We start from the raw sequence: 230,686 nt of genomic DNA, 5'->3' as shown, positions 1-230,686 counted from the left end.
CCAAACGTAACCAAATGTTACGCACCGCCAATAATCCACTAATGATTGCTTGCTGATAAATCAAACACTTGATATGTTCAGTTTGTAATTTTTTTGAACAGAAATTTATGCGGCGTTTGTATTTTACTCTCTACTGGTTCTTAGCTGTGTGTAGCACTGCGTCGGCAGAGGTTGAGCCGTTACTGGTATATACTGAATCTTCTCCACCGTACCATTACCTCAATGAAAATTCAGAGGTGTCGGGTTCAAGTACACAGAAAGTAAAAGCGATTCTCGAGCGAGCAGGAGCCACAGCGGAGTTTAAACTCGTGCCTTGGGCTAGGGCATACCGCAGTGTCGAAAGGCAACCTCAGTCATTGATTTATTCTCTTGCTAAAACACCACAGAGGGAGGCGTTGTTTCATTGGATAGCCCCTGTCTCTGAGTTTAAGTTAGCGTTTGTTTCCTTAGCTCATAGAACTGATATTGATGTCCCCGATTGGAGCTATCTTACTCAGTATAGCGTTGCCGTGCAGCGCGACGATATTGCCTATGATTGGCTGATATCAATTGGGCTCAAAGAAGGCGTGCATTTTATTGCGTGTGCAGACATTCGTTGTTCGTGGGAACGGCTACAAAGAGAGAATGTTGATTTGATTATCGAGGATCCCGCGCTTGTACCTATGACAAGAAAGCAAGTCGGAATGCCCGATGTAAAGCTGCGAAATGTCGCCTATATTCCTGAATTAGAAGTGATTGGCTATTTGGCTGCAAACAAAAATATGGATGAGAAAATGGTGACACGCCTAAAGCGCGCCGCCATTGAGTATCGCCGAAATTAAGCTGAATGCCTATCTTTTAAAACTTGAATAACGTCATCTAACTCTAGTTCACTGGCTTGCAACAGAACGGTGAGGTGATACAACAAATCTGCCGCTTCGTTTTTCAACTCTTCAGTATCTTTAACTGTTGCTGCCAGTGCTGTTTCTACACCTTCTTCACCTACTTTCTGAGCGATGCGTTTAATCCCTTTTGCATACAGCTTGGCCGTATAACTTGAGTCCACATCGGCATTTTTACGCGCCGCTAATACACTCTCTAGGTCGGCTAGGAAGGTGAATGATGGTACTTGGTTGTCGAAAAAGCACGACTGGGCGCCTGTGTGGCATGTGGGTCCATTAGGATTGGCCAATGCAAGAATACAGTCGTTGTCGCAGTCTGCACCAATTTCTACCAAGTCCAAGGTGTGCCCAGACGATTCGCCTTTCTGCCATAGTCGTTGTTTAGAACGGCTAAAAAAAGTCACCTTCCCTGAGTCTAATGTAGTGGCTAGCGCCTCTTGGTTCATGAAGCCTTGCATTAAAATCTTACCGGATACGGCATCTTGCACAATTGCCGGTATTAGATTGTCCATTTTATCCCAGGCTAGCTGGTTCATGTTGTCTTGTGTAATAAGCATTTTGATTCATTTAGCCTTTAAAATTAGGTAGGGCACGCATAGCAATCCCTTGTTCCGAAAGATACGATTTCAATACTGGAATCTCAATGATCCCTTTATGGAAAACCGAAGCCGCCAGTGCGCCATCTACGTCGGCTTGTTGATAGACATTGGTAAAGTGCTCAGGCGCACCTGCACCACCAGAGGCGATGAGAGGTACACTACATACATCGCGAACCGCTTTTAACTGTGCAATGTCGTAACCTTTGCGAACGCCATCTTGGTTCATACAGTTCAGTACTATCTCTCCGGCTCCGCGTCGCTGGACTTCTTTCACCCAGTCTATGGTTTCCCATCGAGTTTGCTGCGTTCGGCTTTCATCACCGGTAAATTTGTAGACTTCGTACTTTTGCGTTTCGCTATTGAAATGACTGTCGATACCAATGACGACACATTGTTGACCATAGACGTCATGTAACTCATTGATAAGGTCGGGGGTTGTCAGTGCTGGCGAATTGATTGAGATTTTGTCCGCCCCCATTTCGAGAATGCGACCTGCATCTTCAACCGATTTAATACCACCTGCAACACAAAACGGAATGTCGATGACCTCGGCGATCCGGCTTACCCAGCTCTTGTCGACTACACGCTGATCAGAGCTTGCAGTAATGTCGTAAAATACGAGTTCATCGGCACCAGCTTCCGCATATTTTTGGGCCAAAGGAACGATATCACCAATGATTTCGTGATTGCGGAATTGCACGCCTTTTACGACTTTGCCATCGCGAACGTCTAAGCAGGGGATTATGCGTCTTGCCAACATGCGATTGCCTCCGCAACTGTAAATTTACCTTCTAGTAGTGCACGCCCCAAAATAACGCCATCGACATTGGTTGGCTTCAACGCATTGATGTCGCTCAAAGCGCCTATACCGCCAGATGCTTGCCATTGAATATCGGGAAAGCGCTGTTTCATCTCAGCATACAATTCAGCATTAGCCCCTTGCAGCGTGCCGTCTCGACTAATGTCGGTGCACAGAACGTGTTTTGCGCCAACAGATTGAAAGTCTTCTAGCAGTCCTTCTAACGCGACGCCTGAATTTTCTTGCCAACCATGAGTCGCTATCATTTTGTTGCCGTTTTCGTCGATATTGATATCTAACGCCAGGACAATCGCTTCTGGGCCATATTGGGTTACCCAGCTTTTGACCAGTTCCGGCTGCTTCACTGCAAGAGAGCCAATCACAACACGTTTAACACCAATATCAAGTAGCTGTTTGACGTCGTCTTCAGAGCGAATTCCACCGCCAGCCTGGAAGTCCATTCTACCCGTTGCCACCATACTTTGGATTAAGGTTAACTGGCGTTTGTCTGTGTCTTTTGCACCCGTCAAATCCACAATGTGAAGCCAGGTCGCGCCTTGGTCTGCGTACTGGTTTACTACATCAACAGGGTCGAGTTTATATTCGGTTTTTTGCTCGTAGTCGCCTTGGTAAAGTCTGACTACAGCACCATCGATCAAATCAATCGCAGGAATAATCATAACGTTATAAAATTCTTCAGTAATTGAGCACCCGCATCACTCGAGCGCTCGGGGTGGAATTGCACGCCAAAGAAGTTATCTTTGTTTATTGCAGCAGAGAACACTTGACCATAGTCACTCGTTGCCATGGTTTGCTCATACTGTTTTACACAGAAGCTATGCACAAAGTAAAAGTAGGTTCCATCATCAATGCCTTTAAACAAAGGGGCATTACCGACTGCATCTACCTTATTCCAACCCATATGGGGCAAACGAAGGTTATCCGCTGTCATTTGTTCGACTAAGCCAGGCATCAACCCCAAACATTTTGTGTTGCCATTGATGCCTTCTTGCGACTCGGTGACCATGAGCTGCATGCCCAAACAAATGCCCAAAGTGGGTTGTTCAAGACCGCGGATCACGTCAATAAGCCCTTTTTCTCTGATACTCTTCATCGCCGCATTGGCGTGGCCAACACCGGGAAGAAAGACTTTATCTGCGCGTTGGATCGCATCGATATCGTCAGTTACCTCAACCCTGACGCCAAGGCGTTCAACAGCGAACTTAACCGACGAGATGTTGGCACAACCCGTGTTTACGATGACAATGTTATTCGCCATGCTAAAGTGCTCCTTTACTACTCGGCAAGGCGTCACCTTGTTTAGTTATTGCTTGGCGTAGCGCGCGGCCAAAGACCTTAAACAAACTCTCTACTTGGTGGTGAGCATTACCTTCAGTCGTAGATAGGTGTAAAGACAGTCCCATCGATTGAGCTAAAGAATAAAAGAAGTGTGGCACCATTTCGGTCGCCATTTCACCTACGCTTTCACGGCTGAATTCAGCGTCAAATTTCAAGTGAGGGCGGTTGGATATGTCCATAATACATTCTGCGCGGCACTCATCCATTGGTAATGCAAAACCGAAACGACCGATCCCACGCTTGTCCCCCAAGGCTTTCTTGAGAGCTTCACCGAGAGCTAACGCTGTATCCTCGACACTGTGGTGGTCGTCAATATGCAAGTCGCCATCGACCGTTAGGTTGAGTTCAAAACCGCCATGTGTGGCGATTTGATCCAGCATGTGGTCAAAGAAGCCCAGGCCGGTTTGTATTGTTGATTTCGCCGTGGAATCTAAGTCTACTTTGACCTTGATGTCGGTTTCAGATGTCGTGCGCACAACCTCTGCAATTCTTGACGATGCCAACAAGCGCTTTTCAATAGCATCCCAATTCAATTCGTCTCGGGTATACTGTAGACCAACAATTCCCATGTTTTCGGCCAATTGCATGTCGGTTGCTCGGTCACCAATAACAAATGAACGAGTGAAATCGACTTTTCCTTGTTGCAAGTAGTCTTTGACTAATCCCAATTTGGGTTTGCGGCATGTGCAATTGTCTTCTTCAAAATGCGGGCAAATGAGTACATCGTCAAAGATAACACCCTGACTAGTAAAGACTTGCATCATCGCATTGTGTGGCTTATCAAAGTCTTCCTGAGGAAAACTCTCCGTACCCAGACCATCTTGGTTGGTTACCATGACTAACTTGAAACCAGCAGCTTGTAACTTGAGCAAAACCGGAATCACATTAGGCTCAAAAACGAGCTTTTCTAGGCTATCAAGTTGATAATCGATCGGCGGCTCTTCGACAAGTGTGCCATCGCGATCAATGAATAATATGGCTTGTTGACTCATTATTGTTTTCCGGTCTTTGCAATAAATTGTGAGGTAAGGTCCAGCAAACGGGCATTTTGTGAGGCGTTACCAATACTCACTCTCAAACAATTTTCTAAGTTGAGTTGTTTAGATTGGTCTCGAATCAGCATGCCGTTCTCTACTAAAAACGCCATTAACGCTTTGCTGCGTGCGTAGCGAAACAGAACGAAATTCGCTTTGGTATCGCCGACTAAACTGATGCCGTCGAAGCCTTCCAACGCCACAGCTAACTGCGCTCTCTCATCTGAGAGCGTCGCGATTTGAGTATTCAGCCGTTCAATGCCTTGCGGCGAAAGCGCTTGAGCAGCAATTTGCGCAACAGGCTCAGGAACGGGGTAAGGGGCAATTACCTTCATTAGCGCACTGATAACAGGGGGATTGGCCAGCGTAAAGCCACAGCGAATTCCTGCCAATGCAAAAGCTTTAGACAAGGTTCTGAGAATGACTAAATTGGGGTAGGTTGCCAATTGATTCGCCCATGTCGTGTCGATGTCAAACTCGATGTAAGCCTCGTCGACCACCACCAAAGCCGTGTCGGCAAAGTGCTCGAGTACGCGGGTCAGGTCAGCCTGATTGACCCGCGTGCCCGTTGGGTTGTTGGGCGAGCAGATAAACACGAGGTTGACATTTTTTTTGCTACAAATACCCTCTACATCCAGCGAAAAATCGTCGTTTAACGGGACTTGTTTAATACCGACATTGCAGGTTTCTGCGCTGATAGCATACATCCCATACGTTGGCGGGCAGATGAGAATATTGTCTTTACCAGGTGTGCAGAACGTGCGAATGAGTAGCTCAATACCTTCATCTGCGCCACGAGTGGTAATGATTTGATCCGTCGCTAACCCCGTATACTTGGCATAGCCTTCAATCACTGCTGGTGGTTGGCAATCCGGATAACGGTTAAAGTGGCTGTCATCGACTTGATAGTCATTGGCATAGGGCGATTCATTCGCGTTTAGCCAGTCTTGCCCACCCGAAAACAGTCGACGCGCCGACTCATAAGGCTTCAGTGCAATAAGGTGTTCGTTGAGTAGGTTGTTGATCAAATCTTTCATTTGCTTTCTCCTACCAACGTTGCCATGCGAACTTCAACGGCTTTTTCATGGGCATCTAGGCCCTCAGCTGCCGCTAGTGCCATAATGGCTGGGCCCAAGTTAAGCATGCCTTCCTTGCTGATTTCCTGCACCGTATAACGGCGCATAAAGTCAAGTAAGCCGAGGCTAGAGTAATTCTTTGCATAGCCATAGGTAGGCAGAACGTGGTTGGTTCCACTGGCGTAGTCTCCAGCTGATTCCGGAGAATAAGCTCCAACAAAGATTGAGCCTGCATTTTTCAATTGGCTAAGCACTGAGCGTGCGTCTTCGACTTGTACTATCAAGTGCTCTGGCGCATAGGCATTGCTTACTGCAAACGCTTCGTCCATTGATTCGGTTAAAATATAACGCGCGTTTTCCATTGCTTGTGTGGCGATGCCGTTACGAGACAACTGCGCTAATTGACACGCTACTTGGTCTATAGTGGCTTCGATCAATGAACGACTATTACTGACCAATACCGCCTGAGAGTCCGTGCCGTGCTCTGCTTGTGATAGCAGATCTGCAGCGACGAATACTGGGTTCGCTTCAGCATCTGCCAGTACAAGAACTTCAGAAGGGCCTGCGGGCATGTCGATTGCCGCTCCTTCAGCGACTTGGCTAACTTGTTGTTTCGCTTCAGTAACAAAACTATTACCCGGCCCAAAAATTTTATCGACCTTGGCTATCGACTGAGTGCCAAATGCCATAGCAGCGATGGCTTGCGCTCCGCCACAAAGGTAGATTTCATCGATGCCGCACAAGCGTGCAGCAAAAGCGATTTCAGGCGCGATTTCCCCTTGGCTATTCGGTGGGGTACACAACACTCTTCGCGTACACCCTGCAACCATGGCGGGAACACCCAACATTAGCACGGTGGATGGCAATGGGGCCGTACCACCGGGAATATACAAACCCACCGCTTCAAGTGCTGTAAATTTTAGCTCGCAACGAACACCTGGCATGGTATTTAAATCAATATCGCTAGGCGACTGAGCATCGTGAAACTGTCGAATGTTGTCGAATGCCAATTCAATAGCTTGGCTCACATCAGGTTTAACTCGGCTGGCAAGTTCATCGCGTTTGTCTTTTGACAACGGTAACGCGAGCAATCCCGCGAAATCAAACTGCTTAGTGAAGGCGATAACAGCGTCATCTCCTTCATTTCTCACTTTGGCGATAATTTCGCTTACCGTTTTACTCAGTGCTTGATTATCAGCAAGAGCGGGTCGCGCTAACGCGTCTTTTCTCGCCTGTGCTGACAATGAGGACCAGTTGATCATCTGCTTTTTAACCCATCATTTTTTCAATTGGCATAACCAAGATAGAACTACAACCAAGAGCTTTTAACTTCTCCATGGTTTCCCAGAATAGTGTTTCAGGGCTCACGACGTGGATGGCTACCTGCTCGTCATTACCCGCTAAAGGCAATACCGTAGGGTTTTCCGCGCCGGGTAGTAAGCTTTTCACTTGTTCTAGGTACGCTTTTGGCGCGTGTAGCATGATGTATTTACTTTCTTTGGCTTGGGTAACGCCGTCGATACGGGGTAAGAAGCGATTGATCAGTGCTTGCTTGTCCTCGTCAATATTGCCAGCTTTTTGTATTAGTACGGCTTTCGAACGAAAGATCACATCTTTTTCAACTAATCCGTTGGCTTCAAGTGTGGCGCCGGTAGAGACCAAATCACAAATGGCATCCGCAACACCTGCTCTCGGTGCAACTTCGACTGATCCCGTCAACATAACGGCTTGCGCATTGATGCCTTTTTCTTCAAAGAAACGCTCAAGTAGATAAGGGTAGGTCGTTGCGACAGACTTACCATCTAACGCTTCCACATTGGGATAGTCTAATTCGTTTGGCACTGCAATAGACAAGCGGCAGCCACCGTAGTCTAGTCTGCGCAGTGTTTTGAATTCATAGGGTTTGTTAGACGCTTTGCGCTCTAACATTTTTTCTTCAAGTTCATTTTCACCGATGAAACCAAGGTCAACGACGCCGTCCATCACAAGGCCGGGGATATCATCGTCACGGACACGTAACAAATCGATAGGCTGATTGGTTGAATGAGCAATAAGTAGACGGTCGCGAATTTGTAGTTTTACGCCAATGGCTTTAAGTAGTGCAATGCTGTCATCACTTAGACGACCTGATTTCTGTACCGCGATACGTAGACGCTTGTTATCACTCATTGTGATTTCCTCTAAAGTTCCTGAATTTATTTGACCCTGAAACGAAAAACCCCCGGAAGTTTCCTTCCGGGGGTCGAGAATCTTGTCGCGCCACTGGAAGGACCATTAACCTTCCAGCACAAACCTGAAAGGCTATGCTTTATGATGGTGGTGATGCGTTAGGGCGCTGATATACATATTCGAAAAAAACGTTCCAAAAAATAGACGGCCAAACAGTAGCTAAATGGTTACGCCATTGCAACCTTTTTTCTTAACTTCTGAGTTATATCAAATAACTCAATGGATTTTTGGCTAAAATTAACCTGGTGTTAACAAAAATAGGTTAGGTTGGGTCTACTCGGCCTAATCATTTTACAGCTTGGTGCCGATACCCTAGTTAAGTATGGGGAGTATAATGTATGAATAACGATCTCATTTTTCCGATTATTCCCAGAGAAGGGAAAGTGCCCGTCGTGGCTGATAAACGAGTGAAAAAGGTCAACAAACAAAAAACCTCCAATAGCCTCAACGAAGAGGAAAAAGCCGAACATCAAGAAGAACGCAAGGTCAGCGACAAAGAACAATACATCCGGCACCAAACACCTAATCAACATGTGCAGGATACCGAGAATCCCGAGAAATCCGACAAGCCAGATGATGACGCTGAGCATCACCTAGATTTATATATCTAGGCCATTACGCCCAAATAGTTGGTGTAATTTGTCCCGCATTTCCTTCCACTCGTCTTCATCGCAATAGGTTGTTCTGACTTTATCGAAATTTCCTGTTAAAACAGACGTTCTATGCAAGTGTGTTAGGTGAGATTTTACCTAGCGTAAGCGGAAGTACCAACAACAATTCAGAGAAGGAAATAACCATGTTCCGCAGAACATTACTGTCATCCATACTGGTTGCCTCATTGGGCCTCACATTAACAGCGTGTAACGATAGTCAACCGAGCGCAGAGGCTAAAGCAATGGCTGAAGTGAAAGCTGACATGCCCTCACTTAAAAATGCAGTTGCGCAACGAACAGCAGAAGAAAAAGCAAGAGATGCGTCACGTCATCCCATCGAAACTTTGAGCTTTTTCCGAGTTGCCCCTGGCATGACGGTAGCGGAAGCGCTTCCCGGAGGAGGCTGGTACAGTCAGATTTTAGCCAACTATCTCGGTAGCGAAGGTACCTTATACGGGCTTAATTATGACGATGATATGTGGGCTCGATTTGGCTTTTTTAGCGAAGATTCCATTAAAGAGCGCATTGCTTCAACTAAGCAGTTCCCAGAGCTAGTGAATGGCTTTACGGACAATGGCATTAGCAGTGACGGTTTTACCTTTTCATCAGCGCCACAATCGTTAAACGGTACTGTTGATAGGGTGTTATTCGTTCGCGCGTTGCACAACCTAAACCGTTTTGAAACCGATGCTCAAACGCTGTCTAGTGCGTTGGCAACAACCCATCGCCTGTTGAAAGATGACGGTTACGTAGGCGTCGTGCAACATCGATTGCAAGAAGATGCGTCGGCACAAGGGGCTGATGGCAGTCGCGGTTATATCAAGGAAAGTGATGTTTTAGCCGCGTTCGAAAAGGCAGGGTTTGAACTGGTCGCGACATCTGATGTCAATGCGAATCCAAAAGATCAACCCAGTGAAACGGACATTGTGTGGCGTTTGCCACCGTCCTATCTTGGGGCCCGAGACGATGAAGCGAAAAAAGCGGCTGTGGATGCTATTGGTGAATCAAACCGAATGACATTGCTTTTCAAAAAAGCGAACTGAGTCACAAAACAGCGCGCCGGTTGGCGTGCTGTTGCTTTGCCCTTCCTATCGAAGCTATCTGAGCTCACACAACCGTGTGATATACCTGCCTAAATCCTTAAGCGAAAGCGCGATTCACCTCTTCGCTTGTATCTACAACAATTGAACCAGTAGCGAAACGTGTTGAGTAGCGAATATTCAGTGCTAAAGTAGTTGTGTTTTTTTGAACACAACATACCGGGTATTGATTTACCTAACTTAGGTTTTGGTCGAATTATCGGTTATCAAAATGTACACTCGGTTCAACGAAATAAAGAAACAGGACGTTATTATGAAATGCCCAAGTTGTGCCAGCGGCCACCTTTTCCCCGATTTTATTGATGACAACTTACGGTCACACAAGTGTAATTCGTGTGGCGGAGACTGGTTGCTTATCGAAGATTTTGTCTCGTGGAAAGAACGTCACCCCGAGCATGAATTTTCTGACAACCTCAGTGTTGAAGAGTTAGCCGAAGATACCGGCCGCGCATTATTTTGCCCAGTCAGTGGCGGTATTATGCGTAAAATGAAAATCTCGGCGCAGACGCCCCACCGAATCGATTATTCGAGTGCCGTCGGCGGTGTGTGGTTAGATAAAGGTGAGTGGGGGCTCTTGAAAAGCGAAGGCGTTGCCGGTTCGTTAAATACAATAGTCACTCAAGCGTGGCAACGACAAGTGAAATTGACAACGACAAGTCAAAACTTCAATGCGATATACACAGATAAGTTTGGCGAAGATACCTACAGCAAATTAAAAGAAATCAGAGCTTGGTTGCATGAACATCCACAAAAAGCTGATTTGCGAGCTTACTTGATGGCAGAAGATCCTTACTCCGCTCTGAAATAGTCTATCTGGGATAACTGCGAGGCGTTTATGACCGAATTACTGGGTGACTTCACCAGGTGGTTAGCTGAATATTTTGATGAAATGAGCATCATGTTAGTGGCCACTGCGCTGGTGGTGTATGGCGATGTCATTAACAAGCATGTCAAACGTATACTGGCGCCATATCATTTTGTGATACGAACACTGGTGTTTGTTCTACTGTGCGCCTTTGGTTATGGCTTACTTACCCTATACGGGGCACCTTTTTTGCGCTATGTACTGGCCTATTTGCCTTGGCAATATCAAGGTGCCGCCTACGTGATGTGTTTTATTACATTGGGCTTCTTAGCCGAACGTAGACGTTATATTTAAGGCGGTCGGAAACAGAACAATAGTCGATAGGGGATATTATGAGTCACGATTGCGTTACCCTGCAGGTTCAGGATGCGATTGCCCATGTGCAATTAAATCGTCCTGATAAACACAATGCGCTGAATATGCATATGTTCAATAGTATTGATAAGACAATAAAGCACCTTGCCAAGCGCAAAGATGTGAGAGTCGTCATTGTTTCTGGTCAAGGGCAAAGTTTTTGCTCTGGGTTGGATGTGAAGTCTGTTATGTCTAGTGCGCCCAATGCGTTAAAGCTATTGTTCAAATGGCTACCAGGTAATGCCAACCTAGCACAGCGTGTCAGTGTAGGATGGCGCCGATTAAAGGTACCAGTGATTATGGTGCTGCATGGTAAATGTTGGGGGGGCGGCATGCAGATTGCTCTCGGAGGCGATTACCGCATTGCTGCACCTGATACATCATTGTCAATAATGGAAGCCAAGTGGGGATTGATACCCGATATGGGGGGCACACCAGGTTTAAGAGCGTGTGTAACGAGCGATCATGCAATTCGACTGGCGACGACGGCAGAAATCGTTACGGCTCAACAGGCGTTGTCTTACAACTTGATTTCTCAAGTCAGCGAAAAGCCCATCGATGCTGCCTATTCACTAGCAAAACAGCTTGTACAACGCTCTCCTGATACCAATGCTACAGTGAAGCAAATGTACAACCGTGTCTGGGTGAAAGAGGAACGTCGTATCTTGGCAAAAGAATCTCTTAACCAAATTCGAATGATAATGGGAAAGAACCAAAAAATTGCAGTAAAACGCGAAATGACAGGTTCAGATATTCCATACCGATAATGTCGGGGCTGTCGTATGAAGTTTGAAATATTGACAGGTCAACACGTTCGGCAGCTTCTTGAGTTTGAGCGAGATAATCGAGCGTACTTTGAAAAATTTATTGCGCCAAGGCCGTCTCATTTTTTCAGTGAAGACGGTGTTAGTGCCCATATTGCATCGTTGGTTTCTCTGTATCACAAAGGCTGTGCTTTACCTGTATTGGTCATCGATGGCGGGAGCGTTATTGGCAGAGTCAATCTTCGAAATATTAACCTTGAGAATAAGCAGGCTGAAATTGGATACCGCGTAGCAAAGTCCACAGCGGGTAAGGGGATAGCGACTGCGGCAGTCCGGTGGATGTGTGAAGAAGCTGCGATGAATCGGGGGCTGTCAGTTGTCTTGGCGCGTGTTTTGACCAACAACCCTGCGTCTAAAGCTATTTTGGCAAAATGCGGATTTGTTTTCGATTCTCACATCGCCAATTTCACTGAGCATCGTGGCCAAAGCTTAGATTGCGACATATTTCGCAAACATTTGTAACAGCATATTCATTGGTTGGCTGCTAGGCTTACTATCAACTCAGCGAAAAGGAGTGGGTAATGGCAGCCGCATTGAGAATCCCTGTATTTGTTCTGTTTCTTGTGTCCGCACTGATTTGTTATCAGATAGGTTTTGCTCTGGGTATTATTGCTATTGTGTTACTCGGCGTAGTATTTGAATTACTGTTCTGGGTAGGCGTTTTTAACTTCAATAAGAAGTCGGATGTAGGATGATATCGGGGCGTGTTGATCATTGGTTTAAAACTCAAACCGGCTTGGGCTCCGTTTAAAGGTCAACACGTCCCAGTGGATAATGGTGTTACTGAAATTGCAAACTTACAGTTTAGTGACCGTGTAGCCAGCCTTTTTTAACTGTGCGATCAAACCCGCTTCTCCCGCCATATGTAAAGCACCTACCAAGACAAATTCGGCTTCTGGCGTCTTCATATAGTCTAAAATTTTAGGCATCCAGTTATTGTTTCGCGTCACCAATAGGTTGTTGTAGATTTCAGGATAGTCTTGCTTGAAATCTTTCATGCTGTGGTCATACATACTTTGCATGTCGCCCGCTAGCCAATCGGCCTTCATTTGCTCTAACGCAACGGGCAATTTTTCAAGATCCCTTAGCGTGTATTTGATCATTTCATCTTCTTTGCCTTCGCCCATACTCGCGATGAAATTAACTTGCTCCATGGGGGTCTCTAACCAATCGATGGCTTTTGACGCTTGAGTACCTTTTGTAAAGAAGTACTTATCGACACCCTCTACATTTAATCCCAGTCGCTGAAACTCCACTGCGCTTAATGTAATACCAATCAATGAGGGTTTGAGAGCCTTCATCTGCTCAAATGGCAGTCCGTATTGGGCCAATTGGGCTTTGAGTTGCGTAAGCGTTGCTGGCGATAAAACGTCACTGAGAGTGGTGCCGTCCCGATACATCATTGACGTCATCATTTGCTGCGCAAATTGCGGTGATTCCATAGCAGCAATATCTGTCTCAAATACAAGGGTTTCTGAAGCAGCAAAGGCCTTGTCGAAAGCCTCCGGAAGCGGGTAATCAGAGGCACTGAGTAAGTGCAAAGTGCCACCGAGGTAAAGCGAAGACTCGCCGTCACTGACTTTCCACACTGAGGCAGCATTGACTGATGCGACAAGAAAAAGGGAACTAATTATTGTTGTGAATTTTCGCATGGGCTCTCCGTAAAAGCTAAAACCAGTCCTGTGGCGGGTACAGTATCATCCCGCCTCAACCATGCCTATCACTTTAGTCTAACACCTCAAACGTGAGTCCCGCTTTTTCGGCAAGAGGCGCATACAATTGGTCTTTAAAACACGAGGCTGGTGTGTAGAAACCACCGCTGTTTTGACGAACATCTTCGTTGGAAGCTAAACATAGCGCCGCTTCGGCAATGATCTTCGCAGTGGAGCCATAGCCTGGATCTTTATCGCCAAGCGCTTTCACTACGATTTTTTCCTCATCACAGGTTTCGCCATAAAAACGGATGTCGTACATACCGTTCTCTTGTTCTTCTGGCGTCGGGCCTTCTCCCGGTTTAGGCAGCATCTTATTTTCCATCCAATGCTTAATTGGCGTGATAGATGCGCCGATCATGAAGGCACTTAGACCCAGTGTCATACTCCACCCACGCATCATGCCGCTACTTCCTCGACCCATCTGCATTGCTTCGTCGTAGATGAATCGCTCACCATATTTTGCACCTAATAAGGCGTTACTGCGATGAACAATACGGGTGTTGATTGCTGCCATCACAAAAGGCGCAACCCAAGCCTCAAACTCTGGCTCGTATTTCGCTTTTTTCAAGTTAGGCTGATAGGCCTTAAAGGAATGTCCTGCTGGGCAAAGTACGTATGGGTTAGCGAGTTGCTTGCGAAGCCCCGGGTCTTTTTTCGCTTCCTCGACAATGTTTAGCATACTGGCGATGGTGCCACCAGAAGCACCGCCTTTTAAGCGTCTAACGCGCATGTTAACCGTTTGGCAGGTTTTGCCGAATTGCTCAATAGCGTTGTTTTGCAGGTAATAGACGCCTAAATCAGACGGAATTGAATCGAAACCACAACTGTGGACAATCCTCGCCCCTGTTTGCTGTGCTTGAGTTTCATAGCCGTCTTGCATTGCTTTTATCCACTGCGGCTCACCTGTAAGGTCGACGTAATCTGTACCAGATTCAACGCATGCTTTAACCATAGGTTCGCCGTACAAAGAGTAGGGACCAACAGTCGATAAAATGACCGTAGCACGCTCGCACAGTTGCGCCAGTGCCTCGGCATCTCCGGCATCCGCTACTAGTGTCGTGATGTCAGTGTTATGCTCGGTTTGTAGCTCGTTTTGTAAGACGTTTAGCTTCGCCTGACTGCGACCTGCCATTGCCCACTTTGGACCATTCTCACCATATTGTTTCGCTAAATAATGACATATTATTTTGCCGACAAAACTGGTTGCACCAAAGACTATTACATCGTAGTTATTTTTGTTATCTGTCATTCTTCCACCAATGAGTTCGGCAAGCCGGAACACCCAAGCTGCGCAATTGTGTGTATAGTTCTAAGCGGTCTTCAAGATTGAGAAACTCGCCAAGTACAAGCTGTTTTTGGTTGTCACTAATCGTTAATATCGGCAGTGGCCAGTTATTTTCCGATTCGGTTAACGTTATCTCAATATGCCGCGCATCAAGCGTATGTCGACTCAACTGTTTATAGCCACTGACTATCTTGACATTATCAGCAGTTAGCGTCACGACTTGCTTGCTGTACGTCGCCAAACTGACCCGATAGAGTAAAAAGGAGAACAGTGCCAGCTCCAAACCTGCGAAAGGCAGCACTATCCAGACTCCAACTACACTCCAGCCCCCAGCGACTAACAACATAGTGAAGCCGATAAACCACATAAAATATTTACTTTCTTTCCATGTCGCCGAGCGGTTTGGAAACAAGGTGATTTGGGTCTGCTGTGGCAGTTTTACTATCTCTATCATGGGATCACCAAAGGCTCCGCCGACAAATCATAGTCGCACAATTTTATTGTTAAATAAATGTAGATAGATACTAGTGAATAATGATTTTTGTTCATTAATTTCGATGATATCAAGAGCAACGGTTAGCCGTTTCTGACTGCTTATTGCGATTCATATACATCCATATGGTTTATTTTTACGTAACCTTCTGGCAAAGTGCACAGCAAAAAATAAGAGCAGTTGACCTTAGTGTTTAGTCTTTCTCGAACCCAATGGATTGCCCTGATACTGGCGGGCCTGTGGTTTACTATTTTCCTCAACCAAGCTAATCCTTTTGATCTCATTACTGAGTTCGGTGGGTTTACGCTGTTGGGAATTATTGGTGCGATTTTCGCCAACGCGACCGGGGCTGGTGGTGGCGTCGTGTTCGTGCCATTTTTTAATCAGCTGGGCTTTACTCCTGAAAATATCATCGGCACTAGCTTGGGTATTCAATGTTGTGGCATGACGGCAGGGGCGCTTACCTGGTGGAAATTCTTCCGTTCTCAACAGCCTGACCAAGACCACTGGCAAGCGCTACCCAAAGCGCTATTGATATGTGTGCCGACCTCAATACTAGGCTTGATGACGGTGCAGTATGCTCAAGACAACATCAATATCTTGCATCAAATCAATCAACGGACCGACTTACTGCATTTGGGATTCGGTGGGTTCTCTATTTTGCTGGGAGTGGCGATTTTTGCTTCTGTTCCGTTGCTGAATCGAAGCAAAAACACTATCGAGTTGGCTGGTATCGATAAGGTCAGCTTGGCTTTGATTAGCTACCTCGGGGGAATGATTACTGCGTGGTTGTCTGTCGGCGTCGGAGAGCTGGTCGCTGTTTATCTTATTATCAGAGGATTCAATGTCACTATGTCTATTGCCGTCGCGGTTATTCTTACCGCATTTAGCGTTTGGAGCGGAATTGTTTATCACGCCTTGTTGCTCGATAGCGTGATCTGGCCCATCGTCTTGTTTGCCGGTATGGGGGCTATTATCGGCGGAACGCTGGCAAAACACGTAGTGTTGGCTTTCTCTGCGTCCAAACTCAAGATATTCTTCGGCACATGGGTGCTGCTATTGGGCGTCGTTAGCTTACCTATTTGATTTCACAACTCGCATAGAAAATTTTAGAAAAGCAGATCTGCCATGTTTTTGCTAGGGTTAAAAGATGCGTCTTTTACTAACCCGAAAAAACACTTATGTCATTTGTACCTCAATCTCCGTATCGTGTTGAGCAGCCTGACTGGTCAAAAAATGCTGTTATTTATCAGATTAATACCCGCCAGTTTAGCGAAGGGGGCAATTTCGAAGGCATCCTTCCTCAGCTGTCTCGCCTCAGAGAATTAGGCGTCGATATTTTATGGCTGATGCCGATTCATCCGATTGGACATAAGCACAGGAAAGGGCCTTTGGGCAGTCCCTATGCCGTAAAGGATTACTATGGCATCAACTCTGAATTTGGCACCTCAGAAGACTTTCGTACCCTAATAAACGCCATACATGCCCTAGGGATGAGAGTCATTTTGGATTGGGTACCCAACCACAGTGCTTGGGATAACGATTTGGTTACTCGTCACCCTGATTGGTACGCTAAAGACTACAAGGGCGACTTTAGACCCTGTCCGTGGTGGGACTGGGAAGACATTATTGAATTTGATTACAACCATCAGGACATGCGAACTTATATGGCTGAGGCAATGGCTTACTGGGTTCGAGAGTATGATATCGATGGTTTTCGCTGTGATGTGGCGGGTTATATACCCAATGATTTTTGGCACCAAGTATCGCTGACGTTATCACGAGTGAAACCTGTCTTTATGTTGGCTGAATGGGAAAACCGCGACTTACACGAACAGGCGTTCAATATGACCTATGCTTGGTCTTGGCACGAGGCGTTGTGGAATCTTGCTCAAGGTAAAGGGAGCCTAGACAAAGTCAGAAAATACTACGCTTGGAATGAACGCGCATGGCCAAAGTCTGCGTATCGGATGACTTTCGTCAGTAACCACGACGAGAACGCATGGGATGGCACTCAGCATGAGAAGTTCGGTAAATTACTTGCACCTTGTATCGCGTTGAGTGTGTTAGGCGAGGGAATGCCTTTAATATACAACGGTCAGGAAGCGGGAGAGAGCAAGCGACTTGCTTTTTTCGACAGAGATCCAATCGAGTGGCAATCTCATTGGGTGGGAGAACTTTATCGTTGTTTAATTCGATTGAAAAAAGCGATACCGGCACTCTGGAATGGCGAGTTTGGTGCTACTATGATTCAGGTGCCTAACTCGCAGCAGACCGATGTACTTAGTTTCGTTCGTGAGCAAGACGGGCATAAAGTATTCGTAGTGTTAAACTTTTCTCACGGTGATATCACAGCAACGTTTAACGACAACTTGTTTCACGGAGACTATGTCGACCCGTTCTCTGACGAGAGTGTTACCTGCGATGGGGCGACTGAGATAACGCTCAAGCCCGGTGGTTTCCGGGTCTTGGTTCAAGGGGCATGTCCGAGTGTCGGCTAAGTAATAAAATCACTCAGCGCGGCAATCACAACCATAGCGACGAATACAAAACCCATTCGGCGAGTCAGCATGGCACCACTAGCATTTTTATCTGCTTGAATAACGGGTAATTTGTTTAACAGCACACGTACCCGGTGTTGACTCCATTCTCTGGCGGTTTGTGAATACAAAGCGGTCTGCAATGCCACTGTCGGGACGAATTTTCGGTAGAGCCACTCTATGTCTAGATTGACCGATCGCAGTTCAGGCGGGTACAACCCTCGCTTGTTCAGCCAAACAAAGGCCAGGGCAGAGAAAAACAGCAGCTGTAATTGTGTGAGTGTATGGGTCAAATCATAGGGCTGGTATTGGTTTTCCCATGGTAGCAGCTGATAAAGCAGTTTAGGGTGCACGCCTATCGCTATACAGGCCAGCGAGGCGAATCCCATTGCCCACAGCATGTTAGTGGGGGCTTCTTTCACGCGTAGCCCTCTGTCATGGGCAAAAAATGCAAAGAAAGGTATTTTTATACCTGCGTGATGGAATACGCCAGCCGATGCAAATAGGAGCATGAGCCACAAGTAGTCGTAACCTTCGCCAATAAGTGCAGACATCACCATACTTTTACTAACAAAGCCGCTGAATAATGGAAATGCCGAAATAGAGGCCGCACCCACGATACAAAATACGGTAGTTTTGGGCATTGACTTATACAGCCCTCCCAAATCTGAGCCTTTGACATGACCGACTCGCATCAATACCGCTCCCATCGTCATGAACAATAACCCTTTAAAAATAACGTCATTGAAAGCATGAGCGACTGCTCCGTTCAGCGCTAACGCTGTACCTATGCCGATTCCACAAACCATAAAACCCAACTGGTTAATTAGGCTATACGCGAGAACTTTGCGCAGATCATTCTCAATGACAGCGTAGAAAATAGGAAAGCATGTCATCGCCGCACCGATGTAAACCAACAGGGTCTCGCCGGCGAACGTCCGCGCTAGCATATAGATCGCCACTTTCGTCGTGAAGGCAGAGAGAAATACAGTGCCTGTTGCTGTCGCACTAGGGTAGCCATCAGTTAGCCAGGTGTGTAAACCTGGGAATGCGCATTTAATGCCCAGTGCAATAAAGATAAACCAAGAAGCAGTGTCGCCAAGGGACAACGCGCGTATCGCAGTATTCCCTGAAGCTTGGACAAGTAGAATAATGCCACATAGCAGTAATACCCCCGACAACACTTGAAAAACCAAATAGCGAATTGCGGCTTTGGTTGATGCGTCTTGGCGTCGAGCCCAAATAAGACACGTTGAGGTAACGGCAAGTAGCTCCCAAAAAATGAACAAGGTGATAAAATCGCCTGCGAAAACGGCGCCCAGAGCGCTGCCTGCGTACAGTAACCCGGCAACTTGTTGCAATGTATCTTTGACATGTAATGAGTATAGAAGAGACAAAAATGCCGCTATGTGAAACAAGTAGCCAAACAGTAAGCTCAATTTATCTAGCTGCATGATGTCTAGGGTAAAGGACGCGATCGACAATGTGACAACACCGTCCCAATGTGATGTCATGTACAGATTGAAACCGCTGCAGAGCGGTAATATCAATAGGAGTATTCGCCATTTCGCGGGCAAAAATGCAGTGACAACGGCGCCAATGAAAAACGCGATAAACGGCGGCAAACCCTCAATCCACATGTTGGTCCTCCACATCGTCGTAATAGTCTTCTTTGCGCATGAGTAACACTCGCATGACTTTGGCGACTAAGACCAACAAGACACAAGCAACAAAACCATACAAAGCATAAAACGCTGGTATGTTCTCTATATCGCTATACACGTGCCGATGGACAACAAAGTCTGCAAACACGAGTACAACGCACAAACCGTAAAATATACGCAAGATCCAGTTTATTGTGGCGGGCTTATCAAAAAAGCCAGAATCGGTCGGTTTCGTCATTGGGAACCACCTAACGATGATGCGAGTTGAATAAACGTGTTTGGAGCAAAGAACAAGTAAATGCACATTGCCGCGGGGATAGCCATACCAATTAAACAAAGGAGGGGCGCTTCTTTGTGTCTTTTATTGTCGGGAGCAGCTTTGAAAAACGCATTGGCTGGTATCGTCAGCAGGTACATGATATTGAGTAATGAACTCAACAAAAGAACGCTTAGCATTGCCCACCTGATAATCTCTGATTGGCTATAGCTCGCGGCGGCGTCTAACAGAAACCACTTACTCCACATTCCGCCAAAGATAGGTAACCCAATGATACTCAGTGCGCCAATAGTGAAAAATGCAAAGGTCCAAGGCATGTATCGGCCGAGCCCGTTGAGCTCACTGATGTTGGTTTTGTGGGTGGCGACCAGTATTGCTCCAGCGGCAAAAAATAGCGTTATTTTGCCAAAAGCATGAGTAACGATATGTAATGTGCCCCCAAGCAACCCCATTTCGTTGGCGATAAAAATGCCCAAAATGATATAGCTGAGCTGGCTGACTGTGCTATAGGCCAACCGCTCTTTTAGGTTGTCTTTTGTCATGGCAATAAACGAGGCGAGGACAATAGTGATGACGGGGAACCACAACAAAATGTTACTGGCTTCACTTTCAAACAAAAAGCCAGTTCCTACGATACCTGTCACTACTTTAAGCACCGAAAACACGCCAGCTTTGACGACGGCAACCGCATGCAGAAGGGCACTGACGGGCGTGGGCGCTACCATTGCTGAGGGTAACCAGCGATGAAATGGCATCACGCCCGCCTTACTGATACCAAACAAAAACAGCAACATGAGTGGTAAAACCCAAGTCGTCGCTATGTTACCCGCTAGTACTCCGCCGGAAGTGAAGCGCAACGTTCCTCCAAACTCGTAGGTGATCATCATTGCGGGTAGGAAAAAGGCGATAGAAGAGCCCATCAAGATGGTGAGGTAAATTCGACCGCCGCGCTTGGCTTGTGGTGTCCCCGCATGCGTAACCAATGGGTAGGTAGACAGTGTGATAAGTTCGTAAAATAGGAATAAGGTTAAAAGATTACTGGCATAAGCGAGTCCCATGACCAGTGCAATAGCGACAGCAAACAAAGCGTAAAAACGAGTTTGGTTCTGCTCGGCATGGCCTCTCATGTAACCAATGGCATAAACACTTGTTACTAACCAAAGGCTACTCGCGATCAAACTGAAAAGTATGCCTTCTGGCGTGTGCTCCAAACCAATGGGGATATCGTCTAGAGGCCTGGCCAAAACTAGCTGACCTAAAGTATCAGAGGTATGGAAAATGGCGACATTTACTGTGATTAGCGCTAGTGCGCCGATACAGGTCACTGTCTCTCGGGCATTAGGAAAAGATCCCAACACTGCTACGCCAATAGCAGTCGACAGTGGGACGAGTAACGTCAAAGCCAGTAGTAACTCAATATTCATGGTAGCACACCCAAGGTGACGTCACGAAAAAGTGAGGAGGCGGCAACTTCAGCGGCTCGAGTTAGCCAAGTCGTATCGAAGCCAAAATACAAGGTGGCTAACGTCAGTGCCCAACATGCAAGCCCCATCATCAATGGCGTGGCCCCGATAGCGGCTTGGCCAGAACTCACTTGGTGTACATGTGGCTTATCCTTTGGCTGAAAGTACAGGGATTCGACCATTTTCCAAACGTAAACCACGGATAAAACAGACCCGATCAAGGTTGCTACCAGCACCCACCACTGCTCAGTTTCTATGATGGCTCGCAATAAATACCATTTACTGACGAAGCCGGCAGTACCGGGTACCCCGATAAGGCTTAGCCCGCCAATCACCATGGCCACCATCGTCCATTTCATATCTCTGCCCAGACCACGGAGTTCACTGAGGTATAAGGTGTTGGTTCGGATCAGGAAAATACCTGCAACCATAAATAAAGCGGCTTTCATGACCCCATGGTTGAACAAATGGAGTAAGGTCGCTTGCATACCCGTCGCATTAAGTAACCCAATACCAAGAATCATGTAACCGACTTGCGCAACGCTGGAATATGCCAATAGTCGCTTTATGTTGTCCTGATTGACCGCGCGGAGGGACCCGTAAATGATGGCGATGCAGCCCACGCCCACGAGCACTTTGGGCAATACAATAGCCATCCAATATTCCACGGGGTAGACATCAAACAAACAGCGTATCAGTACGTAAATTGCAACTTTGGTAGCCGTTGCTGCGAGAAATACACTGACCATAGACGGTGCGTAGGCGTAGGCATTCGGCAGCCAAGAATGAAGAGGAAAAATCGCCGCTTTCAAAGACATTCCAATAACGATAAAAACCAGTGCTGTACTCACCAGTTGTTTGTCTTCGAACGCGTAGAAGCGAATAGCGATATCTGCCATATTGAGGCTGCCCGATGCGGCGTAAAGTAACCCCACACCTATCAGAAAAAACGTTGCGCCAATGGTGCCCAAAACTAAGTAGTTGAATGCCGCCATCAAGGCTTTGCGATTTTTGCCCAGTGCAATTAACGCGTAAGAAGACAATGAAGAAATTTCTAAAAAGACAAATAAATTAAAAATGTCACCCGTCAGGGCCATTCCCATTAGGCCTAAAATGCACAGTTGATAAGCCGCGTAAAACAAGCCAGATAGGTGAGCGGATACCTCTTGTTCGGCGGTTTTGTAACCAAACAATGTGGTGAAAAATGCAATCCCGCTTATGATCAGTGCGACTAAGCTGTTTAAACTGTCTAGTTCGTAGGCGATCCCCCACGGCGCTTGCCAGCCTCCAAGCTCGTAGTGGACTTGAGAACCATCGATTAGGCTTAACAGAAGACAAATTGACAGGATAAACAAGACGAGCGTTAGGGTTTGAGTCATCAAATAAGCGTGTAGTCGCTTTTTACATAAAGCGGTCAGTGGCGCAAAACAGAGGGGCAAAACAACGAGAAGTATCGACCACTGCATTAATGGTCCTCCGTATCCATCGAATTGATTTCGCTCTCTTCTAATGTACCGTATGCTTCTTTAATACGAACAATGAGTGCGAAACCCAGCGCCGTTGTTGCTACACCCACGACGATGGCTGTCAGCATTAGCACCTGTGGTAATGGGTTTGAATACACATTAATGCCCTCGGCCACAATCGGGGCACTACCGCCAGTAACCTTACCCAAGCTGACGTAAAACAAAATAACTGCCGTTTGAAAAACGCTGAGGCCCGCCATTTTTTTTATGAGATGTTCTCTGCTCATCAGGGTGTAAAGACCAACCATCATGATTGCGATGATAAGCAGGTAGTTGGCATGACCAATCAAATACTCCATCATTTTGGCGCTACCCTGCGAGCAAAGGTAATGAATAACAGCATCATGACTGATGCCACAGTAATACCCACACCCAACTCGATTAAGATGATGCCTAAGTGTTGCCCATTCAGTGGCGTATCGAGTAGGGCACTATAGTTTAGGAATTCTGCACCGCGCACCATACCAATCACCCCCACGCCTGAGTAAAGCAACACGCCGAAGCACGCTGCCACCATCAGCCATCGGTCGGGGATGATGCGAACCATGGCATCAAGCCCAAACACAAGGGAATACAATAAAAATCCCGATGTGAAAATTACACCCGCTTGAAAACCACCTCCAGGGCTGTAGTCGCCGTGAAACTGTACGTAGAAAGCGAAAAGCAACACCATGGGAATCAACCATTTTGCGACGACGCGGAGAATGATGTTATCCGGCATCGCGCTCTCCTTTCACATGGGGCTTGTCTCTTCTGACGAGTAATAGCAATACCCCGATACCTGCGGTGAGTACCACGGTAACTTCTCCCAAAGTATCGAAGCCTCGATAGCTCGCCAAGACGGCTGTTACCAAGTTTGGTACGCCGGTTTCCGCCATGCCGTTTTCTATGTAGCGTTTGCCGACCTCAGTGTGTGCTGGTGCACTTGGGTCACCAAGAGCAGGAATGTCGTGAATGCCGTATACCAACAGCCCGCCCATGACGATACATATCAATGCTGGTATCACCCGGTTTGATGCATGAGTCTTGGCTTCATGGCCATTTTTTATGGATGCTAAGGTAACCAACATCAATACCGTCGAAATACCTGTACCCACTGCCGCTTCAGTAAATGCAACATCTGGCGCATCGAGAACAACGAACAAGCCTGCGACGAGAAAACTGTAAAGCCCGAACATCATAGACATTGCAAATAGGTGGCGAACTCTCAACAATGTGAATGCGATGATCAATAAGAAAGTCAGTAACACCAAGTTGATGACTAAGCTCATTTGCTTACCTCACGTTCTAAAGTGGGCGCTTTGGGTTTGATTCCAAAATACCAAGCACTGTGTCCAAGCGCATAGGAGGAGGCAGGGCTTGTAAAGAGCAAGAGGGCAAATATAAGCACAAGCTTTACGGTGGTAAGGGTCCAGCCAGATTGCAAAGCGAGCCCGAAGAGAACAAAAAAGGAGCACAAAGTGTCAGAGACGCCGACAGCGTGAAGCCGACTGTAGATGTCAGGCAGTCGTATAATACCTGAACCGCCTATGATGCTCAGTACACAGCCAAGTGCGATGAAAATGATAGAAAGGGTATCAACCATTTTTGTCTCCCTCTTGTCTGGCCAATTGATGGCTTCTCTCCACTAGTTTTAGTGCAGCTACCACGCCTACGAAGTTGAGCAATGAATACAACAGAGAGATATCCAACAAGTCAGAGCGCCCAGAAAAAAACGCAAACAACGCGACCAGCAAAACGGCTTTAGTGCCAAACATATTAACTGCAAGAATTCGGTCAAATAGGGTAGGACCCAGCAACGCCCTGCACAGTGCTAGTGCCATAGTGATTAATATTGCGAGTGAAGCCACGAGATAAATGTCAGTCATGGCAGTTTTGCCTCGGGTAAAATGTCTGCTATCTCACCCTCGAGTAGCGCTTTTGCACTTTCTTCACTGATGGTATGCACCAATAAACTATCGCCTACAATGGCGATACTGGCGGTGCCGGGAGTCAATGTAATCGCATTGGCATAAATGACATTCGTGAGTTCATCGTCACTGGGCAAGGGAAGTGTAACAAAGCGCGAGGTAGTTGGCCTGATGCCCGTGATGCGTAACACCACATCCCAATTGGACTGAATGATTTTGGCGGTGAGCAAAACCATGTAACGAACAACACTGAGGTTGATAGTCAGCGGGTAGGATTCGCGATCGACGACTTGCATGCGCCTAGTAATCATAACCACTAAGGCAACCGATACGGCGCCAAAGCACAGCATTAGTGGATTGTAGTGACCAGACAATAACAACCAAACCACCGCTAAGGCGATGGAAAGCCTAACTATATGCATTGGCACCTAGCCCCCGAGAGAGATTCAACCAGTCCGTTGGGTAATTTTTATACCCGTCATGTATAAACGTAGACGAAAATCTGCCCATTTAACAAATATGTAACAAAAAAGCTGGGTGAATATTGTGCGAATAGCGGCGGATTAAGCGCAGAGTGTGTATTGAGAACACATTCATACCGAAAATTTGGCATAATATGATTTTTGATAATTCTATGGGATTGTATGCCAAGCGTTTCTTCTGTTTTTGCCAGTGATGGGTTGTTGGCTGAGTGTATTGATGGTTTCGTGCCTCGACAGGCTCAAACCGATATGGCTAAAGCGGTGGAAAGCGCATTGAAATCCAGCCAAAGTTTGATTGTCGAAGCGGGTACTGGTACCGGAAAAACCTACGCGTATCTTGTGCCTGCACTGTTGAGTGAAGGCAAATCGATCATTTCGACCGGTACAAAAAACTTACAAGAGCAACTTTTTCATCGTGACTTGCCCCTCGTGAAAAAAGCCCTCAAGTCCAATCGAAAGACGGCTTTATTGAAAGGCCGCGCCAATTACTTGTGTCATCACCGCTTGCGCCAACACGGCGGTAATTCAACCTTTATCGACAAAGACGTATTACAGCAACTTACCGTTGTTAAACACTGGTCTACAACAACGAAAACTGGCGACATGGGAGAGCTAAAAACGTTACCGGAAGACGCAAGAGTGATTCCAATGGTGACGTCAACGGTAGACAATTGCCTTGGTAGAGAATGCCCTGACTATGAAGAGTGCTATCTGGTTAAAGCGCGCAGGAAAGCACTAGAAGCCGATGTGATTGTCGTCAATCATCACTTGTTTTTTGCCGATCTCGCGCTAAAAGATACTGGATTTGGCGAACTGATTCCCGAAGTCGATAACATCGTGTTTGATGAGGCCCATCAAATTCCGGATATCGCATCCGATTATTTTGGTGAAAACATCTCAACTCGTCAGATTACTGAAATTAGCAAAGACATAACACTGTTGTATCGCACGGTGTTAAAAGACGCAGAACAGTTAGATAAAGCCGCGGAAAAGTGCCGTATGATAGCAGCTGATCTTCGGTTGTTGTTTCCAGACTCGCCTCAACGGGGGAATTGGTTTGAGGCAATGGAAAGAGAAGATGTGCAGCTTGAGGTTAATAAATTGGCCGATGCGTTGGGCGTATTGCACGAAGTCAGTAAGTTGCACATAGGTCGCGACAAAGACTTGGACAACCTCTATGAGCGCGTTGTCGAAGCGCGAGAAAGACTTGATGCGATGCGGGATGTCGAGCAAGAAGGGGTAAGTTTGTGGTACGAAACTACCAACAAACACCTCGTTTTACATATGACGCCATTGTCGATAGCCGCCAAGTTCAGAAGAATTGTAACCAATCCTCCACGAGGTTGGATATTTACCTCCGCAACACTCATGGTCAATGGTGGTTTTGAGCACTTTCAACGCCGTATGGGGCTAGAAGACGCTAAAACGCTGGGTTTGGATAGCCCATTCGACTATCAAAAACAGGCGATGCTATGTGTGCCGAGATATTTGCCTGAACCCAATAGCTTTGGTCTCAAAGATACACTAGTGAAAACGGCGAAACGCTTAATTCGCGCCAGTAAAGGGCGTTGTTTCCTGTTGTTTACCAGTCACGCAATGTTGCGGGAAATAGCGGGCAGATTAGAGGAAGAGGTAGATAATCCATTACTCGTTCAAGGCACTACGACCAAGCAAGCGCTGTTGCAAGCCTATTTAGACAAGCCTGATGCTGTTCTCTTGGGAACGGGGGCCTTCTGGGAGGGGGTCGACGTGCGAGGTTCAGATTTAGTTTGTGTTATGATCGATAAATTACCGTTTGCTTCCCCTGACGATCCGTTATTACAAGCCCGTATGGAAGATTGCAAAAAGCGAGGCGCTAACCCGTTTGCAGCGATCCAAATACCTCAAGCGGTAATAACACTAAAACAAGGTGCGGGCCGCCTTATCAGAGATCCCAGTGACAAAGGGGTGCTGGTAATATGCGATAATCGATTGGTGACAAAGCCCTATGGCAAAACATTTATTGGCTCATTGCCACCCATGTCGCGAACTCGAAGTTTGGAAGATGCCGCGTCATTTTTGGAAACAATTGAATAATGAAAGACAAATTGAATATTTTGGTTATTGATACGGCAACTGAAGCATGCTCTGTTGCCGTTTCGACCAACAATGGAAATGCAAACCAGTTTGAAGTGTGCCCGCAACAGCAGAGCCAAAAACTTTTGCCTATGGTTGACGAGGTATTGAAAAGTGCCAAATCGGATCTAAGTGAAATGACCCTACTGGCCTATGGTAGAGGGCCAGGTAGTTTCACAGGCGTGCGGATTGCAACAGGTATGATTCAAGGACTGGCCTTAGGGACAGGATTACCCGTTGTTGGAGTCAGTACCCTCGCAGCAATGGCTTACCAAGTCGCTCAGACTGAACACAGTACTCGCATTGGGGTGGCGATAGATGCTCGAATGAATGAAGTTTACTTTGCGGTGTACGATTATTGTGACGGCGAATTAACGGAATTAGTGAAAGAACAAGTTTGCTCGCCTGAAATCGCATTATCGCAACTTCCCGACGGCGTTAAACATTTCGCTGGTACCGGGTGGGGAGCGTATGACACCCTAGTCGAAGTGACACAAAATGCAGTCATCACTGTGATGTATCCTGATGCACAATATATGTTAACCCTGGCGGCCTCAGGCTATGCGAAAGGTTTAGCCACTGCAGTAGAAGATGTAGCCCCTGTCTATTTGCGCGACACGGTAACTTGGAAGAAGCTACCGGGAAGAGAATAAGCCATTTTATAAATGAATATGGCGTGAAAATTGCAGCCCAGTGTGTTTACTCTGTTGTTTTAACTGTTAAATACTATGGACGTCAACACGTCATTTATTATCCCTAGTGCTGATAATGCTGCACAAAAAGCAAGATCTAGCACAAATTCCACGGCTAAAACGTCGCCTGTTGTGGTGGAAGCGAATCGTGCATCGGGCGTGGTTCGTACCACTGACAACCCTGATGTTATTGATGGTGCGGATCAGTTCAGACAACAAGCCACTTACGACCAACCTAGTGGCCGTTCTCAACAAGCCCTCGCTTCTTATCAAAGCTTCGAACGCGAAGAAAAGCGCGCAGAACTTCGCAACTTGTTGGGCGTTGATTTGTTCGCTTAAACGTCGGTGCCACCGATGTTAGCTTTCTCTCATCGGTCGAAAAAGCACAAGTAATACAACACGCGATATCATTGTTGAAACGAGACACAGACCTGACTCAAAGTGCGCTGTTTGAATAGCACTGATGGGCAAGAACCGTCATTTGCGTTCACTTACCTAAGATTGTGTTCAAGTTTTTTTCGCATTATGTGGTAGCATCAATTCAGCTTCTATTCAGATAAAGTTCAGTAAGCTGAACGACATCAAGGATATTTAGTTTTTAACAGACAAGGAAAGCACCAGTTAGTGCGTATCGTTTTAGGGGGAGTTATGAGTCGAGTTCTTTTAATGTTGGCTGTCGTATTACTCGGTGGTTGTTCGATTTTACCAGATGCGATCAAAGTACCAGAGGGGACTGAGCTAGTATCATACAGCCGTGCCGTGACTGGTGGAGAATCTGTGAAAGGGAAAACCGCACGATGGGGCGGTGTCATTGCAGGTGTTGAAAACAAACCGAATCAAACGTTTGTTGAGATCGTTCAATTTCCGTTAAATCATTATGGCCGCCCCAATACGAATGGCGAGACAATGGGTCGCTTTAAAGTGGTGTTGGAGGGGTTTGTCGAACCGATTATTTTTGAATCGGGTCGTGCCGTGACATTTACTGGACAAGTAGCAACGCCGGTTGCGGGAATGGTTGATGAACAACCTTACATGTATCCAGCGATAGACGGTTCAGATTATCACTTGTGGCGTAAGCAAGTCGATTATCGAGTACAACCTATGTTCGTCGACCCGTGGATGGGTTGGTATTCGCCTTTCTACTATTCTAATTTCTACCACCCGTTTTGGTTTAACAGACCATTTTACAGACCATTCCCTAACCGGATTAGATACGTAGAAACTTATTCACCGCCTACTTCAAATCCAGTGATTATCCGCTCCAGATCGTCGTCTGGTGCATCGAGAGCAACCACGCCGAATAGAGCGTCAAATCGCACGCCGGCGAGGAATGTGAATTCGGTTAACCGTGGCAGAATTAAAAGCGAAATGCGCTAAACGCTACCAATAGTATTCTGGCAAATTGCCGCCCATCGAGGCGGCTTTTTGCCGTTTGAGCGGCAGGTATTTGCCTCTAGGAGATAAACGTGAAAGAACAAAGTTGGATGACAGGTCAATCTGAGCTGCGAGGACTAGACAACCAAGGAACGGGTCCTTTGATTATCGGCTTGCACGGATTCTTAGATAACGCTGCAAGCATGCTCCCATTGGCGCCTTATCTATCAGAGTATCATTTTGTTGCTATTGATTGGCCGGGACATGGCAAATCACCACATCGATCTGTAGACGCTCACTATCACCTTCTTGATTATATTCAAGATTTATACAATTTATGTGAATCGCAAAATTGGCAAGATGTCATCCTTGTGGGCCATTCAATGGGCGGTATTATCGCAAGTATTTTTGCCGCTAGTTTTCCTGAATACGTCCGTGGTGTTGTCAGTTTGGACGCGTGTGGCCCACTCACCATGCCCGCGGACAAAAGTGCAGAACAACTCAAAGCGGCTGTCACTAGCCGTCTGCCAAAACCCAAGCGCGACATACCCGTCGATCTCGAACACGCCATTACCGCGAGATGTAAAGTCAGTGATATCGCGCCAGAGCACGCCAGACTTATTCTTGAACGCAATATAACAACACTGGCGTCGGGGCAAACCATTTGGCAAAGCGATAGTAAACTGCGCACTAAATCAACGCTAAGATTAACTGAATCCCAAGCACAAAACTTTATGGAAAATATCCAGTGTCCTATTTGCTTTGTTGGTGCAGATAAAAGTTTTAAACAAGTGGAACAAGTCTACGCGCTAAGAACTGGGTGGCTAAAAAATAGCCAGTTGACTATGTTGTCTGGGGGCCACCACATCCACATGGAAAAGCCCTGTGAAATAAGTGAGGTGATTTGTTCCTTTGTTGACCATTTGTAAACAGGAGCGTTTATCTTTGTTTCAACATCCGATACTATAGGTGAAGTAATCAGACCAGTTGCTTAACTTATAGTTGAATATTGATAAGCGAAACGCTACTCAGGATTGAAAGCTTTCACTATCGGTTTCAACTACCAGAGCGAACATTCAAAGTGAGGGAGGGTTTTGTGGAAAAAACCTGGCTAAAGCATTATGACCCGCGTGTATCACCGGAAATTAATCCAGATCGCTATTCATCTGTTGTTGATATCTTCGAACAATCTGTAAAGCAGTACAAAGACGGCACTGCCTACATCAATATGGGTCATACGATGACCTTTGCCGAGCTAGATAAGCTTTCAGCTCAGTTTGCTGCATACCTTCAAAATTCGGGGTTAAAGCGCGGTGATGCCGTTGCGATTATGATGCCGAATATGTTGCAGTACCCAGTTGCGATGTTTGGTGTGTTGCGAGCAGGTATGGTCGTTGTCAACGTCAACCCTCTGTATACCGCTCGAGAGTTAAAGCACCAACTCAACGACGCCAACGTTAAAACGATCATCATCGTTGAAAACTTTGCGTGTACGCTTGAGGAAGTCATTAGCGAAACCAAAGTCGAAAACGTATTGCTGACGAGCCTTGGTGATATGCTGCCTGCGCCAAAGCGCTGGATCGTCAATTTTGTAGTAAAGAACGTCAAGAAAATGGTACCCGCATTTTCGCTTCCCAGTGCCGTTCGTTTTAACGATGCACTGAAAAAAGGCGCATCATTAAAATACGAGCGTCCAGACATTACTAACGATGAGCTAGCCTTTTTACAATACACTGGCGGTACAACCGGCGTATCAAAAGGCGCGATGCTGACTCATCGCAATATGATCGCGAACCTAGAACAAGTGTCAGGCATCTTGGAAACCGTAATTGAACCGGGTAAAGACTTTGTTGTTACGGCGTTGCCGCTGTACCACATCTTTGCACTACTCGCGAATTGTCTACTATTTGTTAAGTATGGTTGCCCTAACTTATTGATTACTAACCCAAGGGATATGCCTGGCTTTGTCAAAGAGCTTGAAAAGTATCCATTTACTATTCTTCCGGGCGTCAATACGTTGTTTAACGGCTTACTCAATACCCCCGGGTTTAGCGAGTTGGATTTCTCTAACTTCAAGTTTGGCCTGGGCGGTGGTATGGCTGTACAGAGACCTGTCGCTGAAAAGTGGCAAGCTGTCACCGGCACCGTATTGTTAGAAGGTTATGGTTTGACCGAATGCTCACCTGTTGTAACGGTAAACCCGCCACAAATTGATGCGTATCGAGGGGCCATTGGCATGCCTGTCCCTTCTACAGACATTAAGTTGATGGATGAAGAAGGCAATGAAGTCGCACTTGGAGAACCGGGCGAAATGTGGGTGAAAGGGCCGCAAGTGATGTCTGGTTATCTCAATCGCCAAGAGGCAACGGACGAAATCCTAAAAGAAGGATGGCTTGCGACCGGAGACATCGCAAAAGTGGATGATGAAGGATATTTCTATATTGTTGACCGTAAAAAAGATATGATCCTCGTATCTGGCTTCAATGTTTTCCCAAATGAAATTGAAGAAGTCGCGGTGATGCATGACAATGTAATTGAAGCGGCTGCTGTCGGTGTTCCTCACGAAGTGAGTGGCGAGGTAGTGAAACTGTTTGTTGTGAGTGACGACGAAAACCTCACCGCCGAAGCCGTAATTGCACATTGTCGCCAGCACCTGACAGGTTATAAGGTACCTAAACTCGTGGTATTTAAAGATGACCTGCCAAAAACAAATGTAGGCAAGATCCTACGCCGAGAACTTCGAGACTAAGTTAGATTTAAGATGACTTTATGGAGCAGCCGGCAATAGCCGGCTGTTTTCGTTTTTATGGAATACAAATTAGTTACCAGCCAAAGTGAGTTGGATGCGGTATGTGAAGCAGCACGTCAGCAAGACGCCGTCGCGATCGATACCGAGTTTGTCAGAACTCGAACGCTAATGCCGCAGTTGGGTTTGATTCAACTTTATGACGGGCAACAGCTCGTATTGATAGACCCTCTAGCAATGGATGATTTTACCTCACTCATTGCCTTACTAACTGATCAGAATGTAGTCAAAGTGCTACATTCATGCTCGGAAGATTTAGAAACTTTTCTCAATGCCTTTAATGTCGTTCCGTCGCCTATCTTTGACACTCAGTTTGCGGCGTCAGTCTTAGGCAAAGGTGCAACACTGGGTTACGCCAGACTCGTCGAAATGCAATCGGGCGTTGTGCTCGACAAAGGGGAGTCGAGAACGGATTGGCTTGCTCGGCCGTTGAGTGAAAAACAATGCGCCTATGCGGCAAACGACGTGCTGTATTTACTGCCGGTTTATCATGAGTTACTCGATGAAATTAACGAAGCAGGTAAGTTGGATTGGGTGTACCAAGAAATCGCGTCTTTGGCTAAGCGCAAGCGGGCTCAAGTGCCGTTAGATATGGCTTATCTGCAGCTTAAGAATATTTGGCGACTAAACCAAACCCAGTTAACTGTACTGCAAGCTTTAGCGGCGTGGAGACTCTCTCGAGCACGGGATAAAGATATGGCGCTGAACCATGTGTTCAAAGAAGGAAACTTGTTTGAATCGGCGGTACGACTTGTTCAGAGTAAATCTGCACTTGCAAAAATTCCGACGGTTTCACCCCAAGAGGTGAGGTTCAACGGCAACAAAGTCGCAGCGATTGTGACGCAAACGCTTGCAGAATTGGAGTGCGGTGAACGTTCATTGGTTGCCAAGGTCAAAAGGCTTATCGATGTAAAACACTACAAAGCAACGTTTAGCGAACTCAAACAAGCGTGCCAGAAGGTGGCAGACGAAAACCAAGTGAGTGTGGACGTGATTGCCTCGAAAAAACAAATAAACCAAGTGCTCAAATGGACGTGGTTTGAGCTCGATGAAACCCGAGCGTTGGGCTTGGAGCCCGATTTGTTGTCAGGCTGGAGAGGACCATTGCTCAAGTCCACATTTGATCAAATTCTTTCGAAATAAACGTTATAGGTACCAAAGACCATGTTGTGTGCTGTTTACAAAACCCGCAAAAAGCAGGGAATGTATCTCTACATAGAAAAAAAAGACGATTTTAATAAAGTGCCAGAGGCTCTGATGTCTCAGTTCGGTACCCCTGAACTTGTGATGATACTGCCTTTGGAAAAACGCCAAGTCATCGCAGGCGTTGATAAAGAAAAGTTAATGACAGCGCTTGAAGAAAACGGGTTTTACCTTCAAATGCCGCCTAAAGAAGATGATTTGCTGGCGCAGCATCGAACGGAGCTCGGCCTATCGGCACACCCGGAGAGACGTGAGTTTTGAAAAAATCGCTAACTTATATCCCCGTTGTATTGAGTCTTTTGCTGAGTCATGTGGGTTTTGCACAAACATCTGGTAAGAGTGCAGCGGGTTTTGCTGATTATGTGAACAGTGTGAAATCAGAAGCCGTTGGTCGCGGATATGAGGCTGACTGGCTAGACGCGCAACTGGCGAATGTTGAGTATCGGGCAACAGCGGTGAAAGCTGATCGCAATCAGCCCGAAAAGCGCATCACGCTGGACCAATATCTAGATACCCGTGTTCCTGACTGGAAGGTCAATCGTGCGATAACACTGGGTCAAGAACACAGAGCCTTATTAGAGAAAATCTCTGCTGAGTACGGGGTACAAACCCGTTTTATTCTTGCATTGTGGGGAAACGAGTCCAACTTTGGCAAGATCCAAGGCCGTTATCCTGTTTTGTCTGCGACCCTATCGTTAGCTTACGAAGGGCGTAGAGAGGAAATGTTTAAGCGTCAGTTCTTCGCAGCTTTGGATATTCTTCGCGCTGGGCATATTGATAGCACTGAAATGAAGGGGTCTTGGGCCGGCGCGATGGGCCAGAGTCAATTCATGCCAACGACGTTTATGACCTATGCAGTAGATTATGACAAGGATGGTAAGAAAGATATTTGGTCGACACCAGCCGATGTATTTGCCTCAATCGCGAATTTTCTAAGCAGCGAGGGGTGGAGTGATAATGGGTTGTGGGGACGACAGGTCATTATCCCAAAAAACGCTGAGTCACTACCCTCTGGTTTGAGCAAAGACAACTTTCGACCTTTATCTTTTTGGCAAGCGCAGGGTGTTCGCCGATATGATGGCAGAGATCTCCCCAATGTTGATGTGAAAGCTTCGTTAATCATGCCCGACGGACCCGAGGGCAGGGTGTATTTGGTATACAATAACTTTCATACCTTGATGCGTTGGAATCGTTCTTCTTACTTTGGTGTGTCGGTGGGGTATCTTTCAGACCGAATTCGAGGGTTCTGAACAGTGAAACACTTCACATTTACATCGAATAACGCGCCACTACAAACGGGCAAAGCCGTTTGTGTCGGGCGCAACTATATGGATCACATAGAAGAGCTCAACAATTCGGTGCCGACTGACCCACTGCTTTTCATTAAGCCGGCTTCTGCTTTTTGCGATTTGGCTGCGCCGTTTTGTATTCCTACTGCCGATGGCGAATGCCACAATGAATTAGAGATTGCCTTGCTAGTTGGTCGCACATTGACCAATGTCACAGAGAGCGAAGCGATGCAGGGGATAATCGGCGTCGGTCTTGCTTTGGATCTAACCTTGCGTGATAAGCAAACTGAATTGAAATCGAAAGGGTACCCATGGGAGATAGCGAAAGCGTTTGACAATAGCTGCCCAGTATCCTCGTTTATCCCGGTAGAGGAGGTCAGTGACATCCAAGATTTGCATTTTTCATTGCAAGTCAACGGAGAGTATCGCCAACAGGGTCATACAGCACTGATGATAAGACAAGCGGCTAGCCTTATCAGTTATATTTCTCGCTACTTCACGTTAGAAGCTGGCGACCTTGTGTTAACTGGCACGCCAAAAGGCGTTGGGCCATTGCGCCCTGGCGATAAATTAACATGTAAGCTTAACGATTATTTCACGATCTCTACGCAGGTGAGCCAAGATGACAGTTGAACGATTTTGGGAAACAAAGCAACTCGAAGAGATGAACGACAGTGAATGGGAGTCGTTGTGCGACGGCTGCGGTAAGTGCTGTTTACACAAGTTTATTGACGATGAAGAAATAGAGGAAGCCGAAACAACGGATGTCATTAATCCGGGAGAGTCGGTTCACTACACTAATATTGTTTGTTCTTACCTCAATACCAAATCTTGTTCATGTACCCAGTACGAGAAGCGCACGGAGTTGGTTCCCGAGTGCGTTAAACTGACCAAAGACAATCTAAAAGACATATTTTTCATGCCACCGAGTTGTACCTACAGACGTCTGCATGAAGGGAGAGGTATGCCGTCATGGCATCCTTTGCTCAATCGCGGGAAGAAAACCGCGATGCACAAAGCCGGTATGTCGGTCAGAAGCAAGACTATTTACGAGGTGGATGTCGACCTAACACAATTCGAAGACTATATCGCACTGTGGCCACTAGAAGATTTGGATTGAGTCATTGTCATGGACACCAGCGTCGCATGCGAGTTGATTAGAGGCCACAGGGTGGCTTCTGGTTTGGCTTCAGATTCACCATACCCAAGCGGGACGATTGCGTTACAAAAGCCCGTGTTTAAAGGGATAGGGCTTGATTTGAGTGCGTTTTATCCTGCGACACTCAACTTGGATATCAAGCCTCGACGATGGGAATTAAGGCTGGCTGATTATGTATTTGAGAACGTAAACTGGCTGGAAGGCGTACCTGCAGAAACGTTTTCTTTCGTAGATTGCGTAGTTCAATGGCAAAAGACGCAATTTAAGGCGTTGATTTATTACCCTCATCCCGACACAAAACCGGCTCATCATCAGTCAGAAACTGTAATAGAAGTATTGGCACCCTACATACAGGGTTGTGCTTATGGAGATGAGATTAGGCTAACGGTGGATGAGCAAAAGCTCAGATTTCGTTAGTCGTTGTCGAGTAGTAAGCTATACAAATAGGCATCGCGTCCGAAAACACGCTTGCGGCACAACCCTTCTTTTGCTGCTCCAATGCGCTGTGCCAGCTTGATGCTCGCAATGTTTGCCGGCTCAATAAACAGTTCTAAGCGCACGAGATTTAAATGATTCTTCGCTAAACTGATCAGGCGGTCACACAGCAATGAGCCCAAGCCTTGCCCACAAGCTTGTGGCGCAATCCAGTACCCCAAATTCGCCACTCTGTGGATCGGGTGAATATAGTTCACAATTCCCATGCCTAGGCATTTTCCTTCATACATAGGGAGATAGGCGATGCCATATCCAGATTGCCGTGCATGTTCGAATTGCTCAATACACTGTTTTGCGGCGCTTGGGTTGGTCGGGCAGAGTGTAGATCCCAACCAAGGTTTGACTGTCTCAGCAGCGCTGCAACCACTTTCACATAGGGGCTTTACGTGTTGTGAGCCAATTCGCTCAATAGTGATAGGCGCCGATTCTGTGGTAATCGGCGCGAGTTTCGAAGGCAGAGTGGTAAGGTCGATCAAAATGGCTTTCTAGCAACAAAGCGGCTAGCGAGAACCAAAGCAACCGCGACTGTGTACAACGCAAAGATGATGCTCATCCATTCCGCCATACCCAGCGACAAAAAGTGCCAAGAATCTTCGTCGCACAAGCCTTTCGCTTCGAACAACACCGGAAGCCATTCGTGAAGTGGAGCCCACGACGGGAAGTTAGGCACAAATTCACATGTAGTGGCAAACGGGTTGGTACTGTGAAGAATTTCAACATGCTCGCGAGCGATAATAAATCCCCACACTGCTGAAACTGCCCATCCGACCATAGCAGTAACTCGAGTGATCACGTTATTGAAAATCAACACCAACAGGGCCGACAACAAAATACCATACACGGCGGTTCGTTGGTAAATGCACATAATGCAAGGTTCAATACCCATACCGTACTGGAAGTACAGCGCCGCGATTTGTAGACCAAGGGCAGTGAAAAATAGCACCGCCCATGATGACTTGGACTCTGACCAACTGCTCAGTTGATGTAATAACTTCATTACTGCAACCCTGAATTAATGCGCACTATCGGCGTCAGTGACCGTGGCTGAGTGATGCTCGATAAGATGAGCATCGTACAGCATGCCGGTAGCCTCAACGAGACCGAAGTAGGTCGCGGCTAAGCCCACTATTGTCAGTACAATCGTGTAGGGGATGGCCATCATTACCATACGCCCGTAAGACAATCTCAATAATGGGGCAATGGCTGACGTCAACATGAATAAGAACGCCGCCTGACCATTAGGGGTGGCAACAGAAGGTAGATTAGTTCCCGTATTGATCGCAACCGCTAATAAGTCGAATTGGTCACGGGTAATTTTACCGTCCTGCAACGCTGCCATGACCTCTGTGATATACACTGAGCCCACGAATACGTTGTCACTCACCATGGATAGGACACCATTTGCCAGGTAGAACAAGACCAATTGTGTTTTACCTTCATAGGACAGTACCCATTGGATAACCGGCGCAAAAAGTTGTTGGTCAATGATGACGGCAACGACGCCAAAGAAAACACACAGTAAGGCAGTAAAGGGCAGTGCTTCTTCAAAGGCTTTGCCCAGAGAATGCTCCTCGATGACGCCGCTGGCAGACGTCGCGAGTACGATTACCGAGAGGCCAATCAAGCCTACTTCAGCGAGGTGTAATGCCAAACCGATGATCAACCAAACACCGATCAGAGCTTGAAGAATCAAACGAGCGTTGTCGCGGATTGTGCGGTCTTCGTCCATGTGTTTGTCGTAATCAACTAAGATTGCACGAACGGCTTCGGGTAGCTGAGCGCCATACGAGAACCATTTCGTTTTTTCCAATACGACCGTTGTTAACAGTCCGCAGATGAATACTGGAATCGTAATAGGGGACATACGTGTTGCAAACTCGACAAAGTCCCAACCTGCTTTTTCAGCGATAATGAGGTTTTGTGGTTCACCCACCATCGTCATAACGCCACCAAGCGCCGTACCGACAGCTGAGTGCATCATCAGATTGCGTAAGAATGCCCTGAAATCATCTAGGTCATTTCGGCCTAAATGCTGAACTTTATCATCTGAAGTGTGGTCGTGATCGTGATGGAAGTCTTTGCCTGAAGCGACCTTGTGATAAATCGTGTAAAAACCCATACCTACGCTAATAATAACCGCAACTACGGTTAGTGCGTCTAGGAATGCCGAAAGGAATGCCGATGCGGCAATAAACGCTAGCGACAACGTGAGCTTATTCTTTACCTTGATCACCAATTTAGTGAACAAGAACATCAGCAGGTCTTTCATGAAATAGATGCCTGCTACCATGAACACTAATAAAAGCAGAACCTGAATGTTGACTTCAATCTCGTGATACATGTGTTTCGGGGTCGTCATCCCGATAAAAAGGGCTTCGATTAACAATAGACCGCCCGGCTGTAAGGGGTAACATTTTAGCGCCATTGCTAAGGTGAAAATGAATTCTAAAACCAGAGCCCACCCAGCAATGTAGGGGTCTAACTGGAATAAAAACGGATTGATAATCAGAAATGCGATGATGGTTTTTTTGTACCAATCAGGTGCATGGCCAAGAAAATTTTTGTAAATCGCCCCGGTCATTGAGGTTTGCATAGGTGTTTATCCTTATACATCTTTTAGGCTTTTGTAATTTGCGCCGATAGATTCTTGTCAGCGCAGCTCACAACGTTTGCCCGCGTGCTCAGATTTTCATCAAGCAGCGTTAACAAAGGGTAACCAAGACTACCTCATCTTTTCGCCGCAACCAAGCTTTATACTTATGATGTATAGCGATAAATTCTATTTCAGCATAAATTTATTTGCGCCAAACCTTTTATTATTAATTCCTTGCCCTTATTAAATCTAATAGCTGAAGTTTATAGTCGCCATTAATGTGGCAAAATTGTGGGTAATTGCGCTTAAGATCTTCAAACTTGTAGTGTTTCTCTACGACGCTTGATAATGACGGTCCAGAATGCGTTGTATGCCTTTAAATTTGCATGTTTCAGAGATTCGCAACGCAATTGACGAAGTTCAGTAAATTTAGATATTAATTGTTTGTTAAAACTGATTTGCATCTGGTACAATCAGTTCAAAATAACAAGAACGTGCAAGCGAGTGAGTTATGATTTACAAGGCCCAAAGTCCTGCCGGTTTTGCCGAAGAGTACATTGTTGAATCTATTTGGAGTGGTCGGTTCCCACCGGGCACAATATTGCCAGCGGAGCGTGAACTCTCTGAGCTAATTGGCGTCACGCGGACGACATTGCGAGAGGTGTTGCAACGCCTTGCACGTGACGGTTGGTTAACTATCCAGCACGGTAAACCAACGAAAGTGAATAACTTCATGGAAACCTGTGGCCTCAATATTCTTGAGACCCTGGCACGCCTTGACCAAGATGGTATTCCAGAATTGGTTGATAACCTGTTAGCGGCACGTACTAATTTAAGTGCAGTTTTCATTCGCGGTGCGATCAGAAACAACGCCGAACGCGCGATAGAGATCATCGGTGAATTCGACAAAATCGAAGAAGACGGTGCAGCGTTTGCAGAGTTCGACTACAAAATGAATCATGAACTCGCCTTGGCGTCAAATAACAAAGTCTTTGTGTTAATGATGAACGGCTTTCGCAGCATTTACTCGCGCATTGGTGGTTTTTTCTTTTCGTACCAGAAAGGCCGCGATATCGCGAAGAATTACTATATGCAACTGTTGGACTTGGCACAAAAAGGCGATTTTGAAAAAGTGCCACTTGTTATCCGCAATTACGGTATTGAAAGTGGAAAATTTTGGCAGGAAATTCGACACGAAATGCCAACGGATATCGTAGATTAACATGCCGCTACACAATATTGAAAAGCCCGCTTATGCGGGCTTTTTTGTGCGAGCACTTTTGTGAAAGCCCACCGATAATGCTCGTGAAGGAGAGAAGATGTTATCGTTTGTCATTGCCGTATTCATGTTAGCCCTTGGTATCCAGCGGCTATACCGCGGGTTGTTTAAAAAACGGAAAAGAGACATCAAGGTTGGGCTAGGCTGTTTTCTGATTGGATTTGGGTTGGCTTACAAGCCAGTTGTGCAGTTTTTGCTAGTCGACATATGTCTTGATAATGGCGGTAGGTATCACTACGACGATGGCGAATGTGAAGGCTCTCGGGAACACTAGCCGTAAACTCCCATTGCCTGTAATATTTCCCGAAATCACTGCCGTTGAATAGCTAAAGGATGCGATAAATGGAAAAGTTATATTTGGGTATAAATGGGCATCTAGTCTGTTTAGATAAACACTCTGGTGACACGCTTTGGGCAACAAAGTTGAGAACATCAAATACCGTAACAAATGTGCTACTTGATGGCGACAGTGTATTTGCCTATGCCACAGGCCATATGTTTTGTCTCAGTGCGGAAAACGGCGAGATTCGTTGGGAAAACACACTCAAAGGTATGGGTTATGGCCCATGTATTATTGCCTGTGAAAGCCAGAGTACAGCCGCAGTAGCCGGCCATGGCGCACTACAGCAGTCTTCTGCTGCGGTGGCGACGGCATTAGGTAGTGGTGGAAGTGCTGGCGACGGCGGTGGCGAATAACCACGTGATTCATGTTCCAGCGTCAACTTATGCTATCGGTACTGGCATGGCCTCTCGCCCCGACTAGGGTGTGGACCGTGTTTTTACAAACCTGGTTCACTGATAGTGTAGGGTCGGCACAGTACCTCACCGATTCGATCTTGGTATTGGTCACACAAACGCTGGTATTCCCCCTCTTTGTTGGCTTGCCGTAATAAGGAAGCGAGTCCTAACGTTGCTGCCTTGTCAAACGGCGCAAAGGCTAAAACGTGCCGATACCAAATTTCAGCTTCATTGGTATTCCCCAGCTGCGCATATTCATCGCCAATAATCGTGCCGATAGACGCCCGCCATGCTTTGCCCTCGCTATTTTTTGCAGTCTCGCTTTGATTCACGGCATCAAGTGCGCGTTTAAAATAGATGATGGCCTGATTTGGTTCATCTCGATAGGCGTAGAGTTCTCCCATGTTGATCAATACGTCCCAAGCGAGAGGGTTGAGTTTTAAGGCGGTATGGTAGTGTTCGATGGCGCTGTCCAATTGATTTTGTGCTGACATCACAAAACCCATCGCTTTGTGGGCCCGCGCGTTACTTGAATCAAGTGAAACGGCACGAGATGCTAACTGCTGGGCTTGGGTAAGTTGCAGTTGAGCCTCGTTTGAATTGAGCTTGCCATTTGCTAGCGCGCTGCTCAAACTCAGCGCTTGCCAGCTCTGGGTGTCCTCATGTGTTGGCATCCTAATCGCTCGTTGCACGAAGGCATTGGCTAGACCCGAAGCAGCCTCTATCGAGTTGGGATCAAGCGCGAGCGCTTTTTGATAGAGCTCGACCGCCATCTCGTTATGATGACGGGAAATCTGGTGATAGTATGTGTCGGCCTGCGCGATAACGTCATTAACGGGGGAAGATGGCGTTCGATACACAGTGAAAAAAAGGCCAATCGCAAAAATGCCTAAGACAAATAAGGCAATAGACCACCGAGAAGGGGAACGAGAATGCAATGGTGGCGATGTGTCAGCTGGTGGCTCTGAAACCCATCTTACCTGCTCAGCGATCAATCGATAGCCTCGTTTGGGTAAGGTTTCGATAAATTCAGGCTGTTTGGCGTCATCATCGAGTAGTTTTCTAACACGTGATACACAACGAGCTAATGCGTCGTCAGTGACGATGGTATCCGGCCACAATTGATTCGTTATCATATCCTTGCTGACAAGTTGGTTGTGCTGTTGTGCAAGCAAGATTAAAAGTTGAGTACTCAGTGGGTCGAATCGCCTAGACTTAGCGACAGATGAGGAGGCCTGGGCGGCGTTTTCCAGTTCACCTGAAGAGATATCCAGAATCCAGTTATTGATCTGTATTTTCTTGTATGGTTCTGATTTCATTGGAAATTATGTATCCCCTTGGTACCTTGCAGCACTTTGTCAGAAAAATAAGAAGGTTTTGTCATGACGTTTAGCCACAGCCTAACTAAAGTTCAGCGTCATTGAAATCACGATTGGATTATTTATGTATTTTCGTAGCTTATGTTTAGTTGCTTGCTGTGTTGTTACTGGCGTTATGGCCAGCCCCCAAGCGGAGGAAGAGCTTATCACCTTTTCCAAAGAGGAAGTATCGAGAGATCTCGATTACTTGTATCAGTCGCTTGTGCACACTCATTACAACCCTTACGCGTATGTATCGAAACAAGCCTTGTTTGATGCTTATCAGCACAGCAAAGGGCAATTGCAGTCATCACAGTACGAGTTAAAACACGTTGTAACGCTCTTTCAACGATTGGTCGCACAGTTGAAAAATGGCCATACAGAAATTGATTTTCCAGTGGCATCATATATTCAATACGCGGAATCTGGTGGGACATTGTTTCCGCTAGAACTGGTGTTTGAAAATGGCAAAGCATTGGTACGTACAAACTTTAGTCGCGATTCGGCAGTGCCAAAAGGTGCAAACATTATCGAGATTAATGGGCAGCCTATAAACGTTGTGTTAAACGATATTTATCCTTTGATATCAGGTGAGCGTCGAGCTTATCAGAATGCTAAGTTAGAGGTATACACGTTCCCGCGATACTACTGGTACGCGTTTGGTGAAAAATCGTTATTTGATGTGGTGTACGTTTACAAAGGGCAACAACACAGAGCCACATTAAAACCGATTGCGGTATTCGATGAGTTTGAAGCGCGCAAAGATGAAATTCTCAATGCTCAACGGACTGTAAAATTTTTCGGTGATGTCGCATACCTCAATCCGGGGCATTTTTCCGGTGACCAAGCAAAATATCGAGAATTTATCGACTCGGCATTTTCCTCAATAAGCAGCCATCAAGCTAATACCTTAATTGTCGATTTGAGAAACAACAGTGGAGGCGACGATGCGTTTAGCGACTATTTAGTCGCATACTTCGCGGATAAACCATTTAAATGGCATTCTCGTTTTGCGTTGCGCTCTAGCGCAACACTAAAACAAGACACGCAAGCCAATAAAGACACATCTTTACCATACTGGCGAAGCATCATGGAGCACAAAGATGGTGAACGGTATGAATTTGAATTCGACTATTATCAGCCCATGCCTGAAACCAAGCGTTTCAGCGGCGATATCTATGTACTGATTAACCGACAATCACATTCTCAATCTAGTGTTACCGCAGCCCAAATACAAGATTACGGGTGGGGGACTTTAGTTGGGGAAGAAACCGCTGAATTTCCAACATTGTTTGCGTCGCAATTTCATTACACGCTGCCGGAAACACGGCTGACGGTCAAGATTGCCAAAGGCTATATTGTTAGAGTCAGTGGCACTGAACGTGCACAGGGCGTCGAGCCAGATATCGTCATACAAGACCATATGTTAGACGCAGAAGATGAAATATTAAGTGGCCTGTTGAAAAAACTGAAACACTGACACGGGCTTCCTATTCAATCAACTCGAAAAAGTACGGTGTCTTTACTCTTGTTGTAGAAGGTGCCTAATCTCAACTGCGCGATAGCGACTCACAGGTATGGAGTCTTGGTATGCCATTTCCAACCAATACTTACTGCCTGGTGCCGACTTGAGCTGTTTGGCATATTTGATATTAACTGCATAAGATTTATGTACTCGGACAAAACCGTTGGGGCTCGTATCCATGATGGCCCCTAAACCGTCTTGATGCAGCAGTTGTTCACCATTTGTTAACAACAGCGTTGTGTAGTTGCCTTCACCTTTCAAGGCAAAACAATCTTGGACTGAAACTTTAATCACCCCATCGGGTCGCTTTATAGAAAATTCGCTACAAGCTTCACTCTGTTCAATATTGGCAACGGGGGTTTCGGTTTCAACGTATACCCAAGCCCAGGCGCCACCAATCAAAATCAGGGCGGCGACAAATTGAAAACTGTCAAGAAAAAAGGCGGTGGATGAAATTGTTGAAACAACACAGGCAATCACGAATAAAGGTAAAGTGGATAAGTAACTCACTTGGCCCCTGGCTGTCATGATAGTAAAAATCAACGCGGGTGCCGCGCACAACAGAATAAACTCCATTGCACGCCTCAAATCACCACTTTTGAGGGCGATAAAGTATGTCGTAAACACCAGTAATGTCGCGACTATCAATACTATGGCTAAAGCTCTGCTTTTTATGAGCTTGTAGCAGGTGAACACCAAGGTTAAACCTGCACCAGTATTGCCTAGCCAACCTAAAATGCCTCTTAGTTCGTGATAATGGTATTGGTAATTAATTAGCGCTCGGGATATTTCAGATATCAGTAATACGATGACAAAAAAGCCAAACGTTCCCAACCCGGTGTGAACTGGGTTTCCGGCGTTGTGACCAATTCTAAAACTCTGAAAGCTCAATAGTAATAGCGCACTGAGCACGATCAAAGGGGTGGCATAATAGCGTAAGTCTCTGCGCCCATTTTCACGATAGGGTCCAAGACTAATGAAGTGAAAAACCGACGCATCGTCGAACATTAGATGATGGGTCGACAACCAGACTTCTATCGTGTGATTGCCGGGCGATAAAAGAGACTGAGGAACGAAGAAAATCTCGTCGATTAAACCGGGAACCTCACTGTCGGAAGTCGAAGAGGCTTTGCCCTTTGCTCCTATGTCGTTGCCATCCCAAAAGACATTTGCCGAAAATGGGCCACCAATCATCAAGCCTACCGGACGTTGCCATTTTTCACTGTCATCAATGGATACAGAAAAACGGACTTTTTGTAGTGTCTCATGTTTGCCAATATCAAAGCGGTTGCTGGCTACCCATTCACCGTTTTCACTTTCTTGGGAGAGTTCGAAACCCGACCAGTACGCGTTATCCAAGTCAGAGCCATTGTGGGATATGACTAGCCCGATAAGATAAAAAATCGCCAGAATGACGTTAAATTGCCAAATGCTCATTGAGTATTTGGTCGATTTTTGTGAGCTACTCATCAACTTCCTGAGTTTTTCGTCCATTTGCGCTTGCTCGTCACTGATGAGCCGCTTATTCATTAAGGCTCAATATAAACACATCGATTCGATAAGTAAATCGAGTGATTTCGCATGGAGAAAAACGTGAAAAAGAAAGCATTATTGAAATGGAGTGCGCTACCTTTAGTCGCTGTTGTTGGTTACCTATTGGCATTACAAATATGGTCTTGGCGTTGGGATACGCCCAGTCAACCATTACCCGAAGGGCATCTAAGCCATGAACACGTCGCCACCGGGACCGGCTCATCACCGGACTTAGCAGCGCTGGCGCAATCCGGGCTGGTTGCCATGGCGAATGACTTGCAATCGGTTTCGGTTTCAGGTGCGATGAGCATCAATGGTGAGCCAGTGTGGTCAGGTGCTGTTGGGCTAGCCAGTATAGTGCCTTATGTGCCGGCGACGGTGAATACTCAATATCGCATTGGAAGCGTATCAAAAGCGATAACAGCAGTTGCTCTCATGAGAATGGTAGAGGAGGGCAAACTAGAGCTAGATGTACCAATTCATCAATATCTGCCGAGTTTCCCAAAACACAATGCGCCAATTACCGCCAGGCAACTCGCCAGCCATACAGCAGGCATTCGTCACTACCACTTTGAACCTTTCAAGTTTCCACCCACTGATGGACTGTCAAATCATCAATACGGTGATGTGGAAGAGGCACTATCCCAGTTTAGTGATGACGCTTTGTTATTTGAACCTGGCCATGATTTTGCCTATTCAACGCATGGTTACACGCTGTTGAGTGCCGTCATGCAAGCTGCGGGTAACATGAAGTTCGACCTGTTGCTCGAAGAGCTGATCAATGCGCCTTTGGGATTGAACAAAACAGTGGCGGAACACTTAATCCCGTCTACTGCTGAATTGGCGAGTTTCTACGTTGCAGACAATGGCAAGTTTGGCCTGACACCAGAGCAAAACTTATCAAACAAAGTCGCTGGTGGCGGTTTGGTCTCCACGCCTTCTGAATTGGTTCAAATCGGTAGTGCGTTAATGAATAACGGTTTGTTATCAGAGTCGAGCTTTTCAACAATGACACAAGTACAGAAAATCGCCGGGGGAGAGGATAATCCACAATCCTATGCTTTGGGTTGGCGACATTACACCACACGTCATATTCTCGATGGGGAAGACGTTGATGTAATCCACCATGGCGGCGTTTCGGTTGGTGCCAATGCTTTTTTACTTCTGGTGCCCCAATACAATATTTCTGTTGCAATATTAACTAACAGTAAAGGGCAAAACAGTCGGGGAGAAATTCAAATGTTCGCCTACAGACTGGCTGGGCAGGCGATAGCAGCGAAGCAGCTAGACGCCAAAGGGGAAGCGGTAATGTCTGCTGAATAACGACTTAGAAATGGATATTCAGTTGGCCATCGATTTGCAAACTGGATATCTACTTTCACAAAAACAACAGATGATTCGGCAGTTGCCATTGTTGAAGCAATCCATGGTTATCGTTGTCGGAGGCGCAACGCCACATCGTGAATAAGTCTAAATTCCAAGGCCGTTAAGAGCGGAGTCTACAATTTTTTTTCAACAATGTGGTTTTTAGTATGCGGTTTCTAATTCTTCTGATTATTCTGTGTACAGTTAATAAATAGTTTACCTGTTACCGAGGAAAAATCATGACTACTACTGAAACTATCAAAGGCAAAATCAACGAAGCTGAAGAATTCGCACGTAAGATTTGGCTAGCTGGCTTGGGTGCATATGGTAAAACATTTGACGAAGCACAAGGCCGTTACGAAAAACTCAGCACAGAAGCAACTAAAGTGTTTGACGAGTTGGTAAATAAAGGTGAGAGCCTAGAAGAAGAAGCAAAGACTAAGTTCAAAGCAACGACGTCTGATGTTGAAACTCGTGTGTCTGAAGTTCGCAAGAAGCTAGGTCTAGATTCTGCTGACCAATCAGAGCAAAAAATCGAAGAATTGTCTGCGAAGATTGATGCGTTGACAGAAGCTGTTGCTAAATTAGCGGCATCTAAGTAAATAAAGCTTGGTCGACAGACCAAGTTCGGGCCTTGTTTATTCGCTGTGACATTGGTGCGTCATTACCGTGCCTTCACGGAATGCTTAGGCTAAGTCTTTAAGATAGACAGGCCCGAATACTTAGACTTTTTTCAATTCGCTTTTTGGGGAATCTATATGACTACGACTAGCAATCAAAACTCGTCATCGTTTGGTTGGCTTGGTGCTGGGTTTAGCTTGGTTACAGACCGAGTGGATGCCATTAATCAACGAGTTGGAAATGAGTTGTCTGCAATCAATGACAACTTAACGGCCTTGAGCCAACGTGGAGAAAAAGTGGAAGCAGAGTTATGCCAACGCTTTCGTCCAGTCGCAACCTTAGTTGCAACGAAAAACAAATTAAAGGAGTCGGCTATGCCATTCGGTATCTTAGATTCGATAAACCCGTTTAAATCTAACAACCGTAAAAATGATGAGCGCTTAGCGGTGCTATCAGCAAAAGTCGACCTGCTAGTAGAACAAGTCGCATTACTTGCGGCCAAAGAGGCCACCGCACGTCAAGCTGCGAAAAAGCAAGCTGAAGCAAAAAAAGCGGCCAGTGCCGATACCGAAGCGACGCCTGCTAAATCTACGGCGCGAAAAACAACGCGCACAAAAGCGGCTGCTGCTAAAAAGCCCGCTACGGAGAGTGCAAAGACCACAACGGCCAAACCCGCTGCTAGAAAGACGACTCGCCGCACTACGACTAAGCCCAAAACCACTGCGGCTAAAAAAGAAACAGAATAATTGAGCAAGAGGCGTAGTGGTTTGTCTATGCCTCTCTTGTATCTGACCAGCTAATAACGATTCCACAAATTTTGGTACTTTTTTACTGAAAAGTAATCGCTGGGTTCCCAGCATGTCGGTACCAAAGCTTCGATATCTTCTTGCGTAAAGTTCGCCGATAACCCACTCATTATCTCAGCTAATCGGTCTTTCCCTATTCGCATGAGCTTTTTATGGTTCGCTTTAAAATACAGATTAGTGGAACGCGGCACGGTTTCATCTGCTATTGACGTTATGTAAGTTAACCCACGGGTGACGGGCCTAACAACCGGCTCAGCGGGGTGCTTGGGGTTCAGTTGTGTCACGATAGCACACTCGTAATGATCCCGTTCAACCCCTTTCTCGTTTCGCGGGATGTAGGTTACCCCGAACCCTTGAGGAAAATAGCCTACAATCGAAATGAAAGCCTCTGCCATTTTGGCGTTGAGAGCCCCTTTTTTTGCTAATTGCTCGATCAATAAATACCCTTTTGGTAGGGCCTTTCGCGTGTAATCGGGCTTGGTTGATAGAATGATAGAGGCGTAAATCTGGGGGATTTTAACTAACTCTCCGATTCCGACCTTAGATACATAGGCATCTCGAACGACCTGAGTGATAAAGTCGTTAATATGCTGCTGAGTGTCATTAAACGTCGCACGCTCTGCTTTGTCGTTGCCTATGTATTTGGGTAAGCCAAGGCCATTTTGGATGTAGTCCAAAGTGTGGTTGAAGTTGAGTTTTAACAGACGTTTTCGCTCTTTTTCATCAAGTACGCGAAATTCATCTTTTTTGCCGTCTTCTCCATATAACACCGCTAACGAATCCGGATGTTGGAGCCCAATGTCTTGCATAATCGCCGCGACGATCAGAGGAATTGCCAATTCATTTTGCCAACGAGCCATACAATCACGGTCGCCTTGGAATCGGTCATGGGCATCGCTAAACTTGGCCAAATACCCGTGTTTTAGCTTATTATCAGCGATAATTTTGTCCGCTAACCTAAGAGTTAAAACTGCTTTGTATAACGGCTTTAGGCGTTGATGTAGACGAGCAAAGTTACGGTCTTTGCCCCTTGTTATCAGCATCACCGTGCCAAGAAACTTGGCGCTGAGCAATTGGGTTTCTTGATAGCTATCACCATCGCATAGTTCGAGCAACCGAAGGGCAACTTGGCGTAGTGATGTTAGCCTGGCGTGGCGTGATTCCTCTACCGACTTGGTTAGGGTCTTGAGTTTATCCTCGAGAGCCACTTTGCTTTGCACTTCGTCATCGTTTTCAACGAAGTTTTCCAGTTTTTGAGTGACATCTTGTTTTTCAGCCGCGATTTTTACACCAGAATAAAAGTAGAGCTTAGCATCGTCGAATAACGAGCCATGTCCCCATTCGTTTGGGTAGACCTGTTCAATCAGGCGCTTTACTTTCTGCGTGTAAGTATTATCAGGGCTTTCGGTAGTTATCTTCACTATCGTCCTTAGCGTGTTTCGGCCTAAATGCTTTTAAAACCGCATCAATCAGACGAGAAGCGAAGACGTTAGGCACTGGTTCCTGTGGCTAGTGGAGCATCAACGTGACCGAGTTCTTGCGCTTCTCGTTGTTTTAGAAGACGTAAATAATAACGCAAAGTTTCACTGATTTGGGTATTTCTGTCGATAACATGAAGTTGCGGCCATGCGGCACGCTCACCACTTTCGATGAGGGCGTTGATGCTTTCAACAGTAGGGTTCGCCAAAACCTGAGCTAAATTGCGTAACTGCTTCTTAGGTATGATATTTATATCACCTACATATTGTTGGTCAATTATAGAACGAACTTTGTGAATGGCGAGCTTAGCGCCCTTGTTGTCTATCAGTTTTTCTAGTACGTCGAACGCAAAAATACTGTTTGTTTTCGCCAGTTGTCCAACGTGACGCATTGTCATGCTGTACAAGTTGTCAGCTTCTTCTCTGCTAGACGACAAGAAGGGGACCGCCAATGGGTTGGTCTGGCTTACTATGCTGTGGTTGACGCCATACAATCGCGCAAGACGTTCAAAGGGTAAGTCGGCCATCAGTGAACCGTCGGCGAAACGGCGATTCGGAATATACGGTACGATATCCCCGTTGGCTGCTTTCGCTCTGAGTTGTACTGGGTTAAATACCACCGGGACGGCGCAAGATGCCCTTACGGCCTGAGTGATAATCGCATTTGGTGAGGTTTTGGCATTCAGTAACCTAGAATATTGGTGCAAATCTGCTGGCGAAACAGTGACGGTGATGTGTCGCTTGGTTTTCTTGTAGGCTTCTTCAAATGTCATTAGATCAAACAAGTTAATCAGCGCATTTTCTAACGCACTACTGTCAAACAAACTCTTGTTTGAAAAGCCTGCCCAAATTCGCCAGTCTTTGAATTTATCGAAAATAAACTCAGGGGTCATTGCTTCTAGCAATTCATCATGGGTTCTTGTACCAATCATTGCTGCAATAATTGAGCCCGCGCTAGCGCCAGAGATAACCGTAGGCAGCAGGTTTTGCTCGTTCAGGGCTTTGACTACGCCACAGTGAAAAAAGCCCAGCCCCGCGCCACCGGACAACATTAGGCAACTTCTGCCATAAGCGTGAGCCGTCTCTTCAAAAAAAGATAATTTTTCGTAAAAGTCGACTTCGTGTTCGTCAGCGTTATAGATTTGTTCGAGGGAGGACATCACCTCTGACAAAAAGCTCTCGATAAGGTGCTTGGTGCCATATTTGCAATGGCTGAGCAAAGATGGGTTAGCGATATTTCCCAAATTGCCGTGTAGCCCTTCGTGCAAAATGGACATGAGTGCTTGATTGTCACCTTTGCCGCGGGCAATTTGCAGGCGTTGCACACGCTTGCGGATCAACCGGTAATCATACTCTCTACATGCATCCTTCGCTTTCCAGTCATCAGCACCTGACAAAGCATCATGCTCTATACATGCTTCTTTATAGGCTTGATAACTCTCGGCGTTATCAATGTCTTTTTCTAGAGAAGAAAGTCGTCGGTCGAATAAAGGCATACTGCACCTCTTTGTATCAGCTCGTGCACGAATTAACGCAAATTGTGTTTGAGCTGCCATCTTGTATATCTGGTGTAACACCTTTGTTTTTAAGGTGAATTACCAAGTTATATTTTGCCTGAAAGAGAGTGTAATGAGATAAATTAGAAATCACTACCCAATTTTCAGTTTTACGTCATTTTCCCGGATTTTGACTTCTTTTTGTCGACGGAGTTCGCCTTATTTTGAATATTTTACGATTAGTGATTGACCATTCTCTACGCAATCAGTAGCCTGAGTGTTAACTCGTGAATTACCTATTGGCAGTCAAATAGTTGTTCAAAACCAACGCGTTCTGAATACGGACTACTGGCAGTCAAAGGTAGTTTGAATTGCAATAAAGATAACGATAATAAGTGACCGATTGCCAGTATGGATTGGAATCTAAAAACTTTAGGTTTGTTGGCGTTAATTCCCCTTATCAGTGGGGTAGTTGGATGGGCGACCAATTATCTGGCGGTGAAAATGATGTTTTATCCCATCGAATTCGTTGGGCTGAAACCCATTTTTGGTTGGCAAGGGTTAATTCCTGCCAAGCGCAAAGAAATGGCGGAAATCGAGGTCGAGCTAGTCCTTGGTAAATTGCTAAGCGTAGAAGAATTAGCTGAACGGTTGGACCCCAAAGCCCTGACTGAGGCCATTGAACGACGCCTACAGCAAGTCATCAAAAAGGTGGTGAATGACGTGATGTCTGAGTCCGCCCCGACGCTTTGGGCTTCCATGCCTGTTCAAGGCAAGAATTTGGTGTATCGTCGCATCGAACATGATATTCCCAATGTCGTTGAAAAAATGGTCGACGACTTCCAACACAACGTTAATGAAATTATCGATATCAAAGAGTTGGTCGTTGAGCAGTTGGTCAACAGCCCAGAGTTGATTAACGAAATCTTTTTGAGTGCGGGGGCTAAAGAGTTTCCCTTTATTGTTCGCTCTGGTTTCTTTTTCGGCGTTTTATTCGGTATACCTACTGCTGCCATTTGGCATTACTTTCCAGAGTGGTGGATCCTCCCGCTAGGCGGTTTATTGGTGGGGTATGCGACGAATTGGATTGCCATAAAAATTATCTTTGAACCGAAAAATCCGGTAAAGCTCGGCCCATTTACGCTTCAAGGTATGTTCTTAAAGCGGCAAAAAGAAGTTTCTGAGGTCTATTCTGAGATCATCGAGAAGAAACTGATCAATTCGCAAAACATTACTCACATTATCTTACATGGTTCGGGGTCTGCTCAATTACTCGAGTTGATTGAGCTCCATGTTAATGATGCGATTGAGCGTTACGTCGCGGTGGCCCAGCCTTATTTTGCCTTAGGGGTAGGGTCAGAAAACTATTTCAAAATGAAATCTTTAGCAGTGAAGTTGCTGTTTGAGAATACGGATAAATACTTATTTTACGCCTACGATTATGCCAATCAAGCGTTGCGCGTTGGCGATGATTTATGTGAGAGAATGCAAGCATTGTCATCCGAAGAGTTCGAAGGTGTCTTGCGACCAGCTTATCAGGCCGATGAGTGGAAGCTAATTGTGACTGGGGCTATTCTCGGCTTACTCGCCGGTTTTGGGCAGTTGAATTTCATCTTTATGTAGAGAGTGAATTATGAAAACAGCTGAACGGATTTTGCTGACAGCGCTAACACTGTTTAACGAGCATGGGGAGAATGCCGTTACCAGCGTGGATATTGCTTTGGAGCTGGATATCAGCCCCGGTAATTTGTACTACCACTTCAAAGGTAAAGAAGTCATGGTAGATGCGCTCCTCGAACTACACAAAGCGGAGATGAATAAGCTGCTGGTACCAGACCTTCCTGAACGCTTGTCGGGAAGTGACCTGTTTTATTACTTCTATCTTCTGATTGATAAAATACAAGTTTTTGGTTTTCTCTATCGCAGCCCTGCTGACCTTGCCGAAAAGTACCCTCATGCAAGCCAACAAATTCATCGTTTATTAAGTGGTATTGAACAACAGACAAAACGACTACTTGAATGTGCCCAAAAGCGCGGGGAATGTCAGTTTTTGCCGGCAGAGCTAGAATTAACCGTGGAGCTCATTAGTCTGGTTGTTACTCAATCGTGTCATTTCGACCAATGGCGAAAACACGACGATGCCGAAGTACAGCGCTATCATGCATTATCACTTATCACAACGGCATTGCTACCTCGATTTCAATTGGAGCCGTCCAGTTTGGAGGCCCTACAAACCGCAATTCACGACCACACGATTGCGAATCTGCACGAAATAAAACTTACCAGTCAAGGGCAGGATACATGGCAAAGTCGTTAACATTTCTTGATAAGTCGTTCTGGTTAACCGAGTCAGACGCCAACCCAAAACACGTTGCCAGTTTGCAATTACTTAGTATACCTGATGGTGCTGCCCCTAAAGCGTATGTCACAGACCTTTACCAAGAGATGAAAGGCTACGCCAAAGCATGTCCGCCGTTTAATTGTCGGGTAAAAACGTTCATGACTTATCCATTGGGGCTTCAGCCGGTTAAAAAAATGAACATGGATTACCACGTTCAGTTACACAAGGTCGATGATATTACGGACCGCGTCGCGCTGGACGATTTTGTTGCCAGCTTGCATGAATCTCGTTTAGACCCAGACAAACCGCTGTGGCAATACCATTTTATCTACGACGATAACCATGACAACTACGCGATTTATGCACGTGTTCATCACATGTACGGTGACGGTGCAACCTTAGTCAGATGGTTTCAAGCGGGTTATTTACCCGAGCCGCAAGACGAGTCTTTCATCCCTGTTTGGGCGGTAAAAAGGCTGCGTACAAAGCGTGGTCAAAAGGGACGACCTGTGGTGAATTTTTTCACTTCCGTGTTGGGTTTCTTGCGAATGATGTTTGACCTGCTGGTTATTTTAGTTCGCTTGTTAATGAGGTTGTGTCGGTTCAACACACACTACATGCCCGTGCCATTTACGGGGACCAAAACACGCTTAACGGGACAAGTTAAAGCCGGTAGGGCCGTGGCGACGATGGACATTGACTTCGCTCGCGTCAAAGCACTAGGTAAACGCGCCAGAGCGTCTGCCAATGAAGTGTTATTAACCGCCTTTGATATCGGCGTGCATAGATTACTTCAAGATCACGGTCACACTTTCAAAAAAGCCCTGTATACCAATATGCCTATTAACTTGCGTAAACCGGGTGAAAAAACAACAGGCAACAAAATTGCTATTGTGCCTGTTCAACTAGCCCATGGTGAACAAGACCCGTATTTAAGGCTCAGGCAAATCATAAATAATCACCGTATTGTTAAGTTCGCAGCCCAACATGCAAGCCCCGGAACCTTTAGCGCCTATACCATCATTATTCAGTCATTCGCCCTGATTTTCGAAATGCTGCACATATCAGATTATATCAAGCCAATCGCTAATATCTTGGTATCCAATGTACCCGGGCCTGAAGATGTGCGCTACTTGAAAGACTCGAAATTGTTGGCTTGTTATCCCATTTCTACTATCACGCCCGGAGGTGGTGTTAACATAACCCTGATGACCTATGCAGGTGTTGCGAATGTTGGGCTAGTCTGTTGTAACAAGCACATTGATAGCTTGCAGCCATTGGCTGAGTACATTATTGAAGCGTTTGATATGTTGGAAGCAAGTATCGACGACCCTACACTGAATATCGATGATATTGGTGAGCACCCTGAAACGGTGCCCTTGTCGATAGTCAGCGAATAATACCACGGTTCCTCACCTCTACTGACGGTCCGATTAGTTCATAGGTGAGTAAGCCTTATGACAACGGGACATCTAGGGGCGGCCTTGCCCTAAGCATTGGAGCGTAGAGCAAGGTCGTTGTGACAATCAAGTGGTCTATCTAGCGCTTTTTTTCGACCAAGCAGATCAGATTTCCGCAAGTATCATCGAAAATCGCCATACGTACTTCACCCATATCCTGTACGTCACCTCTCACTTCCACGCCTTTGCTTTTTAAGTCAGCGATTTCTTGATCAATATCATCGGATTCAAACGATGTGTAGGGGATACCGGCGTCATAGAGTGATTGCTGAAAGACTTTGGCTGGTTCAAAACCGAGTGGCTCAAGCAGTAATTCAATTCCGTTTTGCGTCTGTGTCGAGACCACAGTTAGCCATCGGTGTTCCCCCATAGGAACATCTTCTTTTTTCTCAAAGCCCAATTTTTCGGTATAAAACGTGAGCGCACGCGCTTGGTCTTGAACAGGTACACTGGTTAAGCTTATTTTCATGATATCGCCCCTGTGATGATTGAAGTAGCATGCTCTAGACTAGCGCAATTTTTATTCAATTGCGTGGAGGATTTTGCTGTTGTAGAAATGAAGTTCACACGCTCCAGTCTCTACTTAAAACAAGAATCGCAATTCGGATTCTTCTACTGCGACTGTTTTTCCGAGTTTGGCGAACAGGTGTTCTCGCCACTGGGTTGCTTGCATTTGGTAGTCGAGATCAAATTCCGCAACGGCTTCGAGTAACGCTTTTTCGATCTGTGGTTGATGGTATTCAAGAATGCGTTGCTTACTGCCGCCAACATACAGTTTGAGATAGTTAAGCGCCTGGTCTGATGTGCCTGCACTCAGTACATTCAAAGCTTGTTTTATTGGGGCTCCCAACAGGCCTGTCACCGGTACAGGTAGCAATTTGTCGATTAAAAACTGAGTATCTTTAAGCAATGAATACTCGTCGTTAACTAAATGCAAATCGTCGACTTTAATGTCTACCAACGTAAGGGTCTGAGTTTGTTCTAAATAACGGGGTAGTGCACTAATTTGCACTATCGCATGAGCGCGATAAATTGGGGAACCCATTACTTTGACTTCGACGCCCGCGAGACATTGAAGGTGCAAGCGAACACTATCTGCGGGCATGCTGACAACACCTTCGATGATGCGGACAACACCGTTACCAATGGGAACACTGAGGTCAAACTGTTGCGGAAAGTGCTCAACAATCAACGCATTGAGTTCAGCAGTGGTAAACCTGTCGTACTTGAGTTTTCCGAGCTTTACCAAGCAATAACCTATTGCGTATTTTAACCAGTCTGTTTTTGATAGTTTGTCCATCGATCGCTTTATATCAGCTGTGTTGTGCTATTAAGCGGATTTTCGCACAAGATGTCAAAGGGCAGTGTCTTATTGAACAAAAAGTGTTCTGCATTAACCTCGATCGTAAATGCATCAACTATCAATTTTCTCAATAGTTAGATTAAATCATTGATTCTAAATGTAAAATAAATGTAAAAGTGGACTAACGAAATAAAGCCTAGTTTGTTAAACTGGTATGACATCTGATGACATAGTGTATAACCGCCGAGGAGAAGTCAGTGCAAGAACCAAGTGAACAGTTCGATTACATCGTCGTGGGTGGCGGCTCTGCTGGTGCAGTAATCGCTGCGAGACTGTCTGAAAACCCCGCGGTGTCGGTTTGTTTGGTTGAAGCGGGCAGTCGAGACCGCAATCCTCTGATCCACATCCCCTTCGGTTTGTCGTTATTATCACGCTTTGACGGCATAGGTTGGGGTTACAACACGGAACCACAACCAGAACTTAATGATAGGGAACTGTTTTGGCCAAGAGGGAAAACACTTGGCGGTAGTAGTTCGGTCAATGCCATGTGTTATATACGTGGGCAAAAAGAGGATTACGACGAATGGGAGGCCCTGGGGGCCGAAGGCTGGTCTTTTAATGCCGTATTGCCATACTTTAAGCGTGCAGAGAACCAAACGCGAGGCGCAGACGAATACCATGGGGTAGGCGGCCCACTGAACGTGGATGATTTGCGTCATACCAGCGTATTGTCACAAGCATTCGTCGATAGTGCAGGTAGTGTTGGTTTAGCCATTCTGGAAGACTTTAATCGAGACGAGCGCGAAGGGCTGGGTTATTACCAAGTTACCCAAGTTGGAGGGCAACGTTGTTCGACAGCTAAAGGATACCTAAAACCCGCGTTACATCGACAAAACCTTACCGTCATGACTGGTGTAATGGCTGAGCGTATAATTTTGAAAAATAAATGCGCACAAGGGATCCAAGTTCGTATCAAAGGCAAAGTGAAACGCCTTGAAGCGTCCCATGAGGTTATTCTGTGCGGTGGCGCGATAAACTCGCCGCAACTGCTTATGCTTTCTGGCATTGGCCCTAGAGAGCACCTGGAAGATGTTGGCGTGCATGTACAACACGAACTACCGGGTGTCGGTGAGAACTTGCAAGACCATCTTGATGCCATCGTCCAGCATCATTGCAAGGCACATGAAGGCTACGCCGTCGCAGCCTCTGCCTTACCACAGTATGTAAAGGCGACAGGTCAATATCTGTTTAAACGAGGTGGAATCTTCTCGTCAAACATCGCGGAAGCGGGTGGGTTTGTAAAATCGAGCCTTGCTGACAAAGGGCCTGATATTCAATTTCACTTCTTACCGGCGATTTTAGAAGACCATGGCCGTAGCATGCAATTTGGATATGGCTATGGGCTTCATGTTTGTTGCCTGTATCCGAAAAGCCGCGGAACAATCCGCCTGCAAAGCAACCACCCAGCTGATCACGCGATGATTCAACCAAATTACTTAAGCCATCCTGATGACCAAAAAATCATGATCGAAGGGGTGCGTATGGCTCGTCAAATACTAGCGTCATCCAATTTTGATGGGTTCAATGGTCATGAGGTGCTGCCCGGTGAGGAAGCACAAACAGACGAGGAAATTCTCGAGTTTATTCGCGAGAAATCCGAGAGTATTTACCATCCAATCGGAACGTGCAAAATGGGATTGGCAACAGACCCAATGGCGGTTGTTGATAACGAGTTAAACGTTCACGGTATTAGTGGCTTGAGAGTCGTTGATGCGTCAGTTATGCCAACACTTATCGGCGGCAACACCAATGCGCCAACGGTAATGATTGCCGAAAGAGCGGTGGAGTTTATCAGAAACAAACAGTCGGGCCTTAATCAGGGCGCCGCATAAAAAGCTGTGCCGCGCAGTCACACATAGCATCGATGTGGCTGCTGTCGGCATAGATACCATCAATCAGCAACCTCGCAATACCATGCAACGTACTCCAAGTAACTTGTGCAAGGCGCAGGGTATCTTGGTCTTGTGGCAACAATCCTTGGGCTTGCCAGGTTTTGGTCATCGTGACTTGAAACTGAAAGGACGGGAAGGCCACGGCCTTTAGGTCAGCTGTTGGTTCTCCGGATTTCCAAATGGTGCGGCCAAACATTAACTCGTACATTTGAGGATGGCGGTCTGCGTAGCCAACATAACCTCGAATAAATCGCTTGAGCCTCTCTTCCGGCGTTAACGACTCATCGTCAAATATGATTTGCGCTTCTCTGTGCCATTGTTCAAAGCCTTCCGCTGCAATGGCGCTTAACAATGCGTTTTTGTCTTTGAAGTGATGATAGGGCGCGGTGCGAGATACCCCTGCGTCTTCAGCAATTTTACGCAGTGATAACCCCTCAATGCCTTGAGACTCTAACCGTTGTTTTGCCGCGTTCAGCAGCGTTGCACGCAAATCTCCGTGGTGATAGGGCTGTTGGGTCTTACTCATAACACACATTCTTTTGACGACTCCACCCTAGGGTAAGGTTTATCTTGACAGTGTCAATATTAACTTTTATCTTGACGCTGTCTAGTTTGCAAAATTGTTAACAATATAGGTGATTCATGGCGGAATTTAGCTACACCACGTTAGACGTTTCTATCGACAATCACATTGCCCATGTTGAGTTATCAAGACCAGAGAAGCTCAACAGTATGATCCCAGAGTTTTGGCACGAGCTCCCACACGCCATTCGACAAATTGACGAGTCTGCAAAGGCCAGAGTTATCGTTATTTCGTCGCAAGGTCGCCATTTCAGCGCAGGCATGGATTTGTCTGTTTTCCGAGCCATGGCGAAAGACTACGATCAAGAACCCGCAAGACGCGCAGAAAAGCTGCGTCGCTTGGTGCTGGAATTACAAGACAGCTTTAACGTTCTGGAAAGTGTCAGAATCCCTGTACTCGCAGCCGTTCAAGGTGGCGTGATAGGCGGAGCCGTCGATATGGTATGTGCATGCGACATGCGCTATTGCACTGAGGATGCCTTTTTTACGATTAAGGAAACTGCTATCGGTATGACGGCAGACCTTGGAACATTGCAGCGAATGGGCCATTTAATGCCAATGGGTTTGGTCAAAGAATTGGCCTACACCGCCCGAAACATGGCGGCATCAGAGGCGCAGTCGTGTGGGTTCGTCAACCAAGTATTTGCCGATAAACAAGCTATGCTAGATGGGGTGATGGCGATTGCTCGACAAATCGCAGCACATTCACCGGTTGCGGTCGCTGGTTGTAAACAACATATCAACTACAGTCGCGATCACAGTGTCGCCGATAGTCTAGAATATATGGCGACGTGGCAAACCGGATTATTCCAAATGGCAGACATTCAAGCTGCTATGGGGGCTCAGGAATCAGGCACTGTTCCCCAATTCGACGATCTGCTCGGCGGGCCGAGCCGTATGCAGCAACTCAACCATAAATAAATGAGTCAGGACCGAAAATGACAACCTACACTGAACATCCCGCATATCCACATCTGTTCCGTCCATTAGATTTGGGTTTTACTGAATTAAAAAACCGCGTCCTTATGGGATCAATGCACACCGGGCTGGAAGAGATGCCCAAAGGCCATAAGCATATGGCGGCATTTTATGCAGAGCGTGCCAAAGGCGGCGTTGGCCTTATTGTCACTGGGGGAATTGGCCCAAATGATGAGGGGTCTACCCATGAAATTACCAAGCGTCTTGATTCGGATGAAGCGGTCTCAAATCACAAAGAAGTGACAGATGCAGTGCATATGGCTGGTGGTAAAATTTGTATGCAAATTTTGCACACTGGCCGCTATGCCTACAACCCAAACCTAGTCGCGCCATCGGCAGTCCAAGCGCCGATTAACCCCTTTAAACCACGAGAGTTAACGTCTGAAGAGATTGACAAACAGATCGAAGATTTCGTCAACACCTCTTTGCAAGCCCAGCGCGCAGGCTACGACGGTGTCGAGATCATGGGATCAGAAGGTTACTTCTTAAACCAATTTATCGCACAGCGCACCAACCATCGCGATGATGAGTGGGGTGGTGACTATCAAAATCGCATCCGCTTGCCTATTGAAGTTGTGCGCCGTGTACGAGAAGCCGTCGGAACTAACTTTATCATCATCTACCGCCTGTCTATGCTGGACTTAGTGGAAGGAGGCTCGAGCTACGACGAGATTGTCACCTTGGGCCAAGCGATTGAAAAAGCGGGCGCAACCATTATTAACACGGGTATCGGTTGGCATGAGGCGCGTATTCCCACTATTGCGACAAAAGTGCCCCGTGCGGCGTTCACCTGGGTGACCGCAAAATTCCGCGATGCCTTGTCCATTCCTGTTATTACGTCTAATCGAATTAACACACCAGAGGTGGCAGAAGAAGTATTATCACGCGGTGATGCGGATATGGTCTCCATGGCTCGTCCATTCCTTGCCGATGCTGAGTTTGTGCGAAAAGCACAACAAAATCGCGCCGATGAAATCAACACTTGTATCGGTTGTAACCAAGCGTGTTTGGACCATGTTTTCAACGGTCAACTAACCAGTTGTCTAGTTAATCCAAGAGCGTGTCACGAATTGCAATTGGTGATCACGCCAACAGAAAACCCGAAACACATCGCCGTTGTTGGCGCTGGGCCTGCTGGTTTAGCCGCGGCTACTACAGCTGCATCTCGCGGGCATAAAGTGACCTTGTTTGATGCTGCTGACGAGATAGGTGGCCAATTTAACATTGCTAAGCAAGTGCCAGGCAAAGAGGAGTTCTACGAGACTCTCCGCTATTTTGGAAAACAAATTGAGATTCACAAAGTGGATTTGCGTTTGAACACCCGTGTCGATGCAGAAACACTTAATAATGGCGAATTTGATGAAGTTATCCTAGCAACAGGGATTGTGCCGCGTACGCCTCCTATTGACGGCGTAGAGCACGACAAGGTATTGAGCTACCTCGATGTCTTGAAGTACAAGAAGCCTGTTGGCCAAAAAGTCGCGATTATTGGTGCTGGCGGCATAGGGTTCGATACAGCGGAATACTTATCTCACGGCAAAGTTACACCGAGTCAGGATATCCCCGCCTTTATGAAGGAGTGGGGAATAGACATGAACCTTGAGGCCCGTGGCGGAATAGAAGGAATGAGACCTCAGCCAGAACCTTCCCCTCGTGAAATTGTTTTACTGCAGCGCAAGACAACAAAAGTCGGTGCGGGATTGGGCAAAACGACAGGTTGGGCACATAAAGCTGGCTTGTTGATGAAGGGCGTCAATATGATCGCTGGTGCAAGCTATGACAAGATTGACGATGCTGGCTTGCACATTACCGTGAATGGCGAATCACAAGTGCTTGAAGTCGACAACGTGATTATCTGCGCAGGACAAGAACCCCTCAAAGAACTAGCCGAGCAAGTAACGGCAAATTGCCATCTGATTGGTGGTGCAGACGAGGCGGCCGAACTCGACGCAAAACGAGCCATTGATCAGGGAACGCGTTTAGCGGCTCAACTTTAGCCTTTGCCCTACGTGCTCGACACTACTGAGTGTTTCGAGCACGTAGATTTAAGGTTGTCGCTGCTTGATCAATTGAAAAATCAAACAGTTTTAACACGTTCATCCCCAATAAACCGTCCACATCCGTCAAGGTATCCGTGGGCAGTACCAGTAACGACACATCATTAATGACGAATGGGCCAAGGGCAAATTCATCGACTTTTACCATTCTCGCTCGGACGCGGCCGCCAGCAGTATTGACATTAAATACACCGACAAATTCATAGCCGGAGCGCCGAGAAAGTTTGGCAAATTGTTGAGCTGAAATGGCACTCGTCGTTGCGCCAGTGTCTATTAGTAGTTGAGCATATATACCATTGATTTCAACATATGTTGCGTATCGGTTGTTGTCGTATTCCAAAGGTATTCTAGTGGTGTCGGGGTCAGTCACACGTGCTTGAGTTGGCTCGCTCTCTTGATTGTTTTGTGCAACATAAACGCGATTTCGAATGGCATTGGCACCCGAGTCACTGTTTGGCAGTGTCGCTAAAATATCTTCCATCAAGGTAAATTTAGCTTGTTGGCCATAGGCTTCAGCCAGATTCAATACGAAGTCACGATGGGTTGGCATGCGTTGAAACAAAGGTTCTAGGAATTGCGCCAATAAATCCCATTCAGCAGTGCTTTTCAATTGTGATATCGCAGTTGTTAGCGTGGTATCGATGATACCTTCAATCGTCTGCCTTTGAGTGCTGGATATTGGCCTTTCGAGCAGCTCAAAATAGTAGATTAGCCCTTCGGACAAGGGTTCGGTTTTGACGATGTATTCGGCTTCGAGTAGCAGAAGTTCAATATTGTTTGGATCGTTTTTCAGTTGTTCTGCCAAGCCTAAACGCGCTAAATCGAGTTGATTCGATTCAATCCATGCAGAAATTTGACCTGTGCTGGTGACAGGTGAGCTTTCAGCGGCTACCTCTTCTTGAGGTGCGGTTTCAGACGCAGACGCATTGAGATTCGGTTGATGCTGATTTGAGGGGCTTGGCGACATTTGCTGTGATTGGGAGAATGAGAGAGCCTGCCACAATAAAACGTTGCCCGCTAAGGAAGCGAGTAGAGCAACACTCAATAGCAAGATAGCCGTTCTCACTGGACTGGCTCGATACAAGCACTGCCATAGATGTCTCTGAATTTTTCAGGCATACGTTTTGGTGCTCCCGTGGACAAGCTGACGCAAATGAAGTCAGTTTTGGCAGCAAACACTTTTTGCTGTCTGCGGGTACAATAAAACTCAAATTGTCGAGACAAATTGAGCTTGTTGTCACAATGGGTTATCCAGGTACCACAAATCAGCGAATCACCTAAATGGCAGGGCAGCAGGTAATCAATTTCATGACGACGGATGACCATGCCTCGGTCGTGGTCTTGATAATCCTCGAATCGCAAGCCCAACGCGTTGGAGTGTGCCCAAGCTAATGCCTCGATTTGGTTGACATAGGCTCCATTGTTAACATGGTTATAGTGATCAATATGGCTTGATTCTATTGTCCACAACAGGGTATGGGGGGCGTCATAACGCCAAGGATATGCTTCAGACATGGGGCAATGGGTTATCCGTTTCTAAATCAACATCACGATTGAAGAGGGTGTGCATAATGTCGCGTTCGCGGCACACGACGGGGTCAATAAAATTGTGCACATCACCCAACGCTTTAAAGGCGTTAAATCCGCGTTCTAAAAATTCATGCAAAGCGAGAAGCCCAGCAATTTTTGCCGGTCTGCGCGCTAACTTTATGAGCATGCTGATACCTGAAATGTTCACGACATCGGCGAGCTGTGCACCTAAATTTGTGATGATGTCTATTTGTTTGGCGCGTTTTTGCTGTTCGTCACTGTCGCGGTATGCGTTGGCGTAGGTTTCACGATTCAATTCTTGGCCTCTCAAACGAAGCGCCAAATCCATATCCAAATCAAACGACAGCGCATTAAGTGCAAGCGCCTCGTCGAGTGCCAACATGGCTTTTTGCGGTAAGACTTTCGCCAATTTGGGTATCACACGAGCGAGGTCTGCATCGCGCTGACTAAAGTCTTTAGGGCCGTACAGCTCTTCGACAAAAAATGCCATAGCCAACTGGTATTTTTGTTGCGACGCTAAATCGGCATGACTTGCGAGCAGCCGCTCACATTGCCACTGTTGCAAATGACCTATCTCATCAAGCAGCCCCATCTTGTCTGCGAGGTCTCGCTTGGCATTAACCGCATGTAAATGACCGATAATTTTGTCTGATGTGCTCATGTGACTCCATCGTGCATCAGGGTGGGTGTAGCTTGTCGAAAAAAACACTTTTATTCAAGTTGAGCCGCGGAATTTACCGCGATGTGTTGAGCTTTCTCGAATAAAACATGCCAAGTCAAATGCAACAAACCCAATAAATAATTAGCTTTGGTTTAACCACTGTACGAACTGATTGGCGGGTAAAGCCCCTGACAGTCTGTCGATTTCTCTGCCATTGATACACTTAGCCAGTGTGGGGATGGAGCGAATGTTGTGTTCAGCCGCAGCCATTTGTTGCGCTTGCGTGTCGACTTTTAAAAACAACATTTGACCGTGCAGCTGTTCTGCCACTTGAGTAAAGGTGGGAGCAAATTGCAGACAGGGGCCACACCAAGGAGCCCAAAAGTCGACGACAATCGGCAAGTCATTTTTTTGGATGTGCCGAGCCAGTTGACTGCCATTGACTTCCAACGGTGCGGCGCCGAGTACCTGCTGTTTACATTTGCCACAGGTGGCCTCATTGGCCTTTTTGCCTTGTGGTATTCGGTTTATCGCACCGCAGTGGTGACAAACGATATGCATGAAGATTACCCTTGTGATTGCGCTGACATCATGTCGAATAATGTGGGCGCGTCCTGCTAAATTTTCAAGAGTTGGAGCAAAGTGGTAGGTTGCTCTGATTGAAAATTGGGTATAACGATGAGTCGATTCGCAGGTCAGAAGCTGATAAAATGCGCCACCAATTTTCTCCGTTAGCAAGTGATTGATGTTGAGTCGAGTCGTACCATTGAGTTGCCCATCTGAACGCCCAGATCCTGATGTTTGTGCGTTGATTGATTTATTTGCTGATACCTTCTACCAAGAATTCAACACCAAATTGATACGAGGGGAGCACGAGCCTATTTATCTGCCCGCAGGCCAGGGTAAACCTTACGCGCAGATTGTATTTGCTCATGGATTTTTCTCTAGTGCATTGCATGAGATAGCGCATTGGTGTGTAGCTGGGGAGAGGCGTCGTCAACTCGAAGACTATGGCTATTGGTATTGCCCAGATGGCCGTGATGAGGAGCAGCAAGCAGAGTTTGAAAAGGTAGAAATCAAACCTCAGGCAATTGAATGGGCGTTGACCCACGCTGCAGGTCGAGTATTTCAAGTGAGTACTGATAACCTCAATGGTGTAGAGCCCGACCGATTCGCTTTCACGCAAGCGGTTAAATCAAAACTTCTGGACATGTTGCAACATGGCTTTCCTCCGAGAGCAGCACGATTTATTAAGGCGTTAGAAAGGCATTTTGGCACGTCGCCCCTCACATTCTCTACATTGGAGATGGCAAAAGATGGATAACCCTCGCAAATTTAAGCTCGGTATTGTGATCAATCCGTTTGCAGGCATTGGTGGAGCACTCGCATTAAAAGGCAGTGACGGCGAGGCAATTCGAGAGCAGGCCCTAGCGGCAGGTGCAAAAAAACTCGCGAATGACAAAATGCGCCGTGCTTTGAACAAAATTTATGACGCAGCAGATTCGATATCGGTAGTGACCGCGTCCAGAGAAATGGGAGAATACGTGTGTCGTGAGTTAGGCTTATCGACGCAAGTCGTCTATTCCTCTGCCTCATCACAAACCGAAGCGATCGATACCGAAAATGCTGTACGCGAGATTCTCAAACACGATATCGATTTATTGCTATTTGCCGGAGGCGACGGTACCGCACGTAATGTTTGCCATATTGTTGAACAACGGGTACCTGTTTTAGGCGTGCCGGCAGGGTGTAAAATCCATTCTGGTGTCTATGCCGTTAGCCCACCCGCGGCAGGCGAAGTACTGAAATCAATGGTCAACGGCGATTTGGTAAGCGAAATCGACGCAGAAGTCAGAGATATTGATGAAACGGCATTTCGCCAAGGAAAAGTGATTGCGAAACCCTTCGGTGAAATGCGGGTGCCAAATGAATTGACCTACATTCAGGCTGTCAAAGCCGGGGGTAAAGAAAGTGAAGAATTGGTGCTTATGGATATCGCTGCACACATCACGAATGTGATGGACGATGAAGAAGACACTTATTTTGTCATGGGGTCTGGCTCAACGGTCGCCTCGATAATGGAAGAACTCGGATTGCAAAATACCTTGCTTGGTGTCGACGTCGTCTACCGTGGCGAGGTGGTAAAATCTGATGCGACAGCAAACGATTTGATTGAGATTGCAAAAACAGCACCCGTGAAATTGGTGATAACTGTCATCGGGGGGCAAGGGCATATATTCGGTCGTGGAAATCAGCAAATTAGCCCAGATCTCATTCGCGAAGTTGGCAAAGAAAACATACTCATTGTCGCGACTAAAAATAAATTAAACGGCCTCGCAGGCAAACCTTTGCGGCTCGATACGTCCGATGAAAAATTAGATGAGATGCTGGCGGGCCAATTTTCTGTGATAACCGGTTACAACGACAAAGTCTTGTATCCCGCGCTCTAAACAATGTTAGGAAACTTATGAATACCGAACCCCTCGCACCACGTGTTTATCTCGACGCAATCCATCAGATTGAACAAGCGCTGGATGCCGTTGTTGATCACGGTAGCGATGACGAACTCTTTGTTGCCAGTTACTTACAAGGCCATTTTGCCGTCGAATCTAAACGGCTTGAGATGGACGACGAGGCGACGTTGGAAAAATTGAACGATATTATGCAAGCCAGTCTGAACCGCGCATTTGAGGCTGGAGAGCTTGAGTCAGAAGACCAAATCCATGTTTCTGCACTATGGAAAAAATTGAGCGGCAATCTGTAACCGTTATCGCTTTGAAACATGTGGGCAAAAGGTAAGGTTTTGCCGCTATTGCCCCAATCATGTGTACTTGGCCTACTGATTCAAAGGGCGTCAACCCAGCTAGCCTATTGGTACGTTTCTTGCGATGTGAGTGCAGTTAACTAAATTAGGCTCACGTGATTCTCATGGTATTACCATACAAAGTGAAGTTTCTGGCCACTGGCCTTATATCTGTTTGTTTGATGCTTGGGTGTGCAAGCAAAAACAATGCGCCATCTAGTGCAGAAGTCTCCTCGGGATTACCCATTCCTGCACTTGGCAACGTTGAATATCACACGCATGTTTTGGCCAACGAATTGTTTGCTGGAATGCGACCTGCCAGGCAAGCTAGGTATGCCGTTGTGGGCTTTGTCCCTGTCGATACCATGGCTTTCGACCCAAAAAATCAACATCCGCTAATGTTACTGGGCCATCAACTTGAGCAAGGGTTAATCACCGAAGCAACAAAACGCGGCTTTACTGCTCAAGAGTTTAAGTTATCGAACGATATAAAGTTAAGTGACCAAGCAGATCGCGTGTTAACGCGTGACATCGATTCTCTTTCAGGTGTTGAAAGAGTCGACTATTACATTACCGGCACTATGGTTTATCAAGAAGCCGGCGCTGTGGTCAACGTTAGAGTCATTAACGCGAGAACAAAAGATATTGTTGCTGCCGCTACGCGATTTTTTCCAGAAGATTTGTTTTGGCAGAAAGAGCAAGTTACTAGCCGTGGCGGCATGATATATAGAACAGAGAAGAAGGGGTAACCGGATGCGACAACAACTCAAATTTACCGCTGCAGTATCGCTAGTCGCAGCGCTAACGGGCTGTGTCAGTTACAACCCGCCTGAGCAATCGAAGTCGACACCTTCAAATGCGGGTGCACTTAACATCGTTGATATTGCTGCGGTCGGAGAGCCCGTTGAACCTGTTCAAGGTGAAAATGAAGAAGGCGTCGATAACTTTGGCGCAATTGGTCAACCACCTCTGTACAGCAGTGTTCAGGGGGCATACAAGGGACGCCCCTTGACTAAGCACATAGGCGACTATGTAAAAAATATGACCCAAGATCTGATTTCCAATATGGAATATGTATCGGACAAAACGCCGGTTGCCGTGACGCATTTTGCACTGTTGGACTCTGACTTACAGGCCACCAACCTGCTTGGCCAACAGATGGCTGAATCTTTTGTACACGAGCTACATAAATTTCGTATACCAGTGATCGATTACAAAGCCACAGACTACATTCGCGTGACGGATGCGGGTGACTTTTTACTGTCGAGAGATTACTTAGAACTCAACAGCAGCCTACCTTTGGAATACGTGTTAACTGGCACTATGACCAAGCACCAAGGCGGTTTTCTGGTTAATGCTCGCATCCTAGGTATTGAGTCTCGGGCTGTCGTTGCTAGCGCGCAAACTTTGGTGCCATTTTACGTTGTAGATGCTCTGATTCCGAGTGATAGCCAACGTGCAGGCATGCGTGATGGCGTAAAGCTAACTAAGGGTTAAGTATGAAGTATCTCGGGCTGCTGATGTTAAGCGTAGGGCTTTCAGGTTGTGCATCAATGACACAGGACTGGGCCTATTGGGTTGATGAAGACGGCGAGGAAATGTCAGTGCCGGAAGTAGTGAAGCCGGCAGAACAAAGTGGCCTAGTATACCGACCTGACTCGCGTGATTTTCTCCACCAACAAGCACTCAATGAAGAGCAGGGTAGTGGGTATCGAGACCCGTTACCTAGCGGCTTTACGCCCATGCGTACCCACAAACTGTTGAATGATTATGCCAGCCAGTTGGCCATGGAGCTGATGGACAACGCAAATCAGCTTAAACGACAAGAACTCATTGGCGTAGCGAGTTTTGTCAGGCTCAATAAGAACCTTCAAGAGCCAACAATTTTGGGCAATCAAATGGCCGAATACTTGATGACCGAACTACAAGACTTTGGTTTGGCTGTTGTCGACTTTAAATTGGCAAACGCATTGACGGTGACGCCCTACGGCGATATCGCGATGAGCCGAAAAGGCAGAGAATTAGCGAATACCGTTGCAATGGACCATATCGTGACGGGGACAATAACCGAGCACCCCAGAGGCGTAAACCTCAACGCTCGAATGATTTCTGTTGAGAACAAACGTATTGTGGCAAGCGCGAGTTTATTCATTCCTGCTTTTGTCGTGACGTCATTGAACAACGAGATGTCAGCGTCGTTGAACGAAGCCCATTAGCCGTTTCCCCAAAGGGTAGCGGCTGAATTCTAGCGTTGTACGTCAGATAACGTTCGTGTCACAACGACAAAGTGTTGTGATAATCGAGACTCGAACCGTCAGGACCAATACGACTTAGTTGTCATCCAATTTTCCTCGAATGGCATCTCGTACGATAAATCGTGATGGATGCAGCGCGTGCAACAGCGTTTCGGGCATCGGCAAAGGGCATTTCACCAGCTCAGAGGCGAGGACTTCGGCCATTAACGGAGCCGTCGTTAACCCACGTGAACCAAGGCCCGTGAAAACACTGACATTGGATGGTGCTGGTGGGAAAGTACGGTGTAAGCCAATACCTTTGGATAGCGGCTTTAATGTGACACTGAGTTCAGCATAGTCGGGGGCACGGCCAACTATCGGTTGGTGATCGGGGGCACCGAGCCTGATCGCCGCCCGCGCTTTGCCATCATGCTGCAACGCGTTAACCCAGTCGACCTTGCTCAATGCCTTTTGGTGGGTGCTCAGGTTAGCGTTTGACTCTTCTTTTCTAACATCACACGACATATCGCGTTTGACATAGGTAGAACCCAGTGCATGGCGACCATTTGCGCCCGGTGTCAAATATCCTTTGTGACACAATACTGTCTCTAGTGCGTCGAGTGGCGGTTGGCTAGGAATCGCCTCTACCTGACCTCTAACGGCATTCATTGGTAAACTTTGCAATTTGGACAATAATTTCGATTCATGGCCGCAGGCGAGAATCAGATGCTCGTGCGTTGTCGGCGTGCGGTCGCAAAACTCAAGCCTAACGCCATCGCTTTGGTCAGCGTAATCGAGCAAGCGGTGATTAGGTTTTACCTGTAACAATCCGCTCTTTAACGATTGGTTCACAATACTTGCAACCAGTTCCGGCGGGGATAACCAGCCGCCAAGTTTGATGAAAGCGCCACTGCATTGCAATTCGACATTGGCGATTTGCTCCAATTCACTTTTCGATTTGGGTTCTATCAGCTCCGAGGGCCAAATGCCTGCCTGAGCTAACTTGTTTAAACGTGCTTCTGATGCATCGTTAAACCCAAGTTGAGCCACACCACACCATTGGTGTGAGAAATTCGCATCGTTGGCAAGCAGGCTATCGTAAACTCGTCTGGCAAAGAGGAAGCCGTGGGCTTGAATTTGACTTGGGTGACTCGCTTCGGCGTGCAGTTGCGGGTAGAAGCCACCTTGAGGGTTACCTGACGCGCCGTTAGCCAATGTATCGGTGTCGTGATACAGCGTTACCCTGACACCTTTGTTCGTGAGCGCGAGGGCTACGCAGGCTGACGCCAAGCCACCACCCACAATCGCGACATCAGTAACCGAAACTTGCTTTGTATATCGATTATAGCAAGGCGCATTTTGACGATTGAGCTGACAAGCGGCCATTTGGCCCGTTAGCATATCGCGTTTGCGACCAAACCCTTTGCGCTTTTTCATAGTAAAACCAACGCTCTGCAACCCTCGCTTCACAAAGCCTGCAGCGGTAAAGGTTGCTAGCGTCGCACCGGGTTTCGATAATCTTGCCATTTGTGAAAACAACGTATCAGACCACATGTCCGGATTTTTACTCGGCGCAAATCCATCTAAAAACCAGGCATCGATCAAGCCATCGCTAGGGGAGTGCCATTGCGGCATAACATCGTGTACATCACCGAGCCAAATATCGATAACAGTCGACCATTTATCGAACGACAAACGATGACAGCCGCTAATATTGATGGGATATTGCTTGAGCAACGTTTGTGACAGCCCTGAAACAGAAGGAAACACACTGAGTGCTCGTTCGATAACGTCGGGTGCCAACGGGAATTTTTCACAACTAGTGATGTATAGCTGTTTCAGTGGGTGCGCGGGGTTACGGGCTCGAAAGCGTTCAAACGCGAGCATAGCCACCATGCAATTGAGGCCAGTGCCAAAACCTGTCTCGGCGATAGTGAAATGAGATTCGCTATGCTGTTGCCAACGTGCCTCGAGATCATTGCCCTCGATAAATACATGGAGGGTTTCATCGATACCGCTATCGTTGGAGAAATAAACGTCGTCAAAGTGATTGGCTACTGGGGTGCCTTGCTCGTTAAAGTGCACCTGAGCGGCTGGAGATTTCAAGTGGATGAACCTTTCGTGAATTTGTCATTTTGCCTATGGGGCTTATTGTACTCCTCATGTTACAGTGTGGATAGTGTACACTTGTACGCTGAATTGTGGGTAAGATAAAAAGAGCAGACCAGTTTTGTCGATAAAATGGTTACCATAAGCCCCACGCAATAAAGGGTAAAATATGAAAAGAGCAGTCATCACAGGTCTGGGTATCGTATCTAGTATCGGTGTAAATAAACAAGAAGTACTTGCTGCCTTGCAGGAAGGTAAGTCTGGTATCACTCGTTCTGAACAGTTCGCGGAAATGGGACTGAGAAGTCAGGTTTGGGGTGATGTTAATATTGATTTAAAAGAGCACATTGACCGCAAAGCCATGCGCTTCATGGGTGATGCTGCAGGTTACGCCTATGTCGCTATGCAACAAGCCATTGAAGACTCAGGCCTAGAGCCGGCTGATGTGTCTAACCCTCGTACGGGAATCATCGCTGGTTCTGGCGGTGCATCATCAGAAAATCAGGTATTGTCTGCTGACGTTCTACGAGAAAAAGGCGTTAAGCGTGTAGGTCCTTACATGGTTCCTCGTTGCATGGCTTCAACCGTGTCTGCATGCTTGGCGACACCTTTCAAAATCTTAGGTGTCAATTACTCTATCGCTTCAGCTTGTGCGACAAGTGCGCACTGTATTGGTAATGCGCTGGAGTTAATCCAATTGGGCAAACAAGATGTGGTATTTGCCGGTGGCGGTGAAGAATTGCACTGGGCCTTGTCGAGCCAGTTTGATGCAATGGGGGCATTGTCGAGCAAGTACAATGATACGCCTGAATTGGCATCAAGAACCTATGACGCAAACCGCGATGGTTTTGTCAGCTCTGCAGGCGGCGGTATGGTTGTTGTTGAAGAACTTGAACACGCATTGGCCCGCGGCGCTAAGATTTATGGCGAAGTGGTTGGCTACGGTGCCACGTCTGACGGTTATGACATGGTTGCACCGTCGGGAGAAGGTGCGGTTCGTTGTATGCAAATGGCAATGCAAGGCGTCGACGCGCCAATCGACTACCTCAATACGCATGGTACATCTACGCCTGTGGGCGACGTGAAAGAGCTTGCGGCTATTCAAACCGTATTTGGTGATAAAGCCGTGCCAATCAGTGCAACTAAAGCCATGACTGGTCACGCACTGGGAGCGGCTGGTGTTAATGAAGCCATTTATAGTTTATTAATGATGGAAAACAACTTCATTGCTCCGTCAATTAACATCGATACATTAGACGAAGCTGCACAGGGCCTAGATATTGTCACAGCGCGCAGAGACGCTACGTTGAACACGGTTATGTCGAACAGTTTTGGTTTTGGTGGTACTAACTCAACGTTAGTATTTCAGCGCTATCAAAAGTAAGTAATAGTCGTTAAGAAAAACGCGCCTAGATGGCGCGTTTTTTAATTGTTTTTCTGTGCAACCAGATGATCAGTGTTTTCACATTCATCTTTTTGCTGCTTAAGTGACAGTAATTCCGCTTCAAGCTCTTGCTCTTGTATCAACGTGGTACCGCCTCTCAGGGCTTTTTCGATTAGCCTAATTCGCTTCTCTATGCCGTCACATGAGCTTGACGACGGGGTAAATCCAGCGACTAAACTGGCACTAAACAACAAGCTGACAGTTGCTAATGTTATTACAGTAATTTTTGGCATATTCATTTCCCTGAACTACATGCTGATGGACCAATATACGGTGCGTACTATTGACGGTTTATATCCTTAGCCGACTCTATTAACTATATCCGCTGACCTTGGTATATCAAGGCAGGACCATTAAATTTTAGTGGTATTAGATAAGAAATGGCTTATCTATTTGATAGTGCAAATTTTATTTTTTTTAGCGTTTCACTGTGAAGTGTTTTGTAGTGCTTACCTGCGTTTTGTGCATGTGATAGCGTGTTATTCAGTAGTTCAAAACACTCGTCAACTTTGCCTTGGCGCTTAAGCGAAAGCGCGAAATAATAATCTGCTTCTGGCCCTGAATAATAGGTGTGAAGCGTTTCAAATTCATGAATTGCTTCTTCGTTTTTTTCCAAGGCATCCAGTGTGCGCGCATATAACAAATGGGAGTCTTGGCTTTTGTAATCTGGGTTGGCCTCGATTAAGGCATCAAGAGTGGCTTTAACTTCATTGTATTGCTTGCTGCCAAATTGTGCCTGAGCAAGGCCTGACATCACTTCGGGATCTGTTTTGTGAATGCCGGTAAGACAACGCATAAAGACAGATTCCGCTTCTTCATAGAGGCCTTTGTTTAAACACTCCTGGCCTAAACGAATGCTATTTTCAACGGTATCAGACTGAGAATACGCTCTGGTCGCTGAGTTAAACGCCTTATTGGGGGCAATGACCTTATTCATCTTGCGTTTCGCGTTGAGACCCGCACGACTATTTTGTATGTCAGGTAGTACCTCAATGAAGAAATAAGCGAGGGCGCCGGCAAGCGGCAACATTGCAACAATCCAAATCCATTTTGTGTCTCGCCCTGATTTTACGATATGAATGACCAATGCGACTTGGACAGCCACTGACAGTATAAAAAACGGCATGTCTCTCTCCTTGAGTAATGTAATGGTGTTAGTCGTTGTCAATCAACCAACCATTTTGGGTGGCGAGATCAACCTGCTGTTGAACAAACAGCCATAATTTGGGTGCGCATTGAGCCAAGTGCTTATTGCGATTTAATACTTGTTGTTTGCGCACTTTATTTTGCGCCCAACTCCCACCGTCATTTTGCATATTTTGAATGAGTGGTAGCACTCTGTCCATAGACTTAGCAAAGATAGCATCAGGGGTTTTCGCTTCCTCAAATTCTAACCACGTCGATAGAAAATGTTCGCCCTGTGTTGATGGCAGTAGACCAAAGATGCGCTCGGCGGCTTTTAATTCTTTTTCTGCTTGCTGAGACAAATTGTCATGAGTATCGAATGCGAACGTGTCGCCAGCATCAATTTCAACAATGTCATGGAGTAATAACATGGTAACCGCGCGGTTGATGTCGACGTCAGCTTCGACATAAGGAGCGAGTACTTGTGCCATGAGTGCTACATGCCAACTGTGTTCAGCACTGTTTTCGTAACGATTATTGTCACATTTAATTAGCGCTTTGCGATACACTGATTTTAGTTTGTCTAGTTCTTGAATAAACGCTAACTGCGCGTGTAAATCCTTCATTCATTTTCCTTTGGAGATGTGCTCTGGTTCGCCAAAACCGATTCAAGGCCTTGTTGTATCAGTTTATCGTCTAGATGCATAACAACCACCCTTGAGGCGAGCAAACCGCCGATAATAGCAACGATGGGGAGTACACTAGAGAAACCAGCGATAACGTAATAAATCGCCGCCACTGCGAGAATAAAAAGTAGGGGTAAACAAAAAGTGATAGTCGGATAGCTTATCAATCGATAGCGCTTTAATCCCTCTGCTTTTGCTTGCTCTAAAAGGGGAAATTGTTCGTGCCTTTCAAGGTGGGAGATAGCATCAAGTTTATCGATATAGTGTTTGATATCCATGGCAGTGAGCAATAATGTTGTTATTTCACCTTATATTACAACAATCTTACTCACTGCTTACAGTCTTTAATTGCTGCTTTTACCAAACATGCGTTTGAGCGTTGCGTCTTTGTCGATAATATGATGTTTCAATGCGCCAACAACGTGTAAAACAATGGCCGCTATTAATAGGTTTCCACCAAGTCCATGCATAATGTGTCCCCATTCGGCGACCGATTCGTTGATAGCTAACGTCTTATTTGGATCGCTGGGGTCAGTATTGTGCGCGGCGATTTCCAAGCCAAACACATCGAGTCCGTGACCGCCGCCAATTGATAACATCATACCTGAGATAGGCATTAGCAAGGTGCCAATGATCAATAGCCAGTGCACTAATTTTGCTAATATGTGTTCAATTTTAGTGTAATCCCCCGCTGCAGTTGGCCAGCCGTTGACAAGACGCCAAAGCATTCTCGGTATTACGATAAAAAGTATCAAAAAACCAAATGCTTTGTGAATCGGATACAGTGCATAGACACCAAATTCTTCCATGTAAATACCCACGCTCAGCAGCGCAATCATGGATAGTCCGACCGCCCAGTGCAAAGCAATGGTGATAGCGCTTAATTGTGTACTCGAATCTCGTTGCATGACTTTCTCTTTATTGATTTGTGTTGTTATGGTTGGCATGTGTTATTGAACATGCCTCAATATTGATTTGAAAAATTATAAATGCCAAGGCTTGTCTAGATTGCCCACTGGTCTCGGTATTTAATACATTTAACGCATACACGTTTTTTGTCGGTTTACCCCTTGCCATTTTGTATCGGCACTACGATACTGCGCCCACCATACATTTGTCAGGCACACCATGAAAATCCTATTCGAAGATACCATGCCCCATGCCGCCACTTACTTTGCTGAATTGGGGAATGCAACATCATATCGTTGGCAAGATATCCAACCCAAAGACCTCATTGATGTGGATGTATTGGCAGTCCGATCTACGACCAAGGTTAATCCACACTTATTGGCGCAGGCAAACCGCCTTCAATATGTCACGACTGCGACGGCAGGTATTAACCACTTCGATATTGAAAGTTTAGAAGACAAAGGCATTGCTTGGGGATCTGCCGCTGGGTGTAATGCGGTCGCAGTCGCACAATACGTTTTTAGCGTGCTACTGAACGCAGAAAAAGGCAAGTTTGTTGACCTAGACGTCATCAGAGTCGGCATTGTTGGCGCCGGAAACGTTGGGACTCAGTTGACCAAACTACTCGATGTATTTGACATCGATTACGTGTTGTACGATCCAATTCTGGCATCTCAAGATGACCCGAGAGAGTTTGGGACTTTGGATGACGTATTCGAATGTGATGTTGTGACTTTGCATGTTCCCTATACGCAAGGTGGAAATTACCCCACAGCAAAGATGGTAAATGAAGCCAGATTGGCGCAACTCAATGCGCACCAACTGCTAATCAATGCGTGTCGCGGAGAGGTAGTCGACGAACAAGCACTGTTAGCAAGGTTGGCGCAGAGTGATTGCCCACGGGTGGTGTTGGACGTATTTGAAAATGAACCTGACATTGATATGACCCTCGTTGACAAAGTCTGGTTGGCTACACCACATATTGCTGGGCACACCATAGAAGGTAAAATTAGGGGCACCCAAATGGTCTACGACCAAATATGTGCCTTAAAAAACAGCCCTACTACCTGTCAAATGACACAATTTCTACCTCCGGTTTCGCCTTTGAATTTTGATGCTTTTGCTAAAGATTACAAAGGTTTAAGGCCTAGTGATGTGTGCCAGCTATTACTTTCGATATATGATATCCAAGACGATGATAGGCATTTTCGAAAATGCATGGCACAATCAAGCCAATTCGCCGCACTGCGTAAGCAATACCGAGTGCGTCGCGAATACTCGGCCTTCACTGTTCACGTGCCCGAATCTCTAGATGACATATCTGTCTCCCAATTGATGTCTCTGGGGTTTAAAGTGGTTGTTGTTGATTAGTGTTGTTCGCTTTTTGTTATTATTTTTTGCGGGCCTATTTCCGCGTTTAGTAGAGGAGTTTTTCCCCTTATGTCACAAGCCTTTGATGTTGCTGTACTAGGAGCCACTGGTCTGGTTGGTCAGACTATGATTGAAATTTTGGAAGAGCGTAAGTTTCCAATTAACAAACTTTACCCGCTTGCGAGTAAACGTTCGGCTGGTGGTACGATTAAATTTAAGGGTGAGGACGTAGAGGTACTCGACGCGGAAGAATTTGATTGGGGCCTAGTACAGTTTGGTTTCTTCTCTGCCGGTGGCAGCATTTCTGAAAAATTCGCGCCATTGGCGGCAGACGCAGGATGTGTCGTTATCGATAACACATCTCACTTTAGATACGATCCTGAAATTCCATTGGTAGTGCCAGAAGTAAATAGCCATGCGCTGGCCGATTTCAGAAACCGCAATATTATTGCTAACCCAAACTGTTCAACCATTCAGATGATGGTGGCATTGAAACCTATTCATGAAGCCGTGGGCATAGACCGAATCAACGTAGCCACCTATCAATCTGTGTCAGGTGCCGGTAAGAGCGCGATGGAAGAGCTCGCTACTCAAACGGCTGACCTATTGAATGCCAGAGAAGTAAAGACAGACGCCTTTTCTCGTCAGATAGCCTTCAATGCAATCCCTCAAATCGATGTTTTCCTAGACAATGATTACACGAAAGAAGAGATGAAAATGTCATGGGAAACTAAGAAAATCTTAGGTGATGATTCAGTTGAAGTTAACGCCACTGCAGTGCGTATTCCGGTTTTCTACGGCCACGGTGAAGCGATTCACTTGGAAACGCGTCAACCCATCGATGCAGAAGAAGTTAAACGTTTATTGGCTGAAGCGCCGGGCGTGAAACTGCACGATCCTCGTGAAGAATTCCCGACGCAGGTCAGCAGCGCTAGTGGTAACGATTTAACCCACGTAGGCCGAGTGAGAAACGATATTACTCATCCTAACGGTATTAATTTGTGGGTTGTTTCAGACAACATTCGAAAAGGTGCGGCAACGAACAGTGTTCAAATTGCAGAAACCTTGATTGCCGAATATATGTAACACGGAAAAGAAGGGCGCCGATATTGCGCTCTTCTTTGCTTTTTGCTTGGCGCGTGACCGCAAAGATTGACGCGCACTACTATTCTAACGCTAAAGTCTTACTGCTAAGGCTCGTCATTGTCGGCTAAACTGTGCGGTAACGAAATTGCACAAGAGAAATCCTCACCATTCCCTAGATCGCTGCTTATAAGTGGTTTATATTTCTTATCATACGAGATGTCATATTTTGCTGGACTAATATTTGCATATTCTGTCTAGTTTATTGCCTAAGTAGATGAAGATAGTCAAAAAACTGTCGATAATAAGAAAGGCACAGCGAGAACTCGACAAAACAATAATGTGTGTTTGGCCATACGTAGTGAAAACACACACCTGTGAGACACATGCAACAGTCTCATTTATGGGGTAAATAGGAACGCTATGAAATTGTATTTGATAGGGACACTGGTACTACTGCTGACAATTGTCGCCCAGTCTCCTTCGGTTGACGCACAAGAACAACGTGCGCAAATAAAAGGGCCAAAAGATAGCACTGACCAATATTCTGGTACGGTTTATGGCCCCATCGATTCAAATGATACGCTGTGGCGTATAGCCAACCGTTACCGTCAAAATCAAAATCTTTCTGTTTACCAAGTTATGGTTGCTATTCAGGAACTTAACCCTGACGCGTTCGAAAATGGAAACCTAAATCTTCTTGTGAATGGCGCGATGTTGCGCTTGCCTTCAGAGCGTTATGTCGCGCGTATTGACGCCGAGCTAGCACAACGACGCGCTGAGCAAGACGACAACGAGTGGGCACAGCAGGTCAATGCGCCCGGCAGCAGCTTAAAAAACATAAAGCCACCGGTTCCTTTGGTCAATCAAGCGGATTTGAATGAGACTAAAGCCGATTTAGAACAACAACTCACCAATTTAGATACGGAACAAACCCGCCAGTTTGAGGAAGTACAGCGGCAACTTGCTGCATCGATTGAAAACTTTGAAGCGCTTCTGGATGAGAATCGCAAGTTGTTCGATCGCATCGACCAAGTAAATACCGATTTAATGAACCTCAAAACTGAAGTAGAGGGCGATGTAAAAGTTCAAATGGATGAGCAGTTGGCTCTTCAAAAAGAACTACTAGATCTGTTTAAGCAAGAACAACAAAACCAACAAACCCGCGAACAAGCGTCGATTATCAACAAGCTGAATCAGCCCCTTGTGTGGGCTGTGCTAGGTACATTGCTGATGATCATTATTGTGGTTGTGGCGGTAATGAAAGTATTGCGTAAAGGCAAGACAGAACCTGCAGAGATTGCACCGCAAGTTGCTCCTGTGCCACAAGAAATGGCCCCCGCACCATCGACCGAAATGGATGATTTGTCTACTGCCATTACCGATGAACTAGATACGGCAGAGCTAGACGATGACGATTTATTCAGTGATGACGACTTGTTGGACGACGTATTGTCAACTGAACTGGAAGACGCGCTAGATGACGACCTAGAAACGTTTGCCGAAATTTCTGAAGACGATATGTTGGTGCCCGAAGACGACTCAAGCTTGTTTGAGGAAGGTGGTAGCGAACTCGGCCAAGATGACTTGGATAGCTTGTTCGATGATGACCTCGTTGGTGACGCCGATATCGGTAATGAATTAGATGTCGCATTGGATGATGATGATCTGGACGGTATTGATATCTCAGGCGATGAAACTGACCTATTGGATGAAATGGCACAAACGTCCGAGTCAGAGCTCATGGAAGACGTTCTCGATGATAGTGAGATTGAGGATATCGCCATGGCGTCGAGTGAAATCGACGAGCAGGCTAGCGATCCAGCTGACGACATCGTCGATGAGGACGACATTGACGCCTTACTGGCAGGCAACAGTGGCGATACTGAAGCTGAGTCCCTAGACGATGAATTAAGTGGCGCTGGAATTACTGTGCCTGATGTCGATGATGACGATGAAAAGCCTGAAATTAGCATTGACGATTTGCTCGAGGCCAACGAAGAAGAGTCGAGAATTCCAGTCGAGGATGGTGTAGTTGACGACTCCATGCTGGACAAGCTGGATGAAGAGATCACCCAGCAAAATCAGGATTTGGATAAAATTACCGACGAAATCATTCAAGAGATTGACCAGCTTGAGGCCATGGGTATTACCGGAGAGGATGACGATTTCGAAGACGAGATTGAAACCGCTCAGCCCGATGGCGATGCGATGGGGTTACAGGACATTGATGCTTTTGCCGACGAGATCGAGAACGTTGATATTGAAAATGCTGACGATTTCGATGACCCCCTTTCCGATGACCTTATCGCAGAACTCCAGGCTCAAGATCCTGTTGAACACACCGACGATGATTTAGCCGCAGATATCGACGAGCTAGATGCATTGTCGAGCGAACTGCTAGGCGAATTGGAAGCAGATGAAGCACAAAACGATTCTCAAAATGATGCGCTAACCAATGAGCTTCTGGATGAACTTGAAGCGTCAGACGAAAGCGAAGAAGACAGCGACTTTGACACACCACAACAGGAATTTGATGCTTCTGAAGACTTAGCTGATGAACTTTTGGCAGAGTTGGAAAACGAAATCGGAGAAGATGACATTTCGTCTGACACGCCATTGGTTGATGAAACAGACGCACTTGCAGATGAATTATTAGCTGAACTCGAGGATGAGCTAGAGGAAGATGTGGCGCTTACAGAAGAAGCGCCTATCGATGAAACTGACTTGCTGGCGCAAGAGCTACTTAACGAACTCGAGAGTTTGCCGGACGTTGAGCCTGAGGCTGTGGAAGACGATATTGAGTTCGAGTTTGATGAGCCAGATGTGGAAGACGCTGGTGATGATGAACTTGAATATGAGGTAGAAGAACAACCGCAAGACGCTGCCGATGACCTCGACGATATTGAAATTGAAGAAACCCTCGAGCTTGATGACGATATTGTAGAGAATGAGTTAGAGAGCGATGAGGCCTTCGAGCTTGATGAAGACGTTGTTGAAAACGAGTTAGAAAATGATGAAACCTTTGAGCTTGATGAAGCCATTGTAGAAAACGAGTTAGAGAGCGATGAGACTCTCGAGCTTGATGAGGACGTTGTTGAAGACGAGTTAGAAAGCGATGAAACCTTCGAACTTGATGACGACGTTGTTGAAGACGAGTTGGAAAGCGATGAGACTTTCGAACTTGATGAAGACGTTGCTGAAGACGACTTAGAAAGCGATGAGACTTTCGAACTTGAAGACGACATTGTTGAAGACGGGCTAGAAAGCGATGAAACCTTCGAACTTGATGAAGACGTTGTTGAAGACGACTTAGAAAGCGATGAGACCTTCGAGCTCGATGAAGACGTTGTTGAAGAGCAGTTAGAGAGCGAAGAAACCTATGCGCTTGATGACAACCCTGTTGAGCAAGACGATCCCCCAATGGATGAGGTGTTCGCGGGCGAGACATCAGAAGATGTTGATCCTCTAGACGCGGCGCTTGATGATTTTGACAAACAAATAATGGATGATATCCCTGCGTTTGGGGAGTCGGAAAACACACAGTCGGACAATGACTTTGACGACAGTATCCTCGATTCAGCGTTTGATTCGGTTGACGATTTTGCGCTGGAACAAGAAGTCGATGGAGAAGTGCCTCAAGAGACAAATCAATCTCGGACTGAAGACAATGAAGTGTCTGAACTTGAAGACGTACCTGGTTTAGATGATTGGTTAACAACAGATAGCAAGCCAGAAGACAGTGCGATTCTAGATGAGCTAGATAGCCAAGATTTTGATGAGTTGCTCGAGTCGATTGAAGAATCAGAGACATCATCAGACGAAGAAAAAATAGAAGAGGCACTGTCTCTGGACAATCCAGACCTCGACCTTCAAGCCTTGCTGAGCGACCCAGATGCTGGCAGTGAGGTTGATACGGACGCGTCGACAAATGAAATGGAATTTGTTGACGTAGAGACATTGATGAACGAGAGTTTGGATGCTGACGTACCTGTGTTGGATGATACGCCACTTGATTTGGATGTGAGTTTGGCAGAGTTTACCGGCGTTGGTGATGACGACGATGTTATCGATATCGACAAAGACGCAGGACAAAATACGAACCTTGATTTGGCGCGCGCTTATATAGAGATGGGCGACAGTGAAGGTGCTAAAGACTTGCTTAACGACGTATTGCAAAATGGTACTGAAGAACAGAAAACCGAAGCATCAACGTTAATGCAAAAGTTAAAAAGCTGAATCTCGCTAATCTGAAAATACACTGAGGCCCACAGTTCTTGTTGGGCCTTTTTTGTTTTGGCTGACACTATTTAATTCAGATTACCGCCAATACCCAGTCTTACTCAAAGCGACTTAAAATAGTGGGGCAGGGCTTATACTTTTCCTTCGCGACTTTATTGTTTCTATTCGCCCACTCAATGTGTTTTAGTCATTCCCTATTAACCAAATGAACTGCAAACTGCCGTGAGTTTTTGCCGAAAAAGTCAACGCGTCTACAATCAGCCGAATTTTTTGGATGATTTGCCGTATTTATCCGGTCTAGTGAATTTAGAATTCATCGTAATATTCATTACTGGCTATATTTATGCTTAACAAAATTTTACATTCCTTCAGTGAAATCTTTTCTACCAATGAAGAAAAGGTTGCCCCACCAGTGACCTCTGGTTTTGAAGACTTATCGCTATACTATCGTGCAACATGCCCATTTTGTCGTTATGTGATGTCGTTTATGAAAGCGAATGATATCGTATTGGACATGCGCAATATCACGGCAGACCAACACCACCTAGAAGAGTTGGTAAGGCACGGAGGCAAGCGCCAAGTGCCTTGTTTGAGAATTGCGCAGGCCGATGGAGACAAATGGTTGTATGAATCTGCGGATATCGCAGAATACCTGCAAAAGCGCCGCGAACAACATAGCTAAATGGCTTGAAAATAGGCCAATACGAGCAAGTGTCGGGAAGCGGATAAATGGTGCTACAAGCAGACTTTATTGATATTCATGGTTTGCGCCCCAAACCGCTTATCGATACACTAAGCCACTTTTCGTTTTATGGGGTTGGCAATGGCTCGAATTGCATTGGGGATTGAATATGATGGTGCTGCGCATTATGGGTGGCAACGCCAACGAGAAGTCCCAAGTGTACAAGGTTATCTAGAAGCTGCGCTATCGAAAGTGGCAGACACGCCAATAGAATTACAGTGTGCAGGTCGTACCGATGCAGGTGTGCATGCTACCGGTCAGGTTGTACATTTTGATTGTGATGTTGACAGGCCCGAGAGAGCTTGGACGCTTGGCGTTAACGCCAACTTGCCAAGTAGTGTTGCAGTGACTTGGTGTACCGAGGTTAGCGAAGCATTTCACGCTCGCTTTTCTGCTACGCATCGCCGTTATCGTTATGTTATTTACAATGCTCCACAGCGCCCTGCAATTCTGCAACAGGGCGTTACCCATGTGCATCGTCCACTAGACGAAAAGCGCATGCATGAGGCCGCACAAGCACTGATCGGCGAACAAGACTTTACCTCTTTTCGCGCGGCCTTGTGTCAATCCAAAACGCCGTTTAGGAACGTTACCCACGTGAACGTAAGCCGTCTGGGGCGATATGTCATTATCGATATTAGCGCCAATGCGTTTTTGCATCACATGGTGAGAAACATAACAGGCGCTTTGATCGAGATAGGTTGTGGCCATCAAGATATCGATTGGATCGCTAGGTTGCTCGCGCTAAAAGACCGCAGTCAATCAGCCGCCACCGCAAAACCTAATGGCCTGTATTTGGTCGACGTGACTTACCCAGAAAGTTTTGCCTTGCCAAAGGGGCCGCTTGGGCCACTATTTTTACCCGAAAATTGATTTTGGTTAAAAAGTAAACGGCTGCTCACTTGCGACGTGCCAATCAGTATGGGTAAATGATATACAGTCTCACTTCTTAGACCAGTTTTACGTTTGGCATTCCTGCCGAATGTGCTCTAATAGGGAGATAATCGGCACGCCTAAAACAACCATAAGAATGACAGGCAGCCACAGTTTAATACCGAATTATTACAAGGATTCTTTTGCATGAGCTGGATTCAAAAGATACTTCCACGCACCCAAACTTCGACTAAGGGTAACGTACCGGAAGGGATCTGGACTAAATGCACTAGCTGCCAGGCAGTGCTTTACAAGACAGAACTAGAAAAATTACTCGAGGTATGCCCTAAGTGTGATAACCACATGCGTATCTCTGCAAGAAAGCGTATTGAAAGCTTTTTAGACCAAGCTGAAAGAGTAGAGCTTGGAAACGACCTTGAACCCCAAGATGTTTTGAAGTTTAAAGACTCTAAAAAGTATCGCGATCGTTTAACCGCCGCACAAAAATCGACGAATGAAAAAGACGCACTCATTGTAATGAAAGGGTCGTTAAAAGGCATGCCGGTAGTGGTGGCATCGTTCGAATTTGCCTTCTTAGGTGGTTCGATGGCATCGGTTGTTGGCGCGAGATTCGTCGAGGCAGTCAATGCTGCTATCGCTGCGAACTGCCCTTTGATTTGTTTCTCTGCGTCGGGCGGTGCTCGAATGCAAGAAGCGCTATTGTCACTGATGCAAATGGCAAAAACCTCTGCGGCGTTGGCAAAACTCAGTGAGAAAGGCTTGCCTTATATCTCTGTACTGACTGACCCAACTATGGGCGGAGTATCGGCGAGTTTGGCTATGTTGGGTGATGTGAACGTAGCCGAACCAAAAGCCCTGATTGGCTTTGCGGGCCCACGAGTGATTGAACAAACCGTTCGAGAAACCTTACCAGAAGGCTTCCAGCGCAGTGAATTCTTATTGGAAAAGGGCGCGATTGATATGATCGTTGACCGCCGTGAAATGCGAGACAAGTTGCATAGCGTGTTGTCAAAGTTGCACTATCAAGCCTAAGCTTTTTTACCAATAGCTATTGTGATTGAAAAGAGCCTCTGCTAAAAACAGAGGCTCTTTTGTATTGGCTCATTTGAACCTGCCATTTTCGCCCCGTTTTAGTACTGAGTAATGTATGCCTGTTTCACCAAATTCCACTTCATCTTTGTCCGATTGGCTAACGTATTTGGAGTCGATTCATCCGACGACCATTGATATGGGATTGGACCGTATGCGTGCGGTAGCCAATCTACTGTCGTTAGACTTTTCCAATGGCAAAGTGATTACTGTGGCGGGGACAAACGGCAAAGGCACAACCTGTCGCTTCATTGAACAAGCGCTACTTTCTCAAGGCAAACGAGTTGGGGTGTACAGCTCGCCTCATCTTGTCGATTATCGGGAGCGCGTTAGGGTAGGGGGCGATATGCTACCCCAACAAGACTATGTTGACGCTCTGAATGCCGTGGAGACCGCAAGAGGGGATATCTCGCTGACGTATTTTGAATTTGGTACGTTAGCTGCCTTGGTTATGTTCGCGCAGCGACAACTGGACTTTGTCATTTTGGAGGTTGGTCTTGGTGGTCGTTTAGATGCAACCAATATTGTCGATACTGACTTAGCGGTGATCACCAGTATCGGAGTCGACCATCAGGATTGGTTGGGCGATACTCGAGAACTTATTGCCATTGAGAAAGCGGGAATAATGCGTCGAGACGTGCCCGTTATCATGGGCGATTTAGACCCACCTGAAACCCTCGCCCAGTGTGTAGATGCCACAGGGTCACTGGCGTATTGGGTGAACCGTGATTTCTCTTTCAGTGCAGACGTTGGTGCATGGGATTGGCAGGGCTTTGGTAGGACATTCGCGTCACTACCCGAGACCAAGATACCAAGACAAAACGTATCAACAGCGCTCGCGGCACTTTGTGTGCTGGATTTATTGCCTAAAACCGACGAATTACAACACTTAATCAATTCGACGAGCATGCCTGGCAGAATGCAAGTACTGAAATCAGAGCCGACAGTCGTTCTCGATGTGGCACATAACCCTCAAGCAACCGCCTCATTGTCAGCATGGCTATCTAAATACGACGGTACAAAGATGCATTTTGTCGTTGGTATGTTGGCAGACAAGGTAATTACCGATACACTTTCTGCTCTGACCAGAAAACCTGGGATGTGGTATGTCGCCAGTACAGCGGGGCCGCGAGGCCTATCCTGCGACAAACTCGCTGAGTGCTTGCCAACAGAATTGGTCGAGTCGACTCACAACAATGTGACTGAGGCCTATAAATGTGCGATTTCAAACGCGCAACCCGAGGATGTCATTGTTGTTTTCGGCTCATTTTTGACGGTTGCCGATGTATTGGCTTATGAATCATCCGTCGACGCACAATAAATAGAATAATATAGGAATAGAGTTAGTGACCACAGCGTTACAAAACCGATTAGTGGGTACGATCATCATCGTAGCTTTGGCAGTTATTTTCTTGCCCGATTTTCTTGACCGCGAAAAAGTGACAAATGAAGATGTTTTCGTTTCTGTTCCTAGCGCGCCGAGTAAAAAGCCAATAGTTAACCCTGAGCCTTTTCCGTCTGAGCGGGTTGCCAATGCTGCACAGCGTCCCATAGAAGTGGTGAATGAGCCCGCGATAGACGATGCTGAACCTGACACGCAAAGCGAAGGTGCGGTAGACACTGTTGTCGAAGCCTCCACAACAAAACCTGTCACGGCTGACGACCTTGCGGCAAGAACCGTCATTGAAAGACCAAGTACCGAAAGTGCAAGTGCGGGTTGGGTCGTTCAATTGGGTAGTTTTCGTCACCAGAAGAACGTCAAGCAACTGTTAGCTAAACTCGAAGACGCAGGATATCGCGCTTTCAGCAGGCCTATCGAAACGAGCTCAGGGCCTTTGACCAAAGTGTTCGTTGGACCAGAAATTGATAAAGTTAAATTGGAAAAAGCCATTCCTCATCTACAAGAGGTCACAGGATTGAAAGGTAAAGTAACGGCGTTTGGCGTGAACTAAACGCAAGTGCAAAAAGGCTGTTACACTTTTCTACCTTGGGCTGACTACCAGTCTCGGTATTTGCATTGGTAATCTCTGTGGCTTCTGTTAGAATGCGCGCCATCTCGCCTCAGCGACGCATGGTTCAATTGAACTCATAATAACAACAGGCAGACGTAACAGTATGAACTGGGTAGATTTTTCCATTCTGGCTATTATTGCGGTCTCTACCTTAATTAGTTTAGTCAGGGGATTCATTAAAGAGGCAATCTCACTTGTCGTGTGGTTTGGCGCTCTTTTTATCGCTAGTGAGTTTTATCAAGACTTAGCGGTATACTTCACCGGTATCGAAGACGATACCTTGCGAAACGGCGCGGCTATCGCGGCGTTATTTGTCGCGACGCTCATTCTCGGCGGTTTGCTCAATTTCACTCTAAGTCAGCTTGTTAAAGCTACCGGTTTATCTGGTACCGACCGTGTTCTCGGTATCGTTTTTGGCGCATTGCGAGGCATTCTTGTGGTTAGCGCACTATTATTCTTTGCAGATACCTTTACACCATTCGCCTCATCGGAAGGTTGGAAGGCATCGCTATTGATCCCCGAATTCGCAGATATCATTGAGTGGTTCTTTGAATACGTCAAAAACAGCTCAAGTTTTTTAAAACCCGCTTAAATAGGTAACGCAAAATGTGTGGTATTGTCGGAATTGTTGGAAAAACGCCAGTTGCTCAATCGCTGTATGATGGTTTAACTGTGCTACAACACCGTGGGCAGGACGCCGCAGGCATTATGACGATTGATCAGGACATGTTCAATCTTCGCAAAGCTAATGGATTGGTAAGAGATGTTTTTCATACTCGCCACATGAAGCGACTCACTGGGAATATGGGTATCGGCCACGTTCGTTATCCCACTGCAGGGACTTCGAGTTCTGCAGAAGCCCAGCCTTTCTACGTAAATTCACCTTTTGGTATTGCATTCGCGCACAATGGTAATCTTACCAATGCCCATGAACTCGAAGATGAGGTTTCACGCATTGCGAGAAGGCACATCAACACGACTTCTGATTCTGAGCTGTTGTTGAACATTTTTGCTCACGAACTGCAAAAATGTACTGAGCTTACAATCACGCCTAAAGACGTATTTGATGTCGTCACGCAGGTGCACAAGAAAATCCGTGGTGCCTACGCTGTCGTTGCGGCAATAATCGGCCAAGGTATTGTGGCGTTTCGTGACCCACATGGTATTCGCCCATTGGCGCTGGGTAAGCGTGTGACGGAACTGGGTGAAGAGTACATGGTGGCGTCTGAGAGTGTGGCATTGGATGCGGTAGGCTTTCAGTTCATTCGCGACGTCGCACCGGGAGAAGCGGTATATATCACTGAAGCGGGGGAGTTATTTACTCAGCAATGTGCAGAAGCCCCAGTGACATCTCCGTGCGTGTTTGAGTTTGTCTATTTTGCTCGACCTGACTCGTTCATCGACGGCATCTCTGTTTACGCTTCGAGAGTAAACATGGGACGTAAACTGGGTGAAAAAATCGCCAAAGAATGGGCTGATTTGGATATTGACGTGGTCATCCCTATCCCTGAAACATCAATGGATGTTGCGTTGCAAATTGCCAACACATTGGAATTGCCTTACCGCCAAGGTTTCGTTAAGAACCGATATATCGGCCGGACGTTTATTATGCCGGGCCAAACACAACGCAAGAAGTCGGTTCGCAGAAAGTTGAATGCGATCTCTTCTGAATTTAAAGGCAAAAATGTGTTGCTTGTCGATGATTCAATCGTTCGTGGTACTACGTCAGGCCAAATCATCGAAATGGCCAGAGAGTCTGGAGCGAAGAAAGTGTATTTCGCCTCTGCAGCGCCTGAGATTCGATTCCCTAACGTTTACGGTATTGACATGCCTTCTGCCAATGAGCTGATTGCTTACGGCCGTGAGATTGACCAAATAGCCGATTTAATTCAAGCCGATGGTTTGATCTTCCAGGATATTCAAGACTTGGTTGAAGCGGTTAAGGAAGAAAACCCAGACATCAGCCGTTTTGAGACCTCTGTATTCGACGGCAGTTATATCACAGGTGACATCAATCAAACTTACTTAGAGCGCATTGATATGGCACGCGGTGAAAGCTCATCTAATCCAGTGGTGCAGGAAGAGTTAACTAACTTAGAAATGCACAATATGGACATGGATAACTAGTCCATTGTTGGAACAGTGTAAAAAGGCCGCTAATGCGGCCTTTTTAGTTATACCTCAAACGTATCCCAACTGGGTTGACCATCAAAAAAGTCGGCTGAAAAGTCGATAAAGGTTCTGACTTTTGCGGGCAGATGGTGGCGATTGGGATAGACGGCGTATAGCCCTGCAGGCGACGGCGCTTGGGTTGTCAAAATTTGTTTCAATTGACCAGTTTTGAGGGCTTCACCGACCATAAAAGTGGGCTTGAGCACAATGCCATCCCCGAGAATAGCCCGCTTTACAATGACTTCTCCGTTGTTACAGATAAAGGTTTCTTTGCCTTTGGAGGTATTGATGGTTTTGTCCGACGCGTAGCTATAATGCAGCACCGTGTGGTGCTCTAATTCCTCTAGCGACTGAGGTTCGCCATGACGTTGAAGATAGTTTGGAGACGCACACCAGGCCACTCTTATTGGTGCTAAGCGTTTTGCGATCATTGATGATTCCGTCAGTCGGCCTATTCGAAGAGCAAGATCGAAGCCCTCATCAACAAGGTCTACCTGCCTATCATTGAGTTGCAAATCAATGATCACATCGGGATATTTTTTCTGATAAGCATGTAGCAGGGGAGCTAAATGCTGTGTAGAAAACGTCACTGGTGCGTTTATTCTGAGCTTGCCTTTCACCTCTGCTTGAAAGTTGGTGACGCTGTTGTCTAATTCTTCTATCTGCTCAAGCACAGACTGAGACTTGGCAAAGTAACGGCTACCGGCTTCTGTTAAGGTGAGCTTTCGCGTTGTTCTATTGAATAGCCTCACAGCAAGTTCATTCTCTAATGCTCCCACGTATTTACTCACAAGCTGCGGAGAAATCGCCAAGGCCTCGGCGGCTTTCGTGAAGCTGCCTTCCAATACCGTTGTATTGAAAGCTCTGAGTTTCGCTATTTTATCCATAATTTTATTTACAACAATTTGTTGTGAATCATTCAATGAAGGGGTTGTTTATTTAACGCATTGTTGAATATAAATTGTCATTGTTCAACTAATTTGGAGTTATCACAATGCAACGTTTACAACAATTGATCAAAACACAAGACACCATTTCTTCAACCATACTCCGTGTACCCATTGGTATTGTCCTTGCTGCTCACGGCGCACAAAAATTGTTTGGCTGGTTTGGTGGCTATGGCTTAGAAGGGACAGGGCAGTGGATGGAAAGTATTGGCTTAGCCCCCGGCTTTCTCATGGCCTTGATGGCTGGTAGTGCCGAGTTCTTCGCAGGTTTGGCACTCGTCATCGGTTTGTTGACGCGACCGGCTGCGATGGCATTAGCGTTTACTATGGTTGTTGCCATCTTCTCTGCTCATTGGCAAGGGGGACTCTTCTTATCAAATAATGGCTACGAATACGCGTTAGTGCTGTTGGCGGCTACTGCGTCATTAGCGATTCAAGGCGCAGGTAAGTTTTCAATGGACAGTTACTTGACTGCTAAGTTGAATGGTCAACAAAGTAGTGAACGCTTGCCCAATGCTGCCACAGTGGCAGGTTCTAAGTAATAGAGGTGCATCGCAGAACAATGAATACGGTGTATCTTTCTCACGGCGGCGGCCCATTACCCTTGTTGGGCCACGCCGAGCATCGCAATATGGTTGCGTTTTTGCAAAACTTGGCCTCGTCGTTACCGCGCCCCAAGAACATAGTGGTGATTAGCGCACACTGGGAGCGTCATGACATAGGCATCAGTGGGGCAGCGTTGCCAGGTGTTGAGCATGACTACTATGGTTTTCCAGCGCCGGCCTATGACATTGATTACCCTGCACCGGGCCAACCAGAACTGGCAGATAGCCTCGTCGAACACCTAAGGCGCAATTGCATCGAGGCGAGCTTAGATAAGACAAAGCGTTTTGATCACGGTGTTTTTGTTCCATTGTTGCTCATGTATCCTGATGCGTCTGTACCTGTCGTACAGGTGTCATTGAACCATAATCTCGCGCCCGATCTGCACGTTGAACTAGGTAGATTGATTGCGGAGGTTGCACCGGAAGACACCTTACTCATTGGCTCAGGCTTTTCTTTTCACAATATGTCTGCCTTTAGGCAAGCAAACAATGACACGACTCGACAACACAATTTAGCTTTTGAAGCTTGGCTAGCGGACACACTGATGGGCCATTGCAAGGAAGAAGCTCACCGACAACAGCGACTCACTGAGTGGCATACTGCACCAAGTGCTCGCTTTTGCCACCCAAGAGAAGAACATTTGCTACCGCTGCACGTTTGTTATGGTGCCAATAAAACAACACCTACGGCGCTTACTCAGGTAGAGATAATGGGCATTCAATCGAGTATGGTGGTGTGGGAAGCATTGAGAAAAAGGTGAGTGCAACGAATGGCGGCGTTGCACTCACACTCTGATTAATGGGTGTATACCGGACCTGAGCCTATACTCCATAGAATCACTGAGCCTGTCATGAGAATAACCAATAAGATAAGGCCACAGGTGACGACGGAACTCGCATAGATAAAGCCTTTTTCTTCAGGGATATGCATTAGGATAGGTACGCCTGAATACAATAAGTAGACGGAATAGGCGATACCTACAAAGCCAATGATCATGATAAACCAGAGAGCAGGGTATAGGCCTGCAAAGCCCACCATAAACAATGGCGTTGCAGTATATGCTGCTAGTTCTAAGCTCTGCGTATAGGTCGGTGTGGCTTGAAAACTCTTTGCCAATTCATGAATCATAATGGCCAAAGCTACGACACCTGCCATTAACCCAAAGTACATACCGACGCTCATGACCATGGCACTTTCTTGAGTCAATTTGATTGGGTCACCGGCACCGATGCTCCAGCCCAGATGAGCAGAAGCATAATAACTAACAAGCGATGGTATTAGTGCAATAATTGCGATGTGGCTGAGGGCAAAAAAGTAATTTTCGTGTTTTCTATCGATGGTTTTCCATTCTTCCCGAGGGTGGGTGTAGATGCCCCAAAGGTGGTTCAGAATCATAATGTCTCCGGATTCTTATTGTTTTGTTATTGTTAATTTTTAACATTATTTTTACACATGGTGTCTTAATTCTGTACAGAGATCAATCTATTTGTATGAAAAGTGATCAACGGCGATCCCGCGAGAGCAGAACTCAGCGGCAGCGCTCATAACAACAGGTATTACAGGTTGTAATATTTGCCAAGAATTGCCTTGAGTTCACCCGACGCCCTGGCATCTAAAACGATCTGATTTATTTGTCCTAATGCTTTGGCAACCTGTTCAGTTGAACGACACTCGAACACATCAAAAGAACGTTTAATCGGTGAGTCTTTGGCATAACTCAGTTGTGAAAAGTACTTTTCATCGAGACTAAAACGCAAATCGGGTAAGTATTCCATGTAGGCGACAGCGCGTTCTTTTTTGAGCAGTTCAAGTGCCGCCTTAGGATTGATGACAGGGACAAAATCAACCTCAACTTGACTAGATTTTACTAGGTTTCCAAACAAATACCCGCGTTGGTAAACAACGGTTTTACCACGGACTGCCTCGAGCCCGGGAAATGGTACGTTAGTAAAACTGAATAAATGCGTGGTGACTTGGTTCACCGGTGTGGAATAAATCGTTTTTATATCCCGCCGATACGCCCCTTCGGCAATAGGAAATATACAGTCGATTTTACCGGTTTCGAGTAAAAAGTTTGAGCGGCCACTGGGGTAATAACCACGTTTAAGTTGTATACCTGAACGCTCTGACAAATAGGTGAGAAACCGATTGTACGGAACGTTGTCAGTCCGCGGTTCCATCACGCCTTTGATCATTGTTAGGGCGAGTACCAGCGTGTCTTCATCATTTGTGTCTGCTAGGGCTAAATTGTGAATGAATAAGCAAAGGCAAAACAAGTACCGCATTGATATTCCTCTGATCCTGCAAACTATCCTGATTAAGTAAGCAATTGGCAACCAAGTCATTTTAGTTGTCGGATAGGTTAAGCATAGCAATGTTCTGATAAATACCATGATTAATTTCTTGTCATTGCTGGCAGCCAGGAGGGCATTCAGATAGAATTCCGCGCAATATTGATTGACGAAAAAGCGTAATGTCCGAAGAGTTACTTGCCCCGATAAAGCAGTTTTTACAATGTGAAACCCCAGATCAATGGATTGCATTCGCGACGCGGGAAGAAAATCTGCCGATTCTTTTGATCGATCATTGCAACTGCGAGCTTAAAGCAGCACAAACCGCTATGCTGTTGATCCGCAAGTACGCTGTTGATAAAGAAAACGGCGAACGACTACTCGAATGGTTACAACCCTATGAAGACTTTGTATATCGCCAGAAGGGCGATGGCAACTTCGCAGGTATGCACAATGGCTTGAAAAAGGTTATTCAATCCAATGGTGAGCATGCTTTTGGCGATGATCTAGTCGACAAAATGGTATTGTTGATCAAAGAAGAGTTGCACCATTTTCAGCAAGTGTTAGAAATCATGGAATCACGTAACGTGCCTTATCAAACACTCAGAGCTGGGCGCTATGCCAGAGGGTTGATGAAACACGTGCGCACGCACGAACCCGCAAAACTAATCGATACACTGATTTGTGGCGCCTATATCGAGGCTCGCTCGTGTGAACGTTTCGCTAAGCTCGCCCCTCATCTCGACCCCGATATCGACAAGTTTTACGTATCCTTATTGCGCAGTGAAGCCCGTCACTACCAAGATTATTTGACGCTTGCTCAACAGGTTGCTGGAGAAGATATTAGCGCCCGAATCGCTTATTTTGGCGATATTGAAGCGAGTTTGATAGATTCAGATGATACTGAGTTTCGCTTTCACAGTGGCAAGCCGATAAGCGTTTAGTCGCATTTACGGTTTCTACATGCAAGTTGCGGCAACATTTGTGTTAGGCTTAGCGCAGATGTGGCCGAGTGAATGGAGGTGAAATGAAAAACTGGTTGTTGCTAATTGGCGCTATGTTTTGCCTAAGCCTCCCTGCTGACGTTACTGCTCAATCCGATGTGTTGTCTTCTATCGATGCCTGCGAAGCGCTCCCCGAAGCGTGTATTCTTGCTGCTGAAAAAGAAAAAGAGAACACAGAGCCTTATTCCACTAGATGGTATCGACTGACTTATCTAGCACTTTCTGCAAAGTGGGTGAATCAAAAGTTTAATATGGACCGAGAGGAGCTAGCGGCCCTCGCTGCGCTCGATACTGCACCGCCGTTTTTTAAAGCGACCGTTTATACCCTGCATGCCAAAATGCTTTTTACGGATGGAGACAAAGAGCGAGGTGATGCTTTTGCCAAGGATGCCACAGAGCTACTTCTGATGAACAACTTGATTGCGCCTCATCCAAAGCATTGTGCTGAGTTAATCAATCTCGCTAACTACATGGGCGATCATGATAGGGCATTAGCACTATCGAATTGGTCTATCGAGAGAGGGAAAACCTTAACGAGGCCAGAATTTCAGGCGGAAATTTATACGGCAGTGGGCCACACTTATTTTTTTGTGAATGATTTTCAAAAGGCCAGAGACTTTTATTTACAAGCACTCGATACCAAAGACGTGATACAGCCTTCACCAGTTAGGCCAGTCTTATTGTCTAATGCCGCGAGAATTCACCAACAATTAAACCGGCACGAAGATGCGCTGGGCTATTTTCAACAGGCTCGATACGCTTATGATGCGGTTTCTCAAGGATTGGATGCTTTTGGCAGACAATATTTGGAAATGCGAATGGCAGAGAGTTATATCGCCCTAGGGCAGGTTGAGCAAGCGAGAGTCATTATACAATCCCTTGAAACAAAAACACTTAACTCCGCCCATCAGTCGTTGTACGACAAACTTCACTCACAAGTGATGTGACCGATTAGCAGGTTGTTGGAATTTTTCTTGTACATAAGTGACGTTGTGCAATAGAGTAGAGTCTATGAGCTTTTTTATTCGGTTAGCCTCCTTTGTTGTAGGGCTCGCGATCTCCACTGTGGCGTTTTCGGCATTCGCCCATGATCCTCTCATCGTTCCAACCAAGCGGTCGGACATGGACATTTCTCATGATTACCATCTAGAGTTGCTGACACTCGCGCTGGACAAAGCAAAATATCCCTTTTCTAACATTGAAGCGAGTGTACCCATGACCGAAAGTCGTGCGGCATTGGCATTAGAAAAAGACCGTATTATTGATGTATTTTGGATGGGGACGGATGCGGACAAGGAGTCGAGACTCGCAGCGATTCCGATACCGACTACCAAAGGGATGATTGGCCTCAGAAAATTACTCATTCGTCGCGGCAACTACTCTGAGTTTGAGTCGATAGATAACTTAGCGCAATTGCAAAAGAAAATGGCATGTCAGGGGCACGATTGGCCTGATACTGCCATTTTACAAAATGCTGGGATACGCGTGGCGACTAGCCCTCAATACGAAGCGCTGTTCGGTATGTTGAGCGCTGGGCGTTGTGACTTTTTCCCACGAAGTTTGCATGATTTTGAACGAGAACTCATTGAGCGAAGTAAGCAGTACCCAGATCTTATCGGCTTGCAATCACTAGTGATTCAGTACCCTTTTGCGGTGTTCTTCTTTACAAATAAGGACAACACTGAATTGGCAGGGGCCATTGAGAAAGGCTTGTTTTTACTCCAAGCCTCTGGCGAGCTTGATACCTTCATGCGGCAACACCCATTAACGCGCCGCGCTTTTCCACTCTCACAATATCGAGAAGATACGATCATTGCTATCGATAATCCCGTTGTGCCAAAGGGATACTCTACAGCCAAATATGCACCGTTCTGGATTTCGCTAGAAAAGGATAACAAGTAAAAACCAATAAGGAAGTGAGCATGCAAATGATGGATATCTGTACCCCTGAGTTACCCGAATCTAATCTCAGTGCGACCGTGTCGCGCATATACGTTTCAGAAGGTGAACGCGTTGTTGCCGATCAAATACTGTTGGACATTGAAACTGACAAGGTTGTCTTGGAAGTCGTTGCCCCTTATGACGGCACCATACAGGGGGTTGAAGTGACGTTGGGTCAGGAGTTGCTACCACAGCAGCGAGTTTGCCAGTTAGTTGATATTACCGACACTCTCCCGCCACAAACTGAAGCCAATATTCACAGCACGGTGTCAGATGAGGTTGACCAGCCCCAAAGCAACGTTTCGACGCTGATAATTCCGGTATTGCTGGTGTTTGCCATATTGGCGTTGTTTGTTTTGCTGTAAACAGAGATTGGCTTATGAGGTAGGGAATGAGTGCAGGTATGAAGCATACTTCAAACCTGCACCAAAGGGTTTTTGTGCTATCTGAAACGCCTGAAACCGGCAAGTAAAGCCAGCGGCGCTAGTAGAAAACCGAGACTACCACCACCAGAAGATCCGGTAACAGGTGCCGGTTCGTCAGGTGTTTGACCAATCAACGTATTGGGTAAGGGAGTGATGTCTGGGTTCGTCGATGTCGCATCATCAACAATGACAATGTCTTCGATCAACACTAGGTTACTATCTTGTAGCGCAACGCCATTTGTCGCATCGGTAGCCGTGTAGTTTTGTAATGGGAGCGACGAGAAACCGCCTGATGTAAAACGAGGCAAATCGGCCATGGCATCAACCACGTCCATGCCATCGCCAATAACCTGACCAAATACGGTAAATCCACCGTTTTGCACATCTAAGTTGGCACTGTTGTTGTCGAGGTTAATAAACCATTGGCTGGTAGCACTGTTTACACTTGAGCCGAGTTTGGCCATAGAAATAGTACCGCGCACATTCGAAAGCACTGGTTCATTGAGAATCGGCATGCCGGTTGTCACTTCGCCAAATCCTGCACTTTCGGAAAAAGTAAAACCACCAGATTGAACAACAAAACCCGGTTCAGAGCGATGGACTATCGTATTGGCATATGAACCAGAATTGACGTATTCCAGAAAGTTTTGCACCGTGATAGGCGTTTGTTCATCAAACAGATTGACGTTGAACGTGCCAATATTCGTGCGGATTTCCACTTCTGTTGCAGCCAATTGAGCCGACACTATTGCGCCGCCAAGCAAACAAGCCATCGATAACGGTTTTAACATTACTGCTTCCTATTGTAGTTCTTAGATAAACCCAGAAAACCATCAATATATCAAAATTTAACAGCAAGAAACGTTTCAATTTGTAATCGAACTTCTCATTTTTTTATCGCTAATGTGTCACGCAAGTATCACTGACATGACACAAGCAAGTACCAATCCTAGTATTTAGAGAACCTAGCTTATTGGAACTAGCAATTGAACAGGAAGAAATATTGATTTTTCAACGCAAGAGTCTTGTATGATGTTGATAGCTAGATAATATTTTCATACTGAGACTAAATAGAAATAAGGAATAAAAATGAGACTAAAAGGGATTGTCACTTTTACGCTAACTGTATTTTACATGGCAAATAGTTTTGCATGGATTGAAAATTCAAATGTCACTGTTGATCAAGTTTGGGCGTATGAAGATAAATACGGTGGAGACAGCTTTGTAAGGTTCTCAAATGGCACTATGTGTTACATTCCGCCAGGAGAAAAGCAAGACCGATTGTATTCAATAGCCATCAGTGCTCTTCACAGTAGAGCGAAAGTAATTGTTCATTGCTACGACCTTTCTAATACTGAAAACCCAGTTCGCAAGGCCTCAGGAAGAGACGCCACTAAAATACATAGGTTTATCTTACAACAGAGTTAAGCAAACTGCTGTCTGCATACGTTAACAATTGAACGCTGTGACTTCTGTATCAAAATCAATTCAAATACATTGTTATCGTACTCTCGCTCCCGCTATTCGTCGGGCTAGTTACCAAAATTTGAGTATCTCAAACAGGTTCGTTCAAAATGAATATCAGATAAATCTAGTAGAGGGGCTATGAGTTTAAATCCTTGAGGTAATAGGAAACTTATCGGCTTGAATACTTTTTCATATTTGACCTCCCTCCAATCTTGGGCACAAAAAAGGCGAGTAATTCACTCGCCTTTTTCTCACGTTACCGGTTTAGGCTTCTGGTGTTGCTTGTTCACCGTCCGCTTGAACGACAGTGCTGCCGTTCATATTGGTACTTTTGATGATCTCACTGGCTTCTTGCGTAATGGTGTTATTACCATTTAGCAAATCATTTAAGGTGCCTGCTTGTGCGTCGACTAAGCCGAGCTCGCGCAACATTGCATCTACCACAGGCGCATTCGCGCGATAATTTAGCGCAGCGCTAGTGACTTGCTCTGCAATACCGCCATTGCTAATAGTGGCGTGTTCACTGCCCACACCGCCTGCACCTTGAGCACCGTAACCTTGAAGAATTTTAATACCTTCAATATTTTCAAGCGGTTTCACCGCATTGGCCACGATTTCAGGCAACACTTTAAGAATGGCCAGAGATTTTTGCAGTTCAATTTGTTCTGATTTCAACGTGTTTTCAGCGTCAAAGAGGGCTTTTTTACCGGCAGCTTCAACAGCAAATACTTTTTCGTCAGCTTCCGCCTGAAGCTTCTTCGCATCGGCGTTGGCAGTTGCTTCTGTTAAGATGGCTTCCGCTGCGTTTTCTGCCGCTTCTTTCTTCGCTTCCGCTTGGACTTTTATCCCAACCGCAGCTCGTTCCGCTTCTTTCTTCGCGTCGATGACTTCAATGTCCTTAAGACGATTCGCTTCGGCAACACGTCGTGCTGTAATAACGGCCTCTTCCTTTTCAACACGTTGTTTTTCCGCTTCCGCGGCTTTTGCTCGTGCGGCAGACTCTTCTTCAGATTTCGCGGCAACGGCAATTTGCTTAACCTGCTCAGCTACTTCCACTTCTTGCTGCTGCTGGATGCGGGCTTGTTCAAGTGCGTTGCGTTTTGCAATCTCTTGGGTTTCAATTTCGCGAGACTTCTCAATTTCTGCCGCTTCTACCGCACGCTCTTTGGCAATTTCTGCCTCTCGCTCTTCACGTTCTTTGTGTTCGCGCTGTTTAGCAATCTCGGCTTTTTGCTCTTGGCGTTTGAATGCCAAGGTTTGTTCTTGCGTTAAGCGAGCTTCTTCTTCATCGCGCTTAATATCCAGTGATTGCTTCTCGGCTTCGAGGTTACGCTGTTCAATTTTAACGCGGTTTTCTTGTTGAATATCGTTAGTTTCTTTGCGTTTTTCTTCGATGATTTTAGCCAGTCTTGCACGACCTTCGGCGTCAAACGCGTTGTTTTCATTGAAAAATTGCAAATCCGTTTGGTCAAATCCTGTCAAGCTCACCGATTCGAGTTCCAAACCATTCTTCTCGAGATCATTGGCTACGCTCTGTTGTACTTTTTGCACAAAGTCAGCGCGTTGTTCATGCATCTCTGTCATCGACATTTCAGCGGCGACAGCGCGCAATACGTCAACGAACTTGGATTCCATCAGCTTTTTCACTTCTTCAACACGAGTTGTTCTTGTACCCAATGTTTGTGCGGCCATGGAAATGCCATTTACGTTTGGTGCAACGCGTAAATAGAAGTCAGCTTTTACGTCAACACGCATACGGTCTTTAGTGATAAGTGCGTCTTTTTGCACCTTCTCTACTTCTATACGCAGTGTATTCATATTCACTGGAATGATCTCGTGGACCACGGGCAATACCAATGCACCGCCATCCTTAATGACTTTTTCGCCACCTAAACCGGTTCGTACGAAAGCAATTTCTTTCGTTGCTCGGGTGTAGAGCTTGGCGAACGTAAATCCGATAAACATGAAGCCGACAACGCAAGCGCCGACAATAATGAGTATCGAAAACAAGCTATCTGGATTAATTGATTGTTCCATGATTATGTATCCTTTTTGTACTACTGATAGCGGGTGGCTAGCCAGCCACTCGATGTTTTTTGAACCAGGACAACCTGGTCGCCTTGCACGAAGGAGTCTGTCCCTTCCATTGGCTCTACCATGAGGTAATGAGGTTGGTTGTGTTGGTCGATAAATTTGGCTTCCGCAGGCGAGCCAACTACTGCTTTGCCAAGGGTGATTTGTGCAACGTTGCCGACAAACTCATCTGTCGTTACTGCACTGGATTCGTTTTTAGGCATCATACGTGCGATGATGCCACCCGTGCGGCCTGTGACGATTAAGCCAACAATTGCTGCAACGGGGAGACTGATTATTGCCGGTGCGAAGCTACCTGTGCTTTTCACGAACACAAAATTGGTGATGTACCCCAACACGCCAAAAGAGACGAGCAAAAGGGTTAACCAGACCATGGTAGGGAGTTTATCGATACTCAGCCAGCTCAATACTGAAGAAATGCCACCTGAGTCTAAATCTGCGTCAACGTCCACGTCTGCATCAGTATCGAGCATGCCTAAAACACTGATACCAAAGAGCATACTGGCCACTTCAAGTAAGAATAAAGCCAATACAATGCCTACGGCGACGTTAAACCAAAAGTTACTTTCAGCGAGAAAAAATGATGCCATACCCACCTTCCTTGATGTTAAACCGCGAACACAATATACAGTAATATGGTGACAATTGGCCAGATTTCAAGACATTAGTCTGTTCTTGTGTACAGGTTACGAGTTTTACACTGCGTTTTTATGACAAACGGACTACGTGATTTACAGGTATTTTAGGCAAACGCGTGATGGGTGAGGTTAATGCTGTTGGGGCAGACTTCCAAAATACTGCCTTGATCATACCAATCGCCCAGAACAATGCGCTGGGCTGTGTTGCCATTCACTTTTAGCGAGTGAATATTTGGACGGTGAGTATGGCCATGAATAAGCTGGATGACGGCGTGCTTTTCCATAACCTGTACCACCTCTTCAGGCGTCACATCCATGATTTCTGGTTTCAGGTGTTTTTGATTTTCTTTGCTCTCAATGCGGCCTTTACGGGCGATTTCTCTGCGCCAAGACAAGGGTAACGCCAACATCATTCTGGGCCACCACCAACTTCGCGATTTTTTGCGGAATTTTTGATAGGCCACATCCCGAGTACACAACTCATCTCCATGAGTGATTAGGGTAGGGGTGCCGTACAAATCAATGATGGTTTGCTCTTTGAGAATGGTCATGCCTGCTTTGTTAGCCCAACCTTCTCTTATCGCAAAATCACGATTGCCGTGAATAAAGTAAATTGGCACGTGCTGGCTGAGCGTTTTAAACGCTTCTGCGATGGATTCACTGAACGGCGTTACGTCGTCATCGCCAATCCATACCTCAAATAAGTCGCCCAGAACATACAAGGCGTCCGCTTTTGGCGCTTGTTGTTCGAGAAACGTCATTAAACACTGGGTAATATCGGTACGGTCTGCACTTAAATGCAAATCAGCAATAAAATAGGTAACAGGCATGTGACTACTTCAGGAGATACGTGTCTCGCCACAGGAGAGACACGTCAACAACATTATTCGCTTACAACAGCAGATTCGATAACAACGGCCTCTACAGGCACGTCTTGGTGATAACCGTAATTACCCGTTTTCACCGTCTTGATTTTTTCAACCACATCCATACCGTCTGTAACCTTACCGAATACACAGTAACCCCAGCCGTTCATTGACTCACTAGTATGGTTTAGGAAGTCGTTATTACCGACGTTGATGAAGAACTGGCAAGTAGCGGAATGAGGATCGTTAGTACGCGCCATCGCGATGGTCCCCATCTCGTTTGCTACGCCATTGTTCGCTTCGTTTTCGATTGGCGCTTTCGTGTCTTTTTGGTCCATGTCTGCAGTGAAACCGCCGCCTTGAATCATGAAGCCATTGATTACGCGGTGAAAGATTGTGTCTGCATAAAAACCGTCGTTTACGTAAGACAAGAAATTCTCAACAGTTTTTGGAGCCTTGTCTGCGAAAAGTTCTAGCGTGATGTCGCCGAAATTGGTTTTTAACGTAACCATTCAATATACCTTTTGGTTGAAGTCGATAGTGGCGCTAATGTTAGCGTATTTCGCGCAGTTGTAAACTTTTGCCTATCGCCATCTGACAGTGCTAAACTGCGCGCCTGAAAATCATGAAGACTAAGGATATTTGATACATGTTACACCTATACAACACCCGTACCCGAGAAAAAGCGCGTTTTGTTCCGCTCCAAGAAGGTAAGGTGGGCTTGTATGTGTGTGGTATCACTGTCTATGACCTCAGTCACATGGGCCACGCTCGTACCTACTTGAGCTTCGATGTGCTGGTTCGCTACCTAAGACACCTAGGTTACGACGTAAATTATGTGCGAAACATCACCGATGTCGATGACAAAATTATCAAGCGTGCGAACGAAAACAATGAAACAACCGACGAATTAACCGCACGCACCATTGCCATGATGCATGAAGACTTTGCGGCAATTAATCTGCTCGAACCAGATGTAGAACCTCGCGTGACGACTCACATGAATGAAATCATAGAGTTGATTCAAATTCTTGTGGACAAAGGCTATGCGTATCAAGCGAAAAGTGGCGATGTATTGTTTGACGTCAGCAAGTACGACGAGTACGGCAAGTTGAGTAAGCAAAACCTCGAACAGCTTCAAGCGGGCGCACGAGTAGACGTAGGCGAAGATAAAGACGACCCATTGGATTTTGTCTTGTGGAAAACGGTAAAACCAGGTGAACCATTTTGGGAATCTCCCTGGGGCAATGGCCGCCCAGGCTGGCACATCGAGTGTTCAGCGATGAACAAAAAGCATTTAGGGTCACACTTCGATATTCACGGCGGCGGTTCTGATTTGACCTTTCCGCACCATGAAAACGAAGTCGCTCAATCGTGCTGCGCTTATGACACGCCGTATGTGAATACGTGGATGCACACGGGGATGGTACAGGTAAACGATGAGAAGATGTCCAAGTCTCTTGGTAACTTCTTTACGTTGCGCGATGTACTCAAAGAGCACGATGCAGAAATACTGCGCTTTTTCTTAATGTCAGCGCATTACCGCAGCCAATTGAGTTATTCGCAAGATAACATTGACCAAGCGAAAGCTGCTTTGGAAAGGCTTTACACGTCGTTGCGCGGCGTAGTTGTACCCAACGAGGGCGACTTGGCGTTTGGTGGCTATTTGGCCAGATTCGAATCGGCAATGAATGATGATTTGAATGTGCCAGAAGCGTATTCCGTATTGTTTGATATTGCTAAAGAGCTCAATAAGAGCAAAGACGATGCCGACACTGCGGCTAAACTTGCGTTTGTTTTGAAAGGGCTAGGTGGCATTTTAGGTATCTTACAAAATGATGCTGAGACGTATCTGCAAGGTGGCAACGATGATGATGCTGCGCAAATCGAAGCCTTGATTAAAAAGCGCAATGACGCCCGTGCCGCGAAAGACTGGGCCGCAGCTGATGAAGCTCGCGATGCAATCAGTGCAATGGGCATTGTGCTGGAAGATGGCCCTAATGGCACCACATGGCGTAGAAGCTAGTTTGTGTTATCGATGCTAAGAGGCCGCAACGCGCGGCCTTTTTTGTGCCCGTCGCTATTGAACACGGCAAACAATGGGGCGCTCTAAGGCATAAAAAAAGCCCCGGACTTGCGTCTGGGGCTTTGAACGTTAAGGGAGAAGTTTGAAATCCTGTTAACTCACAGGTTGGTTTCCATTACTGGAACTGGTAAGACATTCTTACACCGTAGTTACGAGGGAACAGGTAACTACCTTGAACCAGACCATTACCACCTACGTTGGTACGGGCAAGTACATCCTCATCTTCGATGTTTTCAACGAAGGCTTCAAAAGACAGTAGTTCGTCTTCAGAAGTCCAAGTCAAACGAAGATCGGTCTTAGTATAAGCGTCTTGAATTTGGGTTGAATAGATAGACACATCGTCTGTGTTGTATTCATCCGAATAGTAGAACTGTAGGTAAGGCGTTAACGTACTGCCACCTGAAAGTTCGAATACATAGCCTGCGCCTAAGCTCAGGGTTACATCTGGTGACCACGGTGGAGTCGTTCCACCCAGTTCGATCAAGCCATTGTTGACTTCACCAGAAGGTACGCCACCATTCAACTGGAACGGGTTTCTCACGCCAAATGTGTCGTATTCGGCATCCATCAATGACAGAGCTGCAGTGACGTATAAGTTGTCAGTTGCAAGCCAGTTAACGTCAGCTTCAAAACCAACTACATCAACAGAGCCCGCATTTTCACTTACCGTTACCGCGGTGCCTGAGTCAGGGAAGATCAAACGCTGTGTCACTAAGTCAGTGAACTCGTTTTTATAGAATGCAAAGTTGACTTGCAACGAGTTATCGAGGAAACGGTTTTTCATACCGATTTCCCACGCTTCTGATTCTTGCTGATCAAACGAGCTGCCGTTTGAGTTAAGGCCACCTGACAAGAATCCAGTCGAACCCGTACCATAAAGCAGTGAATCTTTGTTCAACTGGTAGTTAAAGCCAACTTTCCAAGTCACGATATCAAACGTTTCTTCACCCGAGCGGTCTGGCGCAATAGTGTAGTTGTATAACCCACGTGGACGACCGTTTAACCCGAAGTTTGTTACGCCTGGCAAGTTAGCGCCGTCAGCATCTCTACTCGTACCGAAGAAAGTGTTTGTCTCTTTTTCTTCTTCGTTGTAACGAATACCCGTGATTAGCGTTAACTGGTCTGTAATCGCGTATTCACTTTGGAAGAAAATACCGAGAGTCGTAACGTCAACTTCTTGGAAGTCGGCGTAATCACTAAAGTTGCCTCGGCCAAATGGGTCTAGAAGTTCGGTACCGTTGAACAAGGTGAACTCACGACCTTGAGCGTCGGTAAACGTGCCAAAAGCGGCATTGCTTTGGGTTCGTAGCTGAGAGAAACCAAACCCGATTTCGTCTTTTGAATAGTAAGCACCAGCAGTCCAGAAGAAATCACTGTCAGTGTTAGAAGACACTTGGAGCTCTTGTGTAACAGACTCAACTTCTTCATCCCAGTAGTAGGCATAGCCTGGATTCGGGCTGAAATCACCGTCGAAGTCCAATGCACTACTAAAGTCAGTGTAAGATGAAATCGACTTAACGGTTACTGCGTCTAGATCCCAGTTCAGCTCTAACGTCAGGTTGTTTTCTTGGTTGTCGCGTTTGTTTTCTACGTCATAAGAAACGGTATTGGGACGATCGAACGCCGAATCAGTACCCGCAGAACCTGGGGCAGGGTTGCCAAAGTCAACAAAATTACCACGTACATCGGTGACGCCGTTTTCGTCTACAGGTGCACCTAGACCTTCGGCCGCGAAAATACCCGGCGTGGTACCTTTTTGGTTAATCGACGTGAAACGGACGGTGGCGTTAAAGTCTTCTGAAGGTTCCCAGTAACTGCTGATACGGTAATTGAAGTTGTCATCTTGGCCTAAGTCACCAGCAGGGCCAATATTGTCGATGTAACCATCACTGCGAAGTGTTTGTACCGCAACACGAACGGCTAAGTCTTCGGTAAGTGGCTGGTTAATGAAACTTTCGGTACGCTGAGCATTGAATCGAGAATAACCTAACTTCACACCCATATCGAAGCCATCCAGGCTAGCAACATTTGTTGTGAGGTTTACTGCGCCTGCAAACGTATTACGGCCATAAAGCGTACCTTGCGGGCCTTTCAATATTTCAATTCTACCGACATCGAAGAAGGCTTGAGATTGCTGAGAAGCACGAGGGCGATAGACGCCATCAGCGAAGAAACCAGCGATTGACGAGTTGTCGGCGAAGGTGTTGTTTGAGTTCGCACCACGAATAGCAATTTTGGCGTCAGAGCCGATAAAACCAAAAGATACGCCCGGTGTGACTAGCTCGATACGGCTGATATCTTCGATACCCGCTCTTTCTAGCGCGTCTTGATTTAGTGCGGTAACGGAGATACCGACAGATTGCAAAGACTGTACGCGTTTTTGAGCCGTGACTTCGATTACTTCCAAGCCGCTTTCTTTTTCGGGTTGGTCTTTGTCACCCGTTGCTGCTTCTTGTGCAACGGCCGATTGCGCAAACAAAGCGCTAAAGATAGCGGTGTACAAAAGCGACTTCGGTCTATTTATCAGGTTCATAGGATATTTTCCCTTGCTTGTTGTTATGCAAAAACGCCATTACTGACAGTTTCCACTCTTCGATTTTAGACAATTTTAATTGTATTTTTATTATTCGATTTCCATAATAGACTTCGAAGTCAAAACAAGTCAAGACACAATTTTGTAACAGACCTGTAACGTCTTCGATTGTGAGGCTGTTGAATCACTCAACCATATCGTGAATGTTTCCTACTAAACTACGCAATATTCTAGGCTTTTTCGCGCTTTATCGCGACCATAACCTCCGCTGTCGATACGATTTCTATTGTTAACATTATAAAAGAATATATTTTTAATTTTATGATTTTAAACGATATTTTTATTTTGTCTTTTGCTTGGATTCAAGTGTTTTACGTTCAATTGTTAATTTTTTAGGTATCACATCGACGATAAGGTAAGTGATTTTTTAAGGCTGATGGAAAGCCGTGTCCGGCTTTTTTTTAACCAAAAATCAGTGATCACCAAAACGTAAAAATCGATAGACTTCGAAGTCATTTTACTTCGAAGTCTTGTTCGTGAAGTTATTGTGTTTTTCTTATGTACGAACAGAATCAACAGCAGAAGGTTGAAAATACCCATGTTAGTGTGATGGTTTGTTTTGCGGTGGCACCCACAGTCGGTAGTAAGAACGTATGTAAAGCCGCCGTATAAATCTGGCGAAGATGGCGTAGCGTAACCGTGAATACCAATTATGCGCGCTAAACGTCAGGCGCGGAATTGCTGTCTCTTTCTTGTAGTTCTGCTTTCCAGCGTTGCTGCGATACGTGGTGCTTTATTAGCTCCAAGCATTCATTGACTACCAGTAGCATTTCTTCATCCAATGCTTTCTCTGCTTGGTCAAAATCATTTAGCCCAGAGCGGATAAAGGTGTCAATGTCATCAGCGCTGATATCAGACAGTAGATTGACCAAAGAGGCATTGACGATATCGGTGACGGCATTTTCAAGCGTCGTTTCGATGGTACTGCCTAGTATTGGGATCAGAGAAATGGTCGAGACCTCAGCGTTTTCTCGTACCGCTTTGCCAATACTTGCCCTTACGTGTTTTCTGACAATTTCACCGTGTTCGCTATCGTGAATGGATTGGCCCAGGTGGTTTAACATGCCCGCAGCCCATTGGGTAACAATCACACGCCTCGGTGCTAGTACATGATTGACTACATCATCTATCAAAGGGGAGCCGGCAGCGATATCTTTTTGAGCGTCAGACAATACTTTTACTACGATGCGATCACTCAGCTCTTCGACAATAACGTCATAGTAAAACGCGATGAAACGAAAGAGGGCAGTTTGGTTTAAGTCGATGATCTTAAACTTGTGCAGCCGATACAATATTGAGACGACGCGTAAGAAGCGAAATAGGCGTGTCGCCCCCAATGGAATCATTCCGACGATGTCGTACCAATGTATGAAAGGGTAGAAATACCAACGCATGTGTTCTTTTTTGCGAATAGACACAAACCACCGAACACAAAATTCGGTTAAGAAAATACCAATAAACGCCAAATCGACAAAAATGAAATTGTGATGGATTACATCGTATTGCTGAGTGAAGTGGGGAAACCAGTCAGCGAGCAAAGCGTGAATCGCGGCCGTTTCGTAAAGTCCGTCAAACAATAGCCAAGCCAGATTGAACGCGAGAACGCCCAACATGACCAAGTCAACGACAAGCCATGGTCCTTCATGACTTGTTCGAAGGTTCTCTCTATTAATACGTAGCATTGTGTTCAACGGCTCCCTGATGAAAGTAATACCACTACCAAAATAGTTGCCTAGATTGGCGCGTCGACGTTAGCCGACGTTTTTGGTGCGCGTCACATCTACATATAGTTTGAGTTTTTGTCCCGGTTGTAAATATTTCTTGGGATTTAAATTGTTCCATTTTGTAATGTCGCTACTACGAACATTGAATTTGCTGGCAATTCTGGCAATTGAGTCACCGCGTCTAACCGTGTAAGTCAGTGAGCGCATAATCGCGTCTTGGCTTTGATTGGTTGACGCTTGCTTTTGCCAAACGACGAGCGATTTGCCAGGTATAAGAGGATCAGTCGGCGCCATGCCATTCCACTTGGCTAGCTCTCGCATGCCAACGTTATACTCACGGCTTAAATCCCAAAAGGTATCGCCGCGCTTAACCGTGTGGTTGATTTTGTAGGCACCACGCTTTTTACTCTGAGTAGAGGCGAGTCTTTGGTCATCAGACAACGTATATTCGTCGAGCTGTTTTAAGGCAACTGGAATCATCAAGTAGTCACCAACGCGAATCATGTTGTTGGCTTGGTCATTCACTCGCTTGATGATATCAACGGTCGTGTGGTACTGCTTTGCCAGTTTGAGTAAGCTGTCACCCGATTTTATTTTGTGACGCGTCCAATTAAGCCTATCTTTGCGGTCGACTTTCGCCAATTCGGTAGAAAACAATTCCGCTTTCGTTATGGGTAGTACAAGGCGGTGAGGGCCATCAGGATCCGTTGCCCACTTATTGTAACCTGGGTTTAGCGCGTGAAGTTCCCGTAATGTCATATCGGCTAGGGTCGCGGCGTAGGCGAGATCAATTTGAGATTCCGTATCCACCACAGTGATTACGGGGGCGTTTTCGACTTCAGGCCAGCTAAAATCATATTCGTCGTGCTTTTTTAAAATATCAGCTAGCGCGAGCAGTTTGGGCACGTAGGCTCGAGTTTCTTTTGGTAAACTCAGAGACCAAAAGTCTGTCGGCTTACCGGCTTTGGCATTTTTTCTAATCGCTTTGCGAACTCTGCCTTCACCACTGTTGTAGGCAGCCAGTGCATGTAACCAATCACCATCAAAGTATTTCAATAGGTATTCGAGATAATCCAGTGCGCCTTGAGTGGATGCAATGACGTCTCTGCGACCGTCATACCACCAATTCTGCTTCATACCGAAGCGTTTAGCGGTACCGGGGACAAATTGCCACATCCCAGCAGCGCGGCCATGTGAATAGGCAAACGGGTCAAATGCACTTTCAACGATAGGCAACAGTGCCAGTTCTAGTGGCATGTCGCGCTTTTCGATTTCATCGACAATGTAATACAAAAATGGCGAAGCGCGTTTTGACACTCTCGCCATATACGATGGATGTTTTAAATACCAGTTGCGCTGGGCATTCAAACGTTGATTATCTGGAATATCAAATGCTAACTGTTGGCTAACTCGGTCCCAAACGTTGGTGATTTCGACGGCAATGGGTTCGTCTGGCGTCAAGTCAACGGTCACATCTTCATCAGGATGAATAACCGGAATGACACCCGCGTCAACGTCTTCACAGGTGACGTGGCCAAAGCCCATTGGATCACAATTTGGTTGATTCTGCGTCTCAACAATTTCTGGCTCGACTTGGGTTAGCTGACACCCAGTGACTGAAAGTATCGCGGCAAAGGCGAGGGGAGCACGCAATAATGCGCTGTATTTGTATGACATCAACATGCCTCTATTTTTCGTTTTAGTTAGTCACAACAAGGTTGTTGATTTTTCAATGACGGCTCGTAAACCGACATATTACGATCTCGCTCGGAAAAATGCATTAAAACTCGTCTTTCCAACGTCTCATCTGAGCAAAAACCGCTACGGCATCGGGCAGCGTTTGTTCGGCTTTCTTTTCTAGCACGGCATGCAGGGCAGGCACGTGGCAACGCAAAAACGGGTTAATGGCTTTTTGCGTCTCAATTGTCGTGGGTAGTGTGGGTAAATTCTGCTCCCGTTGTGTCTGCGCCCACACTTGGTACTCAGCCAAGTCGTTATTGTCGACATCAAGATGGCGAGCAAAGGTAACATTTGCCAACGTATATTCATGTGTGCAATACACTTTAGTGGTGTCAGCCAGTCGAGAAAGTTTTGTCAAAGACCGAGTAAATTGTTTTGGTGTCCCTTCAAACATCCGTCCACAGCCTGCCGAGAAAAGCGTGTCGCCACAAAACACACCGCCATGACCAACAAAAGCAATGTGATCAAGCGTGTGCCCTGGCACTTCGAAAACGCTGAAATTAACTGAGAGGCGAGGGAAGCTAACGACCGCGCCTTCCTTCACTTGTTTGGTCAGGCCTTTAATCTTGTCATTGACAGGCCCAATTACCGGAATATCACCATAAGCGCTGTGTAGTGAAAGGATACCACCAGTGTGGTCGTGATGATGATGGGTGATTAGGATTCCAATCAAGGTTAACTGATGACGTTGGCAATATTCGATAACAGGGTTGGCATCACCAGGGTCAACCACTACCGCATAGTCTTGGTTGTGTATGCACCATATGTAATTATCGGTGAAAGCGGGGATCGGTGTAATGGAGACATTTTCCGGAAGCGAGTTGGCAGCCAAAGCAACACCATTTTGTGAATCTAACAATATCCGATACTATAAAAACTTGTGACTGTGTCTGCAACTCAAGGAATCAGAGCATTTGATGCGTTCGGCGTTTCGTCAAGATACCCCTACTTACCCATTCGAATGGGACGAATTACCCGTGGGCGAGGCGATGCAAAAGGCCCTAAGCCAAGTCTGTGATGAATTTAGCCAGCGAATCTTCGGCTATTATTTTGTCAAATTGGGTAATTTGAGTTCGCAAATAGCACTGCCAAAATGCCAAATTCGCCAACAGATTCATTACACCCAAACGGCGATTTCTGGTAGTCATGTCATGGGACACTCACATTCTTTGCCGTTTCAAGAAAATGCCATAGACGGATTTTTGCTAGCGAACGAATTGGATTTTGCACAAGATCCGCACCAAGTCCTGCGGGAAGTCGACCGTACAATTACGGGCTCTGGTTACGTCATTATTACCGGCTTTAACCCATTGAGCCTGGCCGGGCTCGTCAAATATTCGCCGTTTAAACCGAGTAGTCCATTAAAAGAAGCGCGTTTCTTCAGTGTCGCTCGAATTAAAGACTGGTTGCATCTGCTGGGTTTTGAAATCGTTGAACAACAATATTTGTTGCCATCTACCCTGTTTTTTAGCTCAGAGAAATCGGTGATGCGCCAGTCTAAATGGGTGAACACCTATTTACCTTGGACTGGTTCGATGTATGTCATTTTGGCGAGAAAGCGAGAATTCCCCATGACACTGGTGAAGCCGAAATGGAAAATGAAACCCCGATTTTCGGCTGTTGGTGCCAGTGCGCGACAAATCCCGAGTTAGCTTGGATAACTAAGTGTAAAGCGTGCGCCACCAAGTTCAGTGCTTCTATTGACTTGCGCATCACCTTGGTGCCACAACTGAATGCGCTGAACAATGGCAAGACCTAATCCGGCACCACCGGCGTAGCGCACTCGGCTGTTGTCGGGTCGAAAGAAAGGGTCGAATATGCGTTTAGCTTGGCTAGCGTCGACACCCGGGCCGTCGTCGTTGACGTGAATGCACACTTGGTCGTCATGTGATTCAACAACCACCGCGATACGACTATGAGCGTGCCTGATGGCATTGGTTAGTAAGTTAGATACGGCGCGTTCGATAAAGTGACCGTCACCTTTCATGACAATGTCGCTGCCCGTAACGTCAATGGTTTTTTCTGTGGTCTGCCCAAGCCGTTGAGATACTCCCCAACACAATTCTTTGAGCGGAATATCGGCTATGTTTAGCTCAGGGGTCATGGCATCGTATTGCGTGTAATCGAGCATTTCTTGCACTAGACTTTCCAACTCATCTAAGTCCGCTTGAATGCCTCGCCATGCCTGACTATTGGGTTCTGGGTGCATTTCCAGAGCAAACTTCAATCTGGCAATTGGCGTACGAAATTCGTGAGCAACCGCCCCTGTGAGCTCTCTTTGGTCTCGTAATAAACTATGGACTCGCTCACTGAGTAGATTGAGTTTGTTCGCGATGGGCTGCATAACAGAGCGTTTTTTCAGTGCGATTTGATAGCTCGACGAATCTTGATCTAAGCTACTCACTTTGCGAGTGAGGTAGGACAAATCTCGCCACAATGGCCAAAGCCATGCTGCCAACAACAGCCCCAGCAGAAGCAGCGACGCCCCCAGATACACTAACAAATCAGAGCGGGATTGCAGCGGTTCAACAAGTGTTAGAACGAGGACCTGGTCGTTATCTACTGGCACGTAAAGGTACTTTGCTTTTTCGTCAAATAAAGTGACGATGTGTTTAGCGTCAAACGCCGCTAGCTCATCCGCTGACCAAGCCACGGAAGACAGGGGCTGAAACTGGTAAGGAATACCGCTGTCTTCAAGGCCTTGTACCAAGTTTTCACTATTTCCTGCGAGGTAGGGAAGGAGATTTTCCAGCATGACCGATTCTTGCGTTGGGACTATCGATTCATTCGGCCATAAAAGCTCAAGTGTACTGCTGATGAGTACCAAGGAAATGGCGATAAACAGATAGAAGCTCACAAACAATCGAGTCATTTCTCGCCCCATGCGTCAGCGACGAAGAAAAAGCCTTTACCCCATATGGTCTTAATGCGATAGGGGTTTTGTGGATCGTCTTTGAGTTTCTTGCGCAAGCGGGACACGCGGACGTCAGCAGAGCGGTCCAGACCATCATATTCGCGGCCAATGAGCTCTTTGTACAGCCGAGTCCGTTCTACCACACTAGACGCGTTGTCTGCCAGTAAGCACAGCATGTCGAACTCGTGGCTGGTTAACCCAACGTCTTCGCCACTGAGTTTGACCCGTCTCGACGATTTGTCGATGGTGAGTTGACCAAAAGTCAGCAATTGGCCGCTATTAGTTTTGGCATTGCTGTGGCCGACACGCCTCAACAAGGCATTGATGCGAGCGAGTAAAACTCGGGGCTCAACGGGTTTTACCACGTAATCATCAGCGCCAATTTCCAAACCAATGACTTGATCAAAATTCTCATTTTTTGCCGTCATAAACAGCAAGGGGCCAGCATAAAATTGGCGTAATTGTTTACACAGTGCGAAACCATCTTCACCGGGTAGCATAACGTCAAGAATAACAACGTCTGGCTGTGAGTTTCTGACCTTTTCAATCAAACCTTGGCCGTCGGCGAGTCGGGTAACCCTAAATTCATTATTTTCTAGATACTGGCTTACCAGTTCAGACAAGCGTTGGTCGTCTTCTACAAGAATCAGTTCCTTCATCAGAAAACACTCCATGGGTTGCGAACGCGACGGCGCAAATTGCCAGCGTTGCGATACTTGATATTCAGCATAACGGAAACAGAAAAATCTCCTTGTTTGTCAGAGAGTGTTAATGAAGTGGGTTCGATGATTGAAATGTTCATAGACAGGGGTAATTCAGATTTGTGCCAGCAACCTTGGCTTTCCTCGTCCAGCTTCAGGCAATACTCTTTGTTCGCCAGTTTTGGATAGTGTAGCGATACCGTTAACTGGCATAGCTCGCCTTGTTCAGATGCAACGCATTGGCTTGGGGTAACGTTAAATTGGTTTGGCGTTTGCGCCGCGCACACAGTATAAAAACAACACAGAATAGGGAGTAGCAATAGGTATTTCATTTGCCCCCCTAAAACCGGTAGCCAACGCCAAAGAACGCCGTAATAACATGGCTTTCTGAGACGAGAGGGCTGTCTTTCATTGCACTGTCTAGTGCCGTGTACTGGAATCGGCCTAGCAACGTCCAATCGGCGTTCAATGGCGCGCTAAAACGGACGCCTATACTGGGTTGCCAAGACTGCGAGGCTCGATACCACAGTTCGTTATCTGGCGTGTCGGCCGCATCAATACCATAGTAATAATCCACTAGCGAAGCACTTTTGTAGGCCAGTGATGCAGTGGCACTGATCGTGACATCATCAATCAACCAACCATACTGATACGCCAGTGTTACCTGATAGCCGTTGTGCACACCCAAGGCATCATTTGCCAATGTTAGTGCAACTGACTGTTGGTTGTGCCGCCACGTGGTTCGAAAACCAATATCCGCCGACCAATCTCTGTCGTCGATATCGTCTATGGAAATTTCACGAGGTTCTATACCCTCGCCATTGTTATCTCCGCTTCCCGGGATACTCGGGGCGTCGGGTGAGCTAAGAGCCGACGTTGGCGTAACCAATATGTTTGCTGGATGCCAAAAGGTAAAAAACGCTTTCTCTAGATTCGGTGCAATGTACAGTTCGGTACTAACCGCTTCAGATACCTGCCATTGGTAACCTAATTCCCCATTGTCGAAGTAGGCACTTTCACCGTACCACGCAATATCTGGCAGCAATACTAATGGGATGGTATCACCGTCGACCAATGGGTTAGTTCTTGCTCCAACACCGATGGCAACGCCGAATTGCCACGCATTTTCTTCTATGCAGTTTTCACCGCTGTCGCAAGCACTAGCAGGGTTGGCCACCATGATGGCAACACCCAACAGTAACAGCAAATACCTAAACAATGTAAATCCTTGGTTTCTCTCGCATACCTTACAAGATTACCAAACCCCGAGGGGGTTCTCAGCTATTGATTACAAATTGTCACATTTATACGCAGTTTGGATCTGAATGTTGAAATGCATCGCTCTAGTATGAGGTGGTTCGCTTAATAAATTAACACTAAGGAAAAGGAACATGACTGCTATCTTTCATAAAGAAGCACTTTGGCAAGGCCTGGCGCTGTCGATATTCACCACGTGTTTGGTGACAGCCTGTAGTAGTGACAAGGAAACATCAGGGCCGGAAATCACCGCGCCACCAGCGTTAAAACTAACCGAAGTCTCGGATGCCCCTTTGGTGAAACCCACTCAGTTTGACGCCGACCGCTATGTAAGAAATGGCGTTTATTTGATGCAAACCCAATCGTTTTATGTGACTCCTGATGCCAGTGCCGATGCTGGTGCACCAGTCCCCACTTTTGGCGAGAGTTTTTCTACCACTAATACACAAGTCTCCGGTGTTGATGAAGCAGACCGTATTGAATACGACGGCAACTATTTGTTTGTTGCCGATTTGCCAGTGTGGACAGAAGCGCAAGAAAATACAAAACAGATTCGCATATTGGAGCGACAGGCGGATTTTACGCTAGAACAAGTTGCCACCATGCCAGTTGTAGCTGACTTCAATATTGCGGGAATGTACTTAACGTCAGAGACACTGGGCGTGGTTAGCCACTCTTATCAATACTATGCACTTGAAGATGCCTTGGTGGCGTCGAGTCCTTGGCACCAAGTAGACAATGATACCGTAGTTAACGTGTTTGATGTTTCGCAGCCTTCAGCGCCTAACCGTGTATCAGATATCCGTATCGACGGCGGTTTAATCAGTTCACGTCGAATTGGCGACAAACTCTACATCGCTATGCAATACGTTCCTTTTGTCAGCGATTTGCCGGCCGTGACAAGCGAAGACCAGAGCTTGGTCGATATTTACAATGCCATTTTGGATGTTGATGCGAGTGAACTGGTACCGCAAATTACCATCAATGGCCAAACAAGTGATCTGTTCCAACTCAGCGAATGTCTGCTACCTGATAATGTCACCGCGGAAAACGGCCATCCACAAATGGTCTCCATGGTTGAAGTAGACTTAGCAAACCCAGCTAATGTATCGGCCGTTTGCATGTTAACTGAGGCACATGGTTTGTTTATGTCACAGCAGAACGTATACCTGCATGCGAATATTGGTGAAGAAACTGTGTTTCACAAACTTTCTCTCGGTGAATCGATACAATACGAAGCATCAGGCAGTGTCCCAGGACGATTTAGTTGGCGCAGTCATGCTCAATTCAAAATGGCGGAAAAAGATGGGCACTTGTTAGCGCTTACGTCTCAAGCACTATTTTCCTCAGATCCAGTACACCAACTAAATGTGCTAGCTCAGCAAGGCGGTGAGCTAGTTAGCGTGGCGACCTTACCCAATGAATCCCAGCCCCAAGCGATTGGCAAACCGGGTGAAGATGTTTATGCGGTAAGATTTTTTGAAGACAAAGCCTATGTGGTGACGTTTGAGCAAATTGACCCACTTTATGTTATCGATATTGCAGATGTGACAGCACCAGCCATTTTAGGTGAATTGGAGATCCCAGGTTTTTCCAATTACCTGCATCCAATGGATAACGGTCTATTGTTGGGAATAGGCCAGCAAATCAACACTGAGGCAATACCACAAACGGGCGGCCAGCTGACAGTTGTACCGGTTAATGAAGGTATGAAAGTGAGTTTGTTTGATGTTAGAGACCCTGCAAACCCGCTATCGATTCAAGAGCACGTGTGGGCACAAACCTACACGCCAGCAGAATTTGACCACAGAGCGTTAACCGTATTGAAAACTGAGCAGGGGTATCGTTTTGCGTTCCCCGCTGAGTTTTGGGGAGACACAAGCAGTGATTGGCGCGTGAACCAATACTTACAAACGTTAGAGGTGAATGAAGCGGATAGAACACTGAATTTGGTTGACGCCATTGAACCACCTCGAGAAGAAGACTATTACTTTGGCGGATATGAAGACCGCAGTGTAATCCATGGTGAACACGTGTATTTTGTGCGCGGCAACCGCGTGTATCACGCACTTTGGCAAACTGATGCTGCCATCGATGGGCCATATTAAAATGAAGCTCTATGACATTTAGCCATGTGCTAGCCATAAAAAAGCCGACGTTACGTCGGCTTTTTTAATGTAAATTGGCTATTGCTACTTCACGCGCATACCAGGCTGCGCACCGTCATTAGGCTCGAGAATGTATAGGTCGCTGCCACCCGGGCCAGCTGCCAAAACCATGCCTTCAGACATACCAAAACGCATTTTACGCGGGGCAAGGTTAGCCACCATTACGGTGTGCTTGCCAATCAAATCTTCTGGGCTGTAAGCGGACTTGATGCCTGCAAAAACCTGCTTGGTTTCACCGCCAAGATCAAGCTGCAAACGAAGCAGTTTGTCCGCGCCTTCAACATGCTCAGCGTTGGCGATTTTCGCAATGCGCAAATCGACCTTAGCAAAATCATCAAAAGAGATAGTATCGCTGATAGGATCTTTCGCCAGTGGACTATTCGGGTCAAGCTTAGGCGCAGTATCGGCTTGTAAGCTTTCTTTTGAATCTTCAACCATGGCGTCAATTTTCTCCATATCTACACGCTGCATCATCGCTTTAAACTTGTTGATCGGGTGGTCGGTTAAGCACGTTTGTGTGCTTTCCCACGTCAGCTCATCATTCAAAAAGGCTTCTGCTTTGCCCGCAAGAATTGGCAATACCGGTTTGAGGTATGCCACCAATATGCGGAACATGTTGATGCCCAGTGAGCATACGTCATGCGTAAACGCTTGTTTGGTTTCGTCTTTAATCGTTACCCAAGGTGCATTCGCATCGATAAATTGGTTAGCTTTGTCAGCTAAGGTCATGATTTCTCGAATGGCTTGGTTATATTTGCGTTTTTCGAACAACTCAGCAATGCCGTCGGCGGCATCGTGGAACTGCTGCATGAGTTCTGGCTCTAGTATATTGGCGGATAGCTTGCCGTCAAAACGCTTGGTAATAAAGCTTGCACAACGGCTAGCGATATTGACCACTTTACCGACTAAGTCAGAGTTGACCTTTTGCGCGAAGTCTTCAAAGTTTAGGTCGATGTCAGTTACGCCATCGCTCAGCTTAGAAGCGAAATAGTAGCGCAGGTATTCAGGATTCAAATGATCCAAATACGTACGGCCTTTAATGAAGGTACCGCGAGATTTTGACATCTTAGCGCCGTTTACCGTAACAAAACCGTGAATGTTAACGCCCGTTGGTTTGCGGTAACCCGCACCTTCCAGCATGGCAGGCCAGAACAAGCAATGGAAGTAAGTAATGTCTTTACCGATGAAATGGTAAAGCTCTGTGTCTGTGCCTTCTTGCCAGAACGGGTCAAAGTCGACATCATTTTGGTCACAGAAGTTTTTGAAACTTGCCATGTAACCAACCGGTGCATCTACCCATACGTAGAAGAACTTGTTAGGTGCGCCTGGAATTTCAAAACCGAAGTAGGGCGCGTCACGGCTAATATCCCATTGCTGCAGACCGTCTTCAAACCACTCTTGCAATTTGTTGGCGATTTCTTCTTGGATAGCACCACTGCGGATCCACTCTTTTAACATGCCTTCAAATTGCGGCAAGTCGAAAAAGAAGTGCTCTGATTCTTTTAATACTGGAGTCGCACCCGATACCACACTGCGCGGGTTTTTCACTTCAGTTGGGCTATAAGTTGCTCCACATACGTCGCAGCTATCGCCATTTTGATCTTCGGCGCCACAGCTGGGGCAGGTGCCTTTTACAAATCTATCCGGCAAGAACATTTCTTTTTCAGGATCAAACAACTGATTGATGGTTTTCTTGCTGATGTAACCGGCGTCATCTAGCTTGTTGTAGATATCTGAGCACAGTGCTTCGTTTTCCGGCGAATGCGTGACATAGTAGTTGTCATAACTAACGTGGAAATCTTGCAGATCTTGGTGATGTTCAGCGCGGGTGCGAGCAACCATTTCCTCTGGGGTGATGCCCAGCTCTTGCGCTTTTAGCATGACTGGCGTACCGTGCGCGTCGTCAGCACAAACGCTGTAGCATTCGTGGCCACGCAGGCGTTGGAAACGAGTCCAAATATCTGTTTGGATATGTTCTAGCAAATGGCCCAAATGAATAGACCCATTGGCGTATGGTAAGGCGCTTGTGACCAGGATTCGGCGCTGGTCTTGATTAACCGTTGACTGGCTGTGTTCAGACATAGTGAGTTATACGTTTGCTCTACGATGTAAAATGGCTGCAAATACTAGCCGAAAAGCCACTTTTTTGCATTACGTAATTCAAATAATCTGCAAACAGGTATTCATATTGTATGTTTTTTTCTAAACGCGGCACAAAACCTAAAGATTATATTGGCCTTGCAGCGGCATTTTTGAGTTCCTTTTTCGAGACTGATGACGCCACCGCATTGACTTGGTGTGAACAAAATGACGAATTTGTTATCACCTTTCCATTTTGTTGCGCTACCCAGCACAATGATGTCAAAAGCGCCATTACTCATCTTTGGCAAGAGGCTGGGCTTAGCCCACTAGCCATTCGCATCACACAGAAAATTGCCAGTGGGCAAACCAAGGTAGCGCCGGTTAAGAACGTGCGTAATATTATTGCGGTTTCATCAGGCAAAGGCGGTGTTGGCAAATCGACAACATCGGTAAATTTGGCCTACGCGCTCCAGCAAGAAGGAGCGAAGGTAGGCATACTCGATGCCGATATTTATGGGCCCTCGATACCAGTGATGCTTGGTAATCCTGAGGTCACGCCAAGTAGCAGTGACAATAAACACATGCAGCCACCTGAAGCATACGGCTTAGTCGCTAACTCGATTGGCTATTTAGTACCGGCCGAGGATGCCGCAGTGTGGCGCGGGCCGATGGCGAGTAAAGCGTTGGCACAAATTATCAACGAAACCTTATGGCCGACGTTAGATTACTTGATTGTTGATATGCCACCGGGTACCGGTGATATTCAACTATCGATGGCGCAACAAGTCCCACTGACCGCTGCCGTGGTGGTCACAACGCCTCAAGACTTAGCGTTAATTGATGCTAAAAAAGGCATCAGCATGTTTGAAAAGGTAAAGGCCCCAGTGCTGGGCATTATTGAAAACATGAGTTACTACTTGTGCCCTAAATGCGGAGATAAAGCCCACATTTTCGACAAAGATGGTGGCCAACATTTGGCGCAAGAACACGGTTTGCCTTTGCTAGGGCAATTACCACTGAATATCGATATTCGGCAGCATGCTGACGGCGGTAAACCGTTACTGGTGGCGATGCCAAACAGTGAGTATGCTGACATTTATCGGGAAGTCGCACGCAGTGTGTCATTGGCACTCAGCATTCAGGTGCCTGTAAGCGAGTCGGGCGATACCCACATCAAGGGTGACCCCATCGGCATAAACAATATTGATTAGAACAAGGCGGGCTAGCATAATGCCCGTCAAACAAGAACAGAGAGAACACCATGCGCTTAAGCGACCGCGATATTTACCAGCACATTCAATCCGGCAAAATTGTGATTGACCCCACACCTGACTACTCGAAGATCAGTGGTCTTACGGTTGACCTGCGTTTGGGTAACAAGTTTCGCGTATTTGAAGATCACGCCGCGCCCTACATCGATTTAAGTGGCCCCAAAGCCCAAGTGCAAGAGGCGTTAAACTCGGTCATGAGCGATGAAATAGAGTTGGCTGAAGATAAGTCCTTTTTCCTGCACCCCGGAGAATTGGCATTGGCGATTACGCACGAATCTGTGACGTTGCCAGACGATATCGTTGGGTGGTTGGATGGCCGCTCCTCGTTGGCTAGGTTGGGCTTAATGGTTCACGTAACGGCCCATCGTATTGATCCAGGTTGGTCTGGCAACATCGTACTTGAGTTTTATAACAGTGGTAAGTTGCCGCTAGCGCTCAAACCTATGATGAAGATTGGCGCGATGAGTTTTGAGACGTTATCGAGCCCAGCTGAAAAGCCATACAACGCTAGAGAAGACGCCAAATACAAAGGGCAAGACGGTGCCGTCGCCAGCCGTATTTCTGCTGACGAACAAAAATAATAAAAAGCGGGGAGGGAACCTGTGGAAAAGAAAATACTGATTGTTGTTGCAGCCTTGTTAAGCTCGGCACTGCTAGGCGCGGTACTTTGGGGCGTTGGCCAACCCATGCCCATTGTCTCTACAGCAGCCATCACGCTTTTTGTTGCAGTGTTGTGGGTAACCGAAGCCTTGCCAATTCCCGCTACCTCGCTTATTCCCTTTGGTTTATTACCGCTGGCTGGAGTCATCAGCCACAAAGAGGCCGCGTCGTCGTTTGGTAGCCATGTAATCTTGCTACTCATGAGTGCCTTCATGCTGTCGAAAGGGCTGGAAAGGGCCAATCTGCATAAACGATTTGCTATGTATATGCTCAAGCTGACCGGGTCGGGCAGTGCCTTGAAGTTAGTACTGGGCTTTATGTTAACCACGGCGCTATTGAGCATGTGGGTGAGCAATACAGCTACAGTGCTTATGATGCTGCCCATGGCTATCGCCATTATTAATGCGGTAGACAACCCCAGATTTGCCATTGCATTGATTCTAGGTATTGCTTATGCGGCTAGCCTTGGCGGCGTAGGTACACCAATTGGTACACCACCCAATATCATTTTTATGAGTGTGTATGAGGAAACACAAGGCGTCGAATACAACTTCATAGAGTGGATGAAAACAGGCGTGCCCATTGTACTGGTTGCGACGCCGCTGATGGCAATGTGGTTGACTCGTGGCATAAAAGTCGTGGGGGATATTTCATTGCCTGCACCTGGTGCTTGGACCGTGGCGGAAGAACGGGCACTGATGATATTCGGGACTGTGGCATTGGCGTGGATTTTTCGCCCTTACTGGACAGGCTTTTTAGGCTTAACTACCGTGGGCGATAGCACCATTGCAATGGTTGGGGTTGTGGCTATGTTTCTAGTGACTAACGGCGAAACAAAAGATGGCAAAGCTCAGCGTTTGCTCGATTGGCCAACAGCCAACGATATTCCATGGGGCATGTTATTGCTGTTTGCTGGTGGTATTTGTATTGCCAAAGGCTTTACCGCATCCGGACTGAGTGCGTTGATGGGGGAGTGGATGACGGGCCTGTCTACGTTACCGATTCTGGCACTGATCTTTTCGATTTGCTTGTTCGTGACGTTTCTTACCGAGATCACGTCCAACACTGCAACAGCAACCTTGTTGATGCCCGTGCTAGCGACTGCAGGTGTGGCAGTAGGAGTCGACCCTCGCATTTTAATGGTGCCAGCGGCAATCAGTGCCAGTTGCGCGTTTATGCTGCCAGTGGCGACAGCGCCGAACGCAATAGCCTACTCAACTGAGAAGTTTGATATCAAAACCATGGCAAGAGAAGGCTTCACGCTTAACTTGATTGTAGCGACTGTGGTGACCCTTGCTTGCTATTTCACACTGTAAGCGTCGTATTTCTCAACGCACCGGGTGACTGGCCCGTTACCCGTTTAAACGCTTTTGAAAACGAGGCTTCGGAGTCATAGCCATAGCGATTTGCAATAGCGACCATAGAGGCGTTGCCTTTGGTTAAATCTTGCAACGCGCATGAGCAGCGCCATTGTGTTAGATACTGTAAAGGCGCGAGACCCGTAATCGATTTAAATAGCGATGCATAGGCAGAACGGGACATAAACGCATACTGAGACAACTCATCGACTGACCATTTGTGAGACGGATTGTCGTGCATAGCCTGAATACTCGAGGACAGTTTCGGGTGTGACATCGCTGAAAATAGCGCTGAGTTATCAGAGAACATATCTTTAGCCACATACACAAATATCAATTCGGCAATTTTATCCAAGACAACAGAATTGACTTGCACCGAGTCGTGCTTATTGAGTGATTCGGACATCAGCAATTGCATGCTGGTGTACATGCCATGTTGGGCCTTGTTTCGCTTTTTTACCACAAGGTATTCAGGCAACCCTTGATTAAGGATTTTGGCGAAAGGGTGTTGATGAACGAAATAACCACAAACGAGTACCGGATCTTCTGAGGTAAGCGACACTGGAACGGGTTTGGAATTATTTGTATTGCCAGTAGGTGTGTCATTTGCGACTGGGCTTAAATAGTGGCCACTGTCGGTAGGCATCAATACCATGTCACCTTTTTCCAATCGATGGGTTTCGCCAGCGTTAGTATGAAAATAGCAGTGCCCATGGGTGACGATGTGAAAATTCATGTAACCCGAGCCTGACGTGTCGGCTTGCCAGTTACCGCAATACTGACCGTTGTGAAATATTTTGGCAGAGACTTTAAGGGCACTGAGTAATTTATCTATGGTATTCATGGACGATCGGACATAAGGCCAAGTGTTTAGGACATATTCAAACTAGACCTGACTACCTACAATTTGCTTCGAAATTAATTCACACCATTGAGGGTTTTATGTCGATTAACACGTTATTTAAATCAGCGGTAGCGGCCGCTGCACTTTTCGCTTCTAGCTTTGCATTGGCGGGCGTAGACACAGGTACTGACAAGAATGGCGTTATCTTGGCTGGTCACGATGCAGTAGCGTATTTTACTGTTGGCAAGCCAGTAGTAGGTAATGCTGAGATCACAGCAGTATACAACGATGCGATTTACCGTTTTTCTTCTGAACAACATCGCGATATGTTCGTAGCTAACCCTGAAAAGTACGCACCTGCGTACGGTGGTTTTTGTGCATTTGGTACGACCTTCGGTAAGAAGTTTGACGTAAACGGTAAAGCCTTTGAAATTGTTGATGGCGTACTTTACGTGAACAAAAACGAAGACGTTTACAATGCTTGGATTAAAGATGTACCAAAACACTTAAACGAAGCAGACAAAGCATGGCCAGAAATCGAAAACGTAAGTGCTGAGAGCCTGTAACTCGGTTAAAACACACAACGTCAGCGTGTTTTTGTATACCAAATAATCGGTCAAACGGTTATTTGGTATTTTACATTGCAAAGTCTTTAAAAATAAGTAGACTTGTCGGCTCTTTCGGTCGGTGTGTAGCGCAGCCTGGTAGCGCACTGTCATGGGGTGTCAGGGGTCGGAGGTTCAAATCCTCTCACACCGACCAACTTATCCTTTCTTCATGACGCTTAATGCCTTATCTGGCGGCTCTACCCCATAAACCATACGCTCTTCTCGATATCATTTCCATTTTGTTGTGGAAGCCTTCAGTGATCCCGTTGTTTCTTGTGAAGCGCCAAATGGCGATGATAGGTTGTAACCACGAAGTCAGGGTATTGACCTGTGCATGCAACGGACTGTGGTGTAACTGTTCAAGCAACTCAAAGAATCCGAGCAACAATCAGAGAGTTGAGTAAAGAGTGGGCTACATGGGCAGATGGCTTATCCTTATACACTTCATATGTTGCCTAGACTTCTGCCTTTTCTTGGTACGAGACTCAGTGAGTTAGCTCTCGCAAAGACTGAGCAATTCATTGATTTAGATGGTCGTATGTTCTTCGAGGTTCGAGAGGGTAAAACAATCAATGCACAACGTATTGTTCCCATTTGTCCTGTCATACGGCCATTAGTTGATGCTGTCATAAAGAAAGCTGGTAAGTCACCATGGCTGTTCCCAGAGATTGGCAATGCAGCGATTGGCGCTAGTAAAGCGGTGAATAGTATATCGTCCAAGTTTGGCAAGTTGACTAAAGGTTTCCGCAAAGTGACTGGCTACAAGACTGACTTACACTCATTCAGAGGTCATTTTGCTACAGCGCTTGAACAGATAGGTTGTCCAGAAGAAATCGCTACAAAGCTAGCAGGGCACAAACACTTGTCTTTGACGTACAACCTGTACAGTAAGTACAAGAACAAGGACGAACTGTGGCAGTATATCGAGAAGATACACGAAGCTGACTGTTTAAGAGTAATCCGCTCTTAATTTACTCTGTCGCTTTTTCAGTTTCTTCAACAACGTGAAGTACGTGGGTTGGAATGTTCAGAAACTCGTAAGCCGCAGACGTTTTCTTAACGAACTTTTCATCGCAACTCATTATGGCTGAGCAAAAATAGCCCATTGAAGCATGCATCATGTCGCTACTGGTGCTAACAAAACTGTTTGAATCATGCGGTTTCTTGTCTGGGTGATAACCTACCATATTGAGGATTTGATACACTCCAACTACGTGGTCGCAGGGGGCGTTATCGTGCTCTGGAAAACATGGGCTTTTCTCAGTTGCACCGAAGAACTGCTCTATTGTTAATTCCGTGTTTGACATAACCTCATTCTTTAAGACTTCCTGCCAAATTTGCTCGATGACATTAGGGGGCGTGATATTGTTCAAGCGTAAGGGGTTTAAGCTAAGACTTTCCCTAAACTGATGCAGTATCGAGAGTTCACTACTGTCGATCTGTTTTTGCAGTGCAGTTACGCTTTGCCTAATTAAAATTCGAAATTTTGTTAGCTGCTCTTCTCTGTTGCTCTCAAGCGTTTCTCTGAGATTATCAATTAGTGCTTGAGGAACATCATCTTCTTCGAGACTTTCTAAAGGCTTCAGTATGTCGCCATGTAATCTCTCAAATGAGTTAACTATGTGCATCTCTATATCTGCGAGCGACCTATCAGGGAGGCCTCCCATCATCTTCTGATTGATAAGGGTGTTAGCCTCCATTAAGTACTCAAGATTCAGGTTGTCAGTAAATTCGTCATATATTTGGAATGGAGAGTGAGACCGAATCATTATTTCATTTTGAGGTACGAAGTTTGAGTCGGTAACTCTTCTTATGTGATACGCATCTAGGTCGCATAAGACATTCAGGAAAGATTTTGCATCTCCTCCTCGGTCAGCTGCTCGTTTTATTTCTTTGAGAGTTTCATCGGAATAGACAGCACAAAAGTCCTTTCGGAAATTAGGAACGATGCCGAGTAACTTTTTTTTCCTTACTGCATCTATAACGTTCTGGTCTAGATATACTAGCGGTCTGGCATCATCAAGTTCAGCGTATCTTGGCAGCATGTTCACCTCGTCTAACTCTGTTGATTAATGAGTTCGAATATGCAACTTTGATCGTCATTGTGCATAACTTCACGATACTGTATGTATATACTGCATTATAAAATTTATTGATGCAAATTATTTTAACATGACTGGTAGGATGAGTTTGTTTTTGTGCAAAAATCTAAGAGGCCAAATCGACATTGATGAAGCCCTTTTTCCCCTGTAGTGTAGCCTCTACGCACCACAGAAACGCAGCCAACAAATAAAAGGGGTCAGAGCCCAATTAGATACGCAGCTTTTTTGAGTGGAAGGTACTTGAACAGCAAACACTGAATAGATATTTTGTATGCTGTTGCAGTACCTTATGCTTTAGCCTTACTAAAAAACAAATGGACAAGAATCTCGTCTCGGTTCGTGAAACCAAACCATTTTGGAGTTGATTGAATTGACAGCAGTTAAAGGAGCCTCATGTTTAATCGTATTGAATATGGAAATTTAAATTCCAAACAAAAGGAGAATTTCAACTTCCAGAAAGTTGCCGCCGAACTGGCGGATTATGGTTTCAATTGCATGTGGCTCAATGATGATTGGCAAGGCGCTGATTTCATAGCCTGCCATATTGATGGCAACAGCTTCTTAAAAGTTCAGCTAACGGGTCGTTTAACCCTCGATAAAAAATACAACGGAAAAGAAATTTACGTGGCTTTCAACCAAGAGGGCCAGTGGTACATATACCCACATGACCAATTGCAAGCAGAGCTATTGAAAATTGGGCTCATGTCTGGTTCAAAGTTATGGGAAGAAAATGGCGCTTATAGTTGGCCAAATATCCCAATAAACCTCACGAGTCATATGAGCCAGTATGCAATATAAAACTGCTAACAAGGCCAGCCAGAGGGACTGCCAAACTGCCGCTTCGCTCTGGTTTGTCAGCCTCTGCTTGCGGCGTTAGGCTCCGGAGTTTGTATTGTCTCATTTTTTAAGAGTTTCTCTTTTCATATCTATCTTTTTGCATTTCACTACTTATCTTGGTGTCAGCATTTTTGCGGTATCGAACTATACACAGTTAATGACTGTAGTTGCTTTTTTTGCTCTAGGGGCAATGTTAATTGCGGAACTAAACAGGGGCGAAAGGCTGCCAAAGGGAGAGTTTGAACAATTGCTTATATCCAGCGGTCCAAAATACGTCCGTAATGCCTTTAAATATATCCGGTGGTATATGTTAGCCATTTTCATTATCTCTTTTTTGCTATTGGCCGATGGACAACCGAAATTTGAAGAAGGGAGATATATGTTGGCTCGTAATGGCACTATGATTGAAGAGATTTCTTATGAGAAATATTTGTTTTTAAAGAGGACAGAGTTGCGGTTTATATCGGTTTTTTGGATTAGCTTTATCCTCCCAGCATACCTGTATTTTAATTATGTTACTAAAAAAGCCTAACAAACCGGTCAGGCTCACTCGCAAAGCTCGCTGGGAGAGTTACTCGCATGTGGCTTCGCGATTTTTACATGCAAGCTATTACCCCTTATCGGGGCGTTAGGTTTTCAGGAAGAAATGGCTAAATCCATCAAGTTTTTCGCAAAAAACGACAAGTATTATCAGCTCTAAAATTTTGCTGGGTTCGGCTTTGATCTAGACGGACATTACTGGAAAACGATGAACATTATTTTCAAGCAATGAAGTTTGCCGACACCGAGCAATTTATCAAAATACGAGATTGCGGTTCACCGAAACAAGCAAAAGATTTAGGGCAAACAAGAGCTATACCAATTCGACCGGACTGGGATAAAGTTAAAGAAGAAATTATACTGGCGGGCTTACGTAAAAATTTGAGAATAAAGATTTACGAGATTTATTAGTTGGTACCGGAAAGAAAGAGTTAATTGAAGATTCGCCTCATGATAAATACTGGGGCATAGGTGCTAACGGTAAAGGAAAAAATAGGTTAGAGTTTCTTTTGATGAAACTTCGGGATGAATTGAAAACCTAACAAGCCAGTAAAATGGGACTGCTAAAGCTTGGCTCGGTTCCGCTTCGCTACACAGTTTAGCCAAGCATTATCAGCCCCTCGTTGGGGCGTTAAGTGCCATAAACAAACATGGAATGTAAAAATGAAGAATAATGTGTATGACACGCTGATTGACGCGGTTAAGGAGAAAGCTCCAGACTTCCATCGATTTCTGATGATGGAACTAAGCCCGCATCAAGATCATCACTATTATCACGCAAAAATTCTAAGTGTTTTTCGTCATTCACTCGAATCAGGGTTCTTATCCGAGCAATTTCGATATGCCATTAACGAACTTGAGAGTGAATTCAAAAAATTTATATTTTCTGAATTAGTCGGCACTTGGGTTGGGACTGTTGACGATAAAGTGCAATTTACACTTCAATTTAATTCGGAATCTGATTTCAAAGTTTATCGAAGCTGGACTGAACAAATCGATGGCGAACTATTTAATGAGCATCAAGAGTTCAAATCTCTTGATAACAAACTTATCGAGTCCGACGATTTGATGATTCTTAATCTATTTGCCTGCGAAAAGCGAATTACTAAAATCAAATTAGCTTTGTATCCAGCAATTGCTTACCACAAGCACTTAATCGGTAGTATGTTCTGGTACCAAGATAATGTTTGCAATAGCTGCTCAAAAGTGATTTTGGAAAAGACGTAAATGGCACTTAACAAAACAATCAACACACTCGCTTCGCTCGCTGGGACGCCTACTTGCTGCGGCTCCGCCATTTTCGCAGCAAGCATTCGCCCGCTATCGGGGCGTTATGTTCTGGGGAGTTAAATGCTAGTTACTTTTCTCTTATTAGCTGGAATCGAGTTCGGGGTCGAGAGATCATGTGACGACAAAGGCATCGTTGTGCTAGATGAATTCATCACAAAAGTGCGTCCCTACGATGGCACTCAAGCTGTTTTCGAACCTGACTCAGTAAATATCAAAGCAGCCCTTAAACCATATTGTAGTTATGTAAATAGTGATGGGGTTTTGCAATTCGACGTATCTGAACGTGGCCAAATAACCAATATCAAAGTTATATCCATGAATTCGCCACATGATCATCGCCGTCATTTCATTCGTGCATTAAAAAATGGAAAAGTTTTAAAGTCAGTTTATGGAACAAAAGGCATTAAGGTACGTGTGGAGTATGTGCAGTATCAACAACGAAACTAACAAAGCGCTTAACACGTTTGTAACTGCGTGCCACACTGGGACACAAACGCAGCGGTGCTGCGTATTTTACCACTGCATTTGTGCCCGTTAGCTTAGCGTTATGTGCCACAAGGAAAGATATGGCTGATTCTTTAGATGTAGTATTTGAGTTTGTAGAACCAGTTATAGAAAAACTTGAGAAAAGTGGCTCAGGTAGCCTATCCGATCTCGAAACTACAATACTGTCAGTTTGGTTACTTGAAGCCGATGTGAATAATGGCGGCTTTAATCAATATTTTTGGAATTCATCAGGTGATTTTGCAAATCAGGTAGTAACCTCACTTCATAAAATCGGAGCTGCAGAAACGGCTGACATTGTCAAAGCAGCCTTAGCAAATTTTCCTCATTCAACCCCTCCGACAAATAGAGATGAGCGCCAAAATATTCTAGAAACCTTGGAAGAATCTGGCACATTAAAACTTGATAGTTTAGATGCCGAGTTTTATGAGTGTCCTTGTGATTTAATTGAGCTAATGTATCAATATATATCAGAGCAAAATGCGGTAGGTGGCACATAACAATCACATTAAGTCGCTCGTAGGCTCGCTGGGACAGTAATACGTGGGCTCTGTCGCTTCGCTCGGATTTTAGTCCACGTATTACTGCCCCTTATGTGGGTGTTATGTGCCAAGGAAATTATGAAATCTATTGCTGTTTTTTTATTACTGTTTTCGTCTGCATGTCTCTGTTGTTCCTTTCCAGAACAGTCCGAGTTAGAAAGATTTAATAATGCCAGAGCTGTTTTTCACGCCAAAATAATTGGAACAGAATTAGGCGTCGAAACCCATGACGGCAATGAAACGGAAGTCGTTTTCGTGACTTATAAACTTATAGAGAGTTTTAAAGGAACCCAAGAATCAACTGGTATCGTTAAAGAAATACCGTTTAGTCCTGGAAACTGTATGCTTGGTTTGCTTACCGGATTGGAGTATATAATTTATCTTGAAGGACATGATTTCGTTACTATACCAAGCGGTTCATGGGGCTTTTTTAATCGAAAAGGTAATCATGTCGCCCCAAAATTAAAGGAGCTCAGAGCACTTGCAAACAATGGCAAATAACAAAACGCTCTAGCTGCATCCCGCTTCGCGGGCTTCTGGGACAAAAACACAGTGCGGCTTCGCTATTTTCGCACTGTGCTTTTGCCCCTTAGCTTAGTGTTATACGCTTTTATGGAGATATGAAATAAATGGAAATTGAACAACAAGCTGAAACTCAACAAGAAAAAGAAGAAGCAAACAAAATATCAATACCATATTTGATATTTACCTTTGGTATTGGCTTGTCGCTCATCGCCTGTCTTATCCATGCTGGAGTCCAAGGCCTATCATTTATTCTTTCGATAATTGCTGGAGGCTTCGCACAAGTCTTTTTCAGAGTCTCCAAACGAGTTTGGCTAAATGCGCTCAACCCAGATAAAAGTACTAGCAAACACTCCAGTCATTTGGCCGCAGGTATTATAGATACAATCCCTACGGTACAGGTCTTTGCAATGTTGTATATGGTAATGGTCGCTGTATCTGCACTTTGGTATGGTGTGGGTAGCTTTTTTGCTTGGGCGTTTTGAAAATGCACGCGTATAACAAGGCGCTTAAATCGCAATTGCCTGCGGCAATCGCTGGGACGCAAAAGCGCGGCGGCTTCGCAATTATCGCATCGTACATTTGCCCCTTAGCTTAGTGTTATGTTCAGTAGGAGAATTATAAAAATGAAACGAACGGTATTAATTTTTCTATGTTTGGTGTTTAGTCTCAAAGCAAATGCCGAATCACATTGGCACACATCAACCATTGATTCTATTTACCCTCATAGTGATGGGTCATTTGTCATTATTTTCTCTGCCAACTCAGACAAATGCCAAAGTACTGCTGACAAAAAGTACCACTACGTGCGTGTCGGTAAAAACGGGGTAACAAGCGAAGGACTTCAATCAATGTTAGCAGTAGCACTTTCCGCTGCGGCAATGGGAAAGGAAATTTCGATCAATTTTGATGACACTGAACAACAATGTTATGTAAATAGGCTTCGGGTCATATATTGAACATAACAAGGCGTTCAAGAGGGACACAAACACGGCGCTCCTTCGGAGTATAGCGCCGTATTTGTGCCCCTTAGCTTAGTGTTATATCCATGGAAACATCTGAAGATTTTTATATTAAATTCATATTTAGCGCAGCAGTAAATGTTGGCATTATTGCTTTCGTATTGTTTGCTATTTTCGACTTTAGAAAACGATTATGGGCAAAAACGGATGCCTTAATAACTAAATCCGAAGTTAGAACCTATAAAGACAGCGATGATTCGGACACCTATGAACCAGATATTGAATATGAGTACGTTTTTAATGGTAAAAAATACAAATCAAATACCATAGGCTTTGGAATATCAGGGACAGGTACGCGAAAGCCAGCGGAAGAGTTATTAGGTGAGTTTGCCCTCAATTGGAAAGTCCGCGTGTTTGTAAATCCGAAGGACCCTTCTCAATCCACATTAAAACCGGGGTTTGGCTATCATCATTTGGGGGCAATGGGCTTTTTGTTATTTGGTTTTTATTTTTGGGTTCCTATCGGGTGGTTTTTTTGGAGGGCAATTGGTTGGATATAACAAGACGTTTAACACGTTCCCTTCGGTCACTGGGACAGTAATGCAGCGGCGCTTCGCGATTATGCCGCTACGTCACTGCCCGTTAGCTTAGCGTTAGGTTACCTCGGCAAGATGGATGTATTGTTCGAATTTCTATTGAAATCACTTGGTTGGCTGATGAGAATTATTTGGTCATTGTTTGAAACAGCTGTAATTACGAGGCCTTGGTATTGGATAGGTTGGTGTATTTTAAAAGTGGTTAGTTTTGGCAAGTACCCTCTACATAGTATAAACAGCGAATCAGAGGAGCCTAACTCAATTGTAATAGCCATTTATATGGTTGGTGTTATTACACCAATATCAGTTGTTCTGGCTTTGTTTTACATGAGTTAATATCGATAACCTAACAAAAACATCAAGAACGGACGTATAACGCTCGGCTTACGCTCCTTCCTCACAAATCATAGCCAAGCATTAGTCGTCCCTCAACGTGGGCGTTATACACACGGAAGCAGATATGGACATCAACCAAATATCACGATTTATAATTAGCTTTAGCTGGATTTACCATGGACTTGTTCCCAAGCTAATCTGGATTGCGCCTTTAGAGCGGGAAATGACGGCTAGTTTTGGTTTTTCTGAAGAGATATCGGCTTTAGTAACTCGGTCAGCTGGCCTCGGTGAAGTATTGTTTGGGATAGTATTTTTCTTTCTCTATAAAAATAAATTTATTAACAAAATAAACATTCTGGTGTTGTCGGGCTTATTGTTTTTTGTCGCTGCTTTTAATCCCCAATTGTTAGCTGAGGCCTTTAATCCAGTAACGACAAATTTGCCTTTGATTGCTTTTAGTGTCGTTTTGATCCGTAATAATCAAGAACCGCAGGATGCGCGCGTATAACAATCCAATCAACACACTCGCTTCGACGCCTACTTGCTGCAGCTCCACCATTTTCGAAGTAAGTATTCGCCCGTTTTCGGGACTTAAGACCAACCAACCTATTCAAATCCCCACTGGGTAAATCGAGCATCGCTTAGGTTGGGCGGGAATTCCAAAAAGTCACAAATAGTGCTTATTTATTTGTATGTTGACAAAATGTTAACGTTAGTTAGTCTAATTGTTGCTAACAAGAATTTTTTAATTTCAAGGATACGGAGAAGGATTTTATGAAGAAGTTAAAGTATGGGCTAATATTGGTGAGTCTGTGTTTACCTATCGGTGCAAGTGCCGCAGTATTTGGTGATTATGACAGGAAACAACGAAATAATTTCGACGCCGACAGTCAGCAAAATTTAAACACGTACGCTTACGCTTATCCAATGAACGATGCTCATGGAACTAGGACAGGATACATTTGTACGGATACTAATCTAGTACCGGGCAAGCTAGTAAATGGATACTGTTATGTTGAGCTCAATGGCAACGACTGGCGCAATTCAGACTATTATGTGCTGAAAACGCGATCGGCAGCGTCACAAACGCAATATCGCTTACTAGAGGTTCAAGAGTGGTGGCGATATGATGCGAGCAGCGCCCAGCAGTTTATCCGCCAATACGGTGTAACATCTGGCGCTATGTTAGGCGGAGAATTCCAATACCATTGTTATGTTAAGGAAGGCCATACTGGGAGGTCAGCATTTGGTCATTACAACCCTGCGCTAAACAAATGCCACTATGAGCTTCACGGTGACAGGTCGATATCTCCGAATGATCACACGGTTAGAGAAATGCAAGGTTGGGAAGTGTCGGTATTGGTTGAAATTACTCCCTACCGAACTGTCCCAAGTGGCATGAGCTGGGGCACTGATTTGAATACAGGTGTTTCAGGGCAGCCTGGCGGTGGCTCAGGTGGCGGCGGTGGTAACCCACCAGGCGGAGAGCTTCAATAAACACTTGGCATTAAGTCGAATAGAGCAAGCGGCACTCTTGATGAGGCCGCTTCTTATTTGCTGCAAGATTGATAATTAATGGGCCAGTGCAAAATTAAACATACAGTCCTCAGTTGTATTGGTATTATGTACCAAATATTTTTTAAACATCTATGAAAAAATTTACGCGTAGTTTGCTGATACTCAGTTTGATTTTTGGCAATTTGGTAGCTTTATTACCAAACATTCATCACCCAACAATAAACACTAAGGCCAAACGAGCTCAAATTGATATTGTATCGCTTTCGCATTACTGACACACGGTAGTCTATTTCTTCAACACGTTTTTGATAGGGCAGGGATTTCTGAATTTTGTATATTCTGTCTTAGTGGCTTGTTTACGCTAATTGGATTTGTAAATGAGTTGATGCATCGCACTGAATTGGACGCAATGAGCAAATAGACATGGGTAGTCTGGTGCGGCGCTATTTTGAGCAGTAAATCCAAACCATGCAGTAGAGCGGCTATAGAGACAGAACTTAAATGTGAATTTTGACAATCCAAGTTTTGTGTGTCAGGTTGGTTTATAAGTGATTGGATTGTCGGGTAAAACTTTTATTACGACAATGGAATAGGGAATTTCTATGTATCGTAAAATACTGTTGATTGTTGGTTGCTTATTGCCTGTTCTTGGTTTTCAAGCAATTGCAGATATTCGAGGTGGGTCAACGGTAATACACCTTAGTTCAGAGACGTTAGGCGAATCTCGGGAACTAATGATTCACTTACCAAACAACTACTCTGAATATAAAGATACGTCCTACCCTGTTCTTTACCTGTTGGACGGCCAAAGAAATCTCGCGCATACGGTGGGGACACTAGACCTACTGAATCAATCGGGAATGGCTCAAGAGATGATTATTGTTGGGATAGTTAACACTGAGCGTTCCAGAGATTTTACGCCAACGTTCGATGAAAACTACCGTCCCTGGGGCGATTCCGGTGGCGCAGATGACTTTCTCAATTTTCTTGGGCATGAGCTCAAGCCCTATATCAACAAACACTACCGCACGAATGGTTATTCGATATTGTCAGGGCATTCGCTTGGCGGGCTATTGGCTATATATGCGCTCCATACTAGGCCTGAAATGTTCCAAGCCTATTTCTCGTTTAGTCCCAGTTTATGGTGGCAAAAAGAAGTGATATTCCCCGACGCTGAAAACTTTTTCCAATCTAAAGACGAGTTAAATAAATACTTATACGTCAATATGGGGAATGAGGGCGGGCAAATGCTGAGTGCATACGAGCGCTACTTAGCCCTATTAAACAACAGTGGTCGAGGAGGCTTTAAGTTCGATACTGATTTAGACATTTCTGAGGGGCATAACACAACAGCGTTAGCAGGTATGAGCCTAGCTCTCCAAAAGCAGTTTGCCTCCTTGCTTCCTTCGGAATCTGTCGTTTTAGCGGGAGTACTTGCCATAGAAGGCTATTACAAGGGTGTGGCCGAAAGGTACGGATATGATGCTAAACCAGGATACAAAGCATTGAATCACGCCGGGTACAATGCGCTAGACAAAGAAGACTTTGATTTAGCTATCCAAATCTTCAAAAAGAACATAGTTAATCATCCTCATAAATCTGATGCGTATGACAGTCTTGCAGACGGCTATGAGGCGATGGGAGATATGCAAGCAGCGTTGCTAATGAGGCAAAAAGCACTGGCGTTGAGCTATGAGGAAAATGTTGAAAATAATGCGCTAAAAACACGGCTATATAACTTACAGCAAAAGCTTAAAAATGCAGGTGAGTAAGTTAGTTTACTAAACCAGATACATGCCGAGAGGTGGCAATGTTAGGTCTTGCGAAACATTCATTCTGAACATTTCGTTTTTTTGTTTAACGAGCAGTACAGTTCGGGTAGTTTACAATTGCAGTGAATACAATTCGGGTGATTGTGCGCAAAAAATGGATAGTAATGTTAGTTTTGTCGGAGCATAAGTTTCATGACGAATATATTTTTAGCATTTTCTCAGACATGGCAAGAACCTATAGTTACTTCAGACAAAGGGTGTAAGACTCGGAAAAGCTCTCAAAATAGGAGGACTATTTATTAAATTTAAAATTTTATCTATTACTACATTGCTAGTATTTTCTTCAATATCAGTTGCAGGCGAATGGTTGTTTGGTAAAGAACCGAGAAGACCAGAGGTAAGAGACGGAAGCAAGGTATCAGTTCTATTGTCAGATACCATCCCTCATGAGGGAACTGAAAATTTATGTGCGTCCAACAGAGTGTTTTTTCAAAAAGATAAGTGGATAGATCAAAATGCTGTAGAACAATACTTAAGCCTGTTGTTAACTGCGTATTCTTTAAATCATAAAGTTTCTATTCATGTGGAGGTAGAAAATGGAGTGTGTTTTGGTCGTATAGGTTATCCAGAAGTTTAACTATAAAGCATCTGGGGCCTCTATCCTGCTCCGAAATAGTGGATTGAACTGAGCCTAAACAACAAAAGAGACAGAGCTGAAATAATCACATTTCACACAGAAGTATCGGTTATTTTTGCCATTGATAAGCCCATGAGGTTTTAACCGGCTTGCTTTAAGCGATAAGCCAATACGTTTGACATTAGCATCGTGAACGAACGCTAGAAATCTATTACTTATATGTATAGAAAGCCGTCTAACTTCGATGCAATCTTGTGGCTGATGCATTGCTTAGGTCCCGTATACGTTACGCTTAATCAAGCATACCATGAGCCCTAGAGTAAAAAGGTTTGCAATAACCTGACCTCAAAACGTGGAATAAGCCTCTTCAACCCTTAGCTCTGTCCCCTTATCGTGTTTTCGTTGTGTCTTAATTCGTTGTTCTATAACGTCATTTGTTAAATGATGCTCACGTAAATCTACTCTATGAAAATAAGTCCCATTTGTTTGACCTTAGTACTATTGAATCTTTGTTGCGTGGCCAATGGTCTTGCTGGGCAAACCAAGTTGCTTGCAAATGATGGAAAAGCGCAAGATCAGTTTGGTTATGGCGTTGCGATTGATGGTGTTACGGCGTTGGTTGGCGCACACAATGTTGATATCGGCTCAGCGGATGACGCTGGGGCAGTGTATGTTTTTCGATTGGGGCAAGCCGGCTGGCAACAAGAAGCGAAGCTGATGGCTTCACCATTGCGAGCAGGGGATACCCTCGGTGGTAATGTGGCGTTAAAACACAACATGGCACTACTGGGGGCGATAAAACGGGATGAAAAAGGCGTTGATGCCGGAGCCGTATTCGCATTTGAACGTATCGCAGGCGCTTGGCAACAAACGCAGTTACTGACTGCATTGGATGGCAGAGCTGGGGATGCTTTCGGGCAGAGTATTGCATTTACCGACCGTTTTCTCGTCATCGGCGCACCTCATAGTGATGCGCCAGAGCCCGACACCGGGGCCGCTTATGTCTATTCTCGACAAGACAACAGGTGGCAATACCTTTCCAAACTCACCGCAGGTGATGGCGCTAAGGGCGATTTGTTTGGAATTAGTGTTGCAATTGATGGAGAAACGATTTTAGTCGGTGCTGATTTGAATGATGAAAAGGCAGAGAACGCTGGCGCTGTGTATGCCTTTGTATTCGATGGGACGTCTTGGCGAGAACAAGGCAAACTGATGGCTCGAGATGGCGGCGATACTGATATCTTTGGGGTGAGAGTCGCTCTGGAAGGCGACACTGCGTTGATTTCTGCTCGCCGAGACGATGTTGATGGCATTGGTAAAGACGCAGGCGCTGCGTATATCTTTAAACGCACCGATGGCGCTTGGGTTCAAACCCAAAAACTCATTTCACCTGATGGGCGTGCAGACGATAGGTTTGCACGAGGTGTCGCCTTGAAGGGAGAGACTGCCATTATTAGCGCGATGCACAATGATGAAGCTGGGGAAAATACCGGTGCGATTTATATCTTCAAGCCTAACCAGAGCCAGTGGAACTATGTCTCAAAAATCGTGGCGAAGGATGGATTACCTGGAGATAGGTTTGGTTGGAACGTGGCTTTGTCTGATGGTAAAGCGATTGTGGCGGTACCCCACCGAGATGACAATGGTGATGCTTCTGGGGCAGCTTATGTTGTCGATCTCGCTGTCCCTGAATAGCAAGGTAGTCATAGCGCAGCCTGGCATACTCACTTTTATAGGAAATTGATGTACTACCTCAGACATGCGGCTAAATGTTTAACCCAAAATTCAACCGGATGGCTGAGCGCATTGTCTCCAATCGTCACTTCGCAAACGCTGTGGTTAGCATCGCCTGCGCGTGGCAACGGCAATACGAGTATGCCGGTTTGTTCGGCGTATTGTGCTAGCTTTGTTGTCAATGCTTCGGGGCTCATTTCGAATTTGAGGTGAAACATAGAAGCTTGCGGTTGTTCGGGTATTACGCTCACCGGCAAGTCTTTAAATGCGTTACAAAGCGCTGTCGTATAAGCCGCGTAATGTGGCATTTTGGGGAGGTAATTTTGCAAGCCCTTGCGAGCGGCTAACACCTCTGGGTACAGGGTAATGGGGTTACCCCCGGCACGCCTTGCCCAAATGCGAGCACGATCAATCAAACTGGTGTCAGCAACTAGAGCGGCACCAAAAATACCACCTAAATCTTTGTAAAAACTGACATAAATGCTATCGAACAACTGAGCAATGTCCGCCAAGTTGCGCTCGTAATAGGTGGTGGTTTGCCATATACGAGCACCATCCATATGCATTTTTACTTGATTGGTATCACACCATTGCCGTATTTCTAGTAGATCTTGCCATGATGGTAAGGCACCGCCAATCTCACGCATCGGTAATTCGACGATAAGTGCGCACGTTGTAGTAGGATCTAACTCATACAAATCGCTCGCTTTCACTACCGAGTGGAACTTGCCGTACTGGCTGACATTAAGGCCCCATAAAGCTTCGATTGCCATATGCTCATGGATGAGTAAGTGAGACGTTGGGTGCAAGGCAACATTGGGTTTGCCCGACACCTCACTGTAGCACTTCATCGCGGCACACTGGGCTAGTGTACCAGTGGGTAAAAATAAACCGCTGGGTTTGTTAAACAGCGACGCCACTTGAGCTTCGAATGCCGCTATTGTTCCGCCAATACCATAAGTGTCACGGCTGTCATGCTCTTCGATACTGCATGCAATGTTTTGTAATTCATCCGTTATCGGGCGTTGTGGGTGGCGGGCTAGGGTGACTTTGGCGTTGCTAGCTGCCTGCTGGTATCGGGTTTTGATAGCGGAGGATATTAGGGCCATAGCGAGATGCCTATTTCATGTGAACTTTACCCCCCACCATTTTATAGGCAGGAGTGCCGCGGATCAGCGTCTCGCGAGCAAAAATCTGGCCACACCCTGGGCATTGGCATGCCTCAAGGGTATGGTCTTCTATGATGCGTTCAACAAAGCATTTCACTAGCTCTCCTTTACCGCCTTTGCGATATTTGTAGAGTAGTGTTTTACACTTTGCGCAACTGATCCGCACGGTGCGTTTGGGCTGCGTCTTATTGGGCTTGGCCATATTCAGTTGAACGCGTTGCCTCAGCGACGCTTATTGCGCCGCTTCCGCTTTTTGCCATTCTTCCAGCGCATGCTCAAACTGGCTGCGCGCCTTAGACACATAAGTCAGTACTTCGTCTACGTAGCCGTCGGTAGACGCCGACCATACGCGGTTGAGGTAGCGCTCCCCAGCGGCAAAACTCGACATGATGTCAGCGTAGGCCATCAAGCCAAACAGCTGTTTCATACTGTCTCTACTGGCAACAAAGTTGCCTAGATCATCGCGGAAAATCTTGTCGATTTCATAGCGCATCTCATACGTTGGCACTTGGTCTTTACGGCCGTCTAATGCTTTTAAGTTGTTCAAAATGTTGTTAAGGCTTTCCGTCAGTATTTTCTTATCACTGGCCAATAGGTTGTCATTCTGAGCAGCGGCTTTTTCGCTGCTTTTCAGCAGGTAAACGCCAATGACGCCCACAACAATCACAGGCACGAAATAAACCCAATTGATGGTTTCTTCATTGACTGACGCCAAGAAGGCTCCTGCCAAAAACGCGGCTACGATAATCGCTCTTGCAATATTAATCATTATTCTACTCCTTATGCCGCGCTGGCAATTTTGACAACGGCGTAGCCAACACCGACAAGGGCTTCACCGACGATAAGTCCGGCAGCAATGGGAATACCTTTGTTATCTGACCAATGCACACCTTTGTTGCGGTCCGCGATTTCTCTTAACAAGGTGCCCACTGAGTAGGTCAACACGATGTTAAAGGGCAGGTAGAATCCCAGACCAACTGTGATGCCCAGTCCACTCATCATGCCCGAAAGCACACCACCCAGTAACGCCCCCGCTGTGTATTTTTCCATGGGTACATCACCACCTGTGATGCCCTGTACCATCGAGGCGAGGGCTTGGCCCTGCGGTGCAGGTAGTTCGTCACTGCCCAAACCAAAGGCACTGTGTAACACGTAAATCAGAATAATAATGACAATTGGGCCTAACCACGCGCCCGCGAATTGTCCTAGTTGCTGCATTCGCGGAGTCGCCCCAACCAAATAACCCGTTTTCATATCTAGCATCAGGTCGGTGGCTTGGCTCATTGCCACACAAGTGGCGGCACCAACAGTAACTGCAGCGACGATCGCTTGGGTTGTTTCCATACCGCTAGTGAGCATAATCAGAATAGTAACGGCGACGAGGGTCATGCCACTGAGCGGAGACCAATTGGTTCTGCCAATCGCTTCAGACAAGATAATACCCGCCATCCATATCCAAAGTGTACCCAGTAAGCCCATGGCGATACCACGGCCGATTCCAACGTTTTCCGCAGATGTCCAAGCCATTACCATTAACAAAATTGCCGCGCCGACCACTGCCATGTAAAGCAGTTTGATAGGCATCTCATCGCGACTCATGGCGCTCTCAACTTTGGCACTGTTTTGCATCGACTTAACTGCCGAGCGAATGAGGGGGAGTGCAAACAAAACACCGACGACGGCGCCGCCAATCAGCATGCCAATCCCAGTAGGTCTGAACAAGGTGACACGTAAAGTATTGGCGTCAGTAATTTTATTCCCAGCGTCGTCCAAAGGTAACATGCCTGTCAGATCCAGCATGGGGGCAAGGAAAAAGTAACAAACAAAACCACCTACGATAAAGGCGATACCGCCGCGGCCAGCGATAAATCCAACACCTACAGTCAGTAGTGAGGCGTAAAACATTAAATTGAGGTAGGCGAAATCGGCAGGGATGCCCAACCAGTCACCCACATGTAAATCGTGGATGCCAAATGAAAGTGCCAGTACGTGAACCACGCCAGAAAACAGCATAGCGCCAACCAACAGCTTGGCTTTTTCTATACCAGCGCCGGGGGATTTCAGAATGGTCGCAACTGCAACACCGCCCGGGTAAGTTAAGCGTTCGAAATCGATCATCTGTTTGCGCAGGGGAATAATGAACGCGATACCCAGGAAAGCACCAGCGATGGCACCGAAGGTTACAATGTAGGGATTGAGTTCATTGCCATAACCCAATATGAATATAGCAGGTACGGAAAACATTAAACCTGACGACGCGCCGTTAACTGCTGACGCGATGGTTTGTGTGACATTGTTCTCTACAATAGAACGGCGGCGTAAAATACCGCGTAGAATACCAAAGCCCAAAATGGCGGCCAGCTCAGAACCTTCGATGGAAAACCCGAGTTTTAGAGAGGCGTAACCGATTGATATTGCGATGATAACCCCGAGGAAATAGCCCACTAAAATCGCTTGTTTGGACAGCTCAGGATAAGGGCCGTAACTCAAAGGCCCGTCAGCACTACTGTGCGCATTTGCTTGTTGTTCGGAAGAAATGGTTTCTGACATTAAGCGTCTCCCCAATAATTTGCCTGCTTGGCAAAGATTTTTTATTTATTGTTATCGTTAATGCGCCACGGCTTGGCAGCGACATATCGAATCACTATAACGAAGGGAAAGAAGGCTGTCACGGCTTGCTAAGCTGGTATGAGTTGAATTACCGTCATCTAGGGTGTACGCCAGCTGATTAATTCAATTGCGCTAACCATTGCTTGCGTTTTGGGCGACAACCAATTGCTTCCTGAATGCACTGGGTGTGGTTTGTGTATGTTTTTTAAAAGCTTGGTTGAAGGTCGACCGAGAATTAAATCCTACGTCAAACGCAATATCCAATATAGTTTTGTCCGCGAACTCCATTTGCTTGCATGCTGCTTGAATACGCCAGCTGTTAATAAAATCATAAAACCCCATGTTCATCTCAGTGTTGAGCACCTGAGAAATTTTAATCTCGGCAATACCTGTTATATCTGAGAGTTTGCGCAGGGTTAGGTTAGGGTCGCTGTACAAGTTCTCTTGCATCGCTAAGGTTAACTTGGCTTGAAGCCTTGTCACATCCTCAGGTGACATCGGAGAATTTTGATATTTGGTGTCATTGTCACTGGTACATTGGGCGGCACGTTCAGACTCAATAGCGTTTTCGTAAATTGGCCGTTGATGAATCGACAATATCCCCACTACCAAAAGCCAAGTGAGTTCAACACTCAGAAATACGATGTTTTGCCAGCCCATTTCAGATAAGTGAGGCGGTAAGAAAATACGGACGCCTGAAACAACTAATGTCACCATTAACGCGATGATTGACCAGCGAATCCAAGATAAGTCTCGGTTATCAATATTCGAGAAGTAACTCTTTATCGTATTCAAGTGGTGAGTAAGCAGTTTTACAATAGCGACCAGGTACCCTAGGGAAAAAGGGAGAAGCAAGATCAACGCAATCGTTGGCCCCCAAGTAACAAAGCCTAAGTGTTCTAAAGAGCCTGATGGGGCAGCTAGCCGCGCTAATTTAGTTGTATGATCGAGTGCGTAATAGGGTATGCAAAGGATTAAACTCGCGACAAATCCAAACCCATGTTTGGCGTCAGTGCGTAATGTGGAACCTTGGTTTTGAATTGTTAAGTGTTTCACATACAAATAAAAGCTGGGAGCCAATAAATACAAAAAAGGCATGTAAGCGTGGGTAAACCAAGGCGCAATCTGCCATAGGTTGAGATGCCAGAACCACTCGTCGAGTTGATTGACAATGTTGGCTGCAAAAAAGACCGCTAAATAGCGGGAAGGCGCTGCATTCTCGCGGTGCCACAAAAGTGCCAGAATAAAAATACAGATGCCAAATGACGCGCCAATTAGCAGGATTTGAATTGCGTGTTCGAGTTGTACTTCCACTGCTACAACATCCCAGTTTTAAACAACATAAAAGTGAAAATAAGTTTACTTATTGTGTACTAATCAGCTTAGACGGACGAAAAAAGCTAACAAAATCATATTATCAAGGTTCCCATGAACAATAAATGAGCGTGACTATGAGAATCTTAAAAACAATAGTACTGAGTGGTTTCCTGATGCTAACGGGGTGTGAAAATCGCCCCTCACTACCCACATCATCAACATTCGATGTTGCCAGACATGCAGGTGTTTGGCGCTCCCAAGGCTATGGCTACGTCATGAAAGTGGATGCCGATGGTATGAATTTGTTTGATGTAAACCAAAAAGGCTGTGTCACAAAGGCGATAGATAGTGCTGATATTGCGTCTCACATGGCTATCTTCAGTGATATCAACAAGGACCATATCGTGGTCAGCCCGACGAATCACTCAACACAGTACCATTTTGATCGTCTCGATGGTGAAAAGGCGAAAGCCGTGCTGGCAAATTGCATGAAAGCCAATAATAAAAAAGTGATGGATAACTTCGAGTACTTTAGTCAAACCATGGCTGAACACTATGCCTTTTTCGATGTTTATGAACAGGACTGGGCAAAAATTGTGAGTCATAGCCGAGGTAAAATAACAGCCAATATGTCCGAGGAAGCATTATTTACGCTTTTCTCAGACATGCTAAAAGATTTAGACGACGCCCATTTGTTTTTAACTGGCGAAGTGAATGGCTCGGCCAAACGGTTTAGCCCAAACCAATCACGTATTCTGCGCCCCGCATTGGATGCTGCGTATGACAAGCAGCAATCCATCGACAATCCTCGAGCATTTCGCCGGCATTGGTACGAGAGTTACAAAACACAAGTGCGTTCATCCATTTTAAAAGATAGTGCGAATGATATTGGTCAATTTATCATTTGGGGCACGATAGATAACGTTGGTTACATTAACCTACAGCGAATGCAAGGCTTCTCGGATAGTGGTTCAATACAAGATGACGTTGCCGCGATTCGAAAAGCCATGGATGTCATTATGGCGAGCTTGGAACAAACCGATGCCATAATTATTGATATCACCGCTAACGGCGGCGGCCACGATGAGGTGGGTCTTGCGATTGCGCGTTACTTTAATTCTCAGCGGCGCGTCGCCTACAGTAAATCGGCTAAGGGCGGGCCGCAATCGTCGCAAGTTTTTTATCTTGAGTCCGCTTTGGGGAAGGCCTACACCAAGCCTGTTTATCTCGTGACCAGTGATCACACTGTGAGTGCGGCGGAAACCTTTACAATGGCAATGAGATCTATTCCTCATGTCACTCACGTCGGAGACACAACAAGAGGGGCGCACTCGGATATTTTAGACAAAACGTTGCCTAACGGCTGGAACTTAGGTTTATCTAATGAGGTGTACACCGACGCTGACGGCGAAATTTCCGAGGGCAGGGGATTAGTTCCAGAGTGGAAGTTACCTGTTTTTGGCGGCGCTGATGTGTTTACTAGCCACACTCAAGCAATCGCATCCTTAATGACTAGAGTGAAAACCCCAGTGTAGATGCAAACTATACCAGCTTAATTGGCTTGTATTGTCCTCAGCAAAGAGACAGCGCCACCTCATATCAGAGGTGGCTAGATATCAAGCTAAAACCAAACTGCGTTCATTAGGCTGGACTCTGCCAACTTCAATGGCTTTGCTCATATGTGAGATTATTGGACTGATGTTGCCATTGCCATCATCGAGAAAGTAGCTGTGGCCTTTCAAGTCCATTTGGTTATTGAACTCATCACAGTCAACTTCATACACTTTGTTTGGCAGCTTGTTGAGAGACTCAGGCCCAGTCATGCCCAAGCGTCGAGACAAGGTTTTGTTACGTATGTTCGCAACCTTAGAGGCGGGCATCGCGAGGTCGTCATTGGCGTAGTAGACCACCACATTGCGGCTAGCATCAACAATGTATTTGCCAGGCTCTGTGCGCTCAAGCACCTCATTCTCAACGTCTGCTGCAATCATAAACGTATTTCTAAACAGCTGCGGCATATTGGATGAAGAGTGATTCTCAGACCAATACGACAGTGCGTTTTTCAACACACGGTTGCCCATTGAATGCGCTAAAACGTTTATTCGCCTGTAGCAAGGTTCCGTTTGTTGCGCTTCGGCGCGACGCCACGAATCAAATTTTCCCATTAATCGCGCAAAGCTCGGCCCGCTCATGTCGGCGGCATCTTGATCATCCCAATAGTCATCGGCAAATGCATAAGCTGGGTCATCGTCACATGGCCAGATGATAGGCACCACGCAGACCAAGTCGTTGGAAGTGTCGTTGATATAGCTTTCCAACTTTTTCGCATTTTCAAAAATGGTGGGTTCCATATTGTTGTTAAAACCATGGATGTACAAAAGCACTTGGGTTTTCTCTGGTAATGCTTTCAGTTCAGAGAAGAAATGTTTACCCATGACTTCAGTGTAATTACCGTTGTCGTCACGTTCACAAAAATAGAGGTGTTGCGACACTGTGGTATTATTATTGTCGAACGTAAGGGTTCTATTCCTTCTTGAGCGGTGTGATTGATTAGGGGTTCTGTTAGTAACAAATAGCATAGTTATTTATCCTGTTATTTTCGACGTTTACACAGCTATTCGCCGCTACCAAGTAGGCTAGGGGTCGGCGATTCATCCGTTGGCAGCCCTTCTCGAATAAACAAAATGTTTTGTTTGAAAGTCTTGAGTACTTGCTGCCGTTTGTTGGTTTCGGAATGCACAAGGTCGTAGAGGTCGTTTCCGATGGACACTTTACTATCGCTTGTACCGGAAGGTTGTTCACATCGGGCTAAACTTTCTTTGAGCATAAAGTTTGCAAATTTAGCCGTGTGTTTTAGATATTGATTTATCAAATTCGCTTGTTGTTTGACTGCTTCATCTTTGTTGACAATTGAGTTATCAGAAAACTGTTTAGACTGTTGTTCATAGCTTTCAATATGAGTAGCAAAATTCTCGCTACCCACCAGTTCCAAAATGTTGTTATCTTCAGACGTGCCTTTTTTAGTGCAGGTTTTGGCTAAATAGGTTTCCCACTTTTTGTCAGCAAGCCAAGTCTTGAACTGGGTGAACTGCGCCGTTGTACTTTGAGCATATTTTTCATAAAACCGCCCATACATGGCGTCAAGAACATTGCCAGACGATTTTAAGCTCACTGCGCCGTTATTGGCGTTCAGGAAATAATTTGCGTTAGATGCCGCATTGGTCAGTGCGATACTCGCGAGAGACTGGTAAATCCGAGAAGGATCTGATGAGTACCCTTTAACGTACCAGTTTCCGATATCATCTTTAACCACAACGTAGTTTGTGTTGCCACCACCAGTTATTCTTACAGTGTTAATGTTTTGCCAATACTGCTTGTCGACTTGTTGTTGTACGTGGCTGTCATTCGCAAATTCGCTGCCGAATAACGGAATGGCGTGCAATGCGCCGCGTTGCAACATATTCTCCCAATCAGTGGCACTATTATTGTCCTGAATGGCACTACTGGGATAGCTGCTTCTCAAATAAGCCGATGTCGGAATGAGGTATTGTCTTCTTGCAGTTAAATCATGGGCCTGAATCAGTGCTTTTTTCGCATTTCCCAGTTCACTATCCGTTCCTGTTAACTGAAGTGAAATCACTAAGCTCTCTAAATGCCTTACCACACCTTTCATTGCAAAGTCGGGAGTGCATTCGGTGCCCTTATTATCGCTTGTCACCACGTCGTCTTCACATTTAACGTCGAAAGGGATAAAAAACTTCTCAATTGCGCGTTTTGATTTAGCGAGCACAGCGTTTACCTCAGTATCGTCAGAGATAAGTGCAGTCGCATCTTGCATGAATGACGATGCGCTGTCTCCTGAAGGCTGGTAGTTGTTTACCAAAGCAATAGCATTGTCATAAAGGGTCAATTTTGTATCCGTGCGTGAGATTGAAGAGGCAAGTGCGGGGCAATCTTGCGACTCAATACAAGCCTTAGCAGCGTCGCCAATCAGTGCATTCAACTGGTTTATATTGTCTTTGTGGCTCGCACTATACTCACTTTGCTCCTTTTCTTGTTTCGCCAAACTGGTGTTTAAGTTTGCGAGTGACGAATTCAAAAGGTTTTGCAGGTTTTCAGTGCGCTGTGCGAAGGTCTGATCTTCCGGTTGAGGGTTGAGAAAACGGTCTTCAAGCCAGCCTTGAGAGATAAACGCATTGGCGTAGTTGAGAGTCGATTTTTCGATTATTTGAGTGTCATTGAGACCATTACAGGCGCTAAGGTCACTGTTAGCGAGGCAATACTGATCTTTTGCAGTATTTAAAACTGCAGCCGTAAGTGCGGATTTGTAGTTTGGCAATTGCGTGTTTTGCGTCGATAGGCTCTCGTGAGAGATGACTTTCAGCATGGCATCTACGCTAGCAATCTTAGATTTTAAGTCGGCAGTCGATTTTATTTTTTTGAAATTTGCCCGCCATTTGGGTAAAAGTGATGTCGATGCAGAGTCCAGTGCGGCTTTGCGTTTGTTGATCGTTGCCTTTTCCGTATTAAGGTTTGCAACAAGCTTGGTGATATAGCCGTTGACGTTACCAAAAAAGTGATGGCGAGCCAAAACTTGCTCCAGCTTTTGCATGGTCTGGTGCTCATCGCGATGGGCTTGTCTGGCTTTGATATCATTAATTTGGACAATAATGGCGCTTCCTACTGACTGCAGCACTTGAACATATTGTTGAGAAGCGTCTTTCACACTTTTCAAGTTGCCATTGATCAACACTTGTTTGTCTGCCAGAACTGATAATTTACCTGCATAATTGAGCAGCATCGAATACAACCATTCCTGGTATCGAGACTTATTGTTTTTTGGCCCGTATTTAGCTTGTTTTGCTAAATTGATGATGCCAATGTGATAGCGATCGGCATTGATGGAATTGACATACGAAACGTTAGCATTGACTTTTTTAAGTTTGTTGATGGTTTGGATGAATTCATCGCTGCCTAAGTCACTATCGTTAGTTTGTGTGCGGTTGCTGGTATTGCCGCCCGAGAGGGTAACACCGCGGCCTAAACCGGTACTGCATAATCGTGTCAGAGCGCTTTCAGACTCAAGCTCACACGCTGCTTTTACGTCCGTTTTCAGCTTAGCCAGTTGTAAAATTTTTTCTGGGCTATTGTTAAGCTCTTCCTGGACTTTATCGGCTCTATCCCTCGTTTTGAGGGGTGCCGACTTTATGTTCAGTATATAGTTTTGCCCAAGGAATTGCTCTGCTCTCAATAATTGATCGGGGTTGATAAGCTGGCTTAGTACTGAAACTAAGTCTCGGTTAAGGTCAAAGGCTGCTAATTTTTGTGGATCAGTTTTCGACATAAACTCGAGAATATCGTCAATTGCTCCGTCAACAACGCCTCTAATTTCCCGGTTAACGTGTTCTGCTTTATCATATTCTTTACGCTTTTCTAATTGTTTGAACTTATCTGTTAACTTAATGAATAGGTTATATTTTTCTGTTGTGTTTTGTAAGAATTCGGCAATGACTTTGTTTTCTTCATCATCTTGAAAAAGAAACAAAATATCTTCTAAGTTACATGCCATGGTGAGTCGAGCGACGACCGATTCCTTGTCTTTTACCCCTTTTTGTAGTTCCCAGTTCTTGTTTTCAATCGACCGGCAAATTCCTTGATTTACAAAGCCATAAGTGACCTTTCGATGGTCAGTATTGTTAAAACGCGAGGGATTTCGAGAGTAAATCGAGTAACGGTCTGTACGTCGGTGATTGACGGATTCGTCGGGTTCCACGTTAACGTAATGAAAAGTCCTACCACCGGATGGTACCGTGGTAATCGTAATGTCCTTGAGCAATTGGCGCTGCAAATCGTCGAGTAGACGTTGAGAGGTAATCGCCAGTGATATCAATTGTTCCAGTTGTACATCGTCTTCTTCGGACAGCGGGCCTTTATAAACATCAACGTCTATTTGCAATGCCGCGCAAGCCGTTAATAGAATTGAAAAGAACACGAAAAGTGTATTTCGGAGAATCGTTTTCATTAGTTCGACTCCACTTTGTATTTGTCATCAATCACTAGGTCTTTCGATAGGTCATCAACGTCAGCTAAATTATCAAACAAGTAGCGAACTAGGTTCTGGCTGATGGCGGAGTTTTGCATACGCGCTTTTTGGCCAGTCACCGTGTCAACTGCAGTGAAAAATGCATCTGGACTCGAACCCATAACGACAACTAGCCGGTGATCTTTGGGGCTAACGCGAAAACCCTCTGGGCCAAACGCCACTAGCTTTCTCTGTACACTCGGCGACAATATTTCGTTGAAAACCGGCGACCCATCTCCTGCGATAGAGGAGGATTGCGCAACAATTTGCTGTTGAGAAGTCAAAGAATCCACAAGATCAGATTTGACCCACCCCGAGCCAAATCGCATGGAATTAAGTGCACTTGCTTGACCATGGATTCGAATTCTATAAATAGTCTGAGGTATCTGTTCTTGGGGATCGAAAACACCGAGATAGAATATTTGTTCGATTTCATTGGAAGGGGAAACCGCCAAGGCTGCGACACCAGTTGCGGCTTTTTCTGTGTTTGAGCATCCGGTCATTACCGCACTAGTAAATACTATCATTGTAGTGAATAGAAGGGCGCGTAAATCAATCGCATCGCGATCTCTCATGAGGTTGTCCTTTTGTCTATTTTTATTATTGCTATTCTCTCCTGAACAATTCAGGGACAACCGAATAGTAGAGTCTCCAATGGCTGAGTTTTGAGCCATCGACGACTTCATTTTCTGTGTGTTTGCTTTTTGTTCAGTGATGCTGGGTTCAAGGTTCTCCCACCCAAGTGCAAAATTTCATTTCGTAGTTTTTCTTATCCCAAGCTGGTCTCTTTTCTGAGGTGTTTTTCTTACGTTGCTGCTTTTTTGTTATTACCAATTATTGGTTTTTTGTTCGTCTTGGTTAAATTGGTCATACAAAAGCTTTTGAGATTGAGAACTGTGGTTTTAGATGTTGGGCTGGTTTTAAATTATTGTTTTTTCTTTGTTTTAGTTGGTTTTTGTATTTTTGTTGTAAATTGGTTTGATAGTTTTGAATGAATTTTGATTTACCAAAAATAATTATTGGTTGACAAATTGGTCTTAACAAAATACTTTTATTGCACGCTGATTGGTTTGCACTGTGATGGGTAGGCATAGATCATCCAAATGATTTGCAAGACAAGCCAAAAGCTAATTCGAGTGAATTAGATTGTTGTGGTCGTTCACTCTCGGACATAAGCAACAATATTGAGGAGTGATGCATGTCAAAACCTATCATTGGATTCGTTGGTTTAGGCCTTATGGGTGGCAATATGGTCGAAAACTTACAGAATCGAGGCTATCAACTTGTTGTTATGGATTTGAATAAAGACGCCGTAAATAAGTGCGTTGAACGAGGCGCGAAAACAGCGAGCTCGGGAAAAGATCTGGCAGCGCAAGCGGATATTATAATGCTTTGTTTAACCACATCGGCGATCGTTGAATCTGTTATCTATGCGAAAGATGGCATTTTAGACGGTGCAAAAAGCGGCTCTGTACTGATCGACTTCGGGACCTCTGTACCCACTTCAACCCGAAAAATTGGTCAAGACTTAGCTGAAAAAGGTGTCGGTATGATCGATGCGCCACTTGGGCGTACACCTGCGCATGCTAAAGATGGCTTGCTCAACATCATGGCTGCCGGTGATATCGAAACCTTTAATAAAGTGAAGCCCGTGCTTGAAGACCAAGGCGAAAATGTATTCCACCTCGGCGCTTTAGGCGCGGGTCACACGACCAAGCTAATCAATAACTTCATGGGCATGACAACCGTGTGCACTATGTCACAAGCGTTTGCGGTTGCTGATTTGGCTGGCGTAGACAGACAACAACTGTTCGATATCATGTCTACTGGGCCATCGAATTCACCCTTTATGCAATTTTGTAAAAACTACGCGGTGGATAATGTCAGCGATTTAGGCTTTTCAATCGCTAACGCGAACAAAGATTTGGGCTATTTTTTGAAGATGGTCGATGATTTGGGTACTGAGTCGAAAATAGCTCAGGGCTCATCTGCAAATTTGCAAGCAGCGTTTGATGCCGGCATGGGAGCTGGTAATGTACCAGAGATCTTCGATTATTTTTTAACGCTTAAAAAATAACAACAAATCTTGAGTGTGAGTGTTATGCGATTAATAAAGCGCGAAGTTACACATTTGAAAAGCACAGAGGAGCGTCTAATGAAATACCTAGTCACACTTCTGTGTCTCGCTCTCTTGGCTGTTATCAGCAATGATTCGTCGGCAGCAAACTACTTTGTCGAAGACCAACAGGCTTACAAAGCAGCGGTCAAAAAGCTGAAGCCGGGAGATGTCATCACACTGCGAAATGGTGAGTGGCGAGATTTTGAAATCGTATTGAAAGGCAAGGGGACAGCTCAGCAACCCATTACATTGACGGCTGAAACCAAAGGCAAAGTTACCTTGACGGGCCAGTCTAACCTCAGATTGGCTGGGCAATTCCTTGTTGTATCTGGCTTAATATTTAAAGACGGTTACACGCCGAGTAGTGCAGTTGTGTCTTTTCGACGTAACAAACAAGATTTGGCGTACCACTCGCGTGTTACGGAAATTGTTATCGACAATTTCAATAACCCAGATAAACAAGAATCTGACTACTGGGTTGCAATGTACGGCCAGCACAACAGATTTGACCACAATCACCTTGAAGGTAAGCGCAATCGCGGCGTCACGCTAGCAGTACGCCTCGATAGCCAAAACAGTCAAAACAACCACCACAGCATTGATCACAATTATTTTGGTTATCGTCCAACGTTTGGCTCCAATGGCGGGGAAACCATCAGAATTGGTACTAGCCACTACTCGCTTTCAGATTCATTTACGGTGGTGGAAAACAACTACTTTGAGAAAACCAATGGCGAAGTAGAGATTATTTCTGTTAAGTCGGGGAAAAACATACTTCGAGGTAACGTGTTTTTAGAAGCGCAAGGCACGCTAACATTGCGTCATGGAAATGGTAATCTAGTTGAAAATAATGTCTTTTTAGGCAATAAGGTCCCTCACACTGGCGGCATTCGAGTTATCAATCGCAACCAAACCATCCGTAATAATTACCTAAAAGAGTTAACCGGATACCGCTTTGGTAGCGGTTTCACCGTCATGAATGGCGTACCGAACTCACCAATTAATCGATACCATCAAGTCGACAATGCTGTGATTGAGGGAAACACCTTCATCGACGTTTCTCACATTCAGCTCGCCGCGGGAAGTGATAGCGAGAGAAGTGCTGTACCTATCAATAGCCAGTTTAATAACAACGTCGTCTTTCAATCTGATCGAAAGCAGCCATTCACCCTGTTTGATGATATCGGCGGCGTCAAGTTTAGTGGCAATACGAGCAATGTCTCAGTGCCCGAGGCTTTATCTACGGGATTCAACGTTCAAGACCTAACCTTAGAGCCCGAAGCGAATGGACTTGTGTATCCAAAGGGTCTAAATGCGAATCGTGGGGCAAGCCGCAACTTACCGGTAATTGCAAAAGCGATGACGGGAGTGAGTTGGTATGAGAAACGTCCAGCTATGGTCGATTTTGACAGTGGCAGTACGCACAAGGTGCAGGCTAACCCGAAAGCGTTAATACAGGCCCTAGCAGATGCCAAATCTGGCGATATTTTGTCGTTGGCCCCTGGGCACTACGTTGTTCCCAAACTACTGGTTATCGACAAAGTCATTTCTATCACCGCACAGGTACCGGGTTCCGTCACTTTAACGTTTGAACGTTCGAGTTTATTTGAGATTACTGATGGCGGTAGCCTCAAGTTGACACACCTTACGATATCGGGTGCAGATAGCCCTGATTCAGCAGGTAATAGCGCGATTCGTTCAAAAAAGTGGGGAATGGTTGAGAATTATCGTCTGCAGCTTGCTCATATGAAAGTGATAGACCTAAACGTTAACCACACTTTTGACTTTTTTCGCACGGGGAAGGGCGCCTTTGCTGACCTAATCGAAATCAAAGAGAGTCAATTTGGTCAAGTGAGTGGCGATATTCTGCGCTTGAATACCGAAATTGAAGATTTAGGTATTTATAACGCCGAGTATGTGGAAGTTTCGAATTGTACCTTTGAAAACGTTCAAGGTGCCGTTGTTAAATTGTATCGAGGGGGAACGGACGAGAGTACGTTTGGGCCCCACTTGCGTTTTGAACACAACCAAGTAAAAGCGTCAGGTAGAGGTAAAAGAAACAAATCCAAATCAAGCATGCACTTGCACGGGGTGCAACAAACCTTGGTTGCTCACAATACCTTGTCATTGTCTGCACCAATTGTTGTCGAACACACCGTAGGCGAGCCCCAAACCGATATCTCCAACAATCGATTTATCGATACCATTGGCCCTGATGTCAGCGAGCTACGAGCGCTGGGGCCGCACACCGCAGTACTTGAAAATAATACAATTATTGAGACAAGCAATGAGAAATAGTATGCCTTTTTTAAACGTCTCAATTCGACTGGTCGCAATGACGGCTTTTGCCTTTTCAATGTTGTTAGGTTGTTCACCTAGTGTTGCTAAGCCCAACTTAGTGATAACTGCTAGTGATATAGAGTTGATGAGACTTGCGATTGATCAAAATGGTCGATTTGCCAGCGCCTATCAGCAGACTAAGCAGAATACCGATGAAAGGTTAGCTCTGCCTATCGCCGTGCCGACGCCACAGGACGGCGGTGGCGGTTACACTCATGAACAACACAAACGCAACTACAAGTTTATGTACGACGCTGCTGTCATCTACCAGTTAAGTCAAGACAGAGTCTATGCTGATGCAGTGCGTGATCTACTGTTGGCGTACGCTGACGTTTATCCAACCTGGGGGCTTCACCCCAAGCGCAAAGTAAAATCACAAAACGCCGGCATCCTATTCTGGCAAAGTTTGAATGAGGCAATGTGGCTAGTTTATACCATTCAAGCCTATGATTTGGTGAAAGAGACTCTGTCGCTAGACGAGCGTTTAGCAATTGAATCTAAATTATTAAAGCCCATTGCGCTTTTCCTCTCAGATGGTCAACCATCGACCTTTAATAAGGTGCACAACCACGGGACATGGGCCACTGCCGGCGTCGGAATGGCAGGCTATGTATTAAATGAGCCAGAATGGGTAGAGAAAGCACTCTATGATTTAGAAAAGTCGGGTAAAGGCGGCTTCCTAAAACAGCTAGACGAACTGTTTTCACCACAAGGCTATTATAACGAAGGGCCTTACTATCAGCGGTTTGCACTATTACCATTTGTCACTTTTGCAAGCGCCATTGAGAACAATGAACCCGAACGCGAGATTTTTAAATACCGCGATGGGGTGTTGCTAAAAGCCATTGATACGACGATTCAGCTCAGTTACAACGGCCGCTTCTTTCCAATCAATGATGCGATTAAAAGCAAAGGTATCGATACCATAGAGTTAGTCCAAGGTGTAACTGTGGCGTACGGCATTACTGGTGATACCGGGCTATTGTCTATTGCAAACCAACAAGATCAAGTTGTGCTTACTGGAGATGGCTTGCGCGTAGCACAAGCTCTTGATGAGGGTATGGCAACGCCGTATGAGTTTAAGTCGGTGGCGTTTGGTGATGGTAGCCAAGGTGATCAAGGAGCTTTGGTGGTAATGCGCAGCTCACTTGGAGGCGATAAAGCGGTGCTATTTAAGCCTGCGTCTCAAGGCTTGGGTCATGGCCATTTCGATAAATTAACTTGGCAACTATACGACCACGGCGCAGAAATTGTGCTTGATTACGGTGCCGCTCGTTTCTTGAACGTAGAGGCCAAATATGGTGGCCGATATCTGCCTGAAAATACAAGTTACGCCAAGCAAACGGTTGCCCACAACACCATAGTGGTTAACGAGCAAAGCCACTTTGGCGGTGATGTGACCATCGGAAATCAGCACTGGCCAACGTTGCGCTATTTTCAGTCGAACATGTTTGGCCACGTCAGTAGTGCCAGTATCGATTCGGCATACGAAGGCGTCGCACTGACACGAACGTTAGCCTTAATTGATCTCTCTGAAGTCGGCGCAAGCATTGTCATCGATATATTTGATGTCGAAGCGAAAGCAGCTTCACAATTTGATTTGCCGTTGCATTACGATGGGCAGTTAATCGATACCAGCTTTGCCAGACAAAGTGCGACAAATGAACTTCGACCACTGGGCACAGATAACGGCTATCAACACTTGTGGTTGAAGGCAACAGCGGGTGCTGGCGAAACCAGTTCGAGAGTGACTTGGCTAAATGACAATGGTCATTTTTATTCGCTAACAAGCCCGGCAAATGAACACGAAACTTATTTGTTCACCCAAATTGGAGCTAACGATCCCAATTTTAATTTGCGCAATGAGCAGGGCTTTATTCGCCGAGTTAAGAACAAAACACACCATCGATTCTTCTCGATTATAGAACCTCATGGCGACTATAACCCAAGTAAGGAGTATACCGTTGAGGCGGTCAGTCGAATTGCGAATCTCAAGCAAACTCAGTCTGGAGAGCTAGCGTTAATCACGTTCAACATGGCGGGGGTGTCTTATCTTATTGCCATCAATAATGCTTCTTCACTGCCTGATAAGGCGGTTGAGTTTGTTTTCCAAAATCAGTCTTATCAGTTAGCCGATCGCTTAGGTGTGTTTGTGCTATCTAACCTTCAGGAGTAAATCATCATGGCTAAACAAAGTAATCATTTTCTGTTTGGCGGCGAAACCCCAGTAGAAGACCTTGGTGGTGGGCTAAAACGTCAGATGCTCGGCTACAACGACGAATTAATGGCGGTTAAAGTTTGGTTTGATAAGGGTGCTGAAGGCTATGTACATAAGCACCGCCACTCTCAAGTGACGTATGTTGAGGAAGGCGAGTTTCACTTCAGTATTGGTGGCGAAATGAAGGTGTTAAAAGCGGGTGACAGTTGCCTGATACCGCCGTTTGTTGAACACGGCGCCGTTTGCCCGACCGGTGGCATCTTGATTGATACCTTTAGCCCAGCTCGAGAAGACTTTATTGAGGAGTAATGGGATGAAGATTTCAGGCCTACGCTGGTGGGTGATTGCACTCATCGCACTAGCAACAATTATTAACTACATCGACAGGCAAGCACTAAGCGTACTGTGGCCTGATATTGTTGAAGAGTTATTCCCAAATGAAACCGCACTTGAACGTAAGCAAATATACGCAAACATATCCATTGTGTTTGTCTTTGCATACGCTTTTGGTCAAGCAATCTTTGGCAAGGTGTTTGATTGGGTTGGGACCCGTGTTGGTTTTGTATTGTCGATCGGCGTTTGGTCCCTTGCTACTATCGCGCATGCGTTTGCTCAGGGCGTGTTGAGCTTCAGTTTCTTCCGCGCCATCTTGGGTATTGCTGAAGCGGGCAATTGGCCTGGTGCAACGAAAGGCAATGCCGAATGGTTTCCTGTAAACGAAAGGGCATTGGCTCAAGGTATCTTTAATTCTGGTGCGGCGATTGGCGGCATTATCGCGATTCCTTTGATCGCCTACCTCACTGTTTATTTCAGCTGGCAAATGGTGTTTGTTGTGGTCGGTGCCCTTGGCTTATTGTGGTTAGTGCCATGGTTAGTCCTCGTTAAAGCGCCGCCTGGTTCTCATCCCTGGATTTCTGAACAGGAGCGTGAGTACATTTTGACAGGGCAACGAACAGAAGCCCCAGCAGCAACGACTCTCGATTCACAGGACTACCACCCCTCTACGGCAGAGTTACTTAGCCGCAAACAAAGCTGGGGGGTCATTATTGCCTCTGCCGCGATTGATCCAATCTGGTGGTTGTTTGTGTTTTGGATCCCGATTTATCTCAATGAAGTCTACGGCATGGACGTCAAAGCCATCGGTATTTACGGCTGGGTTCCCTATGTCGGTGCCATGTTTGGTGCGTGGTTTGGTGGATTGTTAGCACAAAATCGACTTAAAGCGGGTTGGAATGCAGATAAAACTCGAAAACTCGTGATTACACTTGGTTGCGTTATTATGTTGCCAGCGTTGCTAGCAATGGCCAATCCTGGCAGTCCCGTGAATGCGGTATTGATCATGGCGGTTATTTTGTTTGGCTTTCAAACTGCTATCGGTAACGTTCAAACTCTACCTAGTGATTTACTCGGCAAAAAGGCGGTGGGTACGCTCGCCGGTTTTTCGGGGATGGCGGCAAAATTGGGAGCAGTAGGGTTGACTTCTCTCGTTCCAATATTGACTGCCGATGGAAATTACACTCCTGCATTCGTGATTGGTGCGTCATTGGCAATCATTGCCGTCGTCGCGGTGTGGTTGCTGATCCCAAAAATCGAACCCATGCAACCCAAGTAACTTTTGTTTTATTAGTGGAGTCTAATCGTCATTGCGTTTGGCATTGAGTTGCTGTGATGACGTTAGTTATCTAATCAACGAGAACGATTCGAAATGTCGACTATATATTTTCTAGGTGAGTGCATGGTTGAGTTAAAGCCTGATGGTGAGACCAACATGCGAAAGTCTTTCGCGGGTGACGTATACAATTCCGCAGTATACCTAAAGCGGTGTGCTCCAAACGCGCAAGTAGCCATGATTACGGTCGTGGGTAAAGACAAGTTAAGTAGGGAAATGGTCGAGCATTTTCAAAGCCACGCCGTGGAATGTGAATGTGTATTCGAACATGGTAATCGTGCACCAGGGCTGTACGCTATCGAGACAGACGCAAAAGGTGAGCGAAGCTTTACGTATTGGCGAAGTGCCTCGGCGGCTCGCACCGTGACCGATTATTTGTCTGAAGACGTTTTAGCGAAAATATCGAAAGGCGATACGCTTTTCTTGTCAGGTATTTCCCTAGCCGTCATTGAGCCAGAATCCAGGGCGACATTTTGGCAAAAAATGGAGTCAATCAAAGCTAATGGGGCGACTATCGTATTCGACCCTAACTACCGTCAACGCCTTTGGGAAAATAAACAGGCAGCAAAATCAGCCTTTGAACAAGCATTTAAAATGGCCAACGTCATTATGCCTGGTGTCGAAGATATGCAAATGTTGTACGGCATTGACAGTGCAGAATCGACCATCGACTTTTTACGCCAGTATGGTGCACAAGAGCTCGTTGTTAAAAATGGCAGCCAATCGGTTTTCACATACCTTGCTGGAAAAAACCAGATCCACGACATTCAAGCCGTTGAAAACGTTGTAGATACGACGTCAGCTGGAGATGCGTTCAACGGGGCATATCTGGCCGAGAGGACGGGCAATGAGAATATTGCCCAAGCCGTCCAAAAAGGCGCTAAAGCGGCTGGCATTGTTATTCAATTTCCGGGTGCGATTGTCCCAGAACAAGCTTTCGCAGATCTATATTTTCAACCTTGATAGTTAACAGTAACTGTTTTTCGACTGTTGCGCTTTTCAACATTTAAGAGAATCAAAGCAATGAAACGTTTTTCGGAATTAATGTCAGGGCAAACACTGTTGCCTATTATTCAAGCAAATTCAGTAGAGCAGGGCGTCAATACTGCCAAAGCGATGGCTTCAGCAGGGCTAACGCTCGTCGAAGTCGTGTTGAGAACTGAGGCCTCACTTGATGTAATTAAAGCGATAAAATCAGAAGTGCCAGATATTGTCGTTGGCGCAGGCACAGTGATCGATCACACTATTTTGGCTCAAGCTTTGGAAGCGAACGCGGACTTTATTGTCACGCCAGCAGTGTCGCGCTCCTTGCTCGATGCGCTTAATACCGCAGGCGTGCCAGTTTTACCGGGTGTGTCTAATACTGGTGATATCATGTTGGCTTACGAATATGGCTACGTGGAACAAAAACTATTCCCCGCATCGTTATCTGGTGGTGCAGCCTTTTTATCAGCGCTTTCATCAGTATTTCAGTCGATTTCGTTTTGTCCTACTGGCGGCGTTAACCAACAAAATCGAACCGACTACCTCGCTTTACCCAACGTATTCGCTGTAGGTGGTACTTGGGTGGCAAAGCAAAATTGGGTCGAAGAGAAAGATTGGTCATCCATTGCTTTGGCGTGTCGAGAAGCTAATTCCCCCATTTCATCCGCTGTTATCTAAAACACTTATCTTCACATCTTTAAAATCAGCTAAATTGGTTAGCCAATTTGGTTGATTTTTTATTCTTTCTGACGCTTTATTGGCTGTGTTTTATGTTCGCTATTCCTACCGCGTTTTTCGCAATAAATTTAATATAAATCAGATATTTACAGTTTGTTTTTAAAGCGGTTAAGTGTATTGGTTTCGTCTGGTCATTACGGTTTTTATAATGATTGTTTAAAATTGGTTAATTAATTATTTAAAATTGGTTGATCTTTTGGTCGTTAATTGTAACTATGTGGTAAATTTTACTAAGGCGCATGTGGTAAGTAGATCGGGTTAGTAAAACGAATTTGTTAGTCAACAAGAACGCAGGAACAAACCATGGGACACAAATTATCTAAAATTACATTTGCTATCTTGTCTGCCACTTCGCTTCAAGTTGCAACGGGAGCGTACGCTCAAGACGCAGAGGCTGAACAAGAAGTTGAAAAAATTCAGGTAACTGGGATACGCAGCTCACTGACCAATGCCCTTGCTGAAAAACGCTCGGCATCAAATCTGGTTGAAGTGATTCAGGCTGTTGATATCGGCAAATTGCCTGATCAAAACCTGGCAGAAGTATTGGAGAATGTCACCGGGATTCAGATAACTCGTACTGCAGGTGTTGGCACAGGCGTGCAAATTCGTGGTACTAATGCCAATCGTACGGAAATTAATGGTGTGTCCACTGTCGGTTCCGGTTCTGGGCGGGGCGGGATTAACTTTGAAGATGTCTCGGCTGCGATTATTTCTGCGGTGGAAGTGACAAAGGCTCCCGAAGCGAAAACCATTGAGGGATCAGTGGGTGGTACGGTCAACCTACGTACTATTCGACCTTTGGAATTGGAAGAAACTCTGGCTTCAGTTCGGATTCAAGGAGAAGACAGTAGTTTGTCGACAGACGGTGTTAAACCTAGGCTATCAGGTGCATTTGGTGATAACTGGGAAACCGATAATGGTGATTTTGGTTTTGTAATCAGTGCCAGCTACACGGAGCAAGACGTTACTGCGTTTCGACCCAGAGTCGACCGCGATAACGTTGTGACGACTGATAGTGGTTTTGCCAGTGCTCAATCTTTTGATTTCTTACCTATTCAATTTTTGAATCAAGACTACGATAACTTTGAGTATGAAACCTCTAATATCGCAGGCACCCTTGAGTGGGCGCCCAGTAAAAATACGAAGTTATATTTCGACGTAGTGTTGAACGACCAAGAACGTCGTCAAGAAAGCTCACGCGTACAAGCATCTGGTGTGAGTAATCTCAGAGATATTTCTGTGCCCGATGCATTTGAGACAGTGAATTTTGGTTCGTTGGATGGTGTCGCTTTGGGCAGTATTCAAGCTGCACTGAGTGGCGTTATTCCGGTCGATTTAGAGAATGACGATGACGACCCGAACTTGCGTTTTTCCAGTGATACCAATTCGCGCATTACCGACAGTGAAATTTTGCGTTTAGGAGGCGATTGGCGAAATGACGAGTGGACGGTCAGTGTCGAGTTATCCCGCTCGAGCTCAGATTCCAGTACGCCAAGTTTCAACACTACGCTGAATTTCATTAACCCTAATGCCCCTCTTGATGCGGGTGGTGGTAACGATAATAGTATTCCGTTTATCTATGATTTAACGGGAGGATCGCTTGCTTTTGGCGTGGCGTTTGGCGAGGCCAATGCACCGACGGTAGAGCAATTGCTGGACCCTGCCAATGTTGTTTTACGAGACGTTAATATCGGTCAAGATATTGCGGAAAACACCGAAGACGCATTTCGAATGGATTTTTCTTACCTCGTTGATATGGGGCCCATCTCAACGGTTGATTTTGGCTATCGATACAACAAGTCGACGAGTTTAAGAGATCAGGTTCGTTCCAATGTAGGCTTGCGCAGTATGGATGATAGCCCCAGAGGTAACTTGTTCGCTGAACTACTGACGGCGGGTCCAAACAACTTCAATGCGGCGGACGGTCGCGAGCTGTTTGTAAGAGATTTTTTGCTAATCAATCCTGAACTTGTCGCAGCCGACCCGAACGGTGTGCTCAATACGCTGAATAGTGCCATTGCCGCTCACGGCGGCTCTCGTTCAATCGGAAATCCAACTTCAAGTACTAGTGGTTTCTTCGATATTGAAGAGGAGACAAATGCACTGTATGCACAGGCGAATTTTGATATGGGGATGTTCAGGGGGAACGTTGGTCTGCGCTATGTGGAGACAGAAGTTAACTCTCTGGGGAATTCGATAACCGAAGACAGCGATGGCAACGAGGTGATTCAACAAGTCGTGACGTCGGGGGATTATGATTTTGTACTTCCTCGGATCAACATCGTGGCTGAAGTGACCGATGATATTCAGTTACGTGCGGGATGGTCTAAAGATATTCGACGTCCAGACTTCGACGACTTGTCTACTTCTGTCACCTTTAGTACCAGTCCCAATCCTCCTGTCGCAATTGGTAATCCAGGCTTAGTACCAGAGGAAGTCACGTCGTTTGACGTTTCTCTCGAGTGGTATTTTGCGCCTGCAAGTGTGGTGAGTATTGGCTATTTCCACAAAACTCGTAGTGACTTGCATGTGACTCGTCAAGTCGACCCAGTAGAAGACCCAACTACAGGGTTTAGGGATACCACGGATCCCTGTGAAGGCGGCGGTATCTTTAACCCTATTGCCGATGTGAATGTATTTGGTCCTGAGGGTGGAGTCGGGGTCTGTGTGCCTACTTCAACTGTGATCAATGACACGGGTGAGACCACACAAAAAGGGATTGAACTTGCGGTTCAGTACGATTTGTCTGAATTTGAAGACACCCTTGGTTGGGCGTCGGGTTTTGGTTTTCTTGCAAATTATACTAAACAAGAGTTTTCTGGGGGCGAGGCTTTGGATACGGCAACAAGCCGAGCGACTAGTGTTTTCGAGCAGACCACAGGGGTTGATGGTATTGAAGTGACGGCGCTACAGTCTCTTATCGATTTGTCTGAGAATGCCTATAACTTTACGCTTTATTACGAGAAGTTCGGCCTGTCTGCGAGAATGCGCTATACCTGGCGCGAAGCCTATCGTTCAACCGATTTTGGTAGTACGAGCAGTTTCCCTTGGGGATTCCCTGTTGTGCAAGAAGACCGTGGCCAGCTCAATGCCAGCGTGAGCTATGATGTTAATGAACATTTGAACCTTGGAGTAGAGGTAGTCAACCTTACGGAATCTGACGTTGAGCAGTCCTGTGTGAATGAAGGCGCACTTTTATGCTTCCAAGGTTTGACTGACCGCCGAATCACTTTTGGCGCAAGCTACCGCTTCTAGAACACACCTTTAATACGAAAAAAAGCAAGCCAGTGGCTTGCTTTTTTGTTTGTTGGGCTGGTATCCAGCCCATTTAAGACTGAATTTAACTTATTGTGTTAAATGAGAAATTGAATAAAGACCTCGAGTTTCGTCAGTCTTGCGTCTGATTTCTTCAAGCGCTTTCGCTTCACTGGCTTCAAAAAGCGCGTTTATCAATCGATTGAAGTGATTGTGCATCGCCTTTCTCGCCGCAGATGAATCACGTTGCTCTATCGCCTCATAGATAGCAGCATGTTCTTTAATGCGTTGTTGAGTACCTTGTGAACACACATCTTTGTATGCTGCGATAATTTGTGGCTCAGTGCGTCTTAATTGCCATAAATTTTGGATAGACAGCACCAATGCGTTATTCCTAGTTGCTTGCGAAATAATTTCATGGAAGCGTTGATCGGCTTCGTCAGCGTGCTCGGTATCTTCCATATCAACCAGTGATTGTTTTAAAGCGGCCAGCTCGTCGTCATTAATTGTTGCCGCAGCAAGTGCTGCGGCCTCTGCTTCGACTAAGGCCCGTGCTTGGGTTAGCTCAAACGCGCTAATCGGTTGCGAAGACACATCGACCTTTTCGATTTCTGTCACATACACACCAGAGCCCGTTTTGACCTCGACTCGTTCTCTCACTTCTAATGCAATTATTGCTTCGCGAATGGTGGGGCGGCTCACATCGTACGTTTCCGCTAACTCTCTCTCTGCAGGGAGTCGGCTACCGGCGGGGTATACGCCCTGATCAATCAAGGATTCAAGTTTGTCTACGACTGTCCAGAAGCGTCTGCGTCTTTTCATTTTATTCTTCCCCTGATAATGCGACCGTTAAGCTCTACGCCACTATACTAAACGGGCTAATGCGCAAAGCCAATCGCATTCATCAATATCAACACTGTATTGGTAATGTTTATATTCTAAATTGGTAAGATTGATATAGCAAATTTGCCAGTGTTTTACAATTATAACCGTGCAGGACGCCTCATTTTTGTTTGTTTTTATAGGGTGAAGTGTAAGGTTCTAGCGCTGTTTGCAATTGGCTGTCGAGTTTGTGCCGGTGATATGGTGTTAAATTAACGGTATTGAAAAATGCAGTTAATGTTTCGAATTCGTGCAGTTATTACCATGGATGCTGTTGCTTTATTCATTTAAAACAGAGTGTTAGCCTTATTTGTTGGGGAATCTTGTGACACTGCTAATTGGCCAATGATAAATTGGTTAGCCAAAGTTAACAAAAAAAGTTACAGCGGAAGTAAAGTGTCGATAGCGCAGCGTCTATGCATATGTGATATGGCATGAAACCGCTATTTTACAGGCGGTTAAGGCTAGTTTTGGTGCCTGGTTTACGCCGCTTTTAGGAAGGTTATTCATGATAATTTATTATTGGTTAACCAAAATTGGTAAAATTGTAATATTTATTGGTTGACATTTTTGCGTCACCTTGATTACACTCGTCTTACAAGCTGTTAACAAAAACAAATTTTGGACGCACTGTGAAAACTAACCCTACATACAATAAAATCTATTTGGCGTTGAAGTCTTCTGGTTTAAAACCAGTGTTGGCATCAACGGTTTGTCTTTCTTCATTGCTTTGCGCAGTACCTGCCAATGCTCAATCACAAGAGTCTGGTCAAGCGGCTGATGACACCGAAGTCATTGAGGTCCGTGGTATTCGTCAAACGATTCAAGAATCGATTGCGATTAAAAAAGATTCGACATCAATCGTCGACGGTTTGAGCGCAAAGGACATCGGCGAATTGCCAGCATTGTCTATTGGTGAGGCGTTGGAAACATTAACAGGTGCGTCGTCACACCGAGAGCAAGGTGGTGCAACTGAAATTTCAATTCGAGGCTTAGGCCCGTTTCTCGGCAGTACGGTTTTCAATGGCCGTGAGGCAAGTAACGGAAGTGGCGACCGCTCAGTGAATTTTTCTCAGTTTCCGTCTGAATTGTTCAATAAAATTGCTATCTACAAAACGCAAGAAGCCAGCTTGATTGAAGGTGGCGTGTCGGGTCAAATCGCGCTAGAAACGGTTAAACCTTTGGATTTTGGTAAGCAGCGTGTGCAGCTAGAGTACAAAGGCAATTGGAATCCAGATAACAGCAAGTTAGAAAACCCTGAAACGGATATTGGCTCGCGTATCACCGCCAGTTACATCGACCAATTTGAAACGGATAAACTAGGTTTGATCGGTTTGTCCGTGGGTATTCAAAAAAATCGCTCGACTAACCCAGAGCAAGAAGCGCGCTCGACGAGTGGTTGGCGTGACTGTCGAAATGATCCGACGAATTCAAGTGGCGTTTACTCGTCAGGAAACTGTGATTCAGGTTCGGGCGACTTAGCGTTAGAGGTCGATCCTGCGACGGGAACAGCTCCAGATGCAGACGCCCCTTTCTTGTTTGCCCCAAGTTCTCGTTCTTATCGTCAAAATATCACTGATGATGATCGCGAGTCATTGTTTTTGGCTGTCCAATGGCAACCCAATGACAGGCTAGAAATCAACATTGACGGCCAAGTTTCTGATCGCACATTTACCGAGGTGCGTAACGATTTAGTGTTTGCCGAGAACCGCCGAATTGATTCGCCAGATGTGTCGCTCGATGATCGTTTACCCGGCGATTTGCTCGTTACTCCAAATGGCGCGGTACTGTCATTCACTAATGAGCAGCGCATTGAAACTCACAGCCAATGGCAAGAACGCATCGAAGAGTACAAAGGTGGCGGGATTTCATTTGATTATGATGTCAGTGAAACCTTGCGAATTTCGGGTGATTTTGCGGTGTCTGACACCTCTCGCCGCGAGAACATCATACAAACGCGATTGCAATCGGAGCCTGTTGATATCTTCGGCAATGACGTGCCAGGAGCGGCTAACAGCGGCAGAGTGGAAACCGCGACAAGCATTATGCAAAACGGGTCATTGATTCCGATTTTCACAGTGCAAAATTTCGATGTGAATAACCACGATTTATACGCTGACAGCGCACGTACTCGAGTAGATTTGAACCAATACCGCAACAACAAGATCACGTCCTTTAGAACGGATTTTGAGTACTTACCTGATTGGGAAAACATCTCTCGCGTTAAGGGTGGTATCCGTTTATCGACGCTGGAGTATGACAGTGTACCTCGAGCGCGAGATCAATTTACGTTTGCCGACGAAGATATCGCTGCTGTGAGCCAAGCGTGTAGAAACAATGTGTTCCCTGAGTCGGGCTTTTTATCGTCGGTTTCAGGTGGTAACCCGCTGATTACCAATGTCGACAGTGATGGCAATGTCATCGCCCAAGGTACAGGTAACACCTGGGCAACGTTCGACCCGATTTGTCTCGCTGAAACCTTTATCGGAGAAGCGATATCGATACCCGAACCGCAGGAAACGATCAGTAACGTCGATGTGGAAGAGGAAACCACAGCCATCTATCTACAAGCTGACTATGAGACTGAAATTGGCGACTATCCGGTTCGAGGCAACTTCGGCGTAAGGTATGTTCAAACCGACGTCACTTCAACAGGTTTTCGTGGCAGTTTGAGTGCTGTGTTCGATGATGAAGGTGGTTTAGAGGATATCGTTGAGAGCGGTGAATTAGTTCAAGTTTCTGGTGGCAATGACTATTCAGAGATTTTACCGAGCTTGAATGTGATTGTGGATTTACGCGAAGACTTGCTGCTACGCACCGCGTTGTACCGTGCTCTGTCAAGGCCAGACCCTTCAGATTTAGGATTTGGACGTGATTTCGCGGGGTTAAGTGGCGCGGAGTCTGGCGACAGTCTAGAGACGGCAGTTGGGCTTGCAGTAGCAAATGGTAACCCGAGTCTTGAACCACTGATGTCTTGGAATGCGGATCTTGCAATTGAGTGGTATGCAAACGATGACACTCTGCTAGCTGCTGGTATTTACTACAAGCAATTTGAAGGCGGCTTTGAAAACGCCTCTCAGATAGAGACTTTCGAAGTGGATGGTCAAGCGATTGATACCATCGTTACTACGCAGCAAGTGGTCGATGATACCAGTACCATTTACGGTCTTGAATTGACGGCGACGCACTCGTTTAGTTATCTCGATAGTTGGTTAAACGGCTTTGGATTTAAATTGAGCTACAACTATGCCGATTCTGATTTCGAGTTTGAAGATGCGCAGTTTGGTGCGTCTACTATCATATCGGGTGGGGAAGAGGTAGCACGTGTCGGTATAGTCGCACCGGCCGACATATTCGGTTTCTCAGAACATGTATTCTCAGGCCAGTTGTACTATCAATACGAAGATTTCAGTGCAGCGCTTAACTACAAGTATCGTAGCGAATACTTCCAGCAGTTCATTTCGACACCGGGTAACTTACGATTCATCGGCGATACCGAAGTGTTTGAAGCAAGAGTGTCTTACCGCCTGAACAAGCATGTGAAGTTCTCTGTTGAAGCGATAAACTTGTTTGACGAGCCACGCCGTCAATACAACCCAACCAGAGATAACTTCGCGGAAATTAACGTATATGGACCACGAGTATTTGCAGGGGTTCAGGTACGCTACTAGTTGTACCCTGGTGACGAGATTGGCTGGTCGAGGAGGGCGTGCCTCGGCCGGTTAATAGCGTCACTTTTTTCTACAGGCATATTCACTCCTCGTAATATGCCTCTTTTTAAAATATCACTTTACCACCTCTCTGTTCACTGTTAGCCTATAAACAGGCTGGAGAGACGCCTATCCGCAAAAGATGAATTCACTCTCTGTACTTTTCTACATCCAACAGTCTTTACTGATTAAGTGATGATATTGGCTAAGCGGAATGCCAAATGAACTTAAAGGTAATGAATTGTGACGGTATCACACACCTGCGCTAATGCGCGCTATTTTCCTGAATCTGATAATCAAATCCATGTTAAGCGCCAAGGACTTGCGTTATCTGAGTTAAAAATTCGGGCTAAAAAATTATTGAAACGCCAACAAAGTGAAGATGTAATTGGCACGTATTTCTCCGCGATTCTCAAAAAGAAACATTGGACTGATAAAGACACTATCCAACTGAAAGACTGTCAAAATCTCATGGCTATTCGCTGCGGGTTCGATGACTGGCATCACGCCACCAAGGTGCTATCTGGACGCGAGGGGAAAGACGTCGGTACTCTTTTCCACACTAATGCCTGCGAAGCATTCATTAATCTGTGGTTTGCTGATTATTCTGAGGCGCTATCGGCACTCGGTGACGGGAAGTTCTTGGTGCCGTATAAACGTCAGTATGTTGTCGTGGACCCGTCTTATCTTCACGCTATTGGGATAAGCAATACGGTTATTGCTGAATGTTTGTCTGGTCACCCTAATATAGCGGGCAACTATGGCACCGAACTTTGGGATAAAATAGCCGAAGTGGTGGTGAGACATAAAACCACATTAGCCTAGATTGGTTGTTGTTTGATAACGCGACGCGCTCTCGCTAACTTGAGGGCGTTTCTTTGGCCTTTTTGTCTTCCATTAACAAGTATTTGCTAGTGAGTGCTGCGGCGCAAAACAAACCTATTACACCCGCCATCCAGGGCAAACCGCCAGACCAGCCCGTCCAACTCAGTTGCGCAAAGCCAAAGACAAATATGTAGGAGACAAGCCCCCATATACTTACCACAGTGATTAAATTCGCTATTTTATGTTGCACAATCATATCCATATGTAGGTTGTGGGTGGTTAGTATGGGCCCAAAGTCGCGACAAAATCAACCCGTCACAATGTTCACGAAATAAGAGCCATCAACTTGCTTGGTATCAATTTTCCAATGCATTTCATCAACGATTCGGTTGACCAAATATTGGCCGTGCCCTAGGCCTTGGTAAAAGGGCTTTTCTTGATCGCCCGACAACGCATTTTCAAACGTTAATACGTTTCGGTGTCGATACACTTTCATGGCTGAACTGGTGCTGTGATAAAAGCCATTGTTGATTAAATTTTGGCAAAGTAAATTGATAAGATACGCGTTGCCCGTCACGTTAAAACTATCCTCTATTTGAATATCGACATGGAATTCAATCTCTGGGTGCAAACTAAATATTTTTAACACACAGGCCTCTAATATCGGCGTTAACCTGACGTCGCTGAATTGAAGGTTTTCATGTCGGGCAAGGGCGAGTAAAACGTCAACGGTTTGCTCAAGCTCATTGGATGCGTGTTCAATTGCAGCAATGTCTTTCTCACGAAACGTACCATTGCGGTTGAGTTGAATGGTGTTCTTGATCAGAGTCATTGGTGTACGTAACTCATGGCTGACATCCCGCGTAAAGGTTCTTTCTCTTTCGAGTAACCTTGTAATTTGCTCAAGTGCATTATTAAACGCTCGGCTCAAGGTGCCAATTTCGTCTTGTCTGTCTTTTGGTAGGTTGGGAAGTGAGTCGCCAAATTTATGATTGGCTAAAGTAGCGCTCAATGCTTCTAATGGTTTTGCAGTGCGATTGGACAGCACCCAAGCAAGGACTAGAGCTATCGTGACAACCACCACAGATGTGATGGAAAGAAAGCTCCAGATCGTACTGTTTAACGAAGACAGTCCCTCCAATTTTGACGCATTGAGCGTAATGTAAAATTGGTTGCCTTGTGGGGTCGTGAATTCATCAATGTGGTAATTATCACCGTAGGCATAAAATTCTTTTTCGTGGGGATAATCTCGGTAGCCATCGCGAATAGCATCAGGCAATGCCGCTTCCGTTTCGAACAGCTGCATGTAATCCGCTCTAGGCTGCAACAATTGGGCAGTTTCCTCGTATTGCGCCAATAAAAATTCTGCTTCAGTAGTGATGATATGCTTGACGACTTCGTCTTCGGCGACGGCTGCGAACAGCCATGTTACGCCAGTGAACACAGTACAGACAAAGAACGTTAAACCGCCAAATGTCAAAAACAGCCGGTGTTTTATCGTGTTAATCATCGATCGCTACCAATTTGTATCCGATATTACTGATAGTGGAAACTAACGGCTCACGCGCCACTTGTTGAGTGGCTTTTCTCAACGCATACATATGTGTTTTCAAAGCGTTACTCTCTGGAGGTTCTTCTCCCCACAGCAGTGCAATCAGCTCGGAGCGACTGACGGGGTAAGGGTAATCCTCAGCGAGCTTGGCCAAAATAGTAAACCCAATTTTGGTTATTTTTATCGGTTTCTCTTCCCAGCTTGCCTCAAAGGATTTCAAATTAAGCCTCAACTTTCCCCGTGTGAGCTCTCTGGTTTTATGCAGGGCGGGGCGCCTTTTCAGCGCTTCACAGCGCAGTACTAACTCTCGTAGATCAAATGGTTTGGTTAAATAGTCATCTGCTCCTCGACCAAATCCTTTCGCTTTGTCCTCAAATGCATCTCGCGCTGTCAGCATAAGAATGGGCGTATTGAAATCACTGTTGTCTTTGATTCGGCTACTTACCTCTAGGCCATCAATATCTGGCAAGTTGAGGTCTAACAAAACGACATCGAATTTGTGCTCGAGTGCAAGCTGCGCACCAAGCTCGCCGTTCGCAGCGTAGTCGACCTCCCACCCTTGGGCTTCTAGAAACTCAGTGATTTGGGAAGCAATCGCGTGATTGTCTTCAATTAATAAAATGTTCATGCCTTTCCTATACCGCTTTGTGATGTCACTACACATAGTAGTGGGACCAAGGTCATATTGAGGTGAATTATTTTGTTTACCTTGATTTGACCCTGACTCTTAGATACTGGCATGGATTTATTCAATTAGGAAAAACTATGAGACAAGTATTTTTATTGTTTTTAATGATGACAGTGCTGAGCGGCTGTTCTGTAGTGAATAGTCTTCGGATGATTTACGCCAATGACGATGTGACGCCCATTTTGCCTGAAGGTCAGGAACAAACGTTTCAACAGAGTGTAGACGCGTTTTACATTGGCGAAAAACCCTACATACAGGTGTTGGTGAATGGTGACACATCGCTACTTTTCCTCATTGATACTGGCGCGTCTTTTACCATGCTTTTTGATACTGACAAGACCGCGGGTTTAACCTTAAACAAAGGTTTTCCACTAGAACTAAGGGGCTGGGGCGATGAGCGAAATACGCCAGCGTTCCAAACGCAGCTTCAATCTCTAGCAATAGGCGATGCCATCTTCAATGAAGTGAATGTGGGTTATATTCCGATTTCGACAAGCCAATACTATTTAGTGCCTGAAGAGGCCATATTTGATGGTGTGATTGGGCATGATTTGTTGAGGCATTTCAACTGGATGTTCGATAAACAAGAGGCAAAAATTACACTCTCTCGAAAATCATATGCTACCCAGTTGGATGATGTTCAGATTCCGATAGAGCCATTTTTCTCGAAAATCACGATGCCAGTATCGATGCGGATCAACGGCAAGGTTTATGACCAAGAGGTTTACGTTGATACGGGGAGTCGTCACTACTTCAAATTCAATACTGCGTTTGTGAAAAACAATGATATCGAGTTACCCACGCCACAAATTGAAGCTTCAGATTTTGGCTTGAGTGGTGAGGCCAAACACGTTCGAATTCGATTGCCAAGTTTGATGTTGGGCGGGATGACGCTTGATGGTATCAAAGCCAATGTCATAGAAGCGGAAGACGAGGATGACTTTTCTGTTGTAGGCAGTGCTTTGATGAATCAATTCGTTACGATTATTGACTATCAAAGCAACATCATCACATTCCGCGCCTATCCGGACTACACCTTCAAAACGCAATTTAATCTCGCAGGCTTGGATCTGAGAAAGCTTCAAAATGGCAATTTGCTCGTGCGATTTGTGTTTCCTCAGCTACCGGCAGCTAGAGAGGGAATTGAGGCAGGCAGTGAAATTACGTCGATCAACGGCATAAGTTCACACACCATTTCCGAGCAAGACTGGCTGAGTATGGCGACTATCCCAGGGACATTTGAATTTTGTTTTGTCAGTGGTTCTTGCAAAGTCATTAACACCGCGGCAATTGCGGGGTACTCGATACCATAGTGTGACAATTTAAATGTGAGGTACTGCAATATGACAACATGTCCGCACAACGTTAGACTTAATGCAGTGCCTTTTGTTTTAGTTTCAATGATTTACGCCTCGTCTATGGTGTGTTTTTGAAAGCGTTCAAGTAACGTTACCGCAACAAATTCGACCAAAGTAGAATATCGCAAAAACATAGAGTCGAAATTGGCGTTAGACCGTTTGAGTATATTAGTGAGCAGATATCACAATGTTAGCGTACCTTTAATTGTATAAAAAATGTACTGTAACTGATAAACAAAAAACTGAGGTGTAATATGCAACACCAATTTTTACTCAATAATCTAGACCAGTCTGATAGCTTGCGTGTCAATTTAGCGCAATTGGGCATAGAAGACAGCGACATTCATTTTGTGACAGAGCGTCCTTCGGACCACGCGGGTCACTTGGCCCATGAAGCGTCGATATTCGAAGAGCGAGATATCATACACAGTTCAATTCGGTCAGCGACGATTGGCGCGCTGGTCGGCTTAGCGGTGGTAGTTACACTATTCTTCATCAAGCCTTTTGGATGGGAAATACAACCTATTAACGTCATATTTATGATGCTGTTGTTTATCGGCTTTGGTGGGTGGTTAGGTGGCCTGTTCGGTATTAATCATCGCAATTATCGAATTAGTCGTCACGAAGACGAGTTACAGCATGGTAAAGCGCTAATGCTCGTATACACAGACGATGACCATGCTGGGCAAGTCAGAAGCATTGTAGCCTTGACTGACGCGGATGCCGAATACCTCGGTGAAGACAGTGAGTTCGATAATCCTTTGGTCAACGCCAAATTAACTGAATTGAGAGACTAGGGCGACTCAATACAGGATTGTTTCCAGTTTAGATAGGTTAAGAGAGATACTGTACTACGGCGGTATCTCTCTTTTTTTATGAAAACCATATAATTAATAATTCATTAAGTTTCTGTTTTATATGGCTATTTTAAAGCTGTTTTTTACCAGATGTTAGCTGAGTTCTGAACAAAATTTCATATTTTTCTTGCGATCACTTGGCTATCTGTACTACTGTACTACTACAGATGGTACAGTTGAGTTGGACATGTCAAAACCTACTGCACTCAATGTGCAAATAACCACAGGTGATACCAGACCAATTTTTAAACAAATTGTTGATGGTGTTCGCATGCAAATCGCCCGTGGAGAAATAGAAGTAGGCGCCAAACTACCCAGTGTTAGAGGGTTAGCCATGCAACTAATGGTAAACGCAAACACGGTAGCAAAGGCCTACAACGAGTTGAGCAGCCAAGGACTTGTAGAGTCCAAACAAGGGTTGGGGCTATTTGTCGCGCCACAGCGGCAAATCCTCAGTGATGGCGAGCAACGAAACAAATTGGATAAGGCCATATCCACGTTTGTTAATGATGTTGCGTATTTAGATTTCTCTGATCAGGAAATATTAAATGCATTGTCTGATGCACTGAGTGAAATCGTCCCCGGCAACACAGAACAAGGAGATTAAGATGACGCAATCCTGTATTGAGACTGTGTCTCTCACCCGAACATTTGGCCGAAAAACGGCTTTGGACAATCTAACCCTCACGATTCCCAATCAGGGTATCCATGCCATTGTGGGGAGCAATGGTGCAGGGAAGTCTACATTATTCCGTTTACTACTGGGCATTGATACACCAACCAGTGGCAGCTGCAGCGTAATGGGGCAGTGCTCTCAAAAACTCACTGAGCGCGAGCGAGGTTTAGTGGGTTATGTCAACGAAGAACACACACTGCCTGATTGGATGGCAGTAGACGGCGTGATTGCGCTACAACGCAGCTTTTACGAAAACTGGAATCAAGATGTCTTTCAGCGAACGGTAAGCTACTTCGATATCGATTCAAAGCAGAAAGTCAGTGGGCTGTCTCGAGGAGAGCGTGCGGGGTTGAGCTTATCGTTAGCACTCGCACAACAGCCAAAACTATTGATTCTCGATGAACCTACACTGGGTTTAGACGTCGTTGCTAAGCAAAGCTTTTTGGAGTCTTTGATGTTCATTGGTACAGAGCACGAAGCCTCAATTATTTATTGTTCCCATCAGATGGATGAAATCGAGCGAGTCGCAGAAAATCTCATATTGATGGAGCGTGGGAAGTTGATTAGCCACAGTGCTCCGGATGAATTTGTAGAGCGTATCTCTGCATGGGCTGTCGATTTCAATGGGCATGGGATAAAGGCAGATAGCATTCCCGGTTTGTTGAGCAGTAAGCTGATCGAAGGCCGCCACCACATCGTTGTGGCGGACATAAAACCGGGGTTTGAAGCGCTATTAACGGAGCAAGGTGCGAAAAGTGCGATGCCTATTGCCGTCAGTTTAGAGTCTGCAGTCAATGCGTTCCTTACAAGAAATCACAGCAAACCGTTGGAGTAATTACGATGTTTGAATTGTATAAAGGTGAATTACTGCGACTTCGTAAAGGCGCTATTGTTTGCTTACTGGGATTGATAACCCTTTATTACATGATGCCAAAAATCGGCTTTTGGGATATTTTGCATCGAAACATGGGTTTTTTGTTGATCATCGGCAGTGTCTTATTGTCTCTGGCGTTCGGTATTCTGCATGGCCTATTGTGGCGCAAAAAGAACTTTTGGGTATTTTTGATACATCGCCCCTTAGCCCCCAGAAAAATTTATACCAGTTTGATGGGAGCGGGCGTTACCGTCATAGTGGCGACTATTTTCGCTTCTATTTTCGCTACCACATTGGCATATGATGCGTTGACAGACAAAGTGGTCGATGGCCGACATTACGCTTATGCGTTTTACGTTACCTTGCTCAGTATGGCGTGTTACATGTTGGGAACGCTGACCATTTTACATCGTTCAAAATTTGTCGTTATTGGGTTTTACACCCTCGCGATGGTGTTTTTTCCGCACCCGCAAAACATGATCGCGATGTACTTACCTTTGTTACTGATGATTGCGGTATTGTTCTACCTCAACTTGCAGTGTTTTAAACCAGATTTAAACCAGCCGGTATCCTCGCCATTTGCAACGATGCTGCTTGGCGCGGGGACAAGTTATGGCTTGTCTATCGGTTTAATCTTGGCAACTTTGTTGTTCTACCATTTACCACTGAGTGTCATGGGAAAACACCCTGATATGAACCCGCCAGCGGGTTCAATGAAAGTGATGTGGCTCGATAATTTTAAGAATGGTATTGGCTACGTGTTGGAAAACAGTGAGCATCCTCAAGCTGCGCACTACGCTCGACAGGCCAGCCTTGCAAAGCGTCGTAATTTGCCCATCAAACAATGGCAGCCGCCACGTAAAAACCAGATCCATCGATTTGATAATAGCGATGCTTTATACAACCCCAACACTGGTGATATTTGGAAGTTTTCACACGACCATATGGTGTTGATCGGTGTCAGCGCACAAAACGGTCAGAGAATTGGTGCTATTGGAAGAAATGGTCTGGTAGAGGAGTTGAGCGCCCTAACAGACAGTGATCGTTTTGTTGACGTACCTCACTTGAGTGGCGGCGAGTTTCTGTCGACAGAACACGGCTTGTATGCGCTTGATTTCGATACGAACTCTCTGTTGTTGAAGCACCGGCCTGACGAAGGCGAAAAATACACTAGCAGCCTATGGGCTGGAGAGAATGCCGCGCTTATTTCAACAAATAGACAACTGTATTTATTTGATATCGCGACGTTATTGGACGACTACTCCGACTTAACCGTAGACCACAGTATTACGTATCCTGATCAAGTCGAACAAGCTGAATTTGGCTATGGTTTACCCGTGGCAGATGGTTTTATCTTGCTGTTCTTCGGCGATCACTTTTACGGGTTTGATCGGCCCGGTGCTGAGGTGTTTGTCACGCGTTTGGATGGGAGTTTCGAGTTTATCGGTGGTCGTGAGTTCACGGCTCATGACCATCCTAGTTGGATTCGACATTACAACTTTATGGTGGCGCCTTTCATTAACACAACGGAAGATTTAATCATGCATGCGATTGACCCTTACGATGATAGATTTTTGAGTTGGTCAGCGTTTCAGCAACAAGAATATCCCACAAGTATTTATGCTAGCGCTGCACTGCTACAGATCATCGGCGTCGTTGGCATTGTGTTATTAGCACGCCGTTCAACACTGAATGTCAAACAAAGGCGCACATGGGTCGGGTTAGGCGTTGTGCTGGGCTTACCCGCATTGCTCAGCTATTTACTACTAAACCCTATTCGACAGCCTTAACCTCTTAAAATTTGTGCCCGCCGTTGGCGGGCCTATCTTTCTTTTTATCAAAGGACGAATTATGAAAGTCAGATCGTTTTTAACGGTATTGGCCGGCTTCTTGCTGCTTGTCGCAAATACTGCACAGGCGAATACCGAAAATATGTTTCATCAATTGCGTAAACAGGTAATGGCGGCGCCAGTTGCCCCTGTACTCCCTCGCGATTCCTTCAATTGGCAATCACCACTGCAGACAGTTTTGCTATCACCCGATGGCCTTCAAGTTGCCTATGTACTCGATAAAAATCGTTTTGTTGAGTTGTGGCGATATGATGTCGAAGGCAAGCAACATGTGAAGCTTGTGAGCGTAAAAAACTTAGGTGAATTACATTGGGCGGCGGATGGCGGCTCTTTGTACTTCGTTAGCCAGAAACAACTTTATCGAATTGGTAATAACGACATAAATCTTGCCAATAAGGTTTATGATTTTTCAGATATCCACACCGAGTTTCATCAACCTGACCCTGACATTCCTAACGTTTTTTGGTTGAGCCAATTTGTACCGAGAGGGAATAAGTACCGCATCATCAAAGCTTATGCCGATGGACGACAACATATTGAATTTGAAAGTGCCAAGCCAATAGATGGGTTCTACACACAAAATAGCGAAATCAAGCTTGTTAAACAGTGGGCGGGCAATGAAATCCACGTGAGTCAGCTGAATGATAATGGTTTGTCTGTGCTTACCTCATGTGGTTACCTCGCACCCTGTTCCGTTCATCATTGGGACAGTAAAGCACAACAACTTCTACTCACGGGGTATTTTGAGCAAGATACTCGTTCACTGTTTTTATTGGACATTAATTCCGGTGAAAAAACACTACTACACCAAGATCCCAATCAACATTTTGATATTCATCATGTCACCACAAACACAGACGGTAAACCGTTCTTAGTGAGTTATCAAACTGAGTTTGCCGCACAGTATGGACTGTCTGAGAATGCCAAAAGCGCATTGCACCACATTACTGCGAAATTTGGCGGCAAGCTGAATTTGGTAATGGCATCACAAGATGAAAAAACGTGGCTGGTGACCGATGCCGACCCTGCGCATGCTAGCCGTCATGTATGGATATGGCGCGAAGGAGAGGCGGCATGGATAGCGCTGTTTAAAGACCTTAAAACCCAGAGAATGGAACCTGCTTATATCGCCCCCAGAGTGCCATTTTGGTACTCGGCGTCTGATGGCAAAGCGTTATTGGGCTATGTGACTTTGCCACTTGGTATTGATCCAAAAAACGCGCCTTTAGTGGTGAATCCCCATGGTGGGCCTTGGAATCGTTCCCAAGGCGCTTTTAATCGCTTCGCACAGTTTCTAGCCAATCGAGGGTATGTCGTTTTCGAGCCCAATTTTCGAAGTTCTACTGGCCTTGGTAGAGATTACTTAGTCAGTGCGAATAAGGACTTTGGGCAGGGGCGTGTTCAACAAGATATTATCGATGGTGTTGATGTTCTGTTGTCGATGGGAGTCGGGCACCCCCAAAAATTGGCAGTTGCAGGGCATTCCTTTGGAGGATTCAGTGCACTCAATGCCTTGGCCTTTACGCCAACAAGGTTTCAAGTGGCTTTCGCAGGCGCGGCACCAGCGAACTTGACCAATACCATACTGCGCTATAGTAAAACAATGCCTCCTAGTCGCTTGCAAACCAGTCAAATTCGATTTCGGGAACTCATGGTTGACACCGAAAACGCACAAGATGTCGCGCGACTTTATGACCAGTCACCAAGTAAACACTGGCAGCAAATCGACGCTCCGCTTTACTTATGGGCTGGAGAGTTAGATGACAGGGTGGCAATTGAAGATGTGCGAGATGTCGCACTGCGCTTAAAAAGTGCGAACAAACCGGTATTTCTGCTTAGCGACCCAAAAGCGGGGCACAGTCCGTCGAGTGACCTAGCCCGAGAAGCCTATTTGTATGTTGTTGAGCGAGCGTTGGCTAGTGCATTTAATGGCAAAACCGACTCTGTGGTTTCACCGAAACTAGCTCGCTACCTCAAGCGATTTTCGGTAATCGATACCGTCGGGGTACTTCAGGGGGTAAATAATATCGGGAAAAAAACAAACATCGCTGACAGTGAGTAAAGAATGTTTTCATTTTGTGAAAAATTCATTACATTATTGAAAAATATTGGTGGTAAGAGGTCCCATGTTCTCAATTAAGGTCGAGCGATTAATCAACAAACCTATCTATGATGTGTTCTATGCAATAACTGATCATGCGAATTACAAGCTGTTTAGAGGGATTGATGATAGTTCTCTGATAAAGGAGGGCGCAGAACATAAAAACGGTCTGGGCGCGGTAAGAGAGATAAAGGCGGGAGGTGGAGTACTCCACGAAGAAATTGTCGCTTATGAACCCCCGTTTAAGATGGGATACAAAATTATCCACTCTAAGCCTTTACCCTATGACCATCAGTTGGGAGAAGTCACACTTACCGAAACTGACGGTAAAACCCTAGTGACTTGGCGTTCGGAGGGACACATTACGGTGCCAATATTGGGCACATTACTATTTGACAAGCAAATTACAAAACATGGGTCGAGGGCATTTGGCAGCATACTCAAAGCGATTGATGCGGCATAGGTTGTAGTGTTTTGACACAGTTAAATTCAGATTCACGGAATACGCCGCCTGTGGGCGGCAATTGGTTTTCTGGCTGGTTTGGAAAAACCTTACTTAAGGTCACTGGATGGCAAGTCAAAGGCGAGCTACCCAATTGTCCTAAAATGGTCATTGCTGTCGCACCTCATACTTCAAATTGGGACTTTTTCCTCGGTATCGCCGTTCTGTTTTATCTCCGGATAAAAATTCGCTTTCTCGGTAAACACAGTATTTTTAAACCAGGCTTGAAACCCATATTGAACTGGCTTGGTGGCATACCGGTAGACAGGCGAAGCCGCCATGGCATCGTTGATCAAATTTGTCATCACTTTGAGACCAACGAAAAAATGATTCTGGCAGTCGCGCCAGAGGGGACAAGATCGCCCGTTTACCCTTGGAAAACGGGCTTTATTACTATCGCTCACAAAGCTAAGGTTCCCGTACTCTTGATTGGATTCGACTTTAACCTTAAACATGTTATCGTCGGCCCCCATTTTTTGCCAAGCGGCGACACGGCCGCTGATATGACTCGTGTTTATGAGTTTTACAAGGGTATAGCTGCAAAATATCCTGACGACGTACTGTTTAGTGAGCGCCAGTAGTCCCTTTTAATCGGCTGACAATAGCGTCTACACACAGAGGTTTGTTTGTCAGCCATAAATGATAGCTCAAGGGGAATACGTCCATCCCAGCTCGCTTTATGACTTTATAAGAATTCAGTTCAAAATGATCTTGCCAAGGGCCTGGATACCCGATTAAGTCAATGATCATATAGTGTTTTTCGCCCCGCACTAAAACATCCACATAGGTGCCTAACATCTCATATCCTTTCCAACATTGGAGACCATGTTGAAAGTCGTCAATCAAATTTGTTCGTTCGAAAAGAATCACAACTAAAATTAGTCTTTTTTACGTGGGGCTGTATTTATAGTGTGACCCCTTGGATAATTGCAGTTTTATGTCTATAAATTTTACATAATTTTTGCACATTTCAAATTTTTTCAATATAAACAATGGCTTAAAAGTTGGCATTATTCTGGCATTGTTCAAGATACACACACTTTTTATTAGTCAGGAAGAACTCATGAAAAAATTGATTGTTGGTTTGATGTTGTTGTTTGCAGGTAGTGCAAATGCAGGTTTGATTACATTGTCATCGATGAACACCAGTGTTAACGGTGGAAGCATTGTCTACAGCAACCTAGTAACGCCAGGTACTACATTCTCTGATGCGATTTTTACGCTAAGAATCGCGGGCGATTTTGATAATAATGACGCTTCTGAATCTGTCACTATCTCGATAGATGGCTTTTCTCTGGGCACAATATTTGACAACAATGTAGGTAATGACCTATTCAATTTTGCTGGAGATGACTACATAGGTGATCATGGCAATTATGTTTTTATGACCAGTACGGCAACAATCTCTCAGGCAAATTGGGCGTCAATCATCGCAGATGGCTTAATTACTATCACGTTTGATTTGAGTTCAGGTGTGAATTGCTGTTCTGATCCTCATGCATTCACAAGCGGTAGTATCTCATTCACGAGCACTGCGCCTAAGCCAGTATCGACAACGGGTTCATTAGCACTGGCATTGCTTGGCTTAGCTGGTATAGCTGTGAGAAGACAACGCAATATCGCGGCTTAACGCGTTACACTTCCTATTGAAGAAAAAAGCCCGGCATCGCCGGGTTTTTTGCTTTTTGGGGCTCATTAAATCTATTGTGGCTGAGCCCATTCTTCTCGTAATACACAGGCTACGTAAATGGCAAACATCAAAAGTGGAATGGGGTAATTTTCTTCAGTTACATCAAAATCACTTGATATAAGGGCTTCACAAATTTGATAAGAGAAATTGAGGATGTAAACTGCCATTTCTAGCATGCCCAATACCAATGCCCATTTCGCACGTTTGCGTAAGCCAAGTGATATCAGCGTGTTAAGTACTGTTACCCCAAGCACCGCCCAAAAAGCATATGACACTGAATTGGCAAAGGCATATTCTGTTGCCAGTTCTACTACGAGAAAAAAAGTAATAAATGCCAGCGTGATGGCACTGAATAACGTGATGACGTTAAAAATGACAATCGACTTTTTCATAGTTGAAGCCACTTTAGACCCTTTGGTAAACGAATATCACTGAATTCCATGTATATCACTCGTCTCGGCTCCAATGAGCGCGATTTTTGCGAACTGTGAAGTAGGAGAGGGCGCATAACAACGGCATCACCAGCGCTTACTTCGCAGTTAACAGCAGACGTTGAAGACTTGATTTTTAGTACTTTTGACTCACTGAGTATGCCAGCAGTATGGCTTTTCGGAATGACTCGTAAACAGCCATTTTGAGTATTAGCGTTATCCAAATGAACCCGGACGGTGACCATATTTTCAAGAATGTGCTTTTGTGGTTGAACATGCCAAACCCCTTCTTTTTTGACCCAGGGACCCCAGCCGGGTATATCTTGCTTCATATTAACTGCAATCGACTTATCTTGATGCCAGCCAACAGACCAGTTTTTACCGATTGGTTTATCAAACAATATAGTTCTGACTAAATGAGGTTGACGTGCAAAAAATTGCGAGAGTAAGTGTTGTAATGGTGACAAATTCACGAGTTTTGCAATGCTCTGGAATTTGCGTTCGGCTTGTCTTATGCCATGAATAGAGTGGCCAGTTTCGCTGGAACTCAGCTCTTTCAAAATTTGTTCAATTGTCTCGTCTGAGAGCAATTTGTGGTGGATAGCATATCCTTCTGCTAAAGCCATAGACTATCTTGTATTTGCCAATAATCACTCAACACTAGCGCTTTTTTGAGGTTTTTCCAATGTAAAGGGCAAAACTACGACGTCGATACTCATTGGACTTTTTCTATGGTTCAGGCACACTCTAGTGCATCGCGACCGCGTTGGTAATGTTGGGATTATTGATTTAAGGAAAGCCATAATGAAAATGAAACTAGTGATGTCTGCTCTCATTCTATTGTTTTCAACACAGTTGGTAGCAGGTGAAGCAGAAAAACAGGAAAAGTTAAAAGCGCTCGTTAGTGTAATGGACATGGATGCCATGGTCGATACTATGTACGATCAGGTTGAGGCGATGATGCAGAACGTTTCTGTTCAAATGGGGGTAAAACCGTCAGAACAGCCTATTTTTGAAAAGCATCATGCCAAGATTACTGGATTACTGAAAAGTGAGATGAGCTGGGAGAAAATGGAACCTATGGTGATCGATATCTACTCACGCAATTTCACCGAACAGCAAATAGACGACTTGCTGGCGTTCTATCAAACTGAAACGGGCCAGGCTTTGATCAAAAAAATGCCGACAGTGATGCAAGAGTCGATGCTGATTGGCCAATCGATGATGCAACAATCCATTCCTAAGATTCAAGCAATGGCACAGGAATTGGCTCAGGAGCTCCAACAGGTGAGAGCTCAGCCTTAAGTCGGCAGTAAGATTCGAGAGCCCAAATAGTCGGGCTCTTTTTGTCTTCACTTATTGCTCACAGCGGTGGGCTATCTCTCAAGTGTTATTTTTATTATTCTATTACTACATTCACAGTCGAATAAGCCACGTAATTTATGCAGTCTCATGAAATTATGGATCTCGTTATACGCATTGTTTTAATCGCGATGGGGGTTCACTTTTACAATAAAGGTAAAAAGGACCGAGATGCCGAGGTCAAGTCGCCGAATCTTTTCTCTCCAACAGCCATGATGGCTATCGGCGTGTTTATGATTATCGCCAACCTAATTTTGCTGTTTATTGGCGTTCTATAAACGCCCGGCCTGTAAAAATTGATGAAATCCAAGACTAGCGTGATTGTTTCGCGTTTTGGTTCGCAAAAACCTGTGCTTTACGGTATCCTCGCGCGCACTTGATGGAGGGTTATCAATTGGAATGTGTCCTTTCGTAAGTTTTGGCCATATTTACAATGCAAAGGTGACTCACTATGTCGTTTTCTTCACTCGGGCTAATCGCCCCTCTGCTCACTGCTATCGAAAAACAAGGTTATGACAAACCTTCGCCGATTCAGGAAAAAGCCATCGCACCTGTTCTAGAGGGTAGGGATGTCATGGCAGCTGCACAAACGGGTACGGGTAAAACTGCCGCTTTTACCTTACCACTACTTCAGCGTTTGTCTGAGAGTGGAAACACAGTAAAAGGCAACCACATACGCGCACTCGTATTGACGCCAACACGAGAGCTGGCTGCACAAGTTGCAGACAGTATTGATAAGTACAATGATGATTTAAAACTGCGTTCTTACCTCGTTTATGGCGGTGTTAAGATCAACCCGCAGATGATGAAGTTGCGACGAGGCAATGATGTGTTGGTTGCCACGCCAGGCCGATTGCTTGATTTGTACCAACAAAATGCCATTAAATTCCATCAACTTGAAATCTTAGTGTTGGACGAAGCTGACAGAATGCTGGATATGGGATTTATCCACGACATTAAAAAAGTGCTGGCATTGCTTCCGAAAAAACGCCAAAACTTACTTTTTTCTGCTACCTTCTCAGATGAAATTCGAGACTTGGCGCGAAACCTAGTTAACAACCCTGTTGAGGTTTCCGTTACCCCGCCAAACACGACAGTGGAACGAATTGAACAACGAGCGATACCCGTTGATAAAAGTCAAAAGACAAAGTTGCTCATTCATTTAGTTAAGACTGAAAATTGGTTCCAAGTATTGGTGTTTTGCCGAACCAAGATGGGCGCGAACCGCCTCACAGCTAATTTGAATAAGAAGGGCATTAGTGCTGCGGCGATTCACGGTAATAAGAGCCAAAATGTGAGAACTCGAGCCTTAGCTGATTTTAAACAGGGTGATTTACAAGTGCTCGTCGCTACGGATATCGCTGCCCGTGGTATCGATATTGCTCAACTACCCTTTGTCGTCAACTATGATTTACCGAACGTTGCGGAAGACTATGTGCACCGCATAGGTCGAACTGGCAGGGCAGGGAAATCTGGCCTTGCGATATCCTTTGTGACTGCAGATGATGCGAAACAGCTTGCTGAAATCGAGCGCTTGATTCAGTTACAGGTACCAAGGCAAACCGTTGAAAACTTTGAACCCGTTAATGACGTGCCCAACATTGTGCTACCCGGTAAACCGAAGAAACCCAAAAAGCCCAAAAAGAAAAAAGTATCCAGTAATGTTGAAGGCGAAAAGCAGAAACAACATGGAGATAGCATAAGTGAGAAGGCACCTAGTGCTCGTAAGAAGCCAAACAATCCACGTCGTCGGTGGAAAAATAAGCCTAAAAATGCGAAGCCCAATCATCAAAAGGCTGGGTAATGAGTAAACCTAAAATCGCTATCTTTGTTGATGTGCAAAATGTGTATTACACGTGTAAACAAGCATTTGATGCCCCGTTTAATTATCGTAAACTGTGGCAGTCGTTGTCGGTAGACTATGATATTGAATATGCATTTGCCTATGCGATTGACAGTAACAATGATGGCCAACACAAATTTCAAAAAGCGTTGCGCAGTATTGGTTTTACCGTGAAGTTAAAACCATTTATCCAGCGCAGTGATGGCTCAGCGAAAGGCGATTGGGATGTCGGTATTGCTATTGATGTTATGGACCATGCGCAGCGCGTAGATAAACTGTTTTTGCTAAGCGGTGATGGTGATTTCGATAGGCTTTTGACTCGAGTTAAACAAGACGGGGTGTGTACTCATGTCATTGGCATCGAGGCATTAACCGCACAATCGCTTATCCGTGCAGCAGACGAGTTCACGCCAATCCTTCCTAATATGCTTTTGGTGTAAAGATATGGCATCGAGGAGGCATGGCCTCCTCGATATATTAAAACGTTACTACACTGAGCGTCTATTTCTGCGCAAGCCCAATACTGCGAGGCCTAACAGCCATAAAGCCGCTGGTTCGGGCACACGGGTAAAGTCTCTAACAACAACATTGTCGTAGCTTACTCGTTCACCGGTATTGATTAAACCAATTGCCCCAGACGTATTTTGATTAAGTTGCTGAAACTGTGTTCCCGTATACGTCGTACTCACACCATCTATCGTTAAAATCATTTCTTGCAGGATATAGTTCACTTCTACCGTCATCCGATAAAAGAAATCATCCAAACTCGCAGAGTTAGTCGCCGAGAAAGGCAGGCGGGCTTCCGCTGAAGTAGGAAATCTCGACCAATTGGTGACGTGATTAGAGTGGGTTCTTAGGTAGCTGGTATTTAGGTTCTGACTCGTGGTGCCATTTATGCCCCAAGCGAACCCAACATGACCAAAATCGCTGCCTCTTGAATTTGATCCGACAACTTGAATATCCGCTTCTATTTTAAAATGTTGACTGGTGGCAATACCATCAATGGTAGCCAAACCTAACGTCCCATTGTAAATATAGTTGGTTTGTGTCGCCGCGGTTTGTAGCTTTTTATTACCCGATGTTGCGGTGCCAACATTCCACAAACCTGAATTGATACCTGAAAAAGACCAACCGGAAGTGTCACCGTCTTCAAAATCGTCTTGGAAGATGATGGTTGCGTTTGCGCCAAATGAAATCAATAGCGCAGCAGCTAGGATATATTTACTCAGCCGAATGTACATTAGGGTATTCCTCTTTTTTTGAATACAGTGATGCAATTTAAGGTCCAAAAATAAACCCTATTAAAAACAGTTGTTTGGTTTTTTATTCAGCCAGTGGTGTAAATTATTGTGACACTTACCGTGGTAAGAAGGCTAAACTCATCGCTCTGAGCTTAGCCTTCTTGCGTTTAGTTGGTGGGCTCGTGCAACTCGATAAATGTCTGACAATCGCCTTGATGGCTATTGTCGATGAGATATTGAATCTTCCAGCCCTCTTGTGTTTTAACAACCTGAAAACTGTTTACTCCGCAATGGCTTAGTTTTTCATTGAGGTAAAAAGCGTAAGGTGTCCACACCGTTGCCAGATTACCGCTTCGTTGGACGGAAACAGACAGTAAATGTTCGTCTAAGAAAGCGGTTGATTGGGCTATACTTTTGGCGAATTTTTTAATATCAGATTGGCGCACCGAACCATCTGGCAGCGCCCTCTGTAAAAGGGCTTTATCCGTAAATTGAGCAAGTAACTTCTCTGCGTCATGTCCTCGCATGGCGTCAAATAGATTATTGACGGGCGTTTCGGGAAGATCTGCGCCTACAGCTTGTGCGCTGAGTAATACGCCTAACCACCAGAGCTTATTCATAGCAAACGCCTTAATTTAATGTTTCGAAACGAATAGTACTTGGGTGCGCTTCACTGTGGTGAATGGTGTGAATCGCTTTCACAAAATCACTTTGTTCTGCTTCGAAAATATTCTCTACGTAGTGTTGAGGATTAATATCAATAAACGGGAACATGGTACTCTGAATTTGGATTTGCAGCTTGTGCCCTCGTTTGAATGTGTGAAGTACATCATACAGTTCGAATTCCACTTGGGTTGGCTCGTTAGCAACAAATGGCTTCGGCTCGCTCATACTGTCACGAAAACGGCCACGTATGACGTTCCAACGCACGAGTTCATGACGGTTGCCCGTTTCCTTATCTACTTTGTTAGTATTGTCATCCTTACCAGGAAATACATCAACGAGTTTTACGACAATATCGGCCGCGGTTCTGTTGGTAGAAAACCACAAGTTTAAGTCAATGGCACCGGCGATGGTTAAGTCTTCGGTTAAAACCTCAGTTTCAAACACCAGTACGTCAGGCCTGCGGGCGGCGAATCGCTGATCTTCAACCATGTAAGGCTTGTCCCAGCCACGGCTCACCTTGGCAGAATGAGGTACGGGCTTGTTGGGGTCGCTAATGTATTCACTGCTGCCATTTCCATTGGGCTGGCCGAGTAGTGATTCATTGCTACCTAAAAACAAGGTTTGAGGTCTTGTGGTTTTTGGTGGCCATTGTTCAAATTTACGCCAGCGGTTACTACCGGTTTCGAACATGGTCGCAGTGGCAATGTCTTGGTCTGACCCTGCCTTTAAATGCGCTTTGAAAAATGGCAACAGTACCTGACTTTGAAACCATTTGCTGGTATCAAAACCAAACTTTGCTTCGCCAAGTGTCGCTCCGCCTTTTGTACTATTCCATTGGCCGTGAGACCAAGGGCCCATCACAATTTTTACGTTGTCTTTTCGGTTGTTGTTCGACATCGTTTGGTACGTTTGTAGTGGACCATATAAGTCTTCAGTATCATACCAACCGCCAACAACTAGTGTTGCCGGTTTGGTTTTGTCCAAATGCTGTAGCAGGTCTCTCGCTTGCCAGTATTCATCGTAGTTAGGGTGCTCTGTCAACTCGTTCCAAAAGGGGCGTTTGCCATGAAAGTAGTGTTTATTGACATTAGAAAGTGGCCCAAGGTCTTTGAAAAATTGATAACCATCGGGGGTGACAGGATCCATGCCTTTTGGCCAATACGTAAATTCGCCTTCACGCTGTTTATCGAAAGTATCAAAAAAGATAAATGCCATGGGCGTTACGAAGGCGCCATTGCGATGAAAGTCATCGAAAAACCAATCCGCAATTGGCGCTTGAGGAGAAATGGCTTTTAGTGCTGGGTGACTATTGATTGAACCAACTGAGGTGTAATACCCAGGATATGAAGTTCCCCACATCCCGACCTTGCCGTTATTGTTATCAATGTTTTTCACCAGCCAATCAATTGAGTCATAGGTGTCAGTGGCGTCATCGGTGGCGTGTTTACCTCGCTTGTAGGCATCTTGTGGCCGCATGTTGACAAACTCACCTTGTGACATGAATTTGCCTCTCACATCCTGAAATACAAAGATAAACCCTTCTTGCTCGAAACTCTCACTTGGCCCCAAACGCGTTTTGTATTGACTTGCTCCGTATGGCGCCACTCGATAAGGGGTGCGTTGGAACATTAACGGGTACGACTTTGAATCGTCATTGGGGACGTATACTGAGGTAAACAGCTTGATACCGTCACGCATCGGAATTTGATACTCAAATTTAGTGTAGTTTGCGCGGATATAATCGGCTCTTGGATCAGGCTTTTTTTCCTGTGCAAAAGCGTGATTACTCAGTATGACAACGAGTAGGGTAAATACTCGAGCGGTAAAAGCTCTCATAGGTTTTCCTTATTAGTGTGAGCGTAGATAAATCGTGTTGACCTTTTTGTTTTGTGACTATGTCGATCACCACGCCCAATGTAGATACTGTATCAAGATTTAAAGCGATTAAAATGATGACTGTCCGTCTAAGGCCATCATTTCAAAGTTCATTCGATTGATGCTACTCCATCTTAGTCGGCAACTGGGAAAGCAATAGTCATAACGCTTTCTCCTTTTCGAATGGCGGGTCCCATTAAACCGTATAGCGCGTAACCGCTTTGCGGTGCTCTTACTGTTTCTATCGTATTACCAAAATAGTCTTTAAGTACACCTAACGCTTCCCCTTGTTCAACAAAGCGTCCTTCGGTGTGTTTTGGAAACCATAAACCATCAGAAGAAACGGGAACAGAAGTCGTGCCCTTAAAATACCTAGGGTTGCCAGCAAGCTCTGGTGTGACCTTGCTATCACGCATATTCAGTAACGCCAACGTATTGTCCAACCCAGCGATCATAGCGTCGACATGGGACTTGAGCGTCGACCCATTTTCGCCAATTTCGATTAGCACCGTAGGTATCTTCTGAGCCACACCTTGTCGATTCAGTGAGCGGCGGGTATCGACTTGTTTTTGGCTATTCATAGAATAGGTGACGATATTGGGAAAGCGAAAGCCCTCAGCTACTCTCATTGCCAGTGGGTAATCGGTCGACAATGGGCCGCCGTACACCCCGGTAAAAGGGGCAAGCCATTCGGCGCCGTCGCCACTGTGTAAATCGAGAAGCATGTCAGCGTGAGCGACAACGTGCTGCGAAATTGCCCATGCGATTCGTTCAGTTTGTGTGCCATCAAGTGCGCCGGGAAAACTACGGTTCAAGTTCTTTCTGTCATTGGGATTGACGTAAATACTTCGGCTCTCAAACGCGGGGATATGGGCCACTCTTACTGCAATGATGGCACCTGAGAGAGTAGTAGGGTCAAGGGTTTTAAGCCAACGTTCCATTGCGAGAATCGAGTTGTACTCGTATCCGTGTACACCGGCGACAGCCGCTAGCACTGGGCCAGGTTTGGTACCTCTAACAACGGTTATCGGAACAAACGTATTCTCGTCTTTTGCACTCCCCACAACGGGCACTGTGATGTCAACGATACTGTTTTTCGCCACCGCAGTGCCATTGATGACCAGCGGGGACTCTGCAGCGAGTGCTCGAAAAAAGACCTGAAAAATAAAAATAGTGAAAACAATAAGGTACGACAATTTATTCATTTCGACTAAAAGACCTGCAGCTTGAGAAATAACTATTGATTTGTCTGACAATATAACATTAAAATGGCTTTGTTACATTATAACATTTCCTTATCCAGCTCTCTTGAGTCTATCATGCAAAAAGAAATTCTTGTCGCATCATCACTTTGTGTCGACTTTGGTGAACACAGTGTTCTAGATGATGTCAGTTTTGGTGTTAAACAGGGTGAAGTTTTTGCCCTTTTAGGTGGCAATGGTGCAGGCAAATCGACTGCATTGAAAACGTTTATTGGTACAGTCGAGCCTAAGGCTGGAGACGTTTCTGTGCTCGGCCTGCCGGTGAAAACGCACTTAACTGAGGTGAGAAGCAATATTGCCTATTTACCCGAATCCGTCATGTTGTATGGTCACCTTTCCGGGTTTGAGAATGTTGAATATTTTTTGTCTTTAGCGCAAATCAAACGCAGCAAACAAGACATTGCAGACGTATTTAAAAGAGTGGCGCTACAAGAGCGAGCTTGGCATCGCACGTTGGGTGGCTACTCAAAGGGAATGCGCCAGAAAACGGCAATCGCCCTGGCGCTCCTGCGCCAAACACCGGTATTGATGCTAGACGAACCCACTTCTGGGTTAGATCCCAAAGCCATTGACGAGTTCAATCAATTGATCGAAACGCTGTCTGCGGAAGGCACTACCGTCTTTATGGTCACCCATGATGTGTATGGCGCTTGCCAGGTCGCCCATCGCATCGGGTTGCTCCACAACGGTAAAATTGTTGGCATGTTTGAGCGTGAAAATGCAAGCCCAATAGATACTGAAACCGTTCATACAGCCTTTTCCAACAGGGATGCATCATGAGTGTCACTAAACATGTGATGTTCGATGAATGGCGTTATTGGCGACGTACGCGGTTGGGTATCACCATTCTCATTATTGGCATGGTAATGACATTTGCGGCGGTGTTGGTCAATAGCCTCAACATGAATCAAGCGAATGTTGAGCGCGCAACGTTGCAACAGACCGCCGAACAGCGTTTTCTTTCACAACCCGATCGTCACCCCCATCGAATGGTGCATTACGGCCACTACGTTTTTCGCAATCCCGCATTGTTGAGTACGGTGGAGCCAGGCATTGACCCTTACACGGGCACGTCAATATTTTTAGAAGGGCACCGACAAAACAGCGCCATGTTCTCTCAACAAAGGCAATCTTCTGGGCTTACGAGGTTTAGTAGTTTGTCCCCCGGTTTCTTACTACAAACCTTAATGCCATTACTGATTATCGCTATGGGGTATGGCGCGGTTTCTCGCGAGAGAGAAGCTGGTACCCTTACTATTTTAGTCACCCAAGGTGTTGAATCGTTACAGTTACTAGCGGGCAAATTCTTCGCATTGATCAGCGCCGCTAGCTTATTGCTTGTTCCAGCGTTGATTGCCGTGATTTGGGCTACAGTTTCTGGTGAATCTATTGCCGTGGGTATTGGGTTTATACTGGCATATATCGCCTACATTACAGTCTGGGCGTTAATCGTGATTACCGTTTCTACACTGAGCAAAACAAGTCGTGCCAGCTTCGGTGCGTCAATCGGAATATGGATTGTGTTATGTGTTCTCATGCCAAGGATTGGCAGTTCCGTCGCCGTTGCCGTTACGCCGACAATGGGTAAGCTAGAAGCCGATTACGCGGTACTAGAGGAGTTGAGAACACTTGGTGATGGTCACAATGCCGCGGACCCGGCTTTTGCCAAACTCAAAGCCAATCTACTTGCCCAGTACGAAGTAGATTCGGTTGACGAATTGCCCATTAACTTTCGAGGTGCAGTCGCACAATTTTCTGAAGCGCAGCTTACTGGTGTGCTCAACAAACACGCCGAATTTAGAATGGCAGAAGAGCTTGAACAAGCTAAAATTGCCCGGCAATTTGGCTGGGTTTCGCCCATGGTTGCCGTCCGCAATTTGGCAATGACCATTGCTGGCACTGACTTGCAAACCCATCACCGCTTTTTACGGGAAGCAGAGGCGCTGCGCTTTGACTTCGTGCAATCGCTCAATGGTGTACACAAGGACCACCTCGATTATCAGACGGATATTAATCGTTCCAAAGGACCAGAAGCATCGAAAGCGGCAAGGGTTGATGCGGACCACTGGTCTGTGCTGAGCGCATTCCATTTCTCTACAGAATCCAGCGCTGAGCGGCTAAAGACGAGTGTCCTATATTGGGGCCAGTTAGCGCTATGGTTAGTGTTAATGATCGTTGTTGGTACATCAGCTAAAAGGAAATTATCGCAATGATATCTTGGTCTGATTTTCAACGAGAGTGTCGATTTTTACTTGCCCAGCGTTCTATTTATGGCGTATTGATTGTTGCGCTAGGGCTGTCTATTTTCTCTGTCTGGTCCGGCTTGGCAGAGGTAAACGCTCAGCGGGATACCATTGAGCGGCTCGTACAAAAAGACGCGCTGGACAGAGCAGATGCCATTGCCAAGCATCACGATTACGGCAGTGTTGCGTATTACAGCTTCCATTTAACTTATGATGAGCCTTCGCCTTTAGCTTTTGCTGCAATGGGGCAGAGGGATGTGTTTCCTTGGAAGCATCGGATTCGGATGTTAGCCATAGAGGGGCAGATTTACGAAACCGATGCAGATAATCCTGAGCTTTCATTGGTGGGGCGATTCGATTTTGCGTTTTATGTCAGTGTCTTGTTGCCCTTGTTTGTCATCTTGCTCACATACAGTTTGCGTTCGAGTGAAAGAGAGGCCGGAAGGCATGATTTACTGATCGTGACGAGCCAATCGCAACGCAAACTCTGGCTCACTCGTGCAGTGGTGTTGAATCTGTCTCTATTTGTTGTGATATGCGTTCCTTTTGTTATCAGCGCGCTGATATCGGGTGCGATATTTTCTCGTATTTTGCTGGTGTTATTTATCGTATTCGCGCATACCGTTTTTTGGGCATGTATATCCTTGTTTGTTGGCGTGGGTGAACGATTCGCCCAGCTGCACTCAACGCGCATTGCGTCTTTGTTGGTGGGAGTATGGCTGCTGTTAAGTGTCGTATTGCCAGTTTCAATTTCTACGTGGGTAGAATTGTCTGTGGCGTCTCCCAAAGGAGGAGACGTTGTATTGACTCAGCGCGAGGCGGTTAACGATGCTTGGGATCTGCCATTTGACGCCACGTGGGACGCATTTTTGGCGACGCACCCCAAATGGGCTGACAGTACCGAAATGACGGGGAGTTTCGAATGGAAATGGTATTACGCGTTTCAACAGGTTGGCGACCAAAAAGCGGCATTATTGTCCAACGCTTACCGAGAGGCGACACAAAAAAGAAATGAGCTTGCAGGGTGGGGATCGTTGCTTTCGCCGCCGATGTTAACGCAACGTCTACTTTCTGAGGTGGCGGGCACAGATACAGCCGCTATGTTGGCCTATGAGTCACGGGTCAGAGATTATCACCAGTCCTTAAGATACTTTTACTACCCCTTGTTGTTCGGTAGTGATGAATTTTCGCAAGAGACGCTATCCACTTTGCCTCAGTTTGAACCAGACAATAAAAGAGGCGACATTCGCCACTAGTTTGGTACTGCAGGTGGAATGATGTTGCGAAATAAAGTGCCATGCTTTCAAAGGTGTGGCACTAAAGTTTGATAAACATACCGACCAGTGGAAAGCAGTAACGTGGGTAGTTCTGGCTTTCTTTTTGGTTATTTTGATACGTTATAACATTAATTAAATTAGGGTAAAAAAGTGAAAGATAAACTCTCACTCTCGGTATTGGCGATAACTACGCCAATCTTTTTATTGGGAATACACAGTAATAATGCAGCCGCCGACGATGTAAGCGAGGCTGATATTGAAGTGCTATCAGTCGTAGGGAGCCGCCAAGCTTATCAGGGTGACTTCACGCGATTGGAAACGCCACAAGCAGAACTTAGGTTAGACGCTGAAACCCTCGTTGACTTTGGTGCCATAGACCTGACCCATGCGTTAGATTTGTCTGCTTCCGTAGCAAGACAGAACAACTTTGGTGGGCTTTGGAATAGCTTTGCCATTCGCGGGTTCGTCGGAGATGAGAATCTACCCAGTAATTACTTGGTTAACGGCTTTAATGCAGGTCGCGGTTTTGGCGGTCCGAGAGACTTATCGGGTATTGAAGCTGTCGAGGTACTAAAGGGCCCTAGAGCTGCATTGTTTGGTCGCGGAGAGCCAGGCGGTACGATTAACCTAGTAACAAAACGACCGACGTTTGATGAACGCGGAGAATTGCGCGTTAGTGCCGGTAGTTGGAGTCGTTACCGCGCAGATGTCGATTACGAGACAGCGGTCAGTGATAATGTAGCTGTGCGTTTTGTTGGCTTTTATGAAGATGCTGAGAGTTTCCGCGACACCATCGAGACTAAAAAGCAAGGTATCAGTCCATCGATTGCAGTGCGTCTTAGCGACAGCACACAGCTTACTTATGAGTTAGAATACAGCAATCAGGAAATCCCGTTCGACCGCGGTATTGTAGAAATCAATGGCGATCTAGACGTGTTACCCGAAAGTCGTTTCTTGGGTGAGCCTGGAGACGGTCCGATTGATACCGAAGTATTGGGTCATCAGTTAGAATTACAGCATGATTTTAACAGTGACTGGAGTGCGTTGGTTGGCGTGAACTTCCGCGACACATCACTGGAAGGCTTTGCCACTGAAAATGGTTTTGGCAGTGTTGACGAAAATGGCGACTTCAGCCGTTTCCGTCGTTTCAGAAAATATGATGCTACTTATTACGTATTGCGTGCTGAGGTGAGCGGTAGTTTCGAAACAGGCTCTCTGACTCACCGCATCATTGCTGGTATGGACTTAGATGAGTTTGAAAACGATCAATTCTTCTTGCGTGTTCGCGATGGTCAAGGTGGTAGTGTCAGTCAAAGCATCAATGTGTTTAACCCTGTTTATGGCGCGTATGTTCTGCCAGAGCCGTTGCCTAACACAGACCGAGTGGAAACACAGGAATCTTTTGGTGTCTATGTACAAGACCAAATTAGTTTGACAGACAAACTCGATATTCGTATTGGCGCGCGTTTTGACGACTACAAACAGGAACTCGTTAATCGACGTCCTGATCCCGATACGATTGCCGAGCAAACAGAATCAAGAATCAGTCCACAACTTGGTATGGTTTACAAAACCACTGATACAGTTTCATTGTATGCCGTATACGGCGAGAACTTCCGCCCACTATCCGGCACTGACAAAGACGGCAACGGACATGAACCCAATCAATCGACTTCAATAGAGGCTGGCGTCAATTTCTTGCTCAATGATGGCAAATTAAAAGGGACAGTTGCCGTGTTTAACGTCAAACAAGATAACATTCTTGTGGTAGATGACGTAAATACCTTTACCACTGCTGCTATCGGCGAAGCAGAAAGTAAAGGAATTGAAGTAGACCTCGTTGGCGACATACAAGATGATTTGAGCCTTTGGGTTTCATATTCTTACATTGATGCGGAAACCAAAAATCAATTCTTTGATGCTAACTTTGGATTTGATGTCCCACCAGGTAGCCCACTGCTCAATGTGCCAGAGCAACAGTTAACGCTGCAATTGATCAAATACACCGAGCTTTACGGCAAACCTTTGTCTATCGGTGGTGCACTGGTGCATGTTGGCGAGAGAAATGGCTTCTTTGGCTCAGACTTTGAACTGCCTAGCTATACGGTGACTCGCGTATTCTCAGCTTACGATGTTACGCCAGAAGTAGAGCTGCGCTTTGAGGTGGATAACCTGTTCGACGAAAGGTACTACCCTAATTCATTCTCAAACACTTGGGTACAGCCGGGAACGCCTCGTAACTTCAGGTTGTCTGCAGCTTATCGCTTTTAATCCGCTACCTTACCAGTAGAATGACTCGTGGCTGGCGCTAAGAGGCGCTGGCCAATCTACATCACAATTTTATTGATAATTATCAATGCAGCGTTTTATTGGCCTAATAAATCGCTCGCTACTGTCCATGCAAAGCTTTACTATAGCGCCCTTTAGTTATAGCCGAGATTTGTAAATGAGTTTGCCTCCTTGCCCCAATTGTAGTTCAGAGTACGTCTACCAAGATCAAGACCTGTTAATTTGCCCTGAATGTGGTCATGAATGGAACCCAAATGAGGTTGATGAAGAGGCATTTGTTGCAAGAGATGTGAACGGTAACCCATTGGCATCAGGAGACAAGGTCACTTTTGTGAAAGATCTAAAAGTGAAAGGCAGTTCGCAAGTGCTAAAAATCGGTACGAAGGCCGTTATTCGTCACATCGTTGAAGGGAAGGACCACGAGTTAGATTGCAAAGTCGATGGCGCCGGCGAAATGATGATAACAGCTAAATTCGTCAAGAAAGCTTAGTCTATATCTCCAGCTACACGGTTTTAGACTTGGACGTGTCGCTGAGATAACCCATTAATTCTTCGGGAGGCAGGGGTTTGGACCAATAGAACCCCTGACCGATGTTACAGCCCATGGTAATGAGCTTATCCAGCGTTTTTTTATCTTCAATACCTTCTGCGACTGTCTCCATCCCTAGACTAGACGCCATATTAATGATGGCCTGAACAAGAGATTCATCATACTCACCGATACAAACGGTTTTGATAAAGGATCGATCTATCTTGAGCTTACTGGCGGAGAATGCTCGTAAGTAACCGAGATTGGAATAACCGGTGCCAAAATCATCAATTGCGACACTAACACCGAGATCGCTAAGTGATTTGAGTTGTTGTTGTATTTGGTCAGTATCATCGATTAACGATGATTCGGTTAACTCGATTTCTAGCCCGTCTGCCGGCAAGTTGGCTGCCTGAAGGGCGGCCATCACCGTTTGCTTTATGGTGCCATCCTTAAATTGTACGGCTGACAGGTTTACTGCAATTTTTAAATTTGGGTAACCCTGGCTGCGCAGCGTTGCGCAATATCTACACGCTTCTTCAATGACCCATTTGCCCAACACTGTGATAAGACCGCTACTTTCAGCAACCGGGATAAACTGCGCTGGCGACACCATACTGCCGTCGTCCTTTGGCCAACGCAGCAGCGCTTCTAGGGTATCGAGTTTGCCTGATTTCAAGCAGTAGAGCGGTTGGTAGTAAAGTGAGAATTCATTGTGCTCAACGGCGGGTCTGAGCTGTTGAAGCAAATTGAATCGTTCATCACTTGAGGTGTTGAATGTCGGGTCGTAAAAACGAAATGTGTTTTTACCATCGTCTTTCGCAACGTACATAGCCAGATCCGCTTTGCGACACAAGGCTTTGAATTCAGAGTCATGCTCTGGTGCAAGTGCAATACCTACGGATGCGGAAACGGCTACCTGAGTATCGAGAATTTCAAACGGTGTCGAACAAGCGACTATCAACCGTTCAGCGAGGGTTTTGATCTCTTGCTCGCCATTGTCGACTTTTGTGATAACTAGAAATTCATCGCCACCAAACCGCACCAGTGATTGTTCTGGCTTGAGGAGATCGCTAAGTCGCGCGGTGAGTTGCTTTAACAATTCATCTCCCGCGGCGTGTCCCAGGGCATCATTGACGGGTTTAAAGTTGTCTAAATCAATAAATACGACGGCCAATGGAATATCTAGTCTGACCGCAGCGCCCAAATGCTTGCCGAAGAGGTGCTCACCGTACATGCGGTTGGGGAGGTTGGTTAACGTATCGTGGTGAGCAAGGTGTTGAATTCGAGCTTGGCTTTCTTGCACTTTGACGTTCTCTTTCTCCAAAGATTGCATCAAATTACGAATATCCCGAGCGAGAATAAATACACAAAAGCCAGTTATCGTAAGAATAGTGATAACAAATATGAGATGAGGCCAGCTGTATTTGGGGGTAAATGGTGTGATAAAGCCTTCCATCGTCATCCAAGTGATGGCGATACATTGGGCAATAATCATGGCAAAAACCCAGATGAAAAGTCGACTTCCCCCCAATAGCGCACCAAAAATTAATATGCCGGGAAAGCCCAAAACAGCAAGGTCAAGTAACCCAGCTCCTGTTATCGCAAGGGCAAACAACATCGCCGACATTGAGCCCAAGAAAACATAAGATGCCGAACTGATTCTGTGACTTTTCGCGAGCGCAAACGTTATGACAAGACAAATCAGCCCCATAGAAATGATCGTGACTGTCATATTCCGCGCGACAGTCAGCGCTAGTAAAAGGCCAATTGCCGTAACTGCACTGATTTGCATTAGTCTACGACGACGAAAGCGATCTAAACGACTAGGTAAGTTGATACGTTTGCCCCTAAAGTGAATATCGGGTTAGTTTTTGTTTTGCATCAAATGAGCTCAAAAGTCATTCGCCCTATAAAGAGTATACTATATGTCAAGCCCCTTGCTTTACAATCCGCCTTTGGATTAGTTTTGCGCGCAATACTTGTGCTTTTTGACGATTTTTATAGCCGACTATTCTGTTATACGGCAAGCTGATCTTTTGGTTCTAATGCGTTATGATGCCGGCGTTGTTGACACTGCAAGGAGAGCTCACATGACACCCGCTGTATCCGCTCACGGGCAACACCTGCTTATTGATCTATATGATGCTTCCAATTTGACTGACATTGACCATATTCGGTATGCCCTTAAACAAGCGGCAGAGATGTGTGGTGCGACGGTTTTGGATATTAATTTGCACAGTTTCGGTGAAAATCAAGGGGTGACAGGCGTAGCGATGTTAGCTGAATCTCACATTAGTATTCACACATGGCCAGAGTGCCAGTTCGCAGCAATTGATATCTTTATGTGCGGGCGTTGCCAACCTCAACTCGCCGTCGATTACCTTAAAAACGCTTTTCTTACTGAATCAGCAAACGTGACATGCCACAGCCGTGGTGCGCGCTTACCACAAAAATAGTCGGATAAAAAATAACATGGATATGACTACTTTATATGACGTTGCATTGATGCCTTTGGCTTACATCGCCGTGTTTGGCATGTTGTTCTTGGTGGCGAAATGGATTAAAGATGTGTTTACGCCTTATAGTCTAAATAAGGAGCTCGCGGAGCACGATAATACGCCTATCTGATTGACTATGGCCGGGTACTATATCGCAGTGGCATTGATATTTGTCAGCCAGCTGAGCGGTCCAAGCCAAGGTTTGAAGGCGGATCTATTGGCTGTTAGTGGTTTTTCTCTTATCGGCATACTCATGCTGAACCTATCGCGATGGATAAATGACAAAGCGATCTTACGCACCTTTTGCAATATTCAAAAGCTCACTCAAGACAAGGATATCGGTGTTGGCGTTATTCAGTTCGCGGTTTATCTGTCTACGGGATTAATTGCCGCTGGATCCTTAGGCGGGCAGGGTACTGTATTGTCGTTCTTGGTATTTTTCGTACTAGGGCAAGCAAGCTTAGTATTGTTCTCCGTGGTGTATAGTCGCGTCGCGCCCTACCATTTGTACGATGAGCTAGACAATCAAAACACCGCAGTCGCTGTGGCTTTTAGCGGTACGCTTGTCGGCACTGCCTTGTTGATAAAAAACGGTGTTTCAGGTGATTTTTCGAATTGGCAGACTGACCTGTCCCAGTTCGCGGTAAGTGTGGTTTTAGGGCTGGTGCTACTGCCATTACTACTTAAGTTGTTTGACCGCCTAGTTGTGCCGGGTAAGAGCCTCAATCGAGAAATGGTAAACGAGCGCAGCGTCGCGTCGGGGCTACTGGTTGCGGCAATGTCGGTGAGCTTTGGTCTTGTCATCACGCAATTAGTGTGAGGTGACTTGGCTATGGAAAGTACCCGAAACCAATTTGAAATAGGTAAATTTGGAATAGTACTTGGCGTGTGGGGCCTTATTGGTTTGGCTATTGCCTTTTATTTTTCTCTCGAAGATTCGAAAGTACGCTCGTCGGTAACGCCGGTTCCTTACAATACGTATCAACACTTTGCCAGCGATTCGCAATTTCAAACAAAAAATCAGTTTGGTCCTATCATCATCAAAAAGCCCGGTACGGTTTATGACGTCGAGGTGAGTGCCAGTTTACCGAGCAATCATTGGTCTTTTGTAGAAGTGGTGGTGACGGACAGTTATGGCGATTACATGTATTCGTTTGGACAAGAACTTTGGCATGAATCCGGAAAAGATTCAGAGGGCCACTGGACAGAAAAAAGGACAGAATTTGAAAGTAGCCTGACTTTCCCGCAAACCGGTGAGTTTTACCTCAATTTTGTGACCAATAGTAAGCGCAATCGCGAACCCAAGCGGCTTAATGTCACACTAGTAAAGAAGAACGGTAGCGCCATGTTACATTTTTGGCTAGCCATTTTGGTGTTGGTAGTAGCGATAATTTGTATCGAAATTCAGTATAGCGTAATCCAAAATACACTAGAGGCGATGAGTGATGACGACTAAGAAAAGAGCCATAATTGCAAGTATTGTTATCGCCCTGACATATGCCATTGCTTGGCCTTTTGCTGCCAATGGCTACGGCTATATGGGCTATTTTGGCTTACATAATGGCCCTTCGTATTGGTATTGGAATGATACCCGCTACTATTATGAAAAAAGTGCCAGAAGTGGCAGTGTGAGTGGTACCTCGAGTCGTGGCGGCGGGCCTGGGCAAGGTAAGTAAAGGGCAAATATGTCGAGGGAAAATCAGGTAGTGGAAGTGTCAAATGAGGCGGTAGAAGACGTAAAACAAAGCCGAGCACTGGTTTATGCTGCGTTTGTTGCTGGCCTTTGCTCTATCGTCTATGAATTACTTATCGCGACAACCGTGTCGTATTTTTTGGGTGATAGTGTGACGTATTTTTCCGTCACAATCGGGTTGTACATGGCAGCGATGGGGGCAGGGTCATATAGCTCTAAATTCATCGGCGATAAACTCGTTTCACGCTTTTTAGGTTTAGAAGTGGCGTTGGCAGCTGTCGGGGGACTCAGTATTCCGTTACTGTATTTCGCGTATTCTGCGGGCGACATATTTTTGCCTACCTATGCGATATTAACACTGGCGGTTGGTTTTCTGATTGGTTTAGAAATTCCTTTTCTCACGCGACTAATGGAGTCCTTCCAAACGTTAAAATCAAATATCGCCAATATCCTGTCTTTTGACTATGTGGGGGCATTGGTTGCGACGTTGGCATTCCCTTTCTTCTTGCTTCCCGTTTTTGGCGCGTATCAGTCGTCTCTTATTTTGGGTTTGGTTAACTTGTCGATTGTTCTCGTTGTTGGACGATTTTTTAAGAGAGAGTTGAAGTCTGCCAAGTCCAAGGTATTGCAATGGGCCTGGTTTGTATTCGCCGCTTTGGTTGTGAGCTTGTTTTTAGCCAGTGCAGCGTTGCAGCGTTGGGATGAATCGCTGTATTCGGGAAGAGTGATACATGCCGAACAAACACGTTATCAGAAAATTGTACTGACCAAGACCCGCGACGACGTGAGAATGTATCTTAACGGCAATATTCAGTTTTCATCGACTGACGAATATCGTTACCACGAGGCCCTCGTGATTTACCCTATTGCACACATGGCTAAGTTGCCGAAGCGAGTGCTATTGATGGGGGCGGGTGATGGGCTGGCGGTAAAGCAGCTATTGAAGTTTCCTGAGGTAGAGCAAATAGTCCTAGTGGATTTAGATGGCGCTGTCGTTGAATTAGCAAAGTCCAATCCTTACATGACAAGACTGAATGGAAAAAGCCTAGAAGATCCAAGAGTGACATTGGTTACAGCAGATGCATTTGGTTATCTGGAACAGAATCAAACCTTGTTTGATTTAATCATTAGTGATTTACCAGACCCAAACAACTTGTCTTTAGCTCGCTTGTACACTAAGCACTTTTACTACGCGATAGCTCAATCACTTTCTGAAGAGGGGGTGTTTATCACTCAAGCAACGAGCCCATATTTTGCCACAAAAGCCTATTGGAGCATTGTCAATACAATAGCAGAAGCCCCATTTGCGAGTGTCATTCCGTTTCATACTGACGTACCCTCATTCGGTGACTGGGGTTTTGTTATGGCAGCAAGATCAACCCATTCATTAAATTTACAAGCAGACCTTTCTGTTGAAACTCAATATCTCAACTCAGCGATGCTACCCAATATGCAAGTCTTCCCCAGAGATACCTTGTTTAAAAGTGCGAAAGTTAATCAGCTCGACAAACCCGTTTTGTTGGATTACTACCTAGAAGGGTGGCGAGCCTACGGCTATTAGCGAGCGAAGTTGCGGTGTCCTGTTGTAATGCACCCAACACAAGGGACTTAGCTTATCGCAAGCCAACCCGCGACTCCCATCATCAACGCGCCGGACACTCTATTCATCAATTTTACATTTCTTTGCTGAGTTAATACTGCCGCGATTGATTTACCACCAGTGGCATAAAGCATCATACAAATGAACTCTGAGGCCATGATGATAAGAATGAGCAACGTCATTTGGATCGCGACTGGCTTGTCCGGGTTAATAAATGGAGGCAATAGTGACACCATAAAGGCCCAACCTTTTGGGTTGGCTATTGCTGTCACTAAACCCTGATAAAACAGTTGCCAACGAGTAACGTCGGGTTTGGCAAGATCCGACTGTGAAATGGCCATTTTACCTTTTGACAGCCACATATTAACGCCTATCCATAAAAGGTAGAGTGCACCAATTGTTTTCATCACTACAAACAGCATGGGATAGCTCATCATAATGGCTGCGATACCAGCGACTGCCGCCACGGCAACTGTGGCTACGCCCAATACTTCACCCAACATCATAAAGAGGGTTTTTCTCACGCCAACAGTCATGCCTAAAGTCATAGCGAGTGTCATACACATACCCGGCGTGATACTAACGATAAAAAACGTTGGGATAAACAAAGATAGCAAGGTTAAGTCGATCAAATGACATTTCCGTTGTGCATGAAAGAGGGGCTGCAGTGTAAAACGGATTGCTTGCGCGAGCTAGTGTTATACGATTTATTCCGACAAGCTAATGGATCCTATCGTTAATGAGAACGGACCGGGCTGTTTGTCTGCTAGCATCCAGCCCAATGTTCCCATTTCAACTTGTTCAATCGGTGGTGCGCCAATAACGCGCCGCCCGCGATACACCACATTAAAGTCGCCGGGTGTCAGAGTAACAGTCTGCCATTGGTCAGAAGATTCAAATTGTGCCGCATAAGCAATACCCCATCTGTTTCCATCGGGGCGAAAACGCAGCTGATATTGCCGACCATCGCCTTTGACGCGTATCGTGATTGTCGCATTTGTCGGTACACGGATGTTGATAGGGGCTCGTGTTGAAGCAAAACCGCCATTGCTCTCTAGTGAAAGGGTGCCCTCAAAAAGCAGTCCGTCTTCATTATAGCTGACCCGAGACAATGACCTTCCGCCCATCACTCCGTCGTTAACGACTTGCCACTGAATGGGCTGGGAAAGCGAAGTGAAATCAAGGTGCCAAAGCCTTGTTTGGTGAGGAGTAAGCAGCAATGCACAAGCCAAAAATAGTGTTTTCATAATACTTGTACGTGACGCCACCAATTTGGATGACAAGGTGAGCGAACAAAATACGCAACCCCTTTTGCTATTTACGCTGTACAAAGCGTAAAAATTAACCTATGATAACCGCATTCGAATGATGTTCGAATGTAATTCGAATTTCATTACTGGTTTGTTTAGTAAGAGGTGAGCAATGGCTCCAGCACCTAAATTTTCGGCTCAAGAACAAGAAGTGATGATTCTTGACGCCGCGGCGAACTGTATCAATGAATCGTCGATTACTGATTTTACAATGGCAAAAGTAGCGAAAAATGCGGGACTCTCCATGGGTTCAGTGTACAAGTTTGTCCAGAGTAAAGAAGATATTCTGTTGGCATTAGCACATCGGTCTTTTGCTCATATTCTCGGTGTATTTAGACAAGTGTTAGCACTGCCGATGACCACGCCAGAGCGCATTTTGGCAATATCACTGATCTCCCCTAAAACGCTCCAGCTTTATCCGTTTGATTACGAGCTTCAGTCCTATGCTATTAACGAAGCCGTAATGCGCAGAGCGTCAAGCAACTGGACGAATCGACTCATAGAGTCTAACAGTTTGTGTGAAGCGGCTTTCAAGCAGAGTTTAATCGAAGGTATCGAGGCAGGTGAGCTGGAAAACGTGCCTGATAGAGAGTCGATTATTGAAGAGATTATCGTGGGTTGTTGGGCAATGTGTGTTGGTTACGACCAAGTGATTCGAGTGCAACAAAGCCGTCAAATTATAGAGGGTACCGACTCTCTGCTTGAGCCGTTGCAACTCGATGCCGCTATCATTCGATGTATGCGGCGGCTTCTAAACAGTTATCCGTGGAAAGCCCCGATATCAGACGCATCGCTTTCTACAATTCATCAGCATTTAACCGAACTTCAGTTTCGCTAATAGGGGATTTTTTTCATGGCTATTGTTCGTTGGCTCGTTGCCATTTTTGTTGTTTTTGTCGTAATAGCGTCTTTAGGGTTTGTGAAATTTGGTCAAATACAGGCGGCTATCGCTATGGGGGAGTCGTTTCCTGAACCGTCTGCAAGTGTAAGAACGACGTATGTTTCCCGCACAGATTATGCTCCCGCGATAAAAGTGATTGGTCAATTGCGTGCGCCGAGTGTGTTAGATGTGCGCAATGAATTGTCTGGCCCCATAACCTATGTCGGCTTTAAGCCGGGAATGCAAGTAGAGCAGGGGCAAGTGTTAATCCGCCAAGATATCAGCTTGGAGTCTGCCAATTTAGCTGCAGCAAAAGCGCGAATCGAGCTGGCAGAAAAACGCTACGCGCGGCAGCAATCGTTGCGCAAAGGTAATCGAACCAGCCAAAGTGACGTTGATGTGGCGAAAGCCGACTTAGATGTGGCGACAGCCGAGGCGGCGAATATACAAGCACTCATGGCTAAAAAGACGATTCTTGCGCCGTTCGCGGGCACCATGAGTTTGACACCATTCTATGAAGGCCAGTTTCTCGACGTCAACACCAATATCGGCACTTTGGTGGGTAACGAAGATTTTATTTGGGTCGATTTTTCAGTGCCTCAAAGCGCGCCTGTGCTCAGCATGGGGCAAAGCGTTGACGTAGCGATTGATGGGCAAGCGTATCCCGCCACTGTGATAGCAAAGAACGCGTCAGTCGATATGACTTCTCGCCAACAAAGCTATCGAGCGACGTTGGATAACAGTGAAGGGCGGTTTTCACATAATCAATTCGTCAATATTGTCATTGCCGATACGCCACAACAAGTCATGTTGGTACCCAGTGTTGCCATTACGCGCAACCACTTTGGTGAATTTGTTTATGAATTGCAAAAAGACGAACAAGGTATGTTTCGCGCTTTGCCGCACAAAGTCGAGTTGGGAGCGAAAGTCGCAGACCAACAATTGATACTTTCTGGTTTAACCGGCGAAGAGTTAATTGCGACCCACGGCGCATTTAAGCTTTATGAAGGTATGCTGGTATACCCCAGTGACCAAACTGACTCATCAGATTTGAGTGGGAGCCGCTAATGTCTGACCTGAATCAAGGTAAACCTAATGTGATGGACATTTTTGTTCAACGTCCGGTGTTGGCAATCGTGTTGTCTTTGCTCATTGTTTTGGCTGGACTAAGTGCGTCGAAGTCTATTTCGGTGCAGCAATACCCCAAAATTGAAAGTGCGTCTTTGGTTATCAACACGGTTTATACCGGAGCGTCCGCTGAAGTTGTGAAAGGGTATGTAACCGAGCCAATTGAACGAGTCACTTCGACCGTGCCCGGCGTAGACTACGTTGACTCGGTGACGACATCGGGATTGAGCAAAGTGACGGCCTGGCTTGAACTCAACCACAGTACAACCAGTGCGTTGGCAGAGCTCACCACAAAGCTCAATCAAATTAAATTTGAATTGCCTACGGGGGCAGAGGACCCGTCGATTGAGATCATTCGTGCAGACAGCCCATATGCGGTTTTTTATCTCGATGTTCAAGCAGATACTTTACCACGCAGTGAAGTCAGTGATTATTTAACGCGAAATGTGCTGCCCAGTATTACGGATATCCCTGGTGTGCAGAAATCAACATTGGAAGGTGGCCGCAATCCTGCGATGCGTGTTTGGCTAGACGCAGATAAGTTGGCAGTTTATGACTTGAGCGCTGTTGATGTTTTCTCAGCACTGCAAGCCAATAACACCATTGCGACGCTGGGGTACAGTGAGAATGCGCAGCAGCGTATCGATTTACTGGCCAATACAAGTTTAAAAGGTGTTGATGATTTCAATGAATTGATTGTTCGCGAAGTTAATGGCACGCAACTGCGCTTGAAAGATGTGGCTCGAGTAGAAGTAGGGGAGGCCGAAGGCCTAGTAACAGCTAGGTTAGACGACCGAGAAACTGTATTTATCGCCGTTTGGGCACTGCCCGGTGCCAATGAAATTGAAATCGGCGATGCGCTTTACGAGAAACTCGACAGTATCAATCGCATTCTACCGGATGGTATGACGATTTCGATTGGTTATGATGGCACATCCTACATGCGTGACTCGATTAAGGAGATTTTCTCGACCCTTGGTGAAACCATATTGCTAGTGGGAATTGTTATTTTAGCCATGATGGGGTCTCTGCGAACTGCGCTAGTACCGCTTATCACTATCCCAATTTCGATATTGGGGGCAGTCGCGATCATATCCATGATGGGCTTTTCACTTAATATTCTTACCATTTTGGCGGTGGTTTTGTCTGTAGGCCTTGTCGTAGATGATGCAATTGTCGTAGTGGAAAACGTAGCAAGGCACATGCGCGAGGGAAAACCTAGGCTGCAAGCCGCATTGATAAGTTCTCGACAACTACTGGTACCTGTCATCGCGATGACGCTGACCCTGGCTGCAGTCTATGCACCGATCGGCTTTCTTACGGGTTTAACGGGCTTCTTGTTTAGAGAGTTCGCCTTTACCTTGGCAATCGCAGTATTGTTGTCGGGGCTAGTCGCCATTACCTTATCGCCGATTATGAGCGCATACGTTAATCCCGAAGGCGGAAAAGAAGGCGCGTTTACCCGACGGGTAAATGGGTTCTTTGATCGCTTGCAAGCGCGTTATGTTAGGCTCTTGAATCGCGTTTTTAGCTATCGTCCACAATTGATTTTTGTCTTCGTTGTTTTTTCTTTGCTAGCGGTTCCTTTTTTCATGTTTTCACAAAAAGAGCTGGCACCGATTGAAGACCAAAGCCAGATTCAAGTTGTAGTAGAAGCGCCACCGGAATCTTCGCAAGCCTATACATCAACACAAATGAACGATACCGCTGAGGTTATGAATGCCACAGAGGGCGGCCAATTTACTTGGCAGATCATTACTGCCTCTGCTGGTTTTGGCGGAGTAGACCTAGTGCCATTCGAGCAAAGAGAACATTCGGTTCATGACTTGCTTTTTGATTTATACGGTCGACTGGGCAGTGTCTCCGGCTTGTCTTTGTTTCCAGTTCTGCCAGCGGCATTGCCGACAGCAGGGCAGTTCGACGTTGAAATCGTGTTTAGAGCGAATGATGATCCCGCCACGATGAAAGGTTATGCTGACGCCATCATTGAAAAAGCACAAGCGAGCGGTAACTTCCTGTTTATCAACACGGATTTGAAAATAGATTTACCGCAGGCGGAGTTAATCATCGACAGAGAAAAAGTCGCTGATTTAGGGTTAGACCTGCAAACGGTGAATCAACAGCTCAGTGTGTTGATGTCAAACAACTTTGCTAATTACTTTAACAAAGATGGCAAAGCCTATAGAGTCATTCCTATTGTTGAAAGCGGCGAGCGCTACAATCCAGAAAACATCCTCGATATGAGAGTGCGGTCTGGTGATGGCGAGTTGATTTCGGTATCCGCGTTTGCAACGTTAAACACCTTTACTAGCCCAAGAGTGTTGGGTTCGTTTAATCAACAAAGTGCATTTAGAGTGTTAGCTGGTGTATTGCCACACATTACTCGAGAGCAGGGGTTAGCCACGATTGAAAGTATTGCAGCCGACGTATTACCGGCCGATTACTCGATTGACTACGCGGGTGAATCTCGCCAACTGAGAAAAGAAGGTAATACGATGGTGATGGTTTTACTCACGTCACTTGTGATTGTCTATTTCTTGCTTACAGTGCAGTTTAATAGTTTCCGAGATCCTCTCGTGGTGATTTTAGGGTGTGTACCTTTAGCGCTGTCTGGCTCATTAAGCCTCTCATTCCTATCTTTCACAACAGTGAACATCTACAGTCAGATTGGCCTGGTGACACTGATTGGACTGATTGCTAAAAATGGCATCTTGATTGTTGAATTTGCGAATCATCTGCAAATGCAAGGTTTAACAAAGTTAGAAGCTATCAAGCAAGGTGCGGCAACACGACTGCGTCCTATCCTGATGACGACGGCTGCAACCGTATTAGGGCACTTCCCACTGGTTCTAGTATCTGGCGCGGGTGCTGAAGCGAGAAACAGTATCGGGATAATTTTGGTAGCAGGTATGCTAATAGGCACCTTCTTTACGCTCATCATGTTGCCATTGTTCTATTTGAAGATAGCTAAGAATCACAGTCGGGATAACACCGCAGAATTCCCCATGCCGAATGCTCAGCAGGAGGCGGCATAAGCGCTCTACAGTTGGGACACGACTCTTGTTGTAAAAGCGGCTTCTTGCCGCTTTTGTGTGATAGCTGTGCAGATTTGTTCGCTATTTAAACTGGCATAGTGTGTCAATTCCCGTTAGCGTTATCTAAATTAAGTTACCTTATCAACGGAGACCGATATGCGTAGCATTGTTTTAGCGAGTGCTTTTTTCGTTTCGATTTCGGCTCATGCGAAAAGTTTTACGGAAGATTTTGTCGACGCTGCTCATGAACGCACAACTCACCAAGTTAGCTACGATGGGGCGTATCGCACTATCGATTACCCTTGGGGTGATGTACCAAAGAACAAAGGCGTATGCACCGATGTAATCATTCGGGCTTATCGATCTTTAGGGACAGACTTACAGCAATTAGTTCACGAGGATATGCAGCATCACTTTAGCCAATACCCTTCAGCTCGAATATGGGGGTTAACCAAGCCGGATAAAAACATCGATCACAGGCGTGTCCCTAACCTGCAAGTTTTCTTTACCCGTTTCGGTAAAGTGTTAGAGGTGACAAATAATGCCAGTGACTACTCGGCTGGTGACATCGTAACTTGGATGTTACCGGGAAATCGTCCTCACATTGGTATAGTGACGGAAAAAGTGAACCCAATTACGGGGAACCCAATGATAGTGCACAACATAGGCAGTGGCCCTCAACTTGAAGATATGCTGTTCAGCTATACAATCAGTGGCCACTATCATTACGTTCCCAATGACTACACAGACTCGTGATAACAACAGAAATTGCTGTGAACTGAATTTTGGTTTTAGTCTTCAGGAGCATAAACCAATGAATTCGGTTTTCGCCATGTAGCTGGAATCAAAAATTCCTAAATGGAAACCAAAACCAATGGATTCTTTGCAAGTGCGTTGTTAGTCTAAACCTCAACTTATTGATGCCCAATTAGAGAAAATAAAACGTTATGAATACCTCATTTATCCATCACCTTCATTCATAGCGCTCCTTGTATTTATCCAGGAGTGCCATGCACTTCTGGGTCGAGAAAAGCCCAGATTTTATCTGGGCTTTTTTTTATTTGCATTCTGAGGGAATCAAAATGGAAACCATATCGCTTAAACAAATTCGAATTGAAAACAACATTAAGCAAGAGATTGTCGCGTTGACCATGAATGTCAGTAAATCTGCGGTCAGCAAAATTGAATCAAAACGCATGACGTCGTTACCAATCGATAAATTGGCGAAATACGTCGAGAGTATCGGTGGGGAGCTAGAGATCAACATTACTTTACCCAACGGTGAGGCGTTATCACTTTAAAATTGACGAGAGGGTATTGGTGTGGCCTTGGCAGAGTAGGTAATGCTCCTGATTGTGATTCAGGCAGATGCGGGTTCGACTCCCGCAGGTCACCCCAATATCCTCTTTTTCACATAATTATACGTTGTGCATTCAGGAAGGCGATAGTGAGCCCCTGACATCACAAATCAGATACAGCGAGGATAAATTCTGGCTAGCATATTGGTGGGATTTGTCGAAAACTAACAACAGGAGTAGCTGAGAAACCTATGTACTTTGCCATTGATATTCAATGAGCGAACGGTACGTTTCAGACCACTTATATTTGGGAAATGATGTTTACGTGACTTGCAAAAAAGATTCATTAACGGCATAACAGAATTACACTTTTGTTAAATTGATTATTGCGAAAGGTGGTTGTGCGACGCTAAAGACCTGTCTGAGATCTCAGTCTCATGGCGCAATATTGTTCACAAGGAGTTCATGTGAAATATTTCTTATCTATTCTTTTGTTTTGTTCTATTTCTGTTTTTGCAAGCGTACCTAATCACAGGCATCTTGTAGTGAATGGGCAAGCTCAGGTTTCCGCTGTGCCGGACATCGCCGTAATAAGCTTCAGTGTTGAAAGTAAAATGGCTACCGCGCTACGCGCTAAAAACAGTGTAAATAACATCGTTAATGCCTTTTTGGATGGTCTTAACACATTTCAAATTAACGAGAAAAACGTCAGTGCCTCTAATATTTCGACTGAACCAAGTTACAAATACTCAGACGATGATAATGAAGAGTTAGATGGCTATATTGCGAGTCGTTCAATTAAAGTGATATTGCATGAAATAAAACGGCTTAACGAGTTTCTTGACTTTGCTTTAGGCGTAAAAGTAAGTGAAATTGACAATATTGAGTTCCAGTCTTCGGAAAAAGATAAACTGAAAAAAGAAGCGATAGCATTTGCTGTGCAAGACGCCAAAAACAAAGCCAATGCGATGGCTGAAGCATTTGATGCGACGTTGGGTAAGGTATACAGCATAGATTCAGAAAATCGACGCCAAAGAAGCCGAAACGGATACAACGATTACGTTGAGACTATAACAGTTACGGGCTCAGTAATCACAGCCGGTGACTTTAGGCCCGGCAAATACTTACAAGAAAATATTGTGTTTTCAGCTAGCGTAAACGTGGTATTTGATATTGAGGTAACAGACTGATCTTGTTCTTTGGCTTTGTCACTGAATGAGGATTGTTATTTGTCGAGTAGTCGAGCCTTTTAGTGGCGTATCACGTGTTTGGTATGAAGAGATTACCCGCCCCTTGAATTCTTTGTAAAAAAGCCCTATCTCATTGTAAAGTAAGCGTTATCCATAAAGGATGCAGTGAGTCTGACTTAAATAAGGAAGTTGTGTATGAAAGGATATGCCATTGTAGGTAGCTGTGTTGCTTTGTTCTTGTTGGTTTTCAACAATTTGGCGGCACTACCATCGATGCCGAGTACGCCGGATGAATTGCTCTGGCAATATGTCGGTGGTGTTTTGTTCTTCGTTATTGTTCTTATCCCCATTGTTTCGGCCATTGGCCTCAAAGTCATTAGGCACCGTCGGCCCGCATTTATCAAGTCACCTTACTCAGCAATGTACTATTCCTCTGGGTTGTTTGTGTTGATGTTATGTGCATGGATGGGGTGGGAGATGTCTTTGCATCAAAGTGTCGATATTCGCGTCGATATTTTTATTACTATTCCTGCCTTTCTTATACAAATTACCCTCATTGCTATGTCGAAACTCGGGTTTTCTGTAACCGAAGAGCACAATGGCTAGTCCTAGTGGAATTTGCGTAGTCTCTCGCTTTTGTCAAACCTTTGCTCATTAGGTTTGGCAGAAATCAGTCGTGGAAATCGGGCATACAAACAGCCTTGTATGCCCGTTTTGCTTGGTCGGTTAAATAAAGGCAACGCCTCCATCGGGAAAGTTGACTAGGTTTGGCAATGCAGAATTGAGCTCTGCGTCGTTAAGTCCAAACCAGCGACCGAGAGGTGCGGCGAGTTGCTCAACGGCAACACTGGGAATGAGTCTGCCACCACCGGCGTCCCACTCATGATTGAATGATGCAGGTGGAATGGTTCCATAGATATGATTTCCCTGTACCGCGCCACCTACAACAAAATGATGTCCCCCCCAACCGTGATCCGTTCCATCACCATTTACCGCCAGTGTGCGACCAAAATCTGAAGCAGTAAACGTTGTAACCTGATTGGTCAAGTTTAGCTCTTGTAGGGCTTGGTAAAATGCAGCAACGCCGGTATCCAATTGCGCCAGCAGTTGCGGTAAATCTTGAGCCTGCTGTGAGTGAGTATCGAACCCGCCGATACCTACAAGGAATACTTGTCGATTGACCTGTAACTGGGTACGGGTTGAAATCGTATTTGCAACGGCCCGCAGCTGCGTGCCTAACGGCGTTGCTGGAAATTGGGTTGAAAGCGAAGGAGCTGACAGTTGTGTTTGGTTGTATTTCTCATTGGCGGCATAAGCGTTGGCAAGTATCGTCGCTACGTCTTGCTGTAAAAGATTGTTGCTTGTGAAGCTCTTAGCTTCGAAGTGACCCGTAACTTGATTGAGAAGTGATTGGCCTTGTGCAGAGTCTTCGAATTCTCGTAGCCACTCCAAAACATTCACAGTGGCCGCACCTTGTGTCGATATTTGATAGGGCTGTGCATTGCGACCGGTTAGAAACAACTCGTTGCCGCTACTGGTAATGGTTGTAAACTCCTTTGCGTTGTTGGGGTTGGCCGCAAGTGCTGCGTCAGCAAACAATCCGCCCCAGCCAAATTGTGCGCCCTCAGGCGAGCTTGCTTGCCACGTGGCTTGCTGGTCATTGTGAGAGAACAACCGAGGAGGAAGTCTCACGCCGTCTTGGTCAAACTGAGACTTGGAAACCGGTTCAATCAGCGGGCCAACATTGCCAATAATTGCTGCATTGCCGTTATCAAATAACGATTTTATATTGGGCATTTCCGGCGGCAGGGCAAACTGTCTGTTGCCAAACGCGTTGGCATTGACAGGGTTGAGCGGCAACAGATTACTCCGAGTTCTTGTATTACCTTGGACATTCAAAAAAGATTGTCGAATTTGTGCGTAACTGTCCCAAGATGCTTGGTCAAAAGGCAACACAACGTCGTGACAATCCATGCCGCCGAACAAGAAGATGCACACTATGGCTTTATAGTCGTCCTCATTCGATTGCGCTAAAGCGTTAAACGAAGACATTGAACTCAGTACAGTACCTACACTGCTGGCAGAAAGCGCTGCGGCTCCGTTTTTTAGAAATTGTCGTCTTGATGTTTTCATTTCAGTTTACTCCTTTGCCTAGCGTTGTACTAAGAAATCAGGTGAGGTCAGTAGCATCAGGATTGCCAAGATTACACGCAGCTCTGCGCTTTCATTGTCATCGGGTCCGTCCATTTCGATGGTGTTGACCACTTGCAAAATCGACGATTTGGTTTGCTCGCTCATCGAACCATAAGTCAAAAGCAAATCCAGTCTTTCTATCAGCGCTTGTGGAGTTGAAGCAATGTCAATTTCTGCATTGTACTGTGGCACAAAGGACAGCTCTGCAGTCTCTATGTCCAAAGGTATATTGGCCTCTTGATAAACGTCGATGAGCTCGTCCCTTTCTATCTTGGTTTCCGTGGTAACAAAAAAGGTCATGAAATTGGCATACCCTGGTGTTGAGCTTGCATTCATGATTTGGAGTTCGGGCACGGTGTAGCCAGCTTCGCCTGTTGCTGTACCTGGCGCCACGTAGCCCGGGCGGTAAAAGTTGAACACTGAACGAGGCCGAAAAGGATGTTGTCCAAGGGCTTCTTGAGCTTGGGTGTCCCAGAGTACATCCACATATTCTGGTGAGATATTGTTTAAATCGAACGCTCTTGCCCAGTTTGTAAAACGAATCACTGGCTCGCGAATTTTACCGAGAGACTCGGCTCCTCTAGCTTCCTCATCTAAGAGAATGGCACTGATTGTTGATTGCAAATCGCCTTTGCGGCCATCGCCAACGGTAACGCCATTTGGCAAGGTGTAACGCCCTTGCTCAAATGCAGTTGCTACTCGTTCTATGTATTGGTTTGAAGGTTGGCTGGTGACGAAGCGCTGGATCAGTTGCCGAGAGATGAAAGGGGCGACACTAGGTTGTTGCATAATGTGATCAAGGGCCATTGTGAGGCTTTGCTCTGCTGGCGTATTGGGCGGAATGGTTAAGCCCAGAAAACGCTTTTCACGCTCCGAATGCTTTCTTGGATTGATCACCATAGGCGTTGAGAAGCCCTCCGCTGCGCCGAAATCACCTTCTTGTTCGTCCTCTGGTATATCAGCAACAAGGCCGGTAAATACTCTGGCCAACCCTGTGATATCGTCGTTGTCAAACAGCTCAATGGGGTTGCCTTGGTTGTCCAATTGCTGACTGCCGTCCATGTTCAGTGCGACAAGTCCGATAGAAAACAACTGGAGTATCTCCCGAGCATAGTTCTCATCTGGCATACTACCGGTTTCCGGATTGGCTTTTTGGTTACCCATGTAAGTGAGATAAAACCCCATACCTGGAGAATACGTCACGGCTTCCAGCAAATCTCGATAGTTGCCAAATGCATGTTGGAGTAAGTTATCTTGATGAAAGCCTACAGCATGGGGGACATCGAAAAGCAAATCGCCACCGTTATTTGAAACGACCAATATTTGTGAAAGTGCAAATACCATTCGTTGCCTGAGTTGATCTGGGCCAGTAATGGCGTCCCGCCAAAATGTGAAGGTCGTGGTCGAAGGGTAGAACAGCCCCAAATCCGGATCGCCATCCAACCACTGTTCGTCGTATTCGTTGATTCTGGGGATATGTTGCACAATTGGTTGTTCAAATTGCGCCAATATCCACTCTGATGTCGACGTCCCAGTCAGTGCTGTAATATCCGCCATCGAGGGGCCAAATGTCGCCTGTGTCAAAAACCTAGCGGTAGAAGCCTGTGTAGAGAAGGCTGCATTGTCATCTTCATTAGGCGGAGAGGGTGGAACCGGCGTCGGTGCAGGAGGCGGTGTTGCAGGTGGCGTTGGGGGAGTTGGTGCGGTAGGTGGGTTGGGAGTAGGTTGCTCAGTTGACGGGGGAGTGGGTTCAACGGGATTTTGTCCCGCTGCGTCATTACCACCCCCGCAGCCATTGAGTGCCATTGCGCTGATTAGGCACAATGAGTAAATCTGCGTTTTCAACGGCAATAGTGAAGTCCGCAGCAATCTGCCCTTGATGGGATTTGCGTTTGTCTTTTTTGTTTGAGTTTCCATAATGCCACCTAAATTTATCGAAGACATCTAAACTATATCTCACACAAATTCAGTTTAAAGACATGAGCGGTGGCTGTAGCGTTACATATTTGTATACTTTTTTAATTTCTTTTAAGTGTCTGTTTTGTATGCTTTATTTTCATTTCATGGTCAAAATGGCTGGGGTTACAGAAATGTATAAATCGAAGACAGTGCCTTTTTGATTATCTAAAAGGGCAATTTCCGCCGCATGTAAATCGGCGATGGATTTCACCAGGCTCAATCCCAAGCCATTGCCTCCCTTGTTTCGCGAACTATCTACCCGATAAAAACGTTCAAAAATGCGTGAGTGATGTGCCTGAGGAATGCCTGGACCAGTGTCGCCAATTTGCAGGGTTGCGCCGTTTTTGCTCAACTGTAAACGAATCCACGCCTCTGCTTGCTCTCCGCTGTGCTCAATAATATTCTCCAACAGGTTGATGATCAGCTGACTCATTAAGTCGGCGTCCCCGAGTATATCCACATTATCCATTATCGAAATGTTGAGCGATTTTCCAGCATCACTGAACACGGGTTCGTAGCTTTCAGCGATGTCTTTTGCTAAATCGGACAAGCTAAAAATTGAGAAGTCATAACGCCGCTTGCCCGCTTCAATTTCCCCAAGCCTCAACAATGCGTTAAACGTTGTCAGGATTTTTTGAATATGTCGGTTGGCGGCATCGAGATGAATTTGAACGGATTTCGGGTTATCAATATCGTGCTGAATTAGCTGCAAACGGCCACTGAGATCGGTAACGGGTGTTTTTAAATCGTGAGCAATGCCGACCGAGACGCTGTCGATGTTACGTTGCAAGCTTTTCAAACTGTCTAACATTCGATTGATGTTGACGCTGAGCTGTTTGAATTCGTCGTCTTTATTGCCAATTGGGATGCGTTCTTCCACATTGCCTGCGGTCACACTGGCTGTTGTGTCGTACATAGTCGCCAGTCGAAGATAAATTCTTTTGCTACCCAAATAGCCTATTGCCAAAGACAAAGGCAAGGCGACGATGAGTATACTGATCATGCCTACAAACTGCCATTTTCTGACGCTATAAAAGCCCGGCTCTCGAAACTTCGCCACGGTGAGAACAAAACCATTGTCTGCTTCTACCGCGTATTGAATGAGTGGCCTTGTCATCTCAAACTCTTCAAACGAGGCCATGGACCACCCTAAACTGGCATCCAAAAGTGGATAGCCCGCCACGACATCACCAACGGCATTTCTAATTTGGAAGAATACACTGGGGTCCTCGTAAAAGTGATAAATTTCATCAACAGGCAGTATGCGTTCATTCTGATCCGCAATTTCGTTAATCACCGCACGTGCTCCCGCCTCCTGATATAATTCTTGGATCCATTCCACTTCTTCGAGCAATGCGAGTTTTTCATTGCGCTTTTGTTCGTGGGTATAGAGCACGGAGATGAGCCACATGATCAATACTGCAACCAGCAATGCACTAGTGACACTGATGAGTACGAGCCGAAAACTCGTCGATTGCAATAGTCCGGTTTTGAGATGCCTATTTTGCGTCATTGAGAATATATCCCTCGCCACGGCTAGTTTTTATCATGTCGTAATCGAAAGGTTTGTCTAACCTCGTTCGCAAGCGGCTCACATGCGTTTGTACTAAGCTTGTTTTCGGGTCAAAGCTATAACCCCAGACGTTTTCTAGCAGCATGTTACGAGTCACTAACTGATTTTCGTGTTGCATTAAGTATTCGAGGATTTTGTACTCTCTGGGCAATAACTCTAACTTTATACCCTCTCGAAACGCTTCGTGGCTGGTTCTATCAAGTATGAGCTCGCCTACCTGTAATTTTGTTTGAGCATGATCTAGTGTTTGACGTCGGGTTTGTGCTTTGAGGCGAGCGTAAAGTTCTTCAAAGGCAAACGGTTTTACCATGTAGTCATCAGCGCCAGCATTTAAGCCTGCTACTCGGTCATCAATACCCGTCATTGCGGTAAGGATGATGATAGGTGTATCTACTCCAGCACTGCGGATTTGGCGCACCGCAGACAGGCCATCAAGCTCTGGTAACATGCGGTCAAATATGATCACGTCATAGGATTGGGCAATGGCATTACTTACACCTTGTTTCCCATCGGCGACGTGAGTGACCTTGTCTCCCGCTTCATTGATACCTCTCGCAATAAATGCAGCGGTTTCATCGTTATCTTCAACCAGTAAAATATTCATAAGGGCTCGAACAAATACAACTACACACACCTATAGCACTGACTACAGGTAGGTTTCAAATTAAAAACTTGTAATGTTTGTTTCATAAGCCACTCATCTCATATCCGAGTGAGGAGGGCAGAAAAAATGCAAAATTTTTATTTTTATATATTTCATTATTTATTTTTGTAAATCATTGATTTTATTGGGTTTGATTTGTATCAATGTTTTAATGGAGCAGACCTGAGATAGTAGGGGTGTTCAAATTATCTACAGGTAAACGGATATGAATCACGCAAACATGCCACACGCTCTTGTTGTTACGTTTAACGCGCAACAGCTACCAACACTTGTTGCCAAAGCCTCGACACTGGTATCGGCTGACATCGACATTGTCGCTTTTTGCGACCAAGAGGAGTTACAACGAATAAAATTGGTGCTTGCGGGAGAAGCATATACTCAGTTAGCGTTAACCCTTCACCATTATGAAGATCAAGTGCGGCTGGTATCGCATATCAAAGATGCCGTTATTTATCGCCCTGACATCGCCGTGTTTGTTTATCGAAGCTGGCCCCTTGAGGCGAGAGAGTCGGATTTAGTCAAAGCGTTGTTTGAATATACCCAATGCCGCAACCTTTACCTTGCTGGCCACAGTCGGTGGGCCGAATCCCCCAAGCTGTTAGCTACCGTTGACGTCCTAGACGACAGCGCTGCACAGCGAAAGTTGGATGAAACCGTGTTGGCTCGCACAGAATCAAAGCGGCAATTACTCAGTGGAAGCATGCATTTGCTTTCTGTTGTACCTATGTCGTTTTTCACCTTGGAGTTAGAAATCAAAAGCCAAGATGAAGTGCGTACTCAACGCCTATATGAAGTTATGGATAAGCAGCAAACATTGGCCCTACAGGCTGAGCTTGACTGTGACTTTTTGCAGTATGTTGAGGCGGGTGCACCCTATGAGGAAATTCAATCGACTGCCAAGCGGATCAATGCTGATTTAGTCGTTTTAGGTAATGTCGGTCGCACTGGGGTTACGGGATTATTCATTGGTAACACTGCTGAAAAGATTCTCACGCATTTGCGCGTCGACGCTCTAATTGTTAGGTAAGTTGTTAATATTTAATTATTTTTCATCATTATCTTGTATTGTGTTTAGGTAAACAAAAAGTGAACAATTTGATTAATCTATCAAGCCAATAGGAAAAACTAATTCGACTTAAATCGGTCCTCTGCCTATTTTTTTATACGACTTTTTGAGAATTCATTGCCTACGACTTGAGTGAAGTATTTGTCTTTGGGGCAAGGGTTAGTCGGCCAGTTTATTGCAGGTATCAGATGAATTGGCTCGCTCCAGTTTTGCTCTAGGAGATGAAGACTCAACGTCAAATAAATTCATATTTTTTAATGAGGACCATACAAATGAAAGCCTTAAACTTCTGCAAGGTTACTGCTATTGCGAGTGTTGTGGCGATGTCACTATCAGGCGCAGCGCTAGCTGATGAGATGACAAAGCCAAAAGGTGCTATCGGCATGGGCAAAGTTGCGCCGAATCAAGCGAAATCGAATCTGTTTTGGTGGCCAGATCAACTCGACTTAAGCCGCCTTAGAGACCACGATTCTCGTTCAAACCCACTGGGTGAAGATTTCAGCTACAAAGCAGCATTCGCACAATTGGATATGGCTGCCTTGAAGGCGGACATTGATACCGTATTGACTGATTCTCAAGCATGGTGGCCTGCAGATTGGGGTAACTATGGTCCATTTTTCATTCGTATGACATGGCACGCGGCGGGCACATACCGTACGCTCGATGGCCGTGGTGGTGCCGGCGGTGGTCAGCAACGCTTTGACCCTCTGAATAGCTGGCCAGACAATGGCAACTTAGACAAAGCGCGTCGCTTACTTTGGCCAGTGAAACAAAAATATGGTGAGCTTATCTCTTGGGGTGATCTCATTGTACTCGCCGGTAATGTTGCGTTAGAAAACATGGGTTTTGAAACCTATGGTTTTGCAGCGGGGCGGGATGACGATTGGGAACCCGATATGGTTTATTGGGGACCTGAGGTTGAGATGTTAGCCAGCGACCGTCGCGACACCGACGGCGAAATTAAACGTCCACTAGCAGCGGTTCACATGGGGCTCATTTACGTTAATCCCGAAGGTCCAGGTGGTGTGCCTGATCCACTTGGCTCAGCGAAAAATATTCGTTCTTCTTTCGCGCGTATGGCGATGAACGACGAGGAAACCCTAGCGCTTGTGGCTGGTGGCCACACCTTCGGTAAGATGCACGGTGCACACAAACCTGCGAAATGCGTGGGAGCTGAGCCAGGTGCAGCGCCAATCGAAGAGCAGGGGTTTGGTTGGAAAAACAAGTGTGGTAAGGGGCACTCAGAAGACACAGTAACAAGTGGCTTAGAAGGAGCTTGGACACAAGCGCCAACGCGTTGGACATCATTGTATTTGTCTAACTTATTGAACTTCGATTGGGAACAAACTCGCAGCCCTGCAGGGGCGATTCAGTGGGTCCCCACTGACGAATCTCTGCATAAATCAGTTCCTGATGCACATGTTGAAGGCAAGTTTAATGCGCCGGTAATGACCACTGCGGACTTAGCATTCAAGTATGATCCAGAGTACCGCAAGATTGCAGAGCGTTTTATGGCCGACCCTGAAGCCTATCGTTTGGCATTTGCAAAAGCATGGTACAAGCTAACTCACCGTGATATGGGGCCAAGGGCAAATTACTTGGGTGATGCATTCCCGAAAGAAGAGTTGGTATGGCAAGATCCTATCCCTGCGCCGGATTACAAGCTCGTGGGTGATAAAGATATCGCTAAGTTGAAGAAAGAAATTTTAGACAGCGGCCTAACCGTGTCTGAACTCGTGAGCACTGCCTGGGGTGCTGCAGCATCATATCGTGACTCAGACATGCGTGGTGGTGCGAATGGCGCGCGCATTGCGCTAGCGCCGCAAAATAGCTGGGCAGTCAATAACCCTGAGCAAACTGCGAAGGTAGTTGATAAACTGAAAGCGATTCAAGAAGACTTCAACGATAGCTTCTTTAGCAAAACCAAAATCTCTCTGGCAGATATGATTGTACTTGGTGGCGCGGCAGCAATCGAGAAAGCGGCAAGTGATGCTGGCATGTCTGTGACTGTGCCTTTTGTACCGGGACGTGGGGATGCGACACAAGCACAAACTGACGTCAACTCGTTCTCGTTCCTTGAGCCTAAAGCTGACGGTTTCAGAAACTACTACAGTGAAGGTTACTACTTGTCACCAACGGAAGCGTTGATTGATAAAGCCGATCAGCTCGCGCTAACCGTGCCTGAAATGACAGTATTGTTGGGTGGAATGCGTGCTCTAGGAGCCAATACCGATGGCAGCAACAATGGTGTATTCACTGACAAGCCAGGTGCGTTAACCAACGACTATTTCGTCAACTTGTTGGATATGTCAACAAAATGGCAAAAATCGTCGACAGCGGGTATTTATGAAGGTGTTGATCGTGCGTCGGGTGAGGTGCTTTATACCGCAACACCAGTCGACCTGATCTTTGGTTCTAACAGCGAGCTAAGAGCAGTGGCTGAGGTTTACGCTTTTGATAGTTCTAAGCAAAGATTCGTCGATGACTTTGTCTCTGCTTGGACAAAAGTGATGCAGTCTGACCGTTTTGACCTTTAACTGAGACAAACGGATAAAGCGCAGCCAATTGGTTGCGCTTTTTTATGGGTTAAGGGGCAAGGCACGCTTACTCTTTACTTGATTGAGCACAATTGTCGTATCGATTTTGGCAATTTGATTAACGCTCGCTAGCTTCTCTTTCACAAAGACATCATACGACGCTAAACTTTTCGCAACGACATTGAGAAGGTAGTCATGTTCTCCGGTGAGAACATAACAGTCCATCACTTCCTCAAACGCTAAAATGGCCTGTTCAAACGCCGCGGCGTTCTCCTTGCTATTTCGCACCAACTGGACAAATACGAATGCTGAGATTTGCAGCCCCAGTTTTTCTTTGCTGAGCTCGGTGATATAGCTCTGAATAAATCCCTCTTGCTCTAATCTTTTGACCCTGCGCAAGCAAGGCGTTGGAGACAAATTTACTTTACCCGCAAGCTCAGTATTGGTGAGTTTTGCATCGGCTTGTAGCTCAGCAAGAATAGCTCTGTCTATTGAATCAAGTTTGTTTGGCATAAATCACTAATAAACTAATAAATTTTGGTTGTTTCGTTCAAGATAGCAGTGAATCTCATTTTAGAATAGTGAATTGCACCAATCGTATGGGCTTATACTGTAAAAAAAACAGTGGGAGTAATAACTTGGGCACGCCATTATCGTTAGCTTTTGACCAGTGGATAAGAACTGATTTCAAAGCCATCAACTCTGAATTAGAAGCGCTGTATTTTGCACAAGAAGCGCGAGAGAATGTCAGTGGCGTAGGCGAGGCACTTAAACTTGAACTTGTCGCCCAAGGCAATCGATTTGTCGCCGAGTTGCTCAAAGAGGGCAATACCGATGAAGGCTTTGACAGTGGCTTTAATCTATTGGGAAATGTCGGTTTTTTCCTTGCGGCCTGCCGACGTCATGAAGTGTCTGGTTCAATGGATCCCAGTGACCACACTCTAAAAGAGGCTTCAGCCCTAGCGATGCAGCTGGGTGCATCCTTGGGCGTAGTACCTAGGTTTGCGTCTGCTCATCTTGAGACACATAATCTTGCGGTGAATGGCGTCTACAAAACATTTACGTCCCTAGACGATGAAAAACTGTTTCTCGACTATAACACCAAAGGCGTGTTTGCTTTTATTCGCGCGTCAGAAGCGCTATTGCACTGCTTGCCTTTAGGCATTTCTCACCCAGTGACAAAGGATCTCCTCGGGGTGGCCACGGCGGCACTGAATGACGTGTATGCGAATAATGAAGCCTTGTTTGCCAAACTGGATGTCGACCGATTCTTTTATAGCGTTCGGCCCTACTATAAAACTCACCGCGTTGGTCGACATGAATATCGCGGTGCCAACGCCGGTGATTTTGCCGGTATTAATGTGATTGATTTGCTGCTTGGGTTGTGCCGAGGTGATGACCCTTATTATTCGCAGCTACTCGTAGACAAGTTTTTATTTATGCGTCCACAAGATCAATTGATACTGCGAGACTGTATGAGAAGAAAAAGCTTAATGGACGAATTCATTCAAGCTGCTGAAAACTCGAGCCAAGCACATTGGTACCAAGAAAATTTAACGGCTTTTCTCGAAGTCTGTGAAGCCCACGGTAAAACCGCGATTCAACATCATGAGGCATTGGTGTCTAAATTCATTGTTAAGCCTGCCAACGACAACGCCTTAACTGGCAAACAAGATATGACGGCCAGTGGCCCGCCGTTGGAGGTCTTGATTGCTGCGCTTAAGAAACTGCATGACTTGCGTACCGCAGCGGATCGAGACGATATACCGACCCGTTACCAGGATGTGGCATTTTTGCGTTCTACTTTAAACAGGGAGGGGCAATAATGATCAAACAACGTTTTGAAATGGGTGAGGGACTGTATCTTCTGAACCATTCCGTTGGTCGATTGCCAGTTGATACGCCAAGCTATTTACAGACGCATTTCTTCGAACCTTGGCGAACGGGGAGTCCTGATCCATGGGGGCAGTGGATGACAGTCTTCGGCCGATTTCAGCAAGCACTAGCGGCTTTGTTTCATTCTAGGCCTGAGCAGTTTTGCCCTCAGGTAAACCTGTCCAGTGGTTTGAGCAAGCTATTGGGATCGTTTACAGCGAATCAAAGCAAACGCGTAATTGTCATGACGGAGAATGATTTCCCATCAATGGGCTTTGCTGCTGAATACGGGCTCCCCGACGGGTTTGAAGTGCGGTTTATTCCAAAGCATTTGGATATTCTCGACTTAGATGTTTGGCGACAATATCTGACCGATGACGTGTTTGCGGTGTTTGTTACCCACGCGCATTACAATACCAGCAAGTTGGCGCCAGTGCAGGAGATCGTGTCAATGGCTCATGCACACGACGCATTGGCAATTATTGATATTGCCCAATCAAGCGGTGTCGTGCCCATCGACTTTTCAAAATGGCAGGCCGATGTGGTGTTGGGATCTTGTGTGAAGTGGCTTTGTGGTGGGCCGGGGGCTGGCTTCATATGGTTCAACGCGGGGATGGCGAACAAGTTAACGCCTAAAGACGTAGGATGGTTCTCACATCAAAACCCGTTTGAGTTTAACATCAGGCATTTTGAGTACGCCGATGATGCCGCCAGATTTTGGGGAGGTACTCCTTCTGTAATGCCCTATGTCGTGGCTACAAATGGCATTAATACCTTGCTAGAAATCGGAATAGAACAGATACGGCATCACAACCAATCAATGACTCAACATATCATTGAACAGCTTGATGAGAAAACTGTGGTGTCGCCAATTGAGCCTTCACAACGGGGCGGGACATTGGTACTTAAGTTCGGACAACAAGACGAGGTTGCTACAGCATTGCAGCGCCAGCAAGTTAAATTTGATGTCAGGCCGTTAGGCATGAGGTTGTCGCCACACATTTACACGGATATGTCCGAACTGGATGTGTTGTTGGACGTTTTCGCTCGATACAATTAGTGAATAGATTACTGGCTCACCAAAGCCGTTTGATGGCCTTCTACCATGTCTGTGAGCCAGTCTAAAAACGCTTGTATCCGCGCTAGGTGCCGAACATCTCTGTGCGTTGCTACCCAGAAGGTTCGGGTGATTTTGACTTTGTCTTCTAGTACGGCGACCAAGTCATCAGAGTGATTGGCGATAAAACACGGCAAAATACCCACACCAGCCTGATGGTTTAACATCTGGTACTGGGCATTAATACTGGTGCTGCTTAGGCTATGTAATGGCGATAAAAGGCTTTCTTCAATGAATTTGAGTTGCGGAGCATACAGCAAATCAGGCACGTAACTGACAACGGGGTAGGGTTTTAAATCCTCGTAATGTTTAGGAATCGCTTTGCCTGAAAGTAACTGCTGATGCATGTACAGCCTCAAGCTGTAGTCGGTTAAGCGTTTCGTGTACAACAAGCCCTTTGTAGGTTTCTCCAGTAAAATTGCAATGTCGGCTTCTCGTTTGTTGATATTCAAAAAGCCACTAGTGGCGACCAACTCGATGGATATATTTGGGAATTCCCGTTTGAATGCGGGCAATAGGGGAGCGAGAAACCAAGTACCGAAACCTTCAGATACGCTTACACGAATGATCCCCGACAATTCTTTTCGCTCATTAGTGAGGTCGTGTTGGGCTTCCAATACAAAGTGCTCAGCTTTCTCAATGTATTGTACTAAACGCAAACCATGGTCGGTGAGTAAATATCCCTTTTTACTCAGTTCAAATAAAGAACAGTTTAGAGATTCTTCCAGCTTTTTTACACGACGTATGAGAGTGGTTGAGTCCATCTCTAGGCTTTGTGAAGCCTTGCTTACTCTACCATTTCTTGCCAGTGCCAAAAAAACTCGTAAATCATCCCAATTCATACTTAACTCCTGCATTTTTGCAGTACCATGCTGCAACTATATTATCTTGCGAATGGAAAGGCAAAGTTTCAAAATTGTTAAAAACGTGTAAGAGGTGCAACATGAGACAGATTAACCATTTTATCAACGGCGAGACCTACCAAGTAGCAGATGATCGCCAAGCCGATGTGTTTGCTCCTAACACCGGTGAAGTGCAAGCCAACGTAAGTTTGGCAACAGTGGCAACCCTTAATCATGCCGTTGCCGTAGCCAAAGACGCGCAAAAAGAATGGGCGGCGGCGAACCCGCAACGCCGTGCGCGCGTGATGTTCGAATTCAAGCGCCTTGTCGAATTGAACAAAGACCGCTTAGCAGCGCTATTATCGAGCGAACACGGCAAAGTGTTATCAGATGCTCATGGTGATATTCAGCGTGGCCTAGAGGTCATTGAGTTTGCATGTGGTATCCCGCATGCACAAAAGGGTGAGTATACCGAAGGTGCAGGTCCGGGTATTGATGTGTATTCCATGCGTCAACCGCTTGGTGTTGTTGCTGGTATCACACCGTTCAACTTTCCTGCAATGATCCCGATGTGGATGTTTGGTGTTGCTATCGCTTGTGGTAACGCGTTTATTCTCAAGCCGTCAGAACGCGATCCGTCAGTGCCTGTAGAACTCGCCAAATTGATGCTAGAAGCGGGGTTACCAGCGGGTGTTTTGAATGTGGTGCACGGTGATAAAGTGGCAGTTGACGCTATTCTTGATCATCATGATATCAAAGCTGTCAGTTTTGTCGGCTCGTCCGATATTGCGAATTATGTTTATGAGCGTGGGGCAGCCAATGGCAAGCGTGTACAAGCCATGGGCGGTGCCAAAAACCACGGCATCGTGATGCCAGATGCTGATCTCGATCAAGTCGTCAATGATTTGGTTGGTGCAGCCTATGGTTCTGCGGGCGAACGCTGTATGGCGCTACCTGTCGTTGTACCTGTGGGTGACGACACCGCCGACCGTTTGCGTGAAAAATTAATTCCGGCTATTGAAGCAATCAAAGTGAGTCACTCGGAAGACGAGACGGCGCATTATGGCCCGGTAGTAACGTCGGCACACAAAGCCCGCGTTATGAGTTACATCGAAATGTGTATTGGTGAGGGAGCCGAATTAGTATACGACGGTCGCGAATCCCACATTCCAGCTGAGCATGCGAATGGATTTTTTATTGGTCCAACATTGTTTGACCATGTAACGCCTGCGATGCAGTCTTACCAAGAAGAAATTTTTGGCCCAGTATTGCAAATGGTGCGAGCAAAAGACTTCAATGAAGCGGTTAACTTGGCAAGTGACCATCAGTACGGCAACGGCGTGGCTATTTACACTCGTAATGGGCACGCAGCACGTGAGTTCGCACAGCGAGTAAACGTTGGTATGGTGGGAATCAATGTTCCCATTCCGGTGCCAGTGGCTTACCACACCTTTGGCGGTTGGAAACGCTCAGCGTTTGGCGATACCAACCAACACGGTATGGAAGGCGTAAAATTCTGGACTAAGGTGAAAACCGTAACACAGCGTTGGCCTGACGGTTCGGAGTCAAATGACAACGCATTCGTAATTCCAACTATGAGGTAAGCGTTATGCAGTTTGCGCTAACAGAAGAACAACAGTTTATTGTCGAGTCTGCGACAAAATTTACCGCAGATATGATTACGCCGAACGCGGCAAAGTGGGATGAAGAACATATCTTCCCCCGAGAGGTTTTTGAGGCTGCGGCAGAGTTGGGTTTTGGCTCAATTTATGTCAGTGAAGCGTCTGGTGGTATTGGGATGGGTCGTTTGGAAGCGGCACTGATAATGGAAGCGATGGCCTATGGTTGTCCCTCTACTTCCGCTTTCATATCTATCCATAATATGGCCAGTAAAATGATTGACACCTACGCGACAGAAGGTGTGAAAGAGACGTACTTGCCAGATCTAATAACGATGAAAAAGCTGGCAAGCTACTGTCTCACCGAACCGGGTTCCGGTTCTGATGCTGCTGCACTTCGCACAACCGCTAAACTGGAAGGCGATCACTATGTAGTCAATGGCTCCAAAGCCTTTATATCGGGCGGTGGCGAGAGTGAAGTGTACGTCGTCATGGTTCGAACTGGCGAACCCGGCCCGAAAGGCATCAGCTGCCTATTGATTGATAAAGAGTTTGAAGGGGTAAGCTTTGGTGCCAACGAGAAAAAGCTAGGCTGGCACTCGCAGCCAACCGCCCAAGTCAACTTTGACAATGTTCGCGTACCGCTTTCAAATCGCTTAGGACAAGAGGGCGAAGGATTTAAAATTGCAATGCAGGGCCTTGACGGTGGTCGCTTAAATATCGGCGCATGCTCTTTAGGTGGCGCACAGCGTTGTTTAGACGAAGCATTGCAGTACACCAGTGATCGCAAGCAATTTGGCAATCGCATCATTGATTTTCAAAATACGCAATTCACCCTTGCTGATATGGCAACAGAGCTAAGCGCTGCGCGCACGTTGCTCTACACCGCTGCAGAAAAAGTGACGTATAACACGCCAGATAAAACACAATACGCTGCGATGGCGAAACGTTTGGCAACCGATACTGGTTCGAGTGTTGTCGACCGAGCGTTACAGCTGTTTGGTGGTTACGGCTACTTGATGGATTATCCAATTGAGCGCTTCTGGCGAGATTTACGGGTACATTCCATTTTGGAAGGAACGAACCAAGTGATGCGCGTGATCATCGCAAGGGAGATGATGAAAAATGTCTAATGATGTCATTATCGAATCGAATAACGCCGTCGGGGTAATGCGCTTAAACCGACCTAAGGCACTTCACACGCTGAATCTGGGCATGTGCGAAGACATGTTGTCTGCCGCCCAATCTTGGTTAGGGCAAGACGATATCAAGCTCGTCTTACTCAAGCACAGTGAAGGTCGAGGCTTTTGTGCGGGCGGCGATATTCGTTCTATGTATGACAGCGTAGACGAAGGAGGCAAGTACTCTCAAGCATTCTTCTACACGGAGTATCAGCTCAATCATTTATTGTACACCTACGCTAAGCCAACCCTAGTGTTAATGGATGGTATTACTATGGGTGGTGGTGTTGGTATCGCTATGCCATGCCGCTATCGCGTAGCAACTGAGCACACGCGTTTCGCTATGCCTGAAACGGGGATTGGTCTGTTTCCAGATGTGGGCGGTGCTTGGTACCTTCCTCGTTTGTCTCACAACATGGGGACGTACATGGCACTGACTGGCGAGCCTGTTCGCGGCATCAATTGCTTGAAGTTGGGGTTAGCGACCCATTATGTCTCGAGTGAAAAGTTACCCGAATTGGAATTGGCTCTCATGGCAAACCCAGAGCAAGTCGAAACCATTTTATCTGAGTTTTGCGAAACGGCAGGTGACACCGAATTTGACGAAGTTATGGCATTCAGTGAAAGCGAACTGAACGGTTATGACGTGAATGAGATCTCGTCTCGTTTGGCTGCCAATGACTCGCCATTGGCACAAAAGACATTGGCGACCATTCAATCAAAAAGTCCACTGTCTACGGTTGCTAGTATGAAGGCCCTCGAGTTAGGGGCAACCGCAACTACTTTTGCACAAGAAATGACTCGGGAATACACCTTAGCCTGTAACTTGACTGCCCATCCTGACTTTAAAGAAGGGGTAAGAGCCCTATTGGTGGACAAAGACAACCAGCCGAAATGGGCACACACCGATATTGCTTCTGTTTCAGATGAAGACGTTTCGGTGTTATTTGAAAACAATAGTGATTTGAAAACTTGGGTTCCAGCCTGAGTATTGAAAAGGGGAAGACGATGACAACAGTAGCTTTCATCGGGCTCGGAAACATGGGCTCAGGCATGGCAGACAATTTGGTCAAAGCCAATTTTGATGTGTTGGCTTTTGATTTGAGTGATGTCGCCATGCAGATGGCAAAAGACAACGGGTGTCGCTTGGCAACCTCTGCTTCAGATGCCGTATCACAAGCCGAGGTTGTGGTTACAATGTTGCCGGCAGGCAAGCATGTTGACATGGTATACCACAATGATGTGTTGCCCCATGCTAAGTCTGGTACGGTATTGGTCGATTGCTCTACCATCGACGTCGCTACATCAAAGAAAGTGGCTAACTCTGCTTTAGAGCAAGGGTTTGAAATGGTCGACGCCCCGGTATCAGGCGGCACTAAAGCGGCAGCAGAAGGCACCTTGACTTTTATGGTTGGCGGCTCTACAGCCGGATTTGAAAAAGCCCAAGGCGTGTTACAGGCAATGGGACGAAAAATCGTCCACGCAGGAGAGCATGGTGCGGGCCAAGCCGCAAAGATCTGCAACAATATGCTCCTCGGCGCTACCATGGTGGCAACATGTGAGACCTTCCAACTGGCGCAAAAGTTGGGGTTAGACCCTCAAGTGTTTTTTGATATTTCGTCCAACGCGTCGGGTCAGAATTGGTCGATGACCAGTTATTGTCCGGTGAAAGGGGTCGGTCCACAAAGTCCTGCAGATAGTGATTACACTGGCGGGTTCGCATCACCCTTGATGCTAAAAGATCTGACGTTGGCCATGATGAGTGCTAAGGACGTTGATGCTGATGTACCTATGGGCGAAAAAGCCCAAGAACTGTATGAAAAATGGTGTGAGGGCGAGGGTAGCACTATGGATTTCTCATCTATCATCAAAATGCTGTAGTACCAAACTAACTGGGTAGGCAAGGCCTACTTGGTGCAATGAGTTCCCTTCGCAAGTAAAAAGCCACCAGTAGTATCGGTGGCTTTTTGATATGTAACGGCACTAAGTAATTAGTCACCAAATTCGCGAATAATGTTGTTTAACGTATCTTTCGCGTCCCCGTAGATCATTCGGGTATTTTCCTTGAAGAATAACGGGTTATCGACACCTGCAAACCCCGCAGACGCAGAGCGTTTCATAACAAAAACGTTTTTAGCTCGGTGGGCTTCAATAATTGGCATGCCGTAAATTGGGCTGTCTTTTACTTCTTTTGCGGCCGGATTCACCACGTCATTGGCGCCAATGATAATAGCGACATCAAAACTGTCCATGCGTGGATTGATGGCATCCATTTCATATAGCTGCTCGTACGGAATATCGGCTTCAGCCAGTAACACATTCATGTGGCCTGGCATTCGTCCGGCTACGGGATGAATGGCGTAGGCTACCGTCGCATCATTGTCCTCCAATAGCGCTTGTAGTTCTTTTACTGCGTGTTGTGCTTGCGCGACAGCCATACCATAGCCTGGAATGACAACAACGCTTTTTGCCGCCTCTAGAACATAGAAGGCATCATCAGCACTCATTGAGCGAATTTCACCCTCGATTTTTGCCATTTTTGTGCTGGGCTTAGCGAAACCAGATAACAAGATATTCATGAGGGAACGATTCATGGCCTTACACATTATTTGTGTCAGGATCAAACCGCTGGCACCGACTAAAAGGCCCGCGACAATCAGGATGTTATTGTTGATCGCCAGCCCCGCTAGCGTTGCTGCAACACCTGAATAGCTGTTCAACAATGAGATAACGACGGGCATATCTGCGCCACCAATAGGTAGAGTCGCTAAGATTCCAAATGCGAGTGCTAACCCAATGGCGATATAGAAATACGGCATATGGCCTGGGCTGGCAACTGCAAAGCCGGCCAACACCAAAACGGCTAAAATCAAAATGCCGTATAACCAGCGCTGCAATGGGAAGACAATGGCTCTTGTTGGCATGTGTTCGCCCAACTTCGCCCACGCAATAATACTTCCCGTAAAGGTGATACCGCCGATAATGATAGCTAGGTATGCCAAAATACTGATAATTGCAGTAATTTCGTTGTTGGTTTGAGTCAGTGAGGACACGCCAAGCAGTAAACTCGCCAAACCACCAAATCCATTAAACACAGAAACGAGTTCAGGCATTGCTGTCATTTCAACGCGTTTGGCCAGCCAGATGCCAGGAATGGTACCTAATACAATACCTGCCGCAATCCATTCATAGGATAAAATTTGCTGGTCAATTAACGTCACAAGCACACCAATTAACATTCCCACAGCAGACACCAAATTGCCTTTTCGAGCGGTGGAAGGGTGGCTCAGTAGTTTGAGTCCGAAAATGAAGCATGTTGCTGCAACGACATAGGAGACGTTAACCATCAATCCGGTTGTCATAATATTCTCCTTAGTCTTTCGTCTTTGATTTGAACATGGCGAGCATTCGGTCTGTCACCAAATAGCCGCCCACAACGTTCATCGTGGCAAACACAATAGAAACCGTGCCGAGTATTGTGGTCAGTATATTTTGATCACTACCCGAAGCCGCGAGCGCACCAATTAAGGTGACACCCGAGATAGCATTTGCACCTGACATCAAAGGGGTATGAAGGGTCGCTGGCACCTTCTTTATTAGTTCAAAACCGAGAAAGCCTGCCAATATTAGGATGAAAATAAGATTAATCGTATCCACGATTACGCCTCCTCTGGGTTGTAGTGTTTGTTGAGCATGTCATTGATGATTTGTTTTTCGTGGCAAATAACGCAGCCTTGCAAAATGTCATCAGTTAAATCCAATACGAAATTGGCAGCTTCCTTGTCCCAATAGTCGTCAATGAGATTAAATAGGTTGTTTGCATAGAGGTTTGTCGCATCTTTGGGCACCTGATTCGGCCAGTTCCCCGTTCCGACGACTTTGACGCCGTGAACAAGAGCAGTTTTGCCCGCTTGTACGCCCTCAACATTACCGCCGTCTTCTGCAGCCATGTCAACAATGACGCTACCGGGTTTCATACCTTGAATATCGGCATCACTAACAATCAATGGTGGCTTTCGGCCAAACAGTTTCGCTGTCGTGATAACAATATCTGAATCGGCAATGGCTTTGCGCTGCCCTTCCTTTTGTTTGTTTTGTTGTTCTTCACTTAGGGCATTGGCATAACCTTGGTTGGTTTGCCCCGTATCACCTAAGTCAATGTTTAGGAATTTCGCGCCAAGAGATTTTACTTGCTCCTCTACGACAGGGCGCGTATCGAAGGCCGTCACCTGCGCGCCAAGTCGTTTTGCAGTGGCTATAGCTTGAAGCCCCGCGACACCCGCTCCGATGATAAATACTTTTGCCGGGTTTACCGTGCCCGCTGGGGTCATCATCATAGGTAAAATCGAGTCTAGTTCGGACGCTGCATTCATGACCATGACGTAACCCGCCAAGTTACTTTGAGAACTCAATGCGTCCATTTTTTGTGAACGTGTAGTTCGAGGGATCATCTCAACACTGATTGCCGTTGCTTCTTTTTCTACTAATTTTTCAATTAGTGGTTGTTGGAAAAAGGGGTCTAAATGACCTATTACAATTGCTCCGGCTTTTAGATGGTTGACATCCTCGTCTGTGGGGTAGGTGACATACAATAATATATCGGCTTGCGAGACCAAAGATACGCGGTCATCGACGATCGAAGCACCAGCATCTGAAAACGATTCATCGGAAAACCCTGCGAGATTTCCGGCCCCTTTTTCTACTAATACACTAGCACCAGCACTCACGTATTTCTCAACGGTAGTCGGTGTGGCGCCACAACGCCTCTCCACGTCAGTTGCGTTTGGGGGTACAGAGTCCAGTCCGCATTCTTTTAAAACGACTATGTTCATAGGTTTTTCCCATTTTCTAGTTGTGCGCGGTACAGCACAGGCAAATGCTTTGCACCACTTCTGTATAAACAGCATCTTTGCTGCTTGTAACACTGTCGTTTTTATTATTGTTGTTGAGCAAAACGCCCTAATGTCACATTAGATGTCTGACCAGTATAGGAATACACCAATATTGATAGATGACGCCAATACTTTTAGACATGCTCATCATTTTCAAAAATGATGTGACATATGCAATCAGTGTATTTACGGACATCAATAAGGGGAAATAGATAAATATTATATAAAATAATCATTATTCTGCATGTTAATGCAGTGTAACTGATTATTTATGTGTTAATGATGGTGCTAACTGTGCAATGACAAAAAATGAAAATATTGTGGTGTATGCCATATTTGGCTTTTATAAAACTTGGTTATATAAGCCCATTTGAACGACTTGTGCGATAACCCTGTATTGCCCAGCGTCGCACTCACGA

The 230,686-nt window shown here is 45.8% G+C and carries 224 protein-coding genes, 2 tRNA genes, 1 pseudogene and 1 other annotated feature; of the genes and pseudogenes, 135 read left to right on the top strand and 92 right to left on the bottom strand.

Going from position 1 to position 230,686, the window contains the following annotated elements; genetic code table 11:
• Positions 1-107 precede the first annotated feature (107 nt).
• Entirely contained in the window at positions 108-821 is a 714-nt protein-coding gene (locus tag AC27G9_RS05865) for a substrate-binding periplasmic protein (RefSeq protein WP_487071977.1), read from the top strand.
• Here AC27G9_RS05865 and hisIE read toward each other — a convergent pair.
• Genes hisIE through hisG form a run of 8 tightly spaced genes read right to left on the bottom strand, consistent with a single transcriptional unit; the run spans position 818 to position 7,917 of the window.
• A complete protein-coding gene (gene hisIE, locus AC27G9_RS05860; RefSeq protein WP_487071975.1) occupies positions 818-1,438 on the bottom strand; it encodes a bifunctional phosphoribosyl-AMP cyclohydrolase/phosphoribosyl-ATP diphosphatase HisIE in 621 nt (206 codons plus the stop codon). The two genes, AC27G9_RS05865 and hisIE, sit on opposite strands and share 4 nt — an antisense overlap.
• A gap of 10 nt (positions 1,439-1,448) precedes the next feature.
• On the bottom strand, positions 1,449-2,240 hold the full coding sequence (hisF, locus tag AC27G9_RS05855; protein WP_487071973.1) for an imidazole glycerol phosphate synthase subunit HisF: 792 nt from the start codon (positions 2,238-2,240) through the stop codon (positions 1,449-1,451).
• A complete protein-coding gene (gene hisA, locus AC27G9_RS05850) occupies positions 2,222-2,959 on the bottom strand; it encodes a 1-(5-phosphoribosyl)-5-[(5-phosphoribosylamino)methylideneamino]imidazole-4-carboxamide isomerase (protein ID WP_487071971.1) in 738 nt (245 codons plus the stop codon). Before hisA ends, hisF begins: the two co-directional genes overlap by 19 nt.
• On the bottom strand, positions 2,956-3,558 hold the full coding sequence (gene hisH, locus AC27G9_RS05845; protein ID WP_487071969.1) for an imidazole glycerol phosphate synthase subunit HisH: 603 nt from the start codon (positions 3,556-3,558) through the stop codon (positions 2,956-2,958). Before hisH ends, hisA begins: the two co-directional genes overlap by 4 nt.
• 1 nt (position 3,559) lies before the next feature.
• A complete protein-coding gene (gene hisB, locus AC27G9_RS05840) occupies positions 3,560-4,630 on the bottom strand; it encodes a bifunctional histidinol-phosphatase/imidazoleglycerol-phosphate dehydratase HisB (RefSeq protein ID WP_487071967.1) in 1,071 nt (356 codons plus the stop codon).
• On the bottom strand, positions 4,630-5,709 hold the full coding sequence (gene hisC, locus AC27G9_RS05835) for a histidinol-phosphate transaminase (protein WP_487071965.1): 1,080 nt from the start codon (positions 5,707-5,709) through the stop codon (positions 4,630-4,632). The genes hisB and hisC overlap by 1 nt, the downstream gene beginning before the upstream one ends.
• On the bottom strand, positions 5,706-7,010 hold the full coding sequence (hisD, locus tag AC27G9_RS05830; RefSeq protein ID WP_487071963.1) for a histidinol dehydrogenase: 1,305 nt from the start codon (positions 7,008-7,010) through the stop codon (positions 5,706-5,708). The genes hisC and hisD overlap by 4 nt, the downstream gene beginning before the upstream one ends.
• A gap of 7 nt (positions 7,011-7,017) precedes the next feature.
• The gene (hisG, locus tag AC27G9_RS05825; RefSeq protein WP_487071961.1) at positions 7,018-7,917 is read right to left on the bottom strand and encodes an ATP phosphoribosyltransferase; all 900 of its coding nucleotides are present in this window, start codon (positions 7,915-7,917) and stop codon (positions 7,018-7,020) included.
• A 44-nt stretch (positions 7,918-7,961) separates the two neighbouring features.
• Positions 7,962-8,074: a sequence feature (His leader region), on the bottom strand.
• Between the two features lie 241 nt (positions 8,075-8,315).
• Here hisG and AC27G9_RS05820 point away from each other — a divergent pair.
• The 7 genes from AC27G9_RS05820 to AC27G9_RS05790 all read left to right on the top strand — a co-directional run bounded on the left by AC27G9_RS05820 (position 8,316) and on the right by AC27G9_RS05790 (position 12,468).
• Positions 8,316-8,588 carry a hypothetical protein gene (locus tag AC27G9_RS05820; RefSeq protein ID WP_487071959.1) on the top strand — a complete coding sequence of 91 codons (273 nt, stop codon included), beginning with the start codon at positions 8,316-8,318 and terminating at the stop codon, positions 8,586-8,588.
• 185 nt (positions 8,589-8,773) lie between these two features.
• The gene (locus tag AC27G9_RS05815; RefSeq protein ID WP_487071957.1) at positions 8,774-9,673 is read left to right on the top strand and encodes a class I SAM-dependent methyltransferase; all 900 of its coding nucleotides are present in this window, start codon (positions 8,774-8,776) and stop codon (positions 9,671-9,673) included.
• 310 nt (positions 9,674-9,983) lie between these two features.
• Complete coding sequence (locus AC27G9_RS05810) at positions 9,984-10,538, top strand: hypothetical protein (RefSeq protein WP_487071955.1); 555 nt, start codon at positions 9,984-9,986, stop codon at positions 10,536-10,538.
• A gap of 27 nt (positions 10,539-10,565) precedes the next feature.
• On the top strand, positions 10,566-10,889 hold the full coding sequence (locus AC27G9_RS05805) for a DUF3392 family protein (RefSeq protein ID WP_487071953.1): 324 nt from the start codon (positions 10,566-10,568) through the stop codon (positions 10,887-10,889).
• Positions 10,890-10,927: 38 nt separating this feature from the next.
• Positions 10,928-11,716 (top strand): crotonase/enoyl-CoA hydratase family protein, encoded by a 789-nt coding sequence (locus AC27G9_RS05800; protein ID WP_487071951.1) that lies wholly within the window; start codon positions 10,928-10,930, stop codon positions 11,714-11,716.
• A 15-nt stretch (positions 11,717-11,731) separates the two neighbouring features.
• Positions 11,732-12,235, top strand: a complete 504-nt coding sequence (locus tag AC27G9_RS05795) for a GNAT family N-acetyltransferase (protein WP_487071949.1) — start codon at positions 11,732-11,734, stop codon at positions 12,233-12,235.
• A 59-nt stretch (positions 12,236-12,294) separates the two neighbouring features.
• Complete coding sequence (locus AC27G9_RS05790) at positions 12,295-12,468, top strand: hypothetical protein (protein ID WP_487071947.1); 174 nt, start codon at positions 12,295-12,297, stop codon at positions 12,466-12,468.
• 102 nt (positions 12,469-12,570) lie between these two features.
• On the opposite strand, the gene AC27G9_RS05785 is transcribed toward AC27G9_RS05790, so the two are convergent.
• The 3 genes from AC27G9_RS05785 to AC27G9_RS05775 form a co-directional block, all read right to left on the bottom strand.
• Entirely contained in the window at positions 12,571-13,425 is an 855-nt protein-coding gene (locus AC27G9_RS05785) for a TraB/GumN family protein (RefSeq protein ID WP_487071945.1), read from the bottom strand.
• Positions 13,426-13,498: 73 nt separating this feature from the next.
• Positions 13,499-14,737, bottom strand: a complete 1,239-nt coding sequence (locus tag AC27G9_RS05780; protein WP_487071943.1) for a saccharopine dehydrogenase family protein — start codon at positions 14,735-14,737, stop codon at positions 13,499-13,501.
• A complete protein-coding gene (locus AC27G9_RS05775) occupies positions 14,727-15,227 on the bottom strand; it encodes a DUF2244 domain-containing protein (RefSeq protein WP_487071941.1) in 501 nt (166 codons plus the stop codon). The genes AC27G9_RS05780 and AC27G9_RS05775 overlap by 11 nt, the downstream gene beginning before the upstream one ends.
• Before the next feature lie 228 nt (positions 15,228-15,455).
• On the opposite strand from AC27G9_RS05775, the gene AC27G9_RS05770 reads away from it, so the two are divergent.
• Positions 15,456-16,352: a sulfite exporter TauE/SafE family protein gene (locus tag AC27G9_RS05770; protein ID WP_487071939.1), complete on the top strand. Its 897-nt coding sequence runs from the start codon at positions 15,456-15,458 to the stop codon at positions 16,350-16,352.
• 95 nt (positions 16,353-16,447) lie between these two features.
• Positions 16,448-17,767 carry an alpha-amylase family glycosyl hydrolase gene (locus AC27G9_RS05765; protein ID WP_487071937.1) on the top strand — a complete coding sequence of 440 codons (1,320 nt, stop codon included), beginning with the start codon at positions 16,448-16,450 and terminating at the stop codon, positions 17,765-17,767.
• Here AC27G9_RS05765 and AC27G9_RS05760 read toward each other — a convergent pair.
• From AC27G9_RS05760 to AC27G9_RS05715, 10 genes are read right to left on the bottom strand one after another with little or no spacing between them, the layout of a single operon-like run.
• A complete protein-coding gene (locus tag AC27G9_RS05760) occupies positions 17,764-19,446 on the bottom strand; it encodes a Na(+)/H(+) antiporter subunit D (protein ID WP_487071935.1) in 1,683 nt (560 codons plus the stop codon). The genes AC27G9_RS05765 and AC27G9_RS05760 overlap by 4 nt on opposite strands.
• Complete coding sequence (locus AC27G9_RS05755; protein WP_487071933.1) at positions 19,436-19,708, bottom strand: hypothetical protein; 273 nt, start codon at positions 19,706-19,708, stop codon at positions 19,436-19,438. The genes AC27G9_RS05760 and AC27G9_RS05755 overlap by 11 nt, the downstream gene beginning before the upstream one ends.
• Positions 19,705-21,171, bottom strand: a complete 1,467-nt coding sequence (locus AC27G9_RS05750) for a proton-conducting transporter transmembrane domain-containing protein (protein ID WP_487071931.1) — start codon at positions 21,169-21,171, stop codon at positions 19,705-19,707. Before AC27G9_RS05750 ends, AC27G9_RS05755 begins: the two co-directional genes overlap by 4 nt.
• Positions 21,168-22,676, bottom strand: a complete 1,509-nt coding sequence (locus AC27G9_RS05745; RefSeq protein WP_487071929.1) for a monovalent cation/H+ antiporter subunit D family protein — start codon at positions 22,674-22,676, stop codon at positions 21,168-21,170. The genes AC27G9_RS05750 and AC27G9_RS05745 overlap by 4 nt, the downstream gene beginning before the upstream one ends.
• Positions 22,676-23,038 (bottom strand): cation:proton antiporter subunit C, encoded by a 363-nt coding sequence (locus AC27G9_RS05740; RefSeq protein WP_487071927.1) that lies wholly within the window; start codon positions 23,036-23,038, stop codon positions 22,676-22,678. Before AC27G9_RS05740 ends, AC27G9_RS05745 begins: the two co-directional genes overlap by 1 nt.
• Positions 23,035-23,457, bottom strand: a complete 423-nt coding sequence (locus AC27G9_RS05735; RefSeq protein WP_487071925.1) for a Na(+)/H(+) antiporter subunit B — start codon at positions 23,455-23,457, stop codon at positions 23,035-23,037. Before AC27G9_RS05735 ends, AC27G9_RS05740 begins: the two co-directional genes overlap by 4 nt.
• Positions 23,447-24,007, bottom strand: coding sequence for a DUF4040 domain-containing protein (locus AC27G9_RS05730; protein WP_487071923.1), 561 nt, complete (start codon positions 24,005-24,007; stop codon positions 23,447-23,449). The genes AC27G9_RS05735 and AC27G9_RS05730 overlap by 11 nt, the downstream gene beginning before the upstream one ends.
• On the bottom strand, positions 24,004-24,321 hold the full coding sequence (gene mnhG / locus AC27G9_RS05725; RefSeq protein WP_487071921.1) for a monovalent cation/H(+) antiporter subunit G: 318 nt from the start codon (positions 24,319-24,321) through the stop codon (positions 24,004-24,006). Before mnhG ends, AC27G9_RS05730 begins: the two co-directional genes overlap by 4 nt.
• Positions 24,314-24,604 carry an MrpF/PhaF family protein gene (locus AC27G9_RS05720; RefSeq protein WP_487071919.1) on the bottom strand — a complete coding sequence of 97 codons (291 nt, stop codon included), beginning with the start codon at positions 24,602-24,604 and terminating at the stop codon, positions 24,314-24,316. Before AC27G9_RS05720 ends, mnhG begins: the two co-directional genes overlap by 8 nt.
• Positions 24,601-25,068 carry a Na+/H+ antiporter subunit E gene (locus AC27G9_RS05715; RefSeq protein ID WP_487071917.1) on the bottom strand — a complete coding sequence of 156 codons (468 nt, stop codon included), beginning with the start codon at positions 25,066-25,068 and terminating at the stop codon, positions 24,601-24,603. The genes AC27G9_RS05720 and AC27G9_RS05715 overlap by 4 nt, the downstream gene beginning before the upstream one ends.
• 222 nt (positions 25,069-25,290) lie before the next feature.
• Here AC27G9_RS05715 and yoaA point away from each other — a divergent pair, with 222 nt between their 5' ends.
• The 12 genes from yoaA (at position 25,291) to AC27G9_RS05655 (ending at position 36,183) form a co-directional block, all read left to right on the top strand.
• Positions 25,291-27,204, top strand: a complete 1,914-nt coding sequence (yoaA, locus tag AC27G9_RS05710) for a DNA repair helicase YoaA (RefSeq protein ID WP_487071915.1) — start codon at positions 25,291-25,293, stop codon at positions 27,202-27,204.
• Between the two features lie 11 nt (positions 27,205-27,215).
• The gene (gene tsaB, locus AC27G9_RS05705) at positions 27,216-27,896 is read left to right on the top strand and encodes a tRNA (adenosine(37)-N6)-threonylcarbamoyltransferase complex dimerization subunit type 1 TsaB (protein ID WP_487072069.1); all 681 of its coding nucleotides are present in this window, start codon (positions 27,216-27,218) and stop codon (positions 27,894-27,896) included.
• A 75-nt stretch (positions 27,897-27,971) separates the two neighbouring features.
• Positions 27,972-28,274, top strand: coding sequence for a hypothetical protein (locus tag AC27G9_RS05700; protein ID WP_487071913.1), 303 nt, complete (start codon positions 27,972-27,974; stop codon positions 28,272-28,274).
• 309 nt (positions 28,275-28,583) lie between these two features.
• Positions 28,584-29,312 (top strand): Slp family lipoprotein, encoded by a 729-nt coding sequence (locus AC27G9_RS05695; protein ID WP_487071911.1) that lies wholly within the window; start codon positions 28,584-28,586, stop codon positions 29,310-29,312.
• Between the two features lie 89 nt (positions 29,313-29,401).
• Complete coding sequence (locus AC27G9_RS05690) at positions 29,402-30,238, top strand: alpha/beta fold hydrolase (RefSeq protein WP_487071909.1); 837 nt, start codon at positions 29,402-29,404, stop codon at positions 30,236-30,238.
• 167 nt (positions 30,239-30,405) lie between these two features.
• Positions 30,406-32,058: a long-chain-fatty-acid--CoA ligase FadD gene (gene fadD, locus AC27G9_RS05685; RefSeq protein WP_487071907.1), complete on the top strand. Its 1,653-nt coding sequence runs from the start codon at positions 30,406-30,408 to the stop codon at positions 32,056-32,058.
• A gap of 57 nt (positions 32,059-32,115) precedes the next feature.
• Positions 32,116-33,258, top strand: coding sequence for a ribonuclease D (gene rnd / locus AC27G9_RS05680; protein WP_487071905.1), 1,143 nt, complete (start codon positions 32,116-32,118; stop codon positions 33,256-33,258).
• 21 nt (positions 33,259-33,279) lie between these two features.
• Entirely contained in the window at positions 33,280-33,579 is a 300-nt protein-coding gene (locus AC27G9_RS05675) for a YcgL domain-containing protein (protein WP_487071903.1), read from the top strand.
• A gap of 17 nt (positions 33,580-33,596) precedes the next feature.
• Positions 33,597-34,568, top strand: a complete 972-nt coding sequence (locus AC27G9_RS05670; protein WP_487072067.1) for a lytic murein transglycosylase — start codon at positions 33,597-33,599, stop codon at positions 34,566-34,568.
• A gap of 3 nt (positions 34,569-34,571) precedes the next feature.
• Positions 34,572-35,240, top strand: a complete 669-nt coding sequence (locus AC27G9_RS05665) for a fumarylacetoacetate hydrolase family protein (protein ID WP_487071901.1) — start codon at positions 34,572-34,574, stop codon at positions 35,238-35,240.
• Entirely contained in the window at positions 35,230-35,727 is a 498-nt protein-coding gene (locus AC27G9_RS05660; RefSeq protein ID WP_487071899.1) for a YcgN family cysteine cluster protein, read from the top strand. Before AC27G9_RS05665 ends, AC27G9_RS05660 begins: the two co-directional genes overlap by 11 nt.
• A 9-nt stretch (positions 35,728-35,736) precedes the next feature.
• Positions 35,737-36,183 (top strand): hypothetical protein, encoded by a 447-nt coding sequence (locus tag AC27G9_RS05655; protein WP_487071897.1) that lies wholly within the window; start codon positions 35,737-35,739, stop codon positions 36,181-36,183.
• Here AC27G9_RS05655 and AC27G9_RS05650 read toward each other — a convergent pair.
• The 3 genes from AC27G9_RS05650 to nhaB are packed head-to-tail and all read right to left on the bottom strand — an operon-like array spanning position 36,180 to position 38,854.
• Positions 36,180-36,737: a GNAT family N-acetyltransferase gene (locus tag AC27G9_RS05650; protein ID WP_487071895.1), complete on the bottom strand. Its 558-nt coding sequence runs from the start codon at positions 36,735-36,737 to the stop codon at positions 36,180-36,182. The two genes, AC27G9_RS05655 and AC27G9_RS05650, sit on opposite strands and share 4 nt — an antisense overlap.
• Complete coding sequence (dsbB, locus tag AC27G9_RS05645) at positions 36,734-37,258, bottom strand: disulfide bond formation protein DsbB (protein WP_487071893.1); 525 nt, start codon at positions 37,256-37,258, stop codon at positions 36,734-36,736. The genes AC27G9_RS05650 and dsbB overlap by 4 nt, the downstream gene beginning before the upstream one ends.
• Before the next feature lie 15 nt (positions 37,259-37,273).
• On the bottom strand, positions 37,274-38,854 hold the full coding sequence (gene nhaB / locus AC27G9_RS05640) for a sodium/proton antiporter NhaB (protein ID WP_487071891.1): 1,581 nt from the start codon (positions 38,852-38,854) through the stop codon (positions 37,274-37,276).
• A 511-nt stretch (positions 38,855-39,365) separates the two neighbouring features.
• Here nhaB and fadR point away from each other — a divergent pair.
• The 3 genes from fadR to AC27G9_RS05625 all read left to right on the top strand — a co-directional run bounded on the left by fadR (position 39,366) and on the right by AC27G9_RS05625 (position 40,829).
• Positions 39,366-40,076: a fatty acid metabolism transcriptional regulator FadR gene (gene fadR, locus AC27G9_RS05635; RefSeq protein ID WP_487071889.1), complete on the top strand. Its 711-nt coding sequence runs from the start codon at positions 39,366-39,368 to the stop codon at positions 40,074-40,076.
• A gap of 97 nt (positions 40,077-40,173) precedes the next feature.
• A complete protein-coding gene (locus AC27G9_RS05630; protein ID WP_487071887.1) occupies positions 40,174-40,407 on the top strand; it encodes a hypothetical protein in 234 nt (77 codons plus the stop codon).
• 68 nt (positions 40,408-40,475) lie between these two features.
• On the top strand, positions 40,476-40,829 hold the full coding sequence (locus tag AC27G9_RS05625; protein ID WP_487071885.1) for an outer membrane protein assembly factor BamB family protein: 354 nt from the start codon (positions 40,476-40,478) through the stop codon (positions 40,827-40,829).
• An 83-nt stretch (positions 40,830-40,912) separates the two neighbouring features.
• Here the strand turns inward: AC27G9_RS05625 and AC27G9_RS05620 are convergent, their stop codons facing one another.
• Positions 40,913-42,190 carry a winged helix-turn-helix domain-containing protein gene (locus AC27G9_RS05620; RefSeq protein ID WP_487071883.1) on the bottom strand — a complete coding sequence of 426 codons (1,278 nt, stop codon included), beginning with the start codon at positions 42,188-42,190 and terminating at the stop codon, positions 40,913-40,915.
• Between the two features lie 124 nt (positions 42,191-42,314).
• Here AC27G9_RS05620 and AC27G9_RS05615 point away from each other — a divergent pair, with 124 nt between their 5' ends.
• Entirely contained in the window at positions 42,315-43,709 is a 1,395-nt protein-coding gene (locus tag AC27G9_RS05615) for a S41 family peptidase (RefSeq protein ID WP_487071881.1), read from the top strand.
• A 42-nt stretch (positions 43,710-43,751) separates the two neighbouring features.
• Here AC27G9_RS05615 and AC27G9_RS05610 read toward each other — a convergent pair whose 3' ends face one another.
• On the bottom strand, positions 43,752-45,284 hold the full coding sequence (locus AC27G9_RS05610; protein WP_487071879.1) for a LytTR family DNA-binding domain-containing protein: 1,533 nt from the start codon (positions 45,282-45,284) through the stop codon (positions 43,752-43,754).
• A 63-nt stretch (positions 45,285-45,347) separates the two neighbouring features.
• Here AC27G9_RS05610 and AC27G9_RS05605 point away from each other — a divergent pair, with 63 nt between their 5' ends.
• The 4 genes from AC27G9_RS05605 to AC27G9_RS05590 all read left to right on the top strand — a co-directional run bounded on the left by AC27G9_RS05605 (position 45,348) and on the right by AC27G9_RS05590 (position 48,019).
• Positions 45,348-46,610, top strand: coding sequence for a serine hydrolase domain-containing protein (locus AC27G9_RS05605; protein ID WP_487071877.1), 1,263 nt, complete (start codon positions 45,348-45,350; stop codon positions 46,608-46,610).
• A 10-nt stretch (positions 46,611-46,620) separates the two neighbouring features.
• Positions 46,621-46,755: a hypothetical protein gene (locus AC27G9_RS05600; RefSeq protein ID WP_487071875.1), complete on the top strand. Its 135-nt coding sequence runs from the start codon at positions 46,621-46,623 to the stop codon at positions 46,753-46,755.
• Between the two features lie 136 nt (positions 46,756-46,891).
• Positions 46,892-47,254, top strand: coding sequence for a phasin-related domain-containing protein (locus tag AC27G9_RS05595; RefSeq protein ID WP_487071873.1), 363 nt, complete (start codon positions 46,892-46,894; stop codon positions 47,252-47,254).
• Between the two features lie 156 nt (positions 47,255-47,410).
• Positions 47,411-48,019, top strand: a complete 609-nt coding sequence (locus AC27G9_RS05590) for a hypothetical protein (RefSeq protein ID WP_487071871.1) — start codon at positions 47,411-47,413, stop codon at positions 48,017-48,019.
• 50 nt (positions 48,020-48,069) lie between these two features.
• Here AC27G9_RS05590 and AC27G9_RS05585 read toward each other — a convergent pair whose 3' ends face one another.
• Entirely contained in the window at positions 48,070-49,500 is a 1,431-nt protein-coding gene (locus AC27G9_RS05585) for a hypothetical protein (protein ID WP_487071869.1), read from the bottom strand.
• 68 nt (positions 49,501-49,568) lie between these two features.
• On the bottom strand, positions 49,569-51,053 hold the full coding sequence (locus AC27G9_RS05580; protein WP_487071867.1) for a DUF3336 domain-containing protein: 1,485 nt from the start codon (positions 51,051-51,053) through the stop codon (positions 49,569-49,571).
• A gap of 411 nt (positions 51,054-51,464) precedes the next feature.
• Between AC27G9_RS05580 and AC27G9_RS05575 the strand changes: the two genes are divergently transcribed.
• From AC27G9_RS05575 to AC27G9_RS05565, 3 genes are read left to right on the top strand one after another with little or no spacing between them, the layout of a single operon-like run.
• Complete coding sequence (locus AC27G9_RS05575; RefSeq protein ID WP_487071865.1) at positions 51,465-52,676, top strand: DUF445 domain-containing protein; 1,212 nt, start codon at positions 51,465-51,467, stop codon at positions 52,674-52,676.
• Positions 52,677-52,686: 10 nt separating this feature from the next.
• Positions 52,687-53,370, top strand: coding sequence for a TetR/AcrR family transcriptional regulator (locus AC27G9_RS05570; protein ID WP_487071863.1), 684 nt, complete (start codon positions 52,687-52,689; stop codon positions 53,368-53,370).
• The gene (locus AC27G9_RS05565; RefSeq protein WP_487071861.1) at positions 53,355-54,794 is read left to right on the top strand and encodes a wax ester/triacylglycerol synthase domain-containing protein; all 1,440 of its coding nucleotides are present in this window, start codon (positions 53,355-53,357) and stop codon (positions 54,792-54,794) included. Before AC27G9_RS05570 ends, AC27G9_RS05565 begins: the two co-directional genes overlap by 16 nt.
• A 139-nt stretch (positions 54,795-54,933) precedes the next feature.
• Here the strand turns inward: AC27G9_RS05565 and AC27G9_RS05560 are convergent, their stop codons facing one another.
• Complete coding sequence (locus AC27G9_RS05560; RefSeq protein WP_487071859.1) at positions 54,934-55,323, bottom strand: VOC family protein; 390 nt, start codon at positions 55,321-55,323, stop codon at positions 54,934-54,936.
• A 114-nt stretch (positions 55,324-55,437) separates the two neighbouring features.
• A complete protein-coding gene (locus AC27G9_RS05555) occupies positions 55,438-56,154 on the bottom strand; it encodes a DUF1439 domain-containing protein (RefSeq protein ID WP_487071857.1) in 717 nt (238 codons plus the stop codon).
• Positions 56,155-56,414: 260 nt separating this feature from the next.
• Here AC27G9_RS05555 and AC27G9_RS05550 point away from each other — a divergent pair, with 260 nt between their 5' ends.
• On the top strand, positions 56,415-58,049 hold the full coding sequence (locus tag AC27G9_RS05550) for a GMC family oxidoreductase (protein ID WP_487071855.1): 1,635 nt from the start codon (positions 56,415-56,417) through the stop codon (positions 58,047-58,049).
• On the opposite strand, the gene AC27G9_RS05545 is transcribed toward AC27G9_RS05550, so the two are convergent.
• Positions 58,030-58,635, bottom strand: coding sequence for a TetR/AcrR family transcriptional regulator (locus AC27G9_RS05545; RefSeq protein WP_487071853.1), 606 nt, complete (start codon positions 58,633-58,635; stop codon positions 58,030-58,032). The two genes, AC27G9_RS05550 and AC27G9_RS05545, sit on opposite strands and share 20 nt — an antisense overlap.
• Before the next feature lie 116 nt (positions 58,636-58,751).
• Here AC27G9_RS05545 and AC27G9_RS05540 point away from each other — a divergent pair, with 116 nt between their 5' ends.
• Positions 58,752-59,612 (top strand): crotonase/enoyl-CoA hydratase family protein, encoded by an 861-nt coding sequence (locus AC27G9_RS05540; protein WP_487071851.1) that lies wholly within the window; start codon positions 58,752-58,754, stop codon positions 59,610-59,612.
• A gap of 17 nt (positions 59,613-59,629) precedes the next feature.
• The gene (locus tag AC27G9_RS05535; protein ID WP_487071849.1) at positions 59,630-61,666 is read left to right on the top strand and encodes an oxidoreductase; all 2,037 of its coding nucleotides are present in this window, start codon (positions 59,630-59,632) and stop codon (positions 61,664-61,666) included.
• A gap of 22 nt (positions 61,667-61,688) precedes the next feature.
• Here the strand turns inward: AC27G9_RS05535 and AC27G9_RS05530 are convergent, their stop codons facing one another.
• The 4 genes from AC27G9_RS05530 to trxC all read right to left on the bottom strand — a co-directional run bounded on the left by AC27G9_RS05530 (position 61,689) and on the right by trxC (position 64,499).
• Positions 61,689-62,792 (bottom strand): retropepsin-like aspartic protease family protein, encoded by a 1,104-nt coding sequence (locus tag AC27G9_RS05530; protein ID WP_487071847.1) that lies wholly within the window; start codon positions 62,790-62,792, stop codon positions 61,689-61,691.
• Complete coding sequence (locus tag AC27G9_RS05525) at positions 62,789-63,241, bottom strand: acyl-CoA thioesterase (protein ID WP_487071845.1); 453 nt, start codon at positions 63,239-63,241, stop codon at positions 62,789-62,791. Before AC27G9_RS05525 ends, AC27G9_RS05530 begins: the two co-directional genes overlap by 4 nt.
• Positions 63,234-63,938, bottom strand: a complete 705-nt coding sequence (locus AC27G9_RS05520) for a DUF8198 family protein (RefSeq protein ID WP_487071843.1) — start codon at positions 63,936-63,938, stop codon at positions 63,234-63,236. Before AC27G9_RS05520 ends, AC27G9_RS05525 begins: the two co-directional genes overlap by 8 nt.
• Positions 63,939-64,079: 141 nt before the next feature.
• Positions 64,080-64,499, bottom strand: a complete 420-nt coding sequence (gene trxC, locus AC27G9_RS05515) for a thioredoxin TrxC (RefSeq protein WP_487071841.1) — start codon at positions 64,497-64,499, stop codon at positions 64,080-64,082.
• A gap of 184 nt (positions 64,500-64,683) precedes the next feature.
• Between trxC and AC27G9_RS05510 the strand changes: the two genes are divergently transcribed.
• The 6 genes from AC27G9_RS05510 (at position 64,684) to AC27G9_RS05485 (ending at position 68,957) form a co-directional block, all read left to right on the top strand.
• A complete protein-coding gene (locus tag AC27G9_RS05510; protein ID WP_487071839.1) occupies positions 64,684-65,262 on the top strand; it encodes an elongation factor P hydroxylase in 579 nt (192 codons plus the stop codon).
• Positions 65,255-66,388 carry an ATP-NAD kinase family protein gene (locus tag AC27G9_RS05505; RefSeq protein WP_487071837.1) on the top strand — a complete coding sequence of 378 codons (1,134 nt, stop codon included), beginning with the start codon at positions 65,255-65,257 and terminating at the stop codon, positions 66,386-66,388. The genes AC27G9_RS05510 and AC27G9_RS05505 overlap by 8 nt, the downstream gene beginning before the upstream one ends.
• Before the next feature lie 17 nt (positions 66,389-66,405).
• Positions 66,406-66,702, top strand: coding sequence for a YfcL family protein (locus tag AC27G9_RS05500; RefSeq protein ID WP_487071835.1), 297 nt, complete (start codon positions 66,406-66,408; stop codon positions 66,700-66,702).
• A 164-nt stretch (positions 66,703-66,866) separates the two neighbouring features.
• On the top strand, positions 66,867-67,490 hold the full coding sequence (locus AC27G9_RS05495) for a FlgO family outer membrane protein (RefSeq protein ID WP_487071833.1): 624 nt from the start codon (positions 66,867-66,869) through the stop codon (positions 67,488-67,490).
• A 4-nt stretch (positions 67,491-67,494) separates the two neighbouring features.
• Positions 67,495-68,238, top strand: a complete 744-nt coding sequence (locus AC27G9_RS05490) for a FlgO family outer membrane protein (protein ID WP_487071831.1) — start codon at positions 67,495-67,497, stop codon at positions 68,236-68,238.
• 2 nt (positions 68,239-68,240) lie between these two features.
• Complete coding sequence (locus tag AC27G9_RS05485) at positions 68,241-68,957, top strand: FlgO family outer membrane protein (protein WP_487071829.1); 717 nt, start codon at positions 68,241-68,243, stop codon at positions 68,955-68,957.
• A 114-nt stretch (positions 68,958-69,071) separates the two neighbouring features.
• On the opposite strand, the gene mnmC is transcribed toward AC27G9_RS05485, so the two are convergent.
• The gene (mnmC, locus tag AC27G9_RS05480; protein ID WP_487071827.1) at positions 69,072-71,081 is read right to left on the bottom strand and encodes a bifunctional tRNA (5-methylaminomethyl-2-thiouridine)(34)-methyltransferase MnmC2/FAD-dependent 5-carboxymethylaminomethyl-2-thiouridine(34) oxidoreductase MnmC1; all 2,010 of its coding nucleotides are present in this window, start codon (positions 71,079-71,081) and stop codon (positions 69,072-69,074) included.
• Between the two features lie 172 nt (positions 71,082-71,253).
• Here mnmC and fabB point away from each other — a divergent pair, with 172 nt between their 5' ends.
• Positions 71,254-72,468 (top strand): beta-ketoacyl-ACP synthase I, encoded by a 1,215-nt coding sequence (fabB, locus tag AC27G9_RS05475; RefSeq protein ID WP_487071825.1) that lies wholly within the window; start codon positions 71,254-71,256, stop codon positions 72,466-72,468.
• A gap of 41 nt (positions 72,469-72,509) precedes the next feature.
• Here fabB and AC27G9_RS05470 read toward each other — a convergent pair whose 3' ends face one another.
• The 5 genes from AC27G9_RS05470 to AC27G9_RS05450 all read right to left on the bottom strand — a co-directional run bounded on the left by AC27G9_RS05470 (position 72,510) and on the right by AC27G9_RS05450 (position 75,247).
• A complete protein-coding gene (locus AC27G9_RS05470) occupies positions 72,510-72,761 on the bottom strand; it encodes a hypothetical protein (RefSeq protein WP_487071823.1) in 252 nt (83 codons plus the stop codon).
• Positions 72,762-72,913: 152 nt separating this feature from the next.
• Positions 72,914-73,654 (bottom strand): PLDc N-terminal domain-containing protein, encoded by a 741-nt coding sequence (locus tag AC27G9_RS05465; protein ID WP_487071821.1) that lies wholly within the window; start codon positions 73,652-73,654, stop codon positions 72,914-72,916.
• A 28-nt stretch (positions 73,655-73,682) separates the two neighbouring features.
• On the bottom strand, positions 73,683-74,279 hold the full coding sequence (locus AC27G9_RS05460) for an HD domain-containing protein (protein ID WP_487071819.1): 597 nt from the start codon (positions 74,277-74,279) through the stop codon (positions 73,683-73,685).
• Positions 74,276-74,617 carry a hypothetical protein gene (locus tag AC27G9_RS05455; protein ID WP_487071817.1) on the bottom strand — a complete coding sequence of 114 codons (342 nt, stop codon included), beginning with the start codon at positions 74,615-74,617 and terminating at the stop codon, positions 74,276-74,278. Before AC27G9_RS05455 ends, AC27G9_RS05460 begins: the two co-directional genes overlap by 4 nt.
• Positions 74,618-74,683: 66 nt before the next feature.
• Positions 74,684-75,247 (bottom strand): cytochrome b, encoded by a 564-nt coding sequence (locus tag AC27G9_RS05450; protein ID WP_487071815.1) that lies wholly within the window; start codon positions 75,245-75,247, stop codon positions 74,684-74,686.
• A 220-nt stretch (positions 75,248-75,467) separates the two neighbouring features.
• Between AC27G9_RS05450 and AC27G9_RS05445 the strand changes: the two genes are divergently transcribed.
• From AC27G9_RS05445 to purF, 10 genes are all read left to right on the top strand, one after another.
• Complete coding sequence (locus AC27G9_RS05445) at positions 75,468-76,619, top strand: 4-phosphoerythronate dehydrogenase (RefSeq protein ID WP_487071813.1); 1,152 nt, start codon at positions 75,468-75,470, stop codon at positions 76,617-76,619.
• A gap of 69 nt (positions 76,620-76,688) precedes the next feature.
• Complete coding sequence (locus AC27G9_RS05440; protein WP_487071811.1) at positions 76,689-77,705, top strand: aspartate-semialdehyde dehydrogenase; 1,017 nt, start codon at positions 76,689-76,691, stop codon at positions 77,703-77,705.
• A gap of 420 nt (positions 77,706-78,125) precedes the next feature.
• Entirely contained in the window at positions 78,126-81,941 is a 3,816-nt protein-coding gene (locus AC27G9_RS05435; RefSeq protein ID WP_487071809.1) for a FimV/HubP family polar landmark protein, read from the top strand.
• Positions 81,942-82,287: 346 nt separating this feature from the next.
• Entirely contained in the window at positions 82,288-82,626 is a 339-nt protein-coding gene (locus AC27G9_RS05430; protein ID WP_487071807.1) for a glutaredoxin family protein, read from the top strand.
• Between the two features lie 141 nt (positions 82,627-82,767).
• Positions 82,768-83,559 (top strand): tRNA pseudouridine(38-40) synthase TruA, encoded by a 792-nt coding sequence (gene truA, locus AC27G9_RS05425; protein WP_487071805.1) that lies wholly within the window; start codon positions 82,768-82,770, stop codon positions 83,557-83,559.
• Between the two features lie 207 nt (positions 83,560-83,766).
• On the top strand, positions 83,767-84,612 hold the full coding sequence (gene accD, locus AC27G9_RS05420) for an acetyl-CoA carboxylase, carboxyltransferase subunit beta (protein ID WP_487071803.1): 846 nt from the start codon (positions 83,767-83,769) through the stop codon (positions 84,610-84,612).
• 115 nt (positions 84,613-84,727) lie between these two features.
• Positions 84,728-85,990, top strand: a complete 1,263-nt coding sequence (gene folC, locus AC27G9_RS05415; protein ID WP_487071801.1) for a bifunctional tetrahydrofolate synthase/dihydrofolate synthase — start codon at positions 84,728-84,730, stop codon at positions 85,988-85,990.
• A 25-nt stretch (positions 85,991-86,015) separates the two neighbouring features.
• Positions 86,016-86,621: an SPOR domain-containing protein gene (locus AC27G9_RS05410; protein ID WP_487071799.1), complete on the top strand. Its 606-nt coding sequence runs from the start codon at positions 86,016-86,018 to the stop codon at positions 86,619-86,621.
• Positions 86,622-86,784: 163 nt separating this feature from the next.
• Positions 86,785-87,273, top strand: coding sequence for a CvpA family protein (locus AC27G9_RS05405; RefSeq protein ID WP_487071797.1), 489 nt, complete (start codon positions 86,785-86,787; stop codon positions 87,271-87,273).
• Between the two features lie 14 nt (positions 87,274-87,287).
• Positions 87,288-88,808, top strand: a complete 1,521-nt coding sequence (gene purF / locus AC27G9_RS05400; RefSeq protein WP_487071795.1) for an amidophosphoribosyltransferase — start codon at positions 87,288-87,290, stop codon at positions 88,806-88,808.
• Positions 88,809-88,855: 47 nt separating this feature from the next.
• Here purF and AC27G9_RS05395 read toward each other — a convergent pair whose 3' ends face one another.
• The gene (locus tag AC27G9_RS05395; RefSeq protein ID WP_487071793.1) at positions 88,856-89,740 is read right to left on the bottom strand and encodes a LysR family transcriptional regulator; all 885 of its coding nucleotides are present in this window, start codon (positions 89,738-89,740) and stop codon (positions 88,856-88,858) included.
• A gap of 107 nt (positions 89,741-89,847) precedes the next feature.
• Between AC27G9_RS05395 and AC27G9_RS05390 the strand changes: the two genes are divergently transcribed.
• Together AC27G9_RS05390 and AC27G9_RS05385 are read left to right on the top strand one after the other, a co-directional pair.
• On the top strand, positions 89,848-90,342 hold the full coding sequence (locus AC27G9_RS05390; protein WP_487071791.1) for a DoxX family protein: 495 nt from the start codon (positions 89,848-89,850) through the stop codon (positions 90,340-90,342).
• A gap of 20 nt (positions 90,343-90,362) precedes the next feature.
• Positions 90,363-91,166 carry a DODA-type extradiol aromatic ring-opening family dioxygenase gene (locus AC27G9_RS05385; protein WP_487071789.1) on the top strand — a complete coding sequence of 268 codons (804 nt, stop codon included), beginning with the start codon at positions 90,363-90,365 and terminating at the stop codon, positions 91,164-91,166.
• Positions 91,167-91,201: 35 nt separating this feature from the next.
• Here the strand turns inward: AC27G9_RS05385 and AC27G9_RS05380 are convergent, their stop codons facing one another.
• Together AC27G9_RS05380 and AC27G9_RS05375 are read right to left on the bottom strand one after the other, a co-directional pair.
• Positions 91,202-91,801, bottom strand: a complete 600-nt coding sequence (locus AC27G9_RS05380) for a Yip1 family protein (RefSeq protein WP_487071787.1) — start codon at positions 91,799-91,801, stop codon at positions 91,202-91,204.
• A gap of 161 nt (positions 91,802-91,962) precedes the next feature.
• A complete protein-coding gene (locus AC27G9_RS05375) occupies positions 91,963-92,691 on the bottom strand; it encodes a type 2 periplasmic-binding domain-containing protein (RefSeq protein ID WP_487071785.1) in 729 nt (242 codons plus the stop codon).
• A gap of 188 nt (positions 92,692-92,879) precedes the next feature.
• Between AC27G9_RS05375 and miaE the strand changes: the two genes are divergently transcribed.
• The 4 genes from miaE (at position 92,880) to AC27G9_RS05355 (ending at position 96,007) form a co-directional block, all read left to right on the top strand.
• Complete coding sequence (gene miaE / locus AC27G9_RS05370; RefSeq protein ID WP_487071783.1) at positions 92,880-93,641, top strand: tRNA isopentenyl-2-thiomethyl-A-37 hydroxylase MiaE; 762 nt, start codon at positions 92,880-92,882, stop codon at positions 93,639-93,641.
• 83 nt (positions 93,642-93,724) lie between these two features.
• Positions 93,725-94,648 carry a tetratricopeptide repeat protein gene (locus AC27G9_RS05365; RefSeq protein ID WP_487071781.1) on the top strand — a complete coding sequence of 308 codons (924 nt, stop codon included), beginning with the start codon at positions 93,725-93,727 and terminating at the stop codon, positions 94,646-94,648.
• A 64-nt stretch (positions 94,649-94,712) separates the two neighbouring features.
• Positions 94,713-95,603 carry a hypothetical protein gene (locus AC27G9_RS05360; protein WP_487071779.1) on the top strand — a complete coding sequence of 297 codons (891 nt, stop codon included), beginning with the start codon at positions 94,713-94,715 and terminating at the stop codon, positions 95,601-95,603.
• Positions 95,604-95,623: 20 nt separating this feature from the next.
• Positions 95,624-96,007 carry a biotin/lipoyl-containing protein gene (locus tag AC27G9_RS05355; protein ID WP_487071777.1) on the top strand — a complete coding sequence of 128 codons (384 nt, stop codon included), beginning with the start codon at positions 95,624-95,626 and terminating at the stop codon, positions 96,005-96,007.
• A 77-nt stretch (positions 96,008-96,084) separates the two neighbouring features.
• Here the strand turns inward: AC27G9_RS05355 and AC27G9_RS05350 are convergent, their stop codons facing one another.
• On the bottom strand, positions 96,085-96,858 hold the full coding sequence (locus AC27G9_RS05350; protein ID WP_487071775.1) for a peptidylprolyl isomerase: 774 nt from the start codon (positions 96,856-96,858) through the stop codon (positions 96,085-96,087).
• 298 nt (positions 96,859-97,156) lie between these two features.
• Here AC27G9_RS05350 and AC27G9_RS05345 point away from each other — a divergent pair, with 298 nt between their 5' ends.
• Complete coding sequence (locus AC27G9_RS05345) at positions 97,157-97,495, top strand: hypothetical protein (protein WP_487071773.1); 339 nt, start codon at positions 97,157-97,159, stop codon at positions 97,493-97,495.
• Positions 97,496-97,798: 303 nt separating this feature from the next.
• Here AC27G9_RS05345 and AC27G9_RS05340 read toward each other — a convergent pair whose 3' ends face one another.
• The 4 genes from AC27G9_RS05340 to AC27G9_RS05325 form a co-directional block, all read right to left on the bottom strand.
• A complete protein-coding gene (locus tag AC27G9_RS05340) occupies positions 97,799-99,571 on the bottom strand; it encodes a flotillin family protein (protein WP_487071771.1) in 1,773 nt (590 codons plus the stop codon).
• Between the two features lie 20 nt (positions 99,572-99,591).
• Positions 99,592-100,218: an OB-fold-containig protein gene (locus tag AC27G9_RS05335; protein ID WP_487071769.1), complete on the bottom strand. Its 627-nt coding sequence runs from the start codon at positions 100,216-100,218 to the stop codon at positions 99,592-99,594.
• Between the two features lie 152 nt (positions 100,219-100,370).
• Complete coding sequence (gene lpxH / locus AC27G9_RS05330) at positions 100,371-101,096, bottom strand: UDP-2,3-diacylglucosamine diphosphatase (protein WP_487071767.1); 726 nt, start codon at positions 101,094-101,096, stop codon at positions 100,371-100,373.
• Positions 101,097-101,149: 53 nt separating this feature from the next.
• On the bottom strand, positions 101,150-101,644 hold the full coding sequence (locus tag AC27G9_RS05325; RefSeq protein WP_487071765.1) for a peptidylprolyl isomerase: 495 nt from the start codon (positions 101,642-101,644) through the stop codon (positions 101,150-101,152).
• A 137-nt stretch (positions 101,645-101,781) separates the two neighbouring features.
• Between AC27G9_RS05325 and cysS the strand changes: the two genes are divergently transcribed.
• A complete protein-coding gene (cysS, locus tag AC27G9_RS05320) occupies positions 101,782-103,158 on the top strand; it encodes a cysteine--tRNA ligase (RefSeq protein ID WP_487071763.1) in 1,377 nt (458 codons plus the stop codon).
• Positions 103,159-103,333: 175 nt separating this feature from the next.
• Here the strand turns inward: cysS and AC27G9_RS05315 are convergent, their stop codons facing one another.
• From AC27G9_RS05315 to gloB, 4 genes are all read right to left on the bottom strand, one after another.
• Positions 103,334-105,751, bottom strand: a complete 2,418-nt coding sequence (locus tag AC27G9_RS05315) for a TonB-dependent receptor (RefSeq protein ID WP_487071761.1) — start codon at positions 105,749-105,751, stop codon at positions 103,334-103,336.
• A 719-nt stretch (positions 105,752-106,470) separates the two neighbouring features.
• Entirely contained in the window at positions 106,471-107,493 is a 1,023-nt protein-coding gene (locus AC27G9_RS05310) for an ion transporter (protein WP_487071759.1), read from the bottom strand.
• Between the two features lie 69 nt (positions 107,494-107,562).
• Complete coding sequence (locus AC27G9_RS05305) at positions 107,563-109,212, bottom strand: lytic transglycosylase (protein ID WP_487071757.1); 1,650 nt, start codon at positions 109,210-109,212, stop codon at positions 107,563-107,565.
• Between the two features lie 103 nt (positions 109,213-109,315).
• Entirely contained in the window at positions 109,316-110,107 is a 792-nt protein-coding gene (gloB, locus tag AC27G9_RS05300; protein WP_487072065.1) for a hydroxyacylglutathione hydrolase, read from the bottom strand.
• A gap of 85 nt (positions 110,108-110,192) precedes the next feature.
• Between gloB and AC27G9_RS05295 the strand changes: the two genes are divergently transcribed.
• A complete protein-coding gene (locus AC27G9_RS05295) occupies positions 110,193-110,927 on the top strand; it encodes a methyltransferase domain-containing protein (RefSeq protein WP_487071755.1) in 735 nt (244 codons plus the stop codon).
• Here AC27G9_RS05295 and AC27G9_RS05290 read toward each other — a convergent pair.
• From AC27G9_RS05290 to AC27G9_RS05275, 4 genes are read right to left on the bottom strand one after another with little or no spacing between them, the layout of a single operon-like run.
• Positions 110,924-112,147 (bottom strand): ATP-binding protein, encoded by a 1,224-nt coding sequence (locus AC27G9_RS05290; protein ID WP_487071753.1) that lies wholly within the window; start codon positions 112,145-112,147, stop codon positions 110,924-110,926. The two genes, AC27G9_RS05295 and AC27G9_RS05290, sit on opposite strands and share 4 nt — an antisense overlap.
• A complete protein-coding gene (locus AC27G9_RS05285; RefSeq protein ID WP_487071751.1) occupies positions 112,144-112,848 on the bottom strand; it encodes a response regulator in 705 nt (234 codons plus the stop codon). Before AC27G9_RS05285 ends, AC27G9_RS05290 begins: the two co-directional genes overlap by 4 nt.
• Positions 112,848-113,222, bottom strand: a complete 375-nt coding sequence (locus AC27G9_RS05280; protein WP_487071749.1) for a DUF3019 domain-containing protein — start codon at positions 113,220-113,222, stop codon at positions 112,848-112,850. Before AC27G9_RS05280 ends, AC27G9_RS05285 begins: the two co-directional genes overlap by 1 nt.
• A gap of 8 nt (positions 113,223-113,230) precedes the next feature.
• Complete coding sequence (locus tag AC27G9_RS05275) at positions 113,231-114,109, bottom strand: MipA/OmpV family protein (RefSeq protein ID WP_487071747.1); 879 nt, start codon at positions 114,107-114,109, stop codon at positions 113,231-113,233.
• Positions 114,110-114,281: 172 nt separating this feature from the next.
• Between AC27G9_RS05275 and AC27G9_RS05270 the strand changes: the two genes are divergently transcribed.
• Positions 114,282-116,255: a beta-propeller domain-containing protein gene (locus tag AC27G9_RS05270; RefSeq protein WP_487071745.1), complete on the top strand. Its 1,974-nt coding sequence runs from the start codon at positions 114,282-114,284 to the stop codon at positions 116,253-116,255.
• A gap of 84 nt (positions 116,256-116,339) precedes the next feature.
• Here AC27G9_RS05270 and metG read toward each other — a convergent pair whose 3' ends face one another.
• Entirely contained in the window at positions 116,340-118,397 is a 2,058-nt protein-coding gene (gene metG, locus AC27G9_RS05265) for a methionine--tRNA ligase (RefSeq protein WP_487071743.1), read from the bottom strand.
• A gap of 110 nt (positions 118,398-118,507) precedes the next feature.
• On the opposite strand from metG, the gene apbC reads away from it, so the two are divergent.
• Genes apbC through AC27G9_RS05250 form a run of 3 tightly spaced genes read left to right on the top strand, consistent with a single transcriptional unit; the run spans position 118,508 to position 121,644 of the window.
• On the top strand, positions 118,508-119,608 hold the full coding sequence (gene apbC / locus AC27G9_RS05260) for an iron-sulfur cluster carrier protein ApbC (RefSeq protein WP_487071741.1): 1,101 nt from the start codon (positions 118,508-118,510) through the stop codon (positions 119,606-119,608).
• A gap of 50 nt (positions 119,609-119,658) precedes the next feature.
• Positions 119,659-120,249, top strand: coding sequence for a dCTP deaminase (dcd, locus tag AC27G9_RS05255; RefSeq protein WP_487071739.1), 591 nt, complete (start codon positions 119,659-119,661; stop codon positions 120,247-120,249).
• Between the two features lie 21 nt (positions 120,250-120,270).
• A complete protein-coding gene (locus AC27G9_RS05250; RefSeq protein WP_487071737.1) occupies positions 120,271-121,644 on the top strand; it encodes an SLC13 family permease in 1,374 nt (457 codons plus the stop codon).
• On the opposite strand, the gene AC27G9_RS05245 is transcribed toward AC27G9_RS05250, so the two are convergent.
• Positions 121,634-122,530 (bottom strand): AraC family transcriptional regulator, encoded by an 897-nt coding sequence (locus AC27G9_RS05245; RefSeq protein ID WP_487071735.1) that lies wholly within the window; start codon positions 122,528-122,530, stop codon positions 121,634-121,636. The two genes, AC27G9_RS05250 and AC27G9_RS05245, sit on opposite strands and share 11 nt — an antisense overlap.
• A 104-nt stretch (positions 122,531-122,634) precedes the next feature.
• On the opposite strand from AC27G9_RS05245, the gene AC27G9_RS05240 reads away from it, so the two are divergent.
• Both AC27G9_RS05240 and AC27G9_RS05235 read left to right on the top strand, forming a co-directional pair.
• Positions 122,635-123,096 (top strand): YHS domain-containing (seleno)protein, encoded by a 462-nt coding sequence (locus tag AC27G9_RS05240; RefSeq protein WP_487072063.1) that lies wholly within the window; start codon positions 122,635-122,637, stop codon positions 123,094-123,096.
• Between the two features lie 119 nt (positions 123,097-123,215).
• A tRNA-Pro gene (locus tag AC27G9_RS05235) sits at positions 123,216-123,292 on the top strand.
• Positions 123,293-123,322: 30 nt separating this feature from the next.
• Here the strand turns inward: AC27G9_RS05235 and AC27G9_RS05230 are convergent.
• Positions 123,323-123,505 (bottom strand): transposase, encoded by a 183-nt coding sequence (locus tag AC27G9_RS05230; protein WP_487071733.1) that lies wholly within the window; start codon positions 123,503-123,505, stop codon positions 123,323-123,325.
• Between the two features lie 57 nt (positions 123,506-123,562).
• Here AC27G9_RS05230 and AC27G9_RS05225 point away from each other — a divergent pair, with 57 nt between their 5' ends.
• On the top strand, positions 123,563-124,108 hold the full coding sequence (locus AC27G9_RS05225; protein ID WP_487071731.1) for a tyrosine-type recombinase/integrase: 546 nt from the start codon (positions 123,563-123,565) through the stop codon (positions 124,106-124,108).
• A 1-nt stretch (position 124,109) separates the two neighbouring features.
• On the opposite strand, the gene AC27G9_RS05220 is transcribed toward AC27G9_RS05225, so the two are convergent.
• The gene (locus AC27G9_RS05220; protein ID WP_487071729.1) at positions 124,110-125,183 is read right to left on the bottom strand and encodes a hypothetical protein; all 1,074 of its coding nucleotides are present in this window, start codon (positions 125,181-125,183) and stop codon (positions 124,110-124,112) included.
• 450 nt (positions 125,184-125,633) lie between these two features.
• Between AC27G9_RS05220 and AC27G9_RS05215 the strand changes: the two genes are divergently transcribed.
• The 15 genes and pseudogenes from AC27G9_RS05215 (at position 125,634) to AC27G9_RS05145 (ending at position 136,991) form a co-directional block, all read left to right on the top strand.
• Positions 125,634-126,038, top strand: coding sequence for a hypothetical protein (locus AC27G9_RS05215; RefSeq protein ID WP_487071727.1), 405 nt, complete (start codon positions 125,634-125,636; stop codon positions 126,036-126,038).
• Between the two features lie 94 nt (positions 126,039-126,132).
• Positions 126,133-126,609 (top strand): hypothetical protein, encoded by a 477-nt coding sequence (locus AC27G9_RS05210; protein ID WP_487071725.1) that lies wholly within the window; start codon positions 126,133-126,135, stop codon positions 126,607-126,609.
• A gap of 403 nt (positions 126,610-127,012) precedes the next feature.
• Positions 127,013-127,159 (top strand): annotated as a pseudogene (locus AC27G9_RS05205) (NADAR domain-containing protein); the annotation flags it as partial.
• A gap of 121 nt (positions 127,160-127,280) precedes the next feature.
• On the top strand, positions 127,281-127,844 hold the full coding sequence (locus AC27G9_RS05200) for a hypothetical protein (RefSeq protein ID WP_487071723.1): 564 nt from the start codon (positions 127,281-127,283) through the stop codon (positions 127,842-127,844).
• A 198-nt stretch (positions 127,845-128,042) separates the two neighbouring features.
• On the top strand, positions 128,043-128,354 hold the full coding sequence (locus AC27G9_RS05195) for a hypothetical protein (protein WP_487071721.1): 312 nt from the start codon (positions 128,043-128,045) through the stop codon (positions 128,352-128,354).
• A gap of 119 nt (positions 128,355-128,473) precedes the next feature.
• Positions 128,474-128,911 (top strand): DMP19 family protein, encoded by a 438-nt coding sequence (locus AC27G9_RS05190; RefSeq protein WP_487071719.1) that lies wholly within the window; start codon positions 128,474-128,476, stop codon positions 128,909-128,911.
• Between the two features lie 120 nt (positions 128,912-129,031).
• Entirely contained in the window at positions 129,032-129,454 is a 423-nt protein-coding gene (locus AC27G9_RS05185) for a hypothetical protein (protein ID WP_487071717.1), read from the top strand.
• Between the two features lie 128 nt (positions 129,455-129,582).
• Positions 129,583-129,960 carry a hypothetical protein gene (locus AC27G9_RS05180; protein ID WP_487071715.1) on the top strand — a complete coding sequence of 126 codons (378 nt, stop codon included), beginning with the start codon at positions 129,583-129,585 and terminating at the stop codon, positions 129,958-129,960.
• A gap of 141 nt (positions 129,961-130,101) precedes the next feature.
• Positions 130,102-130,434, top strand: coding sequence for a hypothetical protein (locus tag AC27G9_RS05175; protein ID WP_487071713.1), 333 nt, complete (start codon positions 130,102-130,104; stop codon positions 130,432-130,434).
• A gap of 89 nt (positions 130,435-130,523) precedes the next feature.
• Positions 130,524-130,997: a DUF3592 domain-containing protein gene (locus AC27G9_RS05170; protein ID WP_487071711.1), complete on the top strand. Its 474-nt coding sequence runs from the start codon at positions 130,524-130,526 to the stop codon at positions 130,995-130,997.
• A 496-nt stretch (positions 130,998-131,493) separates the two neighbouring features.
• The gene (locus AC27G9_RS05165; RefSeq protein WP_487071709.1) at positions 131,494-131,877 is read left to right on the top strand and encodes a DoxX-like family protein; all 384 of its coding nucleotides are present in this window, start codon (positions 131,494-131,496) and stop codon (positions 131,875-131,877) included.
• Between the two features lie 266 nt (positions 131,878-132,143).
• Positions 132,144-132,866 carry a hypothetical protein gene (locus tag AC27G9_RS05160; protein ID WP_487071707.1) on the top strand — a complete coding sequence of 241 codons (723 nt, stop codon included), beginning with the start codon at positions 132,144-132,146 and terminating at the stop codon, positions 132,864-132,866.
• A gap of 623 nt (positions 132,867-133,489) precedes the next feature.
• Positions 133,490-134,659, top strand: coding sequence for an alpha/beta hydrolase-fold protein (locus AC27G9_RS05155; RefSeq protein ID WP_487071705.1), 1,170 nt, complete (start codon positions 133,490-133,492; stop codon positions 134,657-134,659).
• 367 nt (positions 134,660-135,026) lie between these two features.
• Positions 135,027-135,296, top strand: coding sequence for a hypothetical protein (locus tag AC27G9_RS05150; protein WP_487071703.1), 270 nt, complete (start codon positions 135,027-135,029; stop codon positions 135,294-135,296).
• Positions 135,297-135,761: 465 nt separating this feature from the next.
• The gene (locus tag AC27G9_RS05145) at positions 135,762-136,991 is read left to right on the top strand and encodes an FG-GAP repeat protein (RefSeq protein ID WP_487071701.1); all 1,230 of its coding nucleotides are present in this window, start codon (positions 135,762-135,764) and stop codon (positions 136,989-136,991) included.
• A 53-nt stretch (positions 136,992-137,044) separates the two neighbouring features.
• Here the strand turns inward: AC27G9_RS05145 and AC27G9_RS05140 are convergent, their stop codons facing one another.
• From AC27G9_RS05140 to AC27G9_RS05120, 5 genes are all read right to left on the bottom strand, one after another.
• Positions 137,045-138,139 carry a threonine aldolase family protein gene (locus tag AC27G9_RS05140; RefSeq protein WP_487071699.1) on the bottom strand — a complete coding sequence of 365 codons (1,095 nt, stop codon included), beginning with the start codon at positions 138,137-138,139 and terminating at the stop codon, positions 137,045-137,047.
• 10 nt (positions 138,140-138,149) lie between these two features.
• Complete coding sequence (locus AC27G9_RS05135; RefSeq protein ID WP_487071697.1) at positions 138,150-138,401, bottom strand: hypothetical protein; 252 nt, start codon at positions 138,399-138,401, stop codon at positions 138,150-138,152.
• Between the two features lie 30 nt (positions 138,402-138,431).
• A complete protein-coding gene (locus AC27G9_RS05130) occupies positions 138,432-138,968 on the bottom strand; it encodes a hypothetical protein (protein ID WP_487071695.1) in 537 nt (178 codons plus the stop codon).
• Positions 138,969-138,979: 11 nt separating this feature from the next.
• The gene (locus tag AC27G9_RS05125; protein WP_487071693.1) at positions 138,980-140,749 is read right to left on the bottom strand and encodes an OPT family oligopeptide transporter; all 1,770 of its coding nucleotides are present in this window, start codon (positions 140,747-140,749) and stop codon (positions 138,980-138,982) included.
• 192 nt (positions 140,750-140,941) lie between these two features.
• Positions 140,942-142,123 carry a helix-turn-helix domain-containing protein gene (locus AC27G9_RS05120; RefSeq protein ID WP_487071691.1) on the bottom strand — a complete coding sequence of 394 codons (1,182 nt, stop codon included), beginning with the start codon at positions 142,121-142,123 and terminating at the stop codon, positions 140,942-140,944.
• 137 nt (positions 142,124-142,260) lie between these two features.
• Between AC27G9_RS05120 and AC27G9_RS05115 the strand changes: the two genes are divergently transcribed.
• On the top strand, positions 142,261-143,661 hold the full coding sequence (locus AC27G9_RS05115; protein ID WP_487071689.1) for a S41 family peptidase: 1,401 nt from the start codon (positions 142,261-142,263) through the stop codon (positions 143,659-143,661).
• Between the two features lie 81 nt (positions 143,662-143,742).
• On the opposite strand, the gene AC27G9_RS05110 is transcribed toward AC27G9_RS05115, so the two are convergent.
• Genes AC27G9_RS05110 through AC27G9_RS05100 form a run of 3 tightly spaced genes read right to left on the bottom strand, consistent with a single transcriptional unit; the run spans position 143,743 to position 148,783 of the window.
• On the bottom strand, positions 143,743-144,705 hold the full coding sequence (locus tag AC27G9_RS05110; RefSeq protein ID WP_487071687.1) for an alpha/beta hydrolase: 963 nt from the start codon (positions 144,703-144,705) through the stop codon (positions 143,743-143,745).
• A 35-nt stretch (positions 144,706-144,740) separates the two neighbouring features.
• A complete protein-coding gene (locus tag AC27G9_RS05105) occupies positions 144,741-148,148 on the bottom strand; it encodes a hypothetical protein (RefSeq protein ID WP_487071685.1) in 3,408 nt (1,135 codons plus the stop codon).
• The gene (locus AC27G9_RS05100; RefSeq protein ID WP_487071683.1) at positions 148,148-148,783 is read right to left on the bottom strand and encodes a hypothetical protein; all 636 of its coding nucleotides are present in this window, start codon (positions 148,781-148,783) and stop codon (positions 148,148-148,150) included. Before AC27G9_RS05100 ends, AC27G9_RS05105 begins: the two co-directional genes overlap by 1 nt.
• 623 nt (positions 148,784-149,406) lie before the next feature.
• Between AC27G9_RS05100 and AC27G9_RS05095 the strand changes: the two genes are divergently transcribed.
• From AC27G9_RS05095 to AC27G9_RS05060, 8 genes are all read left to right on the top strand, one after another.
• Positions 149,407-150,285, top strand: a complete 879-nt coding sequence (locus tag AC27G9_RS05095; RefSeq protein WP_487071681.1) for an NAD(P)-dependent oxidoreductase — start codon at positions 149,407-149,409, stop codon at positions 150,283-150,285.
• A 78-nt stretch (positions 150,286-150,363) separates the two neighbouring features.
• Entirely contained in the window at positions 150,364-152,625 is a 2,262-nt protein-coding gene (locus AC27G9_RS05090) for a polysaccharide lyase 6 family protein (protein WP_487071679.1), read from the top strand.
• Between the two features lies 1 nt (position 152,626).
• The gene (locus AC27G9_RS05085; RefSeq protein WP_487071677.1) at positions 152,627-154,843 is read left to right on the top strand and encodes a heparinase II/III domain-containing protein; all 2,217 of its coding nucleotides are present in this window, start codon (positions 152,627-152,629) and stop codon (positions 154,841-154,843) included.
• Between the two features lie 6 nt (positions 154,844-154,849).
• The gene (locus AC27G9_RS05080) at positions 154,850-155,194 is read left to right on the top strand and encodes a cupin domain-containing protein (RefSeq protein ID WP_487071675.1); all 345 of its coding nucleotides are present in this window, start codon (positions 154,850-154,852) and stop codon (positions 155,192-155,194) included.
• Positions 155,195-155,198: 4 nt separating this feature from the next.
• Positions 155,199-156,497 carry an MFS transporter gene (locus AC27G9_RS05075; protein ID WP_487071673.1) on the top strand — a complete coding sequence of 433 codons (1,299 nt, stop codon included), beginning with the start codon at positions 155,199-155,201 and terminating at the stop codon, positions 156,495-156,497.
• 93 nt (positions 156,498-156,590) lie between these two features.
• Positions 156,591-157,517, top strand: a complete 927-nt coding sequence (locus tag AC27G9_RS05070; RefSeq protein WP_487071671.1) for a sugar kinase — start codon at positions 156,591-156,593, stop codon at positions 157,515-157,517.
• Positions 157,518-157,577: 60 nt separating this feature from the next.
• Complete coding sequence (gene eda, locus AC27G9_RS05065) at positions 157,578-158,216, top strand: bifunctional 4-hydroxy-2-oxoglutarate aldolase/2-dehydro-3-deoxy-phosphogluconate aldolase (RefSeq protein WP_487071669.1); 639 nt, start codon at positions 157,578-157,580, stop codon at positions 158,214-158,216.
• A gap of 363 nt (positions 158,217-158,579) precedes the next feature.
• Positions 158,580-161,531 (top strand): TonB-dependent receptor, encoded by a 2,952-nt coding sequence (locus AC27G9_RS05060; protein ID WP_487071667.1) that lies wholly within the window; start codon positions 158,580-158,582, stop codon positions 161,529-161,531.
• 90 nt (positions 161,532-161,621) lie between these two features.
• Here AC27G9_RS05060 and AC27G9_RS05055 read toward each other — a convergent pair whose 3' ends face one another.
• Positions 161,622-162,353 (bottom strand): FadR/GntR family transcriptional regulator, encoded by a 732-nt coding sequence (locus tag AC27G9_RS05055; protein WP_487071665.1) that lies wholly within the window; start codon positions 162,351-162,353, stop codon positions 161,622-161,624.
• 692 nt (positions 162,354-163,045) lie between these two features.
• Between AC27G9_RS05055 and AC27G9_RS05050 the strand changes: the two genes are divergently transcribed.
• Together AC27G9_RS05050 and AC27G9_RS05045 are read left to right on the top strand one after the other, a co-directional pair.
• Positions 163,046-166,084, top strand: a complete 3,039-nt coding sequence (locus tag AC27G9_RS05050; RefSeq protein WP_487071663.1) for a TonB-dependent receptor — start codon at positions 163,046-163,048, stop codon at positions 166,082-166,084.
• A gap of 282 nt (positions 166,085-166,366) precedes the next feature.
• Positions 166,367-166,948, top strand: coding sequence for a hypothetical protein (locus AC27G9_RS05045; RefSeq protein WP_487071661.1), 582 nt, complete (start codon positions 166,367-166,369; stop codon positions 166,946-166,948).
• Positions 166,949-166,982: 34 nt separating this feature from the next.
• Here the strand turns inward: AC27G9_RS05045 and AC27G9_RS05040 are convergent, their stop codons facing one another.
• The 3 genes from AC27G9_RS05040 to AC27G9_RS05030 are packed head-to-tail and all read right to left on the bottom strand — an operon-like array spanning position 166,983 to position 169,128.
• On the bottom strand, positions 166,983-167,198 hold the full coding sequence (locus tag AC27G9_RS05040) for a hypothetical protein (RefSeq protein ID WP_487071659.1): 216 nt from the start codon (positions 167,196-167,198) through the stop codon (positions 166,983-166,985).
• Between the two features lie 57 nt (positions 167,199-167,255).
• Positions 167,256-168,458 carry a sensor histidine kinase gene (locus tag AC27G9_RS05035; protein ID WP_487071657.1) on the bottom strand — a complete coding sequence of 401 codons (1,203 nt, stop codon included), beginning with the start codon at positions 168,456-168,458 and terminating at the stop codon, positions 167,256-167,258.
• Positions 168,451-169,128: a response regulator transcription factor gene (locus AC27G9_RS05030; RefSeq protein ID WP_487071655.1), complete on the bottom strand. Its 678-nt coding sequence runs from the start codon at positions 169,126-169,128 to the stop codon at positions 168,451-168,453. The genes AC27G9_RS05035 and AC27G9_RS05030 overlap by 8 nt, the downstream gene beginning before the upstream one ends.
• Positions 169,129-169,265: 137 nt before the next feature.
• On the opposite strand from AC27G9_RS05030, the gene AC27G9_RS05025 reads away from it, so the two are divergent.
• From AC27G9_RS05025 to AC27G9_RS04990, 8 genes are all read left to right on the top strand, one after another.
• The gene (locus AC27G9_RS05025; protein ID WP_487071653.1) at positions 169,266-170,501 is read left to right on the top strand and encodes an aspartyl protease family protein; all 1,236 of its coding nucleotides are present in this window, start codon (positions 169,266-169,268) and stop codon (positions 170,499-170,501) included.
• 299 nt (positions 170,502-170,800) lie between these two features.
• Positions 170,801-171,343 carry a hypothetical protein gene (locus tag AC27G9_RS05020; protein ID WP_487071651.1) on the top strand — a complete coding sequence of 181 codons (543 nt, stop codon included), beginning with the start codon at positions 170,801-170,803 and terminating at the stop codon, positions 171,341-171,343.
• Between the two features lie 247 nt (positions 171,344-171,590).
• Positions 171,591-172,010 carry a GntR family transcriptional regulator gene (locus AC27G9_RS05015; RefSeq protein WP_487071649.1) on the top strand — a complete coding sequence of 140 codons (420 nt, stop codon included), beginning with the start codon at positions 171,591-171,593 and terminating at the stop codon, positions 172,008-172,010.
• Position 172,011: 1 nt separating this feature from the next.
• Entirely contained in the window at positions 172,012-172,914 is a 903-nt protein-coding gene (locus AC27G9_RS05010; protein ID WP_487071647.1) for an ABC transporter ATP-binding protein, read from the top strand.
• Positions 172,915-172,919: 5 nt separating this feature from the next.
• Positions 172,920-174,743, top strand: coding sequence for a hypothetical protein (locus AC27G9_RS05005; protein ID WP_487071645.1), 1,824 nt, complete (start codon positions 172,920-172,922; stop codon positions 174,741-174,743).
• A gap of 61 nt (positions 174,744-174,804) precedes the next feature.
• On the top strand, positions 174,805-176,865 hold the full coding sequence (locus AC27G9_RS05000) for a S9 family peptidase (RefSeq protein WP_487071643.1): 2,061 nt from the start codon (positions 174,805-174,807) through the stop codon (positions 176,863-176,865).
• Between the two features lie 64 nt (positions 176,866-176,929).
• Complete coding sequence (locus AC27G9_RS04995) at positions 176,930-177,367, top strand: SRPBCC family protein (RefSeq protein ID WP_487071641.1); 438 nt, start codon at positions 176,930-176,932, stop codon at positions 177,365-177,367.
• 11 nt (positions 177,368-177,378) lie between these two features.
• Positions 177,379-177,987 (top strand): lysophospholipid acyltransferase family protein, encoded by a 609-nt coding sequence (locus AC27G9_RS04990; RefSeq protein WP_487071639.1) that lies wholly within the window; start codon positions 177,379-177,381, stop codon positions 177,985-177,987.
• On the opposite strand, the gene AC27G9_RS04985 is transcribed toward AC27G9_RS04990, so the two are convergent.
• Complete coding sequence (locus AC27G9_RS04985; RefSeq protein WP_487071637.1) at positions 177,971-178,204, bottom strand: hypothetical protein; 234 nt, start codon at positions 178,202-178,204, stop codon at positions 177,971-177,973. The genes AC27G9_RS04990 and AC27G9_RS04985 overlap by 17 nt on opposite strands.
• Positions 178,205-178,469: 265 nt before the next feature.
• On the opposite strand from AC27G9_RS04985, the gene AC27G9_RS04980 reads away from it, so the two are divergent.
• Positions 178,470-179,036 carry a hypothetical protein gene (locus AC27G9_RS04980; protein ID WP_487071635.1) on the top strand — a complete coding sequence of 189 codons (567 nt, stop codon included), beginning with the start codon at positions 178,470-178,472 and terminating at the stop codon, positions 179,034-179,036.
• 71 nt (positions 179,037-179,107) lie between these two features.
• Here AC27G9_RS04980 and AC27G9_RS04975 read toward each other — a convergent pair whose 3' ends face one another.
• A complete protein-coding gene (locus tag AC27G9_RS04975) occupies positions 179,108-179,488 on the bottom strand; it encodes a hypothetical protein (protein ID WP_487071633.1) in 381 nt (126 codons plus the stop codon).
• On the bottom strand, positions 179,485-180,153 hold the full coding sequence (locus AC27G9_RS04970; RefSeq protein WP_487071631.1) for a phytanoyl-CoA dioxygenase family protein: 669 nt from the start codon (positions 180,151-180,153) through the stop codon (positions 179,485-179,487). The genes AC27G9_RS04975 and AC27G9_RS04970 overlap by 4 nt, the downstream gene beginning before the upstream one ends.
• A gap of 178 nt (positions 180,154-180,331) precedes the next feature.
• On the opposite strand from AC27G9_RS04970, the gene AC27G9_RS04965 reads away from it, so the two are divergent.
• From AC27G9_RS04965 to AC27G9_RS04950, 4 genes are all read left to right on the top strand, one after another.
• Positions 180,332-180,832: a DUF2059 domain-containing protein gene (locus tag AC27G9_RS04965; protein ID WP_487071629.1), complete on the top strand. Its 501-nt coding sequence runs from the start codon at positions 180,332-180,334 to the stop codon at positions 180,830-180,832.
• Positions 180,833-180,969: 137 nt separating this feature from the next.
• Positions 180,970-181,167 (top strand): hypothetical protein, encoded by a 198-nt coding sequence (locus AC27G9_RS04960; protein ID WP_487071627.1) that lies wholly within the window; start codon positions 180,970-180,972, stop codon positions 181,165-181,167.
• A 173-nt stretch (positions 181,168-181,340) separates the two neighbouring features.
• Positions 181,341-182,693, top strand: coding sequence for a DEAD/DEAH box helicase (locus AC27G9_RS04955; protein WP_487071625.1), 1,353 nt, complete (start codon positions 181,341-181,343; stop codon positions 182,691-182,693).
• On the top strand, positions 182,693-183,172 hold the full coding sequence (locus AC27G9_RS04950; protein WP_487071623.1) for an NYN domain-containing protein: 480 nt from the start codon (positions 182,693-182,695) through the stop codon (positions 183,170-183,172). The genes AC27G9_RS04955 and AC27G9_RS04950 overlap by 1 nt, the downstream gene beginning before the upstream one ends.
• A 48-nt stretch (positions 183,173-183,220) precedes the next feature.
• On the opposite strand, the gene AC27G9_RS04945 is transcribed toward AC27G9_RS04950, so the two are convergent.
• From AC27G9_RS04945 to AC27G9_RS04930, 4 genes are all read right to left on the bottom strand, one after another.
• On the bottom strand, positions 183,221-183,973 hold the full coding sequence (locus tag AC27G9_RS04945) for a PEP-CTERM sorting domain-containing protein (protein ID WP_487071621.1): 753 nt from the start codon (positions 183,971-183,973) through the stop codon (positions 183,221-183,223).
• Between the two features lie 167 nt (positions 183,974-184,140).
• The gene (locus AC27G9_RS04940; protein WP_487071619.1) at positions 184,141-184,593 is read right to left on the bottom strand and encodes a nuclear transport factor 2 family protein; all 453 of its coding nucleotides are present in this window, start codon (positions 184,591-184,593) and stop codon (positions 184,141-184,143) included.
• 10 nt (positions 184,594-184,603) lie between these two features.
• Positions 184,604-186,475, bottom strand: coding sequence for a CocE/NonD family hydrolase (locus tag AC27G9_RS04935; RefSeq protein ID WP_487071617.1), 1,872 nt, complete (start codon positions 186,473-186,475; stop codon positions 184,604-184,606).
• Positions 186,476-186,648: 173 nt separating this feature from the next.
• Entirely contained in the window at positions 186,649-187,719 is a 1,071-nt protein-coding gene (locus tag AC27G9_RS04930) for a succinylglutamate desuccinylase/aspartoacylase family protein (RefSeq protein WP_487071615.1), read from the bottom strand.
• Between the two features lie 114 nt (positions 187,720-187,833).
• Between AC27G9_RS04930 and AC27G9_RS04925 the strand changes: the two genes are divergently transcribed.
• The 5 genes from AC27G9_RS04925 to AC27G9_RS04905 all read left to right on the top strand — a co-directional run bounded on the left by AC27G9_RS04925 (position 187,834) and on the right by AC27G9_RS04905 (position 194,075).
• Entirely contained in the window at positions 187,834-188,556 is a 723-nt protein-coding gene (locus tag AC27G9_RS04925; protein WP_487071613.1) for an ABC transporter ATP-binding protein, read from the top strand.
• Positions 188,553-189,989 carry an ABC transporter permease gene (locus AC27G9_RS04920; protein WP_487071611.1) on the top strand — a complete coding sequence of 479 codons (1,437 nt, stop codon included), beginning with the start codon at positions 188,553-188,555 and terminating at the stop codon, positions 189,987-189,989. The genes AC27G9_RS04925 and AC27G9_RS04920 overlap by 4 nt, the downstream gene beginning before the upstream one ends.
• Positions 189,986-191,275 carry an ABC transporter permease gene (locus AC27G9_RS04915; RefSeq protein ID WP_487071609.1) on the top strand — a complete coding sequence of 430 codons (1,290 nt, stop codon included), beginning with the start codon at positions 189,986-189,988 and terminating at the stop codon, positions 191,273-191,275. The genes AC27G9_RS04920 and AC27G9_RS04915 overlap by 4 nt, the downstream gene beginning before the upstream one ends.
• A gap of 216 nt (positions 191,276-191,491) precedes the next feature.
• Positions 191,492-193,567 carry a TonB-dependent siderophore receptor gene (locus tag AC27G9_RS04910; RefSeq protein ID WP_487072061.1) on the top strand — a complete coding sequence of 692 codons (2,076 nt, stop codon included), beginning with the start codon at positions 191,492-191,494 and terminating at the stop codon, positions 193,565-193,567.
• Positions 193,568-193,742: 175 nt separating this feature from the next.
• Complete coding sequence (locus AC27G9_RS04905; RefSeq protein WP_487071607.1) at positions 193,743-194,075, top strand: zinc ribbon domain-containing protein YjdM; 333 nt, start codon at positions 193,743-193,745, stop codon at positions 194,073-194,075.
• Between the two features lie 13 nt (positions 194,076-194,088).
• Here AC27G9_RS04905 and AC27G9_RS04900 read toward each other — a convergent pair whose 3' ends face one another.
• Entirely contained in the window at positions 194,089-195,909 is a 1,821-nt protein-coding gene (locus AC27G9_RS04900) for a putative bifunctional diguanylate cyclase/phosphodiesterase (protein WP_487071605.1), read from the bottom strand.
• A gap of 298 nt (positions 195,910-196,207) precedes the next feature.
• Here AC27G9_RS04900 and speD point away from each other — a divergent pair, with 298 nt between their 5' ends.
• From speD to AC27G9_RS04870, 6 genes are read left to right on the top strand one after another with little or no spacing between them, the layout of a single operon-like run.
• Positions 196,208-196,573, top strand: coding sequence for an adenosylmethionine decarboxylase (speD, locus tag AC27G9_RS04895; protein ID WP_487071603.1), 366 nt, complete (start codon positions 196,208-196,210; stop codon positions 196,571-196,573).
• Positions 196,574-196,589: 16 nt separating this feature from the next.
• On the top strand, positions 196,590-196,745 hold the full coding sequence (locus AC27G9_RS04890; RefSeq protein WP_487071601.1) for a hypothetical protein: 156 nt from the start codon (positions 196,590-196,592) through the stop codon (positions 196,743-196,745).
• Between the two features lie 6 nt (positions 196,746-196,751).
• On the top strand, positions 196,752-197,435 hold the full coding sequence (locus AC27G9_RS04885) for a DUF350 domain-containing protein (protein WP_487071599.1): 684 nt from the start codon (positions 196,752-196,754) through the stop codon (positions 197,433-197,435).
• A gap of 12 nt (positions 197,436-197,447) precedes the next feature.
• Complete coding sequence (locus AC27G9_RS04880) at positions 197,448-198,071, top strand: hypothetical protein (protein WP_487071597.1); 624 nt, start codon at positions 197,448-197,450, stop codon at positions 198,069-198,071.
• Positions 198,061-198,291, top strand: coding sequence for a hypothetical protein (locus tag AC27G9_RS04875; protein ID WP_487071595.1), 231 nt, complete (start codon positions 198,061-198,063; stop codon positions 198,289-198,291). Before AC27G9_RS04880 ends, AC27G9_RS04875 begins: the two co-directional genes overlap by 11 nt.
• A gap of 9 nt (positions 198,292-198,300) precedes the next feature.
• Positions 198,301-199,869 (top strand): polyamine aminopropyltransferase, encoded by a 1,569-nt coding sequence (locus tag AC27G9_RS04870; protein ID WP_487071593.1) that lies wholly within the window; start codon positions 198,301-198,303, stop codon positions 199,867-199,869.
• A gap of 47 nt (positions 199,870-199,916) precedes the next feature.
• Here AC27G9_RS04870 and AC27G9_RS04865 read toward each other — a convergent pair whose 3' ends face one another.
• Positions 199,917-200,540, bottom strand: a complete 624-nt coding sequence (locus AC27G9_RS04865; RefSeq protein WP_487071591.1) for a LysE family translocator — start codon at positions 200,538-200,540, stop codon at positions 199,917-199,919.
• A 75-nt stretch (positions 200,541-200,615) separates the two neighbouring features.
• Positions 200,616-201,155 (bottom strand): CIA30 family protein, encoded by a 540-nt coding sequence (locus tag AC27G9_RS04860; protein WP_487071589.1) that lies wholly within the window; start codon positions 201,153-201,155, stop codon positions 200,616-200,618.
• Positions 201,156-201,330: 175 nt separating this feature from the next.
• Between AC27G9_RS04860 and AC27G9_RS04855 the strand changes: the two genes are divergently transcribed.
• The 8 genes from AC27G9_RS04855 (at position 201,331) to AC27G9_RS04820 (ending at position 209,355) form a co-directional block, all read left to right on the top strand.
• Positions 201,331-202,056, top strand: a complete 726-nt coding sequence (locus tag AC27G9_RS04855; RefSeq protein ID WP_487071587.1) for a TetR/AcrR family transcriptional regulator — start codon at positions 201,331-201,333, stop codon at positions 202,054-202,056.
• Positions 202,057-202,071: 15 nt separating this feature from the next.
• Positions 202,072-203,166, top strand: a complete 1,095-nt coding sequence (locus tag AC27G9_RS04850) for an efflux RND transporter periplasmic adaptor subunit (RefSeq protein ID WP_487071585.1) — start codon at positions 202,072-202,074, stop codon at positions 203,164-203,166.
• Entirely contained in the window at positions 203,166-206,261 is a 3,096-nt protein-coding gene (locus AC27G9_RS04845) for an efflux RND transporter permease subunit (protein ID WP_487071583.1), read from the top strand. Before AC27G9_RS04850 ends, AC27G9_RS04845 begins: the two co-directional genes overlap by 1 nt.
• A gap of 156 nt (positions 206,262-206,417) precedes the next feature.
• Positions 206,418-207,017, top strand: coding sequence for a DUF1287 domain-containing protein (locus tag AC27G9_RS04840; protein WP_487071581.1), 600 nt, complete (start codon positions 206,418-206,420; stop codon positions 207,015-207,017).
• A gap of 254 nt (positions 207,018-207,271) precedes the next feature.
• Positions 207,272-207,562: a helix-turn-helix domain-containing protein gene (locus AC27G9_RS04835; protein WP_487071579.1), complete on the top strand. Its 291-nt coding sequence runs from the start codon at positions 207,272-207,274 to the stop codon at positions 207,560-207,562.
• A 21-nt stretch (positions 207,563-207,583) separates the two neighbouring features.
• Positions 207,584-207,659: transfer RNA gene (locus AC27G9_RS04830), tRNA-His, on the top strand.
• Between the two features lie 367 nt (positions 207,660-208,026).
• Positions 208,027-208,749 carry an SIMPL domain-containing protein gene (locus tag AC27G9_RS04825; RefSeq protein WP_487071577.1) on the top strand — a complete coding sequence of 241 codons (723 nt, stop codon included), beginning with the start codon at positions 208,027-208,029 and terminating at the stop codon, positions 208,747-208,749.
• Positions 208,750-208,944: 195 nt separating this feature from the next.
• Positions 208,945-209,355 (top strand): hypothetical protein, encoded by a 411-nt coding sequence (locus tag AC27G9_RS04820; protein ID WP_487071575.1) that lies wholly within the window; start codon positions 208,945-208,947, stop codon positions 209,353-209,355.
• Positions 209,356-209,475: 120 nt separating this feature from the next.
• Here the strand turns inward: AC27G9_RS04820 and AC27G9_RS04815 are convergent, their stop codons facing one another.
• The 4 genes from AC27G9_RS04815 to AC27G9_RS04800 all read right to left on the bottom strand — a co-directional run bounded on the left by AC27G9_RS04815 (position 209,476) and on the right by AC27G9_RS04800 (position 215,078).
• The gene (locus AC27G9_RS04815) at positions 209,476-210,882 is read right to left on the bottom strand and encodes a DUF1501 domain-containing protein (RefSeq protein WP_487071573.1); all 1,407 of its coding nucleotides are present in this window, start codon (positions 210,880-210,882) and stop codon (positions 209,476-209,478) included.
• Positions 210,883-210,900: 18 nt separating this feature from the next.
• The gene (locus AC27G9_RS04810) at positions 210,901-212,859 is read right to left on the bottom strand and encodes a DUF1800 domain-containing protein (RefSeq protein ID WP_487071571.1); all 1,959 of its coding nucleotides are present in this window, start codon (positions 212,857-212,859) and stop codon (positions 210,901-210,903) included.
• 139 nt (positions 212,860-212,998) lie between these two features.
• Positions 212,999-214,414, bottom strand: a complete 1,416-nt coding sequence (locus tag AC27G9_RS04805; RefSeq protein WP_487071569.1) for a HAMP domain-containing sensor histidine kinase — start codon at positions 214,412-214,414, stop codon at positions 212,999-213,001.
• The gene (locus tag AC27G9_RS04800; RefSeq protein WP_487071567.1) at positions 214,401-215,078 is read right to left on the bottom strand and encodes a response regulator transcription factor; all 678 of its coding nucleotides are present in this window, start codon (positions 215,076-215,078) and stop codon (positions 214,401-214,403) included. Before AC27G9_RS04800 ends, AC27G9_RS04805 begins: the two co-directional genes overlap by 14 nt.
• A 265-nt stretch (positions 215,079-215,343) precedes the next feature.
• Between AC27G9_RS04800 and AC27G9_RS04795 the strand changes: the two genes are divergently transcribed.
• Both AC27G9_RS04795 and katG read left to right on the top strand, forming a co-directional pair.
• Positions 215,344-216,165 (top strand): universal stress protein, encoded by an 822-nt coding sequence (locus AC27G9_RS04795; protein WP_487071565.1) that lies wholly within the window; start codon positions 215,344-215,346, stop codon positions 216,163-216,165.
• A gap of 311 nt (positions 216,166-216,476) precedes the next feature.
• Positions 216,477-218,741, top strand: a complete 2,265-nt coding sequence (gene katG, locus AC27G9_RS04790) for a catalase/peroxidase HPI (protein WP_487071563.1) — start codon at positions 216,477-216,479, stop codon at positions 218,739-218,741.
• A 42-nt stretch (positions 218,742-218,783) separates the two neighbouring features.
• Here the strand turns inward: katG and AC27G9_RS04785 are convergent, their stop codons facing one another.
• Positions 218,784-219,254: an Lrp/AsnC family transcriptional regulator gene (locus AC27G9_RS04785; protein WP_487071561.1), complete on the bottom strand. Its 471-nt coding sequence runs from the start codon at positions 219,252-219,254 to the stop codon at positions 218,784-218,786.
• Between the two features lie 125 nt (positions 219,255-219,379).
• Between AC27G9_RS04785 and AC27G9_RS04780 the strand changes: the two genes are divergently transcribed.
• Both AC27G9_RS04780 and AC27G9_RS04775 read left to right on the top strand, forming a co-directional pair.
• Positions 219,380-220,567 carry a PrnB family protein gene (locus AC27G9_RS04780; RefSeq protein ID WP_487071559.1) on the top strand — a complete coding sequence of 396 codons (1,188 nt, stop codon included), beginning with the start codon at positions 219,380-219,382 and terminating at the stop codon, positions 220,565-220,567.
• Positions 220,567-221,676 carry an aminotransferase class V-fold PLP-dependent enzyme gene (locus AC27G9_RS04775; RefSeq protein WP_487071557.1) on the top strand — a complete coding sequence of 370 codons (1,110 nt, stop codon included), beginning with the start codon at positions 220,567-220,569 and terminating at the stop codon, positions 221,674-221,676. Before AC27G9_RS04780 ends, AC27G9_RS04775 begins: the two co-directional genes overlap by 1 nt.
• An 8-nt stretch (positions 221,677-221,684) precedes the next feature.
• On the opposite strand, the gene AC27G9_RS04770 is transcribed toward AC27G9_RS04775, so the two are convergent.
• Positions 221,685-222,575, bottom strand: coding sequence for a LysR family transcriptional regulator (locus AC27G9_RS04770; RefSeq protein ID WP_487071555.1), 891 nt, complete (start codon positions 222,573-222,575; stop codon positions 221,685-221,687).
• A gap of 101 nt (positions 222,576-222,676) precedes the next feature.
• Here AC27G9_RS04770 and AC27G9_RS04765 point away from each other — a divergent pair, with 101 nt between their 5' ends.
• Genes AC27G9_RS04765 through mmsB form a run of 4 tightly spaced genes read left to right on the top strand, consistent with a single transcriptional unit; the run spans position 222,677 to position 227,256 of the window.
• A complete protein-coding gene (locus tag AC27G9_RS04765) occupies positions 222,677-224,179 on the top strand; it encodes a CoA-acylating methylmalonate-semialdehyde dehydrogenase (protein ID WP_487071553.1) in 1,503 nt (500 codons plus the stop codon).
• A gap of 5 nt (positions 224,180-224,184) precedes the next feature.
• Positions 224,185-225,327 carry an acyl-CoA dehydrogenase family protein gene (locus AC27G9_RS04760; protein WP_487071551.1) on the top strand — a complete coding sequence of 381 codons (1,143 nt, stop codon included), beginning with the start codon at positions 224,185-224,187 and terminating at the stop codon, positions 225,325-225,327.
• Entirely contained in the window at positions 225,320-226,363 is a 1,044-nt protein-coding gene (locus AC27G9_RS04755) for an enoyl-CoA hydratase/isomerase family protein (RefSeq protein WP_487071549.1), read from the top strand. The genes AC27G9_RS04760 and AC27G9_RS04755 overlap by 8 nt, the downstream gene beginning before the upstream one ends.
• Before the next feature lie 20 nt (positions 226,364-226,383).
• Entirely contained in the window at positions 226,384-227,256 is an 873-nt protein-coding gene (mmsB, locus tag AC27G9_RS04750) for a 3-hydroxyisobutyrate dehydrogenase (protein WP_487071547.1), read from the top strand.
• A gap of 110 nt (positions 227,257-227,366) precedes the next feature.
• Here the strand turns inward: mmsB and AC27G9_RS04745 are convergent, their stop codons facing one another.
• Genes AC27G9_RS04745 through AC27G9_RS04735 form a run of 3 tightly spaced genes read right to left on the bottom strand, consistent with a single transcriptional unit; the run spans position 227,367 to position 230,207 of the window.
• Positions 227,367-228,737 carry an NAD(P)(+) transhydrogenase (Re/Si-specific) subunit beta gene (locus AC27G9_RS04745; RefSeq protein WP_487071545.1) on the bottom strand — a complete coding sequence of 457 codons (1,371 nt, stop codon included), beginning with the start codon at positions 228,735-228,737 and terminating at the stop codon, positions 227,367-227,369.
• Between the two features lie 10 nt (positions 228,738-228,747).
• On the bottom strand, positions 228,748-229,032 hold the full coding sequence (locus AC27G9_RS04740; RefSeq protein WP_487071543.1) for an NAD(P) transhydrogenase subunit alpha part 2: 285 nt from the start codon (positions 229,030-229,032) through the stop codon (positions 228,748-228,750).
• 2 nt (positions 229,033-229,034) lie between these two features.
• Positions 229,035-230,207 carry an NAD(P) transhydrogenase subunit alpha gene (locus tag AC27G9_RS04735; RefSeq protein WP_487071541.1) on the bottom strand — a complete coding sequence of 391 codons (1,173 nt, stop codon included), beginning with the start codon at positions 230,205-230,207 and terminating at the stop codon, positions 229,035-229,037.
• Positions 230,208-230,686 lie beyond the last annotated feature (479 nt).

The sequence above is a fragment of the Alteromonas sp. 5NS40-0096 genome, assembly GCF_057544385.1.
The sequence above is the reverse complement of the archived record's forward strand: the minus strand, read 5'-3'. Positions and strand labels throughout refer to the sequence as shown.

Coding starts and splice junctions, on each gene's coding strand:
- AC27G9_RS04980 (WP_487071635.1), top strand. CDS start 178,470: ATGAAAAAATTGATTGTTGGTTTGATGTTGTTGTTTGCAGGTAGTGCA.
- folC (WP_487071801.1), top strand. CDS start 84,728: ATGCCTGTTTCACCAAATTCCACTTCATCTTTGTCCGATTGGCTAACG.
- AC27G9_RS05175 (WP_487071713.1), top strand. CDS start 130,102: ATGAAACGAACGGTATTAATTTTTCTATGTTTGGTGTTTAGTCTCAAA.
- AC27G9_RS05755 (WP_487071933.1), bottom strand. CDS start 19,708: ATGACGAAACCGACCGATTCTGGCTTTTTTGATAAGCCCGCCACAATA.
- AC27G9_RS05740 (WP_487071927.1), bottom strand. CDS start 23,038: ATGATGGAGTATTTGATTGGTCATGCCAACTACCTGCTTATCATCGCA.
- AC27G9_RS04955 (WP_487071625.1), top strand. CDS start 181,341: ATGTCGTTTTCTTCACTCGGGCTAATCGCCCCTCTGCTCACTGCTATC.
- AC27G9_RS05730 (WP_487071923.1), bottom strand. CDS start 24,007: ATGAGCTTAGTCATCAACTTGGTGTTACTGACTTTCTTATTGATCATC.
- AC27G9_RS05380 (WP_487071787.1), bottom strand. CDS start 91,801: ATGATTCTGAACCACCTTTGGGGCATCTACACCCACCCTCGGGAAGAA.
- AC27G9_RS04775 (WP_487071557.1), top strand. CDS start 220,567: ATGATCAAACAACGTTTTGAAATGGGTGAGGGACTGTATCTTCTGAAC.
- AC27G9_RS05245 (WP_487071735.1), bottom strand. CDS start 122,530: ATGAATACCATAGATAAATTACTCAGTGCCCTTAAAGTCTCTGCCAAA.
- AC27G9_RS05520 (WP_487071843.1), bottom strand. CDS start 63,938: ATGAGCACATCAGACAAAATTATCGGTCATTTACATGCGGTTAATGCC.
- AC27G9_RS05570 (WP_487071863.1), top strand. CDS start 52,687: ATGAAAACAGCTGAACGGATTTTGCTGACAGCGCTAACACTGTTTAAC.
- AC27G9_RS05505 (WP_487071837.1), top strand. CDS start 65,255: ATGGATAACCCTCGCAAATTTAAGCTCGGTATTGTGATCAATCCGTTT.
- AC27G9_RS05055 (WP_487071665.1), bottom strand. CDS start 162,353: ATGAAAAGACGCAGACGCTTCTGGACAGTCGTAGACAAACTTGAATCC.
- AC27G9_RS05595 (WP_487071873.1), top strand. CDS start 46,892: ATGACTACTACTGAAACTATCAAAGGCAAAATCAACGAAGCTGAAGAA.
- AC27G9_RS05630 (WP_487071887.1), top strand. CDS start 40,174: ATGTTATCGTTTGTCATTGCCGTATTCATGTTAGCCCTTGGTATCCAG.
- AC27G9_RS05360 (WP_487071779.1), top strand. CDS start 94,713: ATGAGCTTTTTTATTCGGTTAGCCTCCTTTGTTGTAGGGCTCGCGATC.
- fabB (WP_487071825.1), top strand. CDS start 71,254: ATGAAAAGAGCAGTCATCACAGGTCTGGGTATCGTATCTAGTATCGGT.
- AC27G9_RS05310 (WP_487071759.1), bottom strand. CDS start 107,493: ATGCTACGTATTAATAGAGAGAACCTTCGAACAAGTCATGAAGGACCA.
- AC27G9_RS05775 (WP_487071941.1), bottom strand. CDS start 15,227: ATGATAGAGATAGTAAAACTGCCACAGCAGACCCAAATCACCTTGTTT.
- AC27G9_RS04835 (WP_487071579.1), top strand. CDS start 207,272: ATGCACTTCTGGGTCGAGAAAAGCCCAGATTTTATCTGGGCTTTTTTT.
- AC27G9_RS05495 (WP_487071833.1), top strand. CDS start 66,867: ATGGTATTACCATACAAAGTGAAGTTTCTGGCCACTGGCCTTATATCT.
- speD (WP_487071603.1), top strand. CDS start 196,208: ATGACACCCGCTGTATCCGCTCACGGGCAACACCTGCTTATTGATCTA.
- AC27G9_RS04845 (WP_487071583.1), top strand. CDS start 203,166: ATGTCTGACCTGAATCAAGGTAAACCTAATGTGATGGACATTTTTGTT.
- AC27G9_RS05625 (WP_487071885.1), top strand. CDS start 40,476: ATGGAAAAGTTATATTTGGGTATAAATGGGCATCTAGTCTGTTTAGAT.
- AC27G9_RS05005 (WP_487071645.1), top strand. CDS start 172,920: ATGTTTGAATTGTATAAAGGTGAATTACTGCGACTTCGTAAAGGCGCT.
- AC27G9_RS05675 (WP_487071903.1), top strand. CDS start 33,280: ATGTTGTGTGCTGTTTACAAAACCCGCAAAAAGCAGGGAATGTATCTC.
- AC27G9_RS05185 (WP_487071717.1), top strand. CDS start 129,032: ATGAAATCTATTGCTGTTTTTTTATTACTGTTTTCGTCTGCATGTCTC.
- AC27G9_RS05590 (WP_487071871.1), top strand. CDS start 47,411: ATGACTACGACTAGCAATCAAAACTCGTCATCGTTTGGTTGGCTTGGT.
- AC27G9_RS05500 (WP_487071835.1), top strand. CDS start 66,406: ATGAATACCGAACCCCTCGCACCACGTGTTTATCTCGACGCAATCCAT.
- AC27G9_RS05865 (WP_487071977.1), top strand. CDS start 108: ATGCGGCGTTTGTATTTTACTCTCTACTGGTTCTTAGCTGTGTGTAGC.
- AC27G9_RS05350 (WP_487071775.1), bottom strand. CDS start 96,858: ATGTTAAAACCGTTATCGATGGCTTGTTTGCTTGGCGGCGCAATAGTG.
- AC27G9_RS05715 (WP_487071917.1), bottom strand. CDS start 25,068: ATGCATATAGTTAGGCTTTCCATCGCCTTAGCGGTGGTTTGGTTGTTA.
- AC27G9_RS04840 (WP_487071581.1), top strand. CDS start 206,418: ATGCGTAGCATTGTTTTAGCGAGTGCTTTTTTCGTTTCGATTTCGGCT.
- AC27G9_RS05280 (WP_487071749.1), bottom strand. CDS start 113,222: ATGAAATACCTATTGCTACTCCCTATTCTGTGTTGTTTTTATACTGTG.
- AC27G9_RS04860 (WP_487071589.1), bottom strand. CDS start 201,155: ATGAAAACACTATTTTTGGCTTGTGCATTGCTGCTTACTCCTCACCAA.
- AC27G9_RS04905 (WP_487071607.1), top strand. CDS start 193,743: ATGAGTTTGCCTCCTTGCCCCAATTGTAGTTCAGAGTACGTCTACCAA.
- AC27G9_RS05700 (WP_487071913.1), top strand. CDS start 27,972: ATGGACGTCAACACGTCATTTATTATCCCTAGTGCTGATAATGCTGCA.
- AC27G9_RS05125 (WP_487071693.1), bottom strand. CDS start 140,749: ATGTCAGAAACCATTTCTTCCGAACAACAAGCAAATGCGCACAGTAGT.
- cysS (WP_487071763.1), top strand. CDS start 101,782: ATGTTACACCTATACAACACCCGTACCCGAGAAAAAGCGCGTTTTGTT.
- AC27G9_RS05470 (WP_487071823.1), bottom strand. CDS start 72,761: ATGCCAAAAATTACTGTAATAACATTAGCAACTGTCAGCTTGTTGTTT.
- AC27G9_RS04880 (WP_487071597.1), top strand. CDS start 197,448: ATGGAAAGTACCCGAAACCAATTTGAAATAGGTAAATTTGGAATAGTA.
- AC27G9_RS04960 (WP_487071627.1), top strand. CDS start 180,970: ATGCAGTCTCATGAAATTATGGATCTCGTTATACGCATTGTTTTAATC.
- AC27G9_RS05800 (WP_487071951.1), top strand. CDS start 10,928: ATGAGTCACGATTGCGTTACCCTGCAGGTTCAGGATGCGATTGCCCAT.
- mmsB (WP_487071547.1), top strand. CDS start 226,384: ATGACAACAGTAGCTTTCATCGGGCTCGGAAACATGGGCTCAGGCATG.
- AC27G9_RS05155 (WP_487071705.1), top strand. CDS start 133,490: ATGTATCGTAAAATACTGTTGATTGTTGGTTGCTTATTGCCTGTTCTT.
- AC27G9_RS05510 (WP_487071839.1), top strand. CDS start 64,684: ATGTTGAGTCGAGTCGTACCATTGAGTTGCCCATCTGAACGCCCAGAT.
- AC27G9_RS05620 (WP_487071883.1), bottom strand. CDS start 42,190: ATGAAATCAGAACCATACAAGAAAATACAGATCAATAACTGGATTCTG.
- AC27G9_RS05075 (WP_487071673.1), top strand. CDS start 155,199: ATGAAGATTTCAGGCCTACGCTGGTGGGTGATTGCACTCATCGCACTA.
- lpxH (WP_487071767.1), bottom strand. CDS start 101,096: ATGCCTGTTACCTATTTTATTGCTGATTTGCATTTAAGTGCAGACCGT.
- miaE (WP_487071783.1), top strand. CDS start 92,880: ATGTCCGAAGAGTTACTTGCCCCGATAAAGCAGTTTTTACAATGTGAA.
- AC27G9_RS04810 (WP_487071571.1), bottom strand. CDS start 212,859: ATGGAAACTCAAACAAAAAAGACAAACGCAAATCCCATCAAGGGCAGA.
- AC27G9_RS05315 (WP_487071761.1), bottom strand. CDS start 105,751: ATGAACCTGATAAATAGACCGAAGTCGCTTTTGTACACCGCTATCTTT.
- AC27G9_RS05435 (WP_487071809.1), top strand. CDS start 78,126: ATGAAATTGTATTTGATAGGGACACTGGTACTACTGCTGACAATTGTC.
- purF (WP_487071795.1), top strand. CDS start 87,288: ATGTGTGGTATTGTCGGAATTGTTGGAAAAACGCCAGTTGCTCAATCG.
- AC27G9_RS04935 (WP_487071617.1), bottom strand. CDS start 186,475: ATGAGAGCTTTTACCGCTCGAGTATTTACCCTACTCGTTGTCATACTG.
- hisIE (WP_487071975.1), bottom strand. CDS start 1,438: ATGCTTATTACACAAGACAACATGAACCAGCTAGCCTGGGATAAAATG.
- AC27G9_RS04820 (WP_487071575.1), top strand. CDS start 208,945: ATGAAAGGATATGCCATTGTAGGTAGCTGTGTTGCTTTGTTCTTGTTG.
- AC27G9_RS04915 (WP_487071609.1), top strand. CDS start 189,986: ATGATATCTTGGTCTGATTTTCAACGAGAGTGTCGATTTTTACTTGCC.
- AC27G9_RS05305 (WP_487071757.1), bottom strand. CDS start 109,212: ATGTCATACAAATACAGCGCATTATTGCGTGCTCCCCTCGCCTTTGCC.
- AC27G9_RS04800 (WP_487071567.1), bottom strand. CDS start 215,078: ATGAATATTTTACTGGTTGAAGATAACGATGAAACCGCTGCATTTATT.
- hisA (WP_487071971.1), bottom strand. CDS start 2,959: ATGATTATTCCTGCGATTGATTTGATCGATGGTGCTGTAGTCAGACTT.
- AC27G9_RS05695 (WP_487071911.1), top strand. CDS start 28,584: ATGAGTCGAGTTCTTTTAATGTTGGCTGTCGTATTACTCGGTGGTTGT.
- AC27G9_RS04970 (WP_487071631.1), bottom strand. CDS start 180,153: ATGGCTTTAGCAGAAGGATATGCTATCCACCACAAATTGCTCTCAGAC.
- metG (WP_487071743.1), bottom strand. CDS start 118,397: ATGTCTGAACACAGCCAGTCAACGGTTAATCAAGACCAGCGCCGAATC.
- AC27G9_RS05215 (WP_487071727.1), top strand. CDS start 125,634: ATGTTTAATCGTATTGAATATGGAAATTTAAATTCCAAACAAAAGGAG.
- AC27G9_RS04995 (WP_487071641.1), top strand. CDS start 176,930: ATGTTCTCAATTAAGGTCGAGCGATTAATCAACAAACCTATCTATGAT.
- AC27G9_RS04870 (WP_487071593.1), top strand. CDS start 198,301: ATGTCGAGGGAAAATCAGGTAGTGGAAGTGTCAAATGAGGCGGTAGAA.
- AC27G9_RS05575 (WP_487071865.1), top strand. CDS start 51,465: ATGGATTGGAATCTAAAAACTTTAGGTTTGTTGGCGTTAATTCCCCTT.
- AC27G9_RS05810 (WP_487071955.1), top strand. CDS start 9,984: ATGAAATGCCCAAGTTGTGCCAGCGGCCACCTTTTCCCCGATTTTATT.
- AC27G9_RS05720 (WP_487071919.1), bottom strand. CDS start 24,604: ATGACTGACATTTATCTCGTGGCTTCACTCGCAATATTAATCACTATG.
- AC27G9_RS05795 (WP_487071949.1), top strand. CDS start 11,732: ATGAAGTTTGAAATATTGACAGGTCAACACGTTCGGCAGCTTCTTGAG.
- AC27G9_RS04965 (WP_487071629.1), top strand. CDS start 180,332: ATGAAAATGAAACTAGTGATGTCTGCTCTCATTCTATTGTTTTCAACA.
- AC27G9_RS05735 (WP_487071925.1), bottom strand. CDS start 23,457: ATGCCGGATAACATCATTCTCCGCGTCGTCGCAAAATGGTTGATTCCC.
- AC27G9_RS05200 (WP_487071723.1), top strand. CDS start 127,281: ATGAAGAATAATGTGTATGACACGCTGATTGACGCGGTTAAGGAGAAA.
- AC27G9_RS04940 (WP_487071619.1), bottom strand. CDS start 184,593: ATGAATAAGCTCTGGTGGTTAGGCGTATTACTCAGCGCACAAGCTGTA.
- AC27G9_RS05580 (WP_487071867.1), bottom strand. CDS start 51,053: ATGCCTTTATTCGACCGACGACTTTCTTCTCTAGAAAAAGACATTGAT.
- AC27G9_RS04945 (WP_487071621.1), bottom strand. CDS start 183,973: ATGTACATTCGGCTGAGTAAATATATCCTAGCTGCTGCGCTATTGATT.
- AC27G9_RS05130 (WP_487071695.1), bottom strand. CDS start 138,968: ATGATTAATATTGCAAGAGCGATTATCGTAGCCGCGTTTTTGGCAGGA.
- dsbB (WP_487071893.1), bottom strand. CDS start 37,258: ATGAAGTTATTACATCAACTGAGCAGTTGGTCAGAGTCCAAGTCATCA.
- mnhG (WP_487071921.1), bottom strand. CDS start 24,321: ATGGTTGATACCCTTTCTATCATTTTCATCGCACTTGGCTGTGTACTG.
- AC27G9_RS05020 (WP_487071651.1), top strand. CDS start 170,801: ATGCAACACCAATTTTTACTCAATAATCTAGACCAGTCTGATAGCTTG.
- AC27G9_RS05225 (WP_487071731.1), top strand. CDS start 123,563: ATGGCTTATCCTTATACACTTCATATGTTGCCTAGACTTCTGCCTTTT.
- AC27G9_RS05385 (WP_487071789.1), top strand. CDS start 90,363: ATGAATACGGTGTATCTTTCTCACGGCGGCGGCCCATTACCCTTGTTG.
- AC27G9_RS05540 (WP_487071851.1), top strand. CDS start 58,752: ATGGCGGAATTTAGCTACACCACGTTAGACGTTTCTATCGACAATCAC.
- hisD (WP_487071963.1), bottom strand. CDS start 7,010: ATGATCAACTGGTCCTCATTGTCAGCACAGGCGAGAAAAGACGCGTTA.
- hisF (WP_487071973.1), bottom strand. CDS start 2,240: ATGTTGGCAAGACGCATAATCCCCTGCTTAGACGTTCGCGATGGCAAA.
- AC27G9_RS05345 (WP_487071773.1), top strand. CDS start 97,157: ATGAGACTAAAAGGGATTGTCACTTTTACGCTAACTGTATTTTACATG.
- AC27G9_RS05560 (WP_487071859.1), bottom strand. CDS start 55,323: ATGAAAATAAGCTTAACCAGTGTACCTGTTCAAGACCAAGCGCGTGCG.
- apbC (WP_487071741.1), top strand. CDS start 118,508: ATGTTTTTTTCTAAACGCGGCACAAAACCTAAAGATTATATTGGCCTT.
- AC27G9_RS05555 (WP_487071857.1), bottom strand. CDS start 56,154: ATGGACAAACTATCAAAAACAGACTGGTTAAAATACGCAATAGGTTAT.
- AC27G9_RS04855 (WP_487071587.1), top strand. CDS start 201,331: ATGGCTCCAGCACCTAAATTTTCGGCTCAAGAACAAGAAGTGATGATT.
- AC27G9_RS05600 (WP_487071875.1), top strand. CDS start 46,621: ATGGATATTCAGTTGGCCATCGATTTGCAAACTGGATATCTACTTTCA.
- AC27G9_RS05025 (WP_487071653.1), top strand. CDS start 169,266: ATGAGACAAGTATTTTTATTGTTTTTAATGATGACAGTGCTGAGCGGC.
- AC27G9_RS04920 (WP_487071611.1), top strand. CDS start 188,553: ATGAGTGTCACTAAACATGTGATGTTCGATGAATGGCGTTATTGGCGA.
- AC27G9_RS05190 (WP_487071719.1), top strand. CDS start 128,474: ATGGCTGATTCTTTAGATGTAGTATTTGAGTTTGTAGAACCAGTTATA.
- hisB (WP_487071967.1), bottom strand. CDS start 4,630: ATGAGTCAACAAGCCATATTATTCATTGATCGCGATGGCACACTTGTC.
- AC27G9_RS05340 (WP_487071771.1), bottom strand. CDS start 99,571: ATGGAACAATCAATTAATCCAGATAGCTTGTTTTCGATACTCATTATT.
- AC27G9_RS05285 (WP_487071751.1), bottom strand. CDS start 112,848: ATGAAGGAACTGATTCTTGTAGAAGACGACCAACGCTTGTCTGAACTG.
- AC27G9_RS05790 (WP_487071947.1), top strand. CDS start 12,295: ATGGCAGCCGCATTGAGAATCCCTGTATTTGTTCTGTTTCTTGTGTCC.
- AC27G9_RS05660 (WP_487071899.1), top strand. CDS start 35,230: ATGACAGTTGAACGATTTTGGGAAACAAAGCAACTCGAAGAGATGAAC.
- AC27G9_RS05335 (WP_487071769.1), bottom strand. CDS start 100,218: ATGGCATCATTTTTTCTCGCTGAAAGTAACTTTTGGTTTAACGTCGCC.
- yoaA (WP_487071915.1), top strand. CDS start 25,291: ATGCCAAGCGTTTCTTCTGTTTTTGCCAGTGATGGGTTGTTGGCTGAG.
- AC27G9_RS05365 (WP_487071781.1), top strand. CDS start 93,725: ATGAAAAACTGGTTGTTGCTAATTGGCGCTATGTTTTGCCTAAGCCTC.
- AC27G9_RS05080 (WP_487071675.1), top strand. CDS start 154,850: ATGGCTAAACAAAGTAATCATTTTCTGTTTGGCGGCGAAACCCCAGTA.
- AC27G9_RS04735 (WP_487071541.1), bottom strand. CDS start 230,207: ATGAACATAGTCGTTTTAAAAGAATGCGGACTGGACTCTGTACCCCCA.
- AC27G9_RS05000 (WP_487071643.1), top strand. CDS start 174,805: ATGAAAGTCAGATCGTTTTTAACGGTATTGGCCGGCTTCTTGCTGCTT.
- AC27G9_RS05785 (WP_487071945.1), bottom strand. CDS start 13,425: ATGCGAAAATTCACAACAATAATTAGTTCCCTTTTTCTTGTCGCATCA.
- AC27G9_RS05455 (WP_487071817.1), bottom strand. CDS start 74,617: ATGGATATCAAACACTATATCGATAAACTTGATGCTATCTCCCACCTT.
- AC27G9_RS04890 (WP_487071601.1), top strand. CDS start 196,590: ATGGATATGACTACTTTATATGACGTTGCATTGATGCCTTTGGCTTAC.
- AC27G9_RS05405 (WP_487071797.1), top strand. CDS start 86,785: ATGAACTGGGTAGATTTTTCCATTCTGGCTATTATTGCGGTCTCTACC.
- AC27G9_RS05100 (WP_487071683.1), bottom strand. CDS start 148,783: ATGAGAGATCGCGATGCGATTGATTTACGCGCCCTTCTATTCACTACA.
- AC27G9_RS05170 (WP_487071711.1), top strand. CDS start 130,524: ATGGAAACATCTGAAGATTTTTATATTAAATTCATATTTAGCGCAGCA.
- hisG (WP_487071961.1), bottom strand. CDS start 7,917: ATGAGTGATAACAAGCGTCTACGTATCGCGGTACAGAAATCAGGTCGT.
- AC27G9_RS05545 (WP_487071853.1), bottom strand. CDS start 58,635: ATGAGTAAGACCCAACAGCCCTATCACCACGGAGATTTGCGTGCAACG.
- AC27G9_RS05815 (WP_487071957.1), top strand. CDS start 8,774: ATGTTCCGCAGAACATTACTGTCATCCATACTGGTTGCCTCATTGGGC.
- AC27G9_RS04785 (WP_487071561.1), bottom strand. CDS start 219,254: ATGCCAAACAAACTTGATTCAATAGACAGAGCTATTCTTGCTGAGCTA.
- AC27G9_RS05135 (WP_487071697.1), bottom strand. CDS start 138,401: ATGGCCAAGCCCAATAAGACGCAGCCCAAACGCACCGTGCGGATCAGT.
- AC27G9_RS04930 (WP_487071615.1), bottom strand. CDS start 187,719: ATGAATAAATTGTCGTACCTTATTGTTTTCACTATTTTTATTTTTCAG.
- AC27G9_RS05485 (WP_487071829.1), top strand. CDS start 68,241: ATGAAGTATCTCGGGCTGCTGATGTTAAGCGTAGGGCTTTCAGGTTGT.
- rnd (WP_487071905.1), top strand. CDS start 32,116: ATGGAATACAAATTAGTTACCAGCCAAAGTGAGTTGGATGCGGTATGT.
- AC27G9_RS05110 (WP_487071687.1), bottom strand. CDS start 144,705: ATGCTATTTGTTACTAACAGAACCCCTAATCAATCACACCGCTCAAGA.
- AC27G9_RS05535 (WP_487071849.1), top strand. CDS start 59,630: ATGACAACCTACACTGAACATCCCGCATATCCACATCTGTTCCGTCCA.
- hisH (WP_487071969.1), bottom strand. CDS start 3,558: ATGGCGAATAACATTGTCATCGTAAACACGGGTTGTGCCAACATCTCG.
- AC27G9_RS05465 (WP_487071821.1), bottom strand. CDS start 73,654: ATGCCGTTTTTTATACTGTCAGTGGCTGTCCAAGTCGCATTGGTCATT.
- fadR (WP_487071889.1), top strand. CDS start 39,366: ATGATTTACAAGGCCCAAAGTCCTGCCGGTTTTGCCGAAGAGTACATT.
- AC27G9_RS05085 (WP_487071677.1), top strand. CDS start 152,627: ATGCCTTTTTTAAACGTCTCAATTCGACTGGTCGCAATGACGGCTTTT.
- AC27G9_RS05445 (WP_487071813.1), top strand. CDS start 75,468: ATGAAAATCCTATTCGAAGATACCATGCCCCATGCCGCCACTTACTTT.
- nhaB (WP_487071891.1), bottom strand. CDS start 38,854: ATGCAAACCTCAATGACCGGGGCGATTTACAAAAATTTTCTTGGCCAT.
- AC27G9_RS05565 (WP_487071861.1), top strand. CDS start 53,355: ATGGCAAAGTCGTTAACATTTCTTGATAAGTCGTTCTGGTTAACCGAG.
- AC27G9_RS05750 (WP_487071931.1), bottom strand. CDS start 21,171: ATGAATATTGAGTTACTACTGGCTTTGACGTTACTCGTCCCACTGTCG.
- AC27G9_RS05140 (WP_487071699.1), bottom strand. CDS start 138,139: ATGGCCCTAATATCCTCCGCTATCAAAACCCGATACCAGCAGGCAGCT.
- AC27G9_RS05805 (WP_487071953.1), top strand. CDS start 10,566: ATGACCGAATTACTGGGTGACTTCACCAGGTGGTTAGCTGAATATTTT.
- AC27G9_RS04770 (WP_487071555.1), bottom strand. CDS start 222,575: ATGAATTGGGATGATTTACGAGTTTTTTTGGCACTGGCAAGAAATGGT.
- AC27G9_RS04755 (WP_487071549.1), top strand. CDS start 225,320: ATGTCTAATGATGTCATTATCGAATCGAATAACGCCGTCGGGGTAATG.
- AC27G9_RS05615 (WP_487071881.1), top strand. CDS start 42,315: ATGTATTTTCGTAGCTTATGTTTAGTTGCTTGCTGTGTTGTTACTGGC.
- AC27G9_RS05090 (WP_487071679.1), top strand. CDS start 150,364: ATGAAATACCTAGTCACACTTCTGTGTCTCGCTCTCTTGGCTGTTATC.
- AC27G9_RS04925 (WP_487071613.1), top strand. CDS start 187,834: ATGCAAAAAGAAATTCTTGTCGCATCATCACTTTGTGTCGACTTTGGT.
- AC27G9_RS04900 (WP_487071605.1), bottom strand. CDS start 195,909: ATGCAAATCAGTGCAGTTACGGCAATTGGCCTTTTACTAGCGCTGACT.
- AC27G9_RS04975 (WP_487071633.1), bottom strand. CDS start 179,488: ATGAAAAAGTCGATTGTCATTTTTAACGTCATCACGTTATTCAGTGCC.
- AC27G9_RS05375 (WP_487071785.1), bottom strand. CDS start 92,691: ATGCGGTACTTGTTTTGCCTTTGCTTATTCATTCACAATTTAGCCCTA.
- AC27G9_RS04805 (WP_487071569.1), bottom strand. CDS start 214,414: ATGACGCAAAATAGGCATCTCAAAACCGGACTATTGCAATCGACGAGT.
- AC27G9_RS05390 (WP_487071791.1), top strand. CDS start 89,848: ATGCAACGTTTACAACAATTGATCAAAACACAAGACACCATTTCTTCA.
- AC27G9_RS05655 (WP_487071897.1), top strand. CDS start 35,737: ATGGACACCAGCGTCGCATGCGAGTTGATTAGAGGCCACAGGGTGGCT.
- AC27G9_RS05060 (WP_487071667.1), top strand. CDS start 158,580: ATGGGACACAAATTATCTAAAATTACATTTGCTATCTTGTCTGCCACT.
- AC27G9_RS05610 (WP_487071879.1), bottom strand. CDS start 45,284: ATGAATAAGCGGCTCATCAGTGACGAGCAAGCGCAAATGGACGAAAAA.
- AC27G9_RS04795 (WP_487071565.1), top strand. CDS start 215,344: ATGAATCACGCAAACATGCCACACGCTCTTGTTGTTACGTTTAACGCG.
- trxC (WP_487071841.1), bottom strand. CDS start 64,499: ATGCATATCGTTTGTCACCACTGCGGTGCGATAAACCGAATACCACAA.
- AC27G9_RS05395 (WP_487071793.1), bottom strand. CDS start 89,740: ATGGATAAAATAGCGAAACTCAGAGCTTTCAATACAACGGTATTGGAA.
- AC27G9_RS05010 (WP_487071647.1), top strand. CDS start 172,012: ATGACGCAATCCTGTATTGAGACTGTGTCTCTCACCCGAACATTTGGC.
- dcd (WP_487071739.1), top strand. CDS start 119,659: ATGCGCTTAAGCGACCGCGATATTTACCAGCACATTCAATCCGGCAAA.
- AC27G9_RS05115 (WP_487071689.1), top strand. CDS start 142,261: ATGAGAATCTTAAAAACAATAGTACTGAGTGGTTTCCTGATGCTAACG.
- AC27G9_RS05780 (WP_487071943.1), bottom strand. CDS start 14,737: ATGACAGATAACAAAAATAACTACGATGTAATAGTCTTTGGTGCAACC.
- AC27G9_RS05460 (WP_487071819.1), bottom strand. CDS start 74,279: ATGAAGGATTTACACGCGCAGTTAGCGTTTATTCAAGAACTAGACAAA.
- AC27G9_RS04815 (WP_487071573.1), bottom strand. CDS start 210,882: ATGAAAACATCAAGACGACAATTTCTAAAAAACGGAGCCGCAGCGCTT.
- AC27G9_RS04765 (WP_487071553.1), top strand. CDS start 222,677: ATGAGACAGATTAACCATTTTATCAACGGCGAGACCTACCAAGTAGCA.
- AC27G9_RS05760 (WP_487071935.1), bottom strand. CDS start 19,446: ATGTGGATTGAGGGTTTGCCGCCGTTTATCGCGTTTTTCATTGGCGCC.
- AC27G9_RS05490 (WP_487071831.1), top strand. CDS start 67,495: ATGCGACAACAACTCAAATTTACCGCTGCAGTATCGCTAGTCGCAGCG.
- AC27G9_RS04985 (WP_487071637.1), bottom strand. CDS start 178,204: ATGTTAGGCACCTATGTGGATGTTTTAGTGCGGGGCGAAAAACACTAT.
- AC27G9_RS05430 (WP_487071807.1), top strand. CDS start 82,288: ATGCTTAACAAAATTTTACATTCCTTCAGTGAAATCTTTTCTACCAAT.
- AC27G9_RS05745 (WP_487071929.1), bottom strand. CDS start 22,676: ATGCAGTGGTCGATACTTCTCGTTGTTTTGCCCCTCTGTTTTGCGCCA.
- AC27G9_RS05015 (WP_487071649.1), top strand. CDS start 171,591: ATGTCAAAACCTACTGCACTCAATGTGCAAATAACCACAGGTGATACC.
- AC27G9_RS04760 (WP_487071551.1), top strand. CDS start 224,185: ATGCAGTTTGCGCTAACAGAAGAACAACAGTTTATTGTCGAGTCTGCG.
- AC27G9_RS05160 (WP_487071707.1), top strand. CDS start 132,144: ATGAAGAAGTTAAAGTATGGGCTAATATTGGTGAGTCTGTGTTTACCT.
- accD (WP_487071803.1), top strand. CDS start 83,767: ATGAGCTGGATTCAAAAGATACTTCCACGCACCCAAACTTCGACTAAG.
- AC27G9_RS05095 (WP_487071681.1), top strand. CDS start 149,407: ATGTCAAAACCTATCATTGGATTCGTTGGTTTAGGCCTTATGGGTGGC.
- AC27G9_RS05165 (WP_487071709.1), top strand. CDS start 131,494: ATGGACATCAACCAAATATCACGATTTATAATTAGCTTTAGCTGGATT.
- AC27G9_RS04950 (WP_487071623.1), top strand. CDS start 182,693: ATGAGTAAACCTAAAATCGCTATCTTTGTTGATGTGCAAAATGTGTAT.
- AC27G9_RS05355 (WP_487071777.1), top strand. CDS start 95,624: ATGCAAATGATGGATATCTGTACCCCTGAGTTACCCGAATCTAATCTC.
- AC27G9_RS05325 (WP_487071765.1), bottom strand. CDS start 101,644: ATGGTTACGTTAAAAACCAATTTCGGCGACATCACGCTAGAACTTTTC.
- AC27G9_RS05070 (WP_487071671.1), top strand. CDS start 156,591: ATGTCGACTATATATTTTCTAGGTGAGTGCATGGTTGAGTTAAAGCCT.
- AC27G9_RS05440 (WP_487071811.1), top strand. CDS start 76,689: ATGTCACAAGCCTTTGATGTTGCTGTACTAGGAGCCACTGGTCTGGTT.
- AC27G9_RS05295 (WP_487071755.1), top strand. CDS start 110,193: ATGCGTTCGGCGTTTCGTCAAGATACCCCTACTTACCCATTCGAATGG.
- AC27G9_RS04885 (WP_487071599.1), top strand. CDS start 196,752: ATGGCCGGGTACTATATCGCAGTGGCATTGATATTTGTCAGCCAGCTG.
- katG (WP_487071563.1), top strand. CDS start 216,477: ATGAAAGCCTTAAACTTCTGCAAGGTTACTGCTATTGCGAGTGTTGTG.
- AC27G9_RS05105 (WP_487071685.1), bottom strand. CDS start 148,148: ATGAAAACGATTCTCCGAAATACACTTTTCGTGTTCTTTTCAATTCTA.
- AC27G9_RS05270 (WP_487071745.1), top strand. CDS start 114,282: ATGACTGCTATCTTTCATAAAGAAGCACTTTGGCAAGGCCTGGCGCTG.
- AC27G9_RS05525 (WP_487071845.1), bottom strand. CDS start 63,241: ATGTCTGAAGCATATCCTTGGCGTTATGACGCCCCCCATACCCTGTTG.
- AC27G9_RS04745 (WP_487071545.1), bottom strand. CDS start 228,737: ATGACAACCGGATTGATGGTTAACGTCTCCTATGTCGTTGCAGCAACA.
- AC27G9_RS04850 (WP_487071585.1), top strand. CDS start 202,072: ATGGCTATTGTTCGTTGGCTCGTTGCCATTTTTGTTGTTTTTGTCGTA.
- AC27G9_RS05765 (WP_487071937.1), top strand. CDS start 16,448: ATGTCATTTGTACCTCAATCTCCGTATCGTGTTGAGCAGCCTGACTGG.
- AC27G9_RS05145 (WP_487071701.1), top strand. CDS start 135,762: ATGAAAATAAGTCCCATTTGTTTGACCTTAGTACTATTGAATCTTTGT.
- AC27G9_RS05450 (WP_487071815.1), bottom strand. CDS start 75,247: ATGCAACGAGATTCGAGTACACAATTAAGCGCTATCACCATTGCTTTG.
- truA (WP_487071805.1), top strand. CDS start 82,768: ATGGCTCGAATTGCATTGGGGATTGAATATGATGGTGCTGCGCATTAT.
- eda (WP_487071669.1), top strand. CDS start 157,578: ATGAAACGTTTTTCGGAATTAATGTCAGGGCAAACACTGTTGCCTATT.
- AC27G9_RS05030 (WP_487071655.1), bottom strand. CDS start 169,128: ATGAACATTTTATTAATTGAAGACAATCACGCGATTGCTTCCCAAATC.
- hisC (WP_487071965.1), bottom strand. CDS start 5,709: ATGAAAGATTTGATCAACAACCTACTCAACGAACACCTTATTGCACTG.
- AC27G9_RS04875 (WP_487071595.1), top strand. CDS start 198,061: ATGACGACTAAGAAAAGAGCCATAATTGCAAGTATTGTTATCGCCCTG.
- AC27G9_RS05220 (WP_487071729.1), bottom strand. CDS start 125,183: ATGCTGCCAAGATACGCTGAACTTGATGATGCCAGACCGCTAGTATAT.
- AC27G9_RS05035 (WP_487071657.1), bottom strand. CDS start 168,458: ATGATTAACACGATAAAACACCGGCTGTTTTTGACATTTGGCGGTTTA.
- AC27G9_RS05820 (WP_487071959.1), top strand. CDS start 8,316: ATGAATAACGATCTCATTTTTCCGATTATTCCCAGAGAAGGGAAAGTG.
- AC27G9_RS05290 (WP_487071753.1), bottom strand. CDS start 112,147: ATGACTCGATTGTTTGTGAGCTTCTATCTGTTTATCGCCATTTCCTTG.
- AC27G9_RS05180 (WP_487071715.1), top strand. CDS start 129,583: ATGGAAATTGAACAACAAGCTGAAACTCAACAAGAAAAAGAAGAAGCA.